This window comes from Gemmatimonadota bacterium (assembly GCA_040388625.1).
Taxonomy (GTDB): domain Bacteria; phylum Gemmatimonadota; class Gemmatimonadetes; order Gemmatimonadales; family Gemmatimonadaceae; genus Fen-1247.
The window spans coordinates 230084-460769 of record JAZKBK010000004.1 but is presented as its reverse complement, the minus strand read 5'-3'; the positions used below and the strand labels follow the sequence as shown (position 1 = coordinate 460769).

The following is a 230686-nucleotide window of genomic DNA, read 5'->3' as shown; positions in this document are numbered from 1 at the left end:
ACTTGCGAATCAGACACTTGCCGTGAGCACAGCGCGCGCAGCCGCTGGTGAGACACTTTCCATCGCCGCCATCGTCGACGCGTCGCACAACGCTGATTCGTCCGCGGTTGCGGCATGGTTGATCGACCGCGGTCAGGGATTCAACGTCGACGCAAAGCAGCTCGTCGCGTTGTCGGATGCGGGCCTCCCTGGCAACGTCACGGACGCAATGGTGGCGCTGTCCTATCCCAAGGCGTTTGCGCTCAGCCGCCCCGAAAATGTGGAAGGAACCGTCACTGGTGAGAACGTCGCCGGCGCCGAGCTGGAGCGCGCCAAGGCTCCCAACGTCGCCGTAATAATGGCGCCTACTTATGCGCCGTTCAGTTATGCGCCGTTCGGCTTCAGCCCATACGACTATTACGGCTACGGTTATTCGCCGTACGGTTACTCCCCATACGGTTACTCGCCGTTTGGGTATTCACCCTATGGTGCCTACTACTCACCTTACAGCGGTTACGCGACTGGCTACGGTGGCTGGTACTATCCGCCGGTCATCATTCTGAAGGGTGGAACGGCCGGACCTCCTCAGCAGCGTGGATACGCCGTAAAGGGGAAGGGGTACACGCAGACCGCGCCGCGAAACGGATCTTCGACTGCCCAGCCGCGCCCGACGGTTTCGTCGCCGCCACCTTCGGCGACTGGACGTACGGAGAGCCCACCGCCGTCGCAGCCCGCGTCGTCGGGTGGTCGCACAGCCCATCAGCGACCGTAAGCGCTCGCTATTGGCCTGAATGGCAACAAAAAACCGCCCGGTGATCCACGCCGGGCGGTTTTTTTTCACGGATTCACGGCCGTGACGGCGGCCTACAGGTTTTTCAGGATTCGGTCCGCGACCGGCTCGCCGGCGCCCGACAGAATCGCCTGGAAGTGGATGAAGCACTCCACATCGAGCTCGGCTCCCGTCCGATCTGCTGCGATCCGGACAACGATTCCAAGCGGAAAGATGAGTGGCGGCGCGTCGTCGTCGGGGTCGGCCTGCCACGGTTCGCGCGGGATATCTGCAGCTGGAATGACGGCGCTCAGCTCTGCGCGGATCGTACCTCCGTCGATTTCCGTCGCCTGATAGTGCAACCGCCGTGGCTCGCTGAGCAGGCCCATGTCCGAGTCGCTATCCCAGTCGGGATCCGCGACCGCGCGCGTCAGCAACGCGTCGTCGAGATAGGTTCCCACGATCGCCACGCCCGGCGCCAGCTCGGGATCGTCCGGCAGTCGTTTTCTGGTCAGCTGCAGCGGATGATCGGTGACAAGAACTACTGTATCCATAAACTGAGTACGCTCGATCAGAAGGGAACGCTAGCGGCACGAGGCGAGTACACGACCGGGAGCAGCGGGACGAAGTTTCACGTGCCGTGAATTTGCGCTACGAAATTGTGTTACACGGGGTGGTTCGATCGTCTCTGTTACAATGGTAGTGACCGGATCGCGAGACAGCCTTCAGAAATATTCAATACCACGATGAGCGCGAACAATCAGCAGGGCAAGCAGTCACCTGAGCGCGAGATTGTAGATGAGACCGGGACCGCCTGGCGCGTTACCGAGATGCGAGTCTGGGACGCTAGCGGCAAGCCAGCGAACTCGCTCATTGCCGCACATGAGCGCGGGTTTCGCCGGCTATGGAATTTCCCCGAAAACTGGGCCGAGCTGGCCGATCTGCAGCTGGCGGAGCTGATCAGCAAGCCGGGCCGGAAAGCAGCTCGGCCGACCTGAATCAGCCGAGCCGGGCGAGCCGCACGTCAGCCATCGCTACTGGACGACGACCAGGGCGTTGAAGTTGCCCGAGATAGTTGCGGTTTGAGCCGTGCTATCCGATGGCTGCGCCGTCACGGAAAAGCTGCCGCTCACGTGGCCGCTCGAAACCGTACCCAGTGTAACGCTGCCGCCGACGCCGTCGAACACGGCTCCGGTGCTGTCCACGAAGGCCACGGCGACATCGAGATCGCCGGCCCCTACGGAATACGTACCAGCAGCCGGCAGGGCTGTCCCGACCCATTGGAAGCCCATCTGGGCGGTGGTCTTCTTGTCCTGAAGAATCAGAATCGCGCTCGGGGGTGGGGCAGTGGTATCCGAGCGGGCTGCCGGCAGGGAGAGGAGTCCGGCCTGGCCCGTCAGCGAGATCTGACTTCCGGTAGAGACTACGGCCGAGAACTGGCCGGTTGTGTCGGGGGCGGTGATGCCGGAATCGGCGCCGCAGGCGGTAAGGGTGGCGGCAAGCGACAGAGCGAGCGACAGGGCCAGCGCGGCGAAGCCGGCGCGGCCACCAAGGAGCGATGGGTTTTTCATCCCCCCGAAGTGTCGTCACAAGCGGGGGATTTCTGAGAGCGTGGCGGGCCTTGTGGGGCGCTCGGGACAGGCGTCTCTGCGCTCGGTGTTTTGGGTGATGCCGAGGCGTTGACTTGGGGGATAGTTGCGGTATAATTAAGGGCTACACCGAAAACCAATCGCCGGCCAACGCCGGCGCGCCTCGAGTCCCCAGCTGCGCATCAATGGCGGCTGCACCCGGCGGCGGCGGATGGATACCGGTCCCAGATGGGACGCCCGGTCCACCCGCGTTTTTGTTGCTCTCTGACGATTTGACTCGCTGATATAGACATGGCTCGCCACACCCCGCTCGAACATTATCGCAACATCGGCATCATGGCTCACATCGATGCTGGTAAGACGACCACGACCGAGCGCATCCTTTATTACACCGGTAAGTCGCACAAAATCGGTGAAGTCCATGAAGGCACTGCCACCATGGACTGGATGGAGCAGGAGCAGGAGCGTGGCATCACGATCACGTCTGCCGCGACTACCGCTTTCTGGCGCCGTCACGGGCAGAGCGATGAGCAGGGAACCGGTCCCGAATACCGCATCAACATCATCGATACCCCTGGGCACGTCGATTTCACGGTCGAAGTCGAGCGCTCGTTGCGCGTGCTCGACGGTGCAGTCACGCTCCTGGATTCGGTCGCTGGTGTCGAGCCACAGACGGAGACCGTGTGGCGCCAGGGCGATCGCTATGGTGTTCCGCGGCTGATCTTCGCCAACAAGATGGACCGTACGGGCGCTGATTTCGAGCGTTGCATGCGAATGATCCGCGATCGTCTCTCGAAAGAGTCGTATCCGATCCAGCTGCCTGTCGGTTCGGGTGATACGTTCACGGGCCACATCGACGTCATCGAGCGCAAGCAGTACATCTTCGACGACGAATCACTCGGCAAGAAGTTCGAGGTTGTCGACGTACCCGAGAAGTTCAGGGCTGCGGTCGAAGAAGCACGTCACGCTGTGATCGAGGCTGCAGTCTCGCATGACGAGCCGTTGCTCGAGAAATATCTCGGTGGCGCGGAGCTGAGCGACGAGGAGATTCGTCACGCGATCCGCGTTGCGACCATTGGCGGTCACATCGTTCCAGTGTTGTGCGGCGCCTCGTTCAAGAACAAGGGCGTTCAGGCGTTGCTCGATGCAGTCATCGATTACATGCCGTCCCCGCTCGACGTTCCGCCCGTCGAAGGTCATATCCCCGACCACAACGAGCTGGTCGAGACGCGCGAAGTTTCCGACGACGCACCGTTCGCAGGTCTCGCGTTCAAGATCGCGACCGATCCATTCGTCGGTAAGCTGACGTTCTTCCGTGTGTACTCGGGCGTGCTGCAGAGTGGCTCGTACGTGTACAACGCGACCAAGGGCAAGCGTGAGCGCATCGGCCGTCTGTTGCAGATGCACTCGAACAAGCGCGAGGAGATCGAGGAAGTGCATTGCGGCGACATCGCCGCTGCCATCGGACTTCGCGACACGCGGACCGGCGACACGCTGACGATGGAAGAGCAGCCGATCGTTCTGGAAGCGATGAAGTTTCCGGCTCCCGTCATCGACGTTGCAATCGAGCCGAAGACCAAGGCCGATCAGGACAAGCTCGCGATCGCGTTGCAGAAGCTTGCCGAAGAAGATCCGACGTTCCGCGTGCATTCCGATCCGGAAACGAATCAGACGATCATTTCCGGAATGGGAGAGCTGCACCTCGAGATCATCGTCGATCGCATGCAGCGTGAGTTCAAGGTCGATGCGAACATCGGCCGGCCGCAGGTTGCGTATCGCGAGACGATCAAGAAGCGCGTCGACAAGGTTGAAGGAAAGTTCATTCGTCAGTCTGGCGGCAAGGGGCAGTACGGACACGTTGTAATCAACGTGATGCCCGCCGAGCAGGGCCAGGGATTCGTGTTCGAGGACAAGATCGTCGGCGGCGTGATTCCGCGCGAGTTCATCAACCCGATCGAAGCTGGTATCAAGGAAGCGCTCGAGGGCGGTGTCATCGCCGGATATCCGATGGTGGACGTGAAGGTCGAGCTGGTATACGGTTCGTATCACGACGTCGATTCGAGCGAAATGGCGTTCAAGATCGCAGGCTCGATGGCGGTGAAGGACGGCGCACGCAAGGCGGGTGCGATCATTCTCGAGCCGATCATGAAGGTCGAAGTTGTTTCGCCGAACGATTACATGGGCGATGTGCTCGGTGATCTTTCGTCCCGTCGCGGTCGCATCGGCGGAATGAATCAGCGCGGTGAGGCGCAGGTGATCGATGCGCAGGTGCCACTAGCAGAGATGTTTGGATATTCAACCAAGCTTCGCTCGATGTCGCAGGGTCGCGCGGTTTATTCGATGGAGTTCAGTCATTACGAGGAAGTCCCGAAGGCCGCAGCGGAAGAGATCATGAGCAAGGCGAAGAAATAGCAGGGCAGGCACGGGGGCCTGCCCGTACGGGTCCCGTGGTTGTTTTGAAGTGTGTGTTTTTAGCGTGGATTTTGTAGGGGCAGGCCCCGTGCCTGCACGATTGACGAAACGTTTAAACGAACCGAATAAAGGGAATCAAGGACACCATGGCGAAGGCGAAATTTGAGCGGACGAAGCCGCACGTAAACGTTGGCACGATCGGTCACGTGGATCACGGCAAGACGACGCTGACGGCGGCGATCACGACGATTCAGGCAGCCAAGGGTCTGGCATCCAAGGTCGCCTTCGACCAGATCGACAAGGCACCGGAAGAGCGCGAGCGCGGCATTACGATCGCGACGGCTCACGTGGAGTACGAGTCGGACAAGCGGCACTATGCGCACGTGGACTGCCCGGGCCACGCCGACTACGTGAAGAACATGATCACCGGAGCGGCCCAGATGGATGGCGCCATCCTGGTGGTCTCTGCGGCCGACGGCCCGATGCCCCAGACGAGAGAGCACATCCTGCTCGCCCGTCAGGTGAACGTGCCCTACGTGGTCGTCTTCATGAACAAGGTGGACATGGTGGACGACCCGGAGTTGCTGGAGCTGGTCGAGCTCGAGGTTCGTGAGCTCCTCTCGCAGTACAACTTCCCGGGCGACGAGACGCCGATCATCAAGGGCTCGGCCTTGAAGGCACTGGAGTCGGGTGATCCGAATAGCGAGTACGGCAAGAAGATCGGCGAGCTGATGGACGTTCTGGATTCCTATATCCCGGAGCCCAAGCGTGACGTCGACAAGCCGTTCCTGATGCCTGTCGAGGACGTGTTCTCGATCACGGGTCGTGGCACGGTTGCGACGGGTCGTATCGAGCGCGGCAAGGTTAAGGTGGGCGAGGAAGTGGCGTTGGTGGGCTTCAACTCGGACAAGAAGACGGTAGTGACCGGAGTTGAGATGTTCCGGAAGCTTCTGGACGACGGTCAGGCCGGCGACAACGTGGGTCTGCTGCTCCGAGGCGTGGGCAAGGAAGACATCGAGCGCGGGATGGTGTTGTCCAAGCCGGGCTCGATCACGCCGCACACGAAGTTTCAGGCCGAGGTGTACGTGTTGACCAAGGAAGAGGGTGGCAGACATACGCCGTTCTTCAAGGGTTACCGTCCGCAGTTCTACTTCCGCACGACTGACGTGACGGGGAGTGTGGAGCTGCCCGAGGGTATGGAGATGGTGATGCCGGGCGACAACGTCCAGATGACGATCGAGCTGATAACGCCGATCGCGATGGACGAGGGGCTCAGGTTCGCCATCCGCGAGGGCGGCCGCACCGTCGGTGCCGGCGTCGTCGCTAAAATTCTGCAATAACAGGATCGTATAATGGCTGGCAAAATTCGCATTCGGCTCAAGGCTTTCGATCACGCGGTGATCGATCAGGCATCGGCTGACATCGTACGCACCGCCGAGAAGACCGGTGCGTCGGTTTCAGGACCGATTCCGCTTCCGACCAAGACGCAGCGCTGGACGGTTCTCCGTTCTCCGCACGTCGACAAGAAGTCGCGCGAGCAGTTCGAGCTGAAGACGCACAAGCGCCTCATCGATATTCTCGATTCGAAGGCGCAGACTGTTGACGCGCTTACGAAGCTGGATCTGCCGGCTGGTGTGGACGTCGAGATCAAGGTCGAGTAGAACTACAATGATTGGAATCATCGGCAGAAAGCTGGGCATGACCCAGATATTCAACGAGCAGGGCCAGCAGATTCCCTGCACGGTCGTCGAGGCGACACCCAATCCGGTGTTGCTCGTGACCAGCAAGGAAGAGTCGGGCTTCGCATCGGTGCAGCTCGGTTTCGGCACGCAGCGCGTTGCGCGCGATTCGAAGCAGAACGAGCGCACGCCGCGCGGCCGCCGCGCGAACAAGGCTGAGATCGGTCATGCGAAGAAGGCCGGCCTCGATGCGCCGCCGCACACGCTCAAGTCGTTCCGCATCGACGACGCGCCTGGCAAGGATCCCGAGATCCCGACTTACAACGTCGGCGACATGATCGACATTTCGATCTTTGCGCCGGGCGATACGGTCAAGGTCACGGGCACCACAAAGGGTCGCGGCTTCCAGGGCGTTGTGAAGCGCTGGGGCTTTGGCGGCGGACCGAACACGCACGGCAACACCAAGCATCGTCGTCCTGGCTCGATCGGACCTGGTACGGATCCGTCCCGCGTCATCAAGGGCAAGAAGATGCCCGGCCGTTATGGTGACGAGCGCCACACGCAGACGCATCTCCGCGTCGAGAAGATCGACATGGAGCGTAACCTGATCTACATCCGCGGCAGCATCGCCGGTCCCCGCAGCGGGATCGTGATGATCCGCAAGCAGGCTTAATCATGGCTGACACAGAAAACACCGAACAGGAAGTGATCGCGCGTACCGCGGCTGCGTACACCGGCGGTGGCACGCAGCGCGATGCAGTAACGCTTCCGACCGACCTGTTCGACGGCACCATCAACTTCCCGGTGATGCATCACGCGGTCAAGGCGTATCTCGCCAACCAGCGTCAGGGCACCGCGTCGACCAAGACGCGCGGCCTGGTAACAGGTGGTAATCAGAAGCCGTGGAAGCAGAAGGGGACCGGTCGTGCTCGTCAGGGCTCGACGCGTGCTCCGCACTGGGTCGGTGGTGGTACGGTCTTCGGTCCGACGCCGCGCGATTACACGATGGGCACGAACAAGAAGGTGAAGGTTCTCGCTCGCAAGAGCGCTCTGAATGCACGCGCTTCCGAAGATTCGCTGTTCGTGATCGATCGCTTCGACTACGATGCGCCCAAGACGGCGCAGTTGCTCGGATTGCTCGAGTCACTCGGTGTGAGCGGGAAGAAGGTTCTCATTCTCACCGATGGCGTGAACAGGAACGTGTATCTCAGCTGCCGCAATCTTCCGAGCGCGCACGTGATGCCGTTCTCCGACGCTTCGACGTACCACATTCTGTGGAGCGACGTTGTGCTCGTCGAGTCCGGCGCGATCGGCCAGTCTCTCGCTCCGGTTGCCGAGGGTGAAAAGCCCGCGCGCAAGACCGCGGCGAAGAAGACACCTGCTGCGCGGAAGACGACTGCAAAGACGACGGCCAGAAAGACTTCGGCCAAGAAGGAGAAGTAGCACATGGCAACAATGTTCCGCACCATCGTTCGTCCGATCATGACCGAGAAGACTTCGGCGGCCTATCAGGATCGCCAGGAGTACACGTTCGAGGTCTCGCCTGACTCGAACAAGACGGCGATCAGACAGGCAATCGAGAAGCTCTTCGGCGTGACCGTGACTGGCGTGCAGACGATGAACTGCCGCGGCAGAACACGTCGCGTTGGCCAGTCGGTCGGCAAGCGCGCGAATTGGAAAAAGGCCATCGTGACGCTGAAGCAGGGCGACACGATCGACATCTTCGAGGGTTAAGCAGCCACCATGGCAATTCGTCAGTTCAAGCCGGTCACGAAGAGCTCGCGTTTCCGCTCCGTGTCGGACTTCGCCGAGATCACGCGCAGCACGCCTGAGAAGTCGCTCATCGAGCCGCTTCCCAAGTCGGGCGGGCGCGACAATCACGGCCACATAGCTATGCGTCGCATCGGCGGCGGTCACAAGCGTCAGTATCGCAAGATCGATTTCAAGCGCAACAAGTTCGCGATGCCCGCGATCGTGGAGCACATCGAGTACGATCCCAACCGCTCGGCGCGCATCGCGCTGGTGCGTTACGAGGACGGCGAGAAGCGCTACATCCTGCATCCCAAGGGACTGAGCGTCGGCGATACCGTGATTTCGGGACCTGGTTCCGACACGCGTATCGGCAACGCGGTTCCGCTGCGCGAGATGCCGCTTGGTACCGACGTGCACAACATCGAGCTCAAGCCCGGCAAGGGCGGCCAGATGGCACGCTCCGCCGGAATGTCGGCGCAGGTCGTGGCGAAGGAAGGCGAGTACGTGACGCTCAAGCTCGGCTCGTCCGAGGTTCGGCTGGTTCACGGGATGTGCATGGCGACGGTCGGCATCGTCGGCAACGCCGAGCACGAGTTGTTGTCGCATGGAAAGGCAGGCAAGTCGCGCTGGCTGGGCAAGCGTCCGAAGGTGCGCGGTGAAGTGATGAACCCGGTGGATCACCCGCATGGTGGTCGTACGCGCGGCGGACGTAACGTCGTGTCGCCGTGGGGCAAGAAGGAAGGCGTGAAGACACGCCATTCGAAGAAGCCGTCAACACGGCTAATCGTGCGCGGCCGTCGCCGCGGTAAGGCGACGCAGTCTTAAGACGGGTAATCGAATATGGGACGTAGTGTTCGCAAGGGTCCGTTCGTACACGAATCGCTTATGTCGAAAGTCGACGCGATGAACGGCCGCAATGAGAAGAAGGTCATGAAGACGTGGTCGCGCGCGAGCACGATCCTTCCTGACTTCGTTGGGCACACATTCGCGGTGCACAACGGCAACAAGTTCATCCCGGTCTATGTGACGGAGAACATGGTTGGGCACAAGCTTGGCGAGTTCTCGCCGACGCGGCTCTTCCGTGGTCATACCGGTAACAAGGCGACGGACAAGAAGGCGGCGGGCGTGCCGGCCAAGGGTGGCAAGTAACATGGCCGCAACTCCCGTGATGACCGAGCGTGCACGCGCGATTCAGCGCACCACGCGCCAGTCGCCGTACAAGATGCGCCTCGTGATCGATCAGATCCGTGGCAAGAACGTGAGCGACGCGCTTGCACTGCTGCGCTTCTCCAAGAAGCATGCGGCCAAGCAGATCGAGAAGACGCTGTCGTCAGCCGTGGCGAACGCCGAGTACAAGGCGCGTCAGGCCAACGAAGCCATCGATCTCGACCTGCTGGTGGTGTCGCATGCGGTGATCAATGAAGGTAGGCCGATCAAGCGGTTCATGCCGGCGGCGCAGGGTCGTGCCACTCCAATCAGGAAGCGCACGAGCCACGTCGACATCATCGTCTCGGAGCGCGCGGCGAAGCCGAAGCCCGTTGCGAAGAAGACCGCGGCCAAGAAGACTACGGCCAGGAAGACGACGGCAAAGACTGCCGCGAAGAAGACGGCCAAGAAGACCGAGGGAGAGAAGTAATGGGACAGAAGACACATCCAATCGGCTTTCGCCTTGGTGTCTCGAAGAACTGGCGGTCGCGCTACTACGCGAATCGCGACATGCCTGCGATGCTCAAGGAGGACGCACTCCTCCGCAAGTATCTGCACGCGCGTCTCGGCCACGCCGCGATCTCCGACGTCACGATCGAGCGCAAGCCTGGCAAGGTAGTGGTGACGATTCACACCGGTCGTCCGGGCGTCGTCATCGGAAAGAAGGGAACTGAAGTCGATCAGCTGCGTGACGAGCTGAGCCGTCTGTCGGGCAAGGAAGTCGGGATCAACGTCGAGGAGATCAAGCGTCCTGAACTGGATGCCCAGCTCGTCGCCGACAACATCGCGAATCAGCTTGCTCAACGCATCTCGTTCCGCCGCGCGATGAAGCGCGCGGTGCAGAGCTCGATGCGGATGGGCGCTCAGGGAATCAAGGTCAAGTGCGGCGGCCGTCTTGGCGGCGCCGAGATCGCGCGTGTCGAGGGATATCACGAGGGTCGTGTTCCTCTCCAGACGCTGCGCGCCGACATCGATTACGCGACTTCAACCGCGAAGACGACCTACGGCACCATTGGTGTGAAGGTCTGGATCTTCAAGGGTGAGATCGTTGAAGATCGTCGTGGCAAGACTTACTCGACGGATGCGTAAGGAGAATTAGAGATGCTCAGTCCGAAGCGGGTAAAGTTCCGCAAGATGTTCAAGGGTCGCACGAAGGGATTGGCGACCCGTGGATCGAAGGTTTCGTTCGGCGATTTCGGCCTCCAGGCACTGGAGCCAGGCTGGGTCACGAACCGGCAGATCGAAGCCGCTCGTGTGGCGCTCACGCGTCACATCAAGCGCGGCGGAAAGGTGTGGATTCGCATCTTCCCCGACAAGCCGATCACGAAGAAGCCGGCAGAAACGCGCATGGGCAAGGGTAAGGGCTCACCCGAAGGTTGGGTTGCCGTTGTGAAGCCTGGCCGTGTGATGTTCGAGCTGGAAGGTGTGACGCTCGAGATCGCGCAGAAGGCGATGGCGCTTGCTGCGGCGAAGCTCAGTGTGAAGACGAAGTTCGTGAAGCGTGAGGAGGCGCATTCAGATGAAGGCTAACGAAATCCGCGAGATGATCGATTCTGACGTCGTCGCGAAGATCAACGAGCTGGAGGAAGAGCGCTTCCGACTGACGTTCCGCTCTGGAACCGAGACGTTGGAAAATCCGCTACGCCTGCGGTTCATCCGGCGCGACATCGCGCGGCTCAAGACGGTGCAGAACGAGAGGAAGCAGAAGAATGGCTGATATGACTAACGGCGCCGGTTCGTCCCAGCGCACACAGCTCGGGACGGAGACACGTAACGCGCGCAAGGTGCGCACGGGTACGGTCGTGAGCGACAAGATGGAGAAGACCGTGGTGGTCGCCATCGAGCGCCGCGTGAAGCACCCTGTTTATGGCAAGATGATGACGCGTACCAAGAAGCTCAAAGCTCATGACGAGGAGAACTCGGCCAAGCTGGGCGATACGGTACGGATCATGGAGACGCGCCCGTTGTCGAAGGACAAGCGCTTCCGAGTGGTCGAGATCGTCGAGCGCGCACGCTAACGAGATACTGCAATGATTCAGCAAGAGTCCATGGTGAAGGTTGCCGATAATTCCGGCGCGAAGCGGGCGCTCGTCATCCGTGTGCTGGGCGGTACTGGCCGGCGCTACGCGGGTCTTGGCGACGTCGTGATCGTGGCGGTGAAGGACGCCCTCCCGAACGGAACGGTGAAGAAGTCGGACGTGGCGCGTGCGGTGGTAGTGCGCACCGCCAAGGAGACGCGCCGGAAGGACGGCTCGTACATCCGCTTCGATGAGAATGCGGTCGTGATCATCAACGACGCTGGCGAGCCGCGCGCGACGCGCGTGTTCGGTCCGGTCGCACGTGAGATCCGCGACAAGAAGTACATGAAGATCGCCTCGCTGGCGCCGGAGGTTCTGTAGCATGCGCGTGTTGAAATATCGGAAGACGAACAGGAACCGCCTCACCACCGATCGTCACTCGGCGAATGCGGAACGCAGCAGCGTTCACGTTGCCAAGGGCGACACTGTCCGCGTGATGCGCGGCGACGACAAGGGCAAGGAGGGCATGGTTCTCCGTGTCTTCACAAAGAAGAACCGCGTCCTCGTGAAGGGCGTGAACATCGTGAAGAAGCACCGTCGCGCGACGAGTGCGGAGGAAGAGGGCGGCATCCGCGAGATGGAAGCCCCGTTTGCTGCATCGAACGTGATGCTCATCGATCCGAAGTCAGGCAAGCCGACGCGCGTCAAGGCGCGTACGGACAAGGACGGAACGAAGGAGCGCGTCAGCGTCAAGAGCGGCGACTCGATCCCGATGGCGTCCCGTTAAGGAATAGAGCAAATGGCAAACAAGCAAGACAACAAGAAGGGCGGCGCAAAGGGCGGCAAGGCTGGGGCGAAGGCTGGCGGAAAATCGCCGGCGAAGTCCACGCCGCCAAAGACGTCATCCAAGAGCTCGACCAAGGCGTCAGCCGGTCGCGGCGCAGAGCGCAAGCAGCTGCTGCCGACGGAACACGCCGGCGCAGAGCTTCCGGTTCCGGCGCCGCGTCTGCGTGAGCATTACAAGTCGACGGTGCGGACGCGTCTCACCAAGCAGTACGGATTCGGCAACCTGCACGAGGTCCCGACCATCGAGAAGATCGTGATCAACTGCGGTGTTGGCGAAGCGATTCGCAACTCCAAGGTGCTCGACATCGTGGTGGACGAGCTGGCGCTCATAACCGGTCAGCGGCCCGTGCGGCGCAAGGCGAAGAAGTCGATCGCGAACTTCGGTCAGCGCGAGGGCCAGGAGATCGGCGCGTCGGTGACGCTGCGTGGTCCACGCATGTGGGAGTTCCTCGATCGTCTGGTGACGGTCGCGATTCCACGCATCCGTGATTTCCGCGGCCTCAACACACGCGCGTTCGACGGACGCGGCAACTACACGATGGGCGTCAAGGAGCAGATGATCTTCCCCGAAATCAACTACGACATGGTAGATGAGATCCACGGAATGGACATCACTTTCGTCACGACGACGAACAAGGACGATCAGGCTCTTGCACTTCTCCGCGAGCTCGGCATGCCGTTCCGCGGTGAAGAGAAGCCCGTCATCGTACACGGTTAACCGAAGCATACAATGGCGAAGACTTCCAAGATCAAGAAGAACGAGCAGCGTCGTGCAATCGTCGCGAAGTACGCGGCGCGTCGTCGCGAGCTGAAGGCGATAATCAAGAATCCGGCGTCGACGCCGGATCAGCGCGCAGACGCTTATGCCGCGATTCGCAAGATGCCGCGCGACGCGTCAGTGGTGCGCATCCGCAATCGCTGCGAGTTCAGCGGACGGCCGCGCGCGTACCTGCGTCAGTTCGGACTCGCGCGTATCGCGTTCCGCGACATGGCACTGGCGGGGTTCATCCCGGGCGTGCGCAAGGCAAGCTGGTAAGTTGGTAACGTGGCAGTCGTAGGGGCAGGCGCCCCTGCCCGCCCCCTCTTAAGGAATGCGCAGAGTTAAGAAGGGCAGGCACGGGGGCCTGCCCATACAAGCTGGTCGGCAGGGAAAGAAGAAGGCGAGGCAAAGGGCCTCGCTGTATACCCAAGCAGCCCCGCACGTCCGAGCAACGGATACGACGGGACGAGGTAGAGCAGAACGATGAGTATGACAGATCCGATCGCGGATATGCTAACGCGGATCCGCAACGCGTGCCGGGCGAAGCATCGCCGCGTCGACATGCCCGCGTCAAAGGTGAAAACGCAGATCGCGCAGATCCTGAAAGAGAATTCCTACATCCAGGACTACCGCACCCTCGAGACCGAGGAAGGGCGGCAGATTCTGCGCGTGATCCTCAAGTACGCAGCTGGCACGGGCCAGCCGGTCATCCGTGATCTGCAACGCGTCTCGACTCCCGGCCTCCGACGTTACGTCGGTGTCACCGAGATCCCGCGCGTTCGCAACGGACTTGGCATGGCGATCCTCAGCACGTCGCAGGGTGTCATGTCCGACCGCCAGGCGCGGCAGCATCGCACCGGCGGCGAACTCGTCGCGCTAGTCTGGTAAGCGAGCCAACAATGTCACGTATTGGAAAGAAGCCAGTCCCGGTCCCCGCGAACGTAACGGTGACGGTCGACGGCAACAATGTGAAGGTCAAGGGTCCCAAGGGAGAACTCGAGCGCACCCTCCACTCGGACATGAAAGTGTCGATGGAAAACGGTGAAGTGGTCGTGGCGCGTCCGTCGGATGAGCAGAAGCACAAGGCGCTTCATGGTCTCAGCCGCACGCTCGTCGCGAACATGGTCGAGGGTGTATCGACGGGTTTCTCGAAGACGCTCGAGCTGGTCGGCGTTGGTTACAAGGCCGAGGTACGGCCTTATGGCTTGCAGCTGGCTCTCGGCTTCTCCCATCCTGTGGAGTACAAGTCGCCCAAGGGAATCAAGCTGAGCGCACCGCAGCCGACGCAGATCGTCGTCGAAGGCGCGAACAAGGAAGTCGTAGGCCAGGTTGCCGCGGAGTTGCGCAGTCTGCGTCCACCCGAGCCATACAAGGGCAAGGGAGTCAAGTATCAAGGCGAGCAGGTTCGCCGCAAGGCCGGTAAGGCCGGGGGCAAGTAAGCGATGAAAAAACCGCAGACCCGCGAGCAGTACCGCGCCCGTCGTCACTTTCGCGTTCGCAAGAAAGTGAATGGCACGGCCGAGCGTCCGCGTCTGGTCGTGTTCCGTTCCGAGAAGCACATCTATGCGCAGCTCGTGGACGACAACACTCAGCACACGCTCATGACCGTTACGGACGGTGGAATCACCGGGAAGAAGGTCGAGAAGTCATTCGAGGTCGGCAAGAAGATCGCGGCGCGCGCCAAGGAAGCGGGCGTGACCAGCGTCGTCTTCGACCGTGGTGGATATGTGTATCACGGCCGCGTGAAAGCGGTGGCCGACGGTGCCCGCGAAGGCGGGTTGGAGTTCTAATGGCTGACGAACAGAAGCAGGGCGGAGCGCCAGCCGCGAGCGGCGGCGCAGGCAGTGGCACCACTGGTGGCAGCACCGGCGGCAACACTGGCGGACCCGGGCGCAGCGCGCGCTCCGGCGGCGGCCAGCAGCGTGGCCGCGGCGGACAGGGCGGCGGCGGACGCGGTGGCGCTGGTGGTGGTCGCGGAGGCCAGGGTGGCGGTCAGAGCCGCGGTGGTCAGGGCGGCGGTCAGGGTGGCCGCGGTGGCCCAGGCGGCGGACGTGGCCCCGGTGGCGGACGTGACGGTGGACGCGGCGGTCAGGGCGGCGAGGGCGGCAGCGATCTCATCGAGAACGTGGTCGCGATCAATCGCGTCGCCAAGGTCGTGAAGGGCGGACGTCGTTTCTCCTTCAACGCACTCGTGGCAGTCGGTGATGGTCAGGGACGGGTTGGATTCTCGACCGGCAAGGCGAACGAAGTTTCCGAAGCGGTCCGCAAGGCCGTCGAGGCAGCTCGCCGCCGCATGGTCGCGGTTCCGATGACCGGCGGCACGATTCCACACGCTATCGTCGGCCAGCATGGCGCAGGAAAGGTTCTCATGAAGCCAGCAGCACCAGGAGCCGGTGTAATCGCCGGTGGTGCGGTGCGCGCAGTCATGGAATGCGTCGGAATCACCGACATCCTCACCAAGAGCCTCGGCTCGACCAATCCGCACAACATGGTTCTCGCCGCGCTCGACGCGCTGGCGAAGCTGACAACTGTAGAACAGATCGCGCGCGAGCGTGGCGTCGAGCAGAGCTCGCTCGGCTATCGCTCTCGTGCCAAGACGAAGGTGGTTGCGTAATGGCCAGGACTTTCGTGTGGCACCCGACGAGGGGGCCCAAGACGACGGACAAGCTTCAGGCCCCCGGCAAGGGCAGGATCGAGATCAAGCAGGTTCGCAGCAAGATCGGGCATTCGTGGCGCATGCGCCGCACGCTCGAGGCGCTCGGACTCAAGCACCCGCATGACGTGGTGATTCATCAGGATTCGGCGGCACTGCGCGGACAGATCAAGCGCGTGCGCCATCTCGTGACGATCGCTCCGGCCAAGGACGAGGCATAACAAATGGCTAAGAAAATCGGTCTCCATAACCTGTCGTCTGCACCGGGATCGTCGCGCAATCGCAAGCGCATCGGTCGCGGCCCGGGCTCCGGCACGGGTAAGACGTCGGGTAAGGGACACAAGGGTATCAAGGCACGGTCGGGACACCATGGACCGGGCGGCGGCAAGCCACATTTCGAGGGCGGTCAGATGCCGCTCACCCGTCGGCTGCCGAAGCGTGGCTTCACGAGTCCGTTCCGGGTCGAGAGCCAGGTCGTGCGGCTCGGCGACCTCGCAAGATTCGAAGGGAAGGAAATAACGAACGAGCTGCTGGTGGAGGCGGGTATGATCCACGGCGGCAAGGGACCGGCCAAGGTTCTGGCCAACGGAGAGATCACGCAGGCTGTGACGGTCCGGGGGCTCAAGGTCAGCAGCGGTGCGCGCGAGAAGATCGTCGCCGCCGGCGGTACCGTCGCGTAAATTTCCGAAAGGGGCCGCAGCATGGCCACCAACTTTGTGTAATGCGTCGAGTGCGGCGGCCTTGGCCGTCCGCGCCGGCGCTTCGCGATTCTGCCGCGTGAGCGCGATGGAATCGTCCTACAGCAGTTTCGGGTGGCGCTGCCACCCACTGAGGAGACTCTACTAATGGCGCAGACAAATCCCGCATCGGCGGTCGCGGACATCACGCGCAACACCGAGCTGTGGGATAAGATCAAGTTCACCTTCCTCTGCCTCGTCCTTTACCGGCTCGGTTCGCATATCACGGCGCCGGGAATCGACGTGGTGGCGCTCACGGATTTCTTCGCGAACAAGGGTGGTGGAGGATTGCTCGGGCTGTACGACCTGTTCGTCGGAGGCGGTCTCTCCCGCGCAACGGTGTTCGCGCTCGGAATCATGCCGTACATCTCCGCGTCCATCTTCATCCAGATCGCCGGTGCAGTGTTGCCGCAGGTCGAGAAGATGCAGAAGGACGAGGAAGGTCGAAAAACCATCAACCAGTGGACGCGATACATCACCATCGCGCTCGCCGTAGTTCAGGGATGGGGCTTCGCGCTGTTCACGTCGTCGCTCCAGAACGCCGTCATCACGCCGGGCTTCATGTTCAAGCTGCAGATGGTTCTGTTCCTCACCACCGGCGCGATCTTCGTCATGTGGCTGGGCGAGCAGATCACCGAGCGTGGTCTGGGTAACGGTGCCTCGCTCATCATCTTCTTCTCGATTGTCGAGCGCTTCTGGCCCGGCATTCTCGACACGTTCAAGTTCGTGACGACGCAGGCGATCGGACCATTCTCTCTGATCATACTCGGCTTCGTCATGGTTGCCGTCGTCGCCGGTACGATCGCGATCACGATCGCAGCGCGGCGCATAATGATTCAGATTCCGCAGCGCACCATGTCTCGTGGGCGCCAGCGAGAAGCATCGCGGAACTTCATTCCGCTCCGAATCAATACCGCGGGCGTGATGCCTATCATCTTCGCGCAATCGGTGATCGTGATTCCAGGCGCGTTCGCACAGTTCAGCGGCAATCCGTTCATGCAGCAGATGTCGGAGCGTATGCAGCCCGGAACGTGGTTGTACTTCACGCTGCTGGCGATCCTGATCATCTTCTTCACGTACTTCTACACTGCGATCATCTTCAATCCGGTGGACATCGCCGAGAACCTGAAGAAGCAGGGCGGATTCATTCCGGGTGTGAAACCTGGCGCGAAGACAGCCGAGTACGTGGATTCGGTGATATCCCGGATCACGCTTCCAGGCTCGATATTCCTCACGTTCATCGCACTGCTTCCGATCTTCATCGCGGATGCGATCAACGTTCCGTTCACGTTCGGCGGCACGTCGCTGCTGATCGTTGTCGGTGTCGCGCTCGATACGATGGCGCAGATCAACCAGCACATGCTGCTCCGCAAGTACGACGGATTCATGAAGAAGGGACGCGTAAGGTTCCGCGGGCAGAATTCGTTCGCCGGCTACTGACGTCGCGGTGCAATTGTGATAATCGTTCTGCTCGGACCACCGGGCGCGGGGAAGGGAACTCAGGGCGAGCTGCTTGCAGCTCGCCTTGGCATTCCGAAAATCGCCACCGGCGATCTGTTTCGCGCCGCTGTGCGTGAAGGCACGCCTCTTGGACTCGAGGCCAAGCAGTTCATGGATCGTGGCGATCTCGTTCCCGATTCGGTGATTCTCGGGATTCTTCGCGACGCGATTGCGTCGCCTGAATCCGCGCGCGGTGCAATTCTCGACGGCGCAGTCCGCACCGTACCTCAGGCGGAGGGTCTCGCCGAGGCGCTCGCGAGCATCGGCCGAAAGGTCGACGCGGTGTTGCTATTCGAGGCGAATCACGCTGAATTGATCCGGCGGCTCAGCTCGCGCACGACCTGCGACGTATGTCAGACGCCGTTCAGGGGCCTCGAGCCGGGCACCGCGTGTCCACGCGGCGACGGCGGCCGTCTCATTCGCCGCCAGGACGACGAGCCTGACGCCATTCAGAATCGGCTCAACGTCTACGAAGAGCTCACCGCGCCGGTTGTCGAGTGGTATGATTCCCATGGTATTCCGGTGCAACGCATAGACGCGATCGGCGAAGTGACGGACGTTACGGCCCGGGCGGCGCAGGCGCTCCAGAGCGTCCAACTCGCATCCTGACGGCGCACGCGGTTAGAGGAAGCAGTCAATGATACAGCTCAAATCAGCAAGAGAGATCGAGATCATGGCGCGCGGGGGACAGATCCTCGCCGCTGCGGTGCGTCTCGCTGAAACCGACACGCGCGCCGGAATGTCGACGCTCGACGTCGACCGCATGATCGAGGAATTCATACGCTCGCACGAAGGCGCACTTCCGTCGTTCAAGGGGCTTTACGGATTTCCCGCAAGTGTGTGCGCATCGATCAACGAAGAGATCGTGCACGGAATACCGAGTGCAAAGCGCGTCATTCGCGACGGCGACATAGTATCGATCGACGTCGGCGTACTGCTCGAAGGTTATCACACGGATGCAGCCACGACGGTCGCGGTCGGTAATGTCGGCGCGGAATCATTGCGGTTGCTCGACGTAACGCGCAAGGCGCTGGCCGCTGGAATCGCAGCTGCGCAGCCGGACAATCACGTCGGCGACATCGGCGCCGCGGTGCAGGAAGTGGTCGAGCGCGCGGGCTTCAACGTCACGCGCGACCTGGTCGGACATGGAATTGGAACTACGTTCCATGAAGACCCGCAGGTTCCCAACTACGGCAAGCCCAAACGTGGCGTGAAGCTGGCAGCCGGCCTTACGATCGCAATCGAGCCCATGGTAATGATCGGCAGCCACAAGACTCGCCAGCTGCCGGATCAGTGGACTGTCGTGACGGTCGACAAATCGCGTGCAGCACACTTCGAGCACACAGTCGCCATCACTGCGCAGGGCCCGCGCGTGCTGACGCAGCTAGCTGCGTAAGACCAGCGTGCGCGCGGCATAGCTCGCGTGCACGTGTGGCGGCGTCAGATCGCCGCCCACACCCTCTTCGCCACTGATGCAGCAAGCGCCTCCGTTTCCGCCGAGAGCGCGATTGCTTCTTCCAGAGGTCCCGCCGCATCGGCACCGTCGCGTAGTGCGCTCGCATTCACGCCGATGTTGTAGGCCGCCCCGGTGCATGCGGCGCTCGCCAGCAGGGCTGCAACACCGACGTCGGTGATAGCGTTCGGATTACCGCGTTCCGAGGCAGCGCTCACAAGGACCAGTGTCCGAGCTGCGCAACGTGCCACAGAGAGCGGGACGTCGATAGCGCCGAGGAGAGCGTCGTGTATCGCAACATCTCGCGCAACGTTCTCGTCCGGGGTCCGATGCGGCAATCTGCGCGCATCGGTGACACGTGCGTAGGCCTCCGCGTCGCGCCGCGCGAGAGTCTGCAACTCGTGCGCAATGTCCAGTGCGCCACGCTGGATCTCCCGCATTTCGGCGTCGACCGCCGCATACCGATCGCGGCCGATGGTCAGACCCGCGACCATGCTCACCAGAGCCGCGCCAAGAGCACCCGCGATCGCCGCTACGCTTCCTCCACCCGGGACGGCGTCCGCGCTGGCGACGCTTTTCAGATAATCGGACATGGATTGCTCGGCGCGTTTCGCCAGCACGGCGCGCTCGAGTACGTGTGCGCCGATGTCGTCTCTCAGCCTCAATGCTCTGGAAGACAGCTCGAACGCAGCGCGCTCGGGCAGGAGACCTATCAATTCGCTCCATACGATCTCCAGGCCACGCTCGCGTGCCTCGCGCTCCACTGCGACATAGGCAGTCGCGAGCGACGTCTGGTCGATGTCGACCAGATTCATCGATACCTGAGCCTGGCCATTCACTTCGAGTCCGAGAGCCTTCACGGCTCGCAGCCCGCCACTCGACTCGCGAACGGCGCGTGCAATGTCCCTGGCCGCGCGCAGATTGCCGCTGTCGCCGATGTATGCGTTGAAGGCGATCAGAAACGGACGCGCGCCGATTGCGACCGCACCCGCAGTGGGATGCACGCGCGCAGGTCCGAAGTCCGGTGCCCGGGCAGGATCCGATGTGATTGCATCGCGCAGCGCTTCGAAGCCGCCACGCCGTACGTCCGCAAGATTGCGTCGCGACACGTGAGTTGCCGCTCGCTCGTAGAGATAGACCGGAATCCCCAGTTCGTCTCCGACTCGCTGCCCGACCTCACGCGCGATCGCAATGCAGTCCTCCATCGTCGCACCGTCGAGTGGCACGAACGGAACCACATCCGCCGCGCCGATGCGTGGATGCACGCCCTCGTGTCGCGTGAGGTCGATATGGTCGCGCGCCGCGCGGATCGCGGCGACTGCGGCATCGACCATGCTTTCCGCCGGCGCAACGAAGGTGATGACCGACCTGTTGTGCGAGGCATCCGAAGTCACGTGCAGCACGGAGACTCCCGGCACCGCGGCGATTCGATCGCGAATCGCGTCGACGGCCGCCAAGTCGCGCCCTTCGGAAAAATTCGGAACACATTCTATGAGCTTCATGTTCCAGAACGGTCCGCGCCGTGCAGGACGTCGAGCAGCCATCCGTGCATCGCAGGATTACCGGCCACGAGCGGCGCCGTTTCGATCGTGGCCGGCGTGCCATCGATGCCGGTGACGATTCCGCCAGCTTCACGTACCAGCAGAATGCCGGCCGCCATATCCCACGGCGACAGGTGCAACTCCCAGAAGGCGTCGAACCTTCCGCCAGCGACCCATGCGAGGTCGATCGCAGCCGAGCCGGCTCTCCTGATTCCCGACGTAGTCCGGGCGATCGGAACGAACTGGCGCGCATAACGCACCGCATCCGCATTCTCGCCGAACGGAAAGCCGGTGCCGATGAGCGCCCTTTCCGGATCCGATATCTGCGACACGTGAAGAGGTATCCCGTTCAGTCGCGCGCCCATGCCGCGCACCGCGGTGTACAGCTCGCCGTGCGGAATGTCCAGCACCAGTGCGACGATCGGTTCCGTGTCGTGGATTGCGGCTATCGAAACTGAATACGCCGGGATCCCGTGCAGGAAATTCGTGGTGCCGTCGAGCGGATCGACGACAAACGCGAGTCCGTGCGGAAGCGGCTCATCGCGCCAGCTCTCCTCGCCCAGTACGCGCAGGTCTGGAAAATCGGCGTGCAGTGCGTTGGTGATTTCATGCCGGATCAGCGCTTCCGAGGAGGTATCTATCTCCGTCAGGTAATCGGCCAGACCCTTCGACTGCCAGACGAGGTCGCCGCGGCGGGTCGCACCGGCCGAGATTATACCTTCCGCCGCGCGCGCCGCAACGATCATCGCGTCGAGGATTTTCGCGATGATCTCGCCAGTGTATGGAACAGCTGCCTGACTTGTGGTCATCGCTCGTATATTTGGCGTATGGCACGTGTATTCAGCGGCATTCAACCCTCGGGTGAGCTGCACATAGGAAACTACCTCGGCGCAGTGCGCAACTGGGTCGAGCTGCAGCACCGATACGAGTCGTTCTTCTCGATCGTGGACTACCACGCGATAACGGGCATGTACGAGCCGGCAGATCTGCGCCGTCGCACGCGCGACATGGCGATCTCGCTACTCGCGTCCGGCATAGATCCCGAAAAGTGCACCCTGTTCGTTCAGTCCGCGGTCTCCGAACATACCGAGCTGGCGTGGATTTTCAACACGGTGACTCCGCTGGGTGAGCTGGAGCGCCAGACCCAGTTCAAGGACAAGTCGAGCCGCCAGGAGAGCATCCTCGCGGGGTTGCTCAACTACCCGGTGCTTCAGGCTGCCGACGTCGCGCTGTATCAGTCCGAGCTCATCCCGGTGGGCGAGGATCAGGTGCAGCATCTGGAACTCGCGCGCGAGATCGTTCGCCGCTGGAACTCCAAGTTCGGCATCGATTTCTTCGTCGAGCCCAAGCCGCTGCTCACTCCGACCAGACGCATCATGGGACTGGACGGCCAGGCGAAGATGTCCAAGTCACTCGGTAATACGATTGGTCTGCTGGAAGAGCCGGCAGCGATCTGGGAGAAGCTGCGCCCCGCGGTCACCGACCCCGCCCGGGTAAAGAAGACCGATCCCGGCACTCCGGAAGTCTGCAACATCTATCACATTCACAAGGCGTTCAGCTCTCCTGCAACGGTCGAGCACGTGGCGCAACAGTGCAGCAGCGCCGGCTGGGGTTGCATCGATTGCAAGCGCGTTCTGCAGGCCTCGATGGAGACCGAGCTGGGTCCGATTCGCGCTCGCGCGGCAGAGCTTCGTGCAGCGCCCGAGCGTGTCGAGGACGCCCTGTCGGCGGGCGCTGCGAGCGCGAGGGCGATCGCCAGCGCCACGTTGACCGAGACCAAGCAGATCATGGGTCTCCGCTAGCGAGTGAGCGGTACCGCGGAAGGTCAGGCTCTGCTCGCACGCATCGGCGGATCGGCGCGTCCGGCCGGATCTGCCGCCGAGTCGGCCGCTCGAACCATTTGTGCGACGTGGCTGACCGACGCTGGTTTCGTGGTAGAGCAACGGCCTTTCGGCTACTCCGCGTTCCCCGGGATGTGGGGAACGCCGATCGCGGGGCTGGTGCTCTTCGCCGCAGCGACCGTGGCCGCAATTGGGGCGGTGCGCGGGGGAGCCGCGACGGACACGGGCCTGGCAGTCGGAATTGCGCTGGTCGCTGCCGTTTCCGTGTCGGGGTGGTGGCTGGGCCGCTATGGCACGCGCCGACTTCCGTTCGCGCGCAGGTTCGGGGTGAATCTCGAGGGTCGCCGCGGTGTTCCTTCGGTGTGGCTCATGGCTCACCTCGACAGCAAGAGCCAACCGGTCTCGCTGTTGATTCGAGCCGCCGCCGCGGTGGGGGCTCTTACCAGCTGGGTCTGTCTGATTCTCGTTTGGACCGCTTCTCGCGTCTTGCCCCTGCCGGGTGCGCTGCTCCTTGGCGCGGCCACCTGCGGAGCCGTTGCTTCTGTGCCATTATTACTTTCGTGGGTAGGCACACGCGGCAGCGGGGCGCTGGACAATGCCAGCGGCGTCGCGGCCATTCTGAGGGCCGCGAGCATCATCGATGGGGTGATCCCCGTCGGAGTGCTCATAACTTCCGCCGAGGAATTGGGCCTCGCCGGTGCCCGTGCCTGGGTGCAATCCAAGGGCGCTGGCGTGGTGATTAACTGTGATGGTGTGGATGACCGGGGCGCGCTGACGATTACAGCCACTGGCGCCGGACGTCATCTATTGCAGTCTTTGCGCAGGAATGGGGTGCTGGGGTTCGACGCGCGAATTCGGCGAGGACTTCCCGGGATCCTTATGGACTCGACGGCGTTTGCTGATGAGGGATGGGCCGCGTGCACTGTCAGCCGGGGAACGCGTTATTCGCTTGCCCGGGTGCACACTGCGCACGATACTCTGGACAGAATGTCCGGCGTCGGCGTCGAAAGTGCGGCCGGTGTGATTGCTTCACTCGTCGGCGCAATCGTTGCAGCGCGTAACAGCTCGGAGGGGGTTTTCGACGGAAATGGAACGACAGCCATTGAGTGACGACAGAATGAGCGCGCTCGACGCATCGCTTTTCGACGCCAGCAGCGAATCCGACGCGGCGAGCGATTCGCTCGCCGTCGCGCCGGCCGAGGGCAAGTATGTCTACTGCATCATCCGGCATCAGACTCCGCGGGATTTCGGTGACATAGGCATCGGCGGAAGCGCCCGCGTTTACACCGTCCATCATGAGGATCTGGCCGCCGTGGTCAGCGACACGCCGATCGTGATCTACGATCCGACGCGTGAGAACGTGCTCGCACACGAATTCGTGAATGAAACGGTGATGCGCGAGTTCACCGTCATCCCGATGTCGTTCGGAACGGTCTTCCGGTCTGAAGAGGATGTGGGACAGCTGCTTCGCTCCACGTACGAAGCGTTCACCGACGTTCTCGAAAAGATGAAGGACAAGATCGAATTCGGTGTGCAGATCCGCTGGGATCGCGACCGCGTCGTCGAGAGCATCGAGCAGGACAATGACGAGATTCGAAAGCTGAAGGACGAGATCACGCGCAACGCGTCGTCATCCACGTATTTCGCTCGCATGCAGCTCGGGCGCTTGATCGAGGGCGCGCTGGAAGACTCCGCCAGCCGGTACGTCGCCACCGTACACGAGGAGCTCAAGCGGGTTTCAGTCGCGAGCAGGAGCAACAAGGTCATAGGCGACCGGATGATCATGAACGCCGCGTTTCTGGTGAACCGATCGGGTGAGAAGGCGTTCGATGAAGTCGTTAAGGAGCTCAGCCGTCGCTACGAGCACCTGCTCGCGTTCAAGTACACCGGACCGTGGCCGCCGTACAATTTCGTCAACATCAAGCTCAAGCTGGAGAAGGCCAACTAGCATGGGGTTGCTGTCGTCCATCCTCCTTGCACCATTCATCGGGCCGTGGGACGGCACGATGTGGACGCTGGACAAGGTGCGTCGCGCGGTCGAGGACGAGCTGACGGACGACTCCACGATCAAGGAAGACCTGATGCGCCTGCAACTGGAGCTCGAGGCTGGTGACATCGACGAGGATGAATATCTGGAGCGCGAGAAGGCGATAATGCTGCGCCTGCGCGAGGTGCGTGCGTGGCGCGAGCAGTTGGGAATGTCAGTCGGTGGTGGCCCCGTGCGCGTCGCGCGTGACGACGACAACGCGCGTTGACGGGGACGGTCGAGTATGTCTACTGCGTCGTTCCGGCGACGTTCGTGCTGAGTAACGCACCGCGTGGGATCGATCGCGCTCCGGTTCGAAGCATCGTGCGCGCCGATGTCGCCGCGCTCGTGACGGCGCTTGACGCAGACGAGTACTCCGGCGATGCGCCGTCGGAGCGTATGGGGGATCCGGAATGGCTCACGCCCCGGGCCGTCGCGCACGACGCGGTCATCACGTGGGCCGCGGACCGCGGCGCCGTCGTGCCTTTTTCGATGTGGGCGATGTTCAGCGATGAGCGCGCCGTGTCGGAGATGCTGGACGACAGGCATGATGAGTTTCGTGCGATGCTGGATCGAGTGAGTGGTGCACGCGAGCTATGCGTGCGCATCTCCGCCGATCAGGCCGCGCTCGCGAATGCCGCTGAGCAGATGGATGACAGGCTGGGCGAGCTCGAGCGTCAGGCCGACGTCGCCTCGCCGGGCCAGGCGTACCTTCTGCGCAGGAAACTCACGGAGCTGCGCCGATCCGCGACCCGCGATGCGGGGTCGCGAATAGCGGAGCTTGCACACGCCGCGCTGTCCGATTGCTCGCGCGAAAGCGTGGCGCGCGGCGGCTCGGTATCGAACGAGGCAGGGGTGCTCCTGGACGGCGCGTATCTGGTCGACAACGAGCACTACGATTCGTTCAGATCTGCCCTGACCGAACTCATCGCGACATACGGGCGGGCTGGATTGAGTTTTGATTTCACCGGACCGTGGCCGCCCTACCACTTCGTCCGTGGTCGCTGACTCCGACCCGCGCGACAAGCTGCGCGACGGCCCGCTGGAGGGGTCTTTCGAGGAGTTGCGGGTAGGCCAGCCGGCGACTCTGCTGGGCGACGAGCCGCTGGACCTCAGCGACCTGCTCAATACGGTTCTTGACCGTGGTGCGGTAGTGCACGGCGAGGTCACGATCGCCGTCGCGGACGTAGATTTGATCAAGCTAAACATCGGGTTGCTGCTCCAGGCCGTTGCGACCGCTGAGCAGAGGATGCGGGCTCCGCCCGAGCCGTCACGGTCGATCGCTGGTAGTTTTGGGTCGATTCCGCGAACTGCTGCGCCGATACTTGCGAGAGCAGAGCGGGGGGACAGGGAGCCGCCGGCGCTGGTCGAGAGGGAGCAGCCGACCGGGCAATCACTCAACAGCGTGGCTCAAGGCTTACCCGAGCGGATCAACGCCGATGCGGCCGGTCCTGAAACCGGGCTCGCACGACTGGTGTTGACCCTGATCGAGGTGCTCAGGAAGGTTCTGGAACATCAGGCTGTCCGGCGCATGGAAGGTGGACGGCTGACAGATGAGGAAGTGGAGCGGTTGGGACTGGCTCTTGCGAAGTTGAATGATAGAATGAGTGAGCTCAAACGCGTTTTCGGCCTTTCGGAGGAAGATTTGCAAATTGACCTTGGTCCACTGGGGCGTGTGCGATGAGGCTGCAAAGTGCCTGAACTAGTCTCCCCATCACGCAGCACCGGGCTGGTCGAGATTCTCGACCGCGTTCTCGACAAGGGACTGGTGATCGCAGGCGACATCAAAATCAATCTCGCCAACGTCGAGCTGCTCACGATACAGATCCGTCTGCTCGTCTGCTCCATCGACAAGGCGGAACAGATAGGTATGAACTGGTGGCGGTACGACCCGCGTCTGACGAGCCAGACGGCGTCTGCCGTCGCGGCGACCGATCTCAACGATCGGCTCGACCGCATCGAGCGTCAGCTCGCCAAGCTGTCTTCATCTGACTAGGAGGAGTCATGGCCGTTGAGCGGTCACCGAGCGGAAGCTCACTTATCGACATTCTCGACCGCGTTCTCGACAAGGGAATCGTAATCGACGCGTGGGTACGCGTCTCGCTCGTTGGAATCGACCTCGTAACCGTGGAAGCGCGAATCGTGGTCGCATCGATCGAGACGTATTTGAAATATTCGGAAGCAGTCGGCATTACCCAGCCAATGTCGCGTCCGCGCGAGCTGGCGCAGGCCGACGAGCTCGAACGCGTACAAATCGAGAACGCAGAGCTACGGCGTCGCCTTGACCAGCTCGGCGCGTGACCGTACGACGGTAGATGCACGCGAGAGTGATTCCGCCACGTGGCTGGAATCACTCCTCGCGGATGTCGCAACGTCTCCCGATTTCGCATCGGCAGCTGGATTGTTGCTGGCGCGGTTCTGCGGCCTCGTTGGATCGAGTCGCGGATACGTTCTGGTACGTGACGTTGCGGCGAGTCAGCTCGTGCCATCTGTCTCGCTCGGCTACGAAACGCTCGACCCGCCGACCGCGCGCACGATGGACGATCCGAACGATCCGTTCGTGGTTGCGCTGCTCGGCATGCAGGTCGTAGCATGCTCGCACGGCGTCCCGCGCTCGGGTATTTCGCGCCGGACGCGGCTCATGGCCGTGCCGTTTCCGCAGTCTCGCATCGTCGACGCACCGCGTTTCATCGATTGTGCAGATGCCGATCGGCGATTGTCGAGTCCATGTTCGATAGCTGCCGTAGACTCATCCCGCGAGTGGCACGCGCGGCCGGACCACGCGGCGCTCTCGCCTTATGGGGTGTTCGTGCTGGAAATGGAGTCGCTTCCGGCTACTCTGGATCGGATTGTATGCGCGGCGCAGCTCGCCGGTCCGATGCTGTCCCGGCTCGCCGCCTCCGACGCGCATCGCGGTCGCGCCGAGGAGTTGGTGGACCAGCGCGCAGTGCTCACATCGATCGTCAATTCTCTGCCTGATCCGATCGTCATCATCGACGGCGAGCGGCAGATCGTGGTGCAGAATCAGCGCGCCGAGCATCTGTTGAGCATGCGCGAGCGCGATTCCGAGGGGCGCCGCCGCGCAGTGGAAATCAACAACCTGCTGCTCACGTCCCACCTCTCCAAGGACGCCGCGCCCTCTGGTACCAATGTCGCTGCGGAAGCGCGCGAGCTGAACATGGTCGATCCGGACGACGGGACAGATCTGCTGTTCGAAGTTCTCACGCAACCGCTCGACGAGGACGACAATGCGATAGTGTCGGTGCTGCGCGATGTGACGGATCTCCGGCGCGCAGCCAACGAGCTCGAGCTGCAGGTGCAGCGTGTACGACTCGCGGAGTACGAGGCAAAGCGCGAGAGTGATCGTCTCAATCTGATTCTCACGAATGTTGCCGATCCGATCCTGGTCACCGACGATCGCGCCAACATCATCCTCATGAACCGGCAGGCCGAGCTGCTGTTCGGGTCTGCGACCCCCAACATCGGCTACGCGACCGGGGACCGTTCCGCGGCGGTTCGTGCCAACGATACCAGGTTCACGACGTTCATCTCCGATTTCAGTCTGAGCCCCGAGTCTGCGCGACGGGAGGACATGGAGCTGCTCCAGCCCGGCAATGAACCGGTGACGATTCCAATGGAAGTCGTCGCTGGCAAGATCCTCGACCGGCGCGGTGAGCCGCTCGCGATCGTATCCGTGCTGCACGACCTCACGGAACAGGCGGAGAACGAGCGGCTGTATGAAGAGCTCAAGAATTTCAGCAACGAGCTCGAAGCGCGCGTGCGTGCGGCAACCGCCGATCTCGGCGAGCAGAACGTCCGTCTGCAATGGCAGTCACGCGAGCTGGAGAAAGCCAACAGGCTCAAGTCGGAATTTCTTGCGAGCATGTCGCACGAGCTGCGCACGCCTATCAACGCACTGATCGGTTACACTGCGCTCATGCTGGACCGGATCTATGGCGATCTGAATGACCGGCAGGAAGAAGGTCTCGTTCGCATCCGTGCGGCCGCGCAGCATCTGCTCGCGCTCATCAATGACATCCTCGACCTCGCGAAGATCGAAGCGGGCCGCATGCCGCTGCATCTGGAAGACACGGTGCTGCAGGAGCTGATACGTGAGGCGTCGGTGCAGATCGATCCGCTCATCAAGAAGAAGGGACTGACGTACCGCTGGATCGGCCCCGATGAGCCGCTGCACATGATGACCGATCGTACCAAGGTCAAGCAGATCATGTTGAACCTGCTCTCCAACGCCGTGAAATTCACCCACTCCGGAAGCGTCATCCTCACGGCGCGGCAGGAGGACGATCTGGTTCGGTTGGACGTGGCGGATACCGGGATCGGCATACGCAGGGAAGACCTCTCTGCCATATGGGACGACTTCCGGCAGGTGGACCAGTCGCGTACCCGCGAGTTTGGCGGGACGGGGCTGGGTCTCAGTATCACGCGAAAGCTGTCCGGGGCGCTCGGAGGCCGCGTGACTCTCAGCAGCGAGTACGGGAAGGGATCGACGTTTACCATTTTTCTGCCGATCCGTTCCGAGCCGCACAGTGAGCGGGATGGCTGAGATCCGGATGGATTCCTCACGTTGACATGCCCGTCCCGACACGTAGATTAACAACACGCCCCGCCGCGCCAGACGGGGCTTTTTTGTGTTTATGGGGTCGCCGGGGTTGACATGTTTGATGCGAATACACGCACCGTCGTAGTCGTCGGGGCGCAATGGGGAGATGAGGGAAAGGGCAAGCTCGTGGACGTGCTCTCGGAGCGCGCCGACTGGGTCGTCCGATATCAGGGAGGCGCCAACGCCGGCCACACAGTGGACCTGGGCGAGACGTCCTTCGTACTGCACCAGATTCCGAGCGGGATCCTGCACGCGGGCGTTCGCTGCGCCATCGGGAACGGTGTCGTGCTGGATCCCGAGACTCTCTTTACAGAGATAGACGAGCTCGTCGCCGACGGTGTGGACGTCGAGGGCAGGCTGTACGTCAGCGAGCGCGCGCATCTGGTGCTGCCGTATCACAAGCTGGTCGATTCCAGCAGCGCCGCGAGTCGCGCGATCGGCACCACGGGGCGGGGAATCGGGCCTGCATACGAGGACAAGATCGCGCGCCGCGGCGTACGCGTACTCGATCTGCGCCATCCGGATTCTCTGCTCCCGATTGTCGAAGCCGCCGTCGCCCACGCCAATGCGCAACTTGCCGCGTGGGGAGTCACCGAGCGGGCTTCAGTTGCGGATACGATGACGCTGGTGGAGCGTCTGGCGCCGCGGCTGCTTTCTCTCGCGGATGACGTCGGGCTCGCAATCCATCGCGCACAACGCAGCGGTGCGGCGGTTCTGCTCGAGGGAGCGCAGGGTTCGCTGCTGGACGTCGATCACGGGACATATCCGTTCGTCACGTCCAGCACTACCACATCGGGCGGCGCGGCTGTCGGAGTCGGCATCGCGCCGAGTTCGCTGGACAGCTGCCTCGGAGTCGTCAAGGCGTATACGACGCGTGTGGGACAGGGGCCGTTGCCAACGGAATTCGCCGAGCCGCTTCAGTCGGAGATGCGCAAGCTCGGGAATGAATTCGGAGCGACTACGGGACGTGCGCGACGCTGCGGCTGGTTCGACGCAGTAGTCGTGCGCTACGCGGTGCGCGTCAACGGACTCACGGACCTTGCAGTTACCAAGCTCGACGTGCTGGATACCCTGGACGAGGTCAGGCTCTGCACCGCGTATCGCGTGGGCGAGGACGTGTTCACCGAATTTCCCGGCGATCTCACCATGCTGAGTCACGCCGAGCCCGTTTACGAAACGTTCGCCGGCTGGCGCACGTCGACGGCTGACGCGCGCACGCTGGAAGATCTTCCAGCCGCTGCGCGTGCGTATCTCGACAGAATCGAGCAGCTTGTCGAAGCGCCAATAACCTATGTCAGCGTCGGAACGCGACGCGACCAGATCATCGGACTGTAAAGAATGAATTACCCGGACGTGATGGAGAAGCTCGTATCGCTGTGCAAGCGGCGCGGCTACATCTTCCAGTCATCCGAGATATATGGCGGTACCGGATCCGTATGGGATTACGGTCCGCTGGGCGTCGAGCTCAAGAAGAACATCAAGGACCGCTGGTGGCACGCGATGGTCCGCTCGCGCGACGACGTCGAAGGCCTGGATGCAGCGATTCTAATGAATCCGCGCGTGTGGGAAGCAAGTGGCCACGTCGCCGGCTTTGTCGATCCGCTGGTCGATTGCCGCGCCTGCAAGGGCCGCTTTCGCGCCGACAAGCTCGAGGACGCGCGCTGTCTGCGCAAGCCGAGCAAGCATCCTGGCGAGTTCGCGGATTGCGAGCTTACGGAGCCGCGTCAGTTCAACCTGATGTTCAAGACGTTCATGGGCGCGGTCGAGGAGACGGCAGCGACGGTTTATCTGCGCCCTGAAACGGCGCAGGGAATCTTCGTGAATTTTCTGAACGTGCAGCAGTCGATGCGCCAGAAGGTTCCGTTCGGAATCGCGCAGATCGGCAAGGCGTTCCGCAACGAGATCACGCCTGGGAATTTCATATTCCGCACGCGTGAGTTCGAGCAGATGGAGATGCAGTTCTTCGTCGATCCAGAGAAGTCGTCCGAGTGGTTCGACTACTGGAAGGGCGAACGCATGGCGTGGCATCGTTCGCTGGGTCTCACCGAAGCGCGGCTGGAATTCCATCAGCATACTCCGGCAGAGCTGGCGCACTACGCCAAGGCTGCGTTCGACGTGCAGTTCGACTTCGGTGGCACGCTCGGCTTCCAGGAAATCGAAGGCGTGCACAATCGGGGTGATTTCGATCTCAAACAGCACACTGAATTTTCCGGGAAGAAGCTGGAATACTTCGACCAGGCGGCCAATCGCCGCTACATCCCGTGGGTAGTGGAAACGTCGGTCGGTGCGGATCGCGTCACGCTCGCAGTGCTCGTCAACGCATACCGTGAGGAAAGTGTTCCCGGGGAGGACGAGGGGCGCGTCGTTCTTGGCATTGACCCCGCTCTCGCACCTATCAAGGCCGCTGTATTTCCGCTCACCAAGAAGGACGGCCAGCCGGACATGGCGCACGCAATCGCGGATGGTCTGCGGCCGCAGTTCCCGGTCGATTACGACGAATCGGGCAGCATCGGCAAGCGTTATCGCAGGCAGGACGAAGTCGGAACTCCGTTCTGCATAACCGTCGACAGCGAGTCAGCGGCTGACAATTCGGTTACCGTACGCGACCGTGACACGCTTGCGCAGGATCGCGTGAGCACCGGCGAGATCGCGCGATACCTCGGCGACAGGCTCGCGCGATGAACCTGGAACGGTTGCGGGCTCGCGCGCAATCGTTCACCCAGGATGTCGCACGCGAGAGTTATCTCGCCTATTCGGGTCTCAAGGCGGAAGCAGCGCTGCAGACAATCTACGAGAGGTACGACGACATACTGAGCGAGGACGCTCTGTCGGAGTGCATCGAGCGATTTCGTGGTGCTCCGGCCGATTCGGAAGACGCACGAGCAGCACGCATGATGCTCGAGTGGCAGGTGGAGTCGCGCGTCGGGCGGCAGCTTGCCGCGCTGGACGAGCGTGAAGTCGCACTCGAGCATGCCGCCGTCATTCGAGTGGCCGACGGGCGCGTCATCCCATACCAGCGCGTGGCGATCGACATTGCGAACAGCGGCGACGCGGCGGATCGGAGAGCGATCGATGCGGCGCGCGCGCGGACTGTCGAGGAGTCATTCGCACCGCTGCGACTCGAGCGGCTTCAGCGCGAGCGCGATGCGGTCGAGTCCCTCGGCATTGCCGCCGGATACAACTCGACGTTCGAGGCACTGAGCGGCATATCGCTCACCAGGCTCGCGGCAGAGTGCGAGACTTTCCTCCACGACACCGAGGCGATGTGGACTTCGGTGCTGGACGAGCGGCTCAGGGCATTCGGTGTTCCGCGCGGCGAAGCGACGCGGGCAGATTCGCTCGCGCTGTTCAGGCTGCGCGAGTTCGACGATGCATTTCCCGAATCGGCCATGGAGAGCATCATCCGGCGCAATTGCGCGGAGTTGGGCCTCGATGCGACCGCCACCGGACGCATCACGTTTGACATAGGCGATCGTCCCGGCAAGCGACCGCGCGCATTCTGTTCACCGGTACGCATTCCGGATGAGGTGTATCTCGTGCTGCGCCCGCACGGCGGACAATCCGACTACGGCACTTTTCTGCACGAGCTCGGACACGCCCTCCATTTCGGAAACACGCGCGCGGATTACCCGTTCGAGTATCGCTGGATTGGCGACAATTCAGTTACCGAGAGCTACGCAATGCTGTTCGATCACCGGATGCAACAGCGCGCGTGGCTGCGACGCTACACAGGCCTGGATAGAAACCGCGCAGCGGCTTTCCTGCGACTTGCAGGCTTCGAGGAATTGCATTTCGTCAGGCGCTACTGCGCGAAGCTGCTTTACGAGATACAGGTCTACAGCGGTGCCGTGGACTGGAAAGCGCTACCGGACATCTACGTCGAGATACTCGCCGCCGCGACGGGATTCCAGTATCGGCCGGCCGATGCGTTCATCGACCTCGATTCGCGTTTCTATTCCACGCGGTATCTGCGCGCGTGGCAACTCCAGTCGCTGCTGGATGAAGGACTGGTCGATCGGTTCGATGAAGACTGGTGGCGCAATCCCGCGGCGGGGCCCTGGATAGTCGCCGAGCTGTTCGCCGAAGGGCAGCGCGAGAGCGCGAGCGAGGTCGGACGGCGTGCTGCGGGCGGTCAAATCAGCTTCGCCCCGCTCACGCGAAAGATCGAGTCGCTGCTGGAGTCCTGAGTCTGGCAGCCCACGGGCGTCGCTGGTTAGATTTCGCCCATGGCGCAGACAGACAGGACTCTTCAGGAGACGCTCACTCCGCTCTCCCCGGCAGAGGTGCTTGATGCAGCCAAGCACTTCTTTTCGCGACGCAATTCGATCTATACCGCCTTCCTCGACATGGAAGGACCGACGTTCGTTTCGATGCGAGGCATGGGTGGCGAAGAGCTCGTCATCGGTGTGATGCAGAAAGACGGACTCACCGCTGTATCGGGATCGTCTTACATGCTCGATGGACAGGTAGCGCGGTTTCTTTCCTCGCTGCCGACCGCCGATCCACCAGGAGTCGGGGCGATACCCCTCGAACTCCCCGAATCGTCGACGGTGACGGCATGAGCGCGACGTTTGCGAACTCGTTGCGCGCGCGGGACGGTGTGATTTCGATCGGAGAGCTCACCGCCGGTAACGTACTCAGCTTCCGCGTGCAGGCGCAGGAAGTATGGGACGTTGTCCGCATCGACGCGCGCCCCTCGGAGTCGATTCGCACGGCCAAGATGTACGCGCTGAACACTCTCATCCCCGACGCGCTGTTCCCCGATGAGTTCTCGGTCAAGCTGAACGGCTGCGAGATATTCGACGAGTCGATTTCGCTGTCCAGAGCCGGAGTGCTGGACGGATCGACGTTGTTGGTCGCGCGCCGGAGGCGCCGTCCGGTAAGGTCGTAGGTGTGACGATGGTGCGGATCGGGCGTCGACGCGTCCCGGCGCGCATCGATCCGTAGGGGCGGGCCTCCGTGCCCGCCCCTACGGCCGGCAGGCACGGGGGCCTGCCCTTACACCATCCACGCACACGGGCCATATGCATCGCACCGCGTTCATCTCCCACTCCGATTGCGGACGTCACGACACCGGATGGGGACATCCGGAACACGTCGGGCGCCTCGTCGCGATCATGCGCGCGGTGCGGAACGACTTCGAGCTGTTCCAGCAACTGGAGCACGTCGAAGGACGTCACGCAACCGTCGATGAGCTGTCACTCGTACACGAGCGCGGCTATGTCGAATCTGTCCGCGCACTCTGCGCCGCAGGCGGGGGACGGCTCGACATCGACACGGTCGCCAGCGAGGGCTCATGGGACGCGGCGACTGCAGCTGCCGGCTGCGTGCTCGACGCGGTCGACATGGCGATGGATGGACGCGCCACCCGCAGCTTCTCCGGCATACGCCCCCCCGGCCACCACGCAGTCCGCGACCGCGCGATGGGTTTCTGCATCTTCGGAACGGTCGCGCTCGGTGCGCACTACGCCCGCAAGGTCCACAGACTCGAGCGCGTCCTGATCGTCGACTGGGACGTCCATCATGGCAACGGCACCCAGGCGCTGGTGCAGGACGATCCGGCGATTCGGTTTCTGTCCATGCATCAGTGGCCATTCTATCCGGGCACCGGCGCGGCGTCCGATCACGGGCCGCACGGAACCGTGCTGAACGCTCCCATGGCCGCCGGCCTCGATCCAATGCAGTATGTCGAGACATTCGAACGATCGTTCGACACACTAACAGACGATTTTCAGCCCGAGCTTATCCTCATCTCTGCTGGTTTCGACTGTCTTGCGGGCGACGCGATCGGTGGCTTTACACTGGAAATGGAGCATATAGATCGGCTGACGCGATTTGTTACTGCCCGCGCAGACGCTGCCTGTGGGGGAAGGGTCGTGAGCGCGCTGGAAGGCGGTTACACGCCGCTTCGACTGGCTGAGGCGGTGGTTGTTCACATGCGTGCACTCGCCGGCCTGCCGCCAGCCGGATAGCTTTCGATAGATGCCCGAAGGGAACAGAACGACCCCGGCGCCGGCGGTGTTGCGGCTGGTGCAAATGGCGATCATCGACCGCTGGCGAGCGACGGGAGAGGATCTCTACCGTGAGGTCGCCCGGCTCGCCGACCTCGAGAAGGGTCAGGACGTCGTCGTGTCCGGTTGCGGGCGTGGCGTCACCACGGAATGGCTGGCGCTCCGCACGGGCGCATCGGTAACCGGCGTCGATCCGGACGACGAGGACATCACGCAGGCCGAGGAGCACGCGCGCGAGACCGGCTTGGGCCTCAGCTACCAGCATGCAGAGCTGGATGACCTGCCGTACGAGACGGGCGTATTCGACGCAGCCATCGGCGAGCCGGAAATCGCCGCTGCCGCGAGCACTGGAAGGGCAGTCGCTGAGCTCGCGCGCGTCACGAAGCCCATGGGCGCGGTTGTACTGCTCCAGCTGACATGGAGCTCCGACCTTTCGGCGGCGCGCCGGGAGCTGGTCGTCGAGCGTCTGGGGCTTCGCCCGCGCATGGTGGTCGAGTGGAAGCAGATGCTGCGCGAGGCTGGCGTCGTGGACATTCAGGTGAAGGACTGGACCAACGAGTGCGACGACGAGTTGGTACCGGACGGCGCTGATGCATCTCCGCGCCTCAACTGGCAGGCGAAGGTTCAGATCATGGGTCGGGCGCTGCGCAGGTCGGGTTGGGCCGAAGCGCGCCAGGCGCTCGTTCGCGAAACTGAATTGCTGCGCGATCTCTCGCGCGAGCGGTCGATGAACTTCTCCATCATCAAGGGAGTGAAGTGGCCGCACGCCATGCCGGCGATCGCGCATGGCTAGCGCCAGCGGCAAGTCCGGTCTGCGCTTCTACGGCGTGATCGACACCGACGCGGGCGATCCGGCGCTGCTCGAGCAGCAGAATGTGCAGCTCGTCAAGTATCGCGATCTCGCTGCAGTCGTTGCGATTTCTCCGTACGTTCGCAGCGAGCCCAGTGATGCCGATCTTTCGGATTATGTCCGCGTGGTGGATGCGTTCAGCGCGAAGGGCACGATCGTTCCCGCGCCACCGGGGACGATATTCCGCGATGAAGTGGTGCTGGCTCGCTGGCTCGATGTTCACTACGCCAAGTTGCACGAGGCGATGGCCATCATAGAGCAACGCGAAGACGATCGTCCTCCCTACGATTACGTCCGCATGGAACTGGGCGCCTAGGTGTTCTGTCCCGGGTGCGGATCATGGAACCGCGGTACTGCGGCGCGCTGCACTCGTTGCGATGCGGCGCTTCCTGCCGTAGCGGCGCGAGAGGAACGGCCGGACGCCGACATCACGTCACTCAGGCACGTGATCGGTGGACGGTACAGCGTCTCGCACCGCATCGGCGACGGCGGAATGGCGACGGTGTACTACGCGATGCACAACGCGCTGGACAGGCCAGTGGTGCTCAAGGTGCTGCATCCGCATCTGGCGCGCGACGCGGACATGCGGGAGCGGTTCAGACGCGAGGCGGAAACCGCCGCGCAACTGGTGCATCCGCACATCTGCAACATCATCGACTTCGGCATGACGGAACGGCACGTGTACACGGTGATGCCGTATCTGTCGCGCGGCACGCTGGGTGATCGTATCTCCGGGCGGCGCTCGCTCCCGCCGGAGCGCGTCGCGGCGGTGTGTGCGCAGGTTTCGAGTGCGCTCGACTACGCGCATCGGCATGGCGTGGTGCACCGCGACATCAAGCCTGACAACGTCCTGTTCGACGAGGACGAGCATGCGGTGGTCACCGACTTCGGGATCGCGACCGCGCACTTCCGCGGTCGCATGACGGGAACGGGACACGTGATGGGCACGCCGCACTACATGTCGCCGGAGCAGGCGCGTGGTCGTCTGCTCGATGGCCGAAGCGATCTCTACACGCTCGGTATCGTCATGTACGAGACGCTGGTTGGATTCGTGCCATTCGACGGCGCGGACATCTATTCGATAACGTCGAAGCACCTGGAAGAGGTTCCGGTATCACCTGACATCGTCGACTCGCGTGTGCCGCCCGCGCTTGCAGCGGTCGTGATGCGTTGCCTCGCCAAGGATCCGTCTGCGCGGTATCAACGCGGCAACGATGTGGCTGACGCGTTGATCCAGTATCTCGCGCAGACTGGCGCCCCCAATCCGGAGAAGCGGAACGGCTGGTTCGCACGCACGTTGCCGTCTTTCGTTTTCACGTCCTGAACGTCGCGCGATGAACCTCACGTGGGAGCGAGTCTCCCTCCGCACCAGGCGTCCGTTCGTGATCGCTCGCTGGGGATATGCCGGCCACGAGAACGTGATCGTCACCATCACCGATGATGACGGCGTGAGCGGTATGGGCGAAGCTGCACCCAATCGCTACTACGGCGAATCACCCGATACAGTCGTCGCTGCCTTGGAGCGGTACAAGCCCATAATCGAGTCCGCGCAATCGTGGTCGCTGGAAGCAACTGACGTCGCGCTCACGACCGCGCTGCGCGGCAATGCCTCCGCTCGTGCCGCTGTCAGCTCCGCGATGCACGACCTTCATGCGCGCAAGGCTGGACTCCCGCTGCACAAGTTGTGGGGATTGAGCGCGGACGCCAGTCCGCTTTCGAGCTTTACGATCGCGATCGACGATGTCGAGGGGTTGCGCCGGCGAGTGAGCGACGCGACGGAATATCCGATTCTCAAGATCAAGCTCGGAACCGATCGCGACGAGGAGATCGTGCGCACGGTGCGCGACGCAGCTCCCGACAAGGTATTGCGCGTGGATGCCAATGCGGCGTGGACCCCGCAGCAGGCGATCGAGCGCGCCGCGATGTTGCGCGATAATGGCGTCGAATCACTCGAGCAGCCCGTCGCTGCCGCAGATGTCGAGGGCATGCGCTTCGTACGCGAGCGTTGCGGGCTGCCTGTGATCGCTGACGAATCCTGCCTCGTCGCCGCCGACGTCCCGCGTCTGGCTGGATCGTGTGACGCGATCAATATCAAGCTCGCAAAGTGTGGCAGTCTTCGCGAAGCGATCCGGCTCGTTCACGTCGCGCGCGCGCACAACCTCGGCGTGATGGCCGGATGCATGATCGAAACGTCGCTCGGGATATCGGCCATAGCGCAGATAGCACCGCTTCTCGACACTGCCGATTTCGACGGCGCTGCACTGCTTGCAGAAGATCCGTTCGAAGGCGTGACGATTGCGGACGGCCGAGTGGGGCTTGTGGACTCGCCGGGCCTCGGCGTTACCCGGCGGCGATCGGCGTGACGGATCAGGCGCGCCGTCTGGTGGAGGTCGCGCTGCCCGTGCCGCTCTTCCAGACGTTCGTCTATTCACTCGACGGTGAATACGAGCACGAGGCGCGAATCGGCAGCCGCGTCCTCGTTCCATTCCGCAAGCGTCAGGAGATCGGGATAGTCGTCGCATTTGACGCTGCGCCACCGGCTCGCGGCGTCATCAAGGCTGTGTCCGCCGTGCCTGATGCCGGCCCTGCGCTGGACGAAGGGCTGCTCGCACTATCGCGCTGGATCTCGGAGTATTACGTCGTCCCGCTGGGGATCGTGATGCGAACGGTTCTGCCGGCGTTACTGACTGGCGCCGCGCAACCGCACCCCAACGTGAAGACGCGGCGCATCGTGCGCATCCGGGACGACATACCGACGCTGCTTCAGAGGGAGAAGGCGTTCGCGCGCGCGCCGCAGCAGCGCGCACTGTTCGAGCTCATCGAATCGCTCGGCGGCGCAACGAGCGTGGAGCACCTCCTGCAGCAGCTCAAGTTTTCTCCGTCGGTGCTCAAGGCGCTGGAGAAACGTGCGCTCATCAGCATCGATCGCGAGCGTGTCGAGCGAGATCCGTTCGCAGCGCGCGTCGGGCGAAGCGAGCCACGGCACGTGCCCACGCCAGAGCAGCTGGCGGTGATAAATCGGATGGGAACGGCGCGGCCGGGCGAGGTGTTCCTGTTGCACGGCGTGACCGGCAGCGGCAAGACGCTGGTGTACATCGAGCTGTTGCGCGAGATAGTCGAGCGCCGCGGCAAGACGGCCATCGTGCTGGTGCCGGAGATTGCACTGACTCCGCAGACCGTCGATCGGTTCCGTGCCGTATTCGGCGACGATGTCGCAGTGCTGCACAGCGCGCTGAGCGATGGCGAGCGATATGACGCATGGCTCGCGCTCAAGCGCGGTGAGAAGCGAATAGCCGTAGGCGCGCGGTCGGCCGTGTTCGCGCCCCTCACGAATATCGGTGCGATCATCGTCGACGAGGAGCACGAGTCCAGCTACAAGCAGGGAGAGACGCCGCGCTATCATGCGCGCGAAGCCGCGATCGTGCGAGCCACGCAGGAAGGCGCGGTGGTCGTGCTCGGGAGCGCGACTCCTTCGCTGGAGAGCTGGACCAACGCGGCCGCGGCCAAGTTTACATTGCTGTCGCTGCCCGATCGTGTAGGTGGCGCGACGCTGCCCCCTGTCGCTGTCGTGGATCTGCGCAAGGCGGTGGTCGACTCGGCTGCCACGGCGGGCGAGGATGACTACCAGCGAGTCGTAACCGGGCCGCTAGACGCCGCGATTAGAGCGAGACTCGATCGCGGAGAGCAGAGCATCCTGCTGCTCAACCGGCGCGGCTACTCGGCGTTCGTGCAGTGCGAGAACTGCGGCAACGTCGCGACGTGCCCCAACTGCAGCATAACTCTCACGTATCATCGCTCTCCCGAACGGTTGGTCTGTCATTACTGCATGCATCAGGAGGAGCCGCAGCGTGTGTGCAATCGGTGCGGCGGAGCGACGCTGCGGCGCCGTGGACTTGGCACACAGCAGGTGGAACGCCTGATCTGCGAGCGCTTTCCGTCGGCGCGTGTTGCGCGCATGGATGTCGACACGACGTCGGGAAAGTGGGCGCACGCGGAGATCCTCGATCGCGTAGGCGCAGGTGAGGTCGACATCCTGCTTGGCACGCAGATGATCGCGAAGGGACTGGATTTCCCGAACGTTACGCTTGTCGGAGTGATCGATGCCGATGTCGGTATCAACCTGCCGGACTTCCGTGCGAGCGAGCGGTGTTTCCAGCTTCTGAGCCAGGTGGCCGGACGGGCGGGGCGCGGCGCACGCGGCGGTGAAGTGCTTATTCAGACGCGAGTGCCGAGCCATCATGCAGTCAAGTGTGCCGTGACCCACGATTACCGGTCGTTCGTCACGGAAGAGTTGGCGGGACGAATACAGCCTGTGTATCCGCCGAACAATAGACTCGCGAACATCGTGTTCAGCGGCAGCGTCGAGTCGGGCGTCGCGGATCTTGCCATTGCTGGCGCGGGGTGGCTGCGGCGGCTGATTCGCGTGCGGGAAAGTCCCGGGCTCACGATAATCGGGCCAGCGCCATGCGCGGTCGAGCGCATCAAGACGCGCTGGCGCTGGCACGTATTGCTCAAGAGTGAGCACCCGCACGAGCTCACGCGGGTCGGCCGATATTTCCTGGAGCGATTTCCCGTGCCGGCCAGAGACGGGCTGCGAGTGACGTTCGATCGCGATCCGGTAACCCTGCTGTGACCGCGCGAACATCGGTGAGCCAGACGAGCCGGGAAGCTTTGCGATATCGGACGAGATTCGTTTGGTGCCGCCAACTATGCGAGTCGCGCTACTCCGTGGGTCGCGTGACCGCTGCAGGGGAATCGATTCCGCGCTCGAAGGTGCCTGTCAACCGAGGCTCAGGTATTCCGTGATCCCGTTCGCCTCACATTCATCATGGCTTCACGGAGCGATTGCTACTGGCGCGCCCGTACGCCACCTTTCTATCCATGAACGAAACCACAGAACGTTTCTTCCGCGAGATCTCCGATCGCGTCGGCTATGACCAGGTCGCGGAGCTGTACCTCTTTCCCGTCATCCGTCAGTCAGGCGTCGAGGCGGCGGTCGCCGTCGTCGCGGCGTACCCGGATCCTTCTGTCGAGTCACACGAGCCACGCCATGTCGTCTATTCCGCGAGCTATCGTTCGACGGTCAAGGGAACAGACCGTGGAAAATGGACGGTCGACATCGTCGCAGAGGCGGACGCGCCGCTCGTGACTATAGAGGAAGTAGTTCGCGGAGTCGTTCAGCGAAGTGGCGAGCAGTTCCAACCCGAGCAGTTCACCGGCGCGGAATTCAGAGCGATCGTACCAGCTCCACAAGTCGCGCAATCGGAACCGGCTTGAGCAGCACGTCGACGCAACCAGCCTCGATGCAGCGCTCCCGAAGCTCGTCGTCGTCGTGGCCAGTAAGCGCAATTGTGCTGCGCGGTGCGTGACCGTCCGCGCGCAAACGCTCGAGAATCGTGAGACCGTCGCCGTCAGGTAGTGTGAGATCGAGCAGCATCACTTCTGGCGCGCGCGCAGTCGCCGTCGCTATTGCATCCTTGACGGTCGAGGCGACATCCACGTCGTAGCCGCTCTCCTCGAATAGCAGTCTCAGCGCCGATGCGACGATCGCGCTGTCTTCAACGATGAGCAGACGCGTTCGTGGCACTGGGAATAGTAAGCGTGAAGCGAGCGCCCTCGCCGGGCTTGCTCTCCACCCAGATGCGTCCGCCGTGCAACTCCACCAGCCTGCGCGCGATCGTTAGTCCGAGTCCGGTTCCGTGGTGCAGTCGCGACGCTGACGAGTCGACTTGAGCGAATTCGTCGAACACGAGCTCCTGATGCTCCGGCGCGATTCCGATTCCCGTATCCCCAACCTCCACGAAATGCGCGGCCTGATTGCTATCCTCGCCATACCACGCGCGAACCCATACGTGTCCGCCATCCGGCGTGAAGTCGATCGCGTTGCCGATCAGGTTGTTGAGCACGTGCGTGAGCTTCTCGCGATCTGCCGTCAGAGTGGGAAGTGACTCCGGTATCTCGGTCGCGACCGAGAGGTTGCGTCGTCGCGCGATCGCCTCGTTGATGGCACTCGCCTGCCGCACCACATCTCCAAGGTCGAAATCGGTCGCCACGAGTCGCAATCTGTTCGCCGTCGCCTTCGCGTAGGTGAGAATCTCGCTGACCATGTCCAGCAGTTGTCGGCCACCCGAGATGATTCCGCCTACGCTCTCGAGCTGGCGTGGCGACATCGGTCCCAATATTCCGTCGCGCAGAATTTCCGCGTGCGTTATGATCGCGGTGAGGGGTGTGCGCAGATCGTGCGAGATGTTGGATAAAAACTGCGTCTTGAGGGCGTCGCGCGAGCGCAGCTCGGCGAGTTCTCGGCGGGCCGCCTGGAGCTCGGCCTCGAGCGCCGCGGCACGGGGATCGAGGGCTGCCGCGGGGTCTGTCACGTGCATATGCCGGAAAGGTACAACACCGGCGCAATTGCCTCAACCAACAGCCGTCTCGACCTCTTCCACCAGCTGCTGGCGGCGGAGCAGCGCCCAGTAGCGGCCCTCCGCGGCCAGCAGCTCAGCATGCGTACCGCGCTCGACGATCCTGCCGTCGTCCAGCACCAGGATCATCGCCGCGTCGCGCAGCGCGCTGGCCCGGTGCGACGCGATCACCGCGGTGCGTCGCGAAAGCGCCGAGCGCAATCCGGCCAGGATCTGAGCTTCGGTGTGGGTGTCGACCGCGGACAGCGCGTCGTCAAGCAGCACGATCGCGGGCCGCCTCGCAAGCGCGCGAGCGAGTGTAGCTCGTTGCTTCTGTCCGCCGGAGAGATTGATTCCGCGCTCGCCGAGGACGGTTTCGTAGCCGTCGGGGAAGGCCGCGATAGCCTCGTCCAGCTGCGCGATCTTCGCGGCGTCGCGCCAGGCTTCCGGGTTGTCCCCGGGGCCAAGTCCGTATGCGAGATTTGCAGCGATGGTATCGCTGAAGAGCAGACTTTCCTGCGGAACGTAGCCGATCTCGCGACGCAGCTCATCCAGTGGGATGCGGTCGATCGGAACACCGTCGATCAGAACCTGACCGCGTTGAGGGTCGTACACACGAGCGATCAGATCGATGAGCGCACTCTTGCCGCTTCCGGTCGCTCCGACGATGCCTGCGGTTGCGCCTGACGGTATGACGAAGCTCACGTCATCGAGCACCCAGCGCGGCTCGTCGGTCCCGGTAGTGGGAAAGTGGAAGCTCACGTTGCGGAATTCGATCGCCCTTCCATCGCTCGCCGGTGGAAGATGCAGCACCGGATCGTGCGTTACGATGCGGGGTTGCTCGTCCATTATTTGAAGCAGCCGGCCCATGGATGCATCGCCGCGCTGGAAGAGATTGATTACCCAGCCGAGTGCGATGAGAGGCCACGTCAGCATGGTGAGATACATGCCGAATGCGACGAACGCACCGATGGAAATGACGCCGCGCAGCGCCAGCACGCCGCCAGCGCCGAGCACGATTACGGCGCCCACGCCAGCCAGCATCGCGAACAGCGGATGCATGACTCCCCACAGGCGCACGAGCGCCATGTTGCGTGTGAGGTACTCCTCATTCAACTCGCCGAAGTGTGCAATCTCGGAGTCTTCCTGGCGATACGCGCGCACGATCCGGACGCCCGTCAGGTTTTCCTGAGCGTGTGTGGTGAGCGATGAGAAGTGTTCCTGCACCGATTCGAACCGCGTGTGGATCAGCTTGGCGAGCCGCACGCTGATGATCGGCAACAGAATCATCGGGCACAGCGCGAGCAGCGTCAGCCTCACGTCGATGCGCGACATGAAGTACAGCGCGAAGATCCCGCCGAATATGGTATTGGTGAGATACATGATGGCCGGTCCGGCCGTCATCCGCACCGCGCCCAGATCGTTGGTCAGGCGTGCCATTATGTCGCCGGTCCGCGTGCGCGTGAAGTACGACGCGTCCAGCGCTTCGAGATGCTCGAACAGTCGATTCCTAAGGTCGTACTCGACCCATCTGCTCAATCCGTTCATCCACTCGCGCATCCCGTAGCGCAAGGCGCCGCCAACCAGGGCAGTCCCGACGAGGGCCCCTGCCAGCGCCCAGACCGAACTGACCGCAACGCCCGCCCGAATCGCGTCGATCGCGCGCTGCAGGATCCATGGTATCACAGATGTGATGCCAGCCGCCAGGACTACAAACGCAAGCCCTGTAACGAGTTGCGTCCTGTATGGCCGAAAGTACGGGATCAGGCGGCGAAGATTTGGAAGCAAGTATGGCACACCGATTGCGCTTTGAACGGGACTGAGCCTGACAAAGCCATTTTTAGAGGAGCCCCATGTCAAAATATATGCAGCGTGCGCGTGCGTTAGTCGCGGTCCCGGCAGTGCTGATGCTGGTCGCTGTTGCCGCATGCAGCGGTGAGAAAAAGAACGACACACTCGCACAAGACTCGACGCTCAATCGCGACATGCAGCTTGCCAACGCGGACACCGCGGCAAAGCCGGCACTGAACGATGTGCCCGCCGCAAAGACGCCCGCTCCCGCTCCGTCCGCAAGCGCCACGGCGCCGCGCAGGACACCGACAAAGTCAGCACCCACACGAGCGAATTCAACCACTCCAACAAGGTCGACGACCGCGAGCGGCAATACGGTAACGCGCACGCCCGGCGCCGCTGAAACACCGCTCGGTACGATCGCCGCCGGTACGTCCATCGCGCTCACGTCCAACTCGCGCATCTGCACCAATACGAATCACGTGGGTGAGACTGTAACGGCAACCGTTGCAAACTCGGTCACCGGTTCCAACGGTGCAACGATCCCGGCCGGCGCAAAGGCTTCGCTCGAGATCACCCAGCTCAAGCGCAGCGAGAATATCAACGACAAGATCGTGATGAGCTTCCGCGTGACGTCCATCAGCTTCGGGGGACACACGTATCCGGTGACTGCGTCGGTCAGCTCCGCGCAGGTTGATCGCGTCAAGAATCAGCCGACCAGCAAGGACGTGCAGAAAGTCGGAACCGGCGCCGCTGTTGGCGCGGTGGTCGGACAGATACTCGGTCACAGCACCAAGTCGACCATCATCGGCGGTGCGGTGGGCGCGGCTGCGGGTGCCGGAGCGGCTGCCACCACGGCCAATTACGAAGGTTGCGTCCCGAACGGCGGCAACATCACCATCGCGTTGCAGGATCCGATTCAGGTCCACACCAGCTGATCGGCTGCTCGGTCCGAGCAACACCATGAAAAGCCCCGCTCCCCCGAGCGGGGCTTTTTTCATACATGGTTACCGCCGTCCCGGTGCGGTAACTTTCCCGTCGTGCTAGATCACAGAGCAACCGAGCGGCGCAACCCGCGAACCGCGAACATCGACCTCGCGCCAGCGGAAGAGATAGTTGCGCTCATGAATCACGAAGACGCCACGATCGCCGGCGTGGTGGCAGGCCAGAGCGAGGCGATCGCGCGTGCGGTCGACACCGCCGCATCCACTTTTCGTGCTGGCGGTCGTCTCTTCTACGTCGGCGCGGGGACATCGGGCAGGCTCGGCGTGCTGGACGCGAGCGAATGTCCGCCGACCTTCGGAACCGATCCCGAGATGGTGCAGGGAATCATTGCGGGCGGTGCGCCGGCCCTCACGCGCTCGCAGGAGGGCGCCGAGGACAGTCCTGCAGCGGGCGCGAAGGAGATGGACACGCGGAACGTGGGCCCACTCGATTTCGTGGTCGGCATCGCAGCGTCGGGAACCACGCCATTCGTGCACGGCGCGATTCACCGCGCGCGCGAGCTGGGTGCGCACACGGCAATCGTTGCCTGCACTCAACCGCCAGATTCACTGCTTGTGGATTGCGACATCGCGATTGTGCCAGTTGTCGGCCCCGAAGTCGTTACGGGATCCACGCGCCTCAAGGCCGGAACTGCGACGAAGCTCGTGCTCAACACGATCACGACCGGCGCGATGATTCTGCTTGGGAAGACGTACGGCAACCTGATGGTCGACATGCGCGCGACGAATGCCAAGCTCACCGATCGTGCCGAGCGAATCATGATCGAGGTGACGGGCGTCTCGCGCGAGCGTGCGCGAGAGCTGCTGGCCGCGGCGGGCGGACTCGTGAAGACAGCGATAGTGATGCAGATGATGAGCGTCGATCGCCTCGCAGCGGAGCGCATGTTGGCGGAACACGGTGGAGTGATACGGCGCGTCGTTCCCGGAGCGCCGCCGCCCGTTGCAGATGAGTGACGAGGACTTGGCGGCTGACGGAGCCGCCTACGGGGCTGCGGACGGTATCTACGTCGGCCTGATGTCCGGCACGTCGCTGGACGGAATTTCTGCGGCCGTCGTGCGCTTCGCCAGCGCCGGCGAACGAATCGAGCACCAGCTGTTGGCGTTCAGCGGCAGCGCATACAGTGGAGAACAGCGCGAGCGATTAGCGTCGGCGATGAATCACGGAACCGCCGAGGAATATTGCGCGCTGGCATTCGATCTGGGAGAGTGGCTTGCGGCTGCGGCGCTCTCCGCAATCGAGAGTGCCCGCATCGACTCGCGTCAGGTTCGTGCGATCGCCTCGCATGGGCAGACGCTCTGGCACTCACCGCGTCGCGCAACGTGGCAGGTTGGTGAATCCGCGGTAATCGCGGAGCGAACGGGCGTTGACGTCGTATCGGATTTTCGTGTTCGCGACGTTGCCGCAGGCGGCGAGGGTGCGCCGCTCGTTCCAATTGCCGACGCGTTGCTGTACTCGAGCAGCAACGAGTTCCGCCTGCTCCAGAACATTGGCGGCATCGGCAACGTGACGGTTGTCCCGCCAGGCGGGGACGTCGCGGGCGTGCGCGCGTTCGACACCGGACCAGGGGTGGTGTTGATCGATCATCTCGTGCGCAAGTTGTATCCCGGCGTTCGCTTTGACGAGGGCGGCGCTATCGCGCGATCCGGAAATGCGCACGCCGACGTGGTCGCAACCCTTCTGCGTGATCCGTACTTCTTACAGGCACCGCCCAAATCAACCGGCCGCGAATACTTCGGTGCGCCGTTCGCCGATCGGCTGCAACCGCTCGTGAATGGTCCGAGCGCGGATGTGATCGCAACCGCGGTGGCATTCACAGCTGGGTCGATCGCGGATGCGGTGCGACGCTACGTCCACGAGCCGTATGCAGAGATGGTCGTGTCCGGCGGCGGTGCGCGCAACGATTCATTGATGGATGCGCTGCGGGGCGCCATGCAGCCAGCACGTGTTACATCATTCGATGATCTGTACTACGATGGCGAGGCAAAGGAGGCTGTGGCGTTCGCGCTGCTCGGATATCTGCATCTCGCGCGGGTGCCCGGGAACGTCAGCGGAGCCACCGGCGCACGCGGTCCGAGAGTCCTGGGGAAGTTGACTCCCGCGTAGTTGGCGGCGGTGGCGGTGGTGGCTCGTTCGGATCTGCGGGCTCGAACCGCGCCGCCACGACTGTAATATTGTCGTGGCCGCCGCGCGAATTGGCACAGGACACGAGTCGCTCGCACACGGTTTCCATGTTGTCGTCTGCGAGCGCGATGCGCGCTATGTCGTTCGCGCCGACAAGATTGGACAGCCCATCGCTGCATAACACAAGAACGTCACCAACTTCCGCCTGCTCGCGATACATGTCGGGAATGACAGTCGCCTCGGAGCCGAGTGCCTGCAGGATTATGTTGCGACGGTCGCTGTGCGCGGCCTCGCCTTCGGTCATCTCACCAGCATCGATCAGCCGCTGAATCAGCGATTGATCCTTGGTGATCTGCCTCGCCTCGCCGCCGCGAACCAGATATGCGCGACTGTCGCCGACCTGCGCAATCGTGATGATCGACTGATGTACCAGCGCAAGCGTCGCGGTAGTGGCCATGCCGCGATGTTGTGGATTGCCGGACGCGTAGGTGAAGATCACGTGGTTGGCCGCAGACATCGCGGAGCGCAGCGCGGACTCGACCCCAGCCGGCGTGCGAGGCCACTCCGACTCGTATCTGCGGCGCAGCTCGATGAACATCGTGTCTGTCGCCATGAGACTCGCGATCTCGCCGGACGCGGCGCCACCCACGCCGTCCGCTACCACCAGCAGCGCGGGCGTGTGAGGAACTGTCAGCGTGGTGGTGGCCCCTTTCATTACCACCGCATCCCGTCCCAGCGCAGCGACGAGATAGGAATCTTCGTTGAGGTTCCGAACCCGCCCGACGTCGGTGCGGCCGCCCGCGACGACAACGAGGCCGCGCGGCGCCGCCGGTGGATCAGGAATTTCACGAACAGGCATGGGGAAGAATACACCCACGGATGCTGACCGTCACTGTCTGTCCCACTACCTTTGTCACATGCCCCGCTGTCACGTCACACCAGGACGTTTTTCCCCCGGGGCGGTGCTGGCCGCCGCGGCCTTGGGACTGGCGTGCGCCAAGTCGCCGCCATCTACCGCACCCGCGCCGGTTCCGACGCCGCCAGAGCGCCACGCCGCGCCGGCCGCGTTGACGATCGCGAGAGCGCCACTGCCCGCTCCCAATCCCAAGCTCCCCCCAGTTCCCGACGTCGACGGCCCGCTCGCGATCAAGGTCGTCTATCCGCCGCGGAACGCCGTCATCGGGTCCCGCGATTCGAATTTCGTGTTCGGATCGGTGGGGAACGGCAACGCGGGGCTGACCATCAACGGCGACCTCGTGCCGGTGTGGCCAAATGGCGCCTTTCTCGGCTGGGTTCCAAACCCGCCTGCCGATTCGCAGTGGTACGATCTTGAAGCCTACACGCTCCGCGACACCGTGCGTCTCCGTTTCCCCGCACGCACGCGAGAAGGTATCGGGCCGCGACCCCCTGTAACTCCGGAGATCACCGAGCTCGCGCATCCAATTGTCGCGGTGCTGCACGATGACTCGCTGGACAGAACCGTGAGTGACACCGACAACGTCATCATCGGACGCCCGACTCCGACGGGTGACTACAAGTGGTTCCTACTCCCGGGAACCATAGTGCGAGTTCTGGAATATCGCGACGACATGGCCCGCGTGCAGCTGGACAGGGGACAGGACGTCTGGGTAGACCGGCGCGATGTCAAACCGCGTCGGCGATCCACGTCGGCGAAGCCGCTCCGCGTGACGCACGCGTCACTCGCACCGGGACGCGCGAGCGTGAACCTCGAGCTGCGTGTCGCGTCACCTCCGGCGTATGTGGTCGCCGAAGATGAACGCGGGCTGACTCTTACACTCTACAATACCACTACATCGACGAAGCTGAGGCAGGTTCCCGACTCGCTCATAGCCGCAGCCATGCAGTCTCCCGAGCGGACTCGCACTGTCTACCACTTCACGCTCACGCGTCCGGTTTACGGGTACGAAGTACTGTACGAGAAGGGTATTCTCAAGTTCCGCATCAGGCGGCCGCCGGTGGTCGATCCATCGGAGCCTCTGCGCGGAATGACCATCGTCGTCGACCCGGGCCATCCGCCGATCGGTGCGACAGGTCCCACCGGTCTCTGGGAGCCGGTACCAACGCTGGCGGTAGGCCTTCGCGTACGCGATCTCCTGCAAGCACGTGGCGCCCACGTCGTCATGACCCGCACCGGCGCGGGCCCCGTGGCACTGGGCGATCGGCCCATCTTCGCGCGACGGGCGAATGCCAACGCGTTCGTCTCCATCCACCTGAACGCCGATGCGGACGGTCAGAACCCGTTCCGCGACAACGGCACGGGGACGTATTACTTTCATCCGCATTCCCGATTGCTCGCGCGCTCGGTCCAGGATTCTCTGGTACCGGAGCTGGGATTGCGCGACCGGGGCATTTTCTATCAGAACCTTGCGGTGTGTCGTCCGACGTGGTTTCCCGCCGTACTCGCAGAGGGACTGTTCATCATCATGCCCGATCAGGAATCAGCGATCAAAACGCCGGAATATCAGGAAGCCTACGCACGTGGCGTCGTAGGGGGATTGGAGAAGTTCTTCGCAACCTTCGAACGCTAGAATGCCGTTCATCGCTGGATGGCGAAAGATTGTCGTCCGCGTAATCTCGGCATTGGCGATTTCCGTATTCGCCGTGAGCCGCCTTTCGGCGCAGCTGCCCGTGAACGAGCGGTGGCGGACGATCGAGACGCCGCACTTCAGAGTTCACTTCACGCCTCCGCTCGAAGCCGAAGCGCGCCACGCTGCGGCGGTCGCCGAGCGCGCGTACGCGAATCTGGCGACGGAGCTAGTCAAGCCGCGCGGCCCCGTCGACATAGTCGTGAGCGATGGCACCGACGCATCCAACGGATCGGCCACCGTGGTCCCGCGTCCTCGCGTGATCATGTACGCGCGTCCGCCAGTCGACGACCCGACGCTGGAGAGCTACGACGACTGGACGGTGCTCGTATTGCAGCACGAGCTGACGCATATCTTCCATCTCGATCGCAGCCGCGGCTGGTGGCGCGCCGCTCAGTCCGTGTTTGGGCGCAATCCCGTTCTCTTTCCGAACTATTACACTCCTTCATGGCTGACTGAAGGTCTCGCTGTCTATTACGAATCACGATTCACGAGCGGCGGCCGTTTGAACGGGAGCTTCGAGAGCGCCGTCGTGCGGTCGGCCGCGATCGACCACATTGCGCCGTCGCTGAGCGAGCTGTCGCTCGCAACTTCGCGCTTTCCGTACGGGCAGTCGGTGTACGTTTACGGATCGTTCCTGTGGGATGACATCGCGCGTGACCACGGCGCATCCGCGATCCCTGCGTTCGTCGAGCGTTCGAGCGAGACGATGATTCCTTTCTTGCTCGATCGTGAAGCGAAGCGGGCATTCGGCGAGACCTTCACGCATTCCTGGAACCAGTGGCGCGATTCGGTTCTGAGAGCGGTGGACGATTCAGCAGCGCTGCGCCAGCAATCGGCAGCGACTCCGGCGGCCTTCGCCTCGTCGCGCGCGGTCGTGATCCCCGATGGCGGCCGCTACATCGTCGAGCCGCGCTGGGTCGGCGATTCGGCGCTGGTGTTTGCGGCGAACGACGGCCGCGAAACCCCAGGGCTGTATCGGGCGCGCCTCGGTGAAACACCGGTCCGTCTCTCTCGGCGCAATTCACTGGACGTCAACGATCCGTCGCACCACGGCGTGACGGTATTTTCGCAGGATGATTACATCGATCGCTATCACGTGCGCGGTGATCTGTATGCAACGCGCGCCGGCGTGGAGACGCGGCTCACTCACGGCAAGCGTCTGAGCGCGCCGAGTGTGCGGGGTGATGGCGAGATCGTGGCGGTTCAGACCGTGCCCGGTGCGACACGACTCGTGCGAGTGTCGCGCGACGGCACGCGCATCACACCGATCACAACGGCCTCGCTCGATACGCAATGGGCCGCACCGCGCTGGTCTCCCGACGGAGCGCACATCGTCGCAGTGCGAATCATGGGTGCGCCTAACGAGATAGTGGTCATGGACAGCACCGGTCGCGTGGAGCACGTTCCTGTTAGAGAAAGTGCAGTGCTCCGGTCGCCGGCGTGGACGAATGACGGCCGATCGATTCTCTTCACGTCCGACTTGAGCGGCGCATCACAGCTTTGCATCGTTCCTGGCGATGGGGAATTCGCGAGCGTGGCACCAGTCCGTCTCACGGCGGAGCCCGGCGGTGTGTATGGCGTCGATGTCGTGAATGCAGGCACGGATTCCGCACGTGTTGCGACGACGGCGCTGCGTGGCGACGGATTCCACATTCTCGTGTGGACCGTGAACAATGCAGATCTGTCATCGTCCGGCGCCGGCACTGGGCAGGCCCAGCCCCGTATCCCGGATGTGAAGCCAACCACCGATCCGCGCTGGCGCGTGACTGACGATACGAGCCGCGCGCGGTCCTATTCGCCGTGGCGCACACTCGCTCCGGCGTACTGGTCGCCGACATTTGCACAGGTAGGCGCGGGCCGCGGCGCGCTGATCGGTGCGCTGACGGGTGGATCGGACGTGATCGGACGTCACTCGTACGTGGCGCAGGTATCGGTCAACACGCACAACAGCAACATCGATGCGTCGCTCGATTACGCCTACAATCGATGGACCAACCCGGGGCTCGCCCTGTCACTGGAGCAATCGTGGACGTACGCGAACATCACCGGTAGCGGGCACAAGGTCGGCGACTTGGGCGAGCGCAGTCGCTTCGTCAACGTGCACGCGACCTTCTCGCGTCCACGCGTGAGGACCTACTCCGCCATCACTGTGGGCGCCGAGCTGGAGAGTGATCGGTACGCATCCAGCCCGGGTGATCTGCTGCCCAGGCTGGATTCCTTTTTCTCGGCGACGCACAACTATCCGTCGCTCGTCGCCGGCTTCGTGTTCTCCAACACGCAGTCGCCGGCGTTGAGCATCTCGCCCGAGGATGGTGTGACGTTCTCGAGCTCCGTGCGACAGCGCTGGGAGGCTTCGACGGGCGTCGCAGGCCGGAGCGCGGTTGCGGTCGGCGCCGCGTACAAGTCGCTGGATCTGCCGGGCTTCGCGCATCATGTGATCGCGATTCGGGCGGCCGTGGGCTCCGCCGATCACAGGTCGCCGAGCGTTTATTCGGCCGGTGGTGTGAGTGGCGAGTCTTTCGAGATCGTGCCCGGAATAACGTTCGGCAGCAGCACGCGCACCTTTCCGGCGCGTGGTTTTGCCGCCGGCAGCGAGACCGGAATCGACGCGTCTTCGTTCAGCGCGGAGTACCGCCTGCCGCTGACCGCGCCGTCGCGCTCCCTGGGCCTGTTTCCGTTCTTCCTGGACCGTGCGTCGCTGGCTTTTTTTGGCGACGCAGCGCGCGCGTTCTGCCCATCACGTGCGACGCCTGCGTGCTCACCCTCGTCCAATGCCGGGCCAACGCTCGGGTCGGTGGGCGCGGAGCTGAACCTGGATTCGGCGCTCCAGTTCGACGTCCCTTACCGGTTCCGATTCGGGCTTGCACACCCTGTGAGCGGGGCTGCGTACGCCGGTGCGTCGAGCCTGACTGCCTACGCTACACTCGGCCTGGCCTTCTGATCATTTCGCTTGGATAGCCGTTTGGGGCATATCGTCTGCAGCCACGTGTTTCCGAGCAACGCTCCGCGTGTTGCCGGATATTGGAGGGGTGGCTGGGTGATCACAAAACAGCTCTCGGCGCGCGCCAGAACTAGGTAAGTGATTGTGCACCAGAGTGTTAGCAGTGGGGTATGAAGGATGGCATCACAATTGTTCGCCCGAGCCGTCAATGTTGACAGGCGATGAAAAAAGCGAACAGTCACAGATGTTCGTGACTGTCAATCTCCAAGTCGTTGTGGCCCAACGGGTTAACAATGCACTGGCGCGCAAACACGTACGGACGTAGTATCACGACCCCTGACCTGACGGCGCAAATACACCGCGCCGGATGGTCTCCCCATGGCAGTCAATGAAGTCACGCTTGGTGGTACATTCCACCTTGCGAACCAATCAGCACAGTTTCAGAGAGAGTAGAGATGGCCGACGCGAATAATCAGGAGTCGCTGCCCGACGCGCAGCTGAATCAGAACGCCCGGACGGTCCTGTCCAAGCGGTATCTGATCAAGGACAGATCGGGTACTCCGACGGAGCGTCCCGAGGACATGTTCTGGCGTGTGGCCACGACCGTTGCGGAAGCAGACCGCCGGTACGGGGCGAGCGCCGGAGCCGTCCATGCTCTGGCAGAGCAGTTCTATCGCCTGATGACGGAGCGTCGCTTCGAGCCTAATTCGCCCACGCTGATGAACGCAGGGCGCCCGCTGGGCCAGCTTTCGGCCTGTTTCGTGTTGCCGGTCGAGGATGCGCTGTCCAACGGCCACAACGGCATCTACGACACGCTGCGATCGATGGCACTCATTCACCAGAGTGGCGGCGGAACGGGGTTCTCCTTCTCGCGTCTGCGCGGCAAGGGCTCGATGGTGCGCTCGACGACCGGCGTCGCCTCGGGGCCCGTCTCGTTCATGAAGCTGTATGATGCCTCGACCGACGCGGTGAAGCAGGGCGGCACGCGTCGCGGTGCCAACATGGGAATCCTGCGGGTGGATCATCCGGACGTGTTGGACTTCATCACGTGCAAGGAAGATCTCTCCCAGATCACCAACTTCAACATCTCCGTCGGCATAACGACGGCATTCATGAAGGCGCTCAAGGCGGGCGAGATGTACGATCTGATCGAGCCCTCCACCGGTCACGTCGCCGGCCGGCTCGACGCCAAGCTGGTTTGGGACAAGATGCTCGACGGTGCGTGGCGTACGGGAGAGCCCGGCTGCTTCTTCATCGATGAGGCCGAGCGTTACAACCCGGTTCCCCATCTCGGTGCGTACGAGGCTACCAACCCGTGTGGCGAGCAGCCGCTGCTGCCATACGACGTCTGCAACCTCGGCTCCATCAACATCGGCTTCTACGTGAAGGACGGTGTGATGGACTGGGATTCGATGAAGCGCGACATCTATCTCGCGACGCGATTTCTGGACAACATCATCGACGTCAACAAGTATCCGCTGCCGGAGATCGACGCGCTGTCCAAGCGCATTCGTCGCATCGGATTCGGTGTGATGGGTTTCGCCGACGCGCTCGTGCGGCTTGGCATTCCGTACGATTCGCCGGAAGGCGTGGAGTTCGGTCGCACGCTGCAGGAATTCGTCGACACCGAAGCCAAGCGCGAGAGCGAGCGTCTCGCCAACGAGCGCGGGCCGTTCCCGGAATGGGCACGCTCGATCTTCGGACCCGATGAAACGTGCGCACGGGACGAAAATGGCGAGCGCCTTCGGCCCAAGCAGCTGCTGCGCAACTGCAACGTTACCACGGTTGCACCGACCGGGACGATATCGATCATCGCCGGTTGCTCGTCCGGAATCGAGCCGCTGTTCGCCGTTGCGTTCATGCGCAATCAGGCCGGCGTGATGATGCCGGACGTGAACGAGGATTTCGTTGCGGTTGCGAAGCGGGAAGGGTGGTACTCCGAGAACCTCATCGAGCGCATCGCGAAGGAAGGGCATATCCACTTCGACGAAGTGCCGGAGAAGTGGCGTCGCGTATTCGTCACGGCGCACGACATCACGCCCGAGTGGCACGTTCGCATGCAAGCCGGTTTCCAGGAGCACTGCGATTCCGCGATCTCCAAGACGACCAACTTCCCACACGCTGCAACGCGTGACGACGTTCGCGCGATCTACGAGCTTGCGTACGATCTCAAGTGCAAGGGCGTTACCGTGTATCGCGACGGCTCGCGTGACAACCAGGTTCTCTCGACCGGCGCAACGGCTCAGGCCAGCGCGTCGCGTGACGAGAAGACCGACCGCCGCGAGATGGGCGAGCTGCAGGGAACGATCGCCGAGTTGACGGCTGAGATGGAGCGGTTGAAGCAATCGTTGTACGACGCGGAGGCCGAGAATCTTCAGCGCCGCGTCAAGCGCTCGCGCCCGGATCGCCTGCGCGGTACGACCATTCGCAAAGAGACGCCCCTCGGCACCATGTTCGTCAACATCACCGAAGACGAGAAGGGTCAGCCGTTCGAGGTCTTCATCAATCTTGGCAAGGCGGGCGGCGCGGCGATGGCCGACGCCGAAGCGATGGGTCGCATGATCTCGCTCGCGCTCCGGTCGGGAATTCCGCTGCGCGAAGTGCACAAGCAGTTGCGCGGCATCAGCTCGGATCGCGCAGTTGGACTAGGTCCGAACAAGGTGTTGTCGGTTCCCGACGCGATCGGAATCGCGCTCGAGGAATGGACGCGCGAGAAGCAAGGTGTCCAGCAGGAGCTGCTCTCCGCAGCGAACGCGGCCGCACAGGCGCCGCGCGCGACACCGGAAACGATCAAGGCCGCGTCGGACGTTGCTGCGGCGCAGGCTCAGATGCAGATGGGTTTCGATACCTACAGCAACAGCGACGGCTTCATGCAGACGTGTCCTGACTGTGGCTCGCAGCTGGAGTTGGCGGAAGGATGCGCCAAGTGTCACGTGTGCGGGTTCTCGGAGTGCGGCTGAGGTAGGCGGCCGTGTTGTCGAGCCTCAGAGCGATCGTCCAGAAGACTGCGTTGGTCAGCGCTTCGACACCGGTCTCTGTTGAACCAAAGATGACGATAGCACCAAGTTCATAATCCGCGTTGTACTTTACGTCGGCCTTAGTCAGATCTGGTACACGCTCGAGCACCTTGCACACGCCAAACCCACAGGTGCCGCAGGCCCTGCCTGTGACCTCGAGCCTATGCAGTTCCCGGTTTGCCATACGCGACCTCTAGAACTTCGGTTCCCGGGGTGGTACTATCCAGTGTCATGGCAACAGTTTCCAGGCGCCGTTCCACCGGGCTCGCTTCGTTCGTCGGCCCACTGCTGTCGGCCGTACTGGCCTTGCAGCTCACGCTGGCGAGCGGTGGAATTCTGTGCCTCATGCCGCATAATGGTGCCATGTCGTCGATGCAGCCCATGCAGGCCAGCTCACAGATGGCCGCCGGGCTCACCCTGCAGCGCACCGGCCAGGGAAGCCCAACTGATCAGCCATGTGATGGCCAGAGTCAGCCTGCTCAATGCGTGACGATGACCGCCTGTGCACCGAGCGCAATTCCGGTCGCTAGTGCTGTCACGCGCACGACGCCCAGAGTACCCGCTGTCGTCGCGTCCGCGCCTACGATCGTTCCTATCTCGCAGACCTCAGCGCCCGAGCTCCCCCCTCCGCGGGCGTAGTCCAGCCTGCATCGGCTACATCTCGTAGCCGCCCGTAAGCCGCTCGGCAGCATACGCATACGTCGGATGCGCCGGACAGGATCAATCATGCCGCGTCGCCACAAACGACGGCCCGGATGGTGATCCCGGACTTCAATCGAAGGATTCATGTATCCCAAAATTTGCGGGCGCACTTTGCGTCGGCAGCGACGCGTGCAACGTGTCGGGTCTCGTAGGCTCGGCATTCCATCTAGTGTCGTAAGCACCGGCGTTCTCGTGGTCCTTGTCACGGTCTCCCATTCTGCCAATGGGCAAACGGCGACAGCCATACCGGTATCCAATTACAACTCGTCGGCTTCGGTGCAGGTTGTGCGGCGCGCGAGCGAGCCAGACTCAGGCGCGGCAGCGCTCGACTCGCTCGTCGCGCTGGCCCGGGCGGCTAATCCGGCGGCGCGTGCTGCCAAGTTTCGGGTTGTCGTAGCGCACGCCACAATAGGTCCGGCCGGAGCCAGGCCCGACCCAATGCTCATGGCCGGCGTGCTGGATTTCCCGTATGGGCAGCCGGGCTATTCCGACGACTTTACCATGAACGTGCTACGCATAACACAGACATTCCCGTTTCCCGGAAAACTGTCGCTTGCGACACGCGCGGCCGAGGAAGACGAGGCTGCTGCTCGCGCCACACTCGCGCAGCAGCGGCTCGATGTCGCGCGCGATGTTCGTGATGCGTACTACGAGTTGGCTTTTGTACGACGTGCGCGGGAGATCGTGCAGCACAATGCAGAGGTCATGGGGAGCCTGGGCCGGATCACCGAGACCCAGTACACCGTGGGTAACAGTGCGCAGGCTGACGTACTCCGGGCTCGCGTCGAGGTGGCACGCTTGGGCGATGAAGCAGCATCGCTGGACGCCCAGGAACGCACCGCGTTGGCGCGTCTCAACGCAGTGCTCGACCGTCCGAGCACCACGCCTGTCGGTGTGGCTGTTATCCCCAACGAGATCGCACGTCTTGCGGGCGTCGACTCTGGATCACACGTGCATTTCTCCTCGAATGCACTTGGGGGCGCTGCGTCCGATTTGCCTCTTCTCCCGCTCGACTCGCTCGTAGCACTGGCGATGACACACAGCCCCATGCTCCGGGCGCGTGAGGCGCGCATCGGCGCTCAGGAGCAGAGACTCGCGCTCGCACGCAAAGCACACTTGCCGGACTTCGATATCTCGCTCGAGTACGATCAGCGACCGCATTTCAATGATTACGTCTCGTTCTTCATCTCGGTCCCGCTCCGGTTACAGAAGCGTCGGAAGCAGGACCAGGAAGTGGTGGGCGCCGCGGCGGAGCTAAGCGCGTTGGCCGCAGAGCGTATGGCCGATGTCAATTCCATCCGACAGGAAGTCGCGACGCGCGTGAGCGACGTCGAGCGCGAGCGCACCATTCTCGCTCTGTCGCTCAGGGCAGTTCTGCCGCAGGCACGGGCGACGTTTACCTCGACGACAGCAAGCTATCAGGTCGGACGTGTCGACTTTGCTTCACTAGTCGATGCCCAGGCGGCGGTGTTCAACTACGAGACCGCTTACTGGCGGTCGCTCACTGATTTCGCGAAGGCAACCGCCGAACTCCAACGAACAGTAGGTACTGAGGTGCTTCGATGACACCAATGAACGAACTATCCAACTACGGCCGCAATCGCACGATGCGCTTCGCCGTTGCAGGTATCGTGACTGTTCTCGTCGCGGGAACCGCGTGGTATCTGGTGTCGCGCCATAAAGCGTCTGGCGTGGCCACCTCCTCCAGAAGCAACATGGCAGGGATGCCTGGCATGAGTAGCAATACGAGTAGCGATGCAAGTGTCAGTGGCGCGAGGGGCGGAAGTATGGCGGGCGCGGCCAGAATGAATGTCACAGCAAACGGATCCGTGACCCTGACCGCGTCGCAGATCCACCAGTTCGGTGTGACTTTCGGCACTGCGGAAGTTCGTCCACTGACCAGTGAGACACGCACCACCGGCACCGTCACGTTTGACGAGACGAAGATGGCGCAAATCGCGCCCAAGTTCGGCGGTTTTGTAGACCGACTCTACGTCAATTCAACCGGCCAGCAGGTGCGGCGCGGGCAGCCCGTGCTCGACATCTATTCCCCCGAGTTGCTGGCTGCAGAACAGGAGCTTCTGTTGGCCGGCCAGGTAGATCGCAGCATCGGCAAGAGCAGCGTTCCGGGAATACCGACAGGGCAAACTGATCTGGCGGACGCGTCCCGCCGGCGGTTGCAGCTCTGGGACATCTCTGATGCGCAGATAGATCAGATCCTGCGCACGGGTCGCGTGCGTCGCACACTCACGCTCTATGCTCCAGTGTCGGGCATCGTTGTAGAGAAGAAGGTGCTACAGGGACAAGCGGTGACGTCTGGCGAAGAGCTTTACACCATCGCCGACCTGTCGGACGTCTGGGTCGACGCTCAATTGCGTGAGGTGGACGCGGCCAACGTACGCGTGGGCTCACCTGCTGACATCGTGTTCACGGGGCTTCCCCGTCATTCGTACAAAGGCCGCGTGGCTTACGTGTATCCGACGCTCCAGCCAGAGGCACGCACGATAACGGCGCGCATTGTGGTGCCAAACACCGCCGGTGTGCTCAAGCCCGGCATGTATGCGACCGTACGACTCTCCACCCCCAGTCGCTCCGCGCTGACTGTTCCCAACTCGGCCATTCTCCAGACGGGTGATCGGAATATCGTCTTCATTGATATGGGGAATGGCATTCTCATGCCGCACGATGTAGAGCTCGGACGAGTTGCGGGCGAGCATACCGAGATTCTCTCCGGTCTCGAAGCCGGACAACGCGTAGTGACATCGGCGCAGTTCCTCCTCGACTCCGAATCCAATCTAGGTGACGTAATCAAGAGCATGATCGGAAACATGGGCTCGGGCGACAAGGCCATGCAGAACATGCCAGGTCTTAACGACAAGGGCGCCAATGTGAACGGCACGCCTGGGTTGCAGATGCCTCCGGACCCACCAAGGCCGCGGGGTTAGACCAATGCTCAAGCGAGTCATCGAGTGGTCAGTGAACCACAAGCTCATGGTGCTTCTGGGTACGCTGGTGGTCGTCCTCGCAGGCACGTGGGCGATGTTCAGGACGCCGGTGGATGCGATCCCGGATCTATCCGATGTGCAGGTAATCGTCATGACCGAGTGGCCCGGACAGGCACCGCAGACTGTGGAGGATCAGGTTACGTATCCGCTGTCGACCGAGATGCTCAAGGTACCCCACATCAAGTTCGTGCGCGGCATGAGCCAGTTCGGTCTTTCGGCGGTGTACGTGGTGTTTGAGGACGGCACGGATCTGTATTGGGCACGCAGCCGCGTGCTGGAGTATCTGAGTAGTGCACGAGGCAAACTTCCTCCTGACGCATTGCCGATGATGGGACCCGATGCGACAGGCGTCGGTTGGGTTATGCAGTACATCCTGGCAGATACGAGTGGGACGCTCAACCTGGCGCAGTTGCGCGCACTGCAAGACTGGACCGTCCGGCCCGCGCTCACAGCGGTACCTGGCGTCGCCGAGATCGCGTCCTTCGGCGGCTATGAGAAGCAGTATCAAGTTGATGTCGATCCAGCCAAACTGCTCGCGTACAACATTCCGATCCAGAAAGTGAGCGATGCCGTCCGCGCCTCGAATCAGGACGTTGGTGGCCGCGTGCTCGAGATGGGCGGGTCGGAGTACGTGGTACGCGGGCGGGGACGGTTCAACAGTCTTGCTGATATTCGCAACGTCGCGATAGGCACAGGCGCCGGAAGTGCGCCCGTCACGGTTGGAGATGTCGCCAACGTGCAGATCGGCCCGGAAATCCGGCGTGGGATAGCAGATCTGAACGGGAAAGGCGAGATCGTCACTGGTTGGGTTGTGATGCGGTATGGCGAGAACCCGTTGGCGGTCATCAACGGTGTCAAGGCCAAGATGGGGGAACTGCAGAAGGCACTGCCCAACGGCGTGGTCTTCGTCGACGGGTACGATCGGTCTGGACTGATCGAGAGCGCAATTGAAACGCTCCGCAGCAAACTCGTAGAGGAGTCGTTGATTGTTGCCGCCGTAACGCTGCTTTTCCTGTTGCACGGATCGAGCGCCCTAGTCGCAATCCTGACTCTACCGATCGGCATTCTCATGGCGCTGCTGGCGATGCATCTCCTGGGTCTGAGTGCCAACGTCATGAGCCTGGGTGGGATCGCGATCGCGATCGGTGCAATGATAGATGCGGCGATCGTGATGGTGGAGAACATGCACAAGCACATCGAGCACAATGCGCGCGATGGAAACCCGCGAACGCACTGGGAGGTGGTGATCGATTCGGCCAAGGAGGTTGGTCCGTCGCTCTTCATCTCTCTTCTGATCATCACCGTGTCGTTCATTCCGGTCTTTGCGTTTCAGGATCAGGAAGGCAGGCTGTTCAAGCCGCTCGCATGGACCAAGACGCTGTCAATGGCGTCGGCATCGCTTCTATCAATCACGCTCGTGCCCGTGATGATGGGACTCTTCATTCGTGGCAAGGTGAAGCCTGAATCCGCCAACCCAGTCAGTCGGGTCCTGACCAGCGTCTACCGACCGGTCATCGCGTTTGTGCTCAGGCATCGGTGGCCTACGATCATCGCGGCAGTAGCGGTGCTGCTCGTGACCATCTTCCCATGGTCGCGCATCGGCAGTGAATTCATGCCGCCCCTGAACGAAGGGGCCATCATGGACATGCCATCGCTCTTCCCCGGTGTCGGAAGTGAACAGGCCAAGGAGATCCTCACGCAGCGTGATGCGGTTCTTGCAAAGATCCCCGAAGTACAGATGGTATTGGGCAAGATCGGTCGTGCGGAGACCGCGACCGACATGGCACCGCTGTCGATGATCGAGACGATCGCGATCCTCAAGGACAAGAGTTACTGGCGTCCGGGGGTGACGTACGACTCGATCGTCGCTCAGGCGAATGCAACGGTGAAGACACCGGGTGTTGGTAATATGTGGTCGCTGCCAATCAAGAACAGGCTCGACATGCTGGCGAGCGGGATCAAGACTCCTGTCGGCATCAAGATATTCGGACCGAGTCTTGATACACTGGATGAGATCGGCCAGAAGATCGAGGGAATTTTACCGGCGGTACCGGGAACCAACACCGTCTTTGCGGAGCGTGCGATAGGCGGAAAGTACCTGGACGTAACGATCAACCGTGATGCAGTGGCGCGATATGGGCTGACCGGTGACGACGTGCAGTTGGCGTTGAGCGCAGCCGTAGGCGGTATGGACGCGGGACAGGTGATCGAAGGGCGTGAGAGATACAGCGTACTCGTACGGTATCCGCGCGCGTTGCGTGACAATCCTGAACAAGTGGGGAACGTGCTGGTCGCCACGCCGTCAGGAGCTCAGGTGGCGCTCAGAGAGCTGGCGAGAATTGCAGTAGTCAAAGGTCCAACCCTAATCAAGTCCGAGAATGCGTATCTCAACAACATCGTCTACGTCGATGTCGAGGGTCGTGACATCGGTAGCTATGTTGGCGATGCAAAAAAGTTGCTCGCCGAGAAGTTGAGGCTTCCGCCAGGCTACCGGCTCGAATGGTCCGGACAGTATGAATCACTGGAGCGCGCGTCGAAGAAACTTCGCGTTGTGGTACCGATCACGCTCGCCATCATCTTCGGGCTCCTGTACTTCAATTTCAGGAGCGTAACGGAGAGTGCGATTGTCATGCTCTCTCTTCCTTTCGCGCTCGTGGGCGGTGTTTGGCTAATGTGGCTGCTGCACTACAACATGAGCGTCGCTGTAGCGATCGGCTTCATCGCGCTCGCAGGTGTGGCGGCCGAGACCGGGGTGATCATGCTCATCTACCTGGATCAGGCGTATCACGAACGCGACGCGCGGGGTGAGCTGGCGAACCGGGGCGATGTGGACGCGGCAGTCGAGCATGGTGCGGTCGAACGTGTCCGACCCAAGATGATGACGGTAACAGCGATTACCGCTGGCCTCGTCCCCATTTTATGGAGTCAGGGGACTGGAGCTGACGTGATGAAACGGATCGCTGCGCCAATGGTAGGCGGAATGGTTACGAGCACGATCCTCACGCTGGTGGTGATTCCAGCGATTTACTCCCTTTGGAAGGAACGGAGCGTATCAGGGAACTGACACACCTTATCAGATGTCATCAACCAGGTTGTAGCATCCAGTAAAGGTTCTCGAACAAGAAGCCGCCTTGATCCAGCCGTTCCTCGTCAGAGCGATGGCGCGCATACATCTCATCCAATACACGGGCAACGTCGGCTGTTTCACCCCGTCCGAACAGGTCGTCCTTACAGTCGATATCATGCACTATCTCCGCAATCGCGCTCAGGCCAACGTCATTCCGAAGCTCGAATGCATCCAGCAGCACCTCGAAAGTGCATGCGGCGCCGATGTGTGTGTACTCGGCGTCGAACATATCAAACCGTAGTTCGCCGTCGTGTGGTTCATACACGGTTGGATCGACGACCTTGAAGTCAGCGGCTGGATCGATGAAGCGCCGAATGAGCCATGCACTCGCTATTCGGTCAACGTGAACGCCTCGTCTCGTGACCCAGAGTGCGCCGCGCGGCCTATGTCTGCGACGGCGACCGTTTCGGCGCTCGATCGATGACACCGGCAGCTCGGGCTGACTCACCGTAGCGAGAAAATTTGCTTCGCACAGCGTGGCCTCGCCCCCACCCGCAACGATCTCCCGCGCCAGCCACTCGAAGTCCTCGCGCTCCTCCGCCCCATTCGGCAGAACATAGACCGAGTTCTTGAGTGCCACCGCCCCCATTCGCTTGAGCCGTCGCCACACCTTGACCCGGAAGTAGTCCGGGTGCGGCGGTAGCTGGTGGATGAGGAGTAGCCAGCGAGGTCGAGACGTCACGGAGGGGCGGCTGGCGGATTGGTTCGGTAGGTAATATGATACAACTGTATCATACTAAACATAACGTCCCTTGCGCGAGGAGGAAACGTGCAGTTGACCAGAGGGTCGTACCACGGTGCGTACCACGGTGCGTACCACAGTTCGTACCAGGTGCTGGCGGGTTATGTCATGGCAATAGTAGCATCGGCAGCGGCGCTTCCTTGCATGGCGCAGGCGACGGCTTCGTTGCCATCGTGGACGGCCTCCCTGGATGCAGCGCTCGGACGCCACGGCACGATGAACGATGGCGGTGTCTACAAGTTTGGATTTCCACGCTCCGACATGCACGTAACAGTCGACGACGTGCAGCTCAAGCCTGCACTCGCCCTCGGTTCGTGGGTGGCGTTCAAGCCGATGGCTTCCGGCAGGACGATGGTCATGGGGGATCTGGTACTGGCTGAGGCAGAGGTTGCCGCCGTGATGCAGACACTCCAGGATAGTGGCATCACTCAAACAGCATTGCACAATCATCTCCTGCATGAGAATCCGCGTGTGATGTACATGCACATCATGGCGATGGGCGATGCGGCGAAGATCGCTCGGTCCATCCACGCAGCGCTCGCTCGCAGCAAGACGCCGCTCGGAACGCCAGAAACACCGACCGCCGCCGCATCGGTCGAACTCGATACGGCTATCGATACCGCGGGAATTGCGCATGCGCTCGGCTACTCCGGCAAGACGAACGGTGGTGTCTACCAGGTCAGTGTTCCGCGCGCGGAAACGATTCGCGAACATGGAGAGGTAATTCCGCCGGCGATGGGCGTCGCGACGGGCATCAACTTCCAGCCTACAGGAACCGGGCGAGCAGCTGTCACTGGCGACTTTGTATTACTCGGGACGGAAGTCAATCCCGTCATTCGAGCGCTTCGGAGTCACGGCATTGCAGTGACGGCCGTGCACAGTCACATGCTCACGGAAGAGCCGCGCCTATTCTTCATGCACTTCTGGGCCGACGACAATGCGGTGACACTTGCGCACGGACTGCGTGCGGCACTCGACGCAACTGGCGCCCGACACTGAGCAGGCCAGCCAACGGCTGCCATCGAGCGTTCCTGTCTTGCAGAGCCGCGAAACCGGAGCAAGATCCCGAGCGCGCTATCCATGCGGCCGACGTGCGCCGCGTGGTCACCTTGCATTCCATGGTGATCGGTGTGCGTCGTAGATGCGCTCACGTCGTGAGCCTCGTCGGGCACTGGCGTGTGTTCGATGCCGCACGCCTGCATCGCGCTCACCTAGCCAATACATTTGGATAATATGACCCCGAGCACCGCTGATTGACGCCCTGATGGCGGATCCCACCATACCCGAGGTTGACGGCATTCCGATATATCCGTCAGAAGACCTGTTCGCCATGCCCATGTCGCGGTGGCAACGTGTAGTCGCGTGCAGTGGTGTCGCCGTCGTAGTTCTGGTTATTGGCGTGATCACCTATAGCGGGATCGTTCGCGCGCGTGAGGCAGGTGCGTGGGTCGAGCACACCCACCGGACGATCGATCGTACGCGCGCGGTCCTCTCGGATCTCAAGGATGCCGAAACAGGCCAACGCGGCTTCATCCTGACTGGTGACGAAGCATATCTGGACCCGTACACCAACGCACTCACGGCGCTGGCGGCCGATACGAGTGCATTGCGACTGCTGACGGCCGACAACCTGGTCCAGCAGCGGTACCTCGACGAGCTCGCGCCCCTGGTAACCGCGCGACTCGCCGAGCTCGATTACTCCATTGCTCTGCGACGCACTCAGGGTTTGGCGGCGGCCGTCGCCAGGCTGCGTACCAACCGCGGCAAGCAGATCATGGATTCCCTTCGCGCGCACGTGGCCACGATCGAGGCCTCCGAGCGGTCTCTTCTCGCCAGCAGGTCGACGACCGAGGAGTACCACTCCGAGATCGTGACGCTCGTTCTGATCGGCGGCACGATCGCGGCGGTTCTGTTCGCGATAGTTCTCAACGGTTTGCTGACTCGCTATGCCGACGCACAGTCCGCCGCCGCTCGTGCGCTCACGCTGCAGAACACGCGCCTGGAATCACAGACGCTCGAGTTGGAGCTGCAGAACCAGCAGCTCCAGGAACAGGCGTCCGAGCTGGAGCTGCAGCAACAGCATCTGCATGAACAGGCAACCGAGCTCGAGGCGCAGAACGAACAATTGCAGCAACAGACGACAGAGCTCGAGAGTCAGACCGAAGAACTTCACGTAGTAACCGAAGCGCTGGAAGGTCGCACAAGGGAGTCCGAGCGCGCGCGGGTCGCAGCCGAGCAGGCGCAGCTGGTCGCGGAGTCGGCCAACCGAGCCAAGGCCGAATTTCTCGCGACGATGTCGCACGAGCTCCGCACTCCACTGAATGCAATCGGCGGCTACGTCGATCTGATGCAGCTCGGCATTCGCGGCGCGGTCACGCCGGAACAGCTCGACGATCTCGCTCGCATCAAGAAGAGCGGCCGTCATCTTCTCGCGCTGATCAACGACATTCTGAACTTTGCGAAACTGGAAGCAGGGAAGGTGGACTTCAACATTGCCGACACCTCACTGCTCGATCTCGTCGGCGGTGTGGAGGCGCTCGTCTCGCCGCAGATGCACGCCAAGGGAATTCGCGTCGTGTACGAGCGGTGCGAGCCCGACATTGCGACGCGTGCCGACGCGGAGAAAGTTCAGCAGATACTGCTGAACTTGCTTACCAACGCGCAGAAGTTCACTCCCGCCGGTGGCAGAATCGGTATCACCTGTGCTGCTGCCGATGACGTCGTCAGCATCGCCGTCAGTGACACGGGACGCGGAATCCCGGCGGACAAGCTGGAGAGTATCTTCGAACCGTTCGTCCAGGTGGACAGGCATCTCGCGACCGATACCGTTCCGTACAGCCAGCGAGGTATTGGCCTCGGTCTCGCCATAAGCCGGGAGCTTGCGCGCGCGATGGGAGGCGATATTACTGCGGAAAGCATTGTGGAGCAGGGATCTGTCTTCACGCTCACGCTGCCGCGCGGGATTCCCGTCGATTCCTTGCCAGATGTTGCCGCAATCGAGAGCCAAGGCACCCGAGAGGCCGTCGATGCCGGCCGCGAGGCCCGCGAGCCGGGTGCGGCGGGAACTGGGACCCACCACGCGAATAGCTCCGAGATCACTCCTTCGGCGCATCCAGAAGGACTGGATAGCTAGATTAAGACGGTATGATCGGGGTGCCCTGAGGAGCGAAAAGCGCCATGTAGCGCGATTCTTGCGCTTTGAGAGGTTTATGAACGTTTGGTTGAGCACCACTGCGACGTAATGACCGAGCTGTAATGGCCTCCGGGCGCGTGCCGATTCCGTCGGCTGACTCGACCGAATCGGCATCGCCTGAATTGACCGACCGTGAATCAGGGCGCGATTCGCCCGTAACGGTTGTCGGAATTGGTGCGTCCGCGGGCGGACTCGAAGCCCTGTCCGAGTTCTTTCGGAACGTTCCAGCAGATACCGGGCTTGCGTATGTAGTGGTACAGCACCTCAGTCCGACGCACGGAAGCATCCTCGCCGAGCTGCTCGCGCGGCAAGCCACGATGCCGGTACATCAGGCGGCTAACGGCGATCGCGTGGAACTCAATCACGCGTACGTGATCGCGCCCGATACCAAGATGACGTTGACGGACGGCCATCTGAAGTTGGTGCCGAGAGATCCGGACGACCGCCCGCCGTTGCCGATCGACGCATTCTTCCGCTCGCTCGCCGAAGTACAGGAACGCAGGACCATCGGCGTGATCCTTTCCGGCACGGGCTCCGACGGCGCACTGGGTGTTCGCGCAATACGAGGAGCGGGCGGGATAGCGTTTGCGCAGGACCCCGCAACGGCGACTGCCGAGGGTATGCCGCGATCGGCTATCGCAACAGCCTGTATCGACATCATTGCCGCGCCAGCGGAGATCGCGGCGCAAATCGCGCGGCTGGGGCTCGATCCATACTTGCGTCCGCACTCCGGCGACGGCTCATCGGATGACACGTCCGACAGGAATCGCGACTCGGACACCCAGCCGCACGACCGCGGCGTGGCCGGTAGTGGCGCGGACACCGGAACGAATAGCGACGCCCTGGCGGCCATCTGCGCGGCGCTCAGGAGTCAGTTCGGCGTCGATTTCGACCTCTACAAGATGGGAACTGTCGAGCGGCGAATTCAGCGACGCATGGCGCTTCGCAGAACCGACACGCTGGGACGCTACGCAGACCTGCTACGCGAAGATGGCGAGGAGTTGAGCACGTTGTACAGCGATCTCCTCATTGGAGTGACGCGTTTCTTCCGCGATCCGGATTTGTTCGGTGCGCTGACCGATAAGGTTCTTCCGGACTTCATCGCGCGCCGAGAGGCGGTCGGCCACCATGCGCGGGCGGATTCCGTTCGCGACGACGCGGCGATACGTGTGTGGATAGCAGGATGTTCGACGGGTGAGGAAGCATATTCATTTGCCATCTGCCTTCTCGAGCTGCTGGAAGCCCATTCGCTCGACACCCCGATCCAGATCTTTGCAACCGACCTGAATGCTGCCGCAATCGCTGCCGCGCGCACGGGGATGTATACGCGAGGCATCGAGGCCGATGTCACGCCCGAGCGGCTGAGTCGCTTTTTCAGGAAGGAAGATACTGGCTATTGCGTCACGAAGGCCGTGCGGGATTGCTGTGTCTTCGCGGTACAGAATATCACCGCGGATCCGCCGTTCTCTCACCTGGACATCGTCAGTTGCCGCAACGTCCTCATCTATCTGCAGCCGAACGCACACACCAGATTGCTGTCGGTCTTCCATTATGCGCTCCGGCCCGGTGGCATACTCGTGCTCGGAACTTCGGAATCGGTGAGCACTGCTGCAACCCTGTTTACGGCGATCGACAAGAAGCGCCGCATCTATACACGTATTCCCGGCCCGGGGCACGCGTTGCGCCTGGCCGTTCGTCCGGCACATCCGAGCCGATCATTGATTCAGGATCGCGCCACCGAAACCGCCGTCGGTATCAGGCGATTGCAGAACGTGGTAGACTCGGCTGGCGCATCCGCGAATGCGCAGTCTCCCGACATTCAGCGGGCCGCAGATCAGATCGTACTCGGGAGCTATGCGCCCGCCGCCGTCGTGGTGGACGATCAATTGCACATCCTGCAGTTCCGTGGTCGAACCGGGAAGTACATCGAGCCAGTCGCCGGCACTGCGAGTTTTCTGTTGCTGAACATGGTAAAGTCCGAACTCGCAACCGAGCTGCGCAGAGTGCTGGAGATTGCGCGAAACGAAGCCCGGCCGGCGCGCGTGGAAGGCGTTTCGTTCCACGACGGAAAGCACATCGAATACGTCAGTCTCGACGTGCGGCCGTTTCGCGTCACGGGATCCGATGCCAAGTTCTTCATCATTTCGTTTGAGGAAAGCCGTGCCGGGGAAACGCGTCCATCGGCCGATGATCACGCTGGGCAGCCCGGTGCGACTCACAGCGGCAGGAGCGCCAGGCGCGGCGCCCGCGCAAGTATCGCTGAACGGAAATTGGCGGACAACGCAACCGACCTCGGAGATCTGCGCCAGGAACTCGAGGCCGCAAAGCGGCACCTCCAGACCGTCGCCGAAGAGCATGCGTCAGTCGTCGAGGAATTCCAGGCGGCGAATGAGGAGATCCAGTCCAGCAACGAAGAGCTCCAGAGCACGAACGAAGAGATCGAAACCTCCAAGGAGGAGCTGCAGTCGCTCAACGAAGAACTGATCACGCTCAACGACGAGCTGCGCGGCCGCAATACCGAAGCCGACCATCTCAACGACGATCTCACGAACCTGCTGAGCGCGATGCACGTCCCGGTGATCATGGTTGGAACCGATCTGCACATCCGGCGATTCACCGCTGGCGCCGAGCGCATGATGAACGTCATTCCGACCGATATCGGGCGTCCCATCGGCGACATGAAATCCAACATAGACGTCGGGAACATCGAAGAGCTCATCACTCACGTGATCGACACTCTGGAGGTGACGGAGCGGGAAGTACGCGACCGCTCCGGTCACTGGTACATGATGCACATCCGTCCGTATCGCACCGTGGACAACAGGATCGACGGAGCTGTCATCATCTACCACGACATAGACGCCCGCAAGCGCGCCGCGGAGCAACTGGACGATGCGCGAAGATTCGCCGAGGCGATTGTGCAGACCGTGCGCGAGCCATTGCTCGTGCTGGACGGGAATCTCTGCGTTGTCAGCGCGAACCATGCTTTCTACCATAGCTTTGGCGTTTCAGCCGGCGACACGACGACGCACAGTCTGTTCGAGTTCGCGGGCGGTGACTGGAACATTCCGAGTCTCCGAATTCTGCTGGACGGCGTGCTGCGTACCGGCGAGCCATTCGATGACGTTGAAGTCGAGCACGACTTCGCGGCCCGCGGCCATCGAACGATGCTGCTGAATGCACGCCGCATCGGCTCACCTGACAACGGACCGCCGCTGATCCTCATGGCCATCGAGGACATAACCGAGCGCAAGACCGCCGGCGTGCAGTTGACGCGCGTCAACGCCGAGCTCGTTGCGAGAGCCGACGAGCTGGAGGCGACGAGCGTCGAGCTGCGCGGAAAGACACTCGAGGCCCTTGCGAGCAATCGCGCGAAAGCCGACTTCCTCGCCACGATGAGCCACGAGCTGCGAACGCCGCTCAATGCGATCGCAGGTTATGCGCAGCTCATCGACATGGGTATTCGCGGTCCGGTGACTTCGGCGCAACACGCCGATCTCGTCCGGATCACACGCAGTCAGGAACATCTCATGGGGCTCATCAATGAGATCCTGAACTTTGCCAAGCTCGAGGCTGGCGCGGTCTCCATCGCACATACCGACGTGGACGTCAACGAATTGCTGCTCGGTGTTCGGGAGATGATGGCGCTGCAGATGGAGCGCGGAGGGCTGCACTACGAAGTGTGCCAGTTGCGTCGCAGGGATGGTCAGGTGCTGACCGTGCGCGGCGACGTTGACAAGATTCGGCAGATTCTTCTCAACCTCTTGGGCAACGCACTCAAGTTCACGAGGCCAGGCGGCAGCGTCGAAGTGACCTGCGACATGACCGACGATGGCGTCGCCATACATGTGGGTGATACTGGCGTCGGGGTTCCCGCTGCTCAACGGACAGCGATCTTCGAACCGTTCGTCCAGGTCGATACGTCGCTTACGCGCAGCGCGGAAGGAGTCGGGCTCGGTCTCGCGATCAGCCGGTCGCTCGCCCGCGCAATGGGTGGCGACATTACGGTCGAGAGCAATGTCGGGATCGGGTCGGTTTTCACTCTTACGCTGAAGCGCGGACTGCCAGATGCTGACGGGCCCGATGGCGCAACTGCCGGGGACGAGATGGCGAAATCAGCAGCGTAGCTATCTCGCCGTGCTGATCCGTTTGGCCCGCGCCATGCCCTGATTCAGACACTGGTGCTGATCCGGCCAATATCGATACCCTCGCCGATTCTCGATTTTCAGCGGAGGACGGATGCCAGACAGGACTGCGGCCAGCAAACAGGCGAACCGCGATACGCGGGCATATGGACCTGCATACGGATCCGGGTATGGGCGTGCGCACGGATGAGTCGCCTGACGACCTTGCGGTTCATGTAGCCGCAAGCGGCGTCACGCTCGGCGGAACGCTGGGGATTCCGACGCCAGCGGGAACTCTGCCGAGCGGTGTTGTCCTTTTCGCGCACGGCAGCGGATCCAGCCGGTTCAGCCCTCGCAACAGATTCGTTGCTGATGCCCTGCGCGAAGCCGGCCTCGCAACGTTGTTGCTCGACCTGCTGACGCCAGCCGAGGAAGCCGTGGATCTGCGCACCCGCGAGCTCCGCTTCGATCTTCAGCTGCTGGCGCGCCGGCTGGTGGACTCGATCGACTGGCTGTCGCATCAGGAGCTGACGAAAGATCTGCCCGTTGGACTCTTCGGTGCGAGCACCGGCGCCGGCGCTGCGTTGATTGCCGCCGCACGGCGTCCTGACAGGGTGGACGCGGTCGTGTCACGTGGTGGACGTCCCGACCTGGCCGGTGATGCACTCACCGCCGTCCGCGCTCCGACACTGCTGATCGTCGGCGGGAACGACGAACAGGTAATCGGTCTCAACCGCGTGGCGATGAGACACATGCGTGGCGTGGTACGGCTCGAGATCGTCCCTGGCGCGACTCACCTGTTCGAGGAGCGCGGCGCCCTCGATGTCGTCGCGGATCTCGCGCGCCGGTGGTTCACGGACTATCTGGCCCCACCAATCCCGCCGCCGCGCGGCTGACCTCGATCCGCGGCTGTCCGAAAACGCCGGTTCTTGACATATCAATAAATATTGATACGTTAATGACATGCCCGCTCAGGCCCCACACTTCAGTGCACGCGCAGCGCAGATATTCCATGCGCTTTCGGACGAGACCCGCATCGGCATAGTCGAGCTGCTGGTGGGCGGCGAGCGATGCGTCTGCGAGCTGCAGGATACCCTCGATGCGGCGCAGTCGCGGCTGTCGTTCCACCTCAAGGTGCTCAAGGATGCCGGCATCGTGAATGATCGGCGTGAAGGACGCTGGTCGTACTACGAGCTGAACCGCGAAGCATTCGAGGAGGCCGAGGAGATGGTCCGCGAGCTTCGCCCCCGCGGACGGCGGCTCTCCGTTCGAGTCGCGGCCAACGGCCGGCAGGGTGAGTGCTGTGATTGAGTTTTTTTGACCAATCCATCAACATTTATTGATATGAGGATAAACACATGGACACGGTGACTGATCGCGAGCTGCTCAAGGCGAGCGTCCAGGAGAAGTACGGCGCCGCCGCGTCGCGAGTCGCGGCTGGAAGCACGTCCGGCTCATGCTGCGGCTCGAGCGCGTGCTGCGGCGCGACGACCGATGCATGGGATCCGATAACGGCCGATCTCTACGATGAAGGACAGACTGCGGGAATACCGCCGGAAGCGCTCCTCGCATCGCTTGGATGCGGCAATCCGACGGCGCTGGCACAGCTGAACCCCGGGGAGACGGTCCTGGACCTCGGTTCCGGCGGTGGCATCGACGTTCTGCTCTCGGCCAAACGCGTGGGATCGACCGGCAAGGCGTACGGGCTCGACATGACCGACGAGATGCTGGCGCTGGCAAATGAGAACAAGCGCAAGTCCGGTGCGGAGAACGTCGAGTTCCTGCGAGGCGAGATCGAGCAGATCCCGCTCCCCGACAACACTGTCGACGTCATCATCTCCAACTGTGTGATCAATCTCTCGGCGGACAAACGGCGGGTGCTCGCCGAGGCGTATCGCGTGCTCAAGCCAGGCGGACGGCTTGCCGTCTCCGACGTCGTGGTCCGCGGCGATGTTCCGGCCGCGGTGAGGCGGAACATGGAGCTTTGGATCGGTTGCGTCGCCGGCGCACTCGGCGAGCAGGAATTTCTGACGCTGCTGCGCGACTCCGGTTTCGAGAATCCGAGCATCGAGCCAACGCGATTCTACAGCTCCGAAGACGCGATGGCCTTTCTGGCGGGAAGCGGACTGGATGCGCAGTCGTTCGCGCGTGAGATAGATGGTAAATTCTTCAGTGGATTCGTACGCGCGACAAAGCCGCTGCTCGACGCAAAGGCCACATCGTGCTGCGGCCCAGACTGCTGCGGGACAGATGAAGAGGCGCCAATTGCAATGACATCGAAATCGACCAGGACAGTCGTATATCGCTCGGCCGAAGCAGGGGACAGAGCCGCGGTGGCGAGCCTGCTCGATGATCTCGGACTTCCGGTCGCCGGTGTTCCCGAGGACCTGCGCAACTTCATCGTCGCAACGCACAATGGCGACGTCATCGGTGTGACGGGGCTCGAGCTCGCTGATTCGAACGCTGTTCTGCTGCGCTCGGTCGGGGTTCATCCGGCGCATCGGAACAACGGCGTCGCACGGCGACTCGTCGCACTGGCGATCGATGACGCGCGCAGCATGAACATACGCAGTGTATATCTTCTTACGCCGTCCGCCGAGAAATATTTTGCACGCTGGGGCTTCGTGGAAACGTCACGCGCGGACATTCCGGAAGCGCTCACTGCCACTTCGGAATTTCAGGGTGCGTGCGCCAAATCAACTACGCTGATGAAGCTCGACCTCTTCGACCAACTTGATGCTGTTCATCGATAACCGTGATATCAACGACGCCCGTGTCAATCTGGCACTGGAAGAGCACGTGCTCCGCAACCGGATGGGCAGCGACGATTACCTGCTGTTCTACATCAACGCACCGTCCATCATCATCGGACGGAACCAGAACACGATCGAGGAGGTAAGTCCATCGGTCGTTGCGGCGCGCGGGATTACCGTCGTGCGCCGCATTTCGGGCGGCGGGGCGGTGTATCACGATCTCGGTAATTTGAACTTCAGTTTCATGACGCCGTCGGTGCACGGCCGCTTCAATCGATACGAGCTGTTCACGCGTCCGGTCATCGACGTGCTGCACGAACTTGGCGTTCCGGCGGAGCTGGGCGGGCGAAACGACATTCTCGCTGGTGGTCGAAAGATTTCCGGTAACGCGCAGTTTGCCCGCCCGGACCGGATGTTCAGTCACGGCACTCTGCTGTTCGATTCGAATCTCGACGACGTTACCGCGGCGCTCGTTCCAAAGCCCGGCAAGGTCGAATCCAAGGGAGTGAAGTCGATTCGCAGCCGTGTCGCGAACATAAGTGAATTTCTCGACCACCCGATTACGGTCATCGAGTTGCGGGAGCGAATCATCGAGCGAATCTTCGGCACGCGCGACAGAAGCAAGGTCCCGACGCTCGAGCTCGACGCTGCTGACTGGGCTGAGGTGGACGCGCTGGTGAAGCGGAAGTACGGATCCTGGGACTGGAATTACGGTGAGAATCCGCCCTGCAATGTCCAGCGCACGCACCGGTTTACGGCGGGAGAGATCGACGTGCGCGTGAACGTGGAGGCAGGGCGAGTCGCCGCGGTACGCATCTTCGGCGATTTCATGGGCAGAGAGGACGTCACGGAACTGGAGGCACTGCTGCTCGGAGTTCCGTACGACTACGCATCGATCTCCGGAGCGCTATCGGGCGTGGATCTGGACAGCTACTTCGGCGACATACCGCCCGACGAGGCGTTGGCGCTGCTGGCCGGCTGATGCGGATGCCGGCGCATCGATGACACGGTGCGCTCGTAGAGATTGAGTACATGACTTCGGTTGATGATTCCGAGCAGTCGATTCGTGTGCCGGTCGACGACCGGAATTGATTCCGCACCGCGGACTCCCATCTTGCGGATCGCCTCGAGCAGTGAGTCGCCCGGTGAAACGATCTCGGATTGCTGTGCGATGTCGCTCGCGACCAGCAGCGGTCCGAGGTACTCGTCGTCGCGCGCGAGCTGACCCAGATCCGCAACTGTTATTACGCCGACGAGCCCGTACGACGCGTCGACGACGGGAAAGTATAGCTGACGCGTGTTGCCGAGATGTGCGAGCAGCTCATCGACGGCGGCTCCCTCGAAGATTACCTGCGGTGCTGATTCATACGCGTCGGACACGTGCAATCCGGCGAGTACGTCGCGATCTGCGCCCTGCTCGATCGACTCGCCCCGGCGGCGCAACCAGCCACTGTAGAGCGAATCGGCACTGAGCCTGCGCGCGATGGTGTGCGTGATGACGACGGTCAACATCAATGGAATCACTATCGCGTAGTCGTTCGTCATCTCGAACACGAGCAGTATTCCGGTGATCGGAGCGTCGGTCGCACCGGCGATGAGTGCGCCCATGCCTACGAGGGCGTATGCCTCGGGGTGCAATCCAAGCGCCGGAAGCGCTCCGGACAACGCGACGCCAAATGCGCCACCCGTCGCAGCGCCGATATACAACGACGGCGTGAACACGCCGCCCGACCCGCCCATGTTGAGCGTAATCGCTGTTGCGACGATCTTGCCGACCGCGAGTGCGAGCAACCCGTACCACGCCATGTGACCGAATACATCGCTGTGCATGGCGAGGTGGCCGTACCCTACCAGTCGGCCTCCTGACAGAAAGACGAGAATGCCGACCGTCGCACCGCCAACCCACGGGATAAACGACGGCGGAAGCGGAATCTTCTTCTGCAGATCCCCGGCGCCAAAGTACGTGCGTACGTAGAGAGCGGCCATCAGTCCACAAACGATTCCGAGCAGTGGATAGAGCAGCAACAGCTCGCTCGGATGCGCGTATCCGTATTGAGCCGGAATTGCGAAGGCCGGATGATTTCCGAATACTGAGCGCGACACTACGGCCGCCACGACGCTTGCGACCACGACCGGTGCAAAGGAGCCGGCGGCGAGAGTACCGACGACTTCTTCGAGCGCGAAGAAGGCGCCGGCGAGTGGCGCGTTGAACGCGGCACTGATAGCGGCGCCTGTTGCGCAGCCCACCAGCACCACGACTCTCGACGGAGCGAAGCGGAAGGTTCGTCCGAGCCACGATCCGATCATCGCGCCGAGCACGACGACCGGGCCCTCGTTACCCGCCGAGCCGCCGGCGCCGATCGTGATCGCGCTCGCGGCGGTTCGTGCAAGCGCCGGTCTGGCCTCGATGTCTCCGCCACGCCGTACGACGGCGAGCTGCACGTCGGGGACGTTCATTCCTTCGTGACCGCGGCCGATGTGCCGCATGACCCACCACGCTACGGCGAGGCCGGCCGCGGTGATTACCGGGCGATACGTGAGCAGCGCAAAGCGGGGGAATTCAGCCGTTGGAAGACGATAGAAGACCCAATACGCGAGATCGATGCTCTTGTAGAAGGCGACGACGCCGAGTGCGCTCAGAAGGCCAGTAACGACGGCGAAGATGAGCAGGACTGCATTCTCGCTCAGCGCCTTTCCATTGAACCACGCGGTGATCGCGACCCAAGTCCGCTCGACTGTGAGAATGGCTCGTTCCGCGAGAATCACTGCAGGGCGGGGCGGTCGATCGGACATGATCCGCAATGTAACACGCGCAGCAAATATTCTGTTTACACGCCGCGTGTTCCGTAACCCACGGCGCCCCAATACCTTGATGGCACCATGACGATCTCTGAATCATCGGTCGCCGCGCCGTCCAGCGCCGCGCCAAGTACGGAACCGTACTACGTGGCTGTCGGCCACGAGGTCGAGATATTCGAGCGATGTCACCGACGCGGCCTTCCAGTGCTGCTCAAGGGTCCGACGGGATGCGGAAAAACGCGCTTTGTGGAGCACATGGCCTGGCGATTGGGCCGGCCGCTCGTCACAGTCGCATGCCACGACGACCTCTCGGCGAGCGATCTCACCGGCCGTTATCTCATTCGCGGCGGCGAGACGTTATGGGTGGACGGGCCGCTCGCGGTCGCGGCCAGAATCGGCGCGATCTGCTATCTCGATGAAGTGGTCGAGGCGCGCGAGGATACCGTCGTCGTGATTCACCCCCTCACGGACGATCGTAAACTCCTGCCGATCGACAAGACCGGAGAGCTGGTCGTTGCGGCGCCGGGATTCCAGCTTGTTGCATCCTACAATCCGGGCTACCAGCATGCGCTCAAGGACCTGAAACCAAGCACGCGTCAGCGCTTCGTCTCGCTCGATTTCGATTATCCGGCGGCAGCGATCGAGGCAAGGATCGTCGCGCACGAGAGTGGAGTCAAGCCGTCTGTCGCAGCGTCGCTGGTCGAAGTCGCGCATCGCGTGCGCCGCTTGCGCGACCAGGGGCTTGCTGAAGGCCCGGGCACGAGATTGCTCGTTTCGGCGGGACGATTGATTGCGGAGGGAATCGCGAGTGAACGTGCGTGCCAGGTAGCGATCGGCGCAGCGCTCACCGACGACCCGGACCTGCTCTCCGCCATCGGCGACATCATCGACACCACGATGTAGGTGCGACTGTGAATCGCATGCGCGCATTGATGATCAAGTCGTCCCGCAAGCTGGGGCGACCCGTTGTGCGCGCCGCAAATTGGGTGCGAGCGATGCGCACGACTCCCGAGGTTGCGCTCGACACGGTGCGGCGCCGTCTGGAGCTGTTGCTCGCCGCAACTTATGGCGTGCGGTTCGAGATTGCGCCAGTCGTAGATGAGACGCCGCGCAACACGTTTCACGTGGGACGGCGGCGTCCAATTGCGCGACATGATGGAGTGTCGATCAAGCTGCCCGCAACGATGGACGCGTCCGATGGCGCGGCTGCCGCTGTCGCGCGTTACCGGTTGCTGGCGATCGAACAGGCAGTGCGCATCATGCGCCGAAGCGCCGCGCTCGCGCCGACCGGCAAGAACGCCATCACGCGTGACCTCTACAATCTGCGCGAAGCTGCGGAGATCGATGCATCCATCGCGATCAGCGCACCCGGTGTCGCATCGCTGATCGCCGAAGAACGCGCGCGCGCCTTTGTTGCGCGCCCGGGACTTTCCCGGTTGACTGCGCGCGAGCGGGCAGTCGAGCAGCTCGTGGAGACTGTACTCAGATCCGATCCGGCAGTAATTCCCCAAGAAATTCGCGCCGGCGCGTCTCCCGAAGATTCACTTGCGTGGGCGCGCGCACGTACGCTGGCCGTCGAATCGTTGACCGGTCAGTATCGCCCGCTCCAACCGATAGCGGTTTGGGGACAGACGCTCGACGGCGCCGACCCGGGGACGACCCAAGGCCCGCAATACGGGGCGCTCGTGCCACCAAGTCCAGGCTACGGTTCCGGAGAAAGCGCTGCTCCCGCGGCAGGTGCCGACGATACGCTTCAGGAGCTCACACCAACTGGCGACAGTGCAGCCAATTTGCCGGATAATAGCGCGGATCAGGACGACCCCGATCACGCGCTGGCTCTGGATGATGCGTCGACGAGCGGCGATTCCGACCCCGATGGCGACAGTGGCAGCGCGAGACGCACCGGCACGTTGAACGTTACGGACGCTGCGATATTCGAGGCATCACGATCGGGCGATGGAGTCCTGTACCCGGAGTGGGATTGCAACGCGTCGGCGTACCGCGAGCTCGGAGCCGTGGTACATGCGCGGCGTGCCGTGCAAGGCGACGTAGCGTGGGCGGACCGCGTCCTTGGCGAACATCCGGCACTGGTGCGGCGCGTACGACGGGAGTTCGAGCGGCTCAGAGCGCGCCGGGAGCGCATGCTTCGGCAGCGCGAGGGTGATGATCTCGATCTCGCTGCATGCGTGCGTGCACTCGCGGATGCCGCCGCTGGCGATTCGCCCGGTGACCGTTTGTACATGTCGGTTCGCGCTGCTCGACGTGCGATTGCGATCACTATTCTTGTCGACGTGAGCGCATCCACGAGGGATGTAGTCGCCGACGGACGCACGGTGATCGATATCGAGAAGACGACTCTGCTCATCGCGAGCGAGGCATTCGACGCGCTTGGTGATTCGTATTCAATTCTCAGTTTTTCCGGTGTTGGGGCGCCCGACGTACGCATCTCGATATTGAAGGCATTCAGCGAATCGAACAGCGAAACGGTGCGACGGCGCATTGCCGGGATCGAAGCGGGCGGAAATACTCGGCTCGGCGCCGCGATTCGTCACGCGACAACCCAGCTCGCGGCGCAACCGGCTGGTCATCGTCTGCTGTTGATCCTCTCGGATGGGAAGCCGAATGACGTGGATCGATACTTCACGACGTACGCGGTAGAGGATTCGCGACAGGCGATATTCGAGGCGCGCGCCGACGGGATCTATCCCTTCTGCCTGACCGTCGACGGCAACGATCCGGATCCATACCTCGCACGAGTGTTCGGTGCGGCGGGACACACGATACTGCGTAATCCGGAACAACTACCCCTCGCGCTCCTCGACCTGGTGCGCGATCTCCTGCGCGGCGGTGGCCGATAGAGCGAAAGCGGGAACGACGATCCAAACACCCGTGTGGGCAATGTGACGCCTGAGCCGGCGCCCGGGTCTTATCTTTGAATCCCGTGCCGATGCCGATAACTGCTGAAACCGCCCAGGATCGTGCGTGGCACGCTGCGACAGTCGCGCGGGTGCTGCGTGGTGACGTGGCGGCGTACGCCGAGCTGGTGGCGCGACACCGGGACAGACTCCTGCGGTATGCGATGCGAATGTTGTGTGACGCGGACGAGGCTGATGACGTGACACAGGAAACGTTCGTGCGTGCGTACCGCTCGCTCGCGACGTGCGACGATCCGTCACGCTTCGGAGGATGGATCTTCAGCATTCTCGCGAATCGCTGCCGCACTGCCGGCGCCCGTCGCGCAAGACGGGAGGCGGTGTTCGTTTCGACGGGGATGGACGTGAACGACTGGCCGGACTATTCGGAGTCCGATAGTGTGGATACGACGACCCCGTCGATGGAGCGGGTCGAGCAGGCATTGATGGGTTTGAATGCGGCGCATCGCGAAGCATTCGTTCTCAAGTACGTCGAGGACCTGAGCTATGACGAGATCGCCGTGCTCACTGGCGCTGGCGTCTCCGCATTGAAGATGCGCGTGAGCAGGGCGCGGGAGTTTCTGCGCGCGGCTCTGCAGGAGGCAACGGATGGCTGAAGATATGGACGACACAGAGGCGCTGGATGCAGCGGAGCAGCAATTCGTTGCTCAGCTTCGTACGCCGATCGCCGTGGACACCGATGCATTCGATGCGCGCGTGATGGCTGCGGTGCAGCGGGAGCGTGCATTCGGTCGGCCGGACCGTCGCGCACGCCATCGTGCGGTTGCGGCGATCACGGTCGCGGGTGTCTCACTCGCCGCAGTGATCGCGTTCGTCATGATCGGCGGCGGTGTCAATCGCACGGTGCCGGCGCACCCGGCGAAGGTCGTACATTCCGCGTTCAGCACGGTTCGCTTCACACTTGTCGCAGCGGGTGCGTCGCAGGTGGCAGTCGCTGGAAGCTTCAACGGATGGAATGCGACGGCGACGCCTCTCCGCCGCATCGACAAGATCACCTGGGCCGCCGACATTCCGCTCGGCGCTGGACGATATGTGTATCAATTTGTAATTGATGGGCACCGCTGGGTTCCGGATCCACAGGCGCCACGCGATCCCGGTGATGACTTCGGCGCGACTAATTCCGTGGTGACAGTAGCCGGATCGGGATCGGCATGATGAGCAGATTCATTGATACGGTTGTCGCATCGCTCTCGGTCGTGGCGCTGGCGGTTTGCATTGGCGACGTCGCTGGCGCGCAGGGTGTTGCTGCGCTGCAACAGCTCGATGGCCGAGCGTCGGCTTCTCTCAAGGCTCAGATGACTTCCGTCGCTGACTCGGTTGCGCACGCAGGTCTGCCCGTTGCGCCACTCGTGGACAAGGCGCTCGAAGGGATCAGCAAGGGCGCTGACGACAACAGAATCATGATTGCTGTTCGCGGAGTTGCGAACGATCTCGGCATTGCGCGTCGCGCTCTCGGCCCTTCATCCGATAACGAGCTCGCGGCGGCAGTTGCGGCGCTGCGTGCGGGCTCGACGCCGGCCGGCCTCACTCGGCTGCGCAAGGAGTTGCCGGGCCGCCAGCTCGTTGTTCCACTGTCCGTGCTGGCCTCGCTGATAGTTGACGGGGCACCCGCGCAATCGGCGATCGTTGCTGTCGTTGCCAACGCCAGGCAACGGGATGATTCCGGTCTGCTTGCATACGGTCGCAGTGTATCGCATGATATTGCCGGTGGGGTTGCACCGTTGACAGCGATTACTGGCACGCAGGCAGCTCCACACGCCATGAGCACATTCAAGCCGGCCTTCACTGGCGGCAAGACTGCGCCCCTACCCGCGCCGCCCAAGCCGAAGCCATAAAACATCGATCCATCCGGCCTGTGTTCGTCCGGCGTAACCGGGCGGGAGTGCGCAGCTGCGTTTACGCGGCTGCGCTGCTTGCATTGCTCGCAGGCGTCAGCGCGCCGGAACCGCTCGCCGCACAACTGACGCCTCGGCCCGCCAGCAACGGCGCGGTGCTCGAGGGAGGAATCGCATCAATAAAAATTGATGGTTATGCACTCGCGACACTCGCGAATCTCGCCTCGTCCCTGTGGGGTGAGACCGGCCGGTTTGCCGGCGCCGGTACCGCCAACCTCGCGCGGTTCGAGACGGGCAGCACGTCGGGCTACGGCGAGATGCACGGATCGTTCGCGCTGTCGTCGGACCGCCGCAACATCTCGGTGATCCGGGCCGATGCAGGCGGCGGCGCCTATCGCGGCGAGGCGTCGTCCCGATATGGCGAGGCTTCTTTGACGCTCGGAAGATCCTCTGCGACAGGAGCGGCGGCCGGATGGCTCGACGCGGGTGTCGGACGGGTGGATGCGGCCTCGACGCGGAACACCTCGCACGCACGGATCGGTGCATCCATACGATCGGGGTGGGCGATGATCGGCGCCGACGCAGCCGTGCTCGCGAGCGGGTCGACCAGGTACAGCGAGGCGGCGGTTCATGCTCAGATCGCACCATTTGGAAGCGATGGGTCCGGCATTGCCAGAGTTGTGATCGGCGGGGATGGCGGAATTCGCTCCGCGGCCGAGTCGAAAGGCCGGCGTGCGTGGGCGATGGGTGTCGCCACGGTACAGCTCGTCGGCCCGGTGTCGATGGTTGGATACGCAGGTGCGCAGCCAGCGGATCCAACGCGAGGTACGTTGGGTGCTGCTTTCACTTCCATCGGATTGCGGGTCGCGCTGGGACCGTCGGGCGCGGCTCGCGCGTCCCCGGTGATATCGGCCGTGCCGGAGGGGACGTCGGTGAGCGCCGTGGCTGACGATGGCCGGCGCATGATCAGCGTCGTACTCGAAAATGCCCGGACCGTGGACATAATGGGCGACTTCACATCATGGCTCCCCGTCCCGATGACGCGTGCCGCGACCGGGAAGTGGCAGATTCGCATTCCTCTGAACGAGGGGAGCCACCGTCTGGAGGTGCGGGCCGATTCAGGCAGCTGGGTTCCAGCACCAGGGCTTCCGGTGGCGGCCGATGAGTTCGGCGGCAGCGTGGGAATCCTGGTGGTGCAGTAACCTTCGCTCATACCATGGTGACCCCTTGCTCGCCGGGCCGAGTCACATCCGGGGACTCGTATCGGGGCGCTCCCTTGCGCGTTGCCCGCGTCTAGATTTATGAGTCATATGGGACGATGGACCTGATCGATCTATGACTCCTCAACACGGCGGGAAAATGGACAAGCGGCAGCTGGAAGCTCTGGTGAAGAAGAACGCTGCGAAGGCGGCGTCAGCGACTTCAACGCGCAAGGGCTTCGGCAAGAAGTACGACGTGAACCTCGCGGACGATCCCATCGACGAGGCGAGTCTCAAGGAACGCGAGCGTGGCGAGATGTTCTTCAAGGAAATGCGCAAGCGCGAATTCTGATCGCGCCGCGGCGCGCGTGGTTTCGCGCGCACAGGACGTACATACCAGGAGCGTACCACTGTTGCCATGATGCCGACGGCAGGTACGCTCCGCCGATTTCATGAACCCCGCGACTCGCGTTCGTGAGTCGGCATTCGCGACGCTGCTGTCACTGCCGCGTCGGATCCCTGGAGGACCTGGCGGTATAATGTCGCCCGGGTCCCCCGTGCGGTTTCGTCCCTAGCTTTTCTTCTTGTCCTTTCGATTCGGCTCGCTCTCGCCCGGCGGTAGTGCGCCCCTTCCTGCCGCTCTGGGATCGACTTCGCCTGTGCTTGCGTCGAGGACAGCTTCCGTTGAATCGGGCGATGTCATCCCGCGGCCGAAGCTTCGGCCGCTGACCTTGTCGGTACGGTTTTCCTTGCTCGAGTCGGCCTGACTCACCTTGCCGCCTTTGTCCTTGTCCGCCATTGCATCCTCCGGGAATTTGGGCAGAATAGTAGTATCCGAAAACCGCATCCATCGTGCCCGCGCTCGGGATGTGGCTTGCGCTTCCTCAATAGCGACCCATGACTGCATCATCATCCGACGACGGCGTTTCCTCCAAACTCAGCCGGCGGGCGTTCGTCGGCGTTGGGATCGCCGGCGCACTTGCCGCGGCCACTGGCGCGGATGCTTCTCCGGTAGTCGACGGTGTACTTACGCGCCATCAGACGCCGCCGTCGTTCGAGCTGGACGAAGCAACCATCGCGCAGCTGCAGGGTTGGATGACGTCCGGCCGATACACTTCTCGTGCGCTGTGCGAGATGTACATCAAGCGAATCTCGGAGATCGATCGAACCGGACCGGCGCTCCGAAGCGTCCTCCAGCTCAATCCGGATGCGCTCGAAATCGCAGCCGCGCTCGATGCGGAGCGTAAATCGGGGCACGTGCGCGGTCCGATGCACGGTATTCCAGTGCTCATCAAGGACAACATCGGAACGCACGACCGCATGACGACTGCGGCCGGCTCGCTCGCGCTTGCGCACTCGATTCCGTTGCGTGATTCGTTCGTCGCGGCGCGGCTCCGCGCTGTCGGAGCGGTGATACTGGGCAAGACGAATCTGAGTGAGTGGGCGAATTATCGTTCCACTCATTCGTCCAGCGGCTGGAGCGGCATGGGCGGCCAGACTCACAATCCGTACGCCCTCGACCGCACCCCGTCCGGATCCAGCTCAGGCTCCGGCGCGGCGGCGGCAGCCAGTTTGTGCGCGGTCGCTGTCGGCACGGAGACCGATGGGTCGATAACGTCGCCATCGTCCGTGCAATCACTCGTCGGACTCAAGCCGACAGTGGGCCTGGTCAGTCGCTCCGGCATAATACCGATCTCGCATTCGCAGGACACCGCGGGGCCGATGGCGCGCACCGTGACAGATGCAGCGATCCTGCTCGGCGCACTTACCGGAGTGGACTCCGCAGACAGCGCGACCGCCCCCAGTGCGGGTCGCGCCCACAGCGATTACACGACGTTTCTCGATGTGAACGGTTTGAAGGGTGCGCGAATCGGAATTCCACGCAAGCGTTACTTCGGGTACAGCGTTGCAACGGACGCGATCGTGAACGAAGCGATAGAGCTCATGCGATCGGCCGGCGCAATCATCATCGATCCGATCGAGCTCGGCAATTCGGGTGACGGTGAGGGCGATGTTCTGTCGTACGAATTCAAGGCGGACGTCAACGCGTACCTCGCATCGCTTGGACCGTCATCGCCGATGAAGACGCTCGCCGATCTCATCGCCTTCAACAACGCCCATCGTGCGGAGGAAATGCCGTACTTCGGTCAGGAGATCTTCGAGACCGCCGAGGCACGCGGTCCGCTGACCGAGAAAAAGTATCTCGACGCACTTGCATCGGGGCACGAGCATTCGCGTGCTCAGGGGATCGACGCGGCGGTCGCCAGATACCGGCTCGACGCCATAGCCGCACCCACTCAGGGACCGCCCAACCTCATCGACCTGGTGAAGGGAGATCCACGCGGTGGTGGCAGCGCGACCGGGCTTCCGGCCGTTGCCGGCTATCCACACATCACCGTGCCAGCGGGATATTCGTTCGGACTTCCCGTGGGCCTCTCGTTCTTTGGTCCCGCGTGGAGCGAGCCCATGCTGCTCAAGCTGGCTTATGCATTCGAGCAAAGGAGCAAGGTGCGGCGTGCTCCACGATTCCTTGCTACTGCCGAATTGACGTGACGAATCGTGTGCGTGAATTCAGCGTACGCGAATTCAGCGTGCGAGTTCCCGCATCGACTTCGAATCTCGGCTCCGGCTTCGACGCGGTCGGGATGGCAATCGATAGATGGCTGACAGTAGGCGCGCGTATCCACTCGGACGAGTCGCCCGTCGTGGTCACGCGCGAAGGTACTCTCGCGCGATTGAATTGTGCGGACACGGACGATCTCATCTGGCGCGGGTTCGTTGCGACGTGCGGTGCGCTGGATCGCCCGGTGCCGAATGGCGTCGAGATATTCGCGAGCTCCGACATACCTGTTGCACGCGGATTGGGATCGTCGGCCGCGGCCGTGGTCTCCGGCGCGTTGCTCGCGAATGCGGTTCTAGACGGCGATCTCGACCATGCCGTAATCATCGATATTGCGGCATCGCTGGAGGGTCACCCGGACAACGTGGCGCCGTCGACGCTTGGCGGCGCGGTGCTCAGCGTGCGTACCGCTCCGCATCGCTACCGCTCGACGCCGATTGCGGTGCATCCGTCGCTGCGGTTCGTTTTTCTGGTACCCGATTTTGAAGTCCGGACGTCGGTTGCACGTGCTGTACTTCCAGCGACGGTACCATACGATGTGGCGGTGAACGCCGCCGGCCGCGCAGCTGCGTTGATTGCGGGACTCCAGACGGCCGACGCTGCGATCCTTCGTCCGGCGCTTGACGACGTGCTGCACGTTCCGTTCAGGCGTTCGCTGATTGGTGGATACGATGTAGTCACGACCGCGGCGATCGAGGCGGGTGCGATCGGCGCCACACTCAGCGGATCCGGCTCGGCGATCGTCGCCGTTGCGCGCCGCGATGTAGCAGAAAAGGTTCGCGATGCTGCGCGGCATGCGTGGCGATCGGCGGGCGTGATTGCCGATGCCTTTGTGACGGCAGCTGAGCCGCGCGGCGCAACAATTGGCGCGGCGCAGCTGTACAATGAGAGGGTGCGCACCTGATCACCACTGCCGGGGATGTCATCGTGGAAATGACAAGCAACGACGCACTGCCGACGCTGGGGTCGGAAGAGATTCTGCGCTATTCGCGCCATCTCATCCTGGACGAGATCGGCGTGGAGGGACAGCGCCGCATCAAGAACGCTCGTGTTCTGCTGATCGGCGCCGGCGGTCTGGGCTCGCCCAGTGCACTGTATCTCGCCGCGGCGGGCGTCGGCACACTCGGCATGGTCGACTTCGACGTCGTGGACGCGTCCAATCTTCATCGCCAGATTCTTCACGGTACGTCCGACGTCGGACGCTCCAAGCTCGACTCCGCGCGCGATCGTATTCACGATGTGAATCCGCACGTGCATGTAGAGCCGTTCGATACGCGATTCGACGCCATGAACGCGCTCGAGATTCTACGCGACTTCGACATCGTCGTCGATGGAACTGACAACTTCGCAACGCGCTATCTGACCAATGACGCTGCGGTATTGCTCGGCAAGCCGAACGCGTTCGGGTGCATCTTTCGCTTCGAGGGCCAGGCCTCGGTCTTCGGAGCGCAGAACGGACCATGCTACCGTTGCCTCTTCCGTGATCCGCCGCCCGCCGGTCTCGTTCCGAATTGTGCCGAAGCGGGAGTGCTCGGCGTGTTGCCCGGCCTGGTCGGAACCATTCAGGCAGTGGAAACGCTCAAGCTGATTCTCGGCGTCGGTGATTCTCTGGTGGGACGTCTGCTCCTGATCGAGACTCTCGGGATGACATTTCGCTCGATTACCGTCCGCCGCGATCCTGCATGTCCCGCCTGCGGTGAAGCGGCAGCTGGCGGCGCGACGATTCGGAGCCTCGACGACCGTGCATTCGACTACGACGACGTATCGTGCGCCGCGCCAGCCGCAAGCGCCGATTCCAATAATGGAGCAGCGATGATTCGAGAGATATCTGCCACCGAGCTCGCTGCGCGAATCACGCGTGGCGACGACTTCGACCTCGTCGATGTCAGAGAACCAGCCGAATGGGCGATCGCGCGTATCGAGGGAGCACGTCTGGTACCCCTCGCAACTATCGGCGCCGCGAGCCGCGACTGGGATCGGTCGCGCGAAGTCGTGTTGTACTGCAAGGCGGGCGTCCGCAGCATGCGCGCCGCCGAGGAACTGGTACGGCATGGATTCACGCACGTGACCAACGTTGCGGGCGGGATTGTAAGCTGGACCAACGACGTCGATCAGTCGTTACCGCGCTACTAGGATTCCGTCACCCCGCGGGGTAACGCCCGTTGCCCCCGACTGGCATATTTGAGCCGATGTCAAAGCGTGGTCAGCGCCTCTTTTCAAACACTTCATCGAACGGTCGTTCGAATTGAGCTACGGCTTCGTTGGAGTCGTGATCGGCCTCTCGCAGGTCGGTTTGGCCACGCTGGCGGGTGCGTTGGACTATGCGCGGCGATCGCGCGCTAGCATGGCCGGCACCGGTGCTCACGAAGGCGCTGGCAATGCACGACGGCTGCTGTCGGGCGAATTCGGCGCGCCCGAAGTCCTCGCCGCGCTTCGAAGTGCATCGAACGCCGACACCGCGCAGGCTCTGGTCTGGCTCGGACTGGAGCGCGTACATCCGGCCGAGCGTGACGCGCTGGTGGAGATGCTGCGCCGGGAGCCGTGGGTGCGTCAGGCGATCGACGGGGCTCGCTCGCTGATGTGGTGGAAACGACTGGCTGCGGCACGCACGCTCTCGCTTCTCGCGAGCGCGCAAGATCGTGCTACGATCCTGCAGTTGCTGTCGGATTCCCACCCTGCAGTACAGAGCGCGGCGACCACGTGCCTGAATCGCTACGCCGATGATGAGCTGCTCACTGCCGTCATCGACGGCCTCTCGTCGGCATCTTCAGCGGTGCGTGCATATCAGCTCAGCGTACTGCGGGGCTACCAGTCGCTGGCAGGCCCGATGCTGCTCGCGCGGATTCGCGCAGACGCGCCGCCGCACAAGCTGTATGCGTATATCCACGCTGCGGCCGTGCTTGATGACGCCGACTGCATGGCGCGCATCGCGACTCTTTCGACGCATCCGCATCCCGAAGTGCGGGTTGCCGTGGCGCGCGTGCTGCGTCGCAGAGCCGGAGACACGGTTCAGGTGAAGTTGCTCTCGATGCTTCGCGACTCGGATTGGCGGGTACGCGCGCAGGCAGCGCGTGCGCTGTCAGGGTCGACCGACGAGCGCACGGTGCAGGAGCTGTCTCGCGCGCTTACCGACAGCAACTGGTGGGTCCGATTCCGTGCCGGGCTTTCACTGGCTTCGATGGGCACTCCCGGGACGCAGGCGCTTTCAGAAGCGCTCGACAATGCCGACAGGTATGCGCGCGACATGGCGATGCTGGTGATCGGACTGTCGGAAGCCAGCGTCGCGGAGTTGTCAGCGGGATGACGATAGCCGGCATTCTGTTCGTGGTGATGATGACAATCATGATTTTCTTTCTCGTCATCAACTCGTTTCATTCCATTCTGCTGATGTGTGCGGTTCCGGAACTGTGGTCGCACTGGCAGCTGGCCGACGACGAATATTTCCATGCACTGGTCGGGACCGACGCGCTCCCTCCGATTTCCGTCATAGCTTCGCTGCAACATTCGCCGCTGCCGCCGGTCGAGATCGCGGCGATGCTGCTCGGGCTCGACTATCCGCGTTTCGAGGTAATTCTCGTCGTCGACGGCGCGGCGGAGAATTCTCTCGGTAATCTCGTTGCCGCGCTGCAACTCTACGAGGTTCCTCCGGCCTTCACGATCAACGTGCGCACGCAGCCGGTGCGCGCCTACTACCGGTCGCGCACGTATCCGCGATTGCTCTGCATCGACATGCCGGACACATCGATCGGTGACGCCTTGAACGCGGCGATCAATGCCGCGCGATATCCGCATGCGGTCGCGGCTGGTCCGAACGTGGTCTTCGAGCGTGACGCGTTGCTGAGGCTGTCGCGCCCGTTTCTGCTGGATCGGTCCGTGGCGTGCGCGAGCGGCATCCTCCGGCCGGTGAGTGGCGCGGAGCTGCGGGACGGGAAGATCACACTCAGGCGTGGCCGCGGCTGGGTGGACGGGTGCCAGACTATTGAATTTCTGCGCAATTTTGTGTATCTGCGATTGGGCTGGAATCGCGTCGCAAGCAACATCGTGGTGCCGAGCAATCCGGTGATGTTCAAGCGCGAGCACATCTTCGGAATGGGTGGCTTCGACGCGACTGTGGAGGTGCCCGCGGTCGACATCGCCATGCGGATGGCGCGATATCTGACCGACAACGGCATCAACGCCATGATGCCGGTCATCCCCGACCCGGTTGCATGGTTCGTCGTTTCGGGCGATCTGACGACCATCGGCCGAACGCGCAGAGCCTGGATGCGGGGCTTGCGCCGCGCACTCGTCCACAACTCGGTAATGCTGCTCAACCCGGAATACGGGATGTTTGGCCTTGTTGCGATGCCGTATTTCTGGCTCGGAGTCGTTATTGCACCGATTCTGGAGCTGCTGGGCTATTTTGGCCTCGTCGCAGGGCTCGCAACGGGAGTGCTCGATTCGTCATTTGCCTGGGCCTACTTGGCGTCCGTGGTCGGATACGGCATACTCCTATCTATATGGAGCGTGGTGTTCCAGGTCACGTTCCTTCCCGGTAACGACGGACGAAGCAATGCCGCAAGGCTGCTCGCGTACGCCGTGATCGAATCGCTGGGATACCGTCAGATCCTCCTGCTCTTTCGTGCCGCTGCGTATTTTGTCGACCGTCAACCCAAACACCACAATGGACAACCATCGCCTTCAGGCGTTACATGACGCGGGCCAGTCGATCTGGCTCGATTACATAGATCGTACCATGCTGCACAACGGTGATCTCGAGCGCCGCCTCACGGACGATGTGCTCACCGGCATGACCTCGAATCCGACCATCTTTCAGAAGGCGCTCGCCGAGGGCACTGCGTACGACGATCAGCTTCGCGCAGCGCCGGCATCGCTGGACGTCAAGCAGCTGTTCGAGCTGGTCGAGACACAGGACGTTCGCGACGCGTGCGACGTATTCGCGGATGTCTACCACCGCACCAACGGTGACGACGGCTACGTCTCGATCGAAGTCTCCGCCAATCTGGCGAACGATGCGGCAGCCACGATCGAGGAAGCACACCGGCTCTGGGCAACGGTCAACCGTCCCAACCTTCTCGTGAAGGTCCCTGGAACGGTGGAAGGTGCCAAGGCCGTGAGGCAGCTCATCACCGACGGCATCAATGTGAACATCACACTGCTTTTCGCGGTAAAGGCGCACGAGCGTGTGATCGACGCCTACATCGATGGACTCGAAGCGCGCGTCTCGAAGGGATTGCCGATCGACAAGATCGCATCCGTGGCAAGTTTCTTCGTCAGTCGCGTGGATACGGAGGTCGACAAACGGCTCGAGGCCATCGGCGGTAGCGCGCGTCAGTACGAGGGGAAGGCCGCCATCGCCAATGCCAAGATGGCCTATCAGCTCTTCGTAACGAAGTTTGGCGGAGCACGCTGGAACTCGCTCGAGGCAAAAGGTGCGCGGGTTCAGCGTCCACTGTGGGCGAGCACCAGTACCAAGAATCCCGCATACCGTGACGTGCTCTACGTCGAGAACCTGATCGGTCCCGACACGGTGAACACCATGCCGCCAAAGACGATCGAGGATTTCCGCGACCACGGAGTGGTTGCACGCACGGTAGATGCCGACATGGCCCGGGCGCGCGCGGAGCTGGCAGCGATCGCTCAGGCGGGTGTCAGCCTCGACGACGTAACGGATACGCTCTTGCGCGAAGGCATCGCGAGCTTCGAAAAATCGTTCGAGACTATGACCGCCGGCATCAAGGCCAAGGTCGCGCAGCTCCACTCCAGCAAGATCTGATGCCGTATATTCGCCGCACCAAAATAGTCTGCACGCTCGGTCCATCGACCGCAACGCACGACACGATCATGGCGATCGCGGAAGCGGGCATGAACGTCGCGCGCCTGAATTTCTCCCACGGCACGCACGCCGACCACGCCGAGCGCATCCGCACGGTCCGGCAGATCGCCGACGAGCTGGGTCAGCCAATCGCGATACTCGGCGATCTCCAGGGGCCGCGAATCCGTATCGGGGAACTGGCGTTGAGCCTCCCCCTCAAGCCGGGCGACGATGTAACGCTGGTGCATGAAGGCGAGGAGATGGGCGGCGAAATACCGGTCACGTATACGGAGCTCGCCAACGACGTGAAGGTCGGTGACCGCATTCTCGTCGACGATGGATTGATCGAGCTCGTAGCGCTCGACGTGCGCGCACCGCGCGTACACGCGCGTGTGATTCACGGCGGTGTCCTTCGGAGTCACAAGGGATTGAACCTACCCGGTGTGCAGGTCTCCGCTCCATCGCTCACGGAAAAGGACATCGCTGACGTCAAATTCGCGATCGAGCAGGAGCTGGACTATCTCGCCCTCAGCTTCGTGCGTCGCGCCGAGGACATAACGTCACTGCGTGCGCTCCTGCCGCCGTGGATGAACATTGTCGCGAAGATCGAGAAGGACGCCGCACTGGCCAACATCGAATCCATCATCCGTGCTTCGGATGGCGTCATGGTCGCGCGCGGCGATCTGGGTGTAGAGCTGCCGTTTGAAGAAGTGCCCGTCGCACAGAAGATGATCATTGCACTCTCCAATCAGATCGGCCGTCCGGTAATTACAGCGACGCAGATGCTCGAGTCGATGGTGACGAATCCTCGACCGACGCGCGCCGAGGCGAGCGACGTGGCGAACGCAATACTCGATGGTACCGACGCGGTCATGCTCTCCGCGGAAACCGCCGCGGGAAGTTATCCGCGACTGGCCGTCGAGGCGATGAGTCGCATCATTGCGGAGATCGAGCAACATCCACCGTCACACCAGTTTCGCGATTCACGCAACCGGCAGCTCGGAATCGTGACAACGGAAGTCGCGATCGCGGCTGCGACTGTTGCCGCCGTCAGAATGCTCGGCGCACCACTCGTCGTCGTGATCACCAAGAGCGGGTTTTCGGCCCGCATCGTCTCGTCGCATCGGCCGCCCGTTCCCGTGCTTGCGCTCACCGACAACACGCGCACTCGCAACCAGCTCGCGTTGTTGTGGGGCGTGATTCCGCACGTCGCTGAATCGCGCCCAACGTACACCGAAATGGCCGAAGTCGGCAAGCTGGTAGTGCGCGATCTCAACCTCGCTGCTGCGGGAGACCGCGTGATATTCACAGCGGGGCATCCATTCGGAATTCCAGGCACGACCAATCTGCTCAAAGTGGAGGTCGTGTGACTCAACACCGGAGCTCGAGCGGAGCGCCGCGCAAAGCGCTTCCGTGAGGTCGCCGTGAAGCTCACGTTCCTCGGCACCGGCACGAGCTTCGGCGTGCCCCAGATCGGCTGCGGCTGTGCCGTGTGCAGGTCACCCGATCCGCGCGACAAGCGCGGCAGGGTGGGGGCGCTGGTCGAGACAAACGGCGGAACGCGGCTCCTGATCGACACGCCACCGGAACTGCGACTCCAGCTGATCGCAAACGGCATCGATCGCGTGGATGCGGTTCTGTTCACGCACGAGCACGCCGATCACACGCACGGGTTGGACGACATTCGTGCGATCACGAATCGCCGGGCAGCGCCGCTGACGATGTACGGACCTCCCACGACACTCGACAGCCTGCGTCAACGCTTCCCGTACATATTCGATGAGAGCATGCGCGTGTTGCCTGGCACGAGCAAGCCGGAAGGGCGGGCTGAAGCACTCCTTCCGGGTGTACCCGTATCGATCGGCGACGCCGTCGTCACCCCTGTCGCCGTGCCGCATGGCCTTGTCACGGTTTTTGCATACCGTATAGGCGATCTGGCATACGTGACCGACGCCAAGAGCATCCCACCCGAAGCGGCCGCAATACTCCGTGGCGCGAAGGTGCTTGTCATCAACGCGTTGTTCCGAACCGACCATCCGAGCCACCTGAGCCTTCCTGAAGCGATCAGCGCGGCAAGGGAGCTGGGCGCCGAGCGCACGTACCTGACTCATCTCACACACGACAACTTTCACGCCGATCTCGAGGCTGAGCTGCCGCGCGACATACAACCAGCTTTCGACGGATTGACGGTACGGATATGATTTCGATCGACTTTACAAACATGATGGCAAGCGCCGTCGAGAACGGTGTGACGGACGAGGAATGGGAAGAGGCGTACGGCGCATTCGCCACGGTTCACAAGGGAGTCGAGACGCTGCGAAGCGAGGGCGTCGCCGATTTCATGAACCTCCCCCGCGATGCACCGCTGCTGCAACAGGCAATCGATTTCGCGGGACGCAGTCGCGGACGCTACGACGACGCGATCATACTCGGAATCGGCGGATCCGCGCTCGGTCCGATCGCGCTCAAGACCGCCCTGTGCCGCTCTGGCTGGAACGAGCTGTCCAGCGACGCGCGATCGGGCCATCCGCGCCTGCACGTGCTCGACAACATCGATCCGGTGACTATTACCGCGTTGCTCGACAGGCTCGCGCTGGAGCGCACGCTGTTCATCGTCACTTCGAAATCCGGCGGCACTGCGGAAACGATGTCGCAGTTTCTCATCGCTCACGAGCGTGTGGCGAACGCCGGGCTCAAGATTGCGGATCACTTCGTTTTCGTCACAGACCCCACGACCGGCGCTCTCAGACCGCTCGCCGGCGAGCTCGGAGTCTCGGCGCTCGATATTCCTCCCGGCGTCGGAGGTCGTTACAGCGTGCTCACTCCGGTGGGAACGCTTCCGGCGGCATTGCTCGGAATAAACGTGGCCGAGCTCCTCGTGGGCGCCGGTGCGATGCTCGACAGATGCGCGACGACCGACCTGTCGCAGAATCCCGCGGGCATAATCGGCTCGCTCTTATACATGAGCGACGTGCGTCATGGACGCGTGGTCGACGTGCTCATGCCCTACGCCGATCCGTTGCGTGATTTCGCCGCCTGGTTCGTTCAGCTGTGGGCAGAATCACTCGGCAAGCATCGCAGTGACGGGAAATCTGTTGGAAGCACGCCGCTCCCCGCGCTCGGCGCTACGGATCAGCACAGCCAGGTTCAATCGTTCATGGAAGGACCGGCCAACAAGGTGATCGCGTTCATCGCCGTCAAGGATCACGGGAGCGACATCGTCATCCCATCGGCGTTCGAGCACGTCACCGAGCTCGGTTATCTCGGAGGCCACACGCTTGGCGAGCTGCTCGACATCGAGCAGCGCGCGACGGCTGGTGCCCTGGCCAAGCGCGGGCGGAGCAATCTCACGATCCGAATGGAGAAGGTCGATGCCCGGGGCGTGGGCGCGCTCATGATGATGTTCGAGCTCGCCACCGCATACGCCGGCCAGATGTACGGAGTAAACGCATTCAACCAGCCCGGCGTCGAGCTGGGCAAGCAATTCGCGTATGCGCTGCTGGGCAGGCCGGGCGCTGAGGCGGCGAAGGCAGAGTGGGACGCCCTCCCCAAGCCCGACCCGCGCTGGTCGCAGGGAGACTAAATTCAACGATGACTCAGACGAAGACCGAACAGTTGTTCGAAGGCGCCGTCACTGTCAGGAATGGTGCCATCTCGATAACCGATGCGTCCCGCGTTGCCGGGCCGTACATGGATACGCTCGTGCGCCAGGCGGTATTCGGCAACGAGGACCAGAAGGCCGATGCGCGTTGGCTGATCTGGGAGATAGCCCAGGCCGTGGGAATTCATCCCGCGTCGATCCACGATCTCTACATGGCGCGCGGCAAGGGTGCGTACGACGACGTCACCGTTCCGGCGATCAATGTGCGCGGAATGGCGTACGACACGGCGCGCGCGGTGTTCCGTGCGGCGAACAAGCTGAACGCTGGCGCATTCGTGCTCGAGATCGCGCGCTCCGAGATTGCGTACACCGACCAGCGGCCGGGTGAGTATGCATCGGTGATGCTCGCGGCCGCGATTCGCGAGGGCTTCCGTGGCCCGCTCTTCATTCAGGGCGACCATTTTCAGATCAGCGCGAAGAAGTTCGCGACCAATCCGGACCAGGAAGCGGGTGCGGTCAAGCAGCTCGCGGTGGAAGCCGTTGCAGCGGGCTTCTACAACATCGATATCGACACGTCCACGCTCGTCGATCTCTCCAGGCCGACGCTCGCGGAGCAACAGCGCACCAATGTCGAGCAGTGCGCGGACATCGCCGCATTCATTCGCGATCTTCAGCCGGCAGGGATCACCATCTCGCTCGGCGGCGAGATCGGCGAAGTCGGAACCGAGAACTCGACCCCGGAAGAGCTGCGTGCCTACATGGACGGCTTCAACAATCTTCTTGGTCGTGAATCGCCCGGCACGGAAGGTCTTTCCAAGGTCAGCGTGCAGTCGGGCACCTCGCATGGTGGTATAGTTCTTCCCGACGGATCGATCAAGGAAGTCGCGATCGACTTCGGCACGCTTACCACATTGTCCGACATCGCGCGCAAGGAATACGGATTGGCCGGTGCAGTGCAACATGGCGCCTCGACGCTTCCGGACGAGCTGTTCCACAAGTTCCCCGGCACCGGAACGTGCGAGATTCACCTCGCGACGAATTTTCAGAACATGCTGTTCGACCACATGCATGAATCGTTGCGCAAGGAGATCTACGCGTGGCTGGACGTGAACACCAAGGACGAGCGCAAGCCTACGGACACGGACGAGCAATTCTATTACAAGACCCGCAAGAAAGCGCTGGGTCCGTTCAAGCGTAAGATCTGGGACATGCCGCCCGACGTGAAGGAGACGATGGCCAGGGCATACGACGAGAAGTTCGGTTTCCTTTTCAGGCAGCTGAACATCCACGACACGCGTGACCTGGTAGCGAAGTACGTTCATACTCCCGCGCAACATCGTCCCATGCCGCACCCCGATCTTGCAGTGGTCGAAGCGGCACCTGACGACGCGGATCTGAGCGACTGAGTTCTTGTGAATGAGCGTGACAAGTCGGCCGAGCTCAGACAGCTGGGCCACGATGTTCGGAACGCGCTGAACGGCGTAGCTGTCAACCTCGAGGTTGCACGCAGCCGCGCCGCGCGCGGCGCCGATGTCACGCAGGTAGCACCGTTTATTGAAACAGCCGTGCAGCAGCTTGACGCTGCAACGCGGCTGCACAAGCGTTACGCTGATCTTGCCGCTGATGTCGCGGAGGCTGCGGGGTCGCGCCACAGTGCGCGTTCCGCTGGATCTGCTCCGGCCGATTCCAACCCACATTCCTGAGAACACACCGACGCATGGCAGCTAGCACGAAGCACAGAATCCTCGTCGCCGATGACGAACAGGCGATAACACAGGGCCTGAGCGCGATCCTTTCGGACGAAGGCTACGACGTGTCGATCTGCGCCGATGGCCAGAAAGCGCTGGATGAGCTTCAGAGTGGCGATTATGGTGTAGTACTCGCTGACCTGATGATGCCCAAGGTCGATGGTCTGTCGTTGCTGAAGGCTCTCCAGGACAGGAGCATTCCGACCGAGTGCATCATCATCACCGGACAGGCGACCGTCGACTCCGCGGTTCAGGCGATGCGCGAGGGTGCATACGACTACATCGAGAAGCCGCTCAATTCGGAGAAGCTCAACCGCCTCAAGGCGCTGATTCCGAAAGCGCTCGAGAAGTACGCCATCGGCCAGAAGAACCGTGAGCTTGCGTCCAAGCTGGAGACGCTCACGCACTATGGTGAGCTGACCGGCCAGTCCGAAGAGATGCGCGCAGTCTACCAGATCATCGATGCGGTCGCGCCGTCGAGCGCATCGGTATTGATCCTCGGCGAATCCGGTACTGGAAAGGAGCTGGTCGCTCGCGCGGTGCATTCCAAGAGCGACCGGGCCAAGGGTCCGTTCTTCGCGCTCAACTGTGCCGCACTGCCCAAGGACATTCTCGAGAACGAATTGTTCGGTCATGAAAAGGGCGCCTTCACAGGCTCGATCAACGAGAAGCCGGGCGCCTTCGAGATGGCCGACGGCGGAACGATCTTCCTCGACGAAGTCGCCGAGATGCCCACCGACATCCAGGTGAAGCTTCTGCGCGCCATCGAGAGCCGCAGCGTGCGCAGACTGGGCGGCAAGAAGGAGATTGCGGTCGACATTCGCATAGTTGCAGCGACCAACATGGATCTGCAGAAGGCGCTCGAGGAGGGCGAGCTGCGAGAGGATCTCTACTATCGCCTCGCGGTGGTGGAACTGTTTCTGCCGGCGCTGCGCGAGCGCGTGAGCGACATCCAGCTGCTCGCGAACGAATTCCTGCTGCGCTTCTCGCGCCAGAACAGCAAGCAGCTCACTGGTTTCGACGAGGATGCGTGGGCCTGGATCCACGCGTATCACTGGCCCGGCAACGTTCGCGAGCTGAAGAATGCAGTCGAGCGCGCGGTGATCATGGCGCGCGGGACGGTGGTGACAGCTCAGGACATAATGCCTCGACATCTTCGGCTCGCCGCGGCCGCCGTTGCCGCGGCAGCGCCTGTGAGCGACAAGGCCGCGCCCAGGAAGACCGCGGCTGGCAAGACGGCCGCAAAACCGAAATCCAAAACGACCCGCACAGGGAAGAGGTAATCATGCGTGACTTCGAACGGGAGCCCTTCGTAGTGATCGAGCGAGACGAACCTGGTATCGGTACGTTGCTGCTCGGCATGGCGATCGGTGCTGGAATCGCGCTGTTGCTCGCGCCTCGCAGTGGTGCCGAAACCAGGCGCATGATCGAGTCTCGCGCGCGACGCGCCGGCGAGCGCGTGCGGAACGCCGCAACGGACGTCGCCGACAATGTGACGTCACAGGTGAACGAGGTGCGCGATCGTGTCACCGAGCGCGTCGGTGCAGCCCGCAGGGCGGTCCGGCGTGGACAGGACCAGGTGCTCGACGCAGTGGATGCCGGCCGCTATGCCGCGAGCGAAGCGCGTTCTGATCTCGAGCGCAGAATCGCCGAGAACAAGGCGGCGCGACGCGAAGCGAACAGCCTGTAAGGTCGCGCCGGTGGGCCAGGAGCGCCCGTGGATCAAGCGATTTTGGGTAGGCTTCGCTGACTACGTACGGCGCGTGTGGGACAATAGCGGCGATGACAACATTTTTTTTCTCGCGGGCGGAATCTCGTTCAACATTCTGATCGCGATCGTTCCATTCCTGCTGCTGTTCGCCACGTCGCTTACGTATCTGCTGAATCAGTCCACGCTCGCCGCGACGGACGAGATCGTTGCTCTCGTCAACCGATTCCTGCCTGCGAGTACGAGCGATCCGGTGACGAGCGTGGTTGCCAAGATCATTGCAGCGCGTGGCACGGTGGGTCTGTACTCCGCCATCGGATTCATCTGGTTCTCCACGCGACTGTTCGGGTCGTTGCGCTCGATACTCAACGCGATATTCGACATCGAGGTGGATCGCGGCATCATCGACGGCAAGGTGTACGACGTGAAGGTTACCGTCGTGTCGTCGCTCCTGTTCGTTGCATATACGGGACTGTCCGCGTATATCGCGATAGCGTCGTCACGCGGCGTCGCGGTTCTGGCGGCGCTCGGCATTCGTCAGGACGTGATGGGCACGCTCGAATACACACTCGGACGAATCGTGGCGTTCGTGTTCATCGCAGCGCTGTTCTTCGGCCTCTACAAATATCTTCCATACAAGAAGATGCGCTGGCAGACCGCGCTCGTTGCCTGCACATTTACCGCCGTGATGTTCGAGATCGCGAAATCCGTGTTCGCATATTACGTCACGTCGTTCAAGCCCGGCTCGCTCTACACCGGCACCATAGCGGCGCTCGTGATCGTCGTGTTGTGGGTGTACTACGCGTCGATGGTCTTCATACTGGGCGGCGAGGTGGCGCAGGTCTACGAGCTACGCCACATGCGCAAGCGCCAGCACGAAGCATTCGAGGATTGATGGTCGCATGGACAGGCCACGATGCCTGTCCTACGGTTTCGATATCTCCTTGATCGCACGATCCGCTGCAACAGCATTGTCGGCGCGCCTGACGATATCCGCCTGCGCGATGACGCCTACGAGCATGTCACGCTCATCAACGACTGGAATGCGTCGAATCTGCTCCTTTCCCATCGTATTCATCACATCTGAGACGTCGTCATCCGTGCGGCACGTAGTTACGGAGTCGCTCATTGCTTCGCGCACCTTGCACGCGGATCCCTTGTGGCCCTTTGCCACGTGACGCACCGTGATGTCCCGATCGGTAATGAGACCAACGAGTTTCGCCGAACCGTCACCGTCGACGACGGGCAGCATTCCGACGTCCCGATCATGCATCAGTTGCGCTGCTGTATTGAGCGTAGTGTCCGGCGTCACGCAGACCGGATCGCTGCTCATGATGTCCTGTGCCTTCATTTCGTCTCCTCCGTCATTGTGAACGATTGTCGTGCTTTCGCGGTCGCATAACATGTGCCCCCAATCGCACCCTCCCTGGAGTCGCATGGGGACGAAACCGGCAACTTTGCACGCGATCATCAGCCAATTCGAACCGTCGCGGCGCGATACGTGCGCTCTTTCACTCGTGCAACGTGTCGAACGCCGCACCAGATAACGGAGAACGAATGGCTGATTCCAGGCAGACCAGGTCCCCGAAAACTCCAGCCGCGTCTCGGGTGCCGGCGGGACCTGCGCCGCCTCCGCCCCCTGCAACCGCTACATCAGACCAGCCACAAGCTATGGTGGAACCGCATCCGGTGAGCAGTCACCGCACTCCGCGCGAGATAGCGAAGGAGGAAGCGGGACCGGGCGGTCCATCGACCGAGCCGCAGCCGAACGGGCGCTTTTCGCACACTGCAAAGGCACCGCGCAAGGAGGAGGAGCACATCCGCGCGGCAGTGCAGCGCAGCGCACACCCGGGCACCACAAGGGCGCCGCGTCGCGCCGCCGACGACCCGAACCATCGCACGGGAAAGCGGTGACGTGACGCCCCCCTTTCACGACCGCGCCGATGCCGGACGCAAGCTTGCGGCAGTGCTGCACGAGTATGGCGGCCGTCCGGACGTTCGTGTGCTTGCACTTCCGCGCGGCGGAGTGCCAGTTGCGTACGAAGTTGCCCGTGCGCTCGGTGCACCGCTAGACATATTTCTGGTGCGCAAGCTCGGTCTTCCCGGCCATGAAGAGTTCGCGATGGGCGCGATCGCGAGCGACGGCGTGGTCGTGCTCGACAATGACGTGATTCGCGCACTGCACGTGGACCGGGCCTCGCTCGATTCGGTAATCGCTCGCGAGCGGCGTGAGCTCGATCGTCGCGAAATTGCCTACCGCGGCGTGAGGCCCCGGACGGACATCCGCGGTTGCATCGTGATTGTCGTCGACGACGGGCTAGCTACCGGGTCGACCATGCGTGCAGCAGTGCTCGCTCTCAGACGCGAACAGCCCCAGCGCATCGTCGTCGCGGTTCCAGTCGCCGCACCCGAAACGTGCAGATCGTTTCGCCAGGGTGAAGACGCGGCTGATGAAGTGGTCTGTCTGGTAACACCGGAGCCATTTCAGGCCGTCGGGCTCTGGTATTCCGTGTTCGACCAGACGAGCGACGACGAAGTCCGCGCGCTACTCTCGCAAGCCGCGTCGAACGATCGTTCGAATATGGTTGCCAATTAGAAAATCGCTGCGAAGATCGGCTGGCGCATTCGGCTCATAAGCTCCGTCGCGGACCCCGGAGAAAACTCGCCAATTCCGGCAGGAAATCGTTCCGGCGGCAGGACGGCGCCGTTTTTGCCATTTGGGCTGTCGAACACCACACACACGTAACGGAGGCTTGGATGAGAAAGGTGATTTTTGCCGCCGCTGTAATTGCTCTCGCCGCAACTGGGTGCAAGAAGACCGGAGAAGGGGAGTACGAGGTACAGAAGCCGGTCGTTGGCACTGTCACCGATACGGTGCATACGCCGGTAGTTGAAACTGGCGTCGACAGCACCAAGGTCGCGGTCCCCAAGGTCGAGGTGAAGAAGGATTCCGCCACGATCAAGGTTCCCACGGTCAAGATCAAGAAGCCCTGATAAGCCTTTGCTGGACACACCGGCCCGCCTCGCGCGGGCCGGTGTTATCTGCAACCTGTGAGCGGTTGCGCGGGTTATATTTCAGAATATTCCAGGGATTTCCGGGGGGCGCGAGCCCACTAACCCCGTCAGGACCCCGAAGGTAGCAGCGGCATGCGGTGTCTTGCGTTGCCCCGATCCCCTGGAGCCCCCCTTCATCCCCGCCTCGCTCGCGGGGACCTTCCGAAGGGCGGGTGTCGCCCCGCAAACCAGACGCATGGCCCTCGCGCTAGCAAGGAAATACCGCCCGCGCTCGTTCGCCGAGGTGGCCGTTCAGGGCCACGTGTCGAACACGCTGAGAGGCGCGATCGCGCGTGATCGCGTGGCGCATGGATACCTCTTCTGCGGCCCCCGCGGAACGGGCAAGACCACTCTCGCTCGCGTGCTCGCAATGGCGCTCAACTGCGAGAACAAGCAACCCGACGGCGAACCGTGCGGCGTGTGCACCAGCTGCCAGCGCATCTGGAGCGGCTCGTCCAGTCTCGACGTCGTCGAGATAGACGCAGCATCAAACCGCGGCGTCGACGACGCGCGTGATCTGCGCGAGCGCGCGATGTACGCACCGTCCGGCGACGATCGCTACAAGGTCTACATAGTCGACGAAGCGCACATGCTCACGCGCGAAGCGTGGAACGCGCTGCTCAAGGTTCTCGAAGAACCGCCCGCGCGTGTCGTCTTCGTCTTCGCGACTACCGAGCCGCAGAAGATCGCGCAGACAGCCGCACCCGTGCTCAGCCGCTTGCAGCGCTTCGATCTCAAGCGCATCGGACGAAGCGATATCGTCGCCCGCCTCGAGTACATCCTGGACGAAGAGAAGATTCCGCGCGAGCCTGAAGCGCTGATGATGATCTCGCGCGCCGCTGACGGTTCCATGCGCGACGCGCTATCGCTCACCGATCAGGTGACGTCACTCGGCGAAGGAAGCATCACCGCTGAAGCCGTGCGCGCGGCACTCGGCCTCGTTCCGGAAGACGAATACCTCGACATTATCGACATAATCGTTCAGCGCCGCGCCGCAGACGTGTTCACCGCGGTGCGACGTCTCGCCGACGAGGGTGTCGACTTCGGGATCTTCCTCGCAGGATTCTCCGACGTCCTGCGCGCGCAGCTCGCAGTTCTGCTCGGCGGAAGTGTTCCCGACGTCTCCGCAGCAGCGACGGAGCGTCTGCGCGCCAATTCAGAGCGGCTGGCATCGGGTGATGTACTTCGCATGCTCAACGTGCTGAGCGATCTCGAGCCGCGCTTCCGGAAGAGCGGGCAGCAGCAATTGTTGATCGAGTTGCTGCTCGTCCGGTTCGCCTTGCTGGATCACACATTGTCGCTCGAAGAAGTACTGCGCGGTATCGGTTCGGCCGGCGGGACTGCACCCGGGGCTGCTCAATCGGATTGGCGCGCGAAGATCGCAGCACCGGAGCCGGCGCCGCCCGTCCGTGCGGCATCGGCAGCGCTTGCGCCCGCTGTGGCGCCCGCTGTTGCACCTGCTCCGGCGCCGGCCCCCGTGCGCCGAGCGGCGGCCGGGGCCAGTCCGCTCTCTGCGATGCGCTCGGCCATGGAGGCGTCGTCGCAGGGCGATCCGCCTCAGCGGCTGAGCGATGACCAGCTGCGGTCGGAGCGTGCTCAGATGCTGCGAGCGAAAGATCCTGTACTCGGCGCGGCAATCGACGCGCTCGACCTCGAATTGCTCGACTGAGAGTACAACTCTTTAGATTCCTATATGGCTGACTTCATGAAGCTGATGCAGCAGGCGCAACAGATGCAGAGCCGCTTGCAGGAGATCCAGGAGGAGCTGGAGAAGCAGACCGTTTCTGCAACCGCTGGCGGCGGCATGGTGACCGTGACAGCCGATGGAAAGGGACAGGTCACAACGGTCAAGATCGATCCCAGCGTCGTGAGTCCAGCCGACGTGGAGATGCTCGAAGATCTCGTAATGGTCGCCGTTCGCGACGCGCAGAAAAAGGCTGCCGAACTGGCAAAGTCCGAGATGGGCAAGCTGACCGGCGGCATGGATCTACCGTTCAAGCTCCCATTCTGAGTGTCAGCGATAGAAGATCTCGCCACCGAGCTCTCGAAGTTGCCCGGAATTGGCCGGAAGACGGCGATGCGGCTCACGTATCACCTGCTCAAGCAGCCCGCTGGGCAGACCCGCAGACTCGCCGAAGCGCTGCTGACGATCTCCGAGCGCGTACATCCGTGCGCCCGCTGCCATAACCTCACCGAGAACGAACTGTGTTCGATATGTGCCGATGCGCGTCGAGATCCGGCGCTCGTCTGCGCGGTGGAAGAGGCGTCGGATATCGGTGCGATAGAGCGGGCTGGTGAGTTTCGTGGCACGTACCATGTTCTGGGCGGCCGCCTGTCCCCGCTTGACGGGATCGGCCCCGACGACCTGGCCGTCGGCGACCTGGAGGCCCGCGTGGCCGCCGGCGGAGTGCGGGAGCTGATAATTGCGACCAACCCCAGCATCGAGGGAGAGGCGACGGCGTTATATCTTCAGCGACGGCTGGCTGGCTATCCGTTGACCGTTTCACGGATCGCCCGCGGCCTCCCGGTTGGCGGCGATCTGGAGTACGCTGACGGGGTGACGATAGCCCAGGCTCTGTCGGCCCGGAGAGTCATGCAATGAAGGTGTCAAATGAGTAAGAATCGTGATTGGTTCGTCGCCGGCCTGCTCGGCGGCCTTGTGGCAGGTCTCGCGACCTGGTCCGGCGCACAGCACGCGTACCGAAGAGACCTGTTCAGTCGTCATCCTGTGAGGCGACTCGCTGCTCTCGGGCACCTATCCGGGCAACCGACAGTCGCCACAGCCCACCTTCTGCGCGAATACATCGCCTGGGAACCGCGCCCGATGCTTCGGGGACGGGCGGTGCGGCTACTCAAGCACGTTGAAAGGGCTCTCGCCTAGATGGAGATAGAATGATGGCAGGTGGCAGCGCAAAGTCAGGCGGGTCGGGCACATGGTCGTTCACGGAAGATGACTCCGTCGCCATTACCCATTCGCTTCAGAGGTTCCTGGCCGATACCAACTCCCGTTCCGCGCTCCTGGTCGACCGGTCGGGCCAGCTCGTGGCGACCGTTGGCGAGCAGCCGACCTTCGATCCGACGACTTTCGCGACCCTCACAGCGGCCGATTTCAGTGCCAACGATCAGCTAGCGAAACTTGTTGGAGAGAGCGACTTCAGCACCTTGTTTCATCAGGGCGAAAAGGAATCCATCTACCTCGCGGATGTTGCACGCCGGCTCATCCTCGTGGTCCTTTTCGACAACCGTACAACCCTGGGGCTCGTACGACTACGAATGAAACAGGCCGTTCAGGAATTGACCGTGGTGATTGACGCGATCTTCTCGCGTTCGCGCGAAGAGAAGCCGTCTCGGCCGAATCTGCTACATGGGGCAGATGCGGAAATCGACGAGCTCTTCAACTGGTAGCGCGCGATGTCGATGATCAACTACGCGTCCCGCGAGATCAACTGCAAGATCGTGTACTACGGCCCCGGACTGGGCGGCAAGACGACCAACCTCGAGTTCATCTACGGCAAGGTCAAGCCGGATACTCGCGGCAAGCTCATCTCGCTCGCGACCGAAACCGAGCGCACGCTCTTCTTCGACTTCCTGCCAGTCGACCTCGGCACCATCCGCGGCTTCAAGACAAGGTTCCATCTCTACACGGTTCCGGGCCAGGTGTACTACAACGCCAGCCGGAAGCTGATCCTCAAGAACGTCGACGGGGTCGTCTTCGTCGCCGATTCGCAGCTGGATCGGACAGAGGCCAACCTCGAGTCGATGCAGAATCTGTACGACAACATGGCGGAATACGGCTACGATCTCACCAAGATGCCGTTCGTCATCCAGTACAACAAACGTGATCTGTCGAACGCAGCGCCGCTGCAGCAGCTCCAGGAAAATCTGAATCCCGGCTGGGAAGTCGACGACTCCAGTCGCCAGATTCTCACCCCCGATCCCTATCACGCCAACGAGAATCTGACCGAACAGATCTCCACCGGAGAATGGGTCGGACGGGCGCCGTATTTCGAGGCGGTTGCGGTTCAGGGTGACGGCGTGTTCGATACACTTAAGGCAGTTAGCAAAATGGTGCTGAAGTCGCTAGCGTAAGGGAAATGAATCTTCCGAATGCCATAACCGTGGGACGAATCGCGGCGGCTCCTTTCATAGGGGTGCTTCCGTTCTTTCCATCGTCCACAATCCGGTACTCGGCGTTCGCGCTCTACGTAATCGCGGCGGTAACTGACTACGTGGACGGCCATCTCGCCCGGACCCGGAACAGCGTGACCGACACGGGCCGTCTTCTGGACCCGCTCGCCGACAAGCTGCTCCTGTTCGCGACGCTCATTCCAATGAGCATCCTCATGGCGGGGCGCGCCAACTGGATGGCGCCGCTGCTCGACCGTAGCGGCGAGGCGTCCCACTTCGCCTTCATGACGCCGGTCGGATCAGTCCCGCTGCCGTGGTGGGTGGTGCTCATCATCGTGAGCCGCGAGGTCTTCATGATGCTCTTCCGCCGGGCCGCCGCGCGCCGGGGGCACGTGATCTCCGCGATCGGTCCCGCCAAGTGGAAGACGGCGTTCCAGTCGCTCTGGGTCGGCAGCGCATTCTTCTGGTTCGGCGCTCAGACCGTCGCCAACGAGCGCGGCTGGGATTCCACGGCGTGGCACGCATTCGCCGAGTTCAATGGAACCGTCGGGGCACTCGCCATGGTCACCGCCGTAGTGCTTACATTGTACTCATTGTGGCTCTACGTGCGGCAGTACGCGCGCGTCTTCGCGGGCCAGACACGCTGACGAGTACGCCACACCGTATGGCGATCGGGCGACACAATTTACGATTGACCGGTCCTGCAATTGAACGTCGAAATCGTAACAATCGGTGACGAGCTCCTGCTTGGCTTCACCATCGATACGAACAGCGGCTTCCTCGGCCGCGAGCTCGCAAGTCTCGGAGTAACCGTCGCGCGCCACACCACGTGTGGCGATGACGTCGGCATCATTGTCGAGACGCTCCGTGAGGCAATCAATCGCACGGGTGCGGTGATCACTACAGGCGGACTCGGCCCGACCGCCGACGACATGACGGTCGAAGCGGTTGCGAAGTTGTTCGATCGCGAGTTGGTGCGCGACGACTCGATTGCACAGTGGCTCGAGCAGCGCTGGATCGCGTACGCGCGCAAGGGGCCGATGCCGGTGAGCAACTACAAGCAGGCGATGATTCCACGTGGCGCGGAGATCATTGCGAATCCGGTGGGCTCCGCGCCAGGCGTGCTGGTTACCGATGAGCGCGGACGTTGGGTCGCGACACTGCCCGGCGTTCCGCGTGAAGCGCGCACGATGTTCACGGAGTCGCTGCGTCCGCGCATTGCCGCTCTTGCCGGCGAAGGTACCGTCGTAAGATCGATGACGTTGCACACTATCGGTGTCGGCGAATCGTCGATCGCCGACAAGCTCGGCGAACTTGGGAAGGGCGTCAACGGATTGTCGCTCGCCTTCATTCCTGGAATCGCCGGTGTCGACCTGCGCCTGACGTCCAGGGACCGCTCCTCTGTGGATACCGACGCGGCACTTGCGGAAGGCGCCCGGATGCTCCGCGACAATCTGGGGGATGTGATTTACGGCGAGGGCAGCACGAGTCTCGCATCGATTGTGATCGACGCTTGTCGCGATTCGAAACTGCGCATTGCTGTGGCAGAAAGCTGCACCGGTGGAATGCTCGGTGAGCACATCACCGCAGTAGCCGGCGCGAGTGACGTTTTTCACGGCGGACTCATCGCCTACGACAATCGTGTCAAGCGGCAGCTGCTCGGTGTCCTGGATTCGGACCTGGTGGAGCAGGGCGCCGTGAGCGAGCCCGTCGCGTTGCAGATGGCCAAGGGAGTCCGGCTGCGACTCGGAACCGAGATCGGGGTATCAATCACCGGAATCGCGGGGCCCGGCGGCGGAACTCCTGAAAAACCAGTAGGAACCGTCTGGATAGCTGTCGATGTCTCAGAAGGGCGGCCGCCGATTCCACGTCCGGATGGCGAGCCCCCTATCACTCCGTACGCAAAGGCACGAGTTTTCCACTTTATTGGGAATCGCGACGAGATTCGCTACCGGGCCGCGCAGGCGGCACTCGATATGATACGCCGTACAGTTCGGGATCTGCCCAAAACGCCAGCAATCTGAAATGCAAAACGAAAATCCGTCTGAAAACGAGTCCGACAATTTCCAGTCAGAAGATGCCGGCCAGCAGCCTTCGGCGTCGACCGAACAGGCCGATGCGCGTTCGCGCGGTGATGTCGACGAGAACGGCGCGCTCGAGGCCCAGCGCGACCGCTACCTGCGTCTCGCCGCGGAGTACGACAACTTCCGCAAGCGCACGGCCAAGGAAGCACAGCAGGCGCGCGCGCGCGGCCAGGCCGATCTGATCAAAATGTTGCTCGACTCGCTGGACGACCTGTCGCGCTTCGCGCACGTGGACCCGGCGGTGACTGACTGCGCGACGCTGGTCACAGGGGTGGAACTGGTCGAGCGGAACATCCTGAAGGCGCTCACGAGTGTCGGCGTCGAGGTGATCGATCCGTTGGAGCTGCCGTTCGATCCCAATCTGCATGAGGCGGTCTCGACGCAGGCCGCGGACACTCCGGATGAAGACCACATGGTCGCGCAGGTCTTTCAGCGTGGCTACATGCTCAATGGCCAGCTGATCCGGCCGGCGCGCGTAGTCGTCAAGCAGTACCAGTAAGCACGTGGCCCAGACGAAGGATTTCTACGGTGTGCTTGGTGTCTCGTCGAGCGCCTCGCAGGACGAGATCAAGAAGGCGTATCGCAAGCTCGCCAAGCAGTACCATCCCGACGCGAACGCCAACGATCCAAAGGCTGCGGAGCGTTTCAAGGAGATCTCCGAGGCGAACAACGTCCTCGGCGACGTCGAAAAGCGCAAGCAATACGACGAGATGCGCCGGCTCGGCGCGTTCGAAGGGTTCAGTGGAGCGCGGGGCGGCTCTCCTGGCGGCTTTTCGGGCGGTCGCCCAGGGGCAGGGCCCGGCGCGGCAGGATTCGACTTCAGCAACGTCGACATCGGCGGCCTGGGTGGTCTGGGCGATCTGTTCAGCTCGATCTTCAATCAATCCGGACGAGGACCGGCCGGCGCGGGCGGTCGCGGTCGCGCGCCCGAGCGCGGGCAGAGCGTCGAGACGCAGGTCGAGGTGCCGTTCCGCACCGCTGTGACCGGTGGCAGGATTCCGGTGACGCTCGAGGTTACGGAAGAATGTCAGACGTGCCACGGCAGCGGGGCTGCGCCGAGCGCATCGATGCGCATCTGCCCCGAGTGCTCGGGACGCGGCACTGTTTCGTTCGGCCAGGGCGGCTTTGCGGTGAATCGACCGTGTCCGGTCTGTCTGGGTCGGGGGCAGGTGCCGTCGCAGCCATGTCCGACATGCAACGGGAGTGGCGAGGTTCGCACTCGAAAGAAGGTGATGATCACCGTACCTCCCGGTTCCGACAGCGGCACCAAGGTGCGGCTCAAGGGTCAGGGCGGCCGCGGCGCAAATGGCGGCCCGGCCGGAGATCTCATCGTCGAATTCGTCGTACAGCCGGACCGTTTCTTCAAACGCGAAGGACTCGACCTCATCGCGTCCGTTCCGCTCAACATCGCGCAGGCAACGCTGGGATCGCGCATCAGTGTGCGCACGATCGATGACAAAAAGGTCGCGATCAAGATCCCCTCAGGCACTCCGAGCGGCAAGCGGTTTCGTGTGCGCGGCCAGGGTGTGCAGAAAGGCGGTGAGAAGGGCGATCTGATCGTCGAGGTAACGATTGCCACGCCAGAGAACCTGACGGAAGAGCAGGCAAAGATGATGCGCGAGTTCGCGGAGGCAGGCGGCCTGAAATACTAACCGACCACGCGCCGATTTGGTGGTCCTGCCCGACGACGCCAAACGCCGTGCCGAATTGGTGGTCCTGCGTAGGGCGCGGATGCATCCGCGCCTGGCCCCGTTACGCGCAATCGGATTTGGATGTCCGCCGGATATATCCGCGCCTGGCCCCGTTACGTGCAATCGGATCCGGATGTCCGCCGGATGTGTACGCGCCTGGCCCCTATCCCACCAGCAGCGGCAGTTCCGTGCGTGCGCGCCGTGGCGAAGCGATGAATCCGCCGCCTAGCAGCCGGTCCCCGCTGTAGATCACGAGCGACTGCCCGGGCGATATCGCGACGACAGCCTCATCGAGCGCGATCTCGACTTCCCCATCTCCTGCGCGCAGTATCACGCCGTGCGCGAGCGGCGAGTGATGACGGATGCGTACCTGCACCGCATCGCCGGGAACGGGCGGCGTCTCCACAAGCCAGTTCACTTCAGTTGCAGCGACACCCGTACCGAGCAGCTCCTCGCGCGGTCCGACGATAACGGCGCGGTCCTCCGGACGTATCGCCACGACGAATAGCGGCTCCGCAAATCCGCCCGGCAGCCCGCGCCGCTGTCCAACCGTGAAACGCGCATAGCCATCGTGCTCGCCCAGGACGCGGCCGCCGCTGTGCACGATCGGGCCGCGCTGCAACGCGGGAGAATCAGCGCCGGCGCGTTGTGCTATCACCTTCACGTAATCACCGTCGGGAACGAAGCAGATCTCCTGACTGTCGGCCTTGTTGGCGACCATCGTGAGACCCAGCCGCGTCGCGATCGCGCGCGTCTCGCTCTTGGTCATTTCACCGACCGGGAGAATCATGCGCGAGATCACCGCGCGATCGATCCCCCAGAGGAAGTAGGTCTGATCCTTCGCGTCATCGCTTCCGCGCAGCAGTTCACCGTCACGCACGCGCGCGTAATGACCGGTCGCTATCCACTGTGCGTCGATGCTGTCAGCTGTGTGCAGCAGATCGCGGAACTTGGTGAACGTGTTGCAGCGCACGCATGGAATCGGCGTGCGACCGGCAACGTATTCCGCGACGAAGTCATCCATGACATCGTGGCCGAATCGGCTCTCCATATTCAGCACGTAGTGCGGAATTCCAAGCCGCTCGCAAACGCGCCGGGCATCGTTGACGGAATCGAGGGAGCAGCACGGACGATCGGGGACTTCCGACCCGTCCGAGAACAGCTTCATGGTGACGCCAACTACGTCATAGCCACGCTCCACCAGCAGCGCGGCGGCGACGGAGGAGTCCACGCCGCCCGACATCGCGACGAGGACACGATTCGGTAGCATCAGGCCGCGGCCATCGACCTGGCTTTCGCCACAAGCTTTGGAAACAGCTCGGCCACGCGATCCACATCGGCCTCGGTGTTGATCGGCCCGAAGCTCATCCGCACCGCGGCATTTGCAAGCGCAGGCTCGACGCCCAGCGCTGACAGTACATGGCTCGGCGTGACGCTGCCACTCTGACACGCACTGCCGCCCGAGCACGCGATGCCGCGCAGATCGAGCGCCATCAGCATCGACTCGTTATCGGTACCCGGAACGGAGATGTTCAGCACGTGTGGGGCGCGTCGCGCTCCACGGCTGTGCACTACTGCATCGGGAATGGCCGCCAGCAGCAACGCCTGCAGGCGATCGCGCATGTGCTCCGTCTCCTTCCAGTGCTGCTCGCGTTCCGCCACAGCCAACTCGGCGGCCGTCGCAAGACCGACAACGTATGCGAGGTTCTCCGTGCCGGCTCTGCGGCCGCGGTCCTGCGAGCCGCCTCGAATCAGCGGCTCGAACGCGGTACCCCGGCGAATGAACAGCGCGCCAATGCCCTTGGGCGCGCCAATCTTGTGGCCGGAGATAGAGAGGAGATCGAACGGTTGCGTGCGAGCGTCGATCGCGACCTTGCCGAATGCCTGCACAGCGTCCGTATGAAACGCGACGCCACGTTGCTTTGCGCGCTGCGCGAGAGCAGGGATGTCCTGAATGACGCCGGTCTCATTGTTGACCCACATCACGCTCGTTACCGCGACGTCGTCCCGAACGTGCTCGTCGAACGACGCATCGACGACGACTCCATTCGAATCGACGTCGAGAATGCGCTCCTCGCCGCCTTCGTGCGCTACTTCGTGCGCGGCGGCAAGCACAGCCTTGTGCTCGATCGGCGTTGTGACGACTGCGTTGCGTCCCGAGTCGCGCATCGCGCGCCACAGGCAGAGAACAGCGGTGTTGTCACCTTCCGTGCCGCATGAGTTGAACGATACCTCGTCCGGGTGCGCACCGAGACAGGTGGCCAGGCGCTCGCGCGCCTCATCCAGGGCGGCACGCGCTTCGCGGCCGAAGCTGTGGATCGAGGACGGGTTGCCGAACTTCGGTCCAAAGAACGGACGCATCGCCTCGAACACTTCCTCGCGTACAGGAGTGGTTGCGGCGTTGTCGAGGTAGATAGGAGGCTGTGCCATCACCATGAAAGCTAATAAAACTCCGCCCGGACCGCCCAAAGCTCCGGGAAGAAGCGGTTGCCGAGCGTGTCGCGGAGGGCCTTGGCGCCGAGCGAACCGCCGGTGCCGGGGGTGCCAGGACCGATGACGCGCTCGATAACCTCGACATGGAGGAAGCGCCACATCGCGAACTCCTGTTCGTACGACAACAGACCCTCGGCCAGTAGTCGAAGCTCGCGCTCGTCATCGGTCGCGTACAGGGTACGTGCTGCAAGGTTGCGCTGCGACAGCAACTGTGCGAACAGCTCCGGGAGTGATGCCTGCGACAGTGCTCGCTCGACGATCGGATCCAGTGGTTGCTGCGACTTGAGATATTCCAGATAGCCAGGATCGCGCAACCCCGATATCAGCTCGATCGCGCGGAACTGCGCGCTCTGGCCACCGGTGGATGTCCCGAGGTTGTGCCGGAACTGCGAAAATCCCTGCGGCGACAATGTGTCGAGCGCATGAAGCTGCGCCGTGACGATCCGCATGAGCCCGTTCACTCTGCCAACGGATTCAACTGCTTCGAGCACGCGCCCGTTCGCGATCGACTCCCGCAGCTTGCCAAGCTCGTGCAATATCAGCTTGAACCACAATTCACTCGACTGGTGCACCGTGATGAACAGCAATTCGTCCGGATGCTCGGGCGAGCTGCGCGGAACCTGCAGTGACAGCAGCTCTGCAAGCTTCAGATACGTCGGGTAGGTTGGCTCATCATCTGTCAAAACGTCGCTACCTCCAGCGCGCCGACGTCGTCGACTCGCATGGTTTCAGTGGTGTAGAAGGGCTCGCCAAAGCGAGTCCGGATCAGCGACCCGTAATGCGCCGACTGATGTCGAATCACATCGTACAACGGCTCACCCGTGGGATACACCTCGCCTGCCTGAATCGCGCCGTCGAATTGCGACGCGTAGCAGCGGATCGCGCGCATCTTATCCTCGAACACGTCACTTATGTCCACGACGAACGTCGGCTTGACGTGATCCTCACGGAAGGCGATCGCGTGAATCACTTTCCTGGGGCGGTGCGGCGGTGTCTCGGGTGCGACCTTCGCGAGGCCGGCAATGAAACAAGCGTCACGCACCAGTTGTCCGGCCACGATGTGGTCGGGATGGCGCCCCTGCAGCGGCGGTGCGATGACGATGCGCGGACGTAATTTACGAATCGCGATCGCAAGCAGCGCACGCGTTTCCGGCGTATTCACCAGACCGGCGTCCGGAAGTCCCAGATTCATGCGTTGAGCGACGCCCATGATCCTGGCGGCGGCCTCGGATTCCTGCGCTCTGAGCGCGGCAGAGCCGCGGGTGCCGGTTTCGCCTGCGGTGAGATCTATTATCGCGGTGGTGTGGCCCTGACGCGCGGACTTGATGAGAGTGCCGCCGCACGTGAGCTCGATGTCGTCGCGGTGCGCCGCGATCGCAAGTATTTCCACATCTGCCATGCGCATGAAATTACGGCGCCGGCGCGGGTTGCGTCATTCGGTTTATGCTCGGTGCCAGGGCGACACCGAGCATGAACCGGCAGATCTACTCGTAGCGCAGAGCTTCGACGGGATCGAGACGCGAGGCCCGAAGCGCGGGCAGCATGCCGAAGATGATTCCCGTCACGACGCTGGCTCCGACCGCCGTCCCGATGGACCAGAGCGGAATGCTGGCTGCAATCGGTGTTGCCGCGCGTAGTGCCAGCGTTCCGAGCCAGCCGACGAACATGCCCACGAATGCACCAATTCCGGTGAGCGTCACCGCCTCGATCAGGAACTGCCAAAGGATCGTCCTGCGAGTCGCGCCGAGTGCCTTGCGCACACCGATTTCGCGCGTGCGCTCCGTGACGCTGATCATCATGATCGCGATCACGCCTACACCACCCACCAGCGTGCCGACGGCCGACAACGCGATCATTACGATGAAGAACATGCCGAAGACCTTGTTGTAAGTCTCGAACAGCTTGTCCTGAGTGATGATCGCAAACGTGTTGTCGACGCCCGGCTTGAGGCCGCGCGACACGCGAAGTGCGGAGACCACCTCGTCTATCGCGTCGTCACGCTCGACTCCCGCGTCAGGCTTGACCGTCACCTGGATGTTACGCACACCTGTTCCAAGGTGCCGGCGTGCGGCCTCGATCGGGACGATGGCCTTCGCTCCGTTTCCGCCGCCGAGGAAGCTCGCAATGTAGTGATAGACTCCGATTACCTGGAACGGCTCGCCCTTGATCGATATCTGCTTGCCGATTGGATCGATGTCACCAAACAGGTCCTTCGCCATCTCGTCATTGATCAGCGCCACGCGTGCACCGGACGAATTCTCCGCCGTCGTGAACGTGCGGCCTGGATAGATGTCGCCACCATCGACGTCGGTCCAGTTCGCGGTGTACGCGGTTATGTTCGGCGACGGAATCGTCTGCTGGCGATAGGTTACGGGCCCCTGATCGTTGATGCGTGCAGCGACGGTGCGAATGCCAGGCAGCGCCGCGAGTCGCTCGATCTCGGTGTTGGAGATCGGCGGATTCCTGAGCCACTTGCAGGTGTCGTCAGTGCCGTCACACGCTTCGAAGGTGATCGGAAACCGCGAAATAAAGAATGTCGACGGACCTGCCTTCTCGAAGTCCTTGGCGACGCTCGCATTGATTCCGTGAATCGCTCCCGAGATCACGACGACGACGAACACGCCGACCGCAACGCCGAGGATCGTAAGCGCGGCACGAACCCGGTTCGCCCTCAAAGCATCCAGTGCGATACTGACGCCCTGGAAAATCGCATATACCCGCGTCGCGAGACTCATTCTGCTCTCAGGGCTGTGATCGGATCGAGCAACGCGGCGCGGCTCGCTGGATAGACACCGGCCACGATGCCAACGCCGGCTCCGAGCAAAACGGAGACGACGATCGACCAGAGGGCGACGTGTGTCGGCAATGGCGATACCGACGCAATTATTGCCGAGATTCCAATCCCGCACACCACGCCGATTGCAGAGCCAACCGTGCTGAGCGTCGCCGACTCGACCAGAAACTGCGCCAGAATATCCTGCCGGCGCGCTCCGAGTGCCTTGCGCACGCCGATCTCGGCGGTGCGCTCCGCGACCGCTACAAGCATGATGTTCATGATGACAATGGCGCCGACCACCAGCCCGATCGCGGGGAGCGCGATTCCGGCGACGACGAGGTATCCCTTGATCTTGTTCCAGAACTCGAGATCCTGATCCGAGGTCTCGAGTACGAAATTGTCCTTCTGCTCCGGAAGTAGTTTGCGCCGTGTGCGCATGACCGAGCGCACCGCGTCTTCATTCGCCAGCATCGTTGTTTCATCCACCGACTGAATCATGATGCCGTCGATGACGCCGTGCCGGTTTGTCAGGCGCTTGAGCGGTGAGTTGAAGGGTGCCACGATGAACTTGTCCAGCGACATGCCAAAAACGCTGCCCTGACTTTCCGCGATGCCGATGACGGTATACGGAATGTGGCCGACCTTGAGCTCGCGCCCGATCGGATCGACGCTCGGGAAGAAGTACGACGCGACGTCGGTACCGATCACCACCACCGGCGCGCCCATCGCGTCTTCCTGCGCCGTGAAGACACGTCCTTCGGTCACGCCCATCTTCTTGATGTCGAACCACGGTGCCGTGACGTTCGACGCATCGACCTGCTTGGGCTTGGGCACGTAGCGCGATTCGACCATCAGATTGTCCTGGCTGACGACCGCCGCTCTGGTGCCGGGCGAAAGCGCAGCCAGCACCGGCGCGATGTCCTCCTCCTTGATGCGAGGGCGACGCTGCCATTCCTGCCAAGTGGCCCGATCGATTCCGCCGAGTGTCACGTCGGGAGTCTTGCGCAGATTGAACGTGTTGATGGGAATGAGCTTTCCCATCAGATCGTCCTGCATGTAGTGCCCCATTCCCTCGACGATCGAGACGACGGCGATGAGGAACATCACGCCGATCATGACTCCCAGCAGAGTGAAGAAGCTTTTCAGCTTCTGCACTCTGATCGTGGACAGCGCGAGACGAACGGCTTCGTAGAAGCGCACGTGCCCTAGCCGACTACCGAGGAGCCGAACGTGCTGAGACGCTCGTGGAACGTCTCCTTGCGCTCGTCCGTCTCGACGAGACCATCACGCAGCACGATCACGCGACGCGCGTGCGCGGCGATGTCGGGCTCGTGCGTTACCATGATGACCGTCTGTCCATGATCGGACAGTCCGCTGAATACGCGCATGATGTCTTCGGACGTGCGCGAGTCGAGATTACCCGTCGGCTCGTCGGCGAGCAGGATCGCCGGACGGTTGACCAGTGCACGCGCAATCGCGACGCGCTGGCGCTGACCGCCGGACAGCTCGTTCGGTCTGTGATCCATGCGTTCGCCGAGCTCGACTCGCTCCAGCGCTTCCTTGGCGCGTGCGCGCCGTTCCTCGCTTCCGACACCCGCGTACACGAGAGGCAGCTCCACGTTCTGAAGTGCGGTGGAGCGGGGGAGCAGGTTGAACGTCTGGAAGACGAATCCGATTTCCTTGTTCCTGACGTGCGCCAGCTGATCGTCCGACATGTCGGACACGAGCGTTCCATTCAGCCAGTACTCGCCAGCGTCAGGCGTGTCGAGGCATCCGATGAGATTCATCAGCGTCGACTTGCCCGATCCCGACGGTCCCATGATCGCGACGTATTCGTTGCGGCGCACGGCGATGTCCACGCCGCGCAGCGCACGCACGATTTCGCCGCCCATGTCGTACTCGCGCTTGAGACCGCGCGCGACGATCGCCCATTCCTGGCCCGGCGCAACGCCGGCTACTTGCGTGACCGCTCTGCGTTCCGCAGTGGTACTGAGCGGTGCTTCTTCTATTTCATTGTTCATGACGATTTCGTTGAGTCGCCCTTCTTCGCGGGCTTGGCCGCGCGCACGACAGTGCCGTCCTTTAGATCGCGAATAGCCTGGTACGTGCCGGCGACGATCTTCTCGCCCGGCTTGAGGCCGCTCACGACCTCGAAGTACTGCTCTCCCGCGATACCTACCTTTACGGGCCGGAACGTGACCTTGTTGTCGGCGCCCACCACGAATACCCCGTCTGCGTCCTTTTTGCCGACTTCCTTGACGGGAGTCTTGCCGACCGCGGTCGCCGAGTCACCACCGCTGGTGACCGGCCCGTTCTCGCGGATCGTGAGGGCAATGATCGGGATCGCCAGCGCGTGGGGCCTGGTGTCGGTGATGATCTTGGCCGTGGCCGAGAAGTCCGGGCGCGTCTGCGCCGGCGGGTTCAGCAGCTGTACGGTGACGTAGTAATCCACCGCCTGGTCGGCCTGAGAGCTGGTGCCGGTCGTCGCCGCGGTGGTGAGCGAACTGTTCGATATCTCCGTCACCTTGCCGCGGAACGTGGTGTCGGGAAAGGCGTCGATCTGGACGATGGCCGAGTCACCCACCTTGACGTGGGCAACGTCGGTCTCGTTCACCTTGACCTTGGTTTCCAGGTTGCTCATGTCGCTCACGGTGAGCAGCGTTGCGGCGTCCTTGTTGAGCGTGCCCTGGATCGCCGTCTCGCCCTGCTCGACGTTGAGACGCGTGACCTGGCCGTCGATTGGCGACACGATGGTCGTCTTGTCGAGCGAGCTCTGCGCATCGCGAAGCGCCGCTTCCGCCTGGGCTACCCCGTGCGTCGCGTTGTCCACCAACGCCTGGTTCACCTTGACCGCAGTCAGAAGCTGGTCGATCTGATCCGCGGAAACCAGCTGGGGATTGCGCTTCTGGAGGTCGGCGGTGCGTTGATACGTGCTCTGTGCCTGCGCCAGGGTGGCCTTGGCCTGCTCAACCTGTGCGCGGCTGCTCGCTACCGCCGCCACGTTGCGGCCGACCGCAGCCTGATACTGCGACGGATCGATCTCCAGGAGGAACTGACCCTTCTTCACCATGTCGCCTTCCTTGACCGCGAGGCGCGTGATGCGGCCCGAGACGTCGGACGCGACATCCACTTTCGTGTGTGAAGCAACCTGCCCGCTCGCCGTGACCGACGCAACGAGGTCGCGTGTGCCGACCGGTTCGATCTTCACTTCGACTGCCTTCGTGCGTCCCTTGGTGGCTGCCACGACTCCGATCAGCACGACGGCGGCGAGTGCTGCGACCGCGACGATTGACTTGGTGCGTTTCTTCATTGAGATGTCCGTTAACGTAGAGGACGGCCAACCGCGCTCTCCAGCGCGGCGACTGCCTTGTGGTAGTTGTAGATCGCGTTGATCCGGTCGTTCTCCGCCTGTGCGTAAGCCGCGCGAGAAGTGGTGAGGTCAACGAATGTCGCGAGGCCGACAGCGTACTGGTCCTGAACGAACTGGAGCTCCTGCCGGGCCTTGGCCGCGTTCTGTTCCTGGAGCGCAACTGTCTGCTTCGCGGTCTGTAGCGAAAGGTATGCAGCACTGACGTCTGCCTGCAGCGCCAGCTCGCGAGAGCGCACGTTGTAGCGTGCATTCTCGCGCGATACGACGGCTTCCTGCACGCGTTGTTCACGTGCGAATCCATCGAACAGGGGGAGCGATATCTGCGCAGAGACGCTGTGCGGAGACGGCGTGAACGAGAACGGGAACTGCGAGTTGGACGCCCGCAGGCTGCTCGCCATCGCAGGTGTGAAGGTGATGTTCGCGCACTGCGCGAGAGTGTTTGGCAGACCCACCGCCTGCCGTACTTCCTGCGTGGCGACGCAGGAGGAGTGCGCCGAGTTGGTCTGCGCCTCCGCCTGATTGATCAGGAAACCCGCGTCACGATACTGATAGGTATAGCCGCCTATTCCGGTGGACAGTGTCAGCGTCGGCGTGTACTCCGTGCGCTCGCTCTTTACCGTCAGGTTGGCGACATCCTCGCGCGAACGCAGAGCTACGATGCCGGGGTTCTGGCGCCTGGCCATATCGAGCAGATCTGCGAGCGGCGGCAGCGTGTCGCCTACAGTGAACGTCGTCACGAGCTCGACGTTCGCCGGTTGCGCCACGCCCATCTGCTGAAACAGGCGCAGCTTGTCGATGTCGTTCTGATTCCGGGCCTGAAGCAATGCAACCTGCTGCTGGCCGAGCGCGACTTCCGCGCGCTGAACGTCGAGAAGCGTTCCTGTGCCGACCTGCGCCTTGGCGCGTGCAAGCTCCAGCTGAACCTTCGCGTTCGCAACGAGCGAATCGTTCAGCTGCGTCAGCGCGAGACTCTGCAGTGCCGTCAGGTAATCCTGCCGCACTGTCGCCGCGAGCGCTTCCTTCGCACCGGCGATATCGGCGTTCACCGCGGCGACGTTCGCGCGCTGCACCTTTGGTGCGATGAAGGTCGCCCCGTTGATGCGATAGTTGAGACCGATGTTGTACTGCGACTGCATGACGTCGCTGTTGGCGCTCAGCGATACACCGTTGAAGAACTGCTGTCCGCCCTGCTGGTACTGCCCGCTGAGCGACGCGCTGAGTTGCGGCAGGAGACCACCGTAGGCACTCCTGAGCGCGAGCGACGCGTTGCGTGCGTTGTTGCGCGTCGTGAGGAAATCCGGATTGTTGTGCTGCGCCAGCGCCACCGCCTCGTCGATCGTCAGGGCGGTCGGAGATGCGTCGGGCAACGTCGCGCGACCGGTAACCTGCGCGCGTGCGGAACCGGGATTGGCGACCAGCGCAGCAACCGCCGCGATGCCCCAAATCAGTCTGGGCTTCATGTATGAATGCGTGAGAGATTCGTTGTTGGACGGCGCCAGTACCGAAAGCCGTTTATTCTGTGGTGTATCAGTCAACTAATACACTATGTCTGTCCGGTGTTGCTGTCAAGCAATTTCTTCAACCATTCTCGCATGGCGGCGCTTCATCATGGAGACCTGCCGCACCGTCATGTCAAGCCGGTTCTTCGACGCTATTCGGACGGGACCGGTGCGAGGAAGATCCGCTCGCTTACCCGCGCGCGGATTCGCTCATAAAGGGCACGCCCTTGTTCCGCCGAGGCGCCTGGATCGGCTTCCTCGACGCGGACGAGCGATGGGGTGAGGTACAACAGGAGCGACGCGTAAATACCCCCACGATCGTCTTCGCTCCGTCTGACACCGGTAAGATTGGAAAGGTTTACAGCGAACAGATCCACGACACGCACGCGGGCGCGGGCCGTCCCTACGGTCGAGATCGCCTCGAGGTGCGGGTCGTACCCGTGCGCGGTCAGGAGGACGAACTCGTTGATGCCATGGCACTCCCAGGACGTGAGCAGATCGTTCAGCATCCTGTGAAGTGTCTTCTTTCGGAGCGTCACGCTCGCCGGATACTCCGGCTCCGTCGCGGCGTTCACGCCGTACTCGACCGTGGGCGCCCGGAGAACGCCGAATTCGGCTGACAGCGCGTCTGCAACGTGGTCCACGACGATGGTCGATGCGCCCATCGGGAGACCAGAGTGCGTTTTTTCAATGGTGCCGACAGGGAGAATCAGTCGCGGGTCGCGCGCGAGCGTCTCCGCCACGTCGCCTGGCGTCATCTGCTTCAGTAGCTTGGGAAGCAGCTTCGGGTCGGCGTTTTGCGGTTCTGGGGGCACGATACTACGCTCATTATGTGAAGGCAGTCCTATATTAACAGCAACCTGATGACCGCGCCCGCACCTCGCTCGATCGCCCGCCAGCGTCGCGTCACCCGCACGCTGCCCCCGCATGTGGCGGGGTGGGAGCTCCCGCCCGGCTGGCGTTGGGGCGCGGAAGGAATTGCCGGCGATTTTCGCCACTACCAGGAAGTAATCGACGGCCTGGGGCGCGCGCTCGCCCTGGTTACTGCGCCAGATCCGGCGCATCATAGGTGGCTTCACGCCGAGGCGATCGGCCTTGCGCACAGAAGCCATCCGTCGATTCCGACTACGTACCACTACTGGACGAATCAGCGCGACCGTGGACCGGGATATCTGCGCCGCTGGGTTTCCGGTGAGAGCGCAGGCGCCCGGTTCGAGGGAATGGGCGCGGCCGACGTGCCGTACGTGTTGCGCATTCTGCGCGAAGCGGGCTCGGTGCTGGCATATCTTCACACCACCGGCTCGGTGCACGGCGCGTTGAGTGCCGATGCGCTGTGGATCACGCCAACGGGCCGGTTCTGGATGCTCGAGTGGCAGTGGGCCGTACCGCGCGAAGAGCTTCCGCCCGGCCTGCATCCGCCGCTCGATTTCGCACCGGTCCCGCCAGAATGGGCGGAGCGGGGCTGGGAGCCGACCCCCGAGAGTGATCAGTGGCAGCTTGCGGCGATGTGCTTCGCCATGCTCACGGGTGAACCGGCTCCGGTGCACGACACCCCACCCGTAAAGCTGCTGCGACCTGAAACCCCCGAGTCCGTCGCGCTCGCGCTGGATCGCGCGCTGCTGCCGGATCCGGCCCACAGATTCGAGTCGATGGCGGCGCTCATTCGCGCTGCTGAGCGAGGCTACGGCGCAGATCCCGGCGGCGCGCCGAACCGTGGCAAGACGCAGGTCGCAGTTCCCGAGGACGCGAACGAGCGTGCGGTGCGCGACGCCGTTGGATACGACTACGAAATCCTTTCCAAGCTCGGCAGCGGCGGGTTTGGGACCGTCTGGCGCGCCCGCGACCTGGCCCTCGAGCGCGAGATCGCTCTCAAGGTTCTCCATCCCTACATCGCGCGCGACGCCGAGGCGGTCGGCGCCTTCTGGCAGGAGGCTCGGCTCGCAGCGCAGCTGGCACATCCGGCGATCGTGCCGATCTACGATTGGGACGGACGACAGGGACTGTCGTGGTACACGATGGAGCTCGCCGAAGGCGGGTCGGTTGCGCAGCTGATCGCGCGTCGCGGGGCCCGTAGCCTGGAAGAGATTGCGCCTCACGTCGATCTGATACTCGATGGCCTGAGCGCGGCGCATGCGATTGGCGTGGTGCACCGCGATCTCAAGCCGGAAAACGTTCTGATCGACAGATATCATCGCTGGCGTCTGACTGATTTCGGAATCGCGCACGTGACTGGCGAGGGCAGGATGTCGAGCGGCGGATCGCTCGATTTTGCCGCTCCCGAGCAACTGCTTGGCGAGGCCCAGACCGCAGCAGTGGATTGCTTTTCGCTTGCAGCGGTGGTCGCGTTCGTGCTTACGGGAGAGCTTCCATTTCGTGGCAGTGATGTGCAGGCCATTCTTGCACAGCAGCTTGGCGAGCGTACCGAGCTGTCGGAGCTTCCGACGCCGATCGAGGAGTGGCTGCGCACGGGACTGTCGCCGCGGCCGTCGAGTCGCTTCGCGGATGCCGCCGAAATGCGATCAGCCTGGCGGGCCGCTGCGTCGGCGGCACTCAAGCGAGAGCGTGCATTGCGATGGTGGCGGAGATTGCTTCCGACATGGCGTCGATAACCTGCAGGGTTGCTCCAGGTGTTGCTCCAACTGTTGCCGGCAGGTTTGATGGAGCGAGCGTGGCGTCAGACTTGCACTCTGGCGACCAAACAGCGTGTGATTTCTGCGAAGATTCTGAATTCAAGTGTTTACAGCGGTATTGTATCACCATGTACGCTAGCATTCTGTATCATGATCAAGCAAATTGAGCGCGTTGTAAGCAGGCCGCGAATCGGACCTGCGCGTGGCGTCCACATGGGACGGCATGCATCCTGCCGGGTAGGCGCGCGACGAGCGCAACTGGCTCCGATTCAGTCCTTCCTCCATCCCAAGGAGATTCAAGATGTTATCTAAGCGTTGGTCCGTCTGCGCCGCAGCGGCCTTGCTTTACGGAGGAGTCGCGGCTGCCCAGCAGCCCGGCACTCTGTTGCTAGGCGGCTTCGGCCAGTACACGATCTTTGACGGCTCCCTTAAAACCGGTGGAAGCACCGGCGCGGGGATCACCGACAACAAGTTTGGTTTCGGCGGTCGCATTGGAGCGTTCATCGCTCCGCATTGGGACGTAGAAGCAGAAGGTTCCTATACCAATGCCGCAACGAATGGTCCCGCCGACATGAAGTATGGACCGATCGCGGCGCGCCTGGTTTATGGGCTCCCGATCTTCACTAATACCTCGCTCCTCATCGGTGCTGGTGGCGTACTCTCTCCGTTCCACAACGACGTTGTTGGCGCTGGGAACTACTACACGTACCGGTATGGTGCGACGGGCGACCTCGGCCTTCGCGTGATGCTTGGTGACATGTGGGCGCTTCGCGGCGACGCGATCGCCGACTACGCACCGTCGTCACCGAGCATGAAGAACTTTCGTTTCCAGGCCGGCCTCGAAGTGATGCCTGATTTCATGACGTTGATGGGCAAGGGAGCGACCGCTCCTGCGAACTTCGCGTGGTGGGATGATCAGCCGCAGCCTCTGCCCGGAACGATGGAGCTCAAGGGCTTCGGTTCGTGGAACCACTACGATAGCAAGCTCGGCTTCGACACCGGCTTCGGCAACTCGATCGGCTATGGCGCCGGTCTTGGTGTGTTCCTCACGCCGAACTGGGAAGTTGAAGGCGACGGCTCTTACGTCAACCCGAAGACGGCGACGACGCAGGGTCCCCCGGTCGGAACCAGTTACGACAATGGTAATTTCTCGCTGCGCCTGAACTACAACATTCCAGTGTTCTCGCGTAGTCAGTTCATCATCGGTGCTGGTGCAGTTCGCTCGAGCTTCCATCGCAGCGACAACGCACCTGCAACGTGGACGTCGTATGCTTACGGTCCAGAAGGTCTCGTTGGATTCCGTCTCGGTCTCGCGAACCGCATTGCGCTTCGCGTCGACGGCGTCGCCAACTACCTGATGGGTGATTTCAAGACGACGAACTTTGGCGCTCGTGCTGGTCTGAGCTTCATGCTCGGCGGCGCGTCGCGTACTGTCATCGACACTACGCACGTTCCACCGCCGCCACCACCGCCGCCACCACCGCCGCCACCACCGCCGCCGCCACCGCCGCCGCCGCCGCCACCACCGCCAGTGGTTGTCGACTCGACGAAGATCACGGCCAGCATCTACTTCGACTTCGATAAGTCGGATATCAGGACGGATGCACAGGCGACGATGGATGCCAAGATCCCGTACCTCCAGGCGAATCCGGGTATGCGTATCCGCATCGAAGGAAACACCGACGAGCGCGGCTCGGATGAGTACAACCTGGCCCTCGGCCAGCGCCGTGCAGCCTCGGCCAAGAAGTACCTCGTCGATCATGGTATCGACGCGGGCAGAATCGACATCGTGAGCTACGGTGAAGAGCGCCCGGCTTGCACGGATCACAACGAGACGTGCTGGCAGCAGAACCGTCGCGATGATTTCCGAATCCTCGTGATCGGTAGCGATTCAATCAAGGCGCCGCAGTAAGCGGCACTCCTTGGGCTCAACGGGCGGGGCGGCGAAAGCTGCTCCGCCCGTTGAGCTTTATGGGGACGCAAGGTCCCGCAGGCACCAGGGCAGGATTGGCCTCAGCATCGCTCTGGGGACGCAAGGTCCCGCAGGAGCCAAGGCCTGTTTGGCCTCGGCATCGCTTTGGGGATGAAAGTTCTTGCAGGCATCAAGGCAGGACTGCCCTCAGCATCGCTTTGGATCGGGTGACAGGCACGGATGCATCCGTGCCCCACATTCGCGTGGCTTCGGTTACGCCTGCAACGCGGGGTGTTGAAGTCAGTCGTCGTCCGGGGACCGCGCTTTCGCGGCGGTGACGAAGTTGGCGGCGACGATGACGGAGGGCCGCGCGAGTACGACGGCCGCCGCATTCGGCGCGCCGCGATCCGGACAGATTCCTAAACGATGTCCGCTGCTTCCACGTTCTCGAACTCTGGCGGTGCGGAGTGCAGCACGAACGCGGGAACGCTGGTGTTGATCACCGTGTAGAGAACCAGAGCACCGAGAACGTACTTCTCGACACCGAAGTTTACGTTCAGTATGTCGACAATGACGAGCGTGAATACCAGCGTGGGGATGAGCGCGACACCGATCCTGCGTGCGACCGCAGTTGAATCCTTGAGAAAGGAACGGCGTTGAAGCATCGTGATCCCGACGCGGACTGGAATGAGCAGCACTATCAGGAGTAGGCCCACGAGGATCGCGCGCATCGTGATCTGCTCACGCACTATCTCCGTCCCGGCGTGAAAGAAGTAGAACGGGATGAACACCGACCCGAACGACTCGAGCGCATCCACCATCTTCTCCGACGACATGGCCGGCAGCTCCGATCGGAACCGCTGCGCTGCGATACCGACGAGAAATGCGCCTACCAGGTAGTAGACGCCCAACCGCGTCGTCGCGTACGCGCATACGATCGCGACCATCAGCAGGAACGCGAACTCCGAGCGCGGAGCGTGCGGCGCGACCAACCGCGCGAAAAGCCGAAACATGAATGGGATGATTGTCACCACGACGATCATCGCCGCGACGGCGAACGCCAGCCTCCCTATCGAGGTCGACTGGAGCACGAAGAAAAGTACTGTCAGTGCAAGCAGCTCCGACGCGATGACGTAGGTCTTCACGGCAAACCGCTCGCCCTCCAGCAGGCCAAAGCCCGACAGGGACGAGAGTATGAAGCCGGTCGATGGCGTAAGCAGCGCGAGTGCGATCAACACCGCCGGACGAGTGGCGAAGCCGAAGCCGAACGCGATGATCGTAGATCCGAGCGCGAGAATCACCGACCAGACTATACCGTGCACGACGAGCGGTGCCGCCTGTCGTTTGAGCTCGTGCCCATCGATCTCGAGTCCTGCGAACAGGAACAGCGCGACGATTCCGAATGTCGACAGGAGGTGAAGTGTCGGATCGTTGTGAAACAGTCCGAGTGCCGTCGCACCGGCGCCCATGAGCAGGCTGGTAATTGCGCTCGGCAGCCGGTACCGTTGCAGGGCTTTCGGCACGACGAACAGCGCAAACAGCAGAACAACGAAGGCGATGTCGCCGGGCACCTTGCTCACCGGGGACGGCATCCCCACGGTGCCTGTAGGGTAGACGATCTTCGGCAGCACCGGCGTCTGCGGTGGGTCACGAAGACGTAGCGTCATCGCCGAGAAGTCGAGCGTCACACGATCGGCGGTTTGCAGTGCGTCCTGACCCAGCGCACCCGCATAGAATTGTGCGCGCAAGTCCACGTCGCGCATCAGTGCATGCACCGAGCCGATCCTGATCGGACGGCCGTTGACGCCAAGCGTGATGCCGGGAATCATGTACGACGGCATCGACGTAACGCCACCGTCCAGCTGGGTGCCAACGTACGTGGTCAAGGTGGCGGATCTGGTCGCTTTCGGAAACTCACGCACAAACGATGGATACAGCAGTGTCCTGGACGCACGCGAATCGAGCAGCAGCGCGATCCGGCTGGTGTCATACGACGCGGCGACGACAGCCGCACCATCTGCAAGTGCCATGTTCGGTGCGGCGGACGAGTCATTGTCCGCACCTGGCGAGGACAGTGCGATGTGTCCGTCGCGCATGAATGAAACGCTGCCGAGTGCGGACAGAACCGGCAGCCCGATGATGCCGCTTACCGGATAGCGCATGTAGCTCAACTGCAGCGAGTCGTCCGGTGCAACGATGACGACAACATTGGCGAGCCGGGCTGTGCCTATGTTCATGCTGCGAACGACGCCGATTCGCGCCGTGATCGTTCGGCCGCCAACGGTCGTGTGCACGGAGTCCTTGAGAATCTGAACATTGTGCGATGCCGCGGTTGTCGAATCTATGATCGTGAACGTGGCGCCCGCGTCAACGCCGAGGCGCACGCGTGGCGCGGTGCTATTGATGAGCGCAACCGCCGCGAATGCCACACTGTCGTTTGGAACCGGCGACGTATTCGATTCCGCTGTCCACCTGATGCGTTGTGGAGGTACGCTCGCCAGTGCGTCCGCGCGCTCTGCACGCTGCGTAAAAAGCGACCGGGTGGCGGCGTCGAGCGCGCCCCTTCCGACGCGCAGTGCGCGCCGGTACGTCGCGGCCGATTCGCGATAGCGAAAGACGCGCGCATAACTATCGGCAAGCGCATCGGCAGCGTCTGCCAGGTGTGATCGGCTGAAGCCACGGGGCATGCTGTCGATGAGCGGCGCGAGCGATTCGATTGCGCCGTCATTGTCGTTGAACGCGTGTGCGACGATCCCCCGGTAGAACTGCACGTCCGGACCAGTTGCACCACCGGCTGTGCGGACCGCATCGCGCAGATCGAAGAAGCGATGCTGGCTGTAGAGTGTGTCCCACGACGCGGGGGCAGTCGGCAGAGGCGCCGGCGGTGCAGGGCGTTGAGCGTTGGCACTTCCGGAGCCAAGGGCTAACGCGACGATGAACAGACCGCGGGCGAGCGACGTACCGGGGATGGCGCTGGCGAGGGCTGTCGGCGTCATGAATTCAAGCTAATCCGGGAATCGGTGAAATGACTCTCCGCAAGCAAATCCGATTCAGCTCATTGTCGTGAAATGAGCGAGGTTGATCGGACAGGGAGAGCACATGCTAGCAGCGATAAGATCGGCCGCCGTCATCGGCATCGATGCCTACAACGTGACAGTCGAGGTTGACGCAGCGCAAGGCTTGCCGCAATGGACCATTGTGGGCCTGCCAGCCGGCGCTGTCAAGGAGAGCAGAGAACGGGTCGGAGCCGCGATAGTGAATTCGGGGTTCACGCTTCCGCCTCGGCGGATAACGGTCAACCTTGCTCCGGCGGACATTCGCAAGGAAGGTACCGCGTTCGATTTGCCGATCGCACTCGGCATTCTGGTCGCAACGGGGCAGGTCGATCCCGGCGCCGTCGAGAATCGGATGTTCGTGGGCGAATTGAGTCTGGATGGCGCGGTGCGCAACATACGCGGCGCGCTCTCGGTCGCGCGCCACGTCGGTCGCGTTTCGCCGGGATCGGTGCTGGTCGTTCCGCCAGCGAATCACGCCGAGGCGGGTCGCGTCACGAATATCCTGCTGGCCGCGCCCGCGACGTTGCGTGAGTTGGTCCTGCAGCTGCGTTGTGACGAGCTCCTGGTCGCGCGCGCGGCGGAGTCCGCTGAATCTCAGCGTGCGTATGAAGTCGACTTCTCGGACGTCGTGGGTCAGGAGAGCGCGAAGCGCGCGCTGGAAGTCGCTGCTGCCGGCTCGCACAATCTGGTCATGATCGGGCCGCCAGGAGCTGGCAAGACGATGCTCGCGCGCCGTCTCCCGACGATTCTTCCCGATCTCAGCGAGGAAGAAGCGCTCGAAGTGATTGCGATTCACTCGGTTGCTGGGGTGTTGTCGCCTGAGATTACGCTCGGCGCGCGCCCCTTTCGTGCGCCGCATCACTCGATATCGGGTGCAGGTCTCATTGGAGGTGGAAGCAGCCCGCGCCCCGGAGAGGTTAGCCTCGCGCACAACGGAGTTCTGTTTCTGGACGAGATGCTGGAGTTTTCGCGCGGAGTGCTGGACGGATTGCGACAGCCGTTGGAGGATGCCTCGGTCGTCATCGCGCGCGCCGCGATGTCGGTGAGCTTTCCCGCGCGATTCACATTGGTCGGCGCCACGAATCCCTGTCCTTGCGGAAGGGCCGGCGAGCCCGGTCGCAAGTGCAGTTGCGGAGCGGCAGAAGTTGCAAAGTACGCTGCGCGAATGTCGGGTCCGCTCGTCGACAGAATCGACATGCACGTGCCCGTTGGTGCAGTTGCATTGCGTGACCTGAGTGCAGATGCCGAAGGTGGCGATAATTCTGCTGCAATGCGCGATCGGGTCGGTCATGCGCGTTACGTTCAACGCGCGCGCTACCGGGCGTTGCGCGGCGTCACGTGCAACGCGCACGTTCCCGGGCGCTGGCTCGATCGCCACACTCCGATTGACACGGATGCGCGCACTCTGTTGCACTCGGCGGCTTCCACGCTCGATCTGTCGGCCCGTGCATATCACCGCGTGCTCAAGGTCGCGCGCACCATCGCAGATCTGAACGGCGACGAGCGAATCGCCCCGCCGCATGTCGCGGAAGCGTTGCGATACCGACCATCGGTGCGAAAGTGAGCGCCGACTCCCGAGACGTCGACTTCGTGGGGTGCCCGGAACGCTCGCAATGCGAAACAGCACCACCGCGTTATTCTTCGGGTACAGCATCGGGTAGCCAGTCGGCCACGGTCATGAAGAGACATGGAGAAACGATGAACGATACGTCCGCTTCCGATTACTCAGTCCCCGCCGGCGTCGACATCGGCCACACCCATCTCAAGGTCGCGGACCTTGATCGCGCCCTGGCGTTCTACCACGGTGTGCTCGGCTTCGACATAACGCAACGCTACGGGACACAGGCGGCGTTCGTTTCGGCCGGAGGCTATCACCATCACATCGGCCTCAACACGTGGGAGAGCCGTGGCGGGACAGCGCCTCCGCGGGGACACACCGGGCTTTACCATGTCGCGATCCGGTATCCGACCCAGCGGGACCTGGCGATAGCGGTCAGGCGCGTCATGGCTGCAGGTATCCCGCTGCAGGGCGCCGCGGACCACGGAGTGAGCGAGGCGATCTATCTGAGCGATCCGGACGGGAATGGAATCGAGCTTTACTGGGATCGTCCGAGCGAGGAATGGCCACGATCGGAAAGCGGTTTCCCGCTGATGGGGACAGATCCGCTGGATCTGGAGAAGCTGCTGCAAACGGCGGATTGACTATTTCGGGTTGAAAACGGATTCCCGCGCTCGCGGGAACGACGGCTCGTGTGGGAACGTCAAAGCTCCGCAGGGTAGGCGGGGCCACCCGCTACCGGCTAATTTTCGGTATGTTCGGCTGCCTTAGAAGAGTTGGATGCCTCATAGTTCTGGCCGCGATCGTCGCCGCCGGCTACTACTGGTGGACGATAAAAGCATCTCCTTCGGCCCCTGCGGCTGGAGCGTGGCACGCCGTGACAGCGGCCGACGCGTCGGCGGGCGAGTCTGCCGTGACTGGGCTCAGGGCAAGCCAGGGCAAGGTGTTCGCCAATCTCACACCTGCTCAGGCCGTCGCCTACCTGATCCAGGCGACTGCGAAGCAGCTGCCTCCATCATCGACCGACGTCGAGGCGATGGTCTCGGGCGACCAGCTTCACGTCCGCGCAGTGGTGCCCCTCCGCGAGTTGGGTGCTGATCGCGCTCTCGGTCCGCTCGCGTCGATGCTCAGCGCGCGCGACACGGTCGAGCTGGCGGGCCGCGTCGACCTCATCAAGCCGGGGCTGGCGCAGATGCACGTCACCAAGGCGCAGATCCATCAATTCGCAGTGCCGAACGCAATGCTTCCAAAGCTCGTGCAACAGATCCGTCACGACGCGCCACCGGGAATCGCACCGGATGCATTTCCGATTCCGCTCCCCAGTTACATCGGTGATATTCGAATCGCCGATGGCAAAGTCACGCTCTACAAGAACGTCCAATAATGAAAGTCTTCAAGAACTTCGTCGCGGGTGCATGGGTCGAGCCGTCCACGGGCAAGTATTTCGACAACCGCAATCCCGCTGATCTCAATGACGTGATCGGAAAGTTTCCGCTCTCGAATTCGACAGACGTCGATCGCGCTGTCGCGAGCGCAAAACGCGGATTCGAATTGTGGAAGGCGACGCCAGCGCCGCAGCGTGGCGACATCCTGCGCAAGGCAGGCGATCTGCTCGTCGCGCGCAAGGAAGAGATCGCCGACGCTATGACGCGTGAGATGGGCAAGCCGCTCACCGAAACACGCGGCGACGTTCAGGAAGGAATCGATACCGCTTACTACGCGGCCACGATGGGACGCCAGCTCTCCGGACGCACCGTTCCGTCGGAGCTGCGCAACAAGTGGGCGATGAGCTTCCGCCGCCCGATCGGCGTCGCGGGGCTGATCTGCCCGTTCAATTTCCCGATGGCGATCCCCACGTGGAAGATGTTCCCAGCGCTCGTGTGCGGGAACTCGGTGATCTTCAAGCCCGCCGAGGATGTGCCGCACACCGGGACATTGCTCGTCGAGATCCTGCTCGACGCAGGGCTACCGCCAGAAGTGATTCAGCTGCTGCATGGAACCGGTGAAGATGTCGGCGCTCCACTGGTCGAGCATCCCGACGTTCCGCTCATCTCGTTCACAGGATCGACCGCGACCGGCAGCATCGTCGGTGCAACGTGCGGGCGCATGCACAAGCGCCTGTCGCTCGAGATGGGTGGCAAGAACGCCCAGATCGTGCTCGACGACGCAGATCTCGATCTTGCACTCGAAGGCGCGCTCTGGGGCGCGTTCGGAACTACGGGCCAGCGCTGCACCGCGACCAGCCGTCTCATCCTGCAGAAGGGAATCCACGACAACTTCCTCGGCATGCTGGTCGAGCGTACCAAGGAGTTGAAGCTGGGCGACGGCAGAAAGAAGGGCGTCGACGTCGGGCCTGTCATCAACGAAGCAGCGCTCCGGAAGATCGAGCACTACGTTGATATCGGGCAGGCCGGCGGCGCGGATATCGTCTGCGGCGCGCAGCGTCCCAGCGGTGATGCTTTCAAGGACGGCCTCTTCTACGAGCCGACGATCTTCACACGCGTCGAGCCGACGCAGAGGATCGCCTTCGAAGAGATCTTCGGGCCGGTGCTGTCGGTAATCCGCGTCTCGACGCCGGACGAGGCGTTTGCGGTGAACAATGCCGTCAAGTACGGCCTGTCGTCATCGGTCTACACGCGGGATGTCAACATCTCGTTCCGGGCTCTACAGGAGCTCGACAACGGCATAACGTACATCAACGCCCCAACCATCGGCGCCGAGGCACATCTGCCCTTTGGAGGGGTAAAGCAGACTGGCAACGGCCATCGCGAGGGCGGATGGGAAGTGTATGACTTCTATTCCGAGACCAAGGTGGGCTATGTCGATTACTCCGGCACGCTCCAGCGCGCTCAGATCGATACTTACCTTGGGACGCCGGACTAGACAGACTTCGTATTGCTTATTGCGCATGACGACGGGCAATGGATCCCCGCTTGCGCGGGGATGACGGCATCTGGTAGGGCGCTTGAAGACCGGCCACACAGAGGTATACTGAACTCGTGATGCGTGGATTCGTGCGAGCGGTTTTGCAGCTGGGAGCGTCGGTGCTGCTGTTCCTGGTAACGCGCGCTCTGGTGGTCGAGATGTACAAGATCCCGACACCGAGCATGCAGCGCACGCTGCTTGTTGGTGACTTCCTGGTGGTCAACAAGATGGTGTACGGCCCGGAGCTGCCGTTCACCCACATCAAGCTTCCTGGAATCCACCAGCCGCGCCGCGGCGATGTGATCGTATTCAAATGGCCGTCCGATCCATCCATCAACTTCGTGAAGCGGGTGGTCGGCGTACCGGGCGACACGCTGCTGATGCATGACGGAGTCCTCCAGCGCAACGGGTTCCCGCTCAAGGAGAGCTACGTCACCCATACGTCGGCCGACGCCGACATGGCCGTCGATGAGTTTCGGTGGCAGCGGGATTATCTGGTCAAGTCAGCCCGTGCGAGTGAAGCGTACTGGCCCTCCCGCAACAACTGGGGCCCCCTGGTAGTCCCTCCGCACGATCTCTTCGTGCTCGGCGACAATCGCGACAACTCGCTCGACAGCCGGTACTGGGGCTTCGTTCCCGACTCTCTCGTCCGCGGCCAGCCGATGTTCGTTTATTTCAGCTACCGGCCCGATTCTGCCTCCGCCTGGAGCTGGCTCACCAACGCCCGCTGGAAGCGGCTTGGAACGATCGTTCGATAACTCGAAAACCGACTGGCCGCATCATATGATGGCGGGCCCCCTTTCAACCTGTTGGTGGTCGGGTAGAATTAGAACGGATGAAGCTGCCGTCCAAGCGAAAGGAATTTGTTGATGAGGGCCTGCTGGATCAGTACCTGCGGGACATCAGTGCATACCCACTGATCTCCCGCGAAGCTGAAGCTGCACTGGCCGTCGGCATTCGCGCGGGCGATGAAGAGGCGATGAACCAGCTGGTCCGCGCCAATCTCCGCTTCGTCGTGTCGGTTGCAAAAAAATATCAGAACCAGGGCGTCAATCTCTCGGATCTAATCAACGAGGGAAATCTGGGACTGATGCGCGCCGCCAAACGTTTCGACGAGACCAAGGGGATCAAGTTCATCTCCTACGCGGTCTGGTGGATCCGTCAGGCGATTCTGCAGGCACTGGCCGAGCAGTCGCGCATCGTCCGCGTGCCGCTGAACCGCGCGGGTGATCTGCATCGGATCGGAAAGCACGCGGCAATGCTGCTCCAGGACCTGGGGCGCGAGCCGACGCATCATGAAATCGCCGAGGGGATGGGAATCTCCGAGGAAGAGGTCGCGCGCACCATGGCGATCTCGCACACGCACCTTTCGCTCGACGCGCCAATGACGCCGGGCGAAGACAACTCGCTCATAGATCACCTTGCCGATACAAATCGCCTTCTGCCGGATGAAGAAACTTTCGAGAAGGCACTCATCGAAACTGTCCACAAGTCGCTGCTCATCCTCAAGCCGCGTGAAGCACGCGTGCTGCGCATGTATTTCGGCCTCGACGGCGACGAGCCGATGACGCTCGAGGTAATCGGAGAAGTACTCGGTGTGACGCGCGAGCGCGTGCGTCAGATAAAGGATCGCGCGCTCCTCAAGCTGCGCCATCACTCCAAGAAACGCGCGCTCGAATCGTTCCTCGGCTCATGAAGGTGGGGCTGGTCACACTGGGATGTGACAAGAACACGGTCGATTCGGAACGCTATCTCGCACAGCTCGCGGCATACGGCGGCGAGATGACGGAAAACCTCGGCGACGCCGAGGTGATAATCGTGAATACGTGCGGCTTCATCGACGCCGCGAAGAAGGAGTCGCTCGACGCGCTGATCGAGGCGGGTGAGTACAAGACGAGCGGCGTGTGCAGCACTGTCGTCGCAGTCGGCTGCATGGTGGAGCGCCACAAAGGCGAGCTGCAGGAAGCTCTTCCGGAAGTCGACCTGTTCCTTGGTGCGTCGGAAACGGATCGGCTCATCGAGGAGCTCGCGAGCCGTGGTGTTCTGACCGGTGATCCGATGCTGGAGCATCCGGGTGTCCGCCTGTACAGCGGTGATCTGCCGCATGTGCGATATCTCAAGGTGAGCGAGGGATGTGACCACGGGTGCGCCTTCTGCGCGATCCCCCTGATGCGCGGCAAGCACCGGTCATTTGCGCCCGAAGAAGTCGTGGCCGAAGCGCAACTGCTGGAGATGCAGGGCGCTCGTGAGATCAATCTCGTGGCGCAGGATCTGGCGCACTACGGGCGCGACATACGCGATCGCACAGTCCGACTGCCGGATGTGCTGCAGATGCTCGTCGATCAGACGACGGTACCGTGGATCCGGATGTTGTATCTGTATGCGACCGGAATCACACCACAGCTGCTTGAGCTGGTCGCGCGCGAGCCGCGCATCATGCCGTACATCGACATGCCGATTCAGCACGCATCGGATACGGTGCTCGAGCGGATGCGACGGCCGGAACGCGCGCGAACTATACGCGCGAACGTGGAGCGCTTTCGTGCTGCAGTGCCGCGCGTCGCGATTCGCACCACTTGCATTGTCGGCTTTCCCGGTGAAACCGAAGCCGACTTCGAGCAACTGCTGGAGTTTCTCGAGGATGTGCAGTTCGAGCGCGTTGGCGTCTTCAGCTACTCGCCACAGGAAGGCACGCGCGCGGCTGAGCTGGACGACGACGTCCCGGAATCAGTCAAGCGCGACAGGCTCGAGCGCGTTTCGGATCTGCAGAGGATGATCACCGCCGAGCGGTACGAAAGCCGGCTCGGCACGCCGGTTCAGGCGCTGGTGGACAGAATCGACGACGATACGGGTCTTGCGGTAGCCCGGTTGCCCTGGCAGGCAGATGACATAGACGGCGTGACCTTTCTGGATGAGCGGTACACTCCGGGCACGTTGCTGGAGGTGGTTCCTCGCGAAGTCGTGGACGATTACGACTTCAGCGCGGAGACGATTCGTGTGATCAGCGAGCCGGTGGGGGATATCCGAATCTCGCTGCGGCGGCAACTGCCACTCGTGTCCACGACCATAGGAAGTTTCGGACGGTGAGCGTTGCGCGTCTTATGAGCGTGAAATCAACGCTCGTATTCGCGATGGTGTTCCTTGGCGCCTGCGCCGGCGGGACACGGCGGCCCGTGGTGGCACCGGAGCCTGTTGCATCGGCGCGCACCGAGCCGCGCAGCAATCTTCCACCGTTGAATCTTCCGCCCGACTCGTCGCGTCGCCGCGATACGACGGCTGTTCAGGTGGCCGACGTGCCAGTTACCGTGCTGCCGACGATCATCGGCCACAGGTCGTCGCCAGCTCAGGGCAATGCGCGTCCAGCGGGCGGTGTTTCCCGCTCCGACAACGATCAGACAGTCCGCATCGCGTTGGCGATTGGACGGCGGTCAGCGCGGATCTACGCGACCGGCGACTGGAGCGTGTATGACGGACCCAGCGGCAAGGCGCTGGCGACATTGCATGCCGGCGACAGCTTCACTGTCGAAGCGCGGGACGGAATGCTCGTATCCAGTGGTGGTCCCGTTCCATCGGTACGCGGGCCACTGATCGCCCGCGCGACCGACTCTGATGCGTTCGTCGGATTCGACGGTCATCGCTATCGCGGCGAGATAGGCATTGCCGTCGCGAACGACGGTGTGTCGGTCATAAATCGCGTCGGCATGGAGGACTATCTGCGCGGTGTGGTGCCACTCGAGATCGGTACCGATCGCACCGCGATCGAGAGCGCTGCCGTGGAGGCGCAGGCGATCGCTGCGCGCAGCTTTGCGTACACGCGCATGGATGATTCGCGTCCCTACGACATGCTGGCGACTGTCGCGGATCAGGTATACGGCGGGGTGGATGCGGAGAGGCCGTTGTCCGATGCCGCCGTTGCCGCGACGCACGACATGGTGATGATGTACGACGGACGGGTGATCAACGCGCCGTATCACTCGAACTCCGGCGGCGTGACTGCGGCCGCGAGCGAGGTGTGGCGAAGCGGTGACGAGCCTTATCTCGTATCGGTGAGCGACAGGATACCTGGCACCGATCACTACTATGGCGAGGACTCGCCACGATTCAGATGGACCCGCACACTCAGCGGATCGGAGCTCGCATCGCTGCTGGAGCGCTACCTGCCGCAGTATTCGTCGGCGCAGCGCGGTCGCGTCGGGACGCTGCGGAAGATCACGGCCAGTGGTCGCACTCCGTCGGGACGGGTAGCTGGTCTCGTCTTCGAGACCGATCGCGGCCGGTTCACCGTACGCGGCAACGACGTTCGCTTCGTACTCCGCACCCCCGGGGGTGACATACTGCCGAGCACTCTGTTCACGTTCGATGAGAGCACGGACAGCCGCGGGCGTGTGACTCAGCTGACCATCAACGGAAGCGGTAACGGTCATGGCGTGGGGATGGACCAGTGGGGGGCGATCGCCCGCGCCCGCGCGGGGCAGGACGTGATGACGATTCTTCACACGTACTATCCGGGAACCACGATCGGGCGAGTAATTTAGGTAATGGCATCCACTCCGCCGATCAGAGTCGCCGTAGTAGGGGCAGGGGCGATCTCGCAGATCGCGCATCTGCCGCTGCTTTCCAAGGCGAGAGGCGCAACGCTGGTCGCACTTTGCGACAACGATGGCCCCAAGGCGCGCTCCCTCGCCGAGCGGTTCGGTGTGCGCGACGTGTTCACCGACATCGATGACCTGTTCGATTTTGATCAGGTGGATGCAGTGGTGATCGCGACGCCCAACCATCTGCACGAGCCGCACGTGCTTGCCGCCATAAAAGCGGGCGTGGATGTTCTGTGCGAGCGGCCGCTGTCGCTCACGTCACGTGGCGTCGAGAGAATTCTCGCTACTGCAGCGAAAGCCGGACGCAAGGTCGTGGTGGGCAACAACCACCGGTTCAGGACCGACGTGCAGCAGTTGCAGCGCTTCATGCGCGGCGGCGAGCTTGGCGCGATCACTGGAATTCGCGGTGGCCACTATCAGTTTCGCGGACAACAGGGCGGTTGGCGCTATCGGCGTCCCGAAGCTGGCGGCGGCGCATTCCTCGAGCTTGGTTATCCGCTGCTCGATCTCGCGCTGTGGCTGACGGATTTCCCCGAGGCAGTGCGTGTGAGCGCGCAGTTCGACCGTGGGCGTGGTGCATCGGCTGTGGAGGACAGCATGGCCGTGCAGATCGAGCTGGCTGGCGGATTGCTGTTTACCGCGGACGTTGCGTGGAACTATGTCGGCGAGGACGATCGCTGGTGGTTCGAGACGCGAGCATCGCGAGGAAGCGCTCGGCTTGCACCTCTGCGTGTGGTGAAGTTGTTGAATGGCAGACCTACCGACGTTTCGCCTACCGGCGCTGCAGCGCGCGAGAGTGCCTTCATTCAGAGCTACCGCGCGGAGCTGGCGCACTTCATAGCGCTGGTACGCGAGGAGACGCCGTACAAACTCCCGTCAGATCAGCTGGTGGTACAGAAGCTGGTGGAGGCGGTGTACAAGTCTGCCGAAGAAGGGCGCGAAATTCGTTCGTGAAGCGTACGGATGAAGTGAAGCGCGCGACAGCTGCACTCCTGGTGCGATGAAGATTCGCGCCGGCGGCATCGTGCCGAGTCGTGCCGAGGCACTGGCCGCGCTCGCATCGGCGGCCCTCTTCGCGATATCGTTTCCCCCGTTCAATCTCATCGTACCGGTGCTCCTGTGCCTCGTACCAATCTCGATATTGGTGACGCACGCGGCGGATCGGGAAGGTCATGGCTGGCAGGCGGCGCGCGCGGGATTCTGGTTTGGCTTCATCGGCTACGGCGCAAACCTGTACTGGATCGCGGTCGCGCTGTTGCTGTACACCAAGCTCGCTCTCCTGGGTTACATCGGCGCTCTCGTATGGCTTGCACCGGTGGTGGGTGCGACGATGGCCGCGCTTTACTTCGCTCGAAAGCTGACTGGCTGGCCGCTGGCGATTCTCTTGCCGATCGTGTGGACAGCGTCGGAGCTGGCGCTCAATTATCTGAGTGATCTGTCGTTCCCGTGGCTGCCTCTGGGACTGGCGTTCGCGCACGTGCCGTTGCTGGTGCAGGTCGCCGATCTGAGCGGAGTGCGCGGCGTCTCGTTCTGCATCGCAGCGGTGAATGGCTTCGTCGCCGACGCGTGGTTGTACAGGTCGAGCAGACGCGCCGCGACGACGCGAATCGTCGGTGCCGTGGCGGTTCTCGCCGTCGTGGCCGCGTACGGTGAATGGCGCATGGCGACGATACAGCTGAGGCCGCTCGCGCGCATCGCGATCATACAGCCGGACATTCCGGAAGAAGTAAAGCTCACGACTCAGGATCCGTCGGCGCACGTTGCGAAGCTCGCGGCCATGACGCGCGCGGAAGTTGCGCGCTCTTCACCCGATCTGGTCGTATGGCCCGAGGCTGCGCTGGACCGTTTCCTCTGGCAGTATCCCGGATGGCTCGACTCGCTTCGTGCGGCGGTCGCTGAACATCCAACGCCGATGGTCGTCGGCTTCATGGACTCGAGTGATCCGCGGGTCGTCCCGTTCGCGTATTACAACGCCGCGCTGCTCACCGATCCGCGCGGCAACGTGAGCCCGCAGCCGCCATATCGCAAGCATTACCTCGTTCCGATCGTGGAGCGCGTGCCGTTCCTCAATCCCGACTGGTTTCAGGGCGTCAATTATTTTGGCGGTTTTGGACGCGGCACCAGAGAAGAACCATTTCATCTGGCGTTCGGCACGGCCGGCGTGCTCATCTGCTACGAATCGATCTTTCCACAGCTGGCGCGCGACTACGCGAAGCAGGGGACTTCGGTTCTGTTGAACATCACGAACGACGCATGGTTCCAGCGAAGCAATGCGCCGTACCAGCACTTCGCGCATCTGTCGCTCCGTGCGATCGAAAATCGTCTTCCGATCGTGCGAGCGGCCAACACCGGTATCTCGGGCTGGATCGATCCGCTGGGACGCGTGCGCGCCGAGACGCCGATCTTCGTACCGCGTAGCGCTACGTACGATGTCGAGGTGACGTCGCAGCGGACGCTTTACACGCTCGTCGGCGACTGGATCGGGGCGCTGTGCCTTGTCATCACCGTCGGTTTCGTGTTTGCTGCCTGGCGCAGCTCTCGCCTGCGTCGAAAGAGCGTGGACCGCGCAAGCGCATAGCTGATTCGCGCAGCTGACGCGCGCAGCTCGACGATTGCTTCAGTGCGCTCCAGCGGTATCGGGCGAGGCGGTGGAATCGGTGTCGACTTCCTCGAATCCGATGATGTTGGGTGACATGGTCCAGATGATTCTTCCAGTCATGTCCGACCCGACGGTAAACACCTCCGACGTAATCGCGCGACGGAGCGGTCGGGTGGCGAGCAGGCGATACGGTTCGGAGAACGACACCGGCTTGAAGGTGAAGCTCCTGGTCGCAGCCGGAGGGACGCTACCCAGCAGGGTGCGGGCCCCCGATCGCGTGACAGCATAGATGGTGAGGTCGGTTGGAAGCGGCAGATTGTTCTGCACTTGGACGATGACAGGGACGGTGGGACCTTCGGTCCGCCCCCGTAACGAGGCACAGCCCGCAGCAGCAACGACGGCGGCGAGGGCTATGGCTCTGAGCGAAGCTCCGGTGAACATCTGATCCTCGGCGTTGGATCAGGCTATATGGGCAAGCCCCGGGCCCGTAAGGGGCAGGCCCGCGTGGCTGCATGGGGGGTGACGAGGCTCGGCGCGACCGAACTACGCAAAGATTGTTACAACGCTGCCCGGGGTAGGCACGGGGGCCTACCCCTACTACGGGGCGGTCCGACTGGCTTCCATCCGATCCCCGGCCGGATTATCTTTAGAGGCTAGCCACACCCGAGGTCAATCCAATGAAACCAGACATCCATCCACTGTACGCCACGGCGAAGGTTCACTGTGCGTGCGGCAATACGTTCGAGACACGCTCCACGGTCGCCAACATCAGCACCGACATCTGCGCCGTTTGCCATCCGTTCTATACAGGCAAGGCGAAGCTGGTCGATACCGCAGGCCGCGTAGAGCGTTTCCGTCAGAAGTACGGACGAAAGGAGAAGGCGACCGCTTAGCGGCTCGCGTTCCGATTTACCGAAGGCCCACGAATGTCGTGGGCTTTCGTGTTTCCGACAACCGCGCCGGCATCCAGCGGCGCGCCTTCTTCCGCTAGCTTGAAGAGTGATCTTTTGCAGCGCACCACAATGACCGTCCGCCACCCATGAGTCTTCGAGACCGCCTCGTCACCGCCGTCGCCCGCGCGGCCGAAGTGGAAGCCCAGCTGAGTGATCCGGCAACCGCACGCGATTCCAGACTGCTGGCGGAGCTTGGTCGCGAACATCGCCAGCTTCAGACTGTCACGTCTCTTGCGCAGCGTCTCGAGCGGGCAGAGCGCGAACGTGCGGAAGCGCTCGAGCTTGCAGAGTCGGACGACCCCGAGATGGCATCGGAAGCGCACGCGGAAGAGCAGCGGCTCACCGATGAGATCGCGCAGATCGAGATCGAGCTCAAGCCCGCGCTCGTACCACCAGATCCGCTCGACGACCGGCCGGCAATCGTTGAAATCCGCGCCGGTACCGGCGGCGACGAGGCAGCGCTGTTCGCCGCGGAGCTGTGGCGCATGTACACGCGCTACTGTGAGGCTCGCCGCTGGCGCGTCGAGATCATCTCGCTCTCCGAAGCCACACTTGGCGGTGTCAAGGAAGTCATCTTCAAGATCATAGGGACGGGCGCGTTCGGTGCGATGCGGTGGGAGTCCGGCGTGCATCGCGTGCAGCGCGTCCCCGTGACCGAGAGCCAGGGAAGAACTCACACTTCGGCGGCGACTGTCGCGGTGTTGCCGGAAGCCGAAGAAGTCGATGTACGCATCGAGGACAAGGATCTCCGCATCGATGTCTTCCGCTCATCCGGACCGGGCGGGCAGTCGGTTAACACCACCGACTCGGCCGTGCGCATCACGCACATCCCATCCGGCATAGTCGTGTCGCAGCAGGACCAGAAGTCGCAGCTGCAGAACAAGATCAAGGGAATGGAAGTGCTGCGCGCGAGATTGCTGGACGCGCGGCTCGCCGAGCGTGAAGCGGAGCGCGCACGCATGCGCAAGACTCAGGTCGGAACCGGCGACCGGTCGGCAAAGATTCGCACGTATAACTTTCCGCAGAGCCGCGTTACGGATCACCGCATTGGACTCACCTCGCACGATCTCGCGAGCATCATGAACGGCGGAATCGAGCCGTTCATCGACGCGCTGCGAATGGCCGACGTCGAGGAGCGTCTGAGCGGTGAGTGACATGAGCGGCGGCACCGCGCGGACCGATGTGCGCAGTGTCGGCGCACTCGCGGTCGAGCTGCAGCTGCTGCTTGGCGACACTTCGCCGCGGCTCGCGCAGGACGTGATTGCGGCCCTGCTGGACGTACCGCGGTTCTGGCCCGGTGCCAACGGCAGTGAGCCAGTGGATGATTCGGTTTGCCACGCCGCGCGACTCGCGATCGCACGACTGCGATCCGGTGCTCCCTTTGCGTATGCGGTGCGCCGCGCGTCGTTCAGGCATCTCACGCTGGACGTGGACGAACGTGTGCTGATCCCGCGTCCGGAGACGGAGGGGCTGGTCGAGCAGGTGCTGCAGCTCTCGGGCGGCGGGGGCGGTACGGCCGTCGATATCGGGACGGGTTCGGGTGCGATCGCTCTTTCGCTGGCGAGCGAGGGGATCTTCGACCGGGTTGTGGCGACTGACGTGTCGCTGGATGCCCTGGCGGTCGCCAGGCAGAACGCGTCCAGGCTGGCCGGAGCGCTACGGGCGCCGGTGGAATTTCGGCATGGAGCGTTGCTTGCCCCGGTGAGGGACGTGCGCGCTTCGGTAATCGTTTCGAACCCCCCTTACATTGCATATCATGAGGCCGCCGAGCTTCCGGCTGGTGTGCGGGATTGGGAGCCGGCGCTCGCATTGTTGAGCGGCGCAGATGGAATGACGGCCACAGTGGCGATAATCCGCGGTGCCGCCGATCTGTTGCACGAGGGCGGCATCCTGGCACTCGAAGTTGATGCGCGGCGGGCGTCGCTCGCCGCCGAATCGCTGGCGGTCGATCCGCGATATCGCGAGATCTCCGTACGGCTGGACCTGGCGGGGCGCGAGCGATTCGTCATCGCGCGACGCTCCTAGGAGGTACGTGTGGCACTGGAAGACAAGGCTCGTGAGCTGGGCAGAATCATCGGTCAGAGCGACGAATACCGCGCCGTGACGCGTGCGAATGAAGCGCTGGCGGCGGACGGCGAAGCCACCGCTTTATTGCGGCAGATGGAAGGGCTCAGGCGCGAGGCGCAGGCCATGATGCAGCGTGGCGACGAGCCGACGGACGATATGGAGAAGCAGCTCGACGCGCTTCTAACCAAGGTTCAGACCAATCCGTCCTATCAGCGTGTCGCGGTTGCGCAGGAGAATCTGGACAAGGTCATGCGTCACGTGAATGACTGGATCACCGACGGGATCCAGAAAGGCGCACAGAGTTCCATTATCACGCTCGGCTGAGCAACGTACGGTGAATCGCGGAGAGCTCGTAGTCCTCGAGGGGGCCGAAGGGGTAGGCAAGACGACGCAGGCGCGCCGGCTTGTCGCAGAGCTTACGCGTAGTGGACTGGGTTGCGTCCATGTTCGCGAGCCGGGCGGGACGTCGCTCGGCGAGGCGATCCGCGACGTGCTGTTACGACCATTTCGTACCATTGCTCCGACGGCGGAGGCGCTGCTATTCATGGCGTCACGCGCACAACTCGTGAGCGAAAAGATTCAACCAGCTTTGGTCGCCGGCAACGTGGTAGTGCTGGATCGGTTCTTTCTCTCGACCTACGCCTATCAGATTCACGGACGCGGCCTTCCCGCGAACGAAGTGCGTGCGGCAAACCACCTGGCGGTCGGAGACCTGGCCCCCACTGTTACGATCGTGCTTCATCTTCCTGACAACGACGGCCTCGCACGCGCGGGCAAGCGTTCAGGACACGATTACATGGAACAGCTGGGCGATGAATTTCATGCGCGCGTCGGTGCTGCCTTCGACGATTTCGCGACAGCTGACTGGCAGCGGCGCCATCCGGAGTGCGGTCCGATCGTGAGTGTCGACGCGGGTGGATCACCCGACGATGTGTTTCGTCGCATCGTCGCTGCGATCGGGGTCTACGCGCCGCGACTTGGCGTCGAGCTGACGGCCGCGCTGGAGCAGGAGGTAGCGAAGTGAGTAATGGAAGGACACGCCCCAAGACGATCGTGCTTGCCGCGATTCTCGCGCTAGCGCTCGTGGCGGGTGCATGGATGTTTCAGCGTGGCACCGTCACCACCAGAGTGAACGGCACGAGACTGTTCTCTCAGGTGAGTGCGATCGTACGCGACAACTACGTCGACACGGTCAGCGACACGCGCATGTACCAGCTGGCACTGGATGGAATGTTGTCCGAGCTGGATGATCCGTACGACACGTATCTCACGCCGGAGCGGCTGGACAACCTGTCGGAGCGAACGTCGGGAAGTTACGCCGGCATCGGGCTGCAGGTGGACGTGCGCGACGGGTCGCTCGTTGTCGTCAACCCGTTGCCAGGCGGACCGGGCGAGAAGGCTGGCATTCTCACGGGCGACCGCATCGTGCAGATCGACGGCAAGACTGTTAGCGGATGGACAGCCGAGGAGGTACAGAAGCTGTTGCGTGGCGTCCCAGGGTCGGTCGTCGAGATTGCAATTCAGCATGCCGGCTCGGCGACGCCGGTGACGCTGAAGCTTACACGCGCCGCGATTCATCACAGTGCGATCAAACGCGCAGCGTTGCTTCCATCCGGCGTCGGCTATGTTGCGTTGAGCGTCTTCAGCGATTCGACGGCGCGCGAGCTCGCGGCAACGGTGGATTCGCTGGTCCATGCCGGCGCGACTTCGCTGGCGCTGGATCTGCGCTCCAACCCTGGCGGGCTGCTGGATCAGGGCGTTGCGGTGGCGGATCTCTTTCTGGATCGTGGCGAGCGCGTCGCGAGCACTTCGGGACGCGACTCCAGCGACAACGTGGTGTTCACGGATACTGCGGCGCAGCGGTGGCCAAAGCTTACGATCGCCATACTCGTGGACGACAAATCGGCGAGTGCTGCAGAAGTTGTCGCAGGTGCGTTGCAGGATCATGACCGCGCGGTCGTGCTCGGGATGACGACGTACGGCAAGGGAAGCGTGCAGCACATATTCCCCGTAACGGCTGGTGGCGCGGTACGCCTGACCACGGCTCGGTGGCGCACGCCGCTCGGTCGATTCATCTCGCGTCCTCCGCCGAACTCAGCCGCGGATAACGGCGATTCCGAGCCTGCGCGTCCCAAGTATCGTACGGATGGCGGCCGCACAGTTCTCGGTGGCGGGGGAATTACACCCGATGTCACGATTGCCGACACCACTGCATCGCCGGAGAATCTGGCGCTCATGCGCGCGCTGGGTATGAATGTGTCGCGGTTTCACGACGCGCTGACAGGCTACGCATTGGAGATCAAGGCAACCAACGCGATCAAGTCGCCGGACTTCGCCGTCACGCCGGCCATGCTCGACGAGATCTACAAGCGCATGCAGGCCCGCTCGGTCGATGTCCCCCGCAGCACTTACGATGACGCGGCACCGTTGGTCTCACGCCTGTTCGCGTATGAAGTTGCGCGGTACGTCTTCGGCGCGGAAGCAGAGTTCCGGAGAAAGGCACAGGATGACCGGGTGTTGATCGCAGCGGAGCGCCTGCTTGGTGCTTCGCGTTCGCAGGCCGACGCGCTGCACAGGGCAGGAGAGATGCAGCACGCCGGACCGAGTGAGTGAGCGAGCGAATCTTCATCATCGGGGCCGGCAAGGTCGGGCGCGGCCTCGCCTATGCGTTCAGAAGTGCAGGTTTGCAGGTGTTGGGAGTGCATGCACGAACGCCACGCGATGGCGCGACCACGAGCGGAGAGTATCCGCGCGTGATGAGCGAGGCCAACGTCATAATCCTGGCAGTTTCGGACAGTGAGCTCAACGAGGCCTGTCACACGCTCGCACTCGTTGCACGGGAAAAGGGATCCCCCATGACGCACGGCACGATCGTGCTTCACACGTCCGGCACCGTTACGCCACCGGCCCTGGAGGAGCTCAGGGGCGCTGGCTCACCGAGCGGGACGTTTCACCCGCTCGCGCCATTTTCCACCGCCGAGCGAGGCGCAGCGGCGCTACACGACGGTTGGGTCGGGATCGACGGTGATCCGACCGCGTGCGCTGCTGCACGCAGACTGGCGGCCGCGATCGGCGCCAGAACCATGAACATTCCGTCGAATGGCAAGGCGTTGTACCACGCCGCGGCCGTCATGGCGTCCAATTTTCCTGTCGTACTCGCCGCACTGGCCGCGCGCATTCTGACACACGCTGGAGTCGAGGAGCGCACGGCGGAGCAGGTGGTACAGCGGCTCATGGCTGGCGCGGTATCGAATCTCGAGCATGGATCACCGCGCAACGTTCTCACCGGGCCCGCGGCCCGCGGCGACGCGGAAGGAATCGCTGCCCATCGTGCAGCTCTGCGCGACGACCCGGAGTCACTCGCAGTCTACGACGCGCTGACGCGCGCCGCGGCGCGCCTAACCGCCGATCATGCCGCCACCATCGATGACGCGAACGTTGGGCGGCGGAGTGAACTGAAACGTTGATCGCGGGATCGTGACGTTCGTCCTGAACCGCGTCACGGTGATCTTCCTTACAAGTCCGCTCGGCTCGGTCGATTCCAGCTGACGGACCAGTCCGTCCGTGTCGTCGATCCAGAGAGTCGCCTTTGTGAAGAGAGCTGTACGTGACTTGGGTGTCAGCGTTATCGCGTGTGTTGCCTCGCCGCTGACGACGCTCGCGCCCGCGTCGGTGACATCGTAATTGCTCACGGGAGCCGATAGTATCTGCCCCATCGGGTCGACGAGCATTCCGCTCTCACCGGCCGCCGGAAGCCTGATTACCTGTCCTGGCGCGCTGCTCGGGAGATAGACCCAGAGATTCGTTCCGTCAGCGACGATGCGATCTGGATTGGTTCCCCCGAACGAGATCGAGAGCCGGTTAGGGCGACGGCGCATGAGTTCGCCGCTGGACGTCAACGTTCGATCAGTCAGGGGGTTCGTTACAGTCTGATCGAACCGAACCGCGATCGTTTCCGCGTTCGCGTACGCTGCGATTGCGCGCTGCAGTGTTGCCTCGGGCCGTTGTGCTCCGAGTGATGCGGTAACGCAGAGCATTGCCGGCGCGAGCGCGGACACGATGTAGCATGATCTCATGGCTATCGTGTACCCGCCCGGGCGGCTACCGTTCCGGTGAAGGGGGCAGCGCACGGCCGATTGCCAGCGCCACACCGCGGAGCTCGATCATGAGATCGGCGAACTGCTTGGGATACAGCGACTGCGCACCGTCCGAGAGTGCACGATCCGGCTCCGGGTGCATCTCCACGATTATGCCGTCCGCGCCAGCCGCGACCGCTGCACGTGCCATCGGTGTCACCATGTCCCGCAGTCCCGTGCCATGACTTGGATCTGCGACGATCGGAAGGTGCGACAGCTCGTGCACCATCGGAATGGAAGTGAGGTCGAACATGTTGCGCACAGCAGGATCGAAGGTTCGAACTCCACGCTCGCACAAAATCACCTGGCTGTTGCCCTCGGCGAGGATGTACTCGGCGCTTAGCAGGAGATCCGAGATCGTCGCGGCCATTCCGCGCTTGAGCAACACGGGCCGGCCGAGTTTTCCGACAGTCTTGAGCAGCGAATAATTCTGCATGTTGCGCGCGCCTATCTGAATGCAGTCGGCGTGCTCTCCAACCAGTCGCGCGCCTTCATCGTCCATCGCTTCGGTCACGATCGGAAGCCCGGTTTCTTCGCGCGCCCGAACGAGCAGCTTCAGGCCCTCCACGCCGAGTCCCTGAAACGCATATGGCGAGCTGCGTGGCTTGAATGCGCCGCCGCGAAGCGCCGTTCCGCCGGCGTCGCGCACCAGCTCGGCAGCGCGAATGATCTGGGCTTCCGATTCAACGGAGCATGGACCCGCTATCACGGGCACATCCTTGCCGCCGAACGAAACGCCGGGCGCGATCGTGACTACGGTCGACTCGGGCCGCCATTCGCGCGATACCTGCTTGTACGGCTGCGTTACATGAATGATTCGCACGACACTCGGCAACGCTTCGATCCGACCCGCATCGACGCGTCCATCGTTGCCAACAAGTCCTACTGCCGTGCGCTGCGCACCGGGCATCGGATGCGCGACGTACCCCATCTCATTTATGACCGCAACTACGCGCTCCACGTCCGCCGCGGGCGCGCCATGGCGCATGACTACAAGCATGATGCTCTCTATCTCAGGTATGGCGCCGAACCACACACGGCGTGGCGCCGTTCAGTCAATTAAACTCCAGCCGTCGCCGGCTCGGACTTTGCGGCAGGTATGGATCCGGCAATCGCCTCTTCCACCGCAGGGCCGCGCAATCGCACACTGACGATGGATGACACGCCGGGCTCCTGCATGGTTACACCGTACACTGCATCAGCCGATTCGGTCGTGGTGCGCGGGTTGTGCGTGATCACGATGAACTGTGTGTTCGCCTTGAACTCGTTCAACATCCGCACGAAGCGCCCGATGTTCGCGTCGTCGAGCGGAGCGTCAACCTCGTCCATGAGACAGAACGGACTCGGCTTCATGAGGAAGATGCCGAACAGCAGGGACAGCGCAACCAGTGCACGCTCACCGCTCGAGAGCAGATGGATTCGCTGCGTCTTCTTGCCGCGCGGAGATGCGTGGATCTCGATGTCGCTGTCGAGCGGCGCATCGGGATTCTGCAGACGCACGTCGCAGTCGCCGCCGCCGAACAACGTCATGAAGATGTGTCGGAAGTTCTCGCGCACCTGAACGAACGTGGTGAGGAACAGCTCTCGCGCCGTCGCATCGATCTCACGGATCGCCTGCTGCAGCTTGGCCCGCGCCTCGTCCAGATCTGCACGCTGCTGGCGCAGGAATTCGACGGCCTTGCTCTCCTCCTGGTGCTCCTCGATCGCAAGCGGATTGACCTGGCCGAGCGACTCGAGCTGCGCACGGAGATCGGCGGCTTCGGCCCGCAGCGAATCGTCTTCGTCTTCCAGCTGGACGCATTCGGCCATCAACTCATCCAGCGGTCGCCGCCATTCGGTTTCGAGCCGCTCACGAATCGCCGTGCGGCGGCCGGACAGCTCGGTGTAGCGCAACTCCGCGGCATGAAGCTGATCGGAAATATTCGCAGCCTCCCGCCGCACCTGATCGAGGGCATGATCGGCTTGCGATAGTGTCTCGTCCGCGAGCCGCACCGCGCGCTCCGCGTCGGACAACTGGGCTTCGGTATCGCGCAGTACGCCATCGCGTGCTTCGAGATCGAGTGCCCAGTCGGCAAGTTGCGAGGTGAGCGCGGCATCATCCTGCGAAAGCGTGCTCAGCTCCGACTGCAGCGCGGAGAGACGCGATATTGCCATCGTCTCTTCCTCGCGAAGACGGCGCTCGCGATCGGTGACGACCTGCAGCCTGGCTTGCGCCTGCGCCTGCTGCACCTGGGCCGCCGTGCGCAGCTCGCGCGTATGATCGTGAGAGCTCTCCGCCTCGCTCAATGCACGACGATGCTCCAGCAGCGTCGCGTCATGTGCATGCACCGCATCGTTGATGCGCGCGATCTCGGCCTCGATCTCCCTTGCGCGCTGCACTAGTGCCTCGGCGCGCTCGGAGAGTTTGGCGAGCGCAAGATCCGCCTCGGTCACTTCACGCGTGGCACGCTGATGACGGCGCAGAATCTCATTCACGCCCTCTTCCGCATGACGTGCCTCCCGCGCGGCGATGGCAGCAGCGTCCGCGGCAGCCGCAGATGCCTGCATCGCAACATCGAGCGCTTCACGCGCACCGCTCGCGATCGCCGCGGCGTTCCGAAGGTTTGCGGCGGCGGTCTCCATCTCACGCGTGATATCGGTGAGCTCCGCGCGACGACGCAGAGGTCCGGGGCCAGCTACACTTGCTGGCAGCCATACAGCGCCGCGCGCGTCGACGAACGCCGTGGCCTCCTCGACCGCGCGAACGTCGCCGAGCAGCGCGCGTACCCAACCCGCGGCGACAGGGTCGGTCGCATTGACGAGCGTGGCGAGATCGTCGGGTGCGGTCTGCGAGGTCGAGGCGAACGTCGCGTCGACGGGAAGCAACAGCAGCGGGCCCGGCTGCGTGGCCACGTGCCACGCACGGATCGTATCCGCGGCTGAGCGGTCGCGCACCAGCACCGCATGCACCGTCGCGCCCAGATATCGCTCGATAAGCGCGGCGGGAACGGATCCCGCACTGATGTAATCGCTGAGCGGGCCGAGGATGGCTCCGTCGGCAAACTTGCCGCGCTCGCGCAGCAATTTTGCCGCCGCGGGTGCCAGGCCCACGCGCTCGCGCTCGAGTGCCTGGAGTGCGTGTGCACGGCCTTCCAGCGCGGCGTGCGCTTCTTCCGCGCGGAGTGCATCGCTGCGTGCTACAGAATCGGCCTCGCGCGCTGCTCGAACATCGGCTTCGGCGGAGTCGCGAATGTCGGCGGTCTCCACCACGCGAACGCGTGCCACGTCGAGCGCGACGCGCGCATCCTCGACTTCCCGCGCAACGAGCTCGGCGGCATCGAACAACTGCAACTGCTCGTTCCTTATCGCCTCGTGACGACGTAGCACATCCTGTCGCTCGCGCTCTGCAGCGTCGCGATCCATCGTCAGACGGTGGACCTGCTCCCGCAGCTCACGCGCGCGCCGCTCGGCCTGCTCCACAGCGCCGCGCGCTGCCGAGAGTGCCGTTCGGGCGATTTCCTCGCTGGTGGCGCGCTCGCTGAGCTGCTCGCTGAGCGCGGAGAGATCCGCCTCCAGCTGAGCGCGCGAAGCGGCTGCTTCCGACAGCTCGGTCTCGACACGCTGCGCAGTGTCACCGCGCTCGCGCCGCTCTTCTTCCGCACGCTCGCGATGGGCGGCAGCGTTGCGGCGACGCTCTTCGGCGACGGCGATCTCGCCACGAAGCTGTTGTGCGCGCTCCCGTTGCTCGGCAACGAGGCGCGCGAGCTCGCTACGGCCGCCCTCGGCAGTCGCGCGTGCGGCGTGCGCGGTATCGCGTGCGCCTTCTGCTGCAAACACACGCTCGTGCTCCGTCGGCGCTGACTCACGCAGCGCGGCGAGCCGGTCGCGAAGCTCGTCCAGCTCGGTGCTCCAGGCCGCCATCTCGCGCGCTGCGAGTGTGATGTCGACCGAAAACCGGCGACTCGTCAGCTCCGCGTGTCGCTCGGCGCGCTTGCGCTGACGGGCGAGAGAGCGAACGTGGCTTTCCTTCTCGTTCAGGAGATCGCCGAGTCGGGCCAGATCGACAGTGGTCTCCTCCAACCGGCGCTCCGTGCTGCGCTTGCGGTCGCGGTAGAGGCCGATGCCGGCCGCTTCCTCGAATAGCTCACGACGGTCGTCGGGACGATCGGAGAGCAGAGCGTCGAGCATGCGTGATTCGATCACGACGCCGGAATCAGCGCCGAGTCCCGTGCCGCGGACCATGTCCTGAATGTCGCGCAGCCTGGCCGGTGACCGGTTGATGAAGTAGTCGCTCTCGCCGGACCGGCTCAGCCGGCGCGTGATGACGACCTCGCGGAACGGAACGTTGAAGCCGCCGTCCTCGTTGTCGAAATGCAGTGAGACTTCGGCAATGTTCACCGCCTTGCGCGCGGAAGAACCCTGGAAGATCACGTCCTCCATCTTGCCGCCGCGCAGCGTACGTGCACGCTGCTCGCCCAATACCCAGCGCACGGCGTCCGACACGTTGGACTTGCCAGAGCCGTTGGGGCCCACGATTGCCGTGGCTCCTGGCTCGAAGACCAGTTCAGTGTGATCGGCGAAAGACTTGAATCCGTGCAGCTCGAGTTTGGTCAACCGCAATTACGGTGTTCTCCCTGTGCGATATACGAGTGTAGGTGTGAGCTTTTCAGCACGCAGCGTCAGCATCAATGCAGCCGCGTCTTCCGGCCGCTCGAAGGCGCCCGCGTAGAGTTTGAGCGATCCGTCCTTCTGTGCCAGGACGTACGAGCCCCACTTTCTGGCTTCCGGATATTTCCTGACGAGCTCGCTGGGCCTTCCAACCGCCGAGCTGTCTATCAGGAGGGCGTACGGCGTGCGCACGACGGTGCCAAGCTGTGGCGTCGGCGTAACGTTCTTGTGCCGCAGCACGGCGAGCTCGGCGTCGGCTTCGTTTCTCATCGGGTATGCGCCGACGATCAGCTTGAAATATCTATCACGATTGGGTCCCACCGGTACCGGTGAAATGGTGCCGGCCGGAAGAATGTCACGAAAGCGGGCGAGTGTCTCGTTCGCGTCGTCCTTCGAATTCCATGCCGTCACCTCGACAGCGTACGCGGATGCAGAGGCCGAGTCCGCCGGATTCGCGGGTGGGGGAACCGTAACCGAATCTACGGGCGCGACGACGGGTGGCGCCACGACCACCGGCGCCGGCTGCCTGAATGCAGGCTTCCTGGTGGTGCTGGACGCCTCGTTCGCGAAGCGGAAATAGAGTCCCGCGCCGACCAGTGCCACGAGCAGCAGCAGGAGTGCCGCGATCTTCCAGATCGGCAGTGGATTCTTGACCGGGCCTCGCGGCCTCGCGTGCAATGCGTTCGGCACTCGCGCCAGAACGTTTATGTACGGAGCGAAATCCAGCGGAGTCGCACCAACCAGCACGACGCCATCCAGCTGGTCGATCAGTTCCTTGAGACCGGGAGCGTCTGCCGGTGCGACCAGCAACAGCAGTGCACCGACTTCGCGGAATCCGTTCGCCAACCGCTGCCAGCGCGAGTTGCGATAGATCTCCGGATCGGCCACGCTGCCCGTTCCGCTTGGCATGATGAACAGATTGCCAGTGGTGTCGATTGGCTGCGCGATCTTGTTGAGGGACACACCGAAGGTGAAGCTGTCCGAGATGCCGTGCGGATCGTCGCTCGTCACGAGTGCCTGAATCGGCTCGATCTCACCAACCAGATCACCGATCGCGATCCGCCGGTGCTCGGCTTCCGCGAGACCGATTCCGATGGCGACGTGGGCCGCCGCGAGTGCGTCGGTTCCGGTTACGACGGCTGCGGAATAGCTGCCGAGCATGGGGGCAATCTGCCGGCCGGCGGCCTCCCAACCCGTTCCGTGATTTCCCGTGTCGGTGGACACTGGCGTCGACACTGGCGTGGTCTTGATCATGGCTGTCCGGGAAATACCCAGTAGGACCTCTTTGAATCGCGGCCGATCTGCTCAGCCGCCGCGCGATTCGGATACGGACCAAGTACTACGCGATAGATGGTGGTACCCGCGCGTTGCGAAGGTACTACTCGAGCCCGCGTACCGCCCACAGAGATGCTGTCGGCGAGTATGCGTGCCTTGCTCTCGTTGAGAAGCGCTGCAAACGAGACAGTGAACGGCGCCGCGGCCGACGCCGTGGGTGGCGGAGCGGCGGCAGGAAGCGCCGGCACGTGCGCCGCCTGGTGCGGCGGCTGTGCGGGCTGTGCTGCAGCTGCGACTGCAGCTGCGACTGGAGCTGCGACTGGAGCTGCCGTCGCCGGTTTCGGGGCCGTGTCGGCCGTCGCAACATGTGCCGAATCCGCCGCACGCCGTGCGGAATCAGTCGTCGTCGTGTCGGCGGTCGCGAAGGAAACGGGCTGATCGACGCCAGCGGCGCGCGGCCGGAATCCATTCCAGAACGTGAAGTACCAGAAGTCGCTCGCTCCCCCGGCGACCGTGCGCACTGCCTGCAGGGTCTCGCCGTCGACGAAGATCACGTCGCGGCCGGAATTCAGCGCGATCGCGCCGTCGGGAGCGGTTGCCGGAAGATCTTCCGTCCACTTCGTGCGCACCGACCCGACCACATGATTCGTGGCGACTGCGATAACCCAGGCGGAATCACCGCGCGCGGGTCGCGCAATCACGTAACGGCCCAGTCCGTCCATGCGGAGATCCGAGATCTCTCCGGGAAGTTGAACCGTGGACGCGACCTTGTCGGTGTATCGGTCGACCACAGCGAGCGACGAGTCGCCGGTCGTCGCCACGTAAATTCTGTCGCCGCTCGGAGTCGGTGCCAGCGCCACGATGTGTCCGCGCACACGGATCGAAGGAACCTCGCTCAGGTCGCGTCCACGCACTCCCACGAGCGCGGTATCGGTCGCGACGTAAACGCGGTCACCCACCTGCGCGTGAACGCCGCGCATGGTGATGGGAAGCGTGACTGTGTCGCGGAGCTTGGTGTCCGGCGGATGGATGAGCCAGAGAACTGCATCGTTTCCGTGCTGGGCGTCGATCACGAGGCCGCCATCTGCCTGCGGGAAGACGGCGCGCGCAGGGTAGGGCGGCGTGAACTTCCAGTCCCCCGAGCGGGTGAGTCGAATGACCGTTCCCTTGTCGTCGACTCCGTATATGTCGGTTCCCGTCGGGGCGGTCAACGAAGCGAGCTGCGCCTTGGTCGCAACTGCGGATGCGCTCATCCGCAGGTCCACGCGCCCTGGCTGGCCCTTGGCGTCTACGATGGCGAGCGCGCCGCCTTCCGGGTCGAAGCCCAGGACGCGGTCTACGGAGGTAGTACGGCCCGTCCAGATGACGGAATCGAGCCGCGGATAGAGGTAGGCTCGGACGGTGCCGCCCTTTCGGGGCAGCCGGATCAGAACTGGATCGGGACCGCGGGCGGCCTCAGCGCGAGCCGCATTTCCTACGGTGTCCGTATTCGCTTTGCGCTCTCGGCCGCAGGCAATTGCGGAGAGAAGCAGCAAGGAGATGGAGAGCCGTCTGTGCACCGCGGGAATTTAACCGATGAAGCGCGTCTTCGGGACGGTTCCAGCAGCGGAAACGCTTCTCACCGAGCCATTCGTGCCGGCAATTCATCGCCCCCCTGCATCGCGCGGATTCTCCCACGCGTTGGGGCCATGGACGACGACCGGATTCGACACCGTCACGCGGCAGGCGTAAACGACGGTGGCAAAGGTAGGGCGCGGATACATCCGCGCCTGCCCTTAATAAGCCACGCCCAGCGAAAACGTCCAGTTGTAGCCCGTATATCCCGGCCGGTCCAACGGCCGTGCGATCGACCAGTTCAGTATCGCGAGATTGAACAGATTCACGCGAATTGTCCCGCCATAGCTGCGCAGGAAGTATCTGTCGATGTCCAGATTCGGGTTGAAGTTGCGCGGCCGCGCGAAGTGGATCGCCTGGCCCGCGTTCCATGCAAGGCCCGCATCATAGAACAGTGCGCCGTCGACGGGAGGTATCCCGATCGGAAGCGCTCCCAGATCGAAGCGCCGGATAATGGGGAAGCGCAGCTCCTCGTTGAACACAACTGCGCGCGTTCCGATCAGCTGCGGCGCCGAGCAGCCGTTTGCATACACGCTGCCCGTGTTGAGGAACGACGAACACGAATAGCCGCCGTAGAAGCTCGACTGGTCGTACCCGCGCACGAAGTCCGGACTGCCAACGTAGATCGGAAGCTGGAATGCGTCGCGCCCGTAGGAGCCATCGAAGAAGAGACGTGTCGCGAATGTCAGCGTATTGAACACGACCGGATCGTATCGCCGGTAGTCGGCCGTGTAATTCATGAACTTGAGGTTGCCGATCGCGGGCGACACCGCGAAGCGCATGCGCCGGCCACTTACTGGCCCAGTGACGCCGAACAGCGAGTTGTCGGTAACGTACGCCGCGTTCGGTGACAGGAAGGACAGCGTGCCGAGTGACTGCCCGTTGGTCTGGGAGAAATTGCCGAGGTAGTCGTACGTCTGCGTAACGAAGCCGCGCCCGATCGCGCTTGCGCCGAGTCCAAGCTCGAACCGCTGGAACCGGTTCAACGGATACGCCGCCGTGATCGATGCGCTTCGTATTACGTAACGCAGGAACTGGAATTGATACTGCGAACCATCGGGTGACACCTGCGCGGCCGTGTTGAGATACGCAACATCCTGCGACACCCCAGTTATGTACTGCCAGCGGTGGGCCATGTTGGCGTAGGCCAGGAGCAGACTCGCATCCTGGATCCGGCCGTATACACCGCCGCCGACCGCAAGCTGGTGATCGCCAGTCAGATCGCTGAAGACGAGCGTCGTTCCGCCACCATACTGCGTGCCGTATCCGCCGCCAGTCGACACACCGACCGTGCCGCCGGATATGTAATCCGGCTGGAAGCTCACACGATACGGGTAATCCTTGAACGTGAGTGTGTCCGGCATTCCCGTCACAGGGTCGGCCAGAAGTGTAGCGACGCTCGACACGTTGGTACTGTCGGATTTCTCCGCTTCCGACAGCGTCCCCGATTGGCGCGCGCCACTCGCGGATCTGTAGGTCGACGTAGCATTGCTCGGACGACCTGGTGTCGAATCGCGAACCGCGGTCGTCGGCGCACCGGCGACGGCGACTGTAGCTGCAGGCTGCGCAGGAATCGCCGTCGCATACTGCCGCGGATGATCGATGTACCAGACCGTGAAGTCGTTGCGATCGAAGTAAGTGAAGGCGAGTCGATCGGTCGCGCGCGACCAGCTCATCACGGGACTCGTCTCGGTGAACTGGCTGACTCCGGACTGCACATTCGTCACGCGCAGATCCTGATTCGACTCGAGATCGTGCAGATAGATGTTGGGTGTTCCATTGCGATCGGACACGTACGCGATGGACTTGCTGTCCGGCGACCACACCGGATTGATGCTGAGTCCTGTCTGTCCCGGAAGCACTTCGCTCGTACCGCTCTGCAGGTCGTACACGGCGATCTGCATCTTGCCCAGCTTCAGCGTCGGGAGATCGGTGCTCGCGCGATCCGTGGCGTACGCGATGCGCGTTCCGTCAGGTGACCACGATGGCATCTCGTCACCGTAACGGTCGCTGGTCAGACGGCGCAGGTTCTTGCCGTCGACATCGACGATGTAGAGATCCGTGATTCCGTCGGCAAAGCCGCTGAAGACGATGTGCTTGCCGTCCGGCGAATATGACGGACTCAGCACTCCGTCCAGCGGAAGCTTGTCGTACTGTACCACGTCACCGGTTGCGACGTCGGCGATCGAGAGTACGTCACGTCCTTCCGTCTGTGCGGTGAACGCGAACTTCTTGCTGTCAGGCGAGAAGGAGCCCTGCGAATACAGCAATCGCAGCTCCTCGAACCGGGGATTGGTCGTCGTCTTCACCAATCGCTTTATTCGCTTGCCGGTGGTCGCATCGCCAAGGTACAGATCGATGAATATCTCACCCTTCTTCACGCTTCCGTTGGACAGAAACGCGATGGTCTTTCCGTCCGGTGACAGGACCGGCGCGATGAAGATCGAGCCCCCCGTGATCTTCGGGGTGAGCAGCGGAGTCGCAAAGTCGCGCACGCGCTGCATCGACGCGAGCTGCGGAAGGTACTGCTCGCGCGTCGCTGCACGCCACTGGTCGCTCAACTGGGGAAGGGTGATGCCGAGCTCGTGCTCGAAGCCGCGGTCGATCCCCATCGTCGTCACGCTCTGCAGTATCTCGCCGATCGCACCGTCGCCCCAGCGCTCGCCGATGTAGCGCCAGAGCGCCTCACCGTACCGATACGGGAAGTAGTCGTTCGGGTCGTCCGTCATCTGCTTGATCGTGGGCATGCTGCCGTTCTCGACTGCATTCCTGATCCACATGGTCGTCAGCGGATGATTCGGTCCGAGCGACAGGTACTCGGCCATCCCCTCCATGAACCAGCCGGGCGGATTCACCTGCTCGAGGTTCTGGATGTTCGCGCCAGCTTTGCCCTCCGCAAACACGTCGAATTGAAACTGGTGCACCATCTCGTGCGTCAGCACGTGCTCGAAGCTGTCGTAGTCGCCTGTAAACGGGAGCTCGATTCTCTGACGCATCGGCTCCGTTACGCCGCCGACGCCCTCGCCCAGATCACCGTTGATGTTGCTCTGACCGAAATCCTGGCGCGAAGCGTAGAGCAGGATGGGCTTCTTTTCGCGGAACTGATGCCCAAGCAGGCGCGAAAGACGGGAGTACGACCGCTCGGCCATGCGCGCTGCGTCGTGCACCGGGAGCTTTTCTTCGGGATAGTAGTGAATCAGGAAGTGCTCGGTCTCCAGAACACGCCAGCGGAAGTAGCGGTATTTGACCTGATTCTGCCCGAAATAACGCTGTGCGCTCGCTGGTGCTGCGGAAACCAGCATCGCAGCAGCGGCCAGCACCCCGAACACCCGCGACGCGACAGTCATTTTATGCTCTCCGTGACTTGCTCAGCCTTGACCGGGACGACTTCCGCGTCGCCCCACAGCCGCTCGAGCTGGTAGAAATCGCGCAACGTGGGGTGAAAGATGTGCACCAGGAAATCGACGTAATCCAGAAGCACCCACCGCCCCTGACTCAATCCCTCGACGTGATGCGCACGCATTCCCTGCTTGCGCAATTCGGCCATCACGTGCTCCGCGATCGAGCGCACGTGCGTGTCTGAAGTGCCGCTTGCAATCAGAAAGCAATCAGTCATGTCGCTGACACCTTCGAGATTCAGGATGACTACGTCGTTTGCTTTTACGTCGACACATACGGCCGCTGCGCGTTGCGCTGCGGCGAGGGAAGTCGAAACGGTTGTGGCGGCCATTCTACTCCTGAAACGGGATTCGGATTACGGTTTTCAGCCGGTATACTCCACGGCGCTAATTCTACACACGAAACAGCATTTCGTGCGCCAGCGGCAGAGCCTGGGATCACATTCTGGGGCCAACGGCGGCAAGGGATCGGTGTATGGTAATACGACTGCGGGGGACAGCGGGTTGTTAAGACCGTCCGTCCCCCGATTTGCGTCACAAGGCGCTTAGCGTCGTCGCCGCGAAACGACCCCTTACTGCTTGATGACCCAGACCTTGATCTCGGGATGCACGTCAGCGTGCAGTCTTACCGCCACGCGGTAGACGCCGAGGGCCTTGATCGGCTCGTGGAGCTCGATCTGGCGCTTCTCCACATGCAGCCCCTGAGCGGCGAGCTGAGCGGCGATATCGCTCGACGTGACCGAGCCAAACAGCTTGCCCTCCTCGCCGACGCGTGCGGAGAAGGTGAGTGATACCTGTTCCAGCTTTTCCGCGAGCTCGCGCGCCGATCCGCGGCGTGCCTCTTCGGCGGACTCGAGCCGCTGGCGCTCCTGTTCGATCTTGCGCTTGTTGCCCTCGGTCGCGAGATACGCGACGCCGCGGGGGAGGAGATAGTTGCGGCCGTAACCGTTGGAGACGCTCACGACGTCGCCCGTATGGCCGAGCTTCTCGACCGCCTGCCGAAGAATGACTTCCATGTTTACCTCAACTCCGTTTGTTGAACGTCTTGTTGAACGTCAATCACCTGGTCGTATCCACATTCGCGCGAGTCCGCCAGTCCATCCACGTATCGCCTACACCAACACCCAGCGCCAGCGCTCCGAGCATGAGCGGCGCGAAGACCGTCATGACTATGAGGAGCGTCGCAGCCCACTTCCCGCGTGTCATGAACGACAGTACGCCGACACCGCGGAAGAGGTACAGGGCACCGAAGAACACCAGCAAGTTCAGTCCAGCATCCCGTCCGTCCGCGAATACCGGAAGGAAGAAGATCGTTGCACCAACGGCCAGACCCCAGATGAGCTGGTCGTTGAAGCGAAACTGCTTTACCGCGCCGAGTGCCGGCCCGAGATCGGCCGAGGCAACTCGGTGATAGATCACCCACGCCAGCACCAGAGCCAGTAGCGACTCCAGCGCCACCAATGCCGGAACCGTACGTGCGGAGCGGTTCGCGATGGTACGCAGGTCAGCCTCGTTGGACTTGACCATGCTGTCGAGACTGGGACTGCGCTCGACCGCACGTTGCCATACCGGCGAGGCGGCCATGTCGTTCACGACGGCCACGGTTTCGTCCGTGCGCCGGTTGAACTCCGTCTTCATCACCGACCGGACCGACGGAATCCCATCAGGCGTCGAGATTGTGACCGCGAACGCCACGACCGATGCGATTCCGAGAGCGGACAGTGCCCTTACCAGAAACTTGTCACCCGGTGTCAGCAGCGACGCCAGGCCGAACGACGCCGCCAGCAGCAACGTCCATCCGTGTACCAGGGATCGGTAGCTGCCAGGCCCGGGTCCGACCGGGCTTGTGGCGGCATACCAACCCAGAATGATCGCGACGGCGGCCAGCCAGATGCCGCCACCGTTCCACCAGCCGAGCGCCGCACAAACCGCGAGCGTCGCAGCGAGCAGGATCCACGTTTCCGTGATTGGTACCACCGACCGCAGTGCGCTCGGGAAGTCCGGGAGCACCAGGAAGGCGAAGAGCGCCAGGAGCGCGGCCCGCCAACCGGGTGCGAGGAGACGTGACACAGCTCGATCGAGCGCCTGGCTAGGCGCCCTGGCTCCTCGTGTACGGAAGCAGCGCGAGGTAGCGAGCACGCTTGATGGCGCGCGCCAACTGCCGCTGATGCCGGGCATCGACGCCGCTCAGGCGGCCGGGAAGGATCTTGCCATTCTCGGTTATGAAGCGGCTGAGAAAGCGCTCGTCCTTGTAGTCGATGAAGCGAATGCCGGCTTCCAGAACCGGTGAGACCTTCTTGTTGCGTCTGGCCATGGGTTAGTCCTCGTCCTCGTCGTCTTCTTCTTCCGCCAGGGCGCGGGCGCGCGCGGCGTTGGCTTCGACACGGTCGGCGGGAACGCCGAGCTCGTGCTCGTAGAGGCTGATGAGATAGCGGATGACGCCGTCATCGAGTTTGAGCGAGCGCTCGAACTCGGGAAGGGTCGTGGTGTCGGCGGCGAAGCGCGCGACGACATAGTAGCCGTTCTCGTGGCGGCCGATCTTGTAGGCCAGCTGACGGCGGCCCCAGATGTCGAGCTTGGCGTCTTCGGTGAGGCTGAGCAGGCCATGATGGCGGCTCAGCTTCTCGGTGATGGCGGCGTCTTCGAGTGCAGAATCGAAGATGTACACCGCCTCGTATTCACGAGTCATGTGCTGGCAATCCTCCTTGTGGTCATAACCGCCCCCGGGTGGTTGCCGGAACCGAGGGAAGGGATGGGTTTTTGTGTAGCCTTCTAATATAGTTGGGCGCCGCGTCGGAGACCAACTCGGGTAAAGAAGCTTTCCGGCCCGAGGCGTGGTCACAAACATGATCAGGACGGCAAACGGCTAAGCCCTGAGTCGCCGCGCTAGCCTTTCCGCATCCACGTCACCGTGCGGTGCCAGCGGACGCCAGAATTTGTAGACGTACTTGTTCCACCCTGCGAGGTTGCGTCCGCTCTGCGCGATGGGGATCAGTCGGCGAGCCGGTATCGCGAGCAATCGACGCCGCATTCGATGCCCGAGTGCATGACCGTCCCTCTGCCGAAACTGCGCCCAGCCGATCGATCCGCTGAAGCCTGCGGGACCGAATTCGTCCGATTCGAGCAGGTCCTCGACGAACACGCGCAGCGAGCCCTCGAAGGTGCCGAGCACGTCGTGCATCGCGACGACTGCGCCGTCGGCCAGAAATGGCATGAACATCTCGACGTCTGCATGCGCGCCTGCATAGGTATGATCGCCGTCGATCCAGAGGAAACGTATCGGCCCTTTCCACGTCGCGGCCACCTCGTGCGAAAATGCGCGGTGCGGGATTACGTGCGTGCTGCTGCCCGTGCGCTCGATGTGCGCGATGAACTCGTCGTACGACGTCGCAGCGCCATGCAGATCGGGATCCGTTGACGACGGCGACGTGTGGGGATCTATCGCGTGCACGGGCTCCAGCTCGAGCATACGAGCGACGGTCCCGAGTCCAACTGTAGAGCGGCCCTTGAAGCTTCCGATCTCTATGTTCGCCCCTTCCGCAGGAGCAAGCGCGAGCGCGGTCATGATGAATCGAGCCTCGCGCTCCGACAGATATCCCGGCGTATCACGCACGTGCGACCAACCCTGATCTACCGCATCGTTGACGCGCCGGATATCTATCATCTAGACGTTGAACTTGAACAGAAGCACATCGCCATCCTTCACGACGTATTCCTTTCCTTCGGAGCGCACATCTCCCTTTTCGCGCGCGTCCTTCCATCCGCCATCGGCAATGAAGGCGTCGAATGAGACTGTATCAGCCTTGATGAAGCCCCGCTCGAAGTCGGTGTGGATCACGCCCGCTGCCTGCGGCGCGGTATCGCCGCGATGGATGGTCCACGCACGCACTTCCTGCTCGCCGGCGGTGAAATACGTCTGCAATCCAAGCAGATGGTATCCCGCGCGGATGAGGCGATCCAGTCCAGCGCTCTCCAGTCCAAGCGACGCAAGAAAATCGCCCCGATCTTCCGGCGGCAGCTCGGCGAGCTCCGCCTCGATCTTGGCGGAGAAGGGAACGATCTCGGCTTCCTCGCCACTCGCGGCAACAGCGGCGCGCAGTGCCGCCAGATATGGGCCTTCCTCGCCAGTAAGCTCGGCGTCGCTGACATTCGCCGCGTACAACACCGGCTTCACCGTCAACAATGTCAGTGGCGCGAGCACTTCCTTCTCGTGCGGCGTGAGCGACGCATGCCAGAGTCCGCGTCCTTCCTTCAGGAAATCATTTGCGCGTTCGAGCACGACAAGCTCCGTCGCTGCATCCTTGTCTCCGGTCTTGGCAGTGCGACGCGTCTTGTCGAGGCGCTTCTCGAGCGTTCCCAGGTCCGCGATGGCCAGCTCGAACTCGATCACCTCGCGATCGCGTGCGGGATCGACACTGCCCATCACGTGCGTCACGTCCTCGTCGTCAAAGCAGCGCACGACGTGAACAATCGCGTCGGTCTCTCGAATGTTCGCGAGAAACTTGTTGCCGAGTCCCTCACCGTCTGCCGCGCCCTTGACGAGGCCGGCGATGTCAACGAACTGAACGACTGCGGGGACGATCTTCTTCGGGTGCACGATCTCGGCGAGCTTGCCGAGCCGGGCGTCGGGAACTTCCACCATGCCGACATTTGGCTCGACGGTGCAGAACGGATAGTTCGCCGCCTCGGCACTCGCAGCGGTGAGTGCGTTGAAGAGCGTCGATTTTCCGACATTGGGAAGGCCTACGATGCCGAGCTTTAACATTTGATCCTGGAAATAGAAATATTACGCGTACTTTCTGCTGGCTCCGTCATTGCCGCTTTCGCAGGAATGACGATGGACAGACGGGTCTTTCATCTCGCGGCGGTAACGAAATCCTGCGGAGTCCGTCCCCACTCCGTCCCCACTCCGTCCCCACTCCGTCCCCACTTGCTCAATTGTTCAACCGCATCGCAGCTTCGATGTCGCCTTTCGCCCATATCTCGCACACGTCGGTAAGCGAGGGCATGAGTGACATTATCTCCTCGCGCTCCATCTTGCCAAATGGCGCCAGCACAAAATCTGCTAGGTCTCCGCTTATCTGGCGATCTGCCGGCGGCCCAACGCCGATGCGAAGACGCGCATAGTCGCGAGTCTTCAGCACATGCTCGATGCTCTTCAATCCGTTGTGTCCGCCTGCACTGCCTTTCGCCCGCGTGCGATATCGCCCGACCGGCAGCGCAACTTCGTCCGAAATTACCAGCAGATCCGTTGCCGGCGCCCAGAACGGACGGCGTGTGTAGGGTCGCAGTGCGTCGCCGCTCAGGTTCATGAACGTCTGCGGCTTAAGCAGACGAACCTTCACATTTCCGAGCGTGCCGCTCGATACCTGCGCGTCGCCGTCCTTGCGCCATCCGTCGAAATGCCAGCGCTCGGCGAGATGATCCACGAGCCACCACCCTACATTGTGGCGCGTCGCTGCGTATTCGCGACCGGGATTGCCGAGTCCGACGATGAGTTTCACGATTGATTACGGGTACGAAAAAGGGCGGGCGAGTTGCCCGCCCTCTGACGTTGCACGAGTGAGTTACTTCTTCTCGGGCTCTGCACCCTCTTCCGGCTTCTTGGCGCGAATGACTTCCGGCTCCGCCGAGGTCGGCTCGACTTCCGCCGCGACAGCTTCCACCGCTGCGCGTGGCGTTGCGATGACGACGACGGCTGCGCCGGGCTCGTCCAGCACGGTGACGCCGTCAGGAACCTTGACGCCGCTCACGTGAATGGAGTCGCCGAGGTCGAGGTCGGTGATGTCGATCTCGATCTGATTCGGCATCCTGGCCGGATCGACCGAGATCGTGAGCTCGCGAAGCGGGTGGTCGATGATGCCGCCGCTCAGGCGCACTCCGACCGGCGTACCGATGAGACGCAGCGGAACGCGCACCGTCATCTTCTCACCGGCGACGATCTCCTGGAAATCGATGTGCAGGATCGCGCGCTTGAAGGGATGGCGCTGAATCTCGCGAATGAGTGCGCGGGAAGTTGTGCCGTCTACCGCCAGCTCGACAACCGTGTTATCGGCCGAGATGCGCGACAGCAGCTTCTCGAGATCGCGCGCCGAAACGGCGAGCGGCAGCGATTCGCGCGCATGTCCGTAGATGACCGCAGGGACCTGGCCGTCGCGGCGAAGCGAGCGTGCGTTGCCCTTTCCGGTACCGGTGCGGCGGGTTGCGGTGAGTGATGCTGTTGCCATGCTGGACCCCTATTCAAATAGCGAGCTGACCGACTGCTCGGAGTGGATGTAACGAATCGCCTTGGAGAGAAGCTCGCCCACCGAAAGTATCTTCAGCGTCGGGAACGTTCGGTCCGGCGGAATGCACACGGTATCGGTCACCGCTACCTCCGCTATAGGCGCACTGCTGAGCCGTTCGACGGCGGGGCCGGAGAACAGCGCGTGAGTTGCGCAGACATACACGTCACGCGCGCCCAGAGCCTTGAGCGCGCGCGCCGCTTCACACATGGTACCCGCCGTGTCGATCATGTCGTCGACCAGCAGACAATCCCGCCCGCCGACCTCGCCAACGACGTTGACGACTTCGGCCACGTTGGCCTTGGGTCGTCGCTTGTCGATTATCGCGAAGGTGGCATTGAGCCGCTTCGCGAAACCACGGGCCATCTTCGCGCTCCCGACATCGGGCGCGACGACGACCGGATCCACCAACTGCTTCTTTCTGTAGTGTGCGGTAAACACCGGCGCGGCGTAGAGGTGATCGACGGGAATGTCGAAGAACCCCTGAAGCTGATGCTGGTGAAAATCCACTCCCACAACTCTGTCGGCGCCAGCCTTCTGGATCATGTTTGCCAGAAGCTTTGCGCCGATCGCCACTCGCGGCTGGTCCTTGCGGTCCTGTCGCGAATACCCGTAGTACGGCATGACCACAGTCACCCGAGCCGCGGAGGCGCGAAGGGCTGCATCGATCATGAGCAGCAGCTCCATGATGTTGTCAGCCGGCGGATTCGTGGGTTGAACGATGAACACATCGTTGCCACGAACGTTTTCATCGATCCGGACAAAAAGCTCGCCGTCCGCGAATCGCGTCGACGTGTTCTTGCACAGCTCGATCCCCATGTAGCGCGCAATCTCTTCTGCGAGCGCCTTGTTGGCGGTTCCGGAGAGCAGCTTGGCGCCGTGACTCGGTACGGACAGGCCGTCCATTTTTGTACAGCCTTTAAGGTTAATGACGCCTGGGGCGCCGGTCAATAAGAGGTGCTATTTGGGGGTACCCCCGACTGCATTGCCCCCGGTGGATTCGAACCACCATTCTCGGATCCAAAGACCGATGTCCTGCCATTGGACGAGGGGGCAGAAAAAGAACAGCCTTGAAAGCTAGTCTAACCGGCGCACGCCTTCAACGTCGAGAGCGGTCCGGGTGAGCACCACCCGGCAGCCGGTGGCCCTCGCCAGGGCATCCGCGTCCGGCTCGGAGTCGAAGATCCCGAAGAGTACTGAGCCGGAGCCGGTCATCTCGGCGATCGATGCGCCGGCGGCGCGGAGCGCTGCGATCACTTCCCGCAGTAGCGGATAGCGGGCAGCCAGCAGGGAGCGTGACAGGTCATTTCGCGCGAGCCGTGTGATCGCCTTCCAATCAGCCAGGTCGTCCATCGTGAGATGGCTTGGCCGGCGCTCATTAGCGCTCAGCGATGAATACGCCTCCGCGGTGCTGATTCCGAACGAGGGGATCACCAGCGCGACATGGCGCTGAGGCAGTGCGGGCAGTTCCAGGATCCGATCACCGCGCCCCCATGCCAGCGCCCTCGCTGCCGTTGAGACCAGAAATGGAACGTCTGCGCCCAGCTTCGCGCCCATGTCAGCCAGCTCGGCTTCCGTACATGCGTGTGGCGCCATCGCATTGAAACCGAGCAGCGTCGCGGCTGCATCTGCGCTGCCGCCGCCGAGCCCGCCACCTGCAGGGATTCGCTTTGTGATCACGATGCGGAAACCCGTCGGCCAGTCCTGTCTTCCCGTATACATCTGCGCGGCACGGTAGGCGAGGTTTTCGTGAGCCGGCCCAACATCTTCACTGCACGCGATCTCGCGCACGCCCGGCGCCGCGAGCGTTACAACAACGTCGTCCGCGAGCTCGATGCGATGAAACAGAGTTTCTATAGTGTGATACCCATCGTCTTCGCGCGCCAGGACGTGCAGCCAGAGATTCAGCTTCGCCTGTGCGCGCACTGCAACACTCGTCGTCACGCGACTCTCATGCGGAGGCCGGCTCGGCGTCCTGCTGCGACTGCAGATCCTTGAGATTCAGATTCAGACGCGCCGCGTACACCGCGCCGAAGACCGTGATCGGAATGAATGACAGGATATGGAAGCCGAGCGCCCAGCTTGTCGCGAGCGATCGATCCACGGAGTAGATCGCGAGACCGATCACCGCCACCTTCTCGAACACGCCGAAATATCCCGGCGCGGCGGGAACTGCGACGCCGAGCGCGACCATTGCCTGCAGCAGCAGTGCCGCTGAGAACGGCGCGTGGATTCCGACAGCGAGCATCGCAATCCACCATCCGAGCGCGTTCATCAGCCAGTGCGCTATCGTCCATCCAAGCACCGCCGCGAAGTGAGTCGGACTGCGCAGCACGCTCAGTCCGTGACTGAACGTGGCGAGTGCGGCCTTTCCGCGCTCTTCCAGTTTTGGCGAGAGTCGCCGCGCAAACAACTCGAACAGCCGAATCAGCTGTGCGGGGAAGAACACCAGTGCGTAGAGGATGAGGATCGCAACGCCGACCAGCACCGCGCCAGCCAGCGCCCAGCGCACGATCGACTGTCCGCCCACGTGAACGTTTGCCGGAAAGCGCGGATCCAGTACCGAGAGAAACGCGAGCAGCAACAGAACTATCGCATCGAAGACGCGGTCAACCGCGAGCGATGCGATGGACGTCGAGAACGGCACCTGTGTCTCGCGCGTGAGTACATACGCGCGGGCAACCTCGCCGGCGCGCGCGGGAACAACGTTGTTCACCATCATTCCGATCGCCGTTGCGCGCCAGAGCGGACCGAACGGAAGCCTGGGGTATATCGGATCGAGAATGGTGCGCCAGCGCCGCGCCCGCAGTGGGAAGATCAGCGTCGCGCACACGACTGCGATCGCGAACAGCCACGGATTCGACTGCGATAGCTCGTGAATGACAGTTGCAAGACTCACTTCGCGCAGCACCCAGCATAACAGCGCCGCGCTGATGGCGACGCCGAGCAGCGCGCGGAAGTGTTTCTTCAACGAACAGAGTCCATCGCGGTTCGAATTTCGCCGACAGCCGCTGCGAGTCCTATGAATATCGCGCGGCTGATTATCGAATGCCCGATGTTGAGTTCCTCTATCTCGGGAATCTGGGCGACCGGGCCGAGGTTTCGCGCCGTGAGGCCGTGGCCGGCGTGTACGGCAAGCTCGAGCTCGGCGGCGAGCGTGGCGGCTTCGCGCAAAGCCCCGAGCGGCGCAGGATCACCGGGGTGGTTGGCGAAGTCGCCGGTGTGAAGCTCTATCGCGTCGGCACCGACCTGCCTGGACATGCGAACGGCCGCTTCGTCCGGACCGATGAACAGACTTGTCCGGATGCCGGCCTCCCGCAGCGCGGAAACGGCGCGCTCGACTCGCGTCGCGTGCTTCACAACGTCGAGCCCTCCCTCCGTGGTGACTTCCTCGCGTCGCTCCGGGACGAGAGTTACCTGATCCGGACGGCTGGCGATTGCAATCGCGACCATCTCGTCGGTGCAGGCGAGTTCCAGGTTGAAATAGGTCCGGATGGCGGCCCGCAGAACTCCCACGTCGGCGTCCTGGATGTGGCGGCGGTCTTCCCTGAGGTGTGCGGTGATCCCGTCCACGCCGACTTCCTCGCAGACAAGGGCGGCTTCGACGGGGTCGGGCTCGTATCCACGTCGCGCCTGCCTGAGCGTCGCGACGTGGTCGATGTTCACATAAAGGCGCTGGTAGCTTGCTCGCATATTCGGCCGGAGTATAACTTCTTCCCAATGAAGAAGTTACTGCTTGCATTTGTGGTGGTGGGAGCCCTCGCGTGTCATACCGCGGCGCCACCATCGACGTCCACGGTCGACAACACGCCCGGCGCCAAAACATCCACGGCGGCGGTGGAACGCTTCTTCGCCGCGGTTCACGCGCAGGATCTCCAGGCGATGTCGCTCGTCTGGGGTACGTCCAAGGGGTCGGCGCGCGACAACATGGAGCGTGCGCAGCTGGAGAAGCGCGAAGTGATTCTGCAGTGCTACTTCAATTACGACACGTTCCGGGTTCTGGGCGAGAGTCCTACGTCCGAAATTCGCCGCATGGTGCGTGTCGAGCTGCAGCGCGACGGACGGACGCGGACGCCAACTGTCTATACGGTGCTCGGACCGAACGGGCGGTGGTACGTCGAAAACCTGGATATCGCCGCGGTCAAGGATTTCTGCGGGATGGCGCCGCCTGCCCCTGGCAACATGTAGCGCCTCTCCGATTCACGCGTAGCTTAAGCGGTTGATGCGCTCCGGCAAGACGTGAACCTCACCCCCACTGGCCGCATGGAAAAGAACAAATCGCTGGCGCACGCCGGCTACCTCATAGGTGCACTGCTGTTCGTAATTCCTCTGTGCGACGCTCTGATGCGCGTCTGGCCGATGCAACTCGGCAATCAGAACTGGCGATTCCAGATCGTCGGTGGGCTGAGCAGCATCACCCTCGTTCCGCTCATCGGTCTGCTCGTTGGACTGGTGGCCACGGGTTACGTCGGCAACGAACGCGCTCGACGATCCATAGGTGTCTTCTGTTTCGCGCTGGTCGCGGTGCTTGTGATCCTCGCGGCCCTGTTCATTGTGGACTACTTCCGGATGCGAGCATCGTTTCCGCCACGGTTCCAGCACGCGGCGATGATCGCTTCGACTACGGCGGTCATCAAGTTCGTGGCGACTATCGTGGTGCTCGCATTGTTCGGGCTCGCCGGGTTGGATCGACCTGGTTTCCGTCGGGCGTAAGGGCTATGGCTCCGACATGTTCGCGCCGTACCGCTCAGTCATTCCGATAGCTCCACCAGCACTCCGCCCGTCGAAGACGGGTGCAGAAATGCGATCAATTTCCCCTCGGCGCCGCGCCTCGGCGTCTCATCGATAATTCGGACACCGGCAGCGCGGCATCGGTCGAGCGCTATGTGGATATCTGGAACGGCGATACAAATGTGATGTATCCCTGGGCCACGGCGCGCGAGGAACTTGCCGATCGGCGTATCGGGGGCATCCGGCTCCAGGAACTCGATCAGCGACTCGCCGCTTTCGACGGCCGCTATGCGCGCCCCGTCCGAATCGGCCAGCGGCACTTCGGGCATCTGCAAAACGTCGCGGAAAAAGGGCAGGATGGCCGACAGGGATTCCACCGCGATTCCGACGTGTGCTATGTGGGCGGTCCTGCCGGATTTCGGGGTTGAGGCGTCGGCGTCGGGCATTGCCTGTACGATTAGATTAGAAGGTGAGCACGTGAACGCGTTTTGCACTCACGATAAGCGGCTTGGTTGCCGCGGAGAAAGATAAGATGTCGAATTCAGTGGAGCTTACGGACGCCACCTTCTCGAGCGAGATCGAGAAGCACGATGGCCTCGCAGTGGTGGATTTCTGGGCTCCGTGGTGTGGCCCGTGCCGCATGGTCGGCCCGGTTCTCGAGGAGCTGGCCAGTGAGTACGCTGGCAAGGCAAAAGTCGCAAAGGTTGATGTCGATCAGAATCAGAGTCTCGCGCAGCGCTTCGGCGTTCGGTCGATCCCCTTGATTCTCTTCTTCAAGAACGGGAAGGTCGTCGATCAGGTGCTGGGTGCGGTTCCCAAGGCCCAGCTCGCCGCGAAGTTCCAGCAGCACGCGGCGTAGTCACAGGGCAACGCGGTCGCGTTGCAACTGTGTCGTCGTTCAGTCCAGGGGCGTTCGTTCGATTTGACCGCGATCTTATCGTGGTGATCGAATGAGCGCCCCTTCTGCGTCCCCGGGATCCCTCTACATCGTCGCCACTCCGATCGGGAATCTGGGCGATATGACGATCCGCGGGACCGAGGTGCTCAAGTCGGTGAGCGTCGTCGTCGCCGAGGACACGCGGCACTCGCGGACGCTGATGAACCACCTCGGCGTCACGACGCCGATGATCGCTTACCACGAACACAACGAAGCGCGCGAATCCCCGCGGCTGGTCAGGCGCATGATCGAAGGCGAGTCGATTGCGCTCATCTCCGACGCCGGCACGCCGCTGCTGTCCGATCCCGGCGCGCGACTGGTTGCGGCTGCACTTGCAGCGGACTTGCGTGTGATACCCATTCCCGGAGCGTCCGCGCTGCTGTCCGCGCTGGTAGCGTCGGGAATCTCGGCTGAACAGTTCACGTTCCTCGGATTTCTTCCGCGCAAGGGCGGCGAGCGCGAGGCCATGCTGCGCACGATTCTGCGCTCCCCGTTCACCACGATTCTGTACGAATCGCCGCAGCGTATCGCGGCTACGCTGCTGGATCTGGTCGATGCGGGTTGTGGCGAGCGGGCAGCGGCGCTCGCACGCGAGCTGACGAAGCGGTTCGAGGAGGTGCGTCGCGGAACCGTCGCCTCACTCAGCGAGACCATCGGTGAGGGTATCAAGGGCGAGATAGTGCTCGTGATCGCCGGTGCGACGGAGCGCGCTCCAACGGAAATCGAGGCGCGTGATACGGTCTCACGGATGCGCTCCGAAGGAGCGTCGTCGCGCGACATAATAGAGCGGCTCACAGGTGAGCTTGGAGTGCCGAGAAACATCGCATACAAGCTGGCGCATTCTCCGCCCGATTCCACGCCGGCCGGTTAAGTTCCCAGGGTGGCTCTGAACCCGAAAAAAGACCGATGATCGCCCCGCTGGATCTCGTCGCCGAGGCGACGCGAATGCTGCTGGACGACTACGCCGAAACGGAAACGCAGGGTGTTACAACCGCCAGCACGCGTGAGCTTCGCGTGCTGGATCCGTCCTTGGTGTCCGCCGATCTCGGTCCGCATGGGCCCGTCGCGAGGGCGATGCAGCGGTTCAGCCAGCGATTCGAGGACCGTCCGACTCAGCGCGCGATGGCGGAGGCTGTCGTCGGTCTGTACAACAGTGGCGGCGTCGGTCTGCTGGAAGCGGGAACCGGCGTTGGAAAATCGCTTGGATATCTGATCCCCGCACTCCGTTGGGCCGCGGCGAACGGAGAGCGCACTGTAGTCTCGACCAACACGATCAATCTGCAGGAGCAGCTCGTCCGGAAGGATCTGCCGTTTCTGCACGACGCGCTGGCATCGGAGCAGAACGTGCGATTCGCCCTGCTCAAGGGCTGGCGCAATTATCTCTGCAAGCTGCGTCTCGCGCAGGCGACGTTGCTCGGGCCGAGTCTCGTCGACGACGAGGCGAGCGAAGCACTGGAGGAGATTCGCATCTGGAGCGAGACGACGGAAGATGGATCGCTGAGCGATCTCGCGACACCGCCACGCGGTGAGGTGTGGGACGAAGTTGCCGCTGAGCCGGATCTGTGCACGCGCAACGCATGTCCGCACTATCAGGACTGCTTCCTGTTCAAGGCGCGACGTGAAGCTGCGCAGGCTGACGTCGTCGTGGTGAATCATCATCTCCTGATGTCGGACGTCGCGGTACGTCGCGCAGCGGGAAACTGGGAAGACGCTGCGGTGATTCCGTCGTACACGCGGCTGGTGATAGACGAGGGGCATCATCTCGAAGACGCCGCGTCGGCGCACCTTGGCGTCACGACGTCGCGGCGTACGCTGCAACGACTCTTCAACCGTCTGGACCGTCGCGGACGCGGGCTCGTCACAACGCTGGTCGAGCGTCTTTCGGCGTCGCGAGATCTGCTCGGCACCGCGAGCCTCGACGTCGTGACGCAGCGCATCGTGCCTGCGGTGCGCGCGTCGCGCGAGAAGAGCGATCTGGTGTTCGATCTGTTGCTCGCGGTACTGCAGAACGACGCCGCGCCGGTGATGCGGATGAGTGAAGACTTCGCGCAACACCCCGTGTGGAAGGGCGGCCTGCACATCGCGCTGACGGATCTGTTGCGCGAGCTGCGGGTGCTGGGCGAGAGTCTCACGCTCGTCGGCGATCGGTTGCAGGGTGGTGATCGGCGCGACGATACGCTGCTGATGCTCGTCAACGAGCTGCGCGCGGTCGCACGCAGACTCGATGCTTCGGCAGACGGATTGCTGCTCGCGCTGCGTCCGCCGGCCACGGTCGAGCCGATGGTGCGCTGGCTCGAGGTAAAGGGACGGGAAGGGAATATCGCGGTGACCGCGGTGCCGCTCGATCTCGCTCCCATTCTGCGCGACGATCTCTTTACGCGCGTGAAGACCGCAGTGGTGACGAGCGCCACGCTCGGCACCGAGGGTGACTTTGCATTTGTTGCGCGGCGGTTCGGACTCGACGGCAGCGCGATCACACCGGTGACAGCGGCATTCGCGTCGCCGTTCGACTACCAGTCACAGGCGTTGCTCATCGTTCCGACCGACGTGCCCGCACCGAACGAAGATGCAGCGCGCCACTTCAGCGCTGTGCTGCGCATCATCGCGGACGTTGCGCGCGCGTCGGGCGGCGGGATGTTCGTGCTGTTCACGAGCCATCGCGACGTTCGCGCGGCTGGAGAGGCACTCCGACGAAATGATCTCGCGGATGAGTTCACTCTTCTCGTTCACGGAGAGGACGGCCGCGATGCGTTGCTGCAGCGCTTCCGCAACTCCGGCAACGCAATACTGCTTGGCACGTCGTCGTACTGGGAAGGCGTCGACGTGCCGGGCGATGCGCTGCGTGCTCTGGTAATCGCGCGACTGCCGTTCAGGGTTCCGTCGGAGCCGGTGACGGCGGCGCAGTGCGAGGCGATCACAGCGCGCGGTGGCGACGCGTTCGGCGAGTACATGCTGCCGCACGCGTCACTTCGACTCAAGCAGGGCTTCGGCCGGCTGATACGCACGGGCACCGACCGCGGCGCCATCATTATTGCGGATCCGCGCGTAATCACCAAGAGATACGGCCGTGAGCTCTTACGCGACCTTCCCCCCGCCAGGCGCATGAGTGGAGCGTGGAGTGCGCTTGAGCGTCAACTTCAACGCTTCTACGGCAGGACCTGAACAGCATGACTCAAACAGCCACTGGCCGGCCCGGCAAGATCGTATGCGTGGGCCGAAATTACTCCGAACACGCGAAGGAGCTCGGTAACGCGGTCCCCAAGGAGCCCCTTCTTTTTCTCAAGCCCCCCTCGAGCGTGATCCGCGAGGGTGAGTCGATTGTCCTGCCACCGCAGTCGAATCAGGTGGAATTCGAGGGTGAGATCGGCGTGGTGATCGGGTCCAGGCTCTCTCACGCAGATGTTGCGGCCGCCGCCAAGGCGATTCGGGGTATTTGCGCGCTCAACGACGTCACCGCGCGAGACCTCCAGAAGAGCGACGGGCAGTGGACCCGCGCCAAGGGTTTCGACACTTTCTGCGCGATCGGGCCGGAATCCGCCGCCCCGAGCGACCTGAAAACTCTGATGGTACTAACCCGGGTGAACGGGGTAGAACGCCAACGCGGTGCGGCTTCCGACATGGTCTTCCCGATTCCGGATTTGCTATCCTACATATCGGGAATCATGACGCTGGAGCCGGGCGACGTGGTTGCAACTGGCACCCCGGCAGGTGTCGGCAAACTCGCCGCTGGCGACGTGGTGGAAATAGAAATTCCCGGAATCAGTAAAGTGCGCAACCCTGTCACCAACACCGTCTGAGTGCCTCCCTACAACGAACGCATCACAAAACTTCCGCCGTACCCGCTGGCCGATATTCCGCACAAGAAGCGTGCGTTGATCGCGCGCGGCGTGGACCTCATAGATCTGGGTGCTGGCGACGCAATCCTGCCGCCGCCTGAAGCAGCGCTCGAGCGAATGACGCGCGCGATCCGTGAGCCGGCCATGGGCCGCTACGGATTCGAGATGGGACTCGTGGAATACCGTGAGGCGATAGTTCGCTTCATGAAGAAGCGGTTCGGCGTCACATTCGATCCGCTCAAGGAAGTAGTTCCGCTCATCGGATCCAAGGAAGGTCTCGCACATCTCGCGCTCGCGTATCTCGACAAGGGCGACTACGCCATCATGCCGGAGCCGGGCTATAACGCGTACATGGGCGGAACGATCCTGTCCAACGGAACGCCGTACCGCTACGAGCTGCGCGCCGATAACAACTTCCTCGTCGAGCTCGACGAAGTGCCGAGCGACGTGCTCGCGCGGACAAAGATTCTCTATCTGAACTATCCGGGGAATCCGACCGCTGCAATCGCTCCGATGGAATATCTCGCGCGCGTCGTGAAGCAGTGCAAGGAGCACGACATCGTGCTCGTGTACGACAACGCGTACTCCGAAATGGCATACGATGGCTATGTGCCGCCGAGCATCTTCGAGGTGGAGGGAGCTCGTGACGTCGCCCTCGAATTCCATTCAATGTCCAAGACGTACAACATGACCGGCTGGCGTTGTGGCTGGGCATGCGGACGCGAAGAGCTGGTGCACGCTCTGGCGACCGTAAAGTCGTTCATCGATACTGGCTCGTATCTCGCGATTCAGGCCGCGGCAGCTGCTGCGCTGGACGTGCACGACGAGTTCGTTCCAAAGAACGTGGCGATCTTCACGGAGCGCCGGGATGCAGCAGTTGCCGCGTTCCGTGAGAACGGCTTCCAGTGCGACGTTCCGAAAGCTGCGATGTATCTCTGGATTCCACTGCCGCCGCACATTCCAAGCAAGGTGTTCGCCGACAAGTTGATGGAGCAGGAAGGTGTGGTCGTGTTGGCTGGTGCAGCGTTCGGCGCCGGAGGCGAGGGTTTCTTCCGTATCTCGTTCATCACGTCGCCCGAGCGCATCCGCGAAGCTGCGAAGCGTGCGGGACGCGTACTTGCCTCGTTCAACGACTAGGCTCGCGTAGATATGCAATTCCGCCGTCCGTCAGGTGCCTGGATCACCTCGATCGCCATTCACGTGGTGGTCGCGGTTCTGTTCATTCAGGCAATCCTGTCGCGGCATCCGGACTTCCTTTCGTTCGGCCACGCGGTACCCGCGCCGGTGGTCGAGCGAGTAGGGTTCCTGGCGTTACCTCAGCCTAGGAATCACCTGCCGCCGACACCTGGCAGGAGCGGCGGAGACGGGCTGGCAAAGAAACCGAGCGCGGCTCAGATGCCGACCGCTCCGACCAAAGTCCCACAGATCATCACCGCACCGCCCAAGGGGCCACCGGTCAATTCCATCGGTCCCTCCAGCGGACCGCTCATTGGCGGCGGCGGGCAGCTACGCGGTGTTCAGCCGCGTTACGAGGACCCGCGCGTCTGGGTCGCACCGGGCGAGGTCGCGAGTGCGCCCAAGACCGACGCTCAGCGACTCGACAGCGTAATCAAGAACGACATCGGCGCCTTCAACGACTCGGTCCGCGTAGCCAACAGCGGCAGAAAACCTGGCGACTGGACGTTCGAGAAGGGCGGGCAGAAGTACGGAATCGACAGCAAGTACATCCACCTCGGACCATTCTCGATTCCGACAGCGGTCCTCGCGATGTTGCCGCTCAACATTACCGGCAACCCTACTACATACCAGCGTAACAAGACGCTCACCGCGAACCACGACGAGATCTTCGAGCAGGCTCAGCGCGGAATCAACGACGCGGACTTCGAGAAGGCTGTACGAAGCATCCGCGAGCGCAAGGAGCGCGAGCGGAAGGAAGCGGAGGAGATCAAGCAGAAGGCTGCGCAGGACGCGAAGTCGCAGCCGCAGTAGTTACGTGGATTCTGTAGGGGCAGGCGGTGCCTGCCCCTGCGCTACGAAACCAATCCCGACGACGCTGTCTGCGCGCTATCCGTATCGAGTACGGTGAATGGCCTGAACACGCCGCATACGACTCCCAGCACGCCGAAACCGTCGCGCGGATTTACGACGATGTCCCGGTCGGCCGGGTTCGCGGCCTTGAGCACCACCGTCTGTCCATCATGCGACAGCGTCTTGATCGTCGCGTCTTCACCGATCCGCGCAGCGACCATGTCGCCATCCTTCGGCGAAGCTGCAGCGTCGACCATCACGAAGTCGCCGCTCTCGATAGCACGCCCGATCATGCTGTCTCCCTTCACCTTCAGAAAGAAGACACGCTCCGATGGCAGGAATCGCCTGTCCATTGTGATGAATCCTTCGCGATGCTCCGGAAGCAGTGCAGGCTCACCCGCGTGAATACGTCCGTAGTACGGAACCGGAGTCGATTGCGCGGCACCGCTGAAGCCGAGCAGCCGCACTCCGCGTGAGCGTGAGGGATCGCGCTCGATGTATCCCTTGCGTGCAAGCGACTGCAGGAGATCCGAGACCGTCTTGGTCGACTTGATCTCGAACTTCTTGCCGATGTCGCGAATACTTGGCTGATATGTATGTTCAGCCGTGAAATCGAGCAGGTACTGATAGACTGAGCTTTCGAGACGCGTCAATTGCTCAGACATAAGCACTCCGTGAGGGTTCGGGTTGTACGCTGTAGCACACAAAATGTGGCGCGGTTCTCGGCCGGTCAACCATTGTTTCGATCATTAATGTAATCGATCGCTCGTTCGAGCCGGGCGACCGCGCGGTCCTGCCCCTGCATCACGAGTACGTCGAAGATGCCGGGGCTGACGGTCAGGCCGGTCAATGCGACTCTGAGCGGCTGAAACAACTTTCCGCCGCCAATTCCGTGCCGTTCCGCGAGTCCTCTCAGCTCGGCTTCGAGGGTAGTCGCATCCCACGAAGGAACGGCGGCCAGTGCGGCGCGCGTGGAGGCGAGGATTTCCAGCGTGGCCGGCCTGTCCTTCCATTGCTTGGCGACCGCTTCGGGATCATACGTGATCTGATCCACGAAGTAGGGTGCCGCCTGGCGGACTATGTCGTCCACGACGCGCGCGCGCACCCGCAGCAGATCCACGAGCTGGAGATACCAGTCGTGGCGCGCGGCTAGCTCCTCGCCAGTCGCAAGACCGGCTGCGATTATTGCGCGCGTTACCACAGGCTCCAGCTCGGCGAGCGGCATCATGGACATGTGCTGGCCGTTCATCCACTCGAGCTTCTTGGGGTCGAAGATCGCGGCCTTGCGCTGCAACCCTTCCGGTGAGAACAGCTCGACCATCTCGGCGAGCGTCATCACCTCGCGGTCGCCGCCGGGCGACCAGCCCAGCAACGCGAGGAAGTTGAGCATCGCCTGCGGCAGCAGTCCTTCATGCTGGTAATCTCCGACGGCAGTCGCTCCGTGACGCTTGCTCAACTTCTTTCCGTCCAGCCCATGGATCATCGGAAGGTGCGCGAAGCGCGGAAGATCCTTGCCGAGCGCACGGTACAGCATGATCTGCTTGGGCGTGTTGGAGATGTGGTCGTCGCCGCGCATGACGAGCGTGACACCCATCGCGACGTCATCCGACACGACAGCGAAGTTGTAGATGGGTGTACGATCGGAGCGCAGTATCACGAAGTCGTCGACGTCCTTGTTCGGGAAGGCGATGCGCGCGTGCACGAGATCATCCCATTCCGTGACACCGTGCTCGTCCGGAACGCGAAAGCGCACGACGTACGGGTCGCCGCGCTCGAGTCGCTGTTCCTCTTCGTGCAGTGGAATCTCGGCCCACTCGCGTTTGTACTTGTAGATCTCGCCACGCGCCTGCGCCGCCGAGCGTCGCTCCTCGAGGACACTCTGCGGCGTGAAGTCGCGATATGCGAGGCCGGCATCGAGCAGTTGCTTGACATCCGCGCGATGCCGTTCCAGGTTCGCGCCCTGGTATACGACGGGCTCGTCCCAGTTGAGGCCAAGCCACTCGAGTCCGTCGAAAATTGCGCGCGTGCTCTCGTCGGTGCTGCGCACCTTGTCGGTGTCCTCGATGCGGAGGAGAAACTGACCGCCGAAGCGGCGCACATACAGCCAGTTGAACAGGGCGGTGCGCGCGCCGCCCACGTGCAGGTATCCCGTGGGTGATGGTGCGAAGCGAACGCGTGCTGGCGGGTGAGAGCTCATGTCACAAAGATGATGGATACGCAAACGGGCCCGTCATCGAGGACCGAGCCCGCCGTAGCGTGGAATATACGGAGAGGGAGGGATTCGAACCCTCGATAGAGGTTGACCCCCTATGCCGGTTTAGCAAACCGGTGCCTTCAGCCTCTCGGCCACCCCTCCTGGAGCCGGTGTAAGTTAGTGCTGCACGACGGACTGTACAAGCCGAAACAATACAGGACAGGAGCAATATTGATGGACGAGTTCCTTGCACAGCCGGCGGAAGGTCGCCTGCTGCGAGTGTTGCGTTACCCGGCCACGCACCTTCTCATCGCAATTCTGTGGATGGGTGGCTGGCTGTTCGCGTTGGTTGCCCTGAAGATCAAGCCACCCTTCCTCTTCGAAGTAATCGGCGCAATAGTGATGGTCGTTGCGTATCTCGTGTACGTGCGAGTCGTGGAGCGGCGTGGAGTGCCCGAGCTTGCACTTGGACCGGCGCCGAAAGAGTTCGCCGCTGGCTTCCTGCTCGGTGCTTTACTGTTCACGGTAACGATCGGGATAATCTGGGCGCTTGGTGATTACGCCATAGTGGGCGTCAATCACTGGACCGCGATACTGTCGCCGCTCGCGCTTGGGCTCGGCGCTGGCGTGTTGGAAGAAGTGCTATTCCGCGGCGTCATCTTCCGGATAACCGAGGAGTGGATCGGAAGCTGGGGGGCGCTCGCGTTCTCGTCGCTGCTGTTTGGAGCTGGTCACCTTGCCAATCCTCACGCGACGCTGACGTCTGCGCTCGCTATTGCACTCGAAGCGGGCGTGCTGCTCGGCGCCGCGTTCATGATCACGCGGAGACTATGGTTGCCGATCGGTCTTCACGCCGCCTGGAATTTCACGCAGTCCGGAATTTTCGGTGCACCCGTTTCCGGCACCGTTCCGCACGGTCTGTTCGTGTCGACACTGTCAGGTCCGGCGTGGGCGACGGGCGGAGGATTTGGACCGGAAGCTTCGTTGCCGGCGGTACTTGTTTCGCTCGTATCTGTATGGCTGCTCGTCCATGCGGTCCGATCGGGGCGCGTAGTGCAGCCGATCTGGCGGCGCCGAGCTCGCGACGGCAACAGCTCATCACTATAAATTCCCCCAACATGATCGACTTTGCCAGGGCGCGAGTGCTGGTCACGGGCGGCGCAGGTTTCATTGGAAGTGCGCTCGTTTGGGAGCTCAACAGGCGCGGTTGCGAGCGCATCGTCATTGCGGACTTTCTCGAGACGAGCGAGAAGTGGCGCAATCTCGCACCGCTCACGTTCGAGGATTATCTCGAAGCCGACGATCTGCTGCCGCGACTCGGCGCAGGCTCACTCGGACGCTTCGATGTGGTGCTGCACATGGGCGCTTGCTCATCCACGACCGAGCTCGACGCTGCGTATCTGGTGCGCAACAACTATCAGTTCACGAAAGACCTCGCAGCGTGGACGCTGTCATCCAACGGACGATTCGTGTACGCGTCGTCCGCCGCGACCTACGGCGACGGCGGTGCAGGGATGCGCGACGACGCATCGCTGCCGTACCTGCACACGCTGCGTCCGCTCAATATGTACGGCTACTCCAAGCAGATGTTCGATCTGTACGCGGCGCAACGCGGAACACTCGGCAAGATAGCTGGCGTCAAGTTCTTCAACATCTTCGGACCGAACGAGGATCACAAGGGCGACATGCGCAGCCTCGTGAACAAGGCGTACGGCCAGATCGCGGAGACGGGCGAGATCAGACTGTTCAGGAGCTATCGTCCGGAGTACGCGGACGGCGAGCAGAAACGGGATTTTCTGTACGTGAAGGACGCAGTCAATATGACGCTGCATGTTGCCGCCACCGACGGCGCGAACGGGCTGTTCAACGTCGGTAGCGGCGACGCGAACACGTGGGTCGAGCTTGCGAACGCAGTATTTGCGGCTCTCGGGAAACCGGCGAACATCAGATTCATCGACATGCCGGAGGATCTACGCGCGAGATATCAGTACTTCACGCAGGCTGACATAGGGCGCATGCGGGAGAGCGGATACGCGGCGCCGATAACTCCGCTCGGGGATGCGGTGGGGGACTATGTGAAGAACTATCTGGTGCCGAGGGCGCACCTGGGCGACGTGTGATTGCCAAGCGCGTACCGTAGCGCGGAGTTGCATCGCGGAATCCGATCAGACAGTGGTAAGTGTCGATACAGCGCTTGCGCGGGGTGGGATTCCAGTCACTAAAGCTTTATGGAATCTTGCCGTTGACAGAATTCGCATAGTCCTCAGGTTTGGGTCGGTTGAGGCATTGGCGTTCGCCATAGTGCAGTGGCGACTAATGCGTTGCACGTCGCGTGACATACGTTGTCCCACATTCGGCCGGATCACTGATCATGCTCTTATCAAGGAGAGTTGTGGCAGTCGGAGTCGGCGTTGTAGGCGCAACAATTATTGCCTGTGCGGGTGATATTACATCGCCGAAAGCGGATGCGAAAATCAGTGCGGCAGCCGATTTGGTTGCCAGTACCCACGGCAGACATCAGCATCACACGCACCGAGGTCATCTTCTAGTCGTTGATGAGGTCACTGCTACTCTATCCGACGATCAGGGGCATACTTCCAACCTATCACCAGCCGTCGCTCGTAAGCTCGGTCGCGTCTTCGACAGAATGAATTACATCCAAGATATGCTAGATCGCCTTGCGCGGAATCCAGCCTTCATAACACGTGTCAAGCGAGACAGTAGGCGATCAGTAATGCGCAGAGTGCGCCACGCGACGAGTGCTACGACCTCCGATGCACAAACGCCGTCCGCGAATGTATTAGCCCCCGCTGCAAGTCAGTTGCTTCCCACAACGTCGCAGTCAATAAAGTCCTTGGCACAGTCCGTGATCCGTACGCCGCCTGTCGCCGCAGACGTGGATTATGATGACGATTCTGGATATTCGTGCACCGACATCTCCACGACAATCAACCAGCTCACGCCCGCTTATAGTGAGGCGAAAGCTACCGTCGAAGATGAAATTGATGAGGCGAATCTGAGTGGTGCGTCGATTGTTCTGAATCCTGATGGTACACTGACCATTGATGGCGTCGGTGGCTATACAACTGAATTTCCGGACACACTGGGGGACTGGATCAACCTCGGTGAATTCGAAGCTGACTACGCGGATATGAGTGCGCAGTTGCTGCAGCTCAACATTCTCACGACGCTCTACGGTGCGGATGGATGCTGGAGCCAACCCTTAGATCCGCCGCCAGACCCCAATCAATACGGCTATGAAGGGTCATATACTTCGGACGATGGCACTCAGGATGGCGCGGGCGGTGGAGTCACATGCTATTACGTCGATTGGTACGATGCCGATGGTACGTATCTTTACACCGACAATTATGGCTGCTACGAAAACCAGGATTGATCCAATTCCGTTCCGTGTAGGGAATATGTCGGATTGCACGCCACTCGAGTCCGATTCCCTCGGCACGCGCGCGCAGCATCATGGCGCAACTGATTGCACGTCCGGTGTGAGCTCGTGTCGCAAACTAAGCATAGGAACGTCGATGGTCGTTCTGCTCGCTATGTCAAGCGCACTTCCACATACGGTCTACGCTCAGGCAAACGCCGTGAGAACACAGAGGCAACTGTCAGTTGTTACCGCTACGTATACCGTACACGGCGATACGGTCCGTTGGATCCCCGACCCCGCGCTCTTCGCGAAGATGCGGCACCCGATCGACACCCTCAAGTTCATGTTTCTGGGCGACTCGGCCGTGATGTTTACGCCGCTTGGTGCGAAGGCAGTATCTCCTGCGGTTGCGAAAAACCTGCGGAGAGATTTGCAGGAAGTCGACTACTCTAAGTGCCTGCAAAGCCAGTTATCCGCTCCGTCGAGTTCCAAACCCGATCTGAACATATGCGCACCTCTCATGCCGGTTCCCACTCGCTCGGGTCGGATATCAAGGTCCAAGTTTGTCCAGCATGGCGACACTGTTCGATGGATTCGCGTGCATGATCGGTCCATGTCGGCAGGGAAATCGCTCGGCAAGTCACCAGAGGTGGTAACGGATACGACTGACTTCATGTTTCGCGGCGACTCGGCCGTGATATTCAGACCGCATGGACCGAGAGCCGTGTCCCCGTTCTTCGCGTCAGTTCTCCGGAAGTTGATGGAGTCGGAGAAGGTGACTGAGCCGTTACATCGCTAAGTTGACGGTTGCTGACACTGATCGCACGGGTATTCAGGCCGGCTTGATCCTACCGCGTTGGGGACAATTTGCGAATCGTGCTAAAAATATTGTGCAGCGTACCGTTCGTCGCAGTATTGATCATGCTGCACCATACGTATAGGCGCTCAATTCCGTTCCGGAAGCCCACGCCGGAGATATCTGAATTTCTCCAACGCAGGTCACTGTGGGTGTTCAACTTCAGGAGCTATCAGGTCTCAGGTTACGAAATAGTTGACCGGATGCGGCTCCTGCTGCTGGCACTAGTTGTGACGTGGGCGATCTTCTTCGTGGCCGTGATCGCCATATGATGGGCAGAGAATAGCCATAACATAACTAAAGGAGGCGGTGGGATTCGAACCCACGGAACCTTTCGGTTCTTCAGTTTTCAAGACTGACCCATTAAACCGCTCTGGCACGCCTCCAGTACAACCTGCGCGGACTGCATATCGCCCGCGCCTTCCTGCGCCGCGGATACGCCCCGCGATCCTACGCCGCGGATATATCCGCGCCCTACTGCTGCTGCGCCGTCAAAAGCTCCGCGAGACCTGTGCCGTTGGCCACACGCTGCGTGGTCGCCATGACCTTCTGCGCATCTGCCTGACGGCCGACCTGGAGCAACGCTTCGGAGAGCACTGCACCCGTCCGAACGTACACGTACGGAATCCCGACCGACGGCCGGTCCACCCAGCCGTGACGCGCGGCGAGTGACTTGGGCGCGTCAAAGCTCTTGGTCCAGAGTGAGTACGTCGTCGCGATGTCGAACCATCCGTCGCCCGGCAGATGCACGATCGTCGATGAGGCGGTTGGCGGAGTTGCTACGAGCTTCCGCGCCAGACCGGTCGTCAGGAGATTGTTGCCGAAGCCCATCTCGTCCGGATAGCTGCCATCGGTACGACTGAAGTACACCGGAGTCGACGGAAATGCGTCGCGAATGATGTAGAGCACGAAGAGATCGGCGCGCTCGAGGCCGTGAAAGCCGCCCCCGAGGTCGCGTGGATGCACGGAGAAGTGAAATCCGCTCTTGGTGTTGAGATCCTGCGGTGCATCGAGCGCAACCGCGGGTGGTACCGAATCCGATTGCGTGTAGCTGAGATCGATTATCGGCTTGGTCGGGCGTGTCCACGTGCGACCCGCATATGCGGGCGGCCCGTTCGCAACGTCGTACGGCCGGATAGGATTACGGATCAGCTGGCGCGTGTACCAGTCGGTGTTGAGCAGCGACGTGCACAGCACTGTGACGTCAGGCCTTATGTGCTCGACTTCCTGAGCGTACCAGAGCGGGAAGGTATCGTTGTCGCCCACGGTGATGAGCACGCCGTATGGCTCGACGGATTCGAGCAGATCGTGCGCGAAGTCACGCGTGTCCGTCTGCCCATGCCGCGATGCGGAGCTCCAGTTGCCCCACAGCGGAATCACGGCAAGCAGCAGCAGTGGGGACGCCGCCATCCAGCTCGACTGGCGAGGAACTTCCACAGTCTCGGTTCCCATGCGCACCGGATCCGACCCGAACATCTGGGCGAGTCGCTCCCAGACGTTGAACAGTCCGAGCGCTACCCACACGCTCCACGCGCTGAAGCTCCACAGATAGAAATAATCTCGATCACGAACTTCCCGCGGTACGGCGTCGCCAAGCTCGGGTGCCTGTGAATAGCCATACTTGAAATTCATGTAGTAGATCAGCACCAGCGTCACGGTGAAGATCAGCGGGCCGAAGAACCAGAAACTTCGTCGGTCTCGTTGCCAGTGAACCCAGCCGCCAAGCAATCCCAATAGCAGGAATACCCACGCGAGTGCTTCCTGAGCAGCTGCATGCGTACCGTTGGCGTCCCGCAGCCACTGCCACCTGAAATACGTCCACCACATACCGATCTGCGCCGTGAACGGAACCTGCCTGTCCGTCAGGGCGGGCTTGCCGTACTGAGTGCGGTTGAAGTTGTACATGAACCGGTCGTACGTCAGCTTGCTGAACGTGCAATCTGCGGCGATCTTCGTTACGCAGCCGGTAGTCTCGCCTTCGTTGATCCGCGGGAAGTACGCGGATCTGATCGGCTGCGTGAGGAACGGTGTCATCCCGAGCACGATCGCGAACAATCCCGCCAGCAGGAGCTTCCAGCGCAGAAAGGTGCGCGGACGGATCACGAGCACTGCAACGAACACCGCCGGCAATGCCAGGAAGCCGGCCATGTGATTCGCGTAGCCGAGTCCGCTCAGATATGCTACGAGCACGAGCAAGCGATCGGCCCTGGGTCCGTCGGGATCGTCACACCAGCGCACCGTCAGCCACGCAACGATCGCCATTCCGACGAGCGACACGGTGTACACTTTTTCGTTGACGACCGACTGCGCCCACACGGTAAACGCGGTCGAGCCGATGAGCGCGGCGAGCGCGCCCCCCGCGAGCCGTTGCCATTTGCGCGGCAGCCAGCCGGCGAGCACACGCTCCGCGATCAGGAACCACATTCCCGCCGACACCGCGCTGCACAGCGCAGCGAGGATGTTGATTCGCATCGCCACGTTCGGCGCGATGGGCAGGATCGAGAAGAACCGCCCGAGAATCACGAAGAACGGGTTGCCGGGGGGGTGCGGAAGGCCGAACGTGAAGGCCGCGGCGATGTACTCGCTCGTGTCCCACATCGCCGTGGATGGCGACAGGGTGACGAGGTACAGAACGAAGACCAGCGTTGCGGCGATCGCGGCCGCCCCGTAGGACGGGCGGTAATCGACTTCCGCGATTGTTGTGGCTGTGGTTGCAGACATGGGCAGAAAGATAGGCTAGTGGCGGAACTGGCGTTGACCGGTAAATACCATCGCGATCCCGTGCTCGTTCGCCGCCGCAATGACTTCCGCGTCTCTGATGGAACCGCCGGGCTGGACGATCGCCGTGACACCCGCCTCGGCGGCATGATCCACGCCGTCGCGGAAGGGGAAGTACGCGTCCGAGCCGAGCGCCGCTCCGGCGGTTTCATGGCCGGCGTTGTGCGCCTTGTGAACCGAGAGGAACGACGCGTCCACGCGCGACATCTGGCCGGCTCCGATCCCGATGGTGGCGCCGTCTCGCACGAGCACGATGGCATTCGACTTGACGCTCGCGACCGCCTGCCAGGCGAACGCGAGGTCGTCGCGCTCGCGATCGGTCGGTGTCCGGTCGGTAACGACTCTCCAGTGAGCGTACGGAATGGGCTCCGGTGCGCGGTCCTGCACCAGGAGACCACCGCGCACACGCTTGAAGTCGTACGAGCCGCGCGGCCACGCCGCGGTTCCTTCGAGCACGCGAAGGTTCTTCTTCTTGCCGAGTATGCTGAGGGCATCGGGCGAGAACGAAGGAGCGACGATGCACTCGACGAACAGACTGGACAGCGCTTCTGCTGCTGCAGTGTCGACCGGCGCGGTGAAGGCGATCACGGAGCCGAACGCCGATTGCGGGTCGCACGCTAGCGCCTTCTGATAAGCTTCGAGCGGTGACGCGCCGATCGCGAGGCCGCACGGCGTTGTGTGTTTGATGATCGCGCAACAGGTCTGTCCCGAGAATGCATCGGCTGCGAGCAGCGCGCCTTCGAGGTCGAGCAGATTGTTGAAGCTCAACTCCTTGCCGCCGTGCTGCACGAGCGCGTCGAGCCCCCGTCCCTTCGATTCGACGTAGAACGCCGCGCGTTGCCCTGGATTCTCGCCGTATCTCAACGTCTGCGATCGCTCGAGCGCGATTACGAGCGAGTCGGCGAACCGGTCGCCACGCTCGGACGCAAACCAGGCGGCTATCGCCCCGTCGTATGCAGCCGTGTGCTCGAATACTTTTGCAGCGAGACGCTTGCGCAGATCCTTGTCGTCGTCCTTGGCCTGCAATGCCGCCAGGACTCGAGTGTAATCGGCGGGATCGCAAATCACAGTCACTGCGTCGAAATTCTTGGCCGCCGATCGAAGCATGGCGGGGCCGCCTATGTCGATCTGCTCGACGACGTCATCGGCACTGACGTCGGCACGCGCCGCGGTTTCTCTGAACGGATAGAGATTGACTGCGACGAGATCGATCCACGGGATCGCGTGAATGCGAACGGTTTCAGCGTGCTCGTCGGAATCGCGACGCGCCAGCAGCCCGCCGTGAATCATAGGATGCAGCGTCTTGACGCGGCCGTCCAGCATTTCGGGAAACTGTGTGAGATCGCTTACGTCGCGAACGCTGAGGCCTGCGGTGCGCAGGGCACGCGACGTTCCGCCGGTCGACACGAGATCCCAGCCGAGCTCGACGAGTCCGCGTGCGAATTCCACGAGGCCGGTCTTATCGGAGACTGATAGTAAGGCGAGAGGCATGATGTATGTCCGTATTCAGCGCGTGCTACCGTCGGCAACGACAGTAGCGGCAAGCGCATCGATGATTCGAGGGAAGATGATGTGCTCGACGCGCAGTACCCGTGCCGCAAGGACATCGGGGGTGTCGTTTTCGAGCACGGGGACGGGCCATGTCGCGAGCGGGTGGCCGTCATCGTATAGTTCAGTGACCAGGTGCACAGTCACGGCGGACTCGCGCAGTCCTGCTGCAAGCACCGCTTCGTGCACGCGCACACCGTACATGCCGGCCCCGCCAAATGCGGGAAGTGGGCCAGGGTGCACGTTTACGATCCGGCCGCTGTAGTGCGCGATCACGCCAGGTGGCACGAGACGCAGATATCCGGCGAGCGCAATCAACTGGATGTTGTGTCCGGTGAGGATGCGCATGAGATCGTCTTCTGAACGTGCATCGAACACCAGCGCGTCGATTCCGGCAGTGCGCGCTCGATCGAGCGCACCAGCGCTGGCCCGGTTTGACGCGACGACTACCACTTCGCCGCACGCCGCGTCACCAAGCGCCGCAAAGTGGTCCAGTATCGCCTGCAGATTGGTACCGCCGCCGGATGCAAGAACCGCGATGCGCGTTTTCACAGCTGATCGGGCCCAAGCAGCACGTCGATCGCATCGGCAAGCGATGCAACGATGGTGACGTCCTCGTCCCTCGCGCGTTCGACGTCTTCTGGAGGCGTGCCAGGTCCGCTGATCAGCACCGGCGTGCCGCCAAGCTGATGAAACGGTTCGACGTCACGCCACCGATCGCCAACGTAGCTCGGTGCACTCATGTCGAGTGCGTGCTCGGCGACTGCGCGCTCGAACAGCGCGATGCCGGGCTTGCGGCAACTGCGCGGTCCTGTGAAAGAGGGATGATCGGGGCAGAAATAGGTTGCGTCGATCACCGCGCCACCGTCGCGCAGCAGTTCGTCAAGTCGCCGCTGGGTGAGCAGATAGTCGTCCGTCGTGAAACGGCCACGTCCGATTCCGGATTGATTCGTGATCACGATCACCGGGATGCCTGCGTTGTTGAGGCGTGCAATAGCGCGTGCGGCGCCGGCGAGGAGCTCGACATCCTCCGGGCGAGACAGGTAGCCCACGTCGCGAATGATGGTCCCGTCCCGATCCAGAAAGACAGTCGTTGGCGCCTGGATCATCGAGGGCGGTGGCGCGCGACGGTGCGTACGATGGTGCGTGGGATGCTGCATGCAATGCAGATCAGAACGCTCATCGCGCTGGTCGCACGCGTCGAGTGGTATCGGGCGAGGCCGGCCTGGGCGCTGGTTCTTTCGATGCGCGTGGCTTTTCCGGTTTCGGGACCGTGAAGGTCCGGTCGGACGACAGCTTGCGACCCGTCGGTCCCGTGGCATTCAGTACGTCGAGACGATACGTGGCGCCCGCCTGCAGAGGCTTCGCAACAACAATGATCACGTTGCGCGCGAGCAGCGGGCGGGTAGGCTTCGGCAACACGATCCGGGCTGGTGTGGGACGCCGCTGTGGCACCGGGATCACCGATTGCTGCGCGGGGACGGCTGGCGGCACGGGCAGTGCGTGAGCGGTGTCCTGCTGCTGCATCGCCTTTACCGATACGATCGCGATGCGCGACGAGTCGGGCGCAGTCAGCGTGAACTGCGCCGGCGTGAGCGGTACGCGTGGATCTATGGGTGTATCGAAGCTTGCGTCCAGCGTGACCGAATCCCGCAGGCTCACACTCCCGAGCCTGGGTCCGGTCGAGTCGTGCGCAAAGGTGAGTATCTCGAGGTTGAGCGAATCGGCGAGATCGACAACGGTCGTGTCGAACGCCTCGCCGGGATCGAGACCGCGATTCCGGTTGGCGTCGGCATAGCCACGAACGTGGTACCGCGCGGGTGGAAGTCCGACGAGGCGGTAATGCCCGATCGAATCCGACGCCGTTACGTAAACCACCGACGTATCGGTCTGAGGTCGCACTTCGATCATGCCGCTCGTGACAGGCAATCCGGAAAGCCAGTCGAACATCGTACCTCGGATCGACGTGTTCGGGATCGATGGACCGGTGGAAAAGGTTACGACGGTCGGCGTCGTGCGCACGTTGCCGCGAAGGTCGGCGATGCCCGGAAGTATCGTGACAGTGTACGTCGTGTTTGCGCGCCAGCCCTTGGGCGGATGAATGCTGAGCGACGACCGATGCCACTCCACGTCAGGCTTTCCGCGCTGCGGCGATATGAGTACCAGGTCGCCGAGCGTCGTTGCTCCGGCAGGATGTTCCGAGATCACCTCGTCGAAGTGAATCACGAAATCCCTTCCGCGCACGCCGACGCTGTTCGTGTCCGGCTGGATGCGCGTGATCGCAGGCGGCGTGTGGCGCTCAGGTCCGCCCGGCGGAACGCCCGGAGATGCGCACGCAAACAGCGCGAGCATCGCCAGTGCGTTGAAGACGCTGCTGCGCCTTATCCTCAAGTACCAACCCCGAGCGTAATGACCTTCTTGCGCAACGCCTCGGCGCGCGCGGACCACTCTCGCTCCTTGGCGCGCTCGGCATCGACAATATGTGCAGGTGCACGGGTGGTAAAGGACTCATTGGCGAGCCTGCCGCGCAGTGCAGCAAGCTGACCCTCCAACTGATTCAACTCGACCTCGAGCTTGCGTCGCTCCTGCTCGAGATCGACGAGGCCGCCGAGCGAGATGACTAGATCGCTTCCGTCAGCGAGCAATGTGTGCACGGCGGGTCCATCGACTCGACCCGAAACCGTCAGCGTCGCGCGCGCGAGCTGCCCGATCAGTCCGGCCTCCGTGATGTACAACTCCGGAGTCGGCGTCGCCACGACGACTGCATGAACGACCTTGCCCGGTGTAACTCCATATTCCGCGCGCATTGCACGCAGGGCGTCGACGCATTCACGCACGCGTTCGAATTCGGCCGCACCGCCGTCCGCGCGCACGGGCGACGCGACCGGCCACGTCGCGGTGCAGAGAAGCGGAGAATCTTTCGCCGCGCGCTCCGGCAGTCGTTGCCACAGCGCTTCGGTGATGAACGGAATCACGGGATGCAACAGTCGCAACGCGGCGTCGAAGACGTGCACGAGCACCGCGCGTGCAACGTCGCGGTCATCGCCTTCTGTCGCGACTCGGCTCTTGACGCTTTCGAGATACCAGTCGGCCAGCTCGTTCCACACGAAACGCCGCGCTGTCTCGGCGTACTCGTTCAATCGCAGTCCAGCGTGCAGCTCGCTCCGATCCCACGTGGTGCCAGTTGGACGAGCCGGGCCCAGGGCAGCGTCGCATTCCCCAATCGCGACGTTGAGACGATCGAGAATCCAGCGGTCGGCGCGCGCAAGCCGCGAAGGTTCGATGTCGCTTACGGAAACGACGGGCTCCTCACCAACCTTGGTGAGAAGAAAGCGTCCGATGTTCCAGAGCTTCGTCGCGAAATTGCGGCCCGGCGCGAACGAGCGATCCAGATCGCCCGGATCGAGTACCAGGTCCGCACCCATTCCCATTCCCGAGATCACGGTGTAGCGCAACGCATCGGCACCATAGAGACGCACGACATCGAGCGGATCGATCCCGTTGCCAAGTGACTTGGACATCTTCACATGGTTTGTATCGCGAACCGTTCCGTGCAGATAGATCGTGTGAAACGGAGCGTCGCCCATGAAGGCGTAACCGGCCATCACCATTCGCGCGACCCAGAAGAACAGAATCTCCGGTGCAGTAACGAGATCGTCGGTCGGATAGAACGCCCTGAGATCCGCTGCATCCGCGTTCGGCCAACCGAGCGTGGAAAACGGCCAGAGCCAGGAAGAGAACCAGGTGTCGAGCACATCCTCGTCCTGCCGCACCGGACCGCCGCAATCAGGACACGATGTGACGTCCGTCCGGCTCACGGTCACGCAGCCGTGATTCACGCAATACCAGACTGGGATGCGATGTCCCCACCAGAGCTGACGCGAGATATTCCAGTCGCGAATCCCTTCCAGCCAGTTCACGTACACCGCTTCCCAGCGCTCCGGGAGGATGCGAATGCGCCCGGTACGCACGCCCTCGAGTGCCGGCGCAGCGAGCTCGCGCATGCGCACGAACCACTGGTCCGACAGGCGCGGCTCCACAACCGTTCCACACCGATAGCAATGTCGAACTGCGTGTTGATGTGCCTCGACCTTCGCAAGTGCGCCACTTTCCTTGAGCATCGCTACGATGCGGTCGCGCGCCTCGAACCGCTCCACGCCGCGCAGTTCGGGCGGAACACGTCCCTCGGCATCCGTAACGTTGTCGATGTTGCCTTCCGCCGTCATGATCACCGGCATCGACAGCGCGTGGCGCTTTCCAACTTCGAAATCGTTGGGATCGTGCGCGGGCGTGATCTTGACGACACCCGTGCCGAAGGCGGGATCGGCGTACGCATCCGCAATTATCGGAATCTCGATGCCGGCTATCGGGAGAATGACGGTCCTGCCGATCAGCGATGCGTATCGCTCGTCATCCGGGTTCACCGCCAGTGCGACGTCGCCGAGCATCGTTTCGGGGCGCGTAGTTGCAACGGTGAGCCACTTGCCCGGCTCTCCCACGATCGCGTATCTGATGTGGTAAAGCGAGCCCGCTTCGTCGTCGTGCTCCGCTTCCTCGTCGCTCAATGACGTGAGACAGCGCGGACACCAGTGGATGACGCGGTGACCACGATAGATTAATCCCCGCTCGTGCAGCTGCACGAACGCTTCGCGCACCGCGACCGACAACTCCGGCGACAGCGTGTAAGCAGTGCGCGACCAGTCGCACGACGCGCCGATCGATCGCAACTGTTCGAGGATCGCGCCGCCCGTGTCGGCGACGAACTCCATCGTGCGCGCGATGAATGCGTCGCGGCCGAGGTCGAAGCGTGTCTTTCCCTCGCTCGCCAGCAACTTCTCCACGATGTTCTGTGTCGCGATGCCCGCGTGGTCGGTGCCGGGGAGCCAGAGCATTTCGTCGCCGCACATGCGACGCCAGCGCGCTATCACGTCCTGCACGGTGTTGTTCAATCCGTGGCCGACGTGCAGCACCGCGGTGACGTTTGGCGGCGGCATCACTATGGTGAAGGGCGTGCGATCTCCGCCGCTGCGAGTGGAGCGGGCGGCATCGGCCGTAAATGCATCGGCGGCGAGCCAGCGCTCATACCACTCGCGCTCGGTCGCCGCCGGATCGTACTGAGCTGGAATCTCAGCTGTCGGGGGCGTGGTCATTCAACGCCCAATTTAACGCCTGACGGTAGTGCCGCGCTCAGAACAGATGGTGAGATCGTGACGTCGCGTCGCGCGCCGCGATCTCACGAGGGCCACTACGCGGCGGGCGGTGCCTCTTCGGGATTCGCCACGTTGTCCGCCTTGGGAACGCCGCCCGGCGCCGCGGGCGAACCATCCGCGCGGCCGCGCTGCGACGGCGGTCGCTTGTGCCGCGCCACGATTTCATCGACAGGCTCGGCTGCGGAGCGATAGGCCTCGTCCTCGTTCATCCATTTGTCTTCCAGATTCGGCTTGGGATCCTCGTTCCGGTCGGCCTCCGAGGAGTCGCCCTGGCGCTTCCGCCCCATTCCGACGCCCTGGCCCTCCCAGTGTGCCTCTGTGAGGCGATCCTCGCCGGCGTCGTAACGGTCCGCCGCATCGTTCATCTGGTCTTCTTCAGCTCGTACGGCAAGGCGGTTGAGCACCGTACCCACTCCAGGGGTGCCCCGGGCGACGGTCACGGCGTGCTCGGCCTCACTTGCCGCATACACCCAACCGGTGAGCTCGATGATCCCCTCATCTATGGCGCCGATGTCGATCGCGCGCTCGCTCAGGATGGGATCGTTGTGATATGCCTCGAGGACGCGCTCCTCGAGCTCTTCGAGAGGCGATAACTCCTCCTCTTCATCTTCATCCTCGTCGACGTCGTAGTCCTCTTCGTCGTACTCGTCATATTCGCTGGCGACGAACTCGTCTTCCTCCTGTGCGCCGAGCCGCTCGCGCAGCTTTGTGGCGAGAGCAGAGAAGCCGCCGAATTTCTGCGCGATCACAACGCCCGCGGCGATACCTGCCACCGCGCCGATCGCCAGATACACCAGCCCCTCGCCCGTGCTGGGGCGTTCATCCTGGTGACGGAAGCGCGGGAGGTCGCGCAACCTGTGGCGGAGGTTTTCCTCAAAGGATAGCTTACGCATACGCTCGATTAATTAGATGGTGTCGCATCATGAAGGCGGCAAGAAGAAGGCCACCCGGGCGAACTCTCAATCAGACGATTTCTTGTTAGAGCTAACGCTTCCCGACGGTTCTGTAAGATCCGTCCCCGAAGGTACCCTGCCATCAGAGGTAGTGGGATCCATTGGGGACCGCCTGCTACGTGCCGCAATCGCGGTTTCTGTGAACGGCGAGATCCAGGACCTGATGACGCCGCTCCGCAAGAGCGGGGCGTTCCGCGTGCTCACCGAGCGCGACCCGGAGGCCCTCCCTGTTCTGCGTCACTCGGCCGCGCACCTTCTCGCGACTGCCGTCCGGCGCGTGCGTCCTGATGCGCAGATCGGCTTCGGTCCATCGATCGAGGACGGGTTCTACTACGACTTCGGCGTCGACCATCCGTTCACCCCGGAAGATCTCGAGGCGTTCGAAAAGCAGATGCGCAAAATCGCATCGGAAAAATACCCCTTCGTCCGCGCAGAGCTCGATCGCGTGGCCGCCGAACGAGTGTTCCAAGGCGATCCATTAAAACTCGAACGATTGTCCGAGTTGCCCGACGGCGAGGTGATTTCCACCTATACCGACGGCCCGTTCACGGATTTGTGCCGGGGACCGCACGTCCAGGATACGTCCTACCTCAAGCACTTCAAGCTGATGAGCACGGCGGGCGCGTACTGGCGCGGAGACGAAAAGCGCCAGATGCTCCAGCGCATCTATGGAACTGCGTGGTTCCGGAAGGAAGATCTGGACGCCTACCTCTATCGCATCGAGGAGGCGAAGCGGCGCGACCATCGCAGACTGGGCAAGGAGCTGGACCTGTTCCAGTTCCATCCCATCGCTCCTGGCGCTGCGTTCTGGACCAATCGCGGAACGATCATCTATAACGGACTTGTTGACTTCATGCGCGGCAAGCTGCGCGTGGCCGGCTACGACGAAGTGAAGACGCCGCTGCTGTATCACAAGACGCTGTGGGAGCAGTCGGGACACTGGGGCAAGTACAAGGAGAACATGTTCCTCGTCCTCGACAACGAGACGGGCGAGCACGACTTCTCGCTCAAGCCGATGAACTGCCCGTCGCATCACGTTCTGTACGGGAGCAGAAAGCACAGCTATCGCGAGCTTCCCGTCCGCTACGCGACGCAGGACGTGCTGCACCGCAACGAGATCTCCGGCGCGCTGTCGGGACTCACGCGCGTGCGTCAGTTCCAGCAGGACGATGCGCACATCTATCTCGCCGAATCGCAGATCACCGATGAGGTGAAGAGTCTGGTCGAGATGGTCAACGATTGCTACGGAGCGTTCGGGCTCAGCTACACGGCGAAGTTCGCGACGCGGCCCGGCCCCGAGTTTCGTGTAGGTACGGACGAGATGTGGGATCGCGCCGAGGAGTCGTTGCGTGCTGCGTTGATCAACACGGGACTGCCGTACGAGCTCAAGGAAGGCGACGGCGCATTCTACGGTCCCAAGATCGACTTCGACGTGACCGATTCCATCGGTCGTCAGTGGCAGCTCGGGACGATTCAACTCGATTACGCGAACCCCGAGCGATTCGATCTGAGCTACACGGGCGAGGACAACCAGCCGCACCGACCGGTCATCATTCACCGTGCCATTCTGGGATCGTTCGAGCGTTTCATCGCGATTCTGATCGAGCACTTCGCGGGCGCGTTTCCGCTCTGGCTCGCGCCGGAGCAGGTGCGCATAGTACCGATTTCCGACGCACAGTTCGAGGCGGCGCGCGCGGTACGGGACGCGCTGGTCGAGGCCGGCGTGCGCGCGCATCTGGATGACCGCAACCAGACCCTGAACTACAGGATCCGCGAGGCTGAAACGCTCAAGATCCCCTACATGGCGGTAGTGGGAGGCCGGGAAGCCGAGCAGGGGAGCGTTGCCGTACGAACACGCGGCGCGGGGAGCAAGCAGGAAGTCACTCCTCTGGCTGACTTTGTAAGGCGCGTGCAATCCGAGATCGCTTCGCGGTCACTCACGCCGTGATTTTGCGCGTTCGCGGCACCGGCGCGCGTTGTGGGGGAAAATTCGGAGCGTTCCGATTAGCTTTCCACCCATGTCAGACCTCAGCCGGCAACCAGTAATCGTATCGGCCGCCAGGACGCCCATCGGGCGTTACCTGGGCGGCCTTGCACCACTTTCAGCCACGGAACTCGGCGCGATCGCCATACGTGCCGCCCTTTCCCGAGCGGGCGTTTCACCCGCGGACGTTGGGAACGTGATCATGGGCAACGTCCTTCAAGCCGGAGTCGGTCAGGCACCGGCGCGACAGGCAGCGCTCAAGGCGGGGCTCCCCGGGACCGTATCGGCGCTCACCGTCAACAAGGTATGCGGATCGGGCCTCGAGGCGGTGATGCTCGCGGCCGCGTCGATCAAGGCCGGCGACGAGCAAGTCGTCGTTGCGGGCGGAATGGAGTCGATGTCCAACACGCCTTACTATGTGAGCGGATACCGCGGCGGTGTGAAGTTCGGCGATCAGACGATGGTCGATGGATTGATAAAGGACGGTCTGTGGTGCTCGTTCTGCGATGTGCACATGGGCAGCCACGCGGATTACACCGCCCGCAAGGCAAACGCGACGCGCGAGGATCAGGACGTGTTCGCGGCGCTGTCGCACTCCAAAGCGGTCGCTGCGATCGAGGCTGGGAAGTTCAAGGCCGAGATCGTTCCGGTCGAGATCGCGGGGCGAAAGGGGACCACGACCATCGATACGGACGAGGGCCCGCGCAAGGACACCACTGTCGAATCGCTCGCGAAGCTGCGTCCTGCATTTCCCGGCAAGGACAAGAGTCAAGAGCTGACCGTGACTGCGGGTAACGCGTCGACGCTGAACGATGGTGCCGCCGCGGTGGTCGTTGTGAGCGAGCAGTTCGCGATCGATCACAAGCTCGAGATCCTTGCACGCATCACGGGTTACGCGACCGGCGGTGGCGAGCCGCAGGATCTATTCTTCGCGCCGATCGTCGCTGTCGAGAAGCTGATGGCGAAGACGGGTGCGAAGATCGGTGACTACGATCTGATCGAAGCGAACGAGGCGTTCGCGTCCCAGTCGATCGCGGATGCTCGCGGGCTGGCCTGGGACACCGCGCGCGTCAACGTGAACGGCGGTGCCATTGCACTGGGCCATCCACTCGGCGCGAGCGGTGCGCGAATTCTCACGACGCTTCTCTACGCGCTCAAGGATCGCGGCAAGCGAACTGGGCTCGCGACGTTATGCCTCGGCGGTGGGAACGCCGTCGCAATGAGCGTAGAGCGGCCGAGCTGATTGTTGGACGCGCGATCTCTCGTATTTGCTTCTCAGTCAGAACGAAAGCTTCGCGCTCCGTGGCGCATTCTCATCTTCCTGATCGTGTGGGTCGCGGTGACGCTGGTCGCCGCGGCGCTCGCACAGGGATTACAGGGAGCCGCGTTCGCGAGCGTGCGCACGATCCTGTATTACTGGATCGATTTCCTGGCGATTCTCGTCGCAACGTTCGTATCGCTGCGGTGGGTGGATGGTGCCGACTGGAATTTCGTGCGCTTCGGACGTTCGTCGTCCCAGCCTGCGTTGCTGACCAGTGGCTTTCTCATGGGAATGATCGCGATCGGTGCTCCGTGCGTCGTGTTGCTGGCCATGCACGAGCTGCGGATCGTTCCAGCTCCCGAAGGGAACTGGGCCGTAGCAGCGGCGCAGATGGCGCTCTTTCTTCTTCCTGCTGCCGCGGCCGAAGAGCTGTTGATGCGTGGCTACATATTCGCGGTGTTGCGCGAGACGGTCGGATGGAAAACGACGCTCGTCGCGACGAGTATTGCATTCGGACTGTTACATCTTCGCAATCCCGGTGCAGATCCCGAGTCGATCACGGCGGTGATCATCGCGGGATTTTTTCTTGGTACGATACTGCTGGTCACGGAGAGCCTGTACGCCGCATGGATGGCTCACTTCGCGTGGAACCTGACCATGGCTGCGGGTCTTCACACTGCGGTGAGCGGTCTGGGCGTGACCGCGCCGAACTATCACGTGATAGACAACGGACCGGACTGGCTCACCGGAGGATCATGGGGCCCGGAAGGCGGGGTGGCGGCCGCATTGGGGATGTTCGTATTTCTGTTCTACCTGCACGGACGGTATCGCGAGCGCTTGCAGAGTGAAGCGCTTCAGAATCGCTAAAATGCATCCCCGCGTTCGCGGGAATGACGATCGGATCGAACTGCAAGAGGATCATGTAAATGAGTGAGAAGATCGCCGTAATCGGCGCTGGTCAGATGGGTAACGGGATCGCGCACGTCTTTGCCGCGGCCTCGTTCCCCGTCACGATGATCGACGTGGCGCAGAGCGCGCTCGATCGCGGCAAAGCCACGATCGAGAAGAATCTCGACCGCCAGCTGAAGAAGGGAACCATCGACCAGGCCGCGAAGGATGCGACGTTGTCGAATGTCACGCTCGCGACCGACCTCGCGGCTGCGAGTGACGCGTCGCTGATCGTGGAGGCGGCGACAGAGAATGTCGCGCTCAAGTACAAGATCTTCACCGATCTCGACAAGCTCGCAAAACCAGACGCAATTCTCGCGACCAACACGAGCTCCATCTCCATAACGGAGATTGCGGCGAAGACCGCGCGTCCGGAAAAGGTCGTCGGGATGCACTTCATGAATCCGGTCCCGGTGATGAAGCTGGTCGAGATCATTCGCGGTCTCGCGACGTCGGACGAGACCACGGCGAAGGTCGTCTCACTTGCCAGCGCGCTCGGCAAGACGCCGGTCGAGGTGAGCGATTATCCCGGCTTCGTCGCGAATCGCATCCTCATGCCCATGATCAACGAGGCTGTGTATTGCGTGATGGAGGGTGTGGGCACGCCGGAAGCTATCGACACGGTGATGCAGCTCGGAATGAATCATCCCATGGGCCCACTCACCCTCGCTGACTTCATAGGACTCGATACCTGTGTCGCGATCCTGGAGGTCATGCACGACGGACTTGGCGATCCAAAGTATCGCCCCTGTCCTCTGCTGAAGAAGTACGTCGCGGCCGGCTGGCTGGGACGCAAGACAGGACGCGGATTCTACAAGTATGCTTGATCTCTTTCCGCTGACCGAAGAACAGCGCGAGATACAGCGCGTAGCGCGCGACTTCGCCGCAGCGGAGATCGTCCCGTACTCCAAACAGTGGGACGCCGATTCGTACTTCGAGCCGACGCTCGTAAAAAAACTGGGTGATCTCGGATTCCTCGGCATGTTGACCGCCGAGGAATACGATGGACTCGCGCTCGACACGGTTACATATCTCGTGGCACTCGAAGAGATCGCCGCTGCGGACGCATCGGTCGCGGTAATGATGAGTGTTCACAACTCACTTCCCACGCAGATGCTGTCGAGTTTCGGGAGTGAGGAGCAGAAGCAGCGATTCCTAAAGCCGATGGCGCGCGGCGAGCTGCTCGGCGCATTCGCACTTTCTGAGCCGGAGGCGGGGTCGGACGCCGCCGCACTCTCCACTCAAGCCGCTCGCGACGGCGATGAGTGGATTCTCAACGGAACCAAGGCGTGGGTCACGAGCGGGCCATATGCCGACGTGATTCTCGTTCAGGCGCGCACGGACACGGCCGACAACCGGAAAGGCGGCCGCGGAATCGGGGCGTTCATCGTGACACCTGACATGCCCGGATTTCACGTGGGCAAGAAGGAAGACAAGATGGGTCTCCGCGCCTCGCCGACAGTCCAGCTCGTTCTGGACGGACTGCGTGTCCCGAGCGCGAATCTGCTCGGCGATCCATCGATGGGCTACGTTTACGCAATGCGCTCTCTCAACGCAGGACGACTCGGAATCGCGGCCCAGGCACTCGGGATAGCACGTGCAGCGTTCGAAGCTGCAGTTGCATACGCGTCCGAGCGCCGGCAGTTCGGTGAACCCATCAAGGACTTTCAGGCGATTCAGTTCAAGTTGTCCAACATGGCGACGCGCATCTCGGCAGCGCGCGCGCTACTCTACGCGGCTGCGCGCGCCAAGGATGCGAATGCATCGAGCGCAAAGCAGGCCGCGTCAATGGCCAAGCTCTTCGCGAGCGAAACGGCCATGTGGGTCACCACCGAGGCGATTCAGGTCTTTGGCGGTTATGGTTACGTCAAGGACTATCCGGTGGAAAAACTGTTCCGCGACGCGAAGATCACGGAGATCTACGAAGGCACGTCGGAAATTCAACGCATCGTCATAGCACGGGAGCTTTACGCATGAAGCTGTTCGACACAATCGCTGAAATGGGCCATGAGCAGTTGGTCGTGTGCTCGGATCCGTCGTCCGGATATCGCGGCATCATCGCGATCCACAACACGACGCTGGGCCCCGCACTCGGTGGCACTCGCTTCTGGAGCTACGCGAGCGACGAGGAGGCGATAACCGACGCCCTGCGCCTCGCGCGCGGCATGACCTACAAGAACGCCGTTGCCGGCCTCAACCTCGGTGGGGGCAAGTCGGTCATCATCGGTGACAATCGCACCTCGCGCCGCGAGATGATCTTCCGTGCACACGGACGGTTCGTCGAGAGCCTCGGCGGCCGTTACGTGACCGCCGAAGACGTCGGCACGAGCACGTCCGACATGGACTTCGTCCACATGGAGACGGACTATGTCGCGGGGCTGGCTGGCAAGTCAGGGGATCCATCGCCCGTTACAGCACACGGCGTATTTCGCGCAATTCAGGCGTCCGCGATGTATCGCTGGGATTCGGACGATCTGGAAGGGAAGACGGTCAGCATTCAGGGTTGCGGCAACGTCGGCCGTCACCTCGCGAAGGCTCTGGACAAGGCGGGCGCGAAGGTGATCGTCTCCGACATCGATCCGGATCGTGTGGCATGGGTGTTGGCTGAGACCAACGCAACCGCAGTCGAAGGCGATGCGATTTATTCGGTCGAGGCAGACATCTTCGCACCCTGCGCGCTCGGCGGAATCATCAACGATGCGACCATTCCCAAGCTCAAGGTCGAGGTCGTTTCCGGAGCCGCCAACAATCAGCTGCTGGAAGAGCGTCACGGCGACATGCTGCAGGAGCGTGGCATTCTGTACGCGCCCGACTACGTTGCGAACGCTGGCGGCGTGATCAACGTGTACAGCGAGCTGGCCGGTTGGGACGCCAAGCGCTCCTTCCGCAAGGCCGACGAGATCTATGACACCATACTCGGCGTCTTCGAGATCGCCCGTACGGATGGGATCCCGACGTATCGCGCGGCCGACAGGCTCGCCGAGCGGCGGCTACAGGCTGTAAATTCAATGATGCGCACGTGGCCACAGTGGCCGCGCAAGTCGTGAAGTCGTAGCGTAGGCAGGTGTGGCTCGATATTCTCGTCCGCCAGCGTGGATCACCCGGTCCACGCTGGCACGGCGAGCTGTTCCGTCCGTTTTCCAGAGGGTGTAGTTGAGATGAGCGTATCCACCATGCCGGCAACCGGCGAGCTGAGTGCGGTCTGGGACTTCGATCCGGACATCGCACGTCTGATCATCGAAGAGACCGAGCGCCAGCGGCACGGTCTCGAGCTCATTGCGAGCGAGAACTTTGTTTCGCTCGCAGTCCTGCAGGCGATGGGAACTCCGCTTACCAACAAGTACGCCGAAGGGCTTCCCGGCAAGCGCTACTACGGCGGCTGCGAAGTGGTGGATCGCGTCGAGCAGATCGCGATCGACCGCGCAAAAAAACTGTTCGACGCCGAGCACGCGAACGTGCAGCCGCACTCGGGCGCACAGGCAAACGCCGCGGTGTATCTCGCCTTCCTCAAGCCGGGCGACCTGGTACTGGGCCTGGATCTGTCGCAGGGCGGCCATCTCACGCACGGATCGCCGGTCAATTTCTCGGGTCTGTTGTACAACGCGATTCACTATGGTGTGAACGACGCCGGTTACATCGATTACGACATGCTTCGCTCGATTGCGCGCGAGCGCCGTCCGAAGATGATCATCGCTGGTGCGAGCGCGTATGCGCGTACAATCGATTTCGCCGCATTCGCTGACATCGCGCAGGAGGTCGGGGCGAAGCTGTTCGTCGACATGGCGCACATTGCCGGGCTTGTCGCAACTGGGCTGCATCCGTCGCCGGTTCCATACGCGGACGCCGTCACTACGACGACGCACAAGACGCTGCGCGGTCCGCGCGGGGGTCTCATTCTGTGCAAGGCAGAGCACGCGAAGGCGATCGACAAGGCGATGTTCCCGGGAACACAGGGCGGCCCGCTCGAGCACGTCATAGCCGCGAAGGCGGTTGCGCTCAAGGAAGCTCTGGATCCTTCATTCAGGACGTACTGCGCGCAGATCATCGCGAATGCGCAGACACTCGCCGGCGCGCTCGCGGATCGCGGCATGGACATTGTGTCCGGTGGCACAGACACGCACCTCATGCTGGTCGATCTGCGCAATCGCGGGCTGACCGGCAAGGTGCTGGAGCAGGCACTGGATCGCGCCGCGATCACCGTCAACAAGAACACCGTTCCCAAGGAAACGCAGTCGCCATTCGTGACGAGCGGAATCCGCATCGGAACGCCGGCGGTCACGACGCGCGGAATGCGCGAGGCCGAAATGCGTCAGATCGCGGGGCTGATCGATCGCGTCGCGAAGGCACCGGAAGATGCCACGGTGTCGAGCGAAGTTCGGGCAGAAGTTCGCGCGCTCACGGATCGCTTCCCGTTGTATCCGGGAAGCTTTGCCGAAAGGGATGACGCCTGATGGCGGATCTCGCGTTTCGCGATGGAGTGATGGAGCAGATTCGGCAACGCGAATCGAGGTATGAGGAAGGCGCGTACCTGTTCGTGCTCGCCGCGCTGGAATATTCTCAGGCGCAGTTGCAGGTACGACGTCACATTACGGGAAGGGAGCTTGCGATTGCATGCCGCGATCTCGCGATCGACCGGTACGGAATCATGGCGCGTGTGGTGCTCGAGCGATGGGGTATGGCCTCCACGGACGACATTGGATCGGTCGTATTCACGTTGGTGGATCTGGGGTTTCTCGCGAGTCAGCCCACCGATACGCGCGACCAGTTCAGCGACGTGTACGATTTTGTCGAGGCCTTCGAGCGTCGCTATCCGTGGAACGGCAAGGCGCTTGTCTGACCCGCGTCCGACGAATCAATGCCGGTTCGCGTCGTAGATGTTGAAGAATCAGTCGCCCTGGATGCGGCTGCGATAGCGGGAGGTATCCCGTCGCGTGCACTCATGCGCGCAGCTGCGTTCAATGCAGCATCCGTAATCTGCGCCAGATATCCCGATCAGCTGCGGCGAGGTGCAACTGTACTCACCGGTCCCGGTAACAACGGCGGCGACGGCTGGGCTGTCGCATCAGCGCTCTCCGCCGTTGGAGTGAAGGTGACCGTGCGTGAGGTCGTGCAGGCGCGGACGCCCGACGCGATAGCGGAGCGCGCGCAGGCGAGCGGACTCATCAGTACTGCTCCCCTCTCGTGCGGCGTCGTGGTCGACGCGATGCTGGGCACCGGCGGCTCCGGCGAACTTCGCGGCGCGATTCTGGACGCGGCACGCGAGATTGAACACGCCCGGGATAACGGGTCGGCCGTGGTCGCACTCGACGTACCGACAGGTGTCAACGGCACGCACGGTGCGGGGAGTGATAGCGTGGTTGCTGACCTCACTATCAGCTTCGGCAGTTGCAAGCGCGGGACCCTCATCTCGCGCGCGGCGTGCGGCGAGATTGTCGTAGTCGACATCGGTCTTGGCGCGTTGCCAGCCACTCTTCCGATGCTCGTCGACGCCGCGTTCGTGCACGACAACGTTCCGCGCATTGCGCCCGATGCACACAAGGGAACACGCAAGAGCGTCGCCGTGGTTGCGGGCGGCGACAACATGGGCGGTGCCGCGATCATGGCGGCGACCGGTGCGCTCAGAAGCGGTGTCGGGCTGGTTCAGGTGTGCACTGCCGCCGGCAACGTGGCCCCGATGCACACCCGTATCCCCGAAGCGCTGGTTGCGCCGCTCGCGAACGCGTCGTCGACAATTCAGCATTGGGCCGATGCGGTGCTCATCGGTCCCGGGCTTGGCACTGACGCCGGCACGCGGGACTTCATTCGCGGCGTCATGAGAGACTGGCGCGGTCCTGTCGTGGTCGATGCCGGCGCGCTCAGCGCATATGCCGACGACCTCGACGCACTGCGCGAAGTGTTGAGCGGACGACCGGCGATCGTCACGCCGCACCCCGGTGAGCTGTCGCGTCTGACAGGCCGGGACGTGAAGTACGTGACCGACAATCGCTTCGACATCGGACTTGACGTATCAAGGAAACTTGATGCGACGGTCCTGCTCAAGGGAACGCCGACCGTCGTGTCTAGTCCTGACGGCACGCGATACGTGATTGCAGCCGGAACGGCGGCGCTCGCGACGGGCGGCAGCGGTGACGCGCTCGGTGGGATCGTCGTGACGTTGCTTGCTCAGGGATGTGCGCCGGGAATTGCGGCGGCGTGCGGTGCATGGGTGCACGGGCGCGCCGCCGAGCTCACGCCGGGGGTGCGCGGCTATCGCCTGACGGATGTGCTGGACCATTTGCCGCTGGCCTGGCCGGTCGACAGCGCGCTGCCCCGGTATCCGGTTCTTGCGTCGCTGCCCGGGCTTTCGTGACGCACGGCGGCGAGATTGCGTTTGGGCCGGGAGACGAGTTCAGATTCATCCGGCGGTTGATTCGCAGATTCGGTTCGCTCGCGGCGGGTATCGGCGATGACGCTGCACTGATACACATTCCGCGCGACAACATGCTCGCGATGACCACGGATACCGCCGTGGACAACGTTCACTTTCGCCGGGACTGGTTGACGCTGGACGAGATCGGCTATCGCGCCACTACCGCCGCGATAAGCGATCTTGCGGCCATGGGAGCGAGCGGCATGGGAATTCTCATCGCGCTTGCAACGCCGCCGGAATCGCGGGAGAATCTGGATGCACTCGGCGACGGTATTGCGCGCGCTGCAGTTGCCGCCGGTGTGCGGATCTTTGGCGGAGATACCGTGCGGAGTGCGGTTCTGTCACTCACCATCACCGCGTTCGGGAACACGCGCGACCCGTTGCGGCGCGATGCGGCACGTGCAGGGCACCACGTGTATGTGACCGGCGTGTTCGGCGGTCCCGCCGCTACTGTGCGTGCGTTGATCGATGGAACTCCGATGCTTGCATCGTGGCGTGATCGGTTCGTGAATCCTCATGCCCGTTTGCGCGAAGCGCTCTGGGCAGCGGGACGTGGTGCGCGGGCCGCAATCGATATATCCGATGGGTTGCTTGCCGACGCGGCGCACGTGGCCGCGGCGAGCAACGTGCAAATCACTCTGGACCTCGATCGCGTTCCGGTGATCGAAGGTGTCGATCCTGTTGCGGCAATGCAGAGCGGGGAGGAGTACGAGCTGTTGCTCACATCCGCAATCCCGCTCGATTGCGACGCGTTCAGGAAAAGGTTCGGCGTGCCGTTGACAGCGATCGGTAGCATTTCCGATGGCGAGCCCGGCGTGGTTGTAACGTCACGGGGCAAGCGCCTGGAAATCGAGCCGCGCGGTTACGATCACTTTCGGATCGCGTGATGGCACTCGTTCGTACGATAGCGACGATGCTTGTGATCGGCGTGCTGACCATCGTGTTCGCCGCGATATTGATCCTGGCCGCGCTCGTCGGCGTGCCGAACCGCAGTGGCAGCATCTATGACGTGCTCCCGCGTGCATGGGCGCGGTGTGCGTTGTGGGCAGGCGGTGTGAAGGTGCGCCTTCACGGGTTGGACGCCCTCGCACCGGGTGGAACGTTCATCTTTGTCTGCAATCACGTTTCGCTCTTCGACATCCTTGCGCTGGCCGGTTGGTTGCCGCGCAACAACTTTGTGGCCAAGGCCGAGTTGTTCAAGATCCCCGTCTTCGGTACGGGGCTTCGGATACTCGGCACCGTGCCCATGGAACGGACCAACCAGAAGGCCGCGTTCGGGGCGTACGACGTTGCGGCAGACCGCATCAAATCGGGCAGCTCGGTGGTAGTTTTCCCGGAGGGGACGCGCGGCACCGACTATTCGATCAGGCGCTTCAAGAAGGGACCGTTCGTGCTTGCCATCAAGGCCGGAGTGCCCATAGTGCCGGTGGTCATCTACGGAACTATCGACATTCTACCGAAAGGGAAGCTGGTGATGCATCCGGGCCCCATCGACGTCTATCTCCTGGAGCAGGTGCCAACCGCTGGTCTCACGTACGACGACCGGGATACGCTGGCGCACGATGTGCGCGATCGCATGCAGACAGTGATGGATAATCTTTACCTCAACCGAAAATAACGAAGCCATGTCAGCAATCATCGAGATCAACGCACGCCAGATCCTGGATAGCCGCGGCAATCCCACCGTCGAAGCCGATGTGACACTGGAGAGCGGGGTAACGGGGCGTGCGGCGGTGCCGAGCGGTGCATCGACCGGCGAGCATGAGGCACTCGAGCTGCGCGACGGCGACTCTGAGCGATACAATGGGAAGGGCGTCGAGAAGGCGATAGCCGCTATCGAGGACGAGATTCAGCCGGAAGTGCTCGGTCTCGATGCTGTGGAGCAGATGGCGCTGGATCGCACGATGATCGCGCTCGACGGTACGGAGAACAAGGGCCGACTCGGTGCGAACTCCATTCTCGCCGTGTCACTCGCGGCCGCTCGCGCTGCCGCAGCGGAGTTGGACCTTCCGCTGTATCGCTACGTCGGCGGTCCCATGGCGCGCGTGATGCCGGTGCCGATGATGAACGTTCTGAACGGCGGCGCGCACGCATCGAACACGGTTGATGTGCAGGAGTTCATGATAGTGCCGGTCGGCGCGAAGGACTTTGCCAACGCGCTCAGAATGGGCACCGAAGTGTTTCACGCGCTCAAGAAGGTACTCGGCAAGCGCGGACTGTCCACCGCGGTTGGCGACGAAGGCGGTTTCGCGCCTGATCTTCCAAATGACGAGGAAGCGCTCAATGCGCTCGTCGAAGCGGTCGAGGCAGCTGGATATCGTGCTGGAAAGGACGTTGCATTCGCGATCGATGTAGCGGCGTCGGAACTTTACAAGAGCGGCAAGTACACGTTCAAGAAGAGCGGCGGCGGAAGTCGCGATGCGGCCGGGATGATCGAGCTGTATACAAGCTGGCTGGACAAGTTCCCGATAGTGTCGATCGAGGACGGACTCGCAGAGAACGACTGGGACGGCTGGGCACAGCTCACCGCCGCGCTCGGCGATCGTGTACAACTGGTGGGTGATGACATCTTCGTCACCAACAGCGAGTACCTTGCACGCGGAATCAACGAAGATGTTGCGAACGCGATCCTGGTCAAGGTCAACCAGATCGGAACTCTGACCGAAACGCTCGAAGCGATCGAACTTGCACGCGCGAACGGATATCAGAGCATCATCTCGCACCGGTCCGGTGAGACCGAGGATACGTTCATTGCCGATCTCGCGGTCGCGACGAACGCTGGTCAGATCAAGACCGGTTCCGCCAGTCGCACGGATCGCATCGCGAAGTACAACCAGTTGCTCCGCATAGAAGAAGAGCTGGGTGATCTCGCCGAATTTCCTGGCGGCGCGCTGTACGGACTGTAAGCGCTGCGACTGATGCGAGGACGGCTGATCTGGGGCGCGCTCATACTGGGCGCGCTCGTGTTCGCTCTGCAGGCGGGGGAGTACAGCACGCTCGACATCGTGCGCCAGCATCGCCGCATTTCGGAACTCACCGCGCGCGGTGACTCGTTGCAGCATGCTGTCGATTCACTGACGCAAGCGGAAAAGATGGTCCGCACCGATCCTGCGACCCAGGAGCGGATCGCGCGGGAAGAGTTTGGCATGGTGCGCGGCGATGAGATTTTGTATCGGTTTATTCAGGATTGGAGCGCTGGCAAGCCATAGTTCGGCGGTGCGCATGAAAAAAAGCCCCGCATAGCACACGAGCTATGCGGGGCTTCTGATTCCAGTAGCAGGGGCGGGGATCGAACCCGCGACCTCACGATTATGAGTCGTGCGCTCTCACCAGCTGAGCTACCCTGCCGTACAACTCCCTACTTCTCCGTACAACGTAACGACGGCCGGCCCGAGGGGCCGGCCGTCGTTACACCAGATATGGCGGGGGCGGGATTTGAACCCGCGACCTTCGGGTTATGAGCCCGACGAGCTACCAGGCTGCTCCACCCCGCGTCAGAGTTTCTAATCTAGTCAGGTGCGCCATCCTGTCAACGCAGTCAGGCCTCTTTCACTATGGTATCGATGCTCCTCCAGCGTGACCGGGACCGTCCCATCCGATAGATTTCGCCCTCAGCGAATGAAGCAAGCCCTTGAAGTTCTGCTCGCAGGTGTGGTGGATTACGCCGGCCTCTTTCCGCCCGCGGCGCTCGACATGGCCGCGGCGACTCAATCGTATGCCCGCTACCTCGGCGACCCCGCCAGAAGGATGCTCGGCCGGTTCGTCGTCCCTGTCGTGCGGCTGCGTGAATTCGACGACGCTGCGTCCGCGCTGTTGCCGCGTGGTGCCGCGAGTGAGCCATGGCGTCTGAGCGCGCTTCCAGGTCCCGATCTCTCCGCCGACATCGATCTTGCGCTCAAGTTCAACTGCCGTCACTGGAACGAATCGGAGATCGGACACGCAGTGATCGATGCACTCGAGATCAAGGTGTCCACAAAGCCGGAGATCGCGGCCGCATGCAGCATCATGCCACGACAATTCGCGCCGTATTTCGAGATCCCGATCGCGAATGATCCTCTCGAGTTGGTGGACGCGATCAGGCGAGACGGCAGCTTTGCGAAGGCTCGCACCGGCGGGGTTACCGAAGCTGCGTTCCCCGATGCGAAAGACGTTGCACGCTTCATGATCCGCTGCCGGGATGCGCGCGTTGCATTCAAGCTCACTGCGGGGCTGCACCACCCGGTGCGCGCGGAGTATGCGCTGACCTACGCCGCTGATGCGCCGCGCGGCACTATGTTCGGCTATCTCAACATGTTCACTGCGGCGGTACTCGCGTGGAAGGGAGCTGATGAAAGCGTTGTTCTGTCGGCGCTGCTGTCGCAATCACCGCGCGATTTTCACTTCTCCGATGATTCCGTCGCGTTCGGCAACCACTCCGTCCCCGTCGCAGTAGTTCGCGACGCGCGTGAGAAGTTCATTATCTCGTTCGGTTCCTGCTCCTTCCGCGAGCCGGTGGACGATCTCGCAGCCCTCTCAATTTCCTGAATGCCAACAAATCTCACGCACGATCCGTCGCTGCCATGCTGGGTCGAGTCCGCCAACGTGCCGGGCTGCGATTTCCCGATTCAGAATCTTCCGTTCTGCGTGTTCAGCGAGTTCGACCCGGAAGCGGTTCCGCGCGGCGGCATAGCGATCGGTGACCAGATACTCGATCTCGCGGTCTGCGCCGACGAGAGTCTGTTCACCGGACGCGCGGCGGATGCCGTCTACGTCGCGGCTCAATCCACGCTCAACGAGCTGATGACTGTCGACAACGAACATCTCTCGGCGTTGCGTGCGGAAGTCAGTGCGTTGCTGAGCGGCAACGGTCACACGCATCGCGGGATACGCCTCCCCCGGAACTTGCTCTATCCGATGGACGGCGCAATCATCTACATGCCGGTACGCATCGGCAACTACACCGACTTCTACGCGTCGATCTACCACGCCACGAACGTCGGAAGCATGTTCCGCCCGGACAACCCGTTGCTGCCCAACTACAAGTGGGTACCGATCGGCTACCATGGCCGCGCATCCTCGGTTTCGCTGAAGGAAACCGTGATTCGTCCGCACGGACAGACCAAACCCGCCAACGAGACCGTGCCGACGTTCGGTCCGTCCAGCCAGCTGGACTACGAGCTCGAGGTAGGCGCATTCATCGCTCGCGGGAACGCGCTTGGCGACCGGATTGCGATCTCCGACGCATCCGAAACGTTGTTCGGATTCTGTCTGGTGAATGATTGGTCCGCACGCGACATCCAGTCCTGGGAGTATCAGCCTCTCGGTCCCTTCCTTTCAAAGAGCTTCGCCACCAACATCTCACCGTTCATCGTGACGCGCGAGGCGCTGGAGCCGTTCAGGGTACCCGCGTACGCACGGCCGGCTGGCGATCCCGCACCGCTGGACTATCTGAACGACGAGACCGATCAGGCCGAGGGCGGGTACGACATTCAGCTCGAAGTGTATCTCTCCAGTCAGCAGATGCGCGACGCCGAGATCGCGCCAGTGCGGCTGAGCCATGGTACATTCAAGGACATGTACTGGACCATGGCGCAGATGGTCGCGCACCACACCAGTAACGGCTGCGACCTCCGGCCCGGCGATCTCATCGCGAGCGGTACGGTGTCGGGTCAGGGGAAGGACGAGCGCGGGTGCCTGCTCGAAATCACGCGCCGCGGCGCAGAGCCATTTGCTCTGCCGACCGGTGAGGAACGACAATTTCTCGAAGATGGAGACGAAGTGATAATGCGGGGATACTGCGAGCGCGAAGGATGCGTCCGTATCGGTTTCGGCGAATGCCGAGCGATGATCGTGGCGGAAGAAAACTGATGCCAGTACGCAAGAAGAAGCCGGTGGCGCGCAAGGCCGCCGCACAAGCCGTGCGCGTTCCGACGGCGAAGATTGCCAACATGCATTCCCGTTACTTCGACGTACGGCAATCGGGAATCCAGGGTAAGGGCGCATTCGCCCGTACCAGAATTCGCAAGGGCCAGCGCATAATAGAATACGCCGGCGAGCGCATCTCGAACGACGAAGCCGACAGCCGTTACGACGAGACCGGCATGAAGCGTCATCATACCTTTCTATTCACACTCACGTCCAGGAAGGTCGTGGACGGCGCAGTGAATGGGAACGAATCGATCTACATCAACCACTCGTGCGATCCCAACTGCGAGGCGGTGATCGAAGATGACCGCATCTTCATCGAGGCGGTGCGTACGATTCAACCTGGTGAGGAACTGGCGTACGACTACCAGTACGAGCGCACCGGCGAAAACGACGAGGAGATGGAGAAGTTCTACAAGTGTCTCTGCGGCGCTCCCAATTGCAGGGGCAGCATTCTGAAGGCCAAGCCCGCACCCCGGCGGAAGAAGACGTCAAAGCGCGCCGCCAAACGGTAGCGCGCTCGCACACCACCAACACCGAGCATGCCAGCTATGCGACACATTTGCATTGGCTTGATCGCCGTCCTCATCGCCAGCACTGCCGGCGCTCAGGAGACCCACAGGCAGACCAGGCCACTCGATCCGGTCAACCTCGATACAACCTGCGCACCGTGCACGAACTTCTACCAGTTCGCCAACGGTGGATGGATGAAGGCGAATCCGATTCCTGCTGCGTATTCGCAGTGGGGCGCCTTCAACGAGCTCGCCGACAACAACAATGAAAACGTCCGCCGGGTGCTGGACGACGCGGTCCGGCAACGTACGACCTCACCCGACGTCGACGTTCGCAAGGTTGGCAATTTCTACGCAGCGTGCATGGACTCGGCGGGGATCGAGAAGGCTGGCTACACGCCGATCAAGGCTTCGCTCGCGAAAATAGCTGCGCTGCATACTCCGGCCGACGTCAGGCAGTACATCATCACTGAGGGCGCGGCCGGCCGCGGCGTTCTGTTTCGATTTGGATCGACCCAGGATGCGAAGAACAGCAGCGAGGTGATCGGAGGCATCGGGCAGGGCGGTATCGGCCTGCCGGATCGCGACTACTACTTCAAGACCGACGCGCATACCGTCGCGCTGCGTGATGCATACGTCAAGCACGTCGCGAACGATCTGATTCTGGTCGGTGAATCGCCGGAGAAGGCTGCCGCCGATGCGAAGAGCATACTCGCCCTTGAAACGTCCATCGCTGCCTCGCACTTGACGCGCGTCGAGTCGCGCAATCCCGAGCTGACCTACAATCGAAAGACGCCGGCGGAGTTGCAGGCGATGACGCCGGACTTCAACTGGAGTGCGTTCTTCGCGGCGGAGAAGGCACACAACGTAACTGCGATCAACGTATCCAATCCGAAGTTCGTTACGACGGTCGATTCGCTTCTCAGGACCGTACCGGTAAGCGAGTGGAAGACCTACTTCACCTGGAACCTGGTCAACCGCTCCGCCAACGCACTGAGCTCTCCGTTCGTCAACGAGGCCTTTGCCTTCAACCAGAATCTGACTGGCGCCAAGGAGCAGCTGCCGCGTTACAAGCGCTGCATCGCCGCCACCGATCGCGCGCTCGGCGAGGCGCTCGGCAAGGCATACGTGAAGCGATACTTCACCCCGGAAGCGAAGGCGCGCGCCACCGCGATGGTTAACAACATCAAGGCAGCGTTCCGCGAGCGGCTCGCAACTCGCACCTGGATGAGCGACTCCACGCGCAAGATGGCGTACGCGAAGCTGGACGCGTTCGCGCAGAAGATCGGATACCCTGACAAGTGGAAGGATTATTCGGCGCTCACTATCAAGCCTGGCGCGTCGTACTACGACAACAGCATGGCGGTCGCCGCGTTCAACAACGCGGATGACATTGCGCGGATCAACAAGCCGGTCGATCGTACGCGCTGGGGAATGACGCCGCCGACGGTCAACGCGTACTACAATCCGTTGATGAACGAGATCGTATTTCCAGCCGGCATCATGCAGCCGCCGTTCTTCGATCCCAACGCCGACGATGCGGTCAATTACGGCGGAATGGGTGCCGTGATCGGCCACGAGATGAGTCACGGCTTCGACGACCAGGGCGCACAGTTCGACGCGCAGGGCAATCTGAAGACATGGTTCACCAAGGCAGATCTCGCGAACTTCAAGGCGAAGACGGCAGCGTACGCCGACCAGTTCGACACGTACACCATCCTCGACTCGGTGCACGTGAACGGCAAACTCACCAACGGTGAGAACATCGGCGACCTGGGCGGACTCACCATCGCCTACGCGGCGATGGAAAAGGCGCTCGGCAACAAGCCCCGCACAAAGATCGACGGATTCACGCCGGAGCAGCGGTTCTTCCTCGCGTGGGCCCAGATCTGGCGTTCCAACACCAGGCCGGAGGAGGCGCGTCTCCGCATAGCAACGGATCCGCACAGCCCCGCAATCTGGCGCGTCAATGCACCGCTCTCCAACATGCCCGCGTTCGCCGAAGCGTGGGGTTGCAAGACCGGCACACCGATGGCTCGCCCTGCATCGGAATCCGTCGCTATCTGGTAGCCGGCCGGTAGTTCGACTTATCTTGTCGGGGCGGAAGCGGAGCGCTCGCTTCCGCCCCTCTTTTTCACTCGATCCACTGCGGGAAATGCCAGCGTGACCACCCCGTTCTTCTACCGGATGTCCAGTGGCATTCGCATAACAGTTCGACCCGTCTACCTGCGCGACCAGTCGGATCCGGCGGCGCAGCATTACGTCTTTGCTTATTTCGTGCGTGTGGAAAACGTGGGCGACCGGCCGGCGCAGCTGCTGTCACGCCGCTGGCTCATTCACGACGATATCGGTGAGGACACCGAGGTCGTCGGCGACGGCGTGGTGGGAGAGCAGCCGGTGATCCCGCCCGGTCGCGTGCACGAGTATCAGAGCTTTTGCGTCCTGAAGAGCGGCGAGGGGTACATGGAGGGTCAGTACTTCTTCGTGCGCGCGACCGGGGATGACGGTGGCGAGACGTTCACCGCCGATATTCCGCGGTTCATCCTGAGCGCTACGGGTTCTCCGAGCTTCCCTTCGTAGGCCGGATCGGGCGCGGCAGCTGTGGGCGGCCGCGCGGACGTCCGCCGACTGGTGGCGGTGCAGCGGTTCGGTCCGAGAGATAGTACGGCACAACCGCATTGTTCTCGACCACGTAGATCACGGCCCCCTGGCGCCGGCCACCCGTGACCTGCACCGCGGGCTGATCCACCACCAGCTGCCGAGGATAGTTGAGCCGCGGGTCGGCGACCACGTACCGGCCAGGGTACATATATGTGAGCTGGGGCAGCCTGATCGATAATGGGTCGTCCGGGTCGTACGGCTCCCGATCGGTATCGAATGCTCGATACTTGCTTCGGCCCGACGACAGAACGAAGACCACGACGACGTCCCGATCGGTTCGCCCCGCTACCGCGATATCGGCCCGCCCGTCGCCGTTGAAATCACCGATCACGGCCCACGGCACCTGCCGCGGCGACGGCTCGTAGTCCGGCAGTCCCCGGTAATCCTGCTGTGTCCAGGGCTCGAAGTCGCGATTGTAGCGGTCGAGCGCGTCCTCCATCGCGGGTGGCAGATCGAGGAGCCATATTCCGTTGGGTGACCTGGAAATCGTCGGCCTGGGCTCTTCGCGGAGATCGCGGCGCTGCGCCTGTGCGGTGCCGGGTAGAGTCCCGGCAATAAGGCAGGCGGCGACGGCGATTTGTGGCATCGATAAGCGCATGTTCTCAAGTCTCGGCACGACCATTCGCGGAACGACAGTTGCTAGCACGGGGGTATGACGAAAATCTACGACGTGAGCGTCCCGATCCGGGATGGAGGCCTCGTTTATCCCGGAAATCCGGAGATCCGCATCTCACTGCAGCAATCCATCGCGCTCGGTGCTGGCGCCAACGTATCGAACCTATCGTTTGGATCGCATACGGGCACGCACGTGGACGCGGAGCACCATTTTTTCAATGACGGGCGAGGAGTCGACGAGATTCCACTCGAGACTCTGCTGGGCCCTGCGATTGTGCTGGAATTCGGCCCGGAAACCAGCGCGGTCGGGCGTGCCGATCTCGCCGCGCATGATCTTGCTGGCGCCGCGCGGGTGCTGCTCAAGACACGAAATTCTGCCTACCTCACCCAGGACCCGACGTTTCACAAGGACTACACCTACCTTGCTCCCGATGGCGCAGAATATCTCGTGGGACTCGGCGTGAAGCTCGTCGGCATCGACTATCTCTCCATCGAACAATTCCACTCTGGTCACCACCGCACGCATCTCACTCTCCTCGGTGCGCACGTCGTGATAGTCGAAGGCCTCTATCTCCAGAACGTGCCTGCCGGACGTTACAGCTTCTACTGTCTGCCGATCAAGCTCGCCGGATGTGACGGTGCGCCGGCGCGCGCGGTGCTCGTGAGTGAGTGATATGACGATCGAGCTCATACTGTGCGATGTTGGCGGCGTCCTCGGATCCAACGGATGGGATCACAACGAGCGAGCGCTCGCCGCAAGGCACTTCGGCCTGGAGTTCCTGCCGTTCGAGCGAAGGCACGAGGAAGCGGTCGACACGCTGGAGTGCGGAAGGATGACGCTCGACGAATATCTCGACTTCACCGTCTTCAACGAGAATCGCACGTTCACGCGCGAGCAATTCCGGGACTTCATGTACGCGCAGAGCGTGCCGAATCGCCCTGCGCTCGATCTGATGACCGGTATTGCATCCAAACGTCGCTGGCGCATGATGACGCTCAACAACGAGTCAGCGGAGTTGAATGAATTTCGCGTGAAGCTGTTCGGCCTGACTCCGATTTTCGAGGCATTCCTGACCTCTGCGTACGTCGGAGCACAGAAGCCGCATGAGAGCTTCTACGATCGTACCCTCGCCATAGCACACGCGGATCCGGAGCGCACGGTGTTCATCGACGATCGCGCTGAGAATCTTGCGCCGGCCCGCGACCGCGGCGTACACTGCATTCACGCAACCGACACCAATGCGGTACGGGACGGCCTCGCCGTGCTCGGTGTGCGTCCATAAGGTAGTACCGTCTCTCACCAAACAAAGACATCATGCAACTCGCAATGATCGGACTCGGCAAGATGGGAGGCGCCATGACCGAGCGCCTCATTCGTGGCGGACATTCCGTCGTAACTTATGACCGCAGTCCGGACGCTGTACAGCACACCGTGACGCTCGGCGCGACAGCGTCCAGCGGCATCGCAGATCTGGTCTCGAAGCTCTCGGCGCCACGCATCGCGTGGGTGATGGTTCCGGCCGGCCAGCCGACCGACGACACGATCAACGAGCTGGCACAGCACATGGATCGCGGCGACGTGATAATCGACGGCGGCAACTCGAATTTTCACGATACGATGCGCCGCAGCGCCGAATTGACAAAGAAGGGAATCGAGTTCGTCGACGCGGGCACCAGTGGTGGTGTGTGGGGACTGAAGGAAGGCTATTGCGAGATGGTGGGCGCGTCCGACGCAACGTTCAAGCTCTGCGAGCCGCTGTTCGCGACCCTGGCGCCGCCGAACGGATATGCGCACGTCGGCCCTACCGGTGCGGGGCATTATGTGAAGATGGTGCACAACGGAATCGAATACGGCATGCTGCAGGCGTACGCAGAAGGCTACGAGATACTGCACGCGTCGAGCGAGTTCAAGCTCGATCTCGCACAGATCTCGGCGCTCTGGAATCAAGGCTCCGTCGTACGCTCCTGGCTCAATGAGCTCGCCGCGCAGGCATTCGCTCGCGACGGTAATCTCACGGATCTCAAGGGCTACGTGGAGGACAGTGGGGAGGGGCGCTGGACGGTGCAGGAAGCCATCGACCTCAACGTGCCGGCGCCCGTCATCACGCTTTCATTGTTGATGCGGCTGCGGTCGCGCCAGCCAGACAGCTTCGGCGCAAAGGTAATTGCCGCGCTGCGCAACGAGTTCGGCGGACACGCGGTGAAGCATTCATGACGGCGTCCGTCGCACCCAAACTCGACGTCTCGCCAAGTGCGGTCCGTGCCGCCGCGGCGAAGGTAACCGGCGGTCACGCTCAACGTGCGGATCCGTGTACCATGGTCATCTTCGGCGCCGGCGGCGATCTCGCCAAACGCAAGTTGTTTCCTGCCATCTACGAGCTGGCGCACCAGAAGTTGCTGTCGGACGATTTCGCGCTGGTCGGTCTCGTCCGGGATGACACCACAGACGACGCATTTCGGAAGGAGATGCGCGACGCCGTCTCCGGCTCCGATGAGATTCACGGATTCGATGAAGCGGTGTTCGACTGGCTCGAGTCACGCGCTTTCGTCGCGAAGGGTGACATCGACGACGCAGCGACCTACGAGGCGATCAAGAAGGAGCTCGCAGACGTCCACGAGGCGCTCCAGCTGAAGAACAACAACGTGCTCTTCTATCTTGCGGTGCCGCCGAGTGTCTTTCGTTCCGCACTGACACATCTTGCCGATAGCGGGTTGATGCCGCACTCGACGTCCGCCGATGATCGTCCATGGACGCGTGTCGTGATCGAGAAACCGTTCGGGCACAGTCTCTCGACTGCGCGGGAGCTCAACGAGCTCGTGCTGGCGCGTTTCGGCGAGCATCAGGTGTATCGCATCGACCACTACCTGGGCAAGGAAAGCGTACAGAACATCCTCGTCTTTCGCTTTGCCAATGCGCTCTTTGAGCCACTCTGGAATCGTCAGTACATCTCGCAGATTCAGGTCACGGCCGCCGAGACCGTCGGAATGGAAGGGCGTGGCAAGTACTACGAGGAGGCTGGTGTCGTTCGCGACATGTTCCAGAACCATCTTCTCCAGCTGTTGACGCTGGCCGCGATGGAGCCGCCGATCGCCGCCGCCGGTGACGCGGTCCGCGACGAGAAGGTGAAAGTGCTACGCTCGATTCGTCCTCTGCTCGCCGAGGGCAATCCCGCGGCTGTGCGAGCGCAGTACACTGCCGGCTCGATCGACGGGAAGAACGTGATTGGGTACCGGCAGGAACCGAGCGTCGATCCTCGATCCGTCACACCGACTTATGCAGCGCTGCGCGTATTCATCGATAACTGGCGCTGGCAGGGAGTGCCGTTCTATCTGCGGTCGGGGAAGCGGCTCGCCAAGCGCTGCACGGAGATCGCGTTCCAGTTCCGTACCCCACCCGATCTCATGTTCGGCGGAGATACTGGCGGGGTTCGCCCGAACGTACTGGTGATTCGCATTCAACCCAACGACGGCATCGCGCTGCGCTTCGAAGTGAAAACGCCCGGGGCGGCGTACGAGCTGGAGCCGGGTCTCGAGATAAGCCGCGTCGACATGGACTTTTCGTACGCCGAAGCGTTCGGCGAGGACATTCCGCCGGCATACGAAACGTTGCTCCTGGATTGTCTCGTCGGCGATCAGACATTGTTCACACGCAGCGATGAAGTCGATATGCAGTGGTCGGTCATCGATCCTTTGCTCGATTACTGGCAACGGCGTGCCGATCGGCAGATTCCGACCTACGAGGCAGGCACCTGGGGTCCCAAGGAAGCAGACGAACTGGTCGCGCGGGACGGCCACGTTTGGCGATGAGGCTTGCCTCCATCGCCGCGCTGCTGCTGGCGGTCGCGTGTGAGCATACGGACAGCGACGTAGCGCACGGACAGGGAGTCACCGCCGCGGATACGGTCGCGACAGTATGGCTTGCACGCGCAGAGGCACAGCCGGAGATAGCGAGCTGGCTGTATCTGCGCGCCGCCGCTTCCACGGCAGATTCGGCCGCAAGGAAGGAGCTCTACGCACGTGTACGGCTCCCGCTGGCGCGAGAGCGAATCCCCTGGGTCGAAGCCGCTGCACTCGAGCACTTCGGCGACACGCTCAGCGCCCTCAAGGCATACAGTGCATTGCCGGCTCCGGTCACGGTCTTTCGCATTCGTGCCGCAACAGGAGCTGCAGCGAAGGATTCCGTCCGCACCGCACTCGTCGCCTTCATCTCGACATCGAGGGGCGACGCGGTCCGCGAGGCCACATCGTTGTTCGACAAGTTGTTTACCGATGCCAGGCCCGACGAGCAACTGACGATTGCGCGCGCCGCGACCCGCGCTGGTCTCTGGGCCCGTGCACGAACGGGCTTCGAAGCGAGCGACGATGCGTCACTCAGCCAGGTGGACAGGTTTTCGTTCGGTACGGCGCTTTCAAGAACCAATGCCGACACGCGTGCGGCCGAGGTCTATGCAACGGTAAAGTCACCTGCGTCGCTCGCTAACGCAGCGCGGTATCAACGCGCGCGTTCTCTACTCGCCGCTGGCGACGCCGCCGGCGCGCGTTCCGCGCTTCGATCCCTGTCCGACGCATCGGATACGAGCGCGGCTGCGGCGCTCGCACTCACAGCCGATCTTCAAACCGATGATGGCGACGATGCAGCCAGCCGCCGAACTCTGCTCGGACTGATAAAACGATTTCCATCGACCCGCTTTGCCGCGCCAGCGGAGTTCAACGCGGCCATGGTCGCGCTGATACTCGGACAGACGTCATCGGCGGTCAAGGAGTTTACAACGCTCGCCAGATCCCCATCCGGTGACGCGCTTGCAGCCGGATACTGGCTCGGCCGCGCTCGCGAGACGGCGGGCGACAGCACGGCGGCGCGTGACGCGTGGCGCGCGGTGATCAAACGCGACTCGACTTCATACTACGCAACGCTGGCCGCGGCGCGACTCGGAGTGCAGAGCATGCACTCGTCGCAGACCGCGGCTGGCTTCCCGCGCGTGGCATCGGTCGACAGTGCGGTGCTGCGCGTCTCGTTGTTGCGCAGATTCGGAATGTCGTCCGAAGTGCAGATGGAAAATGACAGGCTCTACCGCGACGCGAAGACAGACAGCACGCGGCTGCTGGCGACTGCCGCAGCATTCTCCGGAACCGATCAGGCTGCCCGCGCGATAGCGCTAGGCCGCGACGCACTCTCGAGAGTAGGATCGACACCAGACATCTGGCGCTTGATCTATCCGGTGGCCGCACGGGACACGATCGTCGCGGAGTCGCGTAGAGCGGGGCTGGACCCCGCACTCGTGGCAGGTCTGATCCGGCAGGAGTCGAACTTCAATCCCGGCGCGAGGTCACCAGCCGGTGCACGGGGCCTGATGCAGGTGATGCCGGCGGTGGGGAAGTCGATCGCCCCATCAGCCGGCATCACGTCGTGGGATCCAGCCCTGCTTTACGATCCCGGAATCAACATCGAGATCGGTATCCGGCATCTCGCACCGCTGCTCAAGGCCCAGCCGAACGTTGAGAGATCGCTGGCCGCCTACAATGCGGGCGGCTCGCGTGTTGCACGATGGTCCACCAAGCGCGGCGCCGACGACCCCGAGGTCTTCACGGAGCGGATACCGTTTTCCGAGACTCGCGACTACGTGAAAAACGTCTTGCGAAACCGCGAATTCTATCGGATGCTTTATGCGTGGTGAATTCCGTCGCATCCTCGATCAGCGTGTAAACGACGGGGACAACGAATAGCGTCAGCAGCGTCGACGTAATGAGGCCGCCGATCACGGCACGCGCCAGCGGAGCGCGCTGATCGGCTCCGGGCCCGATGGCGAGTGCGAGTGGCAACATTCCAAAGATCATCGCCATCGACGTCATGATGATCGGACGCAATCGCGTGCGGCCGGCGTTGAGGAGCGCGTCGTGCCGGTTTGCACCCTCGCCGCGATTCAGGATCGTGAAATCGACGAGAAGGATTCCGTTCTTGACGACGAGACCCATGAGCATGATGATCCCGATCATGCTCATGATGTTGAGGTTCCCCTTTGTCACGAGCAACGCCAGTGCGACGCCGATGAAGCTGAGTGGCAGCGACATCAGAATCGACAGCGGTTGCAGGAATGATCCGAAGAGCGACGCAATGATGAGATAGATGAACACCACGGCCAGCAGCAGCGCACTGCCGACGTATCCCTTGGTCTCGTTCAGGTTCTTCACGTCGCCGCCGAATACGGTGTGATAGCCGGGCGGAAGACCGAGCGAATCGATGGCGGCCTGCACCTTTGCGGCGACGTCGCCGACGTTGTAGCCAGGCAGCACACCGGCCGAAATGCCGATCTGCCGCTCCAGATTCCGGCGACTGATCTGCTGAGGCCCGGTGCCGAGTGTGATGTCGGCAACCTGCGACAGTGGAATGATCACCGGCCGGCCCGTCGTCGGGTCGATATTGCTGCTCGGCACCGGTATGTTGGCGACGTTGCTCACCGACTGGCGCAGTGAATCGGGATAGACGACGATGACGTCATGCGAATAACCGTTGGCGTCCTCCCATTGCGTCGCGCGCTGTCCAGTGAACAGTGGCTGAAGTGTGGATGCAACGGACGCTATCCCGACACCCGACGCCCACGCGCGCTCTCGATCCACATCGACGTCCAGCTGCGGAATGTTGCCGTCATCGCTGGAGTTAGCCTCGGCGATGCCGGGCACATCCTTGATCGCTTCGAGCACCTGATTTGCGGCGATCTTGAGACGCGACTCCTCGGGTCCCTGCACGTTCACCGATATCGGCTGACCGCGTCCGCCGAATATCGACGACGCATTCTGGATGGTCGGTGTGATTCCGGGAATGTTCTTCAGCTCGCCGCGAAGCCGATTCTGAATGTCCTGCACCGACGCGGAGCGATGAGCGGCTGGCCTGAGGCGGACGTAGATCGATCCGGAGTTGGGCGTGCCGCGGAATCCAGAACCGATCGTGGTGTAGGTGAACTCGGTTTCCGGCTGCTTCCTGAGGAACGCGGCAACCTGCTCGGACTTGTCCGTCGTGTAGCCGATGGTCGAGCCTGGCGCGGTGCGCACGCTGACGCTGAATTCGTCCGAGTTCGTATCGGGCATCCACGTGAAACCAAGCTTTCCGGTGATGAGCACGGCAACGGCAACCGAGCCGAGCGCACCGAATATCACGGCGGCGCGATGCTTGAGCGCCCACTCGAGCCACGCAGGGTAGTGGTCCGCCGCCTTCTCGAACCATGCGTTGAATCGGAGCGCGACGCGGCGGATGGGATTACGGACCTTCCTGTAATCCACTTCACCCGCATGCCCCAGCTCGTGCTCGAGCTCCGGGTCCGGCCAGACACTCGACAGCATCGGATCGAGTGTGAACGACACGAACAGCGAAACGAGCACCGCGAATGCGACGGTGACTCCGAACTGAAAGAAGATCTTTCCTATGATTCCGCCCATGAAGGCGACGGGAACGAACACCGCCATGACGGCGAGCGTGGTCGAGATCACAGCCATGCCGATCTCGTCCGTCCCTTCCATGGACGCCTTCACGTGGTCCTTGCCCATCTGGACGTGTCGCACGATGTTTTCCCGCACGACTATCGCATCATCTATGAGCAACCCGATCGCGAGCGACAACGCGAGGAGCGTCATCGTGTTCACCGTGAAGTTGAAGAGCCACATCACGAAGAACGCGGAGATCACGCTCACCGGGAGCGTGAGTCCGGTTATGATCGTCGAGCGCCATGAGTTGAGGAACAGATACACGATCGCGATCGTGAGAACGGCGCCGAGTATGATGTTCAGCTGAACGTCGGATAGCGACTCGCGGATGCGTTGCGAGTCATCCCGGATCACGGTGAGCCGCACGTCGCCGGGCACCACGTTCTCGAGATCCGTGATCGCGGCGTGCACCGAATCCGCGACTTCCACGGTGTTGGAGCCTGCAATCTTCTGAATGTCCAGCGCGACCGTCGGCGCGCGGTTGAGCATCGCAGCTGTGCGCTTGTCCGCCGACCCGTCGATTACCGTGCCGAGGTCGCGCAGATGCACTGGCGATCCTCCGCGCACGGCGACGACGATTCCGCCGAATGCCTTGGGGTCGATGATGCGCCCGCGAATGCGGACCAGCGTCTCGACCGAGCCCTTGTCGATCCGGCCGGCTGGTACTTCCTGATTTTCGCGCTGGAGCGCGGCCATCACGTCGGGCGGAGTCAACCCGTACGAGCGCATCGCGTTGGGATCGAGCTGGATGCGGATCGTCCGCTGCTCGCCACCAGAAAGATTTACCGCGGCGACACCGGGAACCGCTTCGAGGCGCTGCGTGATCGATTCCGTTGCGATGTCCGTGAGTTCTCGAATCGGCCGCGTCGAGCTCTGCACCGCGATCGACATGATGGGCGAGTCGTTCGGATCGAAGTGGCGGACTACCGGCTCGTCGATGTTGGGGGGAAGCGAGCGGCGGATGCGCGCGATCTTCGCCTGCACATCCTGTTGCGCCGCGAGCACGTCGACGCCGAGATTCAACTGCACGCGCACGAGCGACGTTCCGTCGATGGACGTCGACGTGAGCTCGTAGATCCCTTGGACCGTGTTGAGCGCCTCTTCGATCGGTCGCGAAACGTCGCGCTCCATGACTTCAGGAGATGATCCCGCGTACGTCGTCTGAACGATGACCGTGGGGTAGGTAATGTCGGGATATTCGTCGATCGCGAGGCGTTGGTATGAGACGACGCCGAGCACGACGAGCGCCACCATCATCATGGTGGCGAATACGGGATGCTTGATCGATACGTCGGAGATGAACACCGCTATTTTCTCCGCGCGCCGCGATCACCGCCAATGATCTGGATCTGTGTGCCCGGTGCGAGCGTGCCGACATTGCCGACGACGACCTGATCGCCTGCCTCGAGTCCGGACGTGATCTGAGCCAGCGCTGCCTGATCGTTCACGATGCCCAGATTCACGAATACCTGTTCGACAGTACCCGTGTTGACGCGATACACGTAAGTCTTGCCGCTGTCCGCGGTCTGGTGCAGCGCGCTCGTCGGCACCACCAACACGCCGTTGACGATGCTTGCAATCACGTCACCGGTGGCGAGACTGTTGCCCTTCAACGCTCCATCGGGATTGTCGACATCCACGTACACTGTGATCGAGCGCGTGGTGGGATCGATGGTGGGACTCACTCGCGCGACCTTTCCGGTGAAGGAAAGTCCCTGCGCGGCGAACGCAACCTTCTGGCCTGGCTTGATCGACGAAGCACGTCGCTCGGGCACTGTTGCGGCGAGCTCGAGCGTCTGGTTCCGAACGAGCGTGAAGATCGACGCGCCCCTGGCTATGTGTTCTCCGACGTCGACCAGCTTCTTGTCTATCACACCACTGATTGGTGCGACTACTTTCGTGTCGCGCGCCGCAATGTTCGCTTCCTCGAGAGCGGCGTCGGTCGCCGCGAGTCGGGCGCGCGCGGCGTCAACCGCCTGCTGCGATACGCGATAGTCTGCTTCCGAGATCGCACCAGCGTGGAACAGATCTCCGCTCTGCTTGAAATTCCATTCGGCCTGCGACAGATCAGCCTTCGCCGCGGATTGACCGGCGCGGGCACTCGCCGCGGCGCTTTGCTGCGCGACGGCCTCGAACTGTGCGAGCAGTTGGCCCTGTTGAACGTGCTGTCCTTCGCGCACGTAAACGCCGGTTAGATCACCCTCGATGCGCGCGTGCATGTCGACGCTCTGGAGCGGACGAAGCAATCCGGTTATCGGAACACCATCCGATAGCGAACCCACGTGCGCCGTTGCGATATCCGACGGTGCGACGGCGATGCTCCGGATCTTGGGCCCACCTTTGGACGCGCTCGCCGGTGAAGCCACGGCCTTCGCGTCGGCCGTATCGTTGCCGCATCCCGCAACGACGATGGTGGCCGCAGTCAGGCCGAGTGAGAGCGCGATCCTAGCGAGCCGCAAGGCCATCGCTCGATGCTGCAGAGGTTGCATTGTCAGTGGAAGGAAGTGGAAGCGGACGGCCCTGCGTCTGCGCAAGGGCGACCGCCGCTATGTATACGTCGTAGAGCGAGCGCGCCTGATTGGTCTGCGCGGTCGTCAGTGCAAGTTGTGCGTCGGATACTTCGAGCTGCGTCGCCATCCCGCGCGAATAGCGCAGGCTCGCGAGTTTGTACGCCTCTTCGGCCTCGGCGACGTTCTGCTGCTGCGCCGTGTACTGCCCGCGGGCGCGCGACAGGTCGGCCTTGGCGGTTTCGACGTCGTTGGAAACCTGTTCGCGCGTCTGTGCGAGTTGCGCCTTCGCGACTCGCGCCTGTGCGCCTGCGAGGTCGATGTTTCCCTTGCTGAGCAGGCCGTCGAATAGTGGGAACGATACGGTGAATCCGAACGACTGGTCGCTGAACCATCCGCCGTTCTGCGCGGTGCACACCTTGCCGGGCGCACTGCCCGCTGCGCATGACACGGTCTTGAAGATTCCCCGTCCGGGTGGAAAGATGTCGCCGTTCACGGGATACGCACCGTAGCCGTTGTTGAAGTTGAACGTGACAGTCGGGAACAGCGCGGCACGCGCGACGGACACGCCCAGCTCGCGGGCACGCGCGTTGAGGCTGGCCGATGCTAGCGCGGGTCGATTTTCGGGACCGATACTCGTATCCACCGTGGCGAGTACGTCGCGGATGACGACAGAGTCGATCGACGTCGTGAGCGCCAGCGGACGGGAGGCGGGAACGTTCGCTAGTCGCTTGAGCTCGAGCGCCGCCACCTGCGCGTTCTCTCGCGCCTGCAACACCAGCGGCTCGATGTTGGCGAGTGCAACCCGCGCTCGCAACACATCGTAGCGCGACATCCTGCCAGCCTTCTCGAACTGCTCGGCCTGCTTCAATTGCGCCGACGCCAGCTCGTAGCTCTGTTGCTGGATCTGCACCATGCGATGCGTGAACAACGCGTTCACGTACGCCGTCTGTGTTTGCAGCCCGATCAGCGATCGCGTTTCCTCGAGCTCCTGCGCTGACGCGCCGGTCGCTGCGCGCGACGCGCGGATCGCATTCACGACGCGGCCGCCCTGAAACAGAATCTGGGATGCATTGAGCGTGGCCGCGTAGCTGTACGGTTGATTGAATACCTGACCGACTGCCTGACCGCGTGCACTCTGCACGGTACGATTTTCCGAACCGTTTACGCGGAGCTGCGGCAAACCAGGCGCGCGAGCAATCGTCGCCTGCGCCTGAGTCATGGAGAGATTGGCGCGCGCGACGCTCACTTCCTCACCGATCCGATCCGCGCGCGTTACCGCTTCGCGAAGCGATAACGAAAGGGTGTCAGTCTGCTGGCGCGCTTGCTGTGCAGACAGCGGCGGCGCCGATAAAATAATGATAAAAAAAAGAGCCCGATTACGCATTGTCCAAAGTACGCGCCGGGCCCATGAAACGTTTTGCGATGTGCGAGCTACCTCGCCATCGCATTTGCGTAGCTATTCCGCTACTTCGTGCCCCTGACGCTTCGCCTTGCGGCGCTTCAGGTGATCCATGAGCCACGTCGCCGGAATGAGAAAGAGCGGCGTTAAGAAGGTCCCCAACAGACTGTTGAGCCATATCAGTCCGATATAGAAGCCCATGAGGCCAAGAGAAACCCAGAGGAGTCCGAGAGGCCCGTTAGCTTCAACCCCCAAATGTCCCTGTAGCATCGATTGACGACCGTGTGAAGGTGAATATGTTCGCCGCGAGAGGGCGAGCCGGTAACTTAACACCATGGGCACCATTCACGACACCGTGTTGCGGATCCGCCAGCGAGTGGCGGCGCTGGGTCCGGGGAACTGGCTGCTGGCCGTCTCGGGCGGAATGGATTCCATGATCCTGCTCGACGCTGCGGCGGAGACGCTCGACCATGATGGCCTCACTGTGGCGACGTTCGATCACGGCACCGGGCCGGCGGCTCGGGAGGCGGTCGCGCTCGTCGCCGAACAGTCGCTTCATCTCGGTGTCGGATGCGTATCCGGCCGGGCGGAGAGGACGGCAAGCTCGGAATCGGAATGGCGGGCTGCACGGTGGAATTTCCTGAGTGATGTGGCGGCGAGGCTGGATGCCACGGTCGTCACCGCGCATACTCTGGACGATCAGATCGAGACAGTATTCATCCGGGTACTCCGCGGCGCGGGACCCCGCGGCCTGGCCGGCCTCCTCGCTGACTCGCCCGTCGCACGGCCACTCATCGAGACTACCAGGGCCGAGATCGAGCAGTACGCCGAGGGGGACCGGACCCCGTATGTGACCGACCCGTCCAACACCGACCGGCGGCACCTCCGGAACCGCGTTCGCCTGGATCTCCTGCCCGCGATGGAGCGCGCGACACCCGGTTTCTCGAGGTCGCTTCTGGAGGTCGCAGAAAAAGCTGCCGCCTGGCGGGCGCGAATGGAGGCGGTTGCACTTACTTTTCATGTGATGAGCGATTCCCCCGAAAGTCACTCGTTCGAAAGACGTGAATTACGAGGATTTCCCGCGGCTTCACTCGGTTTCCTGTGGCCTGCTCTCTGTGCGAGGGCTGGCATCGTTCTCGACCGACGCGGAACCGAGAGGCTTGCGGCGTTTACTATAGAGGGTGAAACGGGCCAGCAGATTCAGCTTTCCGGCGGCGTCACGGTCCTCATGGACCGCAGGACGATCACCTTCCGCCAGATTGCATCGAATGGTTGATCCGGATCCCCGGCTGCTGGGCAGGAAGGTCGCACGTATAGCTTTCGACGAGCCGACAATCGCTGCCCGAGTCAAGGAGTTGGGCGAGGAGATCACCACGGCATATCCCCATGGTGAGCTGCTGGTCCTCGGTCTGTTGAAGGGAAGTTTCATATTTCTGAGCGACCTGGTCCGCCAGATCGTTCGGCCGCTTCAGGTGGATTTCCTCGTCGCCGCAAGCTACGGTGAGTCCATGGTTTCGAGCGGCAACGTACGGCTGTTGTACGACCCCGAGACCACTCTGGAAGGGAAGCACATCCTTCTGGTCGAGGATATCATCGACTCCGGACGGACCTTGAGTGTCCTGATGGACCTGCTGGCGGTTCGCCAGCCCAAATCGTTATCGATCTGCGCGCTGTTGCACAAGCGGATCGCTACGCAGCTACGCTACGACGCCCGTTTTATCGGTTTCGATGCCCCGCATGAGTTCCTGGTCGGATACGGCCTCGACCATGCAGAAGATTTCAGACATCTGCCTTACATCGCGAGTTTAGAATAGATGCCGCTCCCTCGTCCATCCGGCAACGGCCCCAAAAAGCCCTTCAGCTGGGCCAAGTTTTCCAAAACTCTGGCTCTCTGGGTGCTCCTGCTCCTCATCCCCGTAGTCTTCATCAGCTACTCGGGTGGCGGAGCCGATTCCGCGCCGACCATCTCCTATACCCAGTACGGGCAGGAGCTCGATCGTGACAACATCAGCAAGGTCACCGTTCAGGGTGGCCGCGCAATCGTCGGCGAGTTCAAGGAACCCGTAGCGGTAGCCGGCGCCAGCAAGGCGGTGAAGAAGTTCAACACGCGCCTGCCAGTCGACAATTCGGCCGAAGAAGTCGCTCGCCTCCGCAATCACAACGTCCAGATCGACGCCGAAGACGCGCGCACCTCGCCGCTCGGCTTCATCTTCACATTTTTGCCGTACCTCCTGCTCATCGGGTTCTGGATATTCCTGTTCCGACAGATGCAGTCGGGCGGGAATCGTGCATTTTCGTTCGGGAAATCCAAGGCCAAGCTGCTCACTGCCGATTCGCCAAAGGTCACCTTCGCAGACGTCGCTGGTGCGGACGAGGCCAAGGTCGAACTTCAGGAAATCATCGAATTCCTCAAGGATCCGGCGAAATTCACCAAACTCGGTGGCCGGCTGCCCAAGGGCTGTCTGCTTGTCGGACCTCCCGGGACAGGAAAGACGTTGCTCGCCCGCGCCGTAGCTGGCGAGGCCGCACGTCCGTTCTTCTCGATGTCCGGCTCTGACTTTGTCGAGATGTTCGTCGGCGTCGGTGCGAGCCGCGTGCGCGACCTGTTCGAGCAGGGCAAGGCTCACGCGCCGTGCATCATCTTCATCGACGAGATCGACGCCGTCGGACGCCATCGCGGCGCCGGACTGGGCGGCGGTCACGACGAGCGCGAGCAGACGCTCAATCAGCTTCTGGTCGAAATGGACGGCTTCGAGTCCAATGAGGGCGTGATTCTCATTGCGGCCACCAACCGCCCCGACGTGCTCGACCCGGCACTCCTTCGTCCAGGTCGCTTCGATCGACAGATCGTCGTCGATGCGCCGGATCTGCGTGGCCGCGAGGGAATCCTGCGCGTTCACATGCGCAACAAGCCGGTTGCCGACGACGTCGACATCTTCACGCTCGCGCGTGGAACTCCGGGAATGTCCGGTGCCGATCTCGCCAATCTCATGAACGAAGGCGCACTGCTCGCTGCACGCCGCAATCATGACAAGGTCTACATGATCGACCTGGAAGACGCCAAGGACAAGGTCATGCTCGGCGCCGAGCGCAAGTCCATGGTGATGAAGGACGCCGAGCGAAAGCTTACGGCGTATCACGAAGGTGGCCACGCAATCTGCGCGATCAAGGTGAAGGGCAACGATCCACTTCACAAGGTCACGATCGTGCCGCGCGGACGCGCTCTCGGCCTCGCATTCACACTGCCGGAAGACGATCGCGTCTCCATCACGCGTGAGCAGTTGAAGGCGACGCTCGTCAAGGCATATGGCGGACGCGCAGCCGAGGAGCTCGTGTTCGGGAAGGAGCACGTCACGACAGGTGCAGCGAGCGACATTCAGCAGGCGACCAACATCGCTCGGAGATACGTGTCGCAGTGGGGACTTTCCGACGTCGTCGGTCCGATCCTCGTGGGCGATGACGAGCAGGAGCTGTTCCTGGGGCGTGAAATTCAGAGCAGACGCCACATCTCGAGCCAGACGGCGCAGACGGTGGACGCGGAAATCTCGAAGGTGATTCGCGAAGCATATCAGCGGGCCACCGACGTCCTGACCGAGAACATCGATCTTCTCCACTCGGTCGCGGCCGCGTTGCTCGAGCGTGAGACGTTGTCGGGCGACGAAGTTCAGATGCTCGCACGCGGCGAAACGCTTCCGCCACGCGCGCCGTCGTCGCTGCCGCCCGCTCCGCCGGTGCCGGTTGCAACCGCGCTCCCGAATCCGAAGCCCGCTCGTCCGCCTCTCTTCGGCGGGCCGGAGATAGCACCTGCGTAAGCCGACGATAGTCGGAATACTCAACATTACCCCCGACAGCTTCAGCGACGGGGGTAATTTTTTGCCATTCCATCAGGCGATCGAGCACGCAGGTCAAATGATCGAGGGTGGGGCGGATGTGATCGAGGTCGGCGGTGAGTCGACGCGGCCGGGCGCAACGCCCGTTGCGGCCGCCGATGAGTTGGCACGCGTACTCCCTGTGATCGAGGAGATCGTGACACGCTGGCCGTCCACGCGCGTCGCCGTGGACACGGTAAAATTCGAAGTCGCGGCCGCCGCCGTTGTCGCGGGAGCGACAGTGGTCAACGACGTTTCCGCGCTCCGACTCGATCCTCGCCTGGCGGACGTTTGCGCATCCGCGGGATGCACGCTCGTGCTGATGCACTCGCGCGGTGATGTGGGGAACATGGCCAGTTACCAGAACGCCGGCTACGACGATGTGATGGGCGAGATCATCGGCGAGCTCGAGCCCGCGGCAAGAGCAGCGCTCGCTGCGGGGGTTTCCCGGGACCAGATCGTACTCGATCCGGGTGTCGGATTCTCCAAGCGCACTGAGCATTCCGTGCAGGCACTTGCGCATCTTGAACGATTGGTCGAGCTTGACTTCCAGGTGATGGTTGGCGCATCGCGCAAACGGTTCATTGGAGAGTTGACAGGCGTGACGAAGCCAGCTGAGCGGGATGCAGGGACCATCGGAGCGAACGTGGTCGCGCTCACCCTCGGCGCGACCTGGTTCCGCGTGCATAATGTGCGGGACAATCGCCACGCGCTCGACGCGGCCGCCGCGATCCTCGGGGCGCGTGCGTGACGTGGATCGAACTGGCGGTGATCGCGGCGCTCATCCTGTTCCAGCCCGAGCTGCGCTCGATCTTCTACCGGATGCGTTATCCACGCACCGCGCGCTTCCTGCGCCGCGTTCCGCGAATCGAGATCGCCGAGGAAGTCGTCGATGCCGTGGATCGCCTGAGCCGGTCCTCGCACGGCGCCATCATCGTGCTGGAACAGGACACGCCGCTGACCGAGTATGCGGATACCGGGACGGAGTTGCAGGCCAATGCGTCGTCCGACCTGATCGTCACCATCTTTACGCCGTACACGCCGCTTCACGACGGCGCGGTGATAATTCGTGGTAACGTAATTGTCGGCGCCGGATGCATACTGCCACTCTCGCAGTCCCCACTGCCAGATCGGATGATGGGCACGCGTCACCGTGCAGCGCTCGGACTGAGCGAGGAGACCGATTCACTGGTCGTGGTCGTGAGCGAGGAGAACGCGTCAATATCGGTCGCCTACAAGGGAACGATGTACCACTCGCTCACCACGCTCGAGTTGCGCGAGATACTCGGCGGGCAGATGCCACGTCTCACCAACGATCACGTGACAGCGGGCGAAATGCGCGCGTGACAGGCGCCCGCGGCGCGAGCCGGCGCGCAGTCAGACCCGACGTAGCCGCGGCAGCATTGCTGTTCGTCGTTTATTGCCTGTCCCTCGCACGGGGCATGACGTACTGGGACGCGGGTGAATTTCTGGCCGCGATCCATTCGCTTGGAATCCCGCACCCTCCCGGCACTCCACTCTTCGTGCTGATGGCGCGCGTTTGGAGCATGATCGCGTCACCGGTGCTCGGATTCACCATCGCGGTGAACGCCTTCTCCGCGTTGACGACAGCGGCAGCGTTCGGGCTCGTTGCAAACATATTCTGGCGCGCCTCCGGTGACGGTCTCGCCGCGTTCGCGGGAGCGCTCACTGCAGGTCTCATGTCGACTGTCTGGCTCAACGCGACCGAGACCGAGGTATATGCGTGCGCACTGTTCGCCGCATTCGCGATATTGTGGTGCGCGCGACAGTACGCCCTGACGCTCGGCGCGCGGTGGGTACTGCTCACGCTCTACGCGTGCGGGTTGGGATGGTCGCTGCATCTGACGTCATTGCTGGTGGTACCAGCCGCGCTGTACGCTTTCTTCCCGGCGCGCGAGAAGCCGGGCACGCGATATCTGATTCTCGGCCTGGTGCTATCCATCATTGGCGGCTCGGCCGTGCTGTTCATGCTGATTCGCGCGCAGCATGACCCCGCGATCAATCAGGGTGATCCAGCAACGATCGGAGCGTTGATCGATGTGGTTCAACGGCATCAGTACGACGTCGCGCCGCTCTGGCCCCGTCGCGCACCACTCTGGCTGCAGTTTGGCAACGTCCTGGAATACGCCGACTGGCAGGTCGCACTCGGGCTGGGCCCGGATCCCGGTCCGACGTTCGCCCGCACCTCGGCGACGGTGCTGTATGCGCTGCTCGGCATCTACGGATCGATACGCCACAGGTCGATCGATCGCGAAAGCTGGCGGACGTGGATGGTGCTTCTGATCACGACCAGCATCGGCGTCGTGCTCTATCTCAATTTGCGCGCGGGTGCGTCGTACGGTGCCGGTATCATACCGGAAGGGGTGCCGCACGAGGCGCGCGATCGTGATTACTTCTTCACGTGGGCGTTCGTGTGCTGGGGGGCGTGGTCAGGATTCGGAGTGGTGCAGCTTGCTCGCAGCCTTGCACAACGCCGCCACCTGAATGCCGCTCGGGTACGGCTCGCGCTCATCGCAGCCGTCGCCATCGCCGCGCTCCCCGTCGCGCTCAACTGGTCACCAGTGCATGCGATCCGCCACGATGAACAGCAGCGCGCCGAGCAGAGCTCCATCGCCATGCTCGCCGCAGTACCCGTAAACGCGGTGTTCCTGGCCAACGGCGACAACGACACATACCCGCTTTGGTATTTGCAGGAAGTACTGCACATGCGACGCGATGTCACCATAGTGACGATACCGTTGTTACCCCCCGAGTGGTATCGTGCCGAGCTGCAACGCAGGCATCACCTGCTGGATTCCAATTTTGTGAGCGCATGGCGAGGCCGCGCCAAAACGCTTGCAAACCTCGAGCAGAACGCCGCGCACCAGGGCAGGGAGGTAGTCAAATCGCCGTTCATCCAGCGATGAACGGCGATGACCCCAACTATTCGGCGCACCCGAATGGCACGCGCATGTACGGCGCGGATATATCCGCGCCTTTCACTTTAGATGCAATCGAGCCCTGACCTAGTACCGGTAGTGATCCGGCTTGTAAGGCCCGTCTACCGGAACCCCGATGTAGTCTGCCTGCTCCTTCGATAGCTTAGTCAGCTTCACGCCAAGCTTGTCGAGATGCAACCGGGCAACCTTTTCGTCGAGGTGTTTGGGAAGCGTGTAGACCTTCTTCTCCAGCCTGTCCGCGTTCGTGTGCAGCTCCAGCTGCGCCATCACCTGGTTGGTGAACGACGCCGACATCACGAAGCTCGGGTGACCCGTCGCGCATCCAAGGTTGAGAAGGCGGCCCTCAGCCAGAATCATTACCGAATGACCGTCAGGAAACACGAATTCGTCGTACTGCGGCTTGATGTTGACGCGAGTGATTCCCTTCTTCTTTAGACCGGCCATGTCGATCTCGTTGTCGAAGTGACCGATGTTGCCGACGATTGCCTTGTCCTTCATCTTCGCCATGTCGTCGACGGTAATGATGTTCTTGTTACCGGTCGCCGTGACGAAAATGTCGGCAGTCGATACCACCTCGTTCAGCGTCGTCACCTGATAGCCTTCCATCGCCGCCTGCAGCGCGCAGATCGGATCGATCTCGGTGATGATCACGCGCGCACCCTGGCCACGCAGCGACTGCGCGCAACCCTTGCCGACGTCACCATATCCGAAGACGACGGCGACCTTGCCGGCGAGCATCACGTCGCTCGCGCGAAGAATCCCGTCCGTGAGCGAGTGGCGGCAACCGTACAGGTTGTCGAACTTGCTCTTCGTCACCGCGTCGTTGACGTTGATCGCGGGGAACCGAAGCGTACCGGCCTTCATCATCTCGTACAGACGGTGCACGCCAGTCGTCGTCTCTTCTGAAACGCCACGGATGTCAGCCGCGACGCGCGTCCAGCGGCCGGGA

Annotated in this window: 217 protein-coding genes, 5 tRNA genes and 5 pseudogenes (2 of these 227 cut by a window edge); 163 read left to right on the top strand and 64 right to left on the bottom strand. The window is 62.5% G+C overall.

The window, feature by feature from the left end:
• On the top strand, positions 1 to 751 hold the 3' portion of the coding sequence (locus tag V4529_10715) for a hypothetical protein (GenBank protein ID MES2358796.1). Its footprint begins 605 nt before the window's first position; 751 of the gene's 1356 nt are visible here — the last part of the coding sequence; the start codon falls outside the window, past its left edge; its stop codon occupies positions 749 to 751.
• Between the two features lie 92 nt (positions 752 to 843).
• Here V4529_10715 and V4529_10710 read toward each other — a convergent pair whose 3' ends face one another.
• A complete protein-coding gene (locus V4529_10710; protein ID MES2358795.1) occupies positions 844 to 1302 on the bottom strand; it encodes a hypothetical protein in 459 nt (152 codons plus the stop codon).
• Between the two features lie 192 nt (positions 1303 to 1494).
• Here V4529_10710 and V4529_10705 point away from each other — a divergent pair, with 192 nt between their 5' ends.
• Complete coding sequence (locus V4529_10705; protein ID MES2358794.1) at positions 1495 to 1746, top strand: hypothetical protein; 252 nt, start codon at positions 1495 to 1497, stop codon at positions 1744 to 1746.
• 36 nt (positions 1747 to 1782) lie between these two features.
• On the opposite strand, the gene V4529_10700 is transcribed toward V4529_10705, so the two are convergent.
• Positions 1783 to 2319, bottom strand: a complete 537-nt coding sequence (locus V4529_10700) for a hypothetical protein (GenBank protein ID MES2358793.1) — start codon at positions 2317 to 2319, stop codon at positions 1783 to 1785.
• A 309-nt stretch (positions 2320 to 2628) separates the two neighbouring features.
• Between V4529_10700 and fusA the strand changes: the two genes are divergently transcribed.
• The 26 genes and pseudogenes from fusA (at position 2629) to map (ending at position 19296) form a co-directional block, all read left to right on the top strand.
• Positions 2629 to 4749 carry an elongation factor G gene (gene fusA / locus V4529_10695; GenBank protein ID MES2358792.1) on the top strand — a complete coding sequence of 707 codons (2121 nt, stop codon included), beginning with the start codon at positions 2629 to 2631 and terminating at the stop codon, positions 4747 to 4749.
• Positions 4750 to 4895: 146 nt separating this feature from the next.
• Positions 4896 to 6089 (top strand): elongation factor Tu, encoded by a 1194-nt coding sequence (gene tuf, locus V4529_10690; protein ID MES2358791.1) that lies wholly within the window; start codon positions 4896 to 4898, stop codon positions 6087 to 6089.
• Between the two features lie 12 nt (positions 6090 to 6101).
• A complete protein-coding gene (gene rpsJ, locus V4529_10685; protein ID MES2358790.1) occupies positions 6102 to 6410 on the top strand; it encodes a 30S ribosomal protein S10 in 309 nt (102 codons plus the stop codon).
• Positions 6411 to 6417: 7 nt separating this feature from the next.
• The gene (gene rplC, locus V4529_10680; GenBank protein ID MES2358789.1) at positions 6418 to 7101 is read left to right on the top strand and encodes a 50S ribosomal protein L3; all 684 of its coding nucleotides are present in this window, start codon (positions 6418 to 6420) and stop codon (positions 7099 to 7101) included.
• 2 nt (positions 7102 to 7103) lie between these two features.
• Positions 7104 to 7730: pseudogene (rplD, locus tag V4529_10675) on the top strand (50S ribosomal protein L4).
• 144 nt (positions 7731 to 7874) lie between these two features.
• Positions 7875 to 8162: a 50S ribosomal protein L23 gene (locus V4529_10670; protein MES2358788.1), complete on the top strand. Its 288-nt coding sequence runs from the start codon at positions 7875 to 7877 to the stop codon at positions 8160 to 8162.
• A 9-nt stretch (positions 8163 to 8171) separates the two neighbouring features.
• Complete coding sequence (gene rplB, locus V4529_10665) at positions 8172 to 9005, top strand: 50S ribosomal protein L2 (GenBank protein ID MES2358787.1); 834 nt, start codon at positions 8172 to 8174, stop codon at positions 9003 to 9005.
• 15 nt (positions 9006 to 9020) lie between these two features.
• Positions 9021 to 9329 (top strand): 30S ribosomal protein S19, encoded by a 309-nt coding sequence (rpsS, locus tag V4529_10660; GenBank protein MES2358786.1) that lies wholly within the window; start codon positions 9021 to 9023, stop codon positions 9327 to 9329.
• Positions 9330 to 9348: 19 nt separating this feature from the next.
• A pseudogene (rplV, locus tag V4529_10655) lies at positions 9349 to 9699 on the top strand (50S ribosomal protein L22).
• Between the two features lie 116 nt (positions 9700 to 9815).
• Positions 9816 to 10475 carry a 30S ribosomal protein S3 gene (gene rpsC / locus V4529_10650; GenBank protein MES2358785.1) on the top strand — a complete coding sequence of 220 codons (660 nt, stop codon included), beginning with the start codon at positions 9816 to 9818 and terminating at the stop codon, positions 10473 to 10475.
• A 12-nt stretch (positions 10476 to 10487) separates the two neighbouring features.
• Positions 10488 to 10916, top strand: a complete 429-nt coding sequence (gene rplP, locus V4529_10645) for a 50S ribosomal protein L16 (GenBank protein ID MES2358784.1) — start codon at positions 10488 to 10490, stop codon at positions 10914 to 10916.
• Entirely contained in the window at positions 10906 to 11103 is a 198-nt protein-coding gene (gene rpmC, locus V4529_10640; protein ID MES2358783.1) for a 50S ribosomal protein L29, read from the top strand. Before rplP ends, rpmC begins: the two co-directional genes overlap by 11 nt.
• On the top strand, positions 11096 to 11404 hold the full coding sequence (gene rpsQ, locus V4529_10635; GenBank protein MES2358782.1) for a 30S ribosomal protein S17: 309 nt from the start codon (positions 11096 to 11098) through the stop codon (positions 11402 to 11404). The genes rpmC and rpsQ overlap by 8 nt, the downstream gene beginning before the upstream one ends.
• A 12-nt stretch (positions 11405 to 11416) precedes the next feature.
• Complete coding sequence (rplN, locus tag V4529_10630) at positions 11417 to 11785, top strand: 50S ribosomal protein L14 (GenBank protein ID MES2358781.1); 369 nt, start codon at positions 11417 to 11419, stop codon at positions 11783 to 11785.
• Between the two features lie 82 nt (positions 11786 to 11867).
• A pseudogene (rplX, locus tag V4529_10625) lies at positions 11868 to 12191 on the top strand (50S ribosomal protein L24).
• 171 nt (positions 12192 to 12362) lie between these two features.
• Positions 12363 to 12968 carry a 50S ribosomal protein L5 gene (rplE, locus tag V4529_10620; GenBank protein MES2358780.1) on the top strand — a complete coding sequence of 202 codons (606 nt, stop codon included), beginning with the start codon at positions 12363 to 12365 and terminating at the stop codon, positions 12966 to 12968.
• A gap of 12 nt (positions 12969 to 12980) precedes the next feature.
• The gene (gene rpsN, locus V4529_10615; GenBank protein MES2358779.1) at positions 12981 to 13286 is read left to right on the top strand and encodes a 30S ribosomal protein S14; all 306 of its coding nucleotides are present in this window, start codon (positions 12981 to 12983) and stop codon (positions 13284 to 13286) included.
• A gap of 207 nt (positions 13287 to 13493) precedes the next feature.
• Positions 13494 to 13898, top strand: a complete 405-nt coding sequence (rpsH, locus tag V4529_10610; GenBank protein MES2358778.1) for a 30S ribosomal protein S8 — start codon at positions 13494 to 13496, stop codon at positions 13896 to 13898.
• 11 nt (positions 13899 to 13909) lie between these two features.
• Positions 13910 to 14449, top strand: a complete 540-nt coding sequence (gene rplF, locus V4529_10605; protein MES2358777.1) for a 50S ribosomal protein L6 — start codon at positions 13910 to 13912, stop codon at positions 14447 to 14449.
• Positions 14450 to 14452: 3 nt separating this feature from the next.
• On the top strand, positions 14453 to 14800 hold the full coding sequence (gene rplR, locus V4529_10600; GenBank protein MES2358776.1) for a 50S ribosomal protein L18: 348 nt from the start codon (positions 14453 to 14455) through the stop codon (positions 14798 to 14800).
• A complete protein-coding gene (gene rpsE / locus V4529_10595; protein ID MES2358775.1) occupies positions 14800 to 15624 on the top strand; it encodes a 30S ribosomal protein S5 in 825 nt (274 codons plus the stop codon). The genes rplR and rpsE overlap by 1 nt, the downstream gene beginning before the upstream one ends.
• On the top strand, positions 15624 to 15884 hold the full coding sequence (rpmD, locus tag V4529_10590) for a 50S ribosomal protein L30 (GenBank protein MES2358774.1): 261 nt from the start codon (positions 15624 to 15626) through the stop codon (positions 15882 to 15884). The genes rpsE and rpmD overlap by 1 nt, the downstream gene beginning before the upstream one ends.
• Positions 15885 to 15887: 3 nt before the next feature.
• Positions 15888 to 16343 carry a 50S ribosomal protein L15 gene (gene rplO, locus V4529_10585; protein MES2358773.1) on the top strand — a complete coding sequence of 152 codons (456 nt, stop codon included), beginning with the start codon at positions 15888 to 15890 and terminating at the stop codon, positions 16341 to 16343.
• Between the two features lie 165 nt (positions 16344 to 16508).
• Positions 16509 to 17840 carry a preprotein translocase subunit SecY gene (secY, locus tag V4529_10580; GenBank protein ID MES2358772.1) on the top strand — a complete coding sequence of 444 codons (1332 nt, stop codon included), beginning with the start codon at positions 16509 to 16511 and terminating at the stop codon, positions 17838 to 17840.
• Positions 17841 to 17855: 15 nt separating this feature from the next.
• The gene (locus V4529_10575) at positions 17856 to 18509 is read left to right on the top strand and encodes an adenylate kinase (protein MES2358771.1); all 654 of its coding nucleotides are present in this window, start codon (positions 17856 to 17858) and stop codon (positions 18507 to 18509) included.
• A gap of 28 nt (positions 18510 to 18537) precedes the next feature.
• Entirely contained in the window at positions 18538 to 19296 is a 759-nt protein-coding gene (map, locus tag V4529_10570) for a type I methionyl aminopeptidase (protein MES2358770.1), read from the top strand.
• 44 nt (positions 19297 to 19340) lie between these two features.
• Here the strand turns inward: map and ftcD are convergent, their stop codons facing one another.
• A complete protein-coding gene (gene ftcD / locus V4529_10565) occupies positions 19341 to 20855 on the bottom strand; it encodes a glutamate formimidoyltransferase (protein ID MES2358769.1) in 1515 nt (504 codons plus the stop codon).
• A complete protein-coding gene (locus V4529_10560; GenBank protein MES2358768.1) occupies positions 20852 to 21703 on the bottom strand; it encodes an inositol monophosphatase family protein in 852 nt (283 codons plus the stop codon). Before V4529_10560 ends, ftcD begins: the two co-directional genes overlap by 4 nt.
• Positions 21704 to 21721: 18 nt before the next feature.
• Between V4529_10560 and trpS the strand changes: the two genes are divergently transcribed.
• The 21 genes and pseudogenes from trpS to V4529_10455 all read left to right on the top strand — a co-directional run bounded on the left by trpS (position 21722) and on the right by V4529_10455 (position 41520).
• Positions 21722 to 22696, top strand: a complete 975-nt coding sequence (gene trpS, locus V4529_10555) for a tryptophan--tRNA ligase (protein MES2358767.1) — start codon at positions 21722 to 21724, stop codon at positions 22694 to 22696.
• Positions 22697 to 22699: 3 nt separating this feature from the next.
• Positions 22700 to 23845: a M28 family peptidase gene (locus tag V4529_10550; protein ID MES2358766.1), complete on the top strand. Its 1146-nt coding sequence runs from the start codon at positions 22700 to 22702 to the stop codon at positions 23843 to 23845.
• Positions 23838 to 24683, top strand: coding sequence for a GvpL/GvpF family gas vesicle protein (locus V4529_10545; protein ID MES2358765.1), 846 nt, complete (start codon positions 23838 to 23840; stop codon positions 24681 to 24683). Before V4529_10550 ends, V4529_10545 begins: the two co-directional genes overlap by 8 nt.
• Before the next feature lies 1 nt (position 24684).
• Positions 24685 to 24990: a gas vesicle protein GvpG gene (locus V4529_10540; GenBank protein ID MES2358764.1), complete on the top strand. Its 306-nt coding sequence runs from the start codon at positions 24685 to 24687 to the stop codon at positions 24988 to 24990.
• Positions 24987 to 25769 (top strand): GvpL/GvpF family gas vesicle protein, encoded by a 783-nt coding sequence (locus V4529_10535; protein ID MES2358763.1) that lies wholly within the window; start codon positions 24987 to 24989, stop codon positions 25767 to 25769. The genes V4529_10540 and V4529_10535 overlap by 4 nt, the downstream gene beginning before the upstream one ends.
• Entirely contained in the window at positions 25759 to 26445 is a 687-nt protein-coding gene (gene gvpJ, locus V4529_10530) for a gas vesicle protein GvpJ (protein MES2358762.1), read from the top strand. The genes V4529_10535 and gvpJ (V4529_10530) overlap by 11 nt, the downstream gene beginning before the upstream one ends.
• A 9-nt stretch (positions 26446 to 26454) precedes the next feature.
• Complete coding sequence (locus V4529_10525) at positions 26455 to 26757, top strand: gas vesicle protein (protein ID MES2358761.1); 303 nt, start codon at positions 26455 to 26457, stop codon at positions 26755 to 26757.
• 8 nt (positions 26758 to 26765) lie between these two features.
• A pseudogene (gene gvpJ / locus V4529_10520) lies at positions 26766 to 26957 on the top strand (gas vesicle protein GvpJ).
• 85 nt (positions 26958 to 27042) lie between these two features.
• Positions 27043 to 29325, top strand: coding sequence for an ATP-binding protein (locus tag V4529_10515; GenBank protein MES2358760.1), 2283 nt, complete (start codon positions 27043 to 27045; stop codon positions 29323 to 29325).
• A gap of 111 nt (positions 29326 to 29436) precedes the next feature.
• On the top strand, positions 29437 to 30717 hold the full coding sequence (locus V4529_10510) for an adenylosuccinate synthase (GenBank protein ID MES2358759.1): 1281 nt from the start codon (positions 29437 to 29439) through the stop codon (positions 30715 to 30717).
• A gap of 3 nt (positions 30718 to 30720) precedes the next feature.
• On the top strand, positions 30721 to 32064 hold the full coding sequence (locus V4529_10505; protein ID MES2358758.1) for a glycine--tRNA ligase: 1344 nt from the start codon (positions 30721 to 30723) through the stop codon (positions 32062 to 32064).
• Positions 32061 to 33569 (top strand): hypothetical protein, encoded by a 1509-nt coding sequence (locus V4529_10500; GenBank protein MES2358757.1) that lies wholly within the window; start codon positions 32061 to 32063, stop codon positions 33567 to 33569. Before V4529_10505 ends, V4529_10500 begins: the two co-directional genes overlap by 4 nt.
• A gap of 39 nt (positions 33570 to 33608) precedes the next feature.
• Positions 33609 to 33944 (top strand): hypothetical protein, encoded by a 336-nt coding sequence (locus V4529_10495; protein ID MES2358756.1) that lies wholly within the window; start codon positions 33609 to 33611, stop codon positions 33942 to 33944.
• Positions 33941 to 34273, top strand: coding sequence for a hypothetical protein (locus V4529_10490; GenBank protein MES2358755.1), 333 nt, complete (start codon positions 33941 to 33943; stop codon positions 34271 to 34273). The genes V4529_10495 and V4529_10490 overlap by 4 nt, the downstream gene beginning before the upstream one ends.
• 133 nt (positions 34274 to 34406) lie before the next feature.
• Positions 34407 to 35354 carry a histone deacetylase gene (locus V4529_10485; protein MES2358754.1) on the top strand — a complete coding sequence of 316 codons (948 nt, stop codon included), beginning with the start codon at positions 34407 to 34409 and terminating at the stop codon, positions 35352 to 35354.
• A gap of 10 nt (positions 35355 to 35364) precedes the next feature.
• Entirely contained in the window at positions 35365 to 36186 is an 822-nt protein-coding gene (locus V4529_10480; GenBank protein MES2358753.1) for a methyltransferase domain-containing protein, read from the top strand.
• Positions 36179 to 36559 carry a GvpL/GvpF family gas vesicle protein gene (locus V4529_10475; protein ID MES2358752.1) on the top strand — a complete coding sequence of 127 codons (381 nt, stop codon included), beginning with the start codon at positions 36179 to 36181 and terminating at the stop codon, positions 36557 to 36559. The genes V4529_10480 and V4529_10475 overlap by 8 nt, the downstream gene beginning before the upstream one ends.
• Positions 36560 to 37567: a serine/threonine-protein kinase gene (locus V4529_10470; protein ID MES2358751.1), complete on the top strand. Its 1008-nt coding sequence runs from the start codon at positions 36560 to 36562 to the stop codon at positions 37565 to 37567.
• A gap of 10 nt (positions 37568 to 37577) precedes the next feature.
• Positions 37578 to 38606 (top strand): dipeptide epimerase, encoded by a 1029-nt coding sequence (locus V4529_10465; protein MES2358750.1) that lies wholly within the window; start codon positions 37578 to 37580, stop codon positions 38604 to 38606.
• Positions 38603 to 40876 (top strand): primosomal protein N', encoded by a 2274-nt coding sequence (gene priA, locus V4529_10460; GenBank protein ID MES2358749.1) that lies wholly within the window; start codon positions 38603 to 38605, stop codon positions 40874 to 40876. Before V4529_10465 ends, priA begins: the two co-directional genes overlap by 4 nt.
• 248 nt (positions 40877 to 41124) lie before the next feature.
• A complete protein-coding gene (locus tag V4529_10455) occupies positions 41125 to 41520 on the top strand; it encodes a hypothetical protein (GenBank protein MES2358748.1) in 396 nt (131 codons plus the stop codon).
• Here the strand turns inward: V4529_10455 and V4529_10450 are convergent.
• Genes V4529_10450 through V4529_10440 form a run of 3 tightly spaced genes read right to left on the bottom strand, consistent with a single transcriptional unit; the run spans position 41471 to position 44570 of the window.
• Positions 41471 to 41830 (bottom strand): response regulator, encoded by a 360-nt coding sequence (locus V4529_10450; GenBank protein MES2358747.1) that lies wholly within the window; start codon positions 41828 to 41830, stop codon positions 41471 to 41473. The genes V4529_10455 and V4529_10450 overlap by 50 nt on opposite strands.
• Positions 41802 to 42617, bottom strand: coding sequence for a HAMP domain-containing sensor histidine kinase (locus V4529_10445; protein MES2358746.1), 816 nt, complete (start codon positions 42615 to 42617; stop codon positions 41802 to 41804). The genes V4529_10450 and V4529_10445 overlap by 29 nt, the downstream gene beginning before the upstream one ends.
• Before the next feature lie 39 nt (positions 42618 to 42656).
• Positions 42657 to 44570 (bottom strand): ABC transporter ATP-binding protein, encoded by a 1914-nt coding sequence (locus V4529_10440; protein ID MES2358745.1) that lies wholly within the window; start codon positions 44568 to 44570, stop codon positions 42657 to 42659.
• Here V4529_10440 and V4529_10435 point away from each other — a divergent pair.
• The 3 genes from V4529_10435 to V4529_10425 all read left to right on the top strand — a co-directional run bounded on the left by V4529_10435 (position 44495) and on the right by V4529_10425 (position 47540).
• Positions 44495 to 45370: a hypothetical protein gene (locus V4529_10435; GenBank protein MES2358744.1), complete on the top strand. Its 876-nt coding sequence runs from the start codon at positions 44495 to 44497 to the stop codon at positions 45368 to 45370. The two genes, V4529_10440 and V4529_10435, sit on opposite strands and share 76 nt — an antisense overlap.
• A 102-nt stretch (positions 45371 to 45472) precedes the next feature.
• Positions 45473 to 46390 carry an N-acetylmuramic acid 6-phosphate etherase gene (gene murQ, locus V4529_10430; GenBank protein ID MES2358743.1) on the top strand — a complete coding sequence of 306 codons (918 nt, stop codon included), beginning with the start codon at positions 45473 to 45475 and terminating at the stop codon, positions 46388 to 46390.
• Positions 46383 to 47540 (top strand): anhydro-N-acetylmuramic acid kinase, encoded by a 1158-nt coding sequence (locus V4529_10425; GenBank protein MES2358742.1) that lies wholly within the window; start codon positions 46383 to 46385, stop codon positions 47538 to 47540. The genes murQ and V4529_10425 overlap by 8 nt, the downstream gene beginning before the upstream one ends.
• On the opposite strand, the gene V4529_10420 is transcribed toward V4529_10425, so the two are convergent.
• Positions 47482 to 48417, bottom strand: coding sequence for a PP2C family serine/threonine-protein phosphatase (locus V4529_10420; protein ID MES2358741.1), 936 nt, complete (start codon positions 48415 to 48417; stop codon positions 47482 to 47484). The genes V4529_10425 and V4529_10420 overlap by 59 nt on opposite strands.
• A gap of 58 nt (positions 48418 to 48475) precedes the next feature.
• On the opposite strand from V4529_10420, the gene V4529_10415 reads away from it, so the two are divergent.
• The 7 genes from V4529_10415 (at position 48476) to V4529_10385 (ending at position 62896) form a co-directional block, all read left to right on the top strand.
• Positions 48476 to 50107, top strand: coding sequence for an N-acetylmuramoyl-L-alanine amidase (locus tag V4529_10415; protein MES2358740.1), 1632 nt, complete (start codon positions 48476 to 48478; stop codon positions 50105 to 50107).
• Position 50108: 1 nt separating this feature from the next.
• Entirely contained in the window at positions 50109 to 53108 is a 3000-nt protein-coding gene (locus V4529_10410; protein ID MES2358739.1) for a hypothetical protein, read from the top strand.
• Positions 53109 to 53563: 455 nt separating this feature from the next.
• Positions 53564 to 56068 (top strand): vitamin B12-dependent ribonucleotide reductase, encoded by a 2505-nt coding sequence (locus V4529_10405; GenBank protein MES2358738.1) that lies wholly within the window; start codon positions 53564 to 53566, stop codon positions 56066 to 56068.
• A gap of 288 nt (positions 56069 to 56356) precedes the next feature.
• Complete coding sequence (locus V4529_10400) at positions 56357 to 56764, top strand: hypothetical protein (protein MES2358737.1); 408 nt, start codon at positions 56357 to 56359, stop codon at positions 56762 to 56764.
• 192 nt (positions 56765 to 56956) lie between these two features.
• Complete coding sequence (locus V4529_10395) at positions 56957 to 58393, top strand: TolC family protein (GenBank protein ID MES2358736.1); 1437 nt, start codon at positions 56957 to 56959, stop codon at positions 58391 to 58393.
• 5 nt (positions 58394 to 58398) lie between these two features.
• The gene (locus V4529_10390) at positions 58399 to 59772 is read left to right on the top strand and encodes an efflux RND transporter periplasmic adaptor subunit (protein ID MES2358735.1); all 1374 of its coding nucleotides are present in this window, start codon (positions 58399 to 58401) and stop codon (positions 59770 to 59772) included.
• A 4-nt stretch (positions 59773 to 59776) separates the two neighbouring features.
• Positions 59777 to 62896 carry a CusA/CzcA family heavy metal efflux RND transporter gene (locus V4529_10385; protein MES2358734.1) on the top strand — a complete coding sequence of 1040 codons (3120 nt, stop codon included), beginning with the start codon at positions 59777 to 59779 and terminating at the stop codon, positions 62894 to 62896.
• A 19-nt stretch (positions 62897 to 62915) separates the two neighbouring features.
• Here the strand turns inward: V4529_10385 and V4529_10380 are convergent, their stop codons facing one another.
• Positions 62916 to 63641, bottom strand: a complete 726-nt coding sequence (locus V4529_10380) for a chromate resistance protein ChrB domain-containing protein (protein ID MES2358733.1) — start codon at positions 63639 to 63641, stop codon at positions 62916 to 62918.
• Between the two features lie 87 nt (positions 63642 to 63728).
• Between V4529_10380 and V4529_10375 the strand changes: the two genes are divergently transcribed.
• From V4529_10375 to V4529_10340, 8 genes and pseudogenes are all read left to right on the top strand, one after another.
• The gene (locus tag V4529_10375) at positions 63729 to 64700 is read left to right on the top strand and encodes a DUF1259 domain-containing protein (GenBank protein ID MES2358732.1); all 972 of its coding nucleotides are present in this window, start codon (positions 63729 to 63731) and stop codon (positions 64698 to 64700) included.
• A 265-nt stretch (positions 64701 to 64965) separates the two neighbouring features.
• A complete protein-coding gene (locus V4529_10370; protein ID MES2358731.1) occupies positions 64966 to 66834 on the top strand; it encodes a CHASE3 domain-containing protein in 1869 nt (622 codons plus the stop codon).
• Between the two features lie 122 nt (positions 66835 to 66956).
• Positions 66957 to 71021, top strand: coding sequence for a chemotaxis protein CheB (locus V4529_10365; GenBank protein MES2358730.1), 4065 nt, complete (start codon positions 66957 to 66959; stop codon positions 71019 to 71021).
• A gap of 164 nt (positions 71022 to 71185) precedes the next feature.
• Entirely contained in the window at positions 71186 to 71914 is a 729-nt protein-coding gene (locus V4529_10360; GenBank protein MES2358729.1) for an alpha/beta fold hydrolase, read from the top strand.
• A 67-nt stretch (positions 71915 to 71981) separates the two neighbouring features.
• Complete coding sequence (locus V4529_10355; GenBank protein MES2358728.1) at positions 71982 to 72329, top strand: metalloregulator ArsR/SmtB family transcription factor; 348 nt, start codon at positions 71982 to 71984, stop codon at positions 72327 to 72329.
• A gap of 47 nt (positions 72330 to 72376) precedes the next feature.
• Positions 72377 to 73219, top strand: a pseudogene (locus tag V4529_10350) (arsenite methyltransferase).
• Positions 73220 to 73288: 69 nt separating this feature from the next.
• Positions 73289 to 73771 (top strand): arsenic resistance N-acetyltransferase ArsN2, encoded by a 483-nt coding sequence (arsN2, locus tag V4529_10345; GenBank protein ID MES2358727.1) that lies wholly within the window; start codon positions 73289 to 73291, stop codon positions 73769 to 73771.
• Positions 73755 to 74753, top strand: coding sequence for a lipoate--protein ligase (locus V4529_10340; GenBank protein MES2358726.1), 999 nt, complete (start codon positions 73755 to 73757; stop codon positions 74751 to 74753). Before arsN2 ends, V4529_10340 begins: the two co-directional genes overlap by 17 nt.
• Here V4529_10340 and V4529_10335 read toward each other — a convergent pair.
• Positions 74702 to 76564: a chloride channel protein gene (locus tag V4529_10335; GenBank protein ID MES2358725.1), complete on the bottom strand. Its 1863-nt coding sequence runs from the start codon at positions 76562 to 76564 to the stop codon at positions 74702 to 74704. The two genes, V4529_10340 and V4529_10335, sit on opposite strands and share 52 nt — an antisense overlap.
• Before the next feature lie 87 nt (positions 76565 to 76651).
• Here V4529_10335 and V4529_10330 point away from each other — a divergent pair, with 87 nt between their 5' ends.
• The 7 genes from V4529_10330 to V4529_10300 all read left to right on the top strand — a co-directional run bounded on the left by V4529_10330 (position 76652) and on the right by V4529_10300 (position 82889).
• The gene (locus tag V4529_10330; protein MES2358724.1) at positions 76652 to 77473 is read left to right on the top strand and encodes a CbbQ/NirQ/NorQ/GpvN family protein; all 822 of its coding nucleotides are present in this window, start codon (positions 76652 to 76654) and stop codon (positions 77471 to 77473) included.
• A gap of 29 nt (positions 77474 to 77502) precedes the next feature.
• A complete protein-coding gene (locus V4529_10325; GenBank protein MES2358723.1) occupies positions 77503 to 79428 on the top strand; it encodes a VWA domain-containing protein in 1926 nt (641 codons plus the stop codon).
• Between the two features lie 89 nt (positions 79429 to 79517).
• Positions 79518 to 80099, top strand: a complete 582-nt coding sequence (locus V4529_10320; protein MES2358722.1) for an RNA polymerase sigma factor — start codon at positions 79518 to 79520, stop codon at positions 80097 to 80099.
• On the top strand, positions 80092 to 80658 hold the full coding sequence (locus tag V4529_10315; GenBank protein ID MES2358721.1) for an isoamylase early set domain-containing protein: 567 nt from the start codon (positions 80092 to 80094) through the stop codon (positions 80656 to 80658). The genes V4529_10320 and V4529_10315 overlap by 8 nt, the downstream gene beginning before the upstream one ends.
• Entirely contained in the window at positions 80658 to 81338 is a 681-nt protein-coding gene (locus V4529_10310; GenBank protein ID MES2358720.1) for a hypothetical protein, read from the top strand. The genes V4529_10315 and V4529_10310 overlap by 1 nt, the downstream gene beginning before the upstream one ends.
• A 47-nt stretch (positions 81339 to 81385) precedes the next feature.
• Positions 81386 to 82540 (top strand): glycogen-binding domain-containing protein, encoded by a 1155-nt coding sequence (locus V4529_10305; protein ID MES2358719.1) that lies wholly within the window; start codon positions 81386 to 81388, stop codon positions 82538 to 82540.
• Between the two features lie 133 nt (positions 82541 to 82673).
• Positions 82674 to 82889, top strand: a complete 216-nt coding sequence (locus V4529_10300) for a hypothetical protein (GenBank protein ID MES2358718.1) — start codon at positions 82674 to 82676, stop codon at positions 82887 to 82889.
• Positions 82890 to 83108: 219 nt separating this feature from the next.
• Here V4529_10300 and V4529_10295 read toward each other — a convergent pair whose 3' ends face one another.
• Positions 83109 to 83336, bottom strand: coding sequence for a hypothetical protein (locus tag V4529_10295; protein ID MES2358717.1), 228 nt, complete (start codon positions 83334 to 83336; stop codon positions 83109 to 83111).
• Positions 83337 to 83434: 98 nt separating this feature from the next.
• On the opposite strand from V4529_10295, the gene V4529_10290 reads away from it, so the two are divergent.
• From V4529_10290 to V4529_10225, 14 genes are all read left to right on the top strand, one after another.
• Positions 83435 to 85090 carry an amidase gene (locus V4529_10290; protein MES2358716.1) on the top strand — a complete coding sequence of 552 codons (1656 nt, stop codon included), beginning with the start codon at positions 83435 to 83437 and terminating at the stop codon, positions 85088 to 85090.
• Entirely contained in the window at positions 85087 to 86061 is a 975-nt protein-coding gene (gene thrB, locus V4529_10285) for a homoserine kinase (GenBank protein MES2358715.1), read from the top strand. The genes V4529_10290 and thrB overlap by 4 nt, the downstream gene beginning before the upstream one ends.
• A gap of 29 nt (positions 86062 to 86090) precedes the next feature.
• Complete coding sequence (gene moeB / locus V4529_10280; GenBank protein MES2358714.1) at positions 86091 to 87290, top strand: molybdopterin-synthase adenylyltransferase MoeB; 1200 nt, start codon at positions 86091 to 86093, stop codon at positions 87288 to 87290.
• Positions 87291 to 87402: 112 nt separating this feature from the next.
• Positions 87403 to 88461: a HEAT repeat domain-containing protein gene (locus V4529_10275; GenBank protein MES2358713.1), complete on the top strand. Its 1059-nt coding sequence runs from the start codon at positions 87403 to 87405 to the stop codon at positions 88459 to 88461.
• Positions 88458 to 89852, top strand: coding sequence for a glycosyltransferase family 2 protein (locus V4529_10270; GenBank protein ID MES2358712.1), 1395 nt, complete (start codon positions 88458 to 88460; stop codon positions 89850 to 89852). The genes V4529_10275 and V4529_10270 overlap by 4 nt, the downstream gene beginning before the upstream one ends.
• On the top strand, positions 89821 to 90933 hold the full coding sequence (gene tal, locus V4529_10265; protein MES2358711.1) for a transaldolase: 1113 nt from the start codon (positions 89821 to 89823) through the stop codon (positions 90931 to 90933). Before V4529_10270 ends, tal begins: the two co-directional genes overlap by 32 nt.
• Positions 90933 to 92342: a pyruvate kinase gene (pyk, locus tag V4529_10260; GenBank protein ID MES2358710.1), complete on the top strand. Its 1410-nt coding sequence runs from the start codon at positions 90933 to 90935 to the stop codon at positions 92340 to 92342. Before tal ends, pyk begins: the two co-directional genes overlap by 1 nt.
• Before the next feature lie 54 nt (positions 92343 to 92396).
• Positions 92397 to 93173 carry an MBL fold metallo-hydrolase gene (locus V4529_10255; protein MES2358709.1) on the top strand — a complete coding sequence of 259 codons (777 nt, stop codon included), beginning with the start codon at positions 92397 to 92399 and terminating at the stop codon, positions 93171 to 93173.
• A gap of 23 nt (positions 93174 to 93196) precedes the next feature.
• On the top strand, positions 93197 to 94555 hold the full coding sequence (locus V4529_10250; protein ID MES2358708.1) for a glucose-6-phosphate isomerase: 1359 nt from the start codon (positions 93197 to 93199) through the stop codon (positions 94553 to 94555).
• An 8-nt stretch (positions 94556 to 94563) separates the two neighbouring features.
• A complete protein-coding gene (locus tag V4529_10245) occupies positions 94564 to 95979 on the top strand; it encodes a class II fructose-bisphosphate aldolase (protein MES2358707.1) in 1416 nt (471 codons plus the stop codon).
• 6 nt (positions 95980 to 95985) lie between these two features.
• Positions 95986 to 96276, top strand: a complete 291-nt coding sequence (locus V4529_10240; GenBank protein ID MES2358706.1) for a hypothetical protein — start codon at positions 95986 to 95988, stop codon at positions 96274 to 96276.
• Between the two features lie 14 nt (positions 96277 to 96290).
• Positions 96291 to 97604 carry a sigma-54 dependent transcriptional regulator gene (locus V4529_10235; protein MES2358705.1) on the top strand — a complete coding sequence of 438 codons (1314 nt, stop codon included), beginning with the start codon at positions 96291 to 96293 and terminating at the stop codon, positions 97602 to 97604.
• A 2-nt stretch (positions 97605 to 97606) separates the two neighbouring features.
• Positions 97607 to 98011, top strand: a complete 405-nt coding sequence (locus V4529_10230; protein MES2358704.1) for a YtxH domain-containing protein — start codon at positions 97607 to 97609, stop codon at positions 98009 to 98011.
• A gap of 73 nt (positions 98012 to 98084) precedes the next feature.
• Positions 98085 to 98924, top strand: a complete 840-nt coding sequence (locus V4529_10225; protein ID MES2358703.1) for a YihY/virulence factor BrkB family protein — start codon at positions 98085 to 98087, stop codon at positions 98922 to 98924.
• Between the two features lie 30 nt (positions 98925 to 98954).
• On the opposite strand, the gene V4529_10220 is transcribed toward V4529_10225, so the two are convergent.
• Positions 98955 to 99380, bottom strand: a complete 426-nt coding sequence (locus V4529_10220) for a CBS domain-containing protein (protein MES2358702.1) — start codon at positions 99378 to 99380, stop codon at positions 98955 to 98957.
• 338 nt (positions 99381 to 99718) lie between these two features.
• Between V4529_10220 and V4529_10215 the strand changes: the two genes are divergently transcribed.
• From V4529_10215 to dnaJ, 13 genes are all read left to right on the top strand, one after another.
• Positions 99719 to 99943 carry a hypothetical protein gene (locus V4529_10215; GenBank protein MES2358701.1) on the top strand — a complete coding sequence of 75 codons (225 nt, stop codon included), beginning with the start codon at positions 99719 to 99721 and terminating at the stop codon, positions 99941 to 99943.
• 1 nt (position 99944) lies between these two features.
• Complete coding sequence (locus V4529_10210; protein ID MES2358700.1) at positions 99945 to 100625, top strand: phosphoribosyltransferase; 681 nt, start codon at positions 99945 to 99947, stop codon at positions 100623 to 100625.
• A 161-nt stretch (positions 100626 to 100786) separates the two neighbouring features.
• A complete protein-coding gene (locus tag V4529_10205; GenBank protein ID MES2358699.1) occupies positions 100787 to 101023 on the top strand; it encodes a hypothetical protein in 237 nt (78 codons plus the stop codon).
• 256 nt (positions 101024 to 101279) lie between these two features.
• Positions 101280 to 102752 carry a DNA polymerase III subunit gamma/tau gene (gene dnaX, locus V4529_10200; protein MES2358698.1) on the top strand — a complete coding sequence of 491 codons (1473 nt, stop codon included), beginning with the start codon at positions 101280 to 101282 and terminating at the stop codon, positions 102750 to 102752.
• A gap of 24 nt (positions 102753 to 102776) precedes the next feature.
• Positions 102777 to 103094 carry a YbaB/EbfC family nucleoid-associated protein gene (locus V4529_10195; protein MES2358697.1) on the top strand — a complete coding sequence of 106 codons (318 nt, stop codon included), beginning with the start codon at positions 102777 to 102779 and terminating at the stop codon, positions 103092 to 103094.
• Entirely contained in the window at positions 103095 to 103685 is a 591-nt protein-coding gene (recR, locus tag V4529_10190; GenBank protein ID MES2358696.1) for a recombination mediator RecR, read from the top strand.
• 9 nt (positions 103686 to 103694) lie between these two features.
• The gene (locus V4529_10185) at positions 103695 to 103964 is read left to right on the top strand and encodes a hypothetical protein (protein ID MES2358695.1); all 270 of its coding nucleotides are present in this window, start codon (positions 103695 to 103697) and stop codon (positions 103962 to 103964) included.
• Positions 103965 to 103978: 14 nt separating this feature from the next.
• Positions 103979 to 104488, top strand: coding sequence for a roadblock/LC7 domain-containing protein (locus V4529_10180; GenBank protein MES2358694.1), 510 nt, complete (start codon positions 103979 to 103981; stop codon positions 104486 to 104488).
• Positions 104489 to 104494: 6 nt separating this feature from the next.
• Positions 104495 to 105172: an ADP-ribosylation factor-like protein gene (locus tag V4529_10175; protein ID MES2358693.1), complete on the top strand. Its 678-nt coding sequence runs from the start codon at positions 104495 to 104497 to the stop codon at positions 105170 to 105172.
• A 5-nt stretch (positions 105173 to 105177) separates the two neighbouring features.
• Entirely contained in the window at positions 105178 to 105858 is a 681-nt protein-coding gene (locus V4529_10170; GenBank protein ID MES2358692.1) for a CDP-alcohol phosphatidyltransferase family protein, read from the top strand.
• Positions 105859 to 105918: 60 nt separating this feature from the next.
• Positions 105919 to 107235 carry a competence/damage-inducible protein A gene (locus V4529_10165; protein MES2358691.1) on the top strand — a complete coding sequence of 439 codons (1317 nt, stop codon included), beginning with the start codon at positions 105919 to 105921 and terminating at the stop codon, positions 107233 to 107235.
• 1 nt (position 107236) lies between these two features.
• Positions 107237 to 107794 (top strand): nucleotide exchange factor GrpE, encoded by a 558-nt coding sequence (locus V4529_10160; protein MES2358690.1) that lies wholly within the window; start codon positions 107237 to 107239, stop codon positions 107792 to 107794.
• A gap of 4 nt (positions 107795 to 107798) precedes the next feature.
• On the top strand, positions 107799 to 108947 hold the full coding sequence (dnaJ, locus tag V4529_10155; GenBank protein ID MES2358689.1) for a molecular chaperone DnaJ: 1149 nt from the start codon (positions 107799 to 107801) through the stop codon (positions 108945 to 108947).
• A gap of 202 nt (positions 108948 to 109149) precedes the next feature.
• Here the strand turns inward: dnaJ and mnmA are convergent, their stop codons facing one another.
• The 10 genes from mnmA to V4529_10105 all read right to left on the bottom strand — a co-directional run bounded on the left by mnmA (position 109150) and on the right by V4529_10105 (position 119939).
• Positions 109150 to 110256 carry a tRNA 2-thiouridine(34) synthase MnmA gene (gene mnmA, locus V4529_10150; GenBank protein MES2358688.1) on the bottom strand — a complete coding sequence of 369 codons (1107 nt, stop codon included), beginning with the start codon at positions 110254 to 110256 and terminating at the stop codon, positions 109150 to 109152.
• The gene (locus tag V4529_10145) at positions 110256 to 111416 is read right to left on the bottom strand and encodes a cysteine desulfurase family protein (protein MES2358687.1); all 1161 of its coding nucleotides are present in this window, start codon (positions 111414 to 111416) and stop codon (positions 110256 to 110258) included. The genes mnmA and V4529_10145 overlap by 1 nt, the downstream gene beginning before the upstream one ends.
• 11 nt (positions 111417 to 111427) lie before the next feature.
• Positions 111428 to 112162 (bottom strand): tryptophan 2,3-dioxygenase family protein, encoded by a 735-nt coding sequence (locus tag V4529_10140; GenBank protein ID MES2358686.1) that lies wholly within the window; start codon positions 112160 to 112162, stop codon positions 111428 to 111430.
• Positions 112159 to 112878: a bacillithiol biosynthesis deacetylase BshB1 gene (bshB1, locus tag V4529_10135; protein MES2358685.1), complete on the bottom strand. Its 720-nt coding sequence runs from the start codon at positions 112876 to 112878 to the stop codon at positions 112159 to 112161. The genes V4529_10140 and bshB1 overlap by 4 nt, the downstream gene beginning before the upstream one ends.
• An 85-nt stretch (positions 112879 to 112963) precedes the next feature.
• Positions 112964 to 114214 carry an ABC transporter permease gene (locus V4529_10130; protein MES2358684.1) on the bottom strand — a complete coding sequence of 417 codons (1251 nt, stop codon included), beginning with the start codon at positions 114212 to 114214 and terminating at the stop codon, positions 112964 to 112966.
• Positions 114211 to 115455: an ABC transporter permease gene (locus V4529_10125; GenBank protein MES2358683.1), complete on the bottom strand. Its 1245-nt coding sequence runs from the start codon at positions 115453 to 115455 to the stop codon at positions 114211 to 114213. Before V4529_10125 ends, V4529_10130 begins: the two co-directional genes overlap by 4 nt.
• Positions 115456 to 115460: 5 nt before the next feature.
• The gene (locus V4529_10120; protein MES2358682.1) at positions 115461 to 116147 is read right to left on the bottom strand and encodes an ABC transporter ATP-binding protein; all 687 of its coding nucleotides are present in this window, start codon (positions 116145 to 116147) and stop codon (positions 115461 to 115463) included.
• Positions 116148 to 116272: 125 nt separating this feature from the next.
• Positions 116273 to 117565: an efflux RND transporter periplasmic adaptor subunit gene (locus tag V4529_10115; protein MES2358681.1), complete on the bottom strand. Its 1293-nt coding sequence runs from the start codon at positions 117563 to 117565 to the stop codon at positions 116273 to 116275.
• An 11-nt stretch (positions 117566 to 117576) separates the two neighbouring features.
• Positions 117577 to 119085, bottom strand: a complete 1509-nt coding sequence (locus tag V4529_10110; GenBank protein MES2358680.1) for a TolC family protein — start codon at positions 119083 to 119085, stop codon at positions 117577 to 117579.
• Between the two features lie 191 nt (positions 119086 to 119276).
• A complete protein-coding gene (locus V4529_10105) occupies positions 119277 to 119939 on the bottom strand; it encodes a creatininase family protein (GenBank protein MES2358679.1) in 663 nt (220 codons plus the stop codon).
• A 48-nt stretch (positions 119940 to 119987) separates the two neighbouring features.
• Here V4529_10105 and V4529_10100 point away from each other — a divergent pair, with 48 nt between their 5' ends.
• Together V4529_10100 and pal are read left to right on the top strand one after the other, a co-directional pair.
• Positions 119988 to 121733 carry a serine/threonine-protein kinase gene (locus V4529_10100; GenBank protein ID MES2358678.1) on the top strand — a complete coding sequence of 582 codons (1746 nt, stop codon included), beginning with the start codon at positions 119988 to 119990 and terminating at the stop codon, positions 121731 to 121733.
• A gap of 322 nt (positions 121734 to 122055) precedes the next feature.
• Positions 122056 to 123666 carry a peptidoglycan-associated lipoprotein Pal gene (pal, locus tag V4529_10095; protein MES2358677.1) on the top strand — a complete coding sequence of 537 codons (1611 nt, stop codon included), beginning with the start codon at positions 122056 to 122058 and terminating at the stop codon, positions 123664 to 123666.
• Between the two features lie 419 nt (positions 123667 to 124085).
• Here the strand turns inward: pal and V4529_10090 are convergent, their stop codons facing one another.
• Entirely contained in the window at positions 124086 to 126662 is a 2577-nt protein-coding gene (locus tag V4529_10090; GenBank protein MES2358676.1) for a cation:proton antiporter, read from the bottom strand.
• A gap of 103 nt (positions 126663 to 126765) precedes the next feature.
• Between V4529_10090 and V4529_10085 the strand changes: the two genes are divergently transcribed.
• The 10 genes from V4529_10085 to lnt all read left to right on the top strand — a co-directional run bounded on the left by V4529_10085 (position 126766) and on the right by lnt (position 138378).
• The gene (locus V4529_10085) at positions 126766 to 128286 is read left to right on the top strand and encodes a YifB family Mg chelatase-like AAA ATPase (protein MES2358675.1); all 1521 of its coding nucleotides are present in this window, start codon (positions 126766 to 126768) and stop codon (positions 128284 to 128286) included.
• A 134-nt stretch (positions 128287 to 128420) separates the two neighbouring features.
• Entirely contained in the window at positions 128421 to 128924 is a 504-nt protein-coding gene (locus V4529_10080; protein ID MES2358674.1) for a VOC family protein, read from the top strand.
• A gap of 110 nt (positions 128925 to 129034) precedes the next feature.
• Positions 129035 to 129664 (top strand): hypothetical protein, encoded by a 630-nt coding sequence (locus V4529_10075; GenBank protein ID MES2358673.1) that lies wholly within the window; start codon positions 129035 to 129037, stop codon positions 129662 to 129664.
• Positions 129664 to 131163, top strand: a complete 1500-nt coding sequence (locus V4529_10070; protein ID MES2358672.1) for an aldehyde dehydrogenase family protein — start codon at positions 129664 to 129666, stop codon at positions 131161 to 131163. Before V4529_10075 ends, V4529_10070 begins: the two co-directional genes overlap by 1 nt.
• 119 nt (positions 131164 to 131282) lie before the next feature.
• Positions 131283 to 131963 carry a signal peptidase I gene (lepB, locus tag V4529_10065; protein MES2358671.1) on the top strand — a complete coding sequence of 227 codons (681 nt, stop codon included), beginning with the start codon at positions 131283 to 131285 and terminating at the stop codon, positions 131961 to 131963.
• A 77-nt stretch (positions 131964 to 132040) separates the two neighbouring features.
• Entirely contained in the window at positions 132041 to 132901 is an 861-nt protein-coding gene (locus V4529_10060) for an RNA polymerase sigma factor RpoD/SigA (protein ID MES2358670.1), read from the top strand.
• Complete coding sequence (rimO, locus tag V4529_10055; GenBank protein ID MES2358669.1) at positions 132898 to 134292, top strand: 30S ribosomal protein S12 methylthiotransferase RimO; 1395 nt, start codon at positions 132898 to 132900, stop codon at positions 134290 to 134292. The genes V4529_10060 and rimO overlap by 4 nt, the downstream gene beginning before the upstream one ends.
• Before the next feature lie 20 nt (positions 134293 to 134312).
• Positions 134313 to 135740, top strand: coding sequence for a SpoIID/LytB domain-containing protein (locus V4529_10050; GenBank protein ID MES2358668.1), 1428 nt, complete (start codon positions 134313 to 134315; stop codon positions 135738 to 135740).
• Positions 135741 to 135743: 3 nt separating this feature from the next.
• Entirely contained in the window at positions 135744 to 136754 is a 1011-nt protein-coding gene (locus V4529_10045; GenBank protein ID MES2358667.1) for a Gfo/Idh/MocA family oxidoreductase, read from the top strand.
• Between the two features lie 46 nt (positions 136755 to 136800).
• Complete coding sequence (gene lnt, locus V4529_10040; protein ID MES2358666.1) at positions 136801 to 138378, top strand: apolipoprotein N-acyltransferase; 1578 nt, start codon at positions 136801 to 136803, stop codon at positions 138376 to 138378.
• Positions 138379 to 138417: 39 nt separating this feature from the next.
• Here the strand turns inward: lnt and V4529_10035 are convergent, their stop codons facing one another.
• Positions 138418 to 138840 (bottom strand): hypothetical protein, encoded by a 423-nt coding sequence (locus tag V4529_10035; GenBank protein ID MES2358665.1) that lies wholly within the window; start codon positions 138838 to 138840, stop codon positions 138418 to 138420.
• A 236-nt stretch (positions 138841 to 139076) separates the two neighbouring features.
• Between V4529_10035 and rpmE the strand changes: the two genes are divergently transcribed.
• The 7 genes from rpmE (at position 139077) to V4529_10000 (ending at position 144886) form a co-directional block, all read left to right on the top strand.
• Entirely contained in the window at positions 139077 to 139292 is a 216-nt protein-coding gene (rpmE, locus tag V4529_10030) for a 50S ribosomal protein L31 (GenBank protein ID MES2358664.1), read from the top strand.
• A 146-nt stretch (positions 139293 to 139438) separates the two neighbouring features.
• Entirely contained in the window at positions 139439 to 140506 is a 1068-nt protein-coding gene (gene prfA, locus V4529_10025; GenBank protein ID MES2358663.1) for a peptide chain release factor 1, read from the top strand.
• Between the two features lies 1 nt (position 140507).
• Entirely contained in the window at positions 140508 to 141377 is an 870-nt protein-coding gene (gene prmC / locus V4529_10020; GenBank protein MES2358662.1) for a peptide chain release factor N(5)-glutamine methyltransferase, read from the top strand.
• 9 nt (positions 141378 to 141386) lie between these two features.
• Positions 141387 to 141743: a YlbF family regulator gene (locus V4529_10015; protein MES2358661.1), complete on the top strand. Its 357-nt coding sequence runs from the start codon at positions 141387 to 141389 to the stop codon at positions 141741 to 141743.
• A gap of 10 nt (positions 141744 to 141753) precedes the next feature.
• Positions 141754 to 142443 (top strand): dTMP kinase, encoded by a 690-nt coding sequence (gene tmk, locus V4529_10010; protein ID MES2358660.1) that lies wholly within the window; start codon positions 141754 to 141756, stop codon positions 142441 to 142443.
• On the top strand, positions 142440 to 144032 hold the full coding sequence (locus tag V4529_10005) for a S41 family peptidase (protein MES2358659.1): 1593 nt from the start codon (positions 142440 to 142442) through the stop codon (positions 144030 to 144032). The genes tmk and V4529_10005 overlap by 4 nt, the downstream gene beginning before the upstream one ends.
• Entirely contained in the window at positions 144029 to 144886 is an 858-nt protein-coding gene (locus V4529_10000) for a Rossmann-like and DUF2520 domain-containing protein (protein ID MES2358658.1), read from the top strand. Before V4529_10005 ends, V4529_10000 begins: the two co-directional genes overlap by 4 nt.
• Here V4529_10000 and V4529_09995 read toward each other — a convergent pair.
• From V4529_09995 to V4529_09975, 5 genes are read right to left on the bottom strand one after another with little or no spacing between them, the layout of a single operon-like run.
• Positions 144818 to 145495, bottom strand: coding sequence for an outer membrane lipoprotein carrier protein LolA (locus V4529_09995; protein MES2358657.1), 678 nt, complete (start codon positions 145493 to 145495; stop codon positions 144818 to 144820). The two genes, V4529_10000 and V4529_09995, sit on opposite strands and share 69 nt — an antisense overlap.
• Before the next feature lie 25 nt (positions 145496 to 145520).
• The gene (gene aroF, locus V4529_09990; GenBank protein ID MES2358656.1) at positions 145521 to 146555 is read right to left on the bottom strand and encodes a 3-deoxy-7-phosphoheptulonate synthase; all 1035 of its coding nucleotides are present in this window, start codon (positions 146553 to 146555) and stop codon (positions 145521 to 145523) included.
• Positions 146556 to 146614: 59 nt separating this feature from the next.
• Complete coding sequence (smc, locus tag V4529_09985; GenBank protein MES2358655.1) at positions 146615 to 150154, bottom strand: chromosome segregation protein SMC; 3540 nt, start codon at positions 150152 to 150154, stop codon at positions 146615 to 146617.
• The gene (locus V4529_09980; GenBank protein ID MES2358654.1) at positions 150155 to 151456 is read right to left on the bottom strand and encodes a hypothetical protein; all 1302 of its coding nucleotides are present in this window, start codon (positions 151454 to 151456) and stop codon (positions 150155 to 150157) included.
• Positions 151453 to 153036, bottom strand: a complete 1584-nt coding sequence (locus V4529_09975) for an SPOR domain-containing protein (GenBank protein MES2358653.1) — start codon at positions 153034 to 153036, stop codon at positions 151453 to 151455. The genes V4529_09980 and V4529_09975 overlap by 4 nt, the downstream gene beginning before the upstream one ends.
• A gap of 16 nt (positions 153037 to 153052) precedes the next feature.
• Here V4529_09975 and V4529_09970 point away from each other — a divergent pair, with 16 nt between their 5' ends.
• Positions 153053 to 153208 (top strand): hypothetical protein, encoded by a 156-nt coding sequence (locus tag V4529_09970; protein MES2358652.1) that lies wholly within the window; start codon positions 153053 to 153055, stop codon positions 153206 to 153208.
• A 44-nt stretch (positions 153209 to 153252) separates the two neighbouring features.
• Here the strand turns inward: V4529_09970 and V4529_09965 are convergent, their stop codons facing one another.
• The 15 genes from V4529_09965 to V4529_09895 form a co-directional block, all read right to left on the bottom strand.
• Positions 153253 to 156438, bottom strand: coding sequence for a DPP IV N-terminal domain-containing protein (locus V4529_09965; protein MES2358651.1), 3186 nt, complete (start codon positions 156436 to 156438; stop codon positions 153253 to 153255).
• On the bottom strand, positions 156435 to 156821 hold the full coding sequence (gene rsfS / locus V4529_09960) for a ribosome silencing factor (GenBank protein MES2358650.1): 387 nt from the start codon (positions 156819 to 156821) through the stop codon (positions 156435 to 156437). Before rsfS ends, V4529_09965 begins: the two co-directional genes overlap by 4 nt.
• A 240-nt stretch (positions 156822 to 157061) precedes the next feature.
• Positions 157062 to 157505 carry a 50S ribosomal protein L9 gene (gene rplI / locus V4529_09955; protein MES2358649.1) on the bottom strand — a complete coding sequence of 148 codons (444 nt, stop codon included), beginning with the start codon at positions 157503 to 157505 and terminating at the stop codon, positions 157062 to 157064.
• A 43-nt stretch (positions 157506 to 157548) separates the two neighbouring features.
• A complete protein-coding gene (locus V4529_09950; protein ID MES2358648.1) occupies positions 157549 to 158559 on the bottom strand; it encodes a DUF2232 domain-containing protein in 1011 nt (336 codons plus the stop codon).
• Between the two features lie 19 nt (positions 158560 to 158578).
• Positions 158579 to 158803: a 30S ribosomal protein S18 gene (gene rpsR / locus V4529_09945; GenBank protein MES2358647.1), complete on the bottom strand. Its 225-nt coding sequence runs from the start codon at positions 158801 to 158803 to the stop codon at positions 158579 to 158581.
• A 3-nt stretch (positions 158804 to 158806) separates the two neighbouring features.
• Positions 158807 to 159178, bottom strand: coding sequence for a 30S ribosomal protein S6 (gene rpsF, locus V4529_09940; GenBank protein ID MES2358646.1), 372 nt, complete (start codon positions 159176 to 159178; stop codon positions 158807 to 158809).
• Between the two features lie 177 nt (positions 159179 to 159355).
• Positions 159356 to 160153: a class I SAM-dependent methyltransferase gene (locus tag V4529_09935; protein MES2358645.1), complete on the bottom strand. Its 798-nt coding sequence runs from the start codon at positions 160151 to 160153 to the stop codon at positions 159356 to 159358.
• Complete coding sequence (ychF, locus tag V4529_09930) at positions 160154 to 161254, bottom strand: redox-regulated ATPase YchF (protein MES2358644.1); 1101 nt, start codon at positions 161252 to 161254, stop codon at positions 160154 to 160156.
• A gap of 169 nt (positions 161255 to 161423) precedes the next feature.
• Positions 161424 to 161993: an aminoacyl-tRNA hydrolase gene (pth, locus tag V4529_09925; GenBank protein MES2358643.1), complete on the bottom strand. Its 570-nt coding sequence runs from the start codon at positions 161991 to 161993 to the stop codon at positions 161424 to 161426.
• Between the two features lie 63 nt (positions 161994 to 162056).
• Positions 162057 to 162716, bottom strand: coding sequence for a 50S ribosomal protein L25 (locus tag V4529_09920; GenBank protein ID MES2358642.1), 660 nt, complete (start codon positions 162714 to 162716; stop codon positions 162057 to 162059).
• A gap of 9 nt (positions 162717 to 162725) precedes the next feature.
• Complete coding sequence (locus V4529_09915) at positions 162726 to 163679, bottom strand: ribose-phosphate pyrophosphokinase (GenBank protein MES2358641.1); 954 nt, start codon at positions 163677 to 163679, stop codon at positions 162726 to 162728.
• Between the two features lie 79 nt (positions 163680 to 163758).
• Positions 163759 to 163829, bottom strand: a tRNA-Gln gene (locus V4529_09910).
• 21 nt (positions 163830 to 163850) lie between these two features.
• On the bottom strand, positions 163851 to 164717 hold the full coding sequence (gene ispE, locus V4529_09905) for a 4-(cytidine 5'-diphospho)-2-C-methyl-D-erythritol kinase (protein ID MES2358640.1): 867 nt from the start codon (positions 164715 to 164717) through the stop codon (positions 163851 to 163853).
• Between the two features lie 7 nt (positions 164718 to 164724).
• The gene (locus tag V4529_09900) at positions 164725 to 165744 is read right to left on the bottom strand and encodes a lysylphosphatidylglycerol synthase transmembrane domain-containing protein (protein MES2358639.1); all 1020 of its coding nucleotides are present in this window, start codon (positions 165742 to 165744) and stop codon (positions 164725 to 164727) included.
• A complete protein-coding gene (locus V4529_09895; GenBank protein MES2358638.1) occupies positions 165741 to 166466 on the bottom strand; it encodes a pyridoxine 5'-phosphate synthase in 726 nt (241 codons plus the stop codon). The genes V4529_09900 and V4529_09895 overlap by 4 nt, the downstream gene beginning before the upstream one ends.
• Positions 166467 to 166493: 27 nt before the next feature.
• On the opposite strand from V4529_09895, the gene V4529_09890 reads away from it, so the two are divergent.
• Together V4529_09890 and V4529_09885 are read left to right on the top strand one after the other, a co-directional pair.
• Positions 166494 to 166961: a hypothetical protein gene (locus V4529_09890; protein MES2358637.1), complete on the top strand. Its 468-nt coding sequence runs from the start codon at positions 166494 to 166496 to the stop codon at positions 166959 to 166961.
• 75 nt (positions 166962 to 167036) lie between these two features.
• Complete coding sequence (locus V4529_09885) at positions 167037 to 167486, top strand: hypothetical protein (protein ID MES2358636.1); 450 nt, start codon at positions 167037 to 167039, stop codon at positions 167484 to 167486.
• Between the two features lie 38 nt (positions 167487 to 167524).
• Here V4529_09885 and mce read toward each other — a convergent pair whose 3' ends face one another.
• On the bottom strand, positions 167525 to 167950 hold the full coding sequence (gene mce, locus V4529_09880; protein MES2358635.1) for a methylmalonyl-CoA epimerase: 426 nt from the start codon (positions 167948 to 167950) through the stop codon (positions 167525 to 167527).
• A gap of 86 nt (positions 167951 to 168036) precedes the next feature.
• On the opposite strand from mce, the gene trxA reads away from it, so the two are divergent.
• From trxA to V4529_09850, 6 genes are all read left to right on the top strand, one after another.
• Entirely contained in the window at positions 168037 to 168363 is a 327-nt protein-coding gene (trxA, locus tag V4529_09875) for a thioredoxin (protein ID MES2358634.1), read from the top strand.
• A 91-nt stretch (positions 168364 to 168454) separates the two neighbouring features.
• Positions 168455 to 169312, top strand: a complete 858-nt coding sequence (rsmI, locus tag V4529_09870) for a 16S rRNA (cytidine(1402)-2'-O)-methyltransferase (protein MES2358633.1) — start codon at positions 168455 to 168457, stop codon at positions 169310 to 169312.
• A gap of 35 nt (positions 169313 to 169347) precedes the next feature.
• The gene (locus V4529_09865) at positions 169348 to 171603 is read left to right on the top strand and encodes an ATP-dependent DNA helicase (GenBank protein MES2358632.1); all 2256 of its coding nucleotides are present in this window, start codon (positions 169348 to 169350) and stop codon (positions 171601 to 171603) included.
• 5 nt (positions 171604 to 171608) lie between these two features.
• Positions 171609 to 172238 carry a fumarylacetoacetate hydrolase family protein gene (locus V4529_09860; GenBank protein MES2358631.1) on the top strand — a complete coding sequence of 210 codons (630 nt, stop codon included), beginning with the start codon at positions 171609 to 171611 and terminating at the stop codon, positions 172236 to 172238.
• A complete protein-coding gene (locus tag V4529_09855; GenBank protein ID MES2358630.1) occupies positions 172239 to 173414 on the top strand; it encodes an aminotransferase class I/II-fold pyridoxal phosphate-dependent enzyme in 1176 nt (391 codons plus the stop codon). It abuts the gene before it with no gap.
• Positions 173415 to 173426: 12 nt separating this feature from the next.
• Complete coding sequence (locus V4529_09850) at positions 173427 to 174266, top strand: hypothetical protein (GenBank protein MES2358629.1); 840 nt, start codon at positions 173427 to 173429, stop codon at positions 174264 to 174266.
• 41 nt (positions 174267 to 174307) lie between these two features.
• Here V4529_09850 and lexA read toward each other — a convergent pair whose 3' ends face one another.
• The 3 genes from lexA to V4529_09835 form a co-directional block, all read right to left on the bottom strand.
• Positions 174308 to 174970 (bottom strand): transcriptional repressor LexA, encoded by a 663-nt coding sequence (gene lexA / locus V4529_09845; GenBank protein MES2358628.1) that lies wholly within the window; start codon positions 174968 to 174970, stop codon positions 174308 to 174310.
• Between the two features lie 65 nt (positions 174971 to 175035).
• Positions 175036 to 176502 (bottom strand): glutamate--tRNA ligase, encoded by a 1467-nt coding sequence (gene gltX / locus V4529_09840; GenBank protein MES2358627.1) that lies wholly within the window; start codon positions 176500 to 176502, stop codon positions 175036 to 175038.
• Positions 176503 to 176571: 69 nt separating this feature from the next.
• Positions 176572 to 176661, bottom strand: a tRNA-Ser gene (locus tag V4529_09835).
• Between the two features lie 72 nt (positions 176662 to 176733).
• Here V4529_09835 and V4529_09830 point away from each other — a divergent pair.
• The 5 genes from V4529_09830 (at position 176734) to V4529_09810 (ending at position 181012) form a co-directional block, all read left to right on the top strand.
• Complete coding sequence (locus V4529_09830; protein ID MES2358626.1) at positions 176734 to 177606, top strand: CPBP family intramembrane glutamic endopeptidase; 873 nt, start codon at positions 176734 to 176736, stop codon at positions 177604 to 177606.
• A gap of 11 nt (positions 177607 to 177617) precedes the next feature.
• Complete coding sequence (rfaD, locus tag V4529_09825; GenBank protein ID MES2358625.1) at positions 177618 to 178619, top strand: ADP-glyceromanno-heptose 6-epimerase; 1002 nt, start codon at positions 177618 to 177620, stop codon at positions 178617 to 178619.
• A 734-nt stretch (positions 178620 to 179353) separates the two neighbouring features.
• Positions 179354 to 179896: a hypothetical protein gene (locus V4529_09820; protein MES2358624.1), complete on the top strand. Its 543-nt coding sequence runs from the start codon at positions 179354 to 179356 to the stop codon at positions 179894 to 179896.
• Positions 179897 to 180497: 601 nt separating this feature from the next.
• On the top strand, positions 180498 to 180683 hold the full coding sequence (locus tag V4529_09815) for a hypothetical protein (GenBank protein MES2358623.1): 186 nt from the start codon (positions 180498 to 180500) through the stop codon (positions 180681 to 180683).
• Positions 180684 to 180760: 77 nt separating this feature from the next.
• Positions 180761 to 181012, top strand: coding sequence for a hypothetical protein (locus V4529_09810; protein MES2358622.1), 252 nt, complete (start codon positions 180761 to 180763; stop codon positions 181010 to 181012).
• Between the two features lie 29 nt (positions 181013 to 181041).
• Here the strand turns inward: V4529_09810 and V4529_09805 are convergent.
• From V4529_09805 to V4529_09770, 8 genes are all read right to left on the bottom strand, one after another.
• Positions 181042 to 181126 (bottom strand) — tRNA-Ser (locus tag V4529_09805).
• 88 nt (positions 181127 to 181214) lie between these two features.
• On the bottom strand, positions 181215 to 183461 hold the full coding sequence (locus V4529_09800) for a DUF2723 domain-containing protein (GenBank protein ID MES2358621.1): 2247 nt from the start codon (positions 183459 to 183461) through the stop codon (positions 181215 to 181217).
• A gap of 15 nt (positions 183462 to 183476) precedes the next feature.
• On the bottom strand, positions 183477 to 185009 hold the full coding sequence (gene purH / locus V4529_09795) for a bifunctional phosphoribosylaminoimidazolecarboxamide formyltransferase/IMP cyclohydrolase (GenBank protein ID MES2358620.1): 1533 nt from the start codon (positions 185007 to 185009) through the stop codon (positions 183477 to 183479).
• A gap of 15 nt (positions 185010 to 185024) precedes the next feature.
• Positions 185025 to 185618, bottom strand: a complete 594-nt coding sequence (locus V4529_09790; protein ID MES2358619.1) for a phosphoribosylglycinamide formyltransferase — start codon at positions 185616 to 185618, stop codon at positions 185025 to 185027.
• The gene (locus tag V4529_09785; GenBank protein MES2358618.1) at positions 185615 to 186175 is read right to left on the bottom strand and encodes an HAD family hydrolase; all 561 of its coding nucleotides are present in this window, start codon (positions 186173 to 186175) and stop codon (positions 185615 to 185617) included. The genes V4529_09790 and V4529_09785 overlap by 4 nt, the downstream gene beginning before the upstream one ends.
• 70 nt (positions 186176 to 186245) lie before the next feature.
• A complete protein-coding gene (locus V4529_09780) occupies positions 186246 to 187457 on the bottom strand; it encodes an Ig-like domain-containing protein (protein MES2358617.1) in 1212 nt (403 codons plus the stop codon).
• Complete coding sequence (locus V4529_09775; GenBank protein MES2358616.1) at positions 187454 to 190216, bottom strand: valine--tRNA ligase; 2763 nt, start codon at positions 190214 to 190216, stop codon at positions 187454 to 187456. Before V4529_09775 ends, V4529_09780 begins: the two co-directional genes overlap by 4 nt.
• A 95-nt stretch (positions 190217 to 190311) precedes the next feature.
• Positions 190312 to 191169, bottom strand: coding sequence for a BON domain-containing protein (locus tag V4529_09770; GenBank protein ID MES2358615.1), 858 nt, complete (start codon positions 191167 to 191169; stop codon positions 190312 to 190314).
• A 16-nt stretch (positions 191170 to 191185) separates the two neighbouring features.
• Here V4529_09770 and thrS point away from each other — a divergent pair, with 16 nt between their 5' ends.
• The 13 genes from thrS to V4529_09705 all read left to right on the top strand — a co-directional run bounded on the left by thrS (position 191186) and on the right by V4529_09705 (position 205040).
• Positions 191186 to 193177: a threonine--tRNA ligase gene (thrS, locus tag V4529_09765; protein MES2358614.1), complete on the top strand. Its 1992-nt coding sequence runs from the start codon at positions 191186 to 191188 to the stop codon at positions 193175 to 193177.
• A gap of 70 nt (positions 193178 to 193247) precedes the next feature.
• Entirely contained in the window at positions 193248 to 194456 is a 1209-nt protein-coding gene (locus V4529_09760) for an acetyl-CoA C-acetyltransferase (protein ID MES2358613.1), read from the top strand.
• A gap of 3 nt (positions 194457 to 194459) precedes the next feature.
• Positions 194460 to 195341, top strand: coding sequence for a type II CAAX endopeptidase family protein (locus tag V4529_09755; protein MES2358612.1), 882 nt, complete (start codon positions 194460 to 194462; stop codon positions 195339 to 195341).
• Positions 195342 to 195400: 59 nt separating this feature from the next.
• Positions 195401 to 196249 carry a 3-hydroxybutyryl-CoA dehydrogenase gene (locus V4529_09750; GenBank protein ID MES2358611.1) on the top strand — a complete coding sequence of 283 codons (849 nt, stop codon included), beginning with the start codon at positions 195401 to 195403 and terminating at the stop codon, positions 196247 to 196249.
• A complete protein-coding gene (locus V4529_09745) occupies positions 196242 to 197399 on the top strand; it encodes an acyl-CoA dehydrogenase family protein (GenBank protein MES2358610.1) in 1158 nt (385 codons plus the stop codon). Before V4529_09750 ends, V4529_09745 begins: the two co-directional genes overlap by 8 nt.
• On the top strand, positions 197396 to 198469 hold the full coding sequence (locus tag V4529_09740; GenBank protein ID MES2358609.1) for a Glu/Leu/Phe/Val dehydrogenase: 1074 nt from the start codon (positions 197396 to 197398) through the stop codon (positions 198467 to 198469). Before V4529_09745 ends, V4529_09740 begins: the two co-directional genes overlap by 4 nt.
• A 126-nt stretch (positions 198470 to 198595) precedes the next feature.
• Positions 198596 to 199873 (top strand): serine hydroxymethyltransferase, encoded by a 1278-nt coding sequence (gene glyA, locus V4529_09735; protein MES2358608.1) that lies wholly within the window; start codon positions 198596 to 198598, stop codon positions 199871 to 199873.
• Entirely contained in the window at positions 199873 to 200259 is a 387-nt protein-coding gene (locus tag V4529_09730; GenBank protein ID MES2358607.1) for a Minf_1886 family protein, read from the top strand. The genes glyA and V4529_09730 overlap by 1 nt, the downstream gene beginning before the upstream one ends.
• 18 nt (positions 200260 to 200277) lie before the next feature.
• Positions 200278 to 201771: an NAD(P)H-hydrate dehydratase gene (locus tag V4529_09725; protein MES2358606.1), complete on the top strand. Its 1494-nt coding sequence runs from the start codon at positions 200278 to 200280 to the stop codon at positions 201769 to 201771.
• Positions 201768 to 202718 carry a thiamine-phosphate kinase gene (gene thiL / locus V4529_09720; GenBank protein MES2358605.1) on the top strand — a complete coding sequence of 317 codons (951 nt, stop codon included), beginning with the start codon at positions 201768 to 201770 and terminating at the stop codon, positions 202716 to 202718. The genes V4529_09725 and thiL overlap by 4 nt, the downstream gene beginning before the upstream one ends.
• Positions 202718 to 203449 carry a lysophospholipid acyltransferase family protein gene (locus V4529_09715; protein ID MES2358604.1) on the top strand — a complete coding sequence of 244 codons (732 nt, stop codon included), beginning with the start codon at positions 202718 to 202720 and terminating at the stop codon, positions 203447 to 203449. The genes thiL and V4529_09715 overlap by 1 nt, the downstream gene beginning before the upstream one ends.
• 7 nt (positions 203450 to 203456) lie before the next feature.
• On the top strand, positions 203457 to 204737 hold the full coding sequence (gene eno, locus V4529_09710; GenBank protein MES2358603.1) for a phosphopyruvate hydratase: 1281 nt from the start codon (positions 203457 to 203459) through the stop codon (positions 204735 to 204737).
• A 12-nt stretch (positions 204738 to 204749) separates the two neighbouring features.
• A complete protein-coding gene (locus V4529_09705) occupies positions 204750 to 205040 on the top strand; it encodes a septum formation initiator family protein (GenBank protein MES2358602.1) in 291 nt (96 codons plus the stop codon).
• Positions 205041 to 205105: 65 nt separating this feature from the next.
• Here the strand turns inward: V4529_09705 and V4529_09700 are convergent.
• Both V4529_09700 and V4529_09695 read right to left on the bottom strand, forming a co-directional pair.
• Positions 205106 to 205179: transfer RNA gene (locus V4529_09700), tRNA-Met, on the bottom strand.
• A gap of 72 nt (positions 205180 to 205251) precedes the next feature.
• Positions 205252 to 205325, bottom strand: a tRNA-Met gene (locus V4529_09695).
• A gap of 124 nt (positions 205326 to 205449) precedes the next feature.
• On the opposite strand from V4529_09695, the gene V4529_09690 reads away from it, so the two are divergent.
• The 5 genes from V4529_09690 (at position 205450) to apaG (ending at position 210827) form a co-directional block, all read left to right on the top strand.
• Positions 205450 to 206355, top strand: a complete 906-nt coding sequence (locus V4529_09690) for a hypothetical protein (protein MES2358601.1) — start codon at positions 205450 to 205452, stop codon at positions 206353 to 206355.
• Complete coding sequence (gene fahA / locus V4529_09685) at positions 206356 to 207678, top strand: fumarylacetoacetase (GenBank protein MES2358600.1); 1323 nt, start codon at positions 206356 to 206358, stop codon at positions 207676 to 207678.
• The gene (locus V4529_09680; protein ID MES2358599.1) at positions 207678 to 208250 is read left to right on the top strand and encodes an SET domain-containing protein-lysine N-methyltransferase; all 573 of its coding nucleotides are present in this window, start codon (positions 207678 to 207680) and stop codon (positions 208248 to 208250) included. Before fahA ends, V4529_09680 begins: the two co-directional genes overlap by 1 nt.
• A 27-nt stretch (positions 208251 to 208277) precedes the next feature.
• Positions 208278 to 210317 (top strand): M13 family metallopeptidase, encoded by a 2040-nt coding sequence (locus V4529_09675; GenBank protein ID MES2358598.1) that lies wholly within the window; start codon positions 208278 to 208280, stop codon positions 210315 to 210317.
• A gap of 93 nt (positions 210318 to 210410) precedes the next feature.
• A complete protein-coding gene (gene apaG / locus V4529_09670) occupies positions 210411 to 210827 on the top strand; it encodes a Co2+/Mg2+ efflux protein ApaG (GenBank protein ID MES2358597.1) in 417 nt (138 codons plus the stop codon).
• Here apaG and V4529_09665 read toward each other — a convergent pair.
• A complete protein-coding gene (locus V4529_09665; protein MES2358596.1) occupies positions 210799 to 211494 on the bottom strand; it encodes an FG-GAP repeat protein in 696 nt (231 codons plus the stop codon). The two genes, apaG and V4529_09665, sit on opposite strands and share 29 nt — an antisense overlap.
• A 66-nt stretch (positions 211495 to 211560) precedes the next feature.
• Between V4529_09665 and V4529_09660 the strand changes: the two genes are divergently transcribed.
• From V4529_09660 to V4529_09640, 5 genes are all read left to right on the top strand, one after another.
• Complete coding sequence (locus V4529_09660) at positions 211561 to 212196, top strand: cyclase family protein (GenBank protein MES2358595.1); 636 nt, start codon at positions 211561 to 211563, stop codon at positions 212194 to 212196.
• Position 212197: 1 nt separating this feature from the next.
• The gene (locus V4529_09655) at positions 212198 to 212806 is read left to right on the top strand and encodes an HAD-IA family hydrolase (GenBank protein ID MES2358594.1); all 609 of its coding nucleotides are present in this window, start codon (positions 212198 to 212200) and stop codon (positions 212804 to 212806) included.
• A gap of 32 nt (positions 212807 to 212838) precedes the next feature.
• Positions 212839 to 213738: a decarboxylating 6-phosphogluconate dehydrogenase gene (gene gnd, locus V4529_09650; protein MES2358593.1), complete on the top strand. Its 900-nt coding sequence runs from the start codon at positions 212839 to 212841 to the stop codon at positions 213736 to 213738.
• A gap of 101 nt (positions 213739 to 213839) precedes the next feature.
• Positions 213840 to 215330 carry a glucose-6-phosphate dehydrogenase gene (gene zwf / locus V4529_09645; GenBank protein ID MES2358592.1) on the top strand — a complete coding sequence of 497 codons (1491 nt, stop codon included), beginning with the start codon at positions 213840 to 213842 and terminating at the stop codon, positions 215328 to 215330.
• Positions 215327 to 217198 (top strand): transglycosylase SLT domain-containing protein, encoded by a 1872-nt coding sequence (locus V4529_09640; protein MES2358591.1) that lies wholly within the window; start codon positions 215327 to 215329, stop codon positions 217196 to 217198. Before zwf ends, V4529_09640 begins: the two co-directional genes overlap by 4 nt.
• On the opposite strand, the gene V4529_09635 is transcribed toward V4529_09640, so the two are convergent.
• The 4 genes from V4529_09635 to V4529_09620 all read right to left on the bottom strand — a co-directional run bounded on the left by V4529_09635 (position 217107) and on the right by V4529_09620 (position 223109).
• Positions 217107 to 220304, bottom strand: a complete 3198-nt coding sequence (locus tag V4529_09635; protein ID MES2358590.1) for an efflux RND transporter permease subunit — start codon at positions 220302 to 220304, stop codon at positions 217107 to 217109. The genes V4529_09640 and V4529_09635 overlap by 92 nt on opposite strands.
• 2 nt (positions 220305 to 220306) lie before the next feature.
• Entirely contained in the window at positions 220307 to 221464 is a 1158-nt protein-coding gene (locus V4529_09630; protein ID MES2358589.1) for an efflux RND transporter periplasmic adaptor subunit, read from the bottom strand.
• Complete coding sequence (locus V4529_09625; GenBank protein ID MES2358588.1) at positions 221445 to 222893, bottom strand: TolC family protein; 1449 nt, start codon at positions 222891 to 222893, stop codon at positions 221445 to 221447. The genes V4529_09630 and V4529_09625 overlap by 20 nt, the downstream gene beginning before the upstream one ends.
• Before the next feature lie 72 nt (positions 222894 to 222965).
• Positions 222966 to 223109: a hypothetical protein gene (locus V4529_09620; protein ID MES2358587.1), complete on the bottom strand. Its 144-nt coding sequence runs from the start codon at positions 223107 to 223109 to the stop codon at positions 222966 to 222968.
• Between the two features lie 133 nt (positions 223110 to 223242).
• Here V4529_09620 and tilS point away from each other — a divergent pair, with 133 nt between their 5' ends.
• Genes tilS through V4529_09590 form a run of 6 tightly spaced genes read left to right on the top strand, consistent with a single transcriptional unit; the run spans position 223243 to position 229704 of the window.
• Entirely contained in the window at positions 223243 to 224184 is a 942-nt protein-coding gene (gene tilS / locus V4529_09615) for a tRNA lysidine(34) synthetase TilS (GenBank protein MES2358586.1), read from the top strand.
• Positions 224177 to 224722, top strand: coding sequence for a hypoxanthine phosphoribosyltransferase (gene hpt / locus V4529_09610; protein MES2358585.1), 546 nt, complete (start codon positions 224177 to 224179; stop codon positions 224720 to 224722). Before tilS ends, hpt begins: the two co-directional genes overlap by 8 nt.
• Entirely contained in the window at positions 224723 to 226720 is a 1998-nt protein-coding gene (gene ftsH, locus V4529_09605; GenBank protein MES2358584.1) for an ATP-dependent zinc metalloprotease FtsH, read from the top strand. It abuts the gene before it with no gap.
• Positions 226713 to 227528: a dihydropteroate synthase gene (folP, locus tag V4529_09600; GenBank protein ID MES2358583.1), complete on the top strand. Its 816-nt coding sequence runs from the start codon at positions 226713 to 226715 to the stop codon at positions 227526 to 227528. The genes ftsH and folP overlap by 8 nt, the downstream gene beginning before the upstream one ends.
• Complete coding sequence (locus V4529_09595) at positions 227525 to 228124, top strand: DNA integrity scanning protein DisA nucleotide-binding domain protein (protein MES2358582.1); 600 nt, start codon at positions 227525 to 227527, stop codon at positions 228122 to 228124. The genes folP and V4529_09595 overlap by 4 nt, the downstream gene beginning before the upstream one ends.
• Positions 228121 to 229704: a DUF2723 domain-containing protein gene (locus V4529_09590; protein ID MES2358581.1), complete on the top strand. Its 1584-nt coding sequence runs from the start codon at positions 228121 to 228123 to the stop codon at positions 229702 to 229704. The genes V4529_09595 and V4529_09590 overlap by 4 nt, the downstream gene beginning before the upstream one ends.
• A gap of 99 nt (positions 229705 to 229803) precedes the next feature.
• On the opposite strand, the gene ahcY is transcribed toward V4529_09590, so the two are convergent.
• On the bottom strand, positions 229804 to 230686 hold the 3' portion of the coding sequence (gene ahcY, locus V4529_09585) for an adenosylhomocysteinase (GenBank protein ID MES2358580.1). The gene runs 617 nt beyond the window's last position; 883 of the gene's 1500 nt are visible here — the last part of the coding sequence; its start codon lies off the right edge, out of view; the stop codon is at positions 229804 to 229806.

Bases quoted from the DNA above. Each gene is read 5' to 3' on its own strand.
- V4529_10710 (MES2358795.1), bottom strand. From the start codon at position 1,302: ATGGATACAGTAGTTCTTGTCACCGATCATCCGCTGCAGCTGACCAGA.
- V4529_10705 (MES2358794.1), top strand. From the start codon at position 1,495: ATGAGCGCGAACAATCAGCAGGGCAAGCAGTCACCTGAGCGCGAGATT.
- V4529_10700 (MES2358793.1), bottom strand. From the start codon at position 2,319: ATGAAAAACCCATCGCTCCTTGGTGGCCGCGCCGGCTTCGCCGCGCTG.
- fusA (MES2358792.1), top strand. From the start codon at position 2,629: ATGGCTCGCCACACCCCGCTCGAACATTATCGCAACATCGGCATCATG.
- tuf (MES2358791.1), top strand. From the start codon at position 4,896: ATGGCGAAGGCGAAATTTGAGCGGACGAAGCCGCACGTAAACGTTGGC.
- rpsJ (MES2358790.1), top strand. From the start codon at position 6,102: ATGGCTGGCAAAATTCGCATTCGGCTCAAGGCTTTCGATCACGCGGTG.
- rplC (MES2358789.1), top strand. From the start codon at position 6,418: ATGATTGGAATCATCGGCAGAAAGCTGGGCATGACCCAGATATTCAAC.
- V4529_10670 (MES2358788.1), top strand. From the start codon at position 7,875: ATGGCAACAATGTTCCGCACCATCGTTCGTCCGATCATGACCGAGAAG.
- rplB (MES2358787.1), top strand. From the start codon at position 8,172: ATGGCAATTCGTCAGTTCAAGCCGGTCACGAAGAGCTCGCGTTTCCGC.
- rpsS (MES2358786.1), top strand. From the start codon at position 9,021: ATGGGACGTAGTGTTCGCAAGGGTCCGTTCGTACACGAATCGCTTATG.
- rpsC (MES2358785.1), top strand. From the start codon at position 9,816: ATGGGACAGAAGACACATCCAATCGGCTTTCGCCTTGGTGTCTCGAAG.
- rplP (MES2358784.1), top strand. From the start codon at position 10,488: ATGCTCAGTCCGAAGCGGGTAAAGTTCCGCAAGATGTTCAAGGGTCGC.
- rpmC (MES2358783.1), top strand. From the start codon at position 10,906: ATGAAGGCTAACGAAATCCGCGAGATGATCGATTCTGACGTCGTCGCG.
- rpsQ (MES2358782.1), top strand. From the start codon at position 11,096: ATGGCTGATATGACTAACGGCGCCGGTTCGTCCCAGCGCACACAGCTC.
- rplN (MES2358781.1), top strand. From the start codon at position 11,417: ATGATTCAGCAAGAGTCCATGGTGAAGGTTGCCGATAATTCCGGCGCG.
- rpsN (MES2358779.1), top strand. From the start codon at position 12,981: ATGGCGAAGACTTCCAAGATCAAGAAGAACGAGCAGCGTCGTGCAATC.
- rpsH (MES2358778.1), top strand. From the start codon at position 13,494: ATGAGTATGACAGATCCGATCGCGGATATGCTAACGCGGATCCGCAAC.
- rplF (MES2358777.1), top strand. From the start codon at position 13,910: ATGTCACGTATTGGAAAGAAGCCAGTCCCGGTCCCCGCGAACGTAACG.
- rplR (MES2358776.1), top strand. From the start codon at position 14,453: ATGAAAAAACCGCAGACCCGCGAGCAGTACCGCGCCCGTCGTCACTTT.
- rpsE (MES2358775.1), top strand. From the start codon at position 14,800: ATGGCTGACGAACAGAAGCAGGGCGGAGCGCCAGCCGCGAGCGGCGGC.
- rpmD (MES2358774.1), top strand. From the start codon at position 15,624: ATGGCCAGGACTTTCGTGTGGCACCCGACGAGGGGGCCCAAGACGACG.
- rplO (MES2358773.1), top strand. From the start codon at position 15,888: ATGGCTAAGAAAATCGGTCTCCATAACCTGTCGTCTGCACCGGGATCG.
- secY (MES2358772.1), top strand. From the start codon at position 16,509: ATGGCGCAGACAAATCCCGCATCGGCGGTCGCGGACATCACGCGCAAC.
- map (MES2358770.1), top strand. From the start codon at position 18,538: ATGATACAGCTCAAATCAGCAAGAGAGATCGAGATCATGGCGCGCGGG.
- ftcD (MES2358769.1), bottom strand. From the start codon at position 20,855: ATGAAGCTCATAGAATGTGTTCCGAATTTTTCCGAAGGGCGCGACTTG.
- V4529_10560 (MES2358768.1), bottom strand. From the start codon at position 21,703: ATGACCACAAGTCAGGCAGCTGTTCCATACACTGGCGAGATCATCGCG.
- trpS (MES2358767.1), top strand. From the start codon at position 21,722: ATGGCACGTGTATTCAGCGGCATTCAACCCTCGGGTGAGCTGCACATA.
- V4529_10540 (MES2358764.1), top strand. From the start codon at position 24,685: ATGGGGTTGCTGTCGTCCATCCTCCTTGCACCATTCATCGGGCCGTGG.
- V4529_10510 (MES2358759.1), top strand. From the start codon at position 29,437: ATGTTTGATGCGAATACACGCACCGTCGTAGTCGTCGGGGCGCAATGG.
- V4529_10505 (MES2358758.1), top strand. From the start codon at position 30,721: ATGAATTACCCGGACGTGATGGAGAAGCTCGTATCGCTGTGCAAGCGG.
- V4529_10500 (MES2358757.1), top strand. From the start codon at position 32,061: ATGAACCTGGAACGGTTGCGGGCTCGCGCGCAATCGTTCACCCAGGAT.
- V4529_10495 (MES2358756.1), top strand. From the start codon at position 33,609: ATGGCGCAGACAGACAGGACTCTTCAGGAGACGCTCACTCCGCTCTCC.
- V4529_10490 (MES2358755.1), top strand. From the start codon at position 33,941: ATGAGCGCGACGTTTGCGAACTCGTTGCGCGCGCGGGACGGTGTGATT.
- V4529_10485 (MES2358754.1), top strand. From the start codon at position 34,407: ATGCATCGCACCGCGTTCATCTCCCACTCCGATTGCGGACGTCACGAC.
- V4529_10480 (MES2358753.1), top strand. From the start codon at position 35,365: ATGCCCGAAGGGAACAGAACGACCCCGGCGCCGGCGGTGTTGCGGCTG.
- V4529_10475 (MES2358752.1), top strand. From the start codon at position 36,179: ATGGCTAGCGCCAGCGGCAAGTCCGGTCTGCGCTTCTACGGCGTGATC.
- V4529_10465 (MES2358750.1), top strand. From the start codon at position 37,578: ATGAACCTCACGTGGGAGCGAGTCTCCCTCCGCACCAGGCGTCCGTTC.
- V4529_10455 (MES2358748.1), top strand. From the start codon at position 41,125: ATGAACGAAACCACAGAACGTTTCTTCCGCGAGATCTCCGATCGCGTC.
- V4529_10435 (MES2358744.1), top strand. From the start codon at position 44,495: ATGTCAAAATATATGCAGCGTGCGCGTGCGTTAGTCGCGGTCCCGGCA.
- V4529_10440 (MES2358745.1), bottom strand. From the start codon at position 44,570: ATGCGGCAACAGCGACCAGCATCAGCACTGCCGGGACCGCGACTAACG.
- V4529_10425 (MES2358742.1), top strand. From the start codon at position 46,383: ATGAGTGACGAGGACTTGGCGGCTGACGGAGCCGCCTACGGGGCTGCG.
- V4529_10420 (MES2358741.1), bottom strand. From the start codon at position 48,417: ATGCCTGTTCGTGAAATTCCTGATCCACCGGCGGCGCCGCGCGGCCTC.
- V4529_10415 (MES2358740.1), top strand. From the start codon at position 48,476: ATGCCCCGCTGTCACGTCACACCAGGACGTTTTTCCCCCGGGGCGGTG.
- V4529_10410 (MES2358739.1), top strand. From the start codon at position 50,109: ATGCCGTTCATCGCTGGATGGCGAAAGATTGTCGTCCGCGTAATCTCG.
- V4529_10405 (MES2358738.1), top strand. From the start codon at position 53,564: ATGGCCGACGCGAATAATCAGGAGTCGCTGCCCGACGCGCAGCTGAAT.
- V4529_10400 (MES2358737.1), top strand. From the start codon at position 56,357: ATGGCAACAGTTTCCAGGCGCCGTTCCACCGGGCTCGCTTCGTTCGTC.
- V4529_10390 (MES2358735.1), top strand. From the start codon at position 58,399: ATGAACGAACTATCCAACTACGGCCGCAATCGCACGATGCGCTTCGCC.
- V4529_10385 (MES2358734.1), top strand. From the start codon at position 59,777: ATGCTCAAGCGAGTCATCGAGTGGTCAGTGAACCACAAGCTCATGGTG.
- V4529_10370 (MES2358731.1), top strand. From the start codon at position 64,966: ATGGCGGATCCCACCATACCCGAGGTTGACGGCATTCCGATATATCCG.
- V4529_10365 (MES2358730.1), top strand. From the start codon at position 66,957: ATGGCCTCCGGGCGCGTGCCGATTCCGTCGGCTGACTCGACCGAATCG.
- V4529_10360 (MES2358729.1), top strand. From the start codon at position 71,186: ATGGACCTGCATACGGATCCGGGTATGGGCGTGCGCACGGATGAGTCG.
- V4529_10355 (MES2358728.1), top strand. From the start codon at position 71,982: ATGCCCGCTCAGGCCCCACACTTCAGTGCACGCGCAGCGCAGATATTC.
- arsN2 (MES2358727.1), top strand. From the start codon at position 73,289: ATGACATCGAAATCGACCAGGACAGTCGTATATCGCTCGGCCGAAGCA.
- V4529_10340 (MES2358726.1), top strand. From the start codon at position 73,755: ATGCTGTTCATCGATAACCGTGATATCAACGACGCCCGTGTCAATCTG.
- V4529_10335 (MES2358725.1), bottom strand. From the start codon at position 76,564: ATGTCCGATCGACCGCCCCGCCCTGCAGTGATTCTCGCGGAACGAGCC.
- V4529_10330 (MES2358724.1), top strand. From the start codon at position 76,652: ATGACGATCTCTGAATCATCGGTCGCCGCGCCGTCCAGCGCCGCGCCA.
- V4529_10325 (MES2358723.1), top strand. From the start codon at position 77,503: ATGATCAAGTCGTCCCGCAAGCTGGGGCGACCCGTTGTGCGCGCCGCA.
- V4529_10320 (MES2358722.1), top strand. From the start codon at position 79,518: ATGCCGATAACTGCTGAAACCGCCCAGGATCGTGCGTGGCACGCTGCG.
- V4529_10315 (MES2358721.1), top strand. From the start codon at position 80,092: ATGGCTGAAGATATGGACGACACAGAGGCGCTGGATGCAGCGGAGCAG.
- V4529_10310 (MES2358720.1), top strand. From the start codon at position 80,658: ATGAGCAGATTCATTGATACGGTTGTCGCATCGCTCTCGGTCGTGGCG.
- V4529_10300 (MES2358718.1), top strand. From the start codon at position 82,674: ATGACTCCTCAACACGGCGGGAAAATGGACAAGCGGCAGCTGGAAGCT.
- V4529_10295 (MES2358717.1), bottom strand. From the start codon at position 83,336: ATGGCGGACAAGGACAAAGGCGGCAAGGTGAGTCAGGCCGACTCGAGC.
- V4529_10290 (MES2358716.1), top strand. From the start codon at position 83,435: ATGACTGCATCATCATCCGACGACGGCGTTTCCTCCAAACTCAGCCGG.
- moeB (MES2358714.1), top strand. From the start codon at position 86,091: ATGACAAGCAACGACGCACTGCCGACGCTGGGGTCGGAAGAGATTCTG.
- V4529_10270 (MES2358712.1), top strand. From the start codon at position 88,458: ATGACGATAGCCGGCATTCTGTTCGTGGTGATGATGACAATCATGATT.
- tal (MES2358711.1), top strand. From the start codon at position 89,821: ATGGACAACCATCGCCTTCAGGCGTTACATGACGCGGGCCAGTCGATC.
- pyk (MES2358710.1), top strand. From the start codon at position 90,933: ATGCCGTATATTCGCCGCACCAAAATAGTCTGCACGCTCGGTCCATCG.
- V4529_10250 (MES2358708.1), top strand. From the start codon at position 93,197: ATGGCAAGCGCCGTCGAGAACGGTGTGACGGACGAGGAATGGGAAGAG.
- V4529_10245 (MES2358707.1), top strand. From the start codon at position 94,564: ATGACTCAGACGAAGACCGAACAGTTGTTCGAAGGCGCCGTCACTGTC.
- V4529_10235 (MES2358705.1), top strand. From the start codon at position 96,291: ATGGCAGCTAGCACGAAGCACAGAATCCTCGTCGCCGATGACGAACAG.
- V4529_10230 (MES2358704.1), top strand. From the start codon at position 97,607: ATGCGTGACTTCGAACGGGAGCCCTTCGTAGTGATCGAGCGAGACGAA.
- V4529_10220 (MES2358702.1), bottom strand. From the start codon at position 99,380: ATGAAGGCACAGGACATCATGAGCAGCGATCCGGTCTGCGTGACGCCG.
- V4529_10205 (MES2358699.1), top strand. From the start codon at position 100,787: ATGAGAAAGGTGATTTTTGCCGCCGCTGTAATTGCTCTCGCCGCAACT.
- dnaX (MES2358698.1), top strand. From the start codon at position 101,280: ATGGCCCTCGCGCTAGCAAGGAAATACCGCCCGCGCTCGTTCGCCGAG.
- V4529_10195 (MES2358697.1), top strand. From the start codon at position 102,777: ATGGCTGACTTCATGAAGCTGATGCAGCAGGCGCAACAGATGCAGAGC.
- V4529_10185 (MES2358695.1), top strand. From the start codon at position 103,695: ATGAGTAAGAATCGTGATTGGTTCGTCGCCGGCCTGCTCGGCGGCCTT.
- V4529_10180 (MES2358694.1), top strand. From the start codon at position 103,979: ATGGCAGGTGGCAGCGCAAAGTCAGGCGGGTCGGGCACATGGTCGTTC.
- V4529_10175 (MES2358693.1), top strand. From the start codon at position 104,495: ATGTCGATGATCAACTACGCGTCCCGCGAGATCAACTGCAAGATCGTG.
- V4529_10170 (MES2358692.1), top strand. From the start codon at position 105,178: ATGAATCTTCCGAATGCCATAACCGTGGGACGAATCGCGGCGGCTCCT.
- V4529_10160 (MES2358690.1), top strand. From the start codon at position 107,237: ATGCAAAACGAAAATCCGTCTGAAAACGAGTCCGACAATTTCCAGTCA.
- mnmA (MES2358688.1), bottom strand. From the start codon at position 110,256: ATGCTACCGAATCGTGTCCTCGTCGCGATGTCGGGCGGCGTGGACTCC.
- V4529_10145 (MES2358687.1), bottom strand. From the start codon at position 111,416: ATGGCACAGCCTCCTATCTACCTCGACAACGCCGCAACCACTCCTGTA.
- bshB1 (MES2358685.1), bottom strand. From the start codon at position 112,878: ATGGCAGATGTGGAAATACTTGCGATCGCGGCGCACCGCGACGACATC.
- V4529_10130 (MES2358684.1), bottom strand. From the start codon at position 114,214: ATGAGTCTCGCGACGCGGGTATATGCGATTTTCCAGGGCGTCAGTATC.
- V4529_10120 (MES2358682.1), bottom strand. From the start codon at position 116,147: ATGGGCGGCGAAATCGTGCGTGCGCTGCGCGGCGTGGACATCGCCGTG.
- V4529_10115 (MES2358681.1), bottom strand. From the start codon at position 117,565: ATGAAGAAACGCACCAAGTCAATCGTCGCGGTCGCAGCACTCGCCGCC.
- V4529_10110 (MES2358680.1), bottom strand. From the start codon at position 119,085: ATGAAGCCCAGACTGATTTGGGGCATCGCGGCGGTTGCTGCGCTGGTC.
- V4529_10100 (MES2358678.1), top strand. From the start codon at position 119,988: ATGACCGCGCCCGCACCTCGCTCGATCGCCCGCCAGCGTCGCGTCACC.
- pal (MES2358677.1), top strand. From the start codon at position 122,056: ATGTTATCTAAGCGTTGGTCCGTCTGCGCCGCAGCGGCCTTGCTTTAC.
- V4529_10090 (MES2358676.1), bottom strand. From the start codon at position 126,662: ATGACGCCGACAGCCCTCGCCAGCGCCATCCCCGGTACGTCGCTCGCC.
- V4529_10085 (MES2358675.1), top strand. From the start codon at position 126,766: ATGCTAGCAGCGATAAGATCGGCCGCCGTCATCGGCATCGATGCCTAC.
- V4529_10080 (MES2358674.1), top strand. From the start codon at position 128,421: ATGAACGATACGTCCGCTTCCGATTACTCAGTCCCCGCCGGCGTCGAC.
- V4529_10075 (MES2358673.1), top strand. From the start codon at position 129,035: ATGTTCGGCTGCCTTAGAAGAGTTGGATGCCTCATAGTTCTGGCCGCG.
- V4529_10070 (MES2358672.1), top strand. From the start codon at position 129,664: ATGAAAGTCTTCAAGAACTTCGTCGCGGGTGCATGGGTCGAGCCGTCC.
- lepB (MES2358671.1), top strand. From the start codon at position 131,283: ATGCGTGGATTCGTGCGAGCGGTTTTGCAGCTGGGAGCGTCGGTGCTG.
- V4529_10060 (MES2358670.1), top strand. From the start codon at position 132,041: ATGAAGCTGCCGTCCAAGCGAAAGGAATTTGTTGATGAGGGCCTGCTG.
- rimO (MES2358669.1), top strand. From the start codon at position 132,898: ATGAAGGTGGGGCTGGTCACACTGGGATGTGACAAGAACACGGTCGAT.
- V4529_10045 (MES2358667.1), top strand. From the start codon at position 135,744: ATGGCATCCACTCCGCCGATCAGAGTCGCCGTAGTAGGGGCAGGGGCG.
- lnt (MES2358666.1), top strand. From the start codon at position 136,801: ATGAAGATTCGCGCCGGCGGCATCGTGCCGAGTCGTGCCGAGGCACTG.
- V4529_10035 (MES2358665.1), bottom strand. From the start codon at position 138,840: ATGTTCACCGGAGCTTCGCTCAGAGCCATAGCCCTCGCCGCCGTCGTT.
- rpmE (MES2358664.1), top strand. From the start codon at position 139,077: ATGAAACCAGACATCCATCCACTGTACGCCACGGCGAAGGTTCACTGT.
- prfA (MES2358663.1), top strand. From the start codon at position 139,439: ATGAGTCTTCGAGACCGCCTCGTCACCGCCGTCGCCCGCGCGGCCGAA.
- prmC (MES2358662.1), top strand. From the start codon at position 140,508: ATGAGCGGCGGCACCGCGCGGACCGATGTGCGCAGTGTCGGCGCACTC.
- V4529_09995 (MES2358657.1), bottom strand. From the start codon at position 145,495: ATGAGATCATGCTACATCGTGTCCGCGCTCGCGCCGGCAATGCTCTGC.
- aroF (MES2358656.1), bottom strand. From the start codon at position 146,555: ATGCTTGTAGTCATGCGCCATGGCGCGCCCGCGGCGGACGTGGAGCGC.
- V4529_09980 (MES2358654.1), bottom strand. From the start codon at position 151,456: ATGATCAAGACCACGCCAGTGTCGACGCCAGTGTCCACCGACACGGGA.
- V4529_09970 (MES2358652.1), top strand. From the start codon at position 153,053: ATGAAGCGCGTCTTCGGGACGGTTCCAGCAGCGGAAACGCTTCTCACC.
- V4529_09965 (MES2358651.1), bottom strand. From the start codon at position 156,438: ATGACTGTCGCGTCGCGGGTGTTCGGGGTGCTGGCCGCTGCTGCGATG.
- rsfS (MES2358650.1), bottom strand. From the start codon at position 156,821: ATGGCCGCCACAACCGTTTCGACTTCCCTCGCCGCAGCGCAACGCGCA.
- rplI (MES2358649.1), bottom strand. From the start codon at position 157,505: ATGGAAGTCATTCTTCGGCAGGCGGTCGAGAAGCTCGGCCATACGGGC.
- rpsR (MES2358647.1), bottom strand. From the start codon at position 158,803: ATGGCCAGACGCAACAAGAAGGTCTCACCGGTTCTGGAAGCCGGCATT.
- rpsF (MES2358646.1), bottom strand. From the start codon at position 159,178: ATGACTCGTGAATACGAGGCGGTGTACATCTTCGATTCTGCACTCGAA.
- V4529_09935 (MES2358645.1), bottom strand. From the start codon at position 160,153: ATGATAGATATCCGGCGCGTCAACGATGCGGTAGATCAGGGTTGGTCG.
- ychF (MES2358644.1), bottom strand. From the start codon at position 161,254: ATGTTAAAGCTCGGCATCGTAGGCCTTCCCAATGTCGGAAAATCGACG.
- V4529_09920 (MES2358642.1), bottom strand. From the start codon at position 162,716: ATGGCAACAGCATCACTCACCGCAACCCGCCGCACCGGTACCGGAAAG.
- V4529_09915 (MES2358641.1), bottom strand. From the start codon at position 163,679: ATGGACGGCCTGTCCGTACCGAGTCACGGCGCCAAGCTGCTCTCCGGA.
- V4529_09895 (MES2358638.1), bottom strand. From the start codon at position 166,466: ATGCGAGCAAGCTACCAGCGCCTTTATGTGAACATCGACCACGTCGCG.
- V4529_09890 (MES2358637.1), top strand. From the start codon at position 166,494: ATGAAGAAGTTACTGCTTGCATTTGTGGTGGTGGGAGCCCTCGCGTGT.
- V4529_09885 (MES2358636.1), top strand. From the start codon at position 167,037: ATGGAAAAGAACAAATCGCTGGCGCACGCCGGCTACCTCATAGGTGCA.
- mce (MES2358635.1), bottom strand. From the start codon at position 167,950: ATGCCCGACGCCGACGCCTCAACCCCGAAATCCGGCAGGACCGCCCAC.
- trxA (MES2358634.1), top strand. From the start codon at position 168,037: ATGTCGAATTCAGTGGAGCTTACGGACGCCACCTTCTCGAGCGAGATC.
- rsmI (MES2358633.1), top strand. From the start codon at position 168,455: ATGAGCGCCCCTTCTGCGTCCCCGGGATCCCTCTACATCGTCGCCACT.
- V4529_09865 (MES2358632.1), top strand. From the start codon at position 169,348: ATGATCGCCCCGCTGGATCTCGTCGCCGAGGCGACGCGAATGCTGCTG.
- V4529_09860 (MES2358631.1), top strand. From the start codon at position 171,609: ATGACTCAAACAGCCACTGGCCGGCCCGGCAAGATCGTATGCGTGGGC.
- V4529_09850 (MES2358629.1), top strand. From the start codon at position 173,427: ATGCAATTCCGCCGTCCGTCAGGTGCCTGGATCACCTCGATCGCCATT.
- lexA (MES2358628.1), bottom strand. From the start codon at position 174,970: ATGTCTGAGCAATTGACGCGTCTCGAAAGCTCAGTCTATCAGTACCTG.
- gltX (MES2358627.1), bottom strand. From the start codon at position 176,502: ATGAGCTCTCACCCGCCAGCACGCGTTCGCTTCGCACCATCACCCACG.
- V4529_09830 (MES2358626.1), top strand. From the start codon at position 176,734: ATGGACGAGTTCCTTGCACAGCCGGCGGAAGGTCGCCTGCTGCGAGTG.
- rfaD (MES2358625.1), top strand. From the start codon at position 177,618: ATGATCGACTTTGCCAGGGCGCGAGTGCTGGTCACGGGCGGCGCAGGT.
- V4529_09815 (MES2358623.1), top strand. From the start codon at position 180,498: ATGTCGGCAGGGAAATCGCTCGGCAAGTCACCAGAGGTGGTAACGGAT.
- V4529_09800 (MES2358621.1), bottom strand. From the start codon at position 183,461: ATGTCTGCAACCACAGCCACAACAATCGCGGAAGTCGATTACCGCCCG.
- purH (MES2358620.1), bottom strand. From the start codon at position 185,009: ATGCCTCTCGCCTTACTATCAGTCTCCGATAAGACCGGCCTCGTGGAA.
- V4529_09785 (MES2358618.1), bottom strand. From the start codon at position 186,175: ATGATCCAGGCGCCAACGACTGTCTTTCTGGATCGGGACGGGACCATC.
- V4529_09775 (MES2358616.1), bottom strand. From the start codon at position 190,216: ATGACCACGCCCCCGACAGCTGAGATTCCAGCTCAGTACGATCCGGCG.
- V4529_09770 (MES2358615.1), bottom strand. From the start codon at position 191,169: ATGCGTAAGCTATCCTTTGAGGAAAACCTCCGCCACAGGTTGCGCGAC.
- thrS (MES2358614.1), top strand. From the start codon at position 191,186: ATGGTGTCGCATCATGAAGGCGGCAAGAAGAAGGCCACCCGGGCGAAC.
- V4529_09760 (MES2358613.1), top strand. From the start codon at position 193,248: ATGTCAGACCTCAGCCGGCAACCAGTAATCGTATCGGCCGCCAGGACG.
- V4529_09750 (MES2358611.1), top strand. From the start codon at position 195,401: ATGAGTGAGAAGATCGCCGTAATCGGCGCTGGTCAGATGGGTAACGGG.
- V4529_09745 (MES2358610.1), top strand. From the start codon at position 196,242: ATGCTTGATCTCTTTCCGCTGACCGAAGAACAGCGCGAGATACAGCGC.
- V4529_09740 (MES2358609.1), top strand. From the start codon at position 197,396: ATGAAGCTGTTCGACACAATCGCTGAAATGGGCCATGAGCAGTTGGTC.
- glyA (MES2358608.1), top strand. From the start codon at position 198,596: ATGCCGGCAACCGGCGAGCTGAGTGCGGTCTGGGACTTCGATCCGGAC.
- V4529_09730 (MES2358607.1), top strand. From the start codon at position 199,873: ATGGCGGATCTCGCGTTTCGCGATGGAGTGATGGAGCAGATTCGGCAA.
- V4529_09725 (MES2358606.1), top strand. From the start codon at position 200,278: ATGCCGGTTCGCGTCGTAGATGTTGAAGAATCAGTCGCCCTGGATGCG.
- V4529_09715 (MES2358604.1), top strand. From the start codon at position 202,718: ATGGCACTCGTTCGTACGATAGCGACGATGCTTGTGATCGGCGTGCTG.
- eno (MES2358603.1), top strand. From the start codon at position 203,457: ATGTCAGCAATCATCGAGATCAACGCACGCCAGATCCTGGATAGCCGC.
- V4529_09705 (MES2358602.1), top strand. From the start codon at position 204,750: ATGCGAGGACGGCTGATCTGGGGCGCGCTCATACTGGGCGCGCTCGTG.
- V4529_09690 (MES2358601.1), top strand. From the start codon at position 205,450: ATGAAGCAAGCCCTTGAAGTTCTGCTCGCAGGTGTGGTGGATTACGCC.
- fahA (MES2358600.1), top strand. From the start codon at position 206,356: ATGCCAACAAATCTCACGCACGATCCGTCGCTGCCATGCTGGGTCGAG.
- V4529_09680 (MES2358599.1), top strand. From the start codon at position 207,678: ATGCCAGTACGCAAGAAGAAGCCGGTGGCGCGCAAGGCCGCCGCACAA.
- V4529_09675 (MES2358598.1), top strand. From the start codon at position 208,278: ATGCCAGCTATGCGACACATTTGCATTGGCTTGATCGCCGTCCTCATC.
- V4529_09665 (MES2358596.1), bottom strand. From the start codon at position 211,494: ATGCCACAAATCGCCGTCGCCGCCTGCCTTATTGCCGGGACTCTACCC.
- V4529_09660 (MES2358595.1), top strand. From the start codon at position 211,561: ATGACGAAAATCTACGACGTGAGCGTCCCGATCCGGGATGGAGGCCTC.
- V4529_09655 (MES2358594.1), top strand. From the start codon at position 212,198: ATGACGATCGAGCTCATACTGTGCGATGTTGGCGGCGTCCTCGGATCC.
- gnd (MES2358593.1), top strand. From the start codon at position 212,839: ATGCAACTCGCAATGATCGGACTCGGCAAGATGGGAGGCGCCATGACC.
- zwf (MES2358592.1), top strand. From the start codon at position 213,840: ATGGTCATCTTCGGCGCCGGCGGCGATCTCGCCAAACGCAAGTTGTTT.
- V4529_09640 (MES2358591.1), top strand. From the start codon at position 215,327: ATGAGGCTTGCCTCCATCGCCGCGCTGCTGCTGGCGGTCGCGTGTGAG.
- V4529_09630 (MES2358589.1), bottom strand. From the start codon at position 221,464: ATGGCCTTGCGGCTCGCTAGGATCGCGCTCTCACTCGGCCTGACTGCG.
- V4529_09625 (MES2358588.1), bottom strand. From the start codon at position 222,893: ATGCGTAATCGGGCTCTTTTTTTTATCATTATTTTATCGGCGCCGCCG.
- V4529_09620 (MES2358587.1), bottom strand. From the start codon at position 223,109: ATGGGCTTCTATATCGGACTGATATGGCTCAACAGTCTGTTGGGGACC.
- tilS (MES2358586.1), top strand. From the start codon at position 223,243: ATGGGCACCATTCACGACACCGTGTTGCGGATCCGCCAGCGAGTGGCG.
- hpt (MES2358585.1), top strand. From the start codon at position 224,177: ATGGTTGATCCGGATCCCCGGCTGCTGGGCAGGAAGGTCGCACGTATA.
- ftsH (MES2358584.1), top strand. From the start codon at position 224,723: ATGCCGCTCCCTCGTCCATCCGGCAACGGCCCCAAAAAGCCCTTCAGC.